Raw genomic sequence first — 229,369 nt, 5'->3', positions numbered from 1 at the left:
GTCCCGAGGCCGCCTTTGCCGGTAAAATGCGCCGGTATATCTGATTGCCGGTGAATCCATGCGTCGTCCCGTTTCCCTGTCCCTGACCCTGCTCGCCACCGCGGCGCTGGGCCTGTCCGCCTGCAAGCGCGTGGATGCGCCTGCTGCCGAAGCCGCCGCGCCGGAGGCCCCGGCGGCCGCTGCCGAGGCCGATGGCGCGCGTGATGCCACCGCCAACGACAACCTCAACGCCGTGCTGTGGATGCAGCGTGCGCAGGAGTACAGGGCGATCACCGAGCAGACCTACCGGGCCGCCGCCGATCGCCTGGATGCGGCGCTGAAGGAGGCCCACTGGGACGCACTGGTGCCGGAAGAACGCGGCAACGAGGCCAAGGGCCTGAAGCCGGCCGTGGTGCTGGACGTGGACGAGACCGTGCTGGACAACTCGCCCTACCAGGCGCGCCTGGTGCGCGACGGCAAGGAATACGACGAGCTGAGCTGGGACCAGTGGGTGGCCGAAAAGAAGGCCAAGGCGATTCCGGGCGTGGTTGATTTCGCCAAGGCCGCCAACGCCAAGGGCGTGACCCTGCTGTACATCTCCAACCGTGCCGTGCACCTGAAGGACGCGACCCTGGCCAACCTGCGCGAGCAGGGCCTGCCGGTGGCCGATGACAGCGTGTTCCTGGGCCTGGGCACCGTGGTCGAGGGCTGCGAGCAGGCCGGCAGCGAGAAGAACTGCCGCCGCCGCCTGGCCGGGCAGAAGTACCGCGTGCTGATGCAGTTCGGCGACCAGCTGGGTGACTTCGTGGAAGTGAGCACCAACACCAACGAAGGCCGTGACGCCCTGCTGCAGCAGTACCACGACTGGTTCGGCGAGCGCTGGTGGATGCTGCCGAACCCGACCTACGGTGGCTTCGAGCCGGCGCAGTTCAACAACGATTACAGCCAGTCGCGCCAGGCCCGCCACGACGCCAAGCGCGCCGCCCTGGACTACGCACCATGAGCCGCGCGCCACTGCCGCTGCGCGACGACGAGCGCCTGATCTTCGCGCTGGACGTGCCTGACCGCGCGCAGGCGCTGGCGTGGGTCGACCGCCTTGGCGACAGCGTGGCCTTCTACAAGATCGGCATGGAACTGCTCGCCTCCGGCGAGTACTTCCAGGTGCTCGATGAGCTGGCCCGCCGCGACAAGCGCGTGTTCGTCGACCTGAAGTTCTTCGACATTCCGGCCACCGCTGCGGCGGTGATCAAGCGCCTGTCGCAGTGGCCGGTCAGCTACGCCACCATCCATGGTTGGCACCCGGCCATGATGGAGGCGTGCGCGGCCGCCAACAGCGGCGACATGCGCCTGCTGGCAGTGACCGTGCTGACCTCGATGGGGCGCCCCGATCTCGCACAGATGGGCATCGACCGCGAACCGGTGGACGTGGTGGTCGAGCGCGCGCTGGCCGCCCAGGCCGCCGGCATCGATGGCGTGATCGCTTCGGGCCAGGAAGCCGGCCCGATCCGCGCAGCCACCGGCAGCGGATTCTCGATCGTCTGCCCTGGCATCCGCCCCGGTGGCCCGGTCGGCGATGACCAGAAGCGTACCGTTGGCGTAGCGCAGGCCTTTGCCGATGGCGCCGATGCCATCGTGGTCGGTCGCCCGATCCGCCTGGCCGCCGATCCGCAGGCCGCAGCGCGGGCGATCCAGCAGGAAATCGCGTCGGCTCTGGCTGCACGCTGAGCCCACCACCGACGCCGGTCACGCTGGCACCACGAACGCCATCCCGATCCATGCGGGATGGCGTTCGCATTTGTGGGGCTGCATCTGTCGCACGCAGCGCCAGCCACGAGAACTGTGCGCACGTTCGCGCTGCGGGCCTCTCCACTGCTCCCCAATCGATGCACCGGTACGGACCGCGGCCGCACCGGTTCCAACCATCGACAGAGGAGTACAGGGAAATGTATCGCAGCACCTCTTTGTTCATCGGCCTGCTGTTGGCCGCGTCTGCCGTACCCGCCATCGCTGCGCCGCAGCTGCGCGATGCGCCGCGCATCATCGGCGGCGAAGCGGCGCCGGCCGACGAGTACCCGTTCATGGTCAGCATCCAGGGCATCTTCGACGGCGATTCGGACCACGACCGCCACTTCTGCGGGGGCACCCTCATCTCGCCCTCGTGGGTGCTGACGGCCGCGCACTGCATGCAGGGCGAAGCGCCTGGTGGCATCGCCGTTGTCGGCAAGGTCACGACCCTGTCCACCGACGCCGCGCCACGACCGTCCAACGTCAAGGCGATCCACGTCCATCCGGCATTCAACAGCGGCAATTCGCTGGAGCACGACGTCGCCCTGATCCAGCTCAGCGCACCGCTGGACGGCGCACAGCCGGTGGCACTGCGGCTGCGGCCCGACGCCAGCTATCTCAAGCCGGGCCGTGAATTCACGGTGATCGGCTGGGGAGACACCGACATCGGCGATGGCCGGGTCTATCCGACTCAGCTGCAGACCGCGCAGGTGCCGTTCGTTTCCTTCACCGAATGCCAGCAGGCCTACGGCGGTGAACTGTCACGTGGAAAGGTCATCTGCGCCGGCCGCGAGGGCATCGACAGCTGCCAGGGGGATTCCGGAGGCCCCCTGCTGCTGCGCCTGCGTGAAGGCTGGACCCAGTTCGGTGTCGTCAGCTGGGGCGAGGGCTGTGCGCTGGCCGGCTATCCGGGGATTTATGCCCGAATCGCCGAAAAACACGCCGTAGATTTCATCGAAGCGGTTTGGCAACGCGATTGATACAATAAAATCAAATACATACATGGCACTACGTGAAGTGTTGCCTTAACTTGAACGGCAGCGTAGGATCGCCGCCATCCGGTCCTCGGGCCGGACATGTGCCACAACACTGTCCTCCGGCCCCGCGCCGGCTTGAAGAGCCTGTGATCCCCGTGATCCGGGCCCTTTTTTTATCCCGGTGGCGGCGCGATCCCTTCTGCCCGCAGCAGAGGAGATCTGCCCCCCTTGGCTGGAAACCGTGACGTCCCGGCTTGCCGCTGTCACGTCGCAGGCCGCAAGATGCGGGCCGGTCCGGGGAGTCCGAGTGCATGAGCGTGGCGGTGCGAGGAAAGTCTGCGCGTGGATGGGGGCTGGCGGCCATGCTGCTGCTGGCCGTGGCGGGGTGCCGCGAGTCTGCCAACGATCCGGCCAGGCCGGCGGCCGAGCCGGTGGCTGCAGTACAGGCGATGGCGTTGCGCCTGGCCGAAGATGATCTGGTCGGCTACGCAAAGCTGTCGGTGCCGCCGGGCCAGTACCAGCGCCTGCAGCAGGCGTGGGTGGAAGGCCACAGCCAGTGGCCGCTGACCGAGCTGCCACTGGGCGACCAGCTGCTGCCGATGCTGGCCGCACTGCGCAAGCCCGGTGCCAGCGCCGAACTGCAGCGCAGCTTCGATCGCCAGCTGGCTGGCCAGGCCGGCGCCGTGCGCCAGGCCGCACAGTCGATGGGCAACTTCGGCGTGCAGTACCTGCGCCACCAGAAGGGCTACACGCCCAGCCAGCAGGCCCACTACATCGCCCTGGTCGAGACCCTGGCGGGGTGGGCGCAGGCTGCCCCGATCAGCGACCGCGCACGTGCCCGCAGCACCATCGCCGCGCTGGTCGGCGCCGCCAGCAAGGTCGGCTTCGAGGATGAAGCCGGCCTGCAGGCGGCCGGCATGGAAGGCAGCCTGCAGCAGCTGGCGCCGTTCATCCACACCCTCAAGGCGGTGCTGGGCAGTTACGGACTCGGCGTGGACGACGCGCTGCGCAGCGTGCGCGGCGAACTGCTGTCGGTGGAAGGTGACAATGCGCTGGTGCGCCTGCACTACGACCTGGCCGGTCGCGAGATGACCCTGCAGCTGCCACTGAGCCGGCGCGAGGGCCACTGGTACCTGACCCGCACCCTGGCCGACACCGACGCGCTGCTGCGCAAGGCCGATGCGGCCCGGGCGGCTGCGTTGCCAGCACCGGCTGAAGCCTCCGCCGCGGGTGGGGAAGCGGCAACACCGCCGGCTAAGCCATAATGGCGCCGATGTCGAAACAGAACCCGCTGCCGTTCCCCGGCGAAGAATCCCAGTCGACGCCCGCCGATACGGTGCCGGCGTCCCCCTCGACCGGTACCGGCCCGAACCCGGTACCGCCGCCCGCGCACGCGCGTCCGCCCGGCCGCCGTCCACTGTGGGCCCGACTGCTCGGTCGCCTGGTCGAGCCGTGGCTGTCGCTGAAGATCGAACCGGAAGACCCGGGCCAGTACAACGATGGCCGCCCGGTCATGTACGTGCTGGAAGACTACGGCCTGTCCAACGCGCTGATCCTGGACAAGGCCTGCCGCCAGGCCGGCCTGCCGTCGCCGCTGGTGCCGCTGGCCGGTGATCCGACCGGCCGCAAGCGCGCCTATCTGGCGCTGTCGCGGCGCAGCTCCAGCAACTCGCTGATTCCCGAGCAGCGCGGCGCCAAGACCCACTCTGATTCGCTGGCCAAGGTCCTGCAGGCGCACCGCGTGCGCGATGACCTGGATGTGCACCTGGTGCCGGTGTCGATCTTCGTCGGCCGCGCGCCGGACAAGCAGAGCGGCTGGTTCGCGGTGCTGTTCTCGGAAAACTGGGCGCTGGTGGGCCGCTTCCGCCGCCTGCTGGGGTTGCTGCTGAACGGGCGCAATACCATCGTGCGCTTCGCCCCGCCGATCTCGCTGCGCAGCACCGTCGACGAAGGCCTGGAGCCGGAGCGCACGGTCCGCAAGCTGCAGCGCGTGCTGCGCACCCATTTCCGCCGCATCCGTGAATCGGTGATCGGCCCGGACCTGTCGACCCGGCGCCTGCTGGTGGACCAGGTGCTGGCCGCCGAGCCGGTCCGCGAAGCGATCGCCGCACAGGCCAAGCGCGACAACTCGAAGCCGGCCGATGCCTGGAAGAAGGCACACGCCTACGCCTGGGAAATCGCTGCGGACTATTCCAGCCCGGTGGTGCGCTCGGCCAGCTTCATGCTCAGCCACGTGTGGAACCGCATCTACGCGGGCGTGCTGGTGCACCACCTGGACAAGTTCAAGGCCGCCGCGCCGGGCCACGAAGTGGTCTACGTGCCCAGCCACCGCAGCCACATGGACTACCTGCTGCTGTCCTACCTGCTGTACGACCGTGGCATCGTGCCGCCGCACATCGTGGCCGGCATCAACCTGAACCTGCCGGTGGTCGGCACCCTGCTGCGCAAGGGCGGTGCGTTCTTCATCCGCCGTTCGATCCGTGGCAATGCGCTGTACTCTGCAGTGCTCAGTGAGTACGTCGCGCAGCTGGTGGCCGGTGGCTATTCGCTGGAGTACTTCGTCGAAGGCGGCCGCTCGCGTACCGGGCGCCTGCTGCAGCCCAAGGGCGGCATGATCTCGATGACGCTGCGTGCATTCCTGCGCCAGCCGCGCAAGCCGGTCCTGTTCCAGCCCATCTACATCGGCTACGAGAAGCTGATGGAGGGCGGCAGCTACCTGGACGAACTGTCCGGCCGGCCGAAGGAAAAGGAGTCGATCTGGTCGCTGCTGTGGGGCATCCCCAAGGTGCTCAAGCAGAACTACGGCCAGGTGGTGGTGAACTTCGGCGAGCCGATCGCGCTGAACGACGTGCTGGCCGAGAAGGCCCCGGAGTGGAAGGGCGAGGCGGTGTCCGAGGACGAGAAGCCAGCCTGGCTGTCGACCACGGTGGATACGCTGGCCGAACGCATCCAGGTGCGCATCAACGGCGCTGCCGACGTCAACCCCATCAATCTGCTGGCGCTGGCCCTGCTGTCCACGCCGAAGCACGCGATGGGCGAGGCCGACCTGATCGCGCAGATCGAGCTGTGCAAGACGCTGCTGGTCGAGATGCCATACTCGGACCGGGTGACGGTGACCCCGCACTCGCCGGAGCGGATCATCGCCCATGCCGAGGAAATCAACGTCCTCACCCGCATCAAGCACCCGCTCGGCGATGTGCTCAGCGTCAGCGGCGACACCGCGGTGCTGCTCAGCTACTTCCGCAACAACGTGGTGCACCTGTTCACCGCCTCGTCGTGGGTGGCCTGCTGCTTCCAGAACAACCGCCGCATGAGCCGTACCGGCCTGGTCCAGCTGGGCCGCACGGTGTACCCGTTCCTGCAGGCCGAGCTGTTCCTGCCGTGGAGCGAGGACGAGTTCGCGCAGCGCATTGACCGCACCATTGATGTGTTCGTGCGCGAAGGCCTGCTGCAGAACGTCAACGATGACGACGGCGGCATCCTGGCACGCAACACCGGGCAGACCGACGAGGTGTTCCGCCTGCGGGCGATCGGCCATTCGCTGCAGCAGGCGTTCGAGCGCTACTACATCGCCATCTCGGTGCTGGTGAAGAACGGCCCGGGCGTGCTCGGTGCGGCCGAGCTGGAAAGCCTGTGCCAGCAGGCCGCGCAGCGCCTGAGCCTGCTCTATGCGCCGGCCGCTCCCGAGTTCTTCGACAAGGCCCTGTTCCGCGGCTTCATCCAGAAGCTGCGCGAACTGCGCCTGGTGTGGCCGGACGAGAACAGCAAGCTGCTGTTCGATGAACGCCTGGATGCCTGGGCCAAGGACGCCAAGTTCATCCTGGGGCGCGAGCTGCGCCACACCATCGAGCGGGTCAGCCCGGAAGCAGCTCGCCCGGACGAGCCTGCGCCGCAGGATTGAAGGTCGCGCCGGACAAAGCGGTGGGTGTGGACCTTGGTCCACACCTTCCAGCAGTGCCAACCAAGGTTGGCATCCACCAGGACGGTCTTTAGGCCGGCTCGTCAGGAATCTGCAGGCTTTCCAGCCTGGCGATGCAGTCCTTCAACTGCAGCTTGCGCCGCTTCAGGCGCTTGGCTTCCAGTTCGTCCTCGCCGTTGGCCGCCATGCGGGTGATCTGTTCATCCAGCAGACGGTGCTCGGCGCGCAGGGCGGCGAGGTGCTCGACGATCTCGGCGGGGCTGTAGGTATCCACAGCCTCCGAGCATACACAGCGTTGATGACTGCCGGGAGAGGGGAAACCCGACCCCCGGCCGGGGCGGCTCCGAGCCGTTAGAATGGAACCCATGAGTGCCGTGATTTCCCTTCCCGATCCCCAGCCGCGCGCCGCCCGCGATCCACGCGTGGCCGAGCGCGAGCAGCACAAGCTGGCCAAGCGCCTGCGCCGCCAGGTCGGCGAGGCGATTGCCGACTTCGGCATGATCGAGGCCGGCGACAAGGTCATGGTCTGCCTGTCCGGCGGCAAGGACAGTTACACCCTGCTGGACGTGCTGCTGCAGCTGCAGAAGAAGGCGCCGGTGCCGTTCGAGCTGGTGGCGGTGAACCTGGACCAGAAGCAGCCGGGCTTCCCCGAGCACATCCTGCCGGAGTACCTGGCCGGGCTGGGCGTGCCGTACCACATCATCGAGCAGGACACCTATTCGGTGGTCAGCCGGGTCATCCCGGAGGGCAAGACGATGTGTTCGCTGTGCTCGCGCCTGCGTCGTGGCGCGCTGTACAACTACGCCGAGACCCACGGTTTCACCAAGATCGCGCTGGGCCACCACCGCGACGACATGGTGGCCACGTTCTTCATGAACCTGTTCCACCACGCCAAGCTGGCGGGCATGCCGCCGAAGCTGCGCAGCGACGACGGCAGGCACGTGGTGATCCGGCCGCTGGCCTACGTGCGCGAGCGCGACATCGTCGACTACGCGCAGGCACGCCAGTTCCCGATCATTCCCTGCAACCTGTGCGGCAGCCAGGAGAACCTGCAGCGCCGCCAGGTCGGCCTGATGCTCAAGCAGTGGGAAAAGGACCATCCGGGCCGCATCGAGCAGATCGCGCGCGCCATGGGTGAAGTCCGGCCCTCGCAGCTGGCCGACACCACCCTGTTCGACTTCATGGCGCTGGGCCGTCGCGACGACACGCCGCTGCCCGACGCCCATGCCTGGCTGGCCGGCTCCCCGGCCGACGCCGACGCAGATCCCGAGACGCCCACCGTTTAAGGTCGGTCGCCCTTCCTCTTCGCCATCCGGAATTCCATGTTCTTTCGCAACCTGACGTTCTTCCGTTTCCCGACCACCACCGATTTTTCCGAAGTCGATACCCTGCTGCCGCACGCCGTGCTCAAGCCTGTCGGCGCGCTGGAAATGAATTCTCGCGGCTTCATTTCGCCGTTCGGCCGCGAGGAGAAGGAACTGCTGTCCCACCGCATCGCCGAACACCTGTGGCTGACCGTGGGTGGCGAGGACAAGATCCTGCCGGCGGCGGTGGTCAACGACCTGCTCGAGCGCAAGCTGGAGGAGATCGAGGAGAAGGAAGGGCGGCGCCCGGGTGGCCGCGAGCGCAAGCGCATGAAGGACGACCTGCTGCATGAACTGCTGCCGCGCGCCTTCGTGAAGTCCTCGCGCAACGACGCCTTCATCGACCTGCAGCACGGCTACGTGGCGGTGGATACCTCCAGCCGCAAGACCGGCGAATACTTCATGTCCGACATCCGCGGGCTGCTCGGCAGCTTCCCGGCGATGCCGCTGAACGCCGAAGTCGCGCCGCGTTCGATCCTGACCGGCTGGATCGCCGGCGAGCCGCTGCCGACCGGACTGAGCCTGGGCGAAGAGTGTGAGATGAAGGATCCGGTCGAAGGCGGCGCGGTGGTCAAGTGCCAGCACCAGGAACTGCGCTGCGACGAGATCGACAAGCACCTGGACGCCGGCAAGCAGGTGACCAAGCTGGCGCTGATCTTCGAGGACAACCTGTCGTTCGTGATCGGCGACGACCTGATCGTGCGCAAGCTGAAGTTTCTCGACGGCGCCCTGGACCAGCTGGAGCATGCCGACGAAGACGGCCGCCGTGCCGAGTTCGATGCCCGCTTCGCCCTGCAGAGCGCCGAGATCCGCCGCCTGTTCCTGTTGCTGGAAGAAGCGTTCAAGCTCAGCAAGGCTGACTGAACAGGCAGCCCGACGGTCGCCGGTCATCCGGCGGCCCGAAGCAGCGCTATGCTGGGCGCATGAGCCGTCTGCTGCGCCGCCTGATCACTCCGACCCCGCCCGCCACCGTACAGCGCGACACCGTTCGCCTGCGCCTGGAGGATGCCGAGATCGAGGTGCTGCGCGTGCGCGATCCGCGCGCGCGCCGCATCAAGCTGAGCGTGGACGAGCGTGGCGCGCGGTTGACGTTACCCCCGCGCGCAAGCCTGGTAATGGGCGAGCGCTTCCTGGAACAGCACCGCGACTGGCTGGCGCTGCAGCTGCGCCAGTACCAGGGGCAGGGCCTGCCGGCACCGCTGCAGCCCGGCGAAGACGGCGTGCTGCCATTGCGCGGTGAGCTGTTGCCGCTGCGCTGGCAGGAAGGCCGCTACGCGCGGCTGGAGATCGACGCGCACGGTGCCTGCGTGCAGTGGCCGACCCGTGGTGGTGACGCCACGCTGCGCCGCCTGCTGCGCGAGTTCTATGAAGCGCAGACCCGCGCCGACGTCGGCCGCTGGCTGCCGAAGTACCTGCCCACCCTGCCGCGCGCCCCCAGCCGCCTGCGCCTGAAGGTGATGTCCTCGCAGTGGGGCTCGCTGGCCCCCGATGGCAGCATGGCCCTGGACCTGGCCCTGGTGCTCGGTCGTCCGGAAGCGTTCGAGTACGTGCTGGTGCACGAACTCTGCCACCTGATCCAGCCGAATCATTCGCCCGCGTTCTGGCATGAAGTCGAACAACGTTTCCCTGCCTGGCGCGAACAGCGCGACTACTTCCAGCTGGAAGGCCGGCGCCTGAAAGCCATGCTACGCCAGCTGCTGTAACTGTAGAGCCGAGCCCACGCTCGGCTGCCGTTGAATGCAGCCGAGCATGGGCTCGGCTCTACACAAGCGCGCGCAGCGCGCGACCCGCTCCTGCTCTTCTTTCTTTCTTCCGTGGTGGGCACACCGGAATCTGTCCGTGGCCGGGCGGGGTGGGTTGCGCAGGGGCGTGAGCCGCATGGATGCGGCGACCGAGCTTACAGGGACGTACTTGCAGCGACCCCTGCGCAATCCACCCCGCCTGGCCGAGCACGGCTTCTGGTTTGAACGACCGACCACGAGGGGTGCAGCCGTTGGCCGAAACCCTCACCCAGCCCGCAATGCCGCCGCGGCCGCCCAGCGTGCCGCCACCCTCGGCGCGGTGATGCACACCGCCTGGTCGGTCACCGTTGTCACCGCGCGCTCCAACAGCTGGATATCGGCCTCGTGCTGGCGTGCCACATGCGGGTCCTCGAAGAAGATCGCGCGCTGGCAGCGCCCCTCCAGCACACGGTCGGCAATCTGCGCATCGCCGCCCATCGGGCCGCTCTGGTAGCGCGTCACCCACGGCGTATCGCTGGGCCAGCCGCGGCTCCAGGCCAGTTCGTTCAAGCGCTGGCCGGTGGTGCCGGTCGCCACGCGCTCGCCGAACCGTGCCAGCACATCGAAGTGCTCGTCGGCGAAGGCCAGCATCGCCGGCTTCATGGCGTCGTGCGCGATCAGCGCCAGCGTCTGGTGCTGGAAGGCATGCAGATCGTCGGCACCGGCATCGGCAGCCAGCCCGGCGTGGATGCGTTCCACCTCGATCCAGTCACGCGCAGTGGCCACGGTTGAAATGAACGGCTTGCCGTGGATCACGCACTGCCGCTTGAGCGCGGTTGCCTCCGGAAACACCGAGGAAGGATCGACCGGGTCGATCAGGTAGATCGCACCGTCCAGGGTGCGCTCCGGCCCCATGCCAACCACTTCGGCCACCAGCTTCATCAGGCCACCCTCGCGGCCGTAGGGGTAGCGGTGCAGGCCGCCGTAGCCGGCCAGGAAGCCCTGCCGTTCGATCGCATCGTGGGTGCGCCCGACCGCGTGCAGCGATACCCCCAGTTCACGCAGCCCGGCCTCGCTGGCACGCAGCCAGCGGAACAGCGCGGCGCGCGCATCGTGGTGATGGAGACGGTTGGCGGCCAGGCCGATACGCATCGAGCGCTCCGTAGGGACGGGTAGAAGCGGCAGTGTATGTCGGCATTCGCCGATAGGGATGTTTTTCGAATTTTTCTCATTGTCGCGGAAGCGCGCCTCGCTAGCGTGGCTGGCAGCGGTACCGCTGCGCGGCCGTGGTTCCTGCCCGCGAAATGAGGATGTCTACCGTGAATGTCGCCGGCCGCCGCGCCGTCGCCGCTGTCATGGCATCGCTGTTGCTGCCCGGCATCGCTGCTGCGTCCGGCTGTGCGAGTCCACTGCAGGTGGCATGGCGTTCCGATCGGCCGCCGCTGTCGTACAGCGTGCAGGGCGACCTTGCGGGGTTGGCTGCAGATTACCTGCCGCTGCTGGGCCCGCAGGCAGTGCAGCATGCGCAGCCGTTGCCGGCAGCGGTGCTCACCGATGACCCGCTGCCGGCTGGCACCCAGGTGCTGCTGGGCTGGCCGCGCGCACAGCTGCCGACCGGCTGGGTGGCCAGCAGCCCCTACCTGGAAGTGCCACAGGTGATCGTGCGGCGCGAGGGTGCAGCGCCAGTGCTGGGGTTGGAGGGACTGCGTGGCCGCAGCGTGGCCAGCCCGGACCGGCTGCCGCTGGACGCATTGCTGGCCGAACAGGCCCCGGGTGCGCAGCTGCTGGCACCGGCGCCGCTGGACCACGCGCTGTCACTGCTGCGCGCCGGGCTGGTCGATGCCGTGGTGGCCAATCTCGCTGAAGTCGAAGCCGCGCTTCGCGCCGTGCCGGGTGACCCTCTGGTGATCGCAGCACCCGCGGGCTTCGGCGATGCACTGGTGCTGGCCGCCGTACCGGCCTGTGCCGCGGTGGTCGCTGCCTTCGACCGGGAGCTGCAGCGGGAGGGCGATGCGCGTCGGGCGTCGGTTCGCAGTGCCTGGCTGCCGGAACTGCCACGTGCGCGGCCCGCCGGTTCGGCACTGCGCTGGCTGGTGCCGGTGTCGCTGATCCTGCTCGCGCTCATACTGCTGCATGCCTTCGGCTACTGGCGCGTGCATCGCGAGAGCGTGCGTCGCCGGGTGCTGGAGCAGCGCTTGCATGAAGTCACCGCGAACCTGCCGGCGGTGGTCTACCAGGCGCGCCGTTCGGCAACCGGCCACTACAGCCTGGCGCAGATCGCCGGCGACGTGCAGGCGCTGTTCGGCGTAGCCGTGGAGACTGAGCAGATCGACCATCTGCAGCTGCTGGCGGCCGTGCATGCCGGTGACCGCAGCCGGGTGATGGCGAGCATCGAAGCGGCCGCGCTCGTGCGCGGTCCGATCGACGTTACCTTCCGCACCCGGTCGGCGCAGGGCTGGCGCTGGGTCCGATCACAGGGACGACCGTTGCCGTGCGATGACAGCAGCGTGGAGTGGAGCGGCTACTGGATGGACGTCAGCGAAGCCCAGGCGCGCGCAACGGCGTTGGCCGAGGCGCGCCGCGCGGCCGAGCAGGCGGCGCTGGCCAAGGGCCATTTCCTGGCGACCATGAGCCACGAGATCCGCACGCCGATGAGCACCCTCCTGGGCATGCTGGAGCGGCTGGCTGGCACGGACCTGGATGCGGGCCAGCGGCAGGTGCTGACCACCGTCGGTGACGCTGCGCAGATGCTGCGGCAGATCCTCGACGATGTGCTGCACAGCCAGCGCCTGCAGCCGGCGCCCCTGCAGCTGCGTCCGACCGATCTGGCGGCGCTGGTGCGCGCGGTGCAGCAGCTGTTGATGCCCGTCGCGGCCAGCCGCGGGCTGCACCTGTGCAGCGAGATCGACCCGACGTTGCAGCCCTGGTCGCTGGCTGACGGGCTGCGCCTGCGGCAGGTCCTGTTCAACCTGGCCGGCAATGCGCTCAAGTTCACCCTGCAGGGAAGCGTGGTGTTGCAGGTCCGCGTGCTTCAGCAGCGCGACGGCGGCCAGCGACTGCGCCTGCAGGTGACCGACACCGGCGTGGGCATCAGCGTGGAGCGGCAACAGGCGGTGTTTGCCGCCTACGAGCAGGCCGAGGCGTCGACCACGCGCCGTTTCGGCGGCAGTGGCCTGGGGCTGTCGATCTGCCGCGAGCTGGCGACGTCGATGGGCGGGCGTCTGCACCTGCGCAGCGTGCCCGGCAAGGGCACCACTGTGTGGCTGGAGCTGGACCTGGCGGCCTGTGCGGCCCCCGCTGCGGGACCGGCGACGGCACGGCCCGCGCAACGACCGTTGCCGCCGGCGCGGGTGCTGGTGGCCGAGGATCATCCGACCAACCTGCAGTTGCTGGCACAACGCCTGTGCGAGCTGGGACTGCAGGTGCACGCCTGTAGCGACGGCCTGCAGGCATGGGAGGCCTGGCAGGCGCAACCGTTCGACCTGGTCATCACCGACTGCCACATGCCGCACATGGATGGCTTCGCGCTGGCCCGGGCGATCCGGAGCGACGCCTGCGCCACCCGTGCGCGGGTCCCGATCATTGCGCTGACTGCCAGCGTGCTGGAGCGCACCCGTGAGGCCTGCCGTGATGCGGGCATCGACCATTTCCTGGCCAAGCCGCTGGAGGTGCACGAACTGCGCGCGCTGCTGGAAGTGCTGCTGCTGCCGGACTCAGTGCGCCAGTAGGCGGACGATGCTGGCAGCAGCGTCGCGGCCTTCGGCCACCGCGGTTACCACGAGATCGGCACCACGCACCGCGTCACCACCGGCGAACAGGCGTGGATGCGCGGTCTGGAACGGCAGGCGGTCCTTGCCACCGGCGAGGATGCGGCCATTGGGCTGGCCTTCCACCCCCAGTTCCGCCAGCCACGCCGGCACGCTCGGCGAGAAGCCGAAGGCGATGATCACCACGTCTGCCTCCAGCAGCGACTCACTGCCTTCGATCGGCACCGCGTTCTGGCGGCCATTGGCATCGGGCTCGCCCAGCCGGGTCTCGACCACGGTCACGCCGATCACCTCGTCGTCGGCGCCGGCTTCGATCGACAGCGGCTGCCGGTTGAACAGGAAGCGCACCCCTTCCTCGCGTGCATTGGCGACTTCGCGCGCGCTGCCGGGCATGTTGGCTTCGTCGCGGCGATAGGCGCAGGTGACCTTGGCCGCGCCCAGCCGCACCGCACTGCGCACGCAGTCCATGCCGGTATCGCCACCGCCCAGAACCACCACGCGCTTGCCGTTGAGGTCGGGCAGGGCGATGGTGTCTTCCCAGCCGGCGATCGGCCGGCCCTTCGGATCATCGCCGCCGACGATGCGGCTGTTCTGCACCAGGAACGGCAGCGCCGGCAGCACGCCCTTCAGGTCCTGGCCGACCAGGCCACCCTCGGTATAGCGGTAGGCGCCGGTGCCGATGAACACCGCATCGTGGCTGTCCAGCAACTGCTGCACGCTGACATCACGGCCGATCTCCACACCGAGGCGGAACTGCACGCCCATGCCTTCCAGTACTTCACGGCGGCGATGGATCACGTCCTTGTCCAGCTTGAAGCTGGGAATGCCGAACTGCAGCAGGCCACCGATCTGCTCGTAGCGGTCGTAGACCACGGCGGCAATGCCGGCGCGTGCCAGGCGGTCGGCACAGGCCAGCCCGGCCGGGCCGGCACCAATCACCGCCACACTGTGGCCGGTCGGCTGCACCGCGCCAAGGTCCGGGCGCCAGCCACTGGCCAGTGCGGTATCGACGATGTACTTCTCCACCGCGCCGATGGTGACCGCGCCGAATTCCTCCAGCGTGCAGCTGCCTTCGCACAGCCGATCCTGCGGGCAGACCCGGCCGCACACTTCCGGCAGCGGATTGGTGCTGTGGCACAGCGTGGCGGCCTCGTGGATGCGGTTTTCCTGCACCAGCTGCAGCCACTGCGGAATGGCGTTGTGCACCGGGCACTTCCAGCTGCAGTACGGGTTGCCGCAGTCCAGGCAGCGGCCCGCCTGGTACTGGGCGTCTTCCTTGCCGAACTTGCCGTACAGCTCGCCCCAGTCGCCGGACGTGCGCAGTTCCACCGGGATGCGCTGCGGCATGGTGCGGGGCAGGTCGAGGAACTGGAAGGCGTGCTTGCGGCTCATGGCGGACTCTGTGGTGTTTTACGGATGCCGGCCAGCGGCCGGCACTACGTGATCCTGGGTTGCCGGCCAGCGGCCGGCACTACCGTCAGGCGGCGCGTCGCAGGGTTTCGGTCAGCGACTCGATGCTGGCGGCCTTCGGTTTGACCAGCCAGAACTTGCCGATGTAATCGCGGAACTCGTCCAGGATCTGCTGTGCCCAGATGCTGCCGGTCAGCTCGCGGTGGCGGCCGATCAGGCGGTGCAGGTGCTGGCGGTAGTTCTCGAAGCCTTCGGCGGAGACGCGATGGATGTCGATCAGCTCGTGGTTGTAGCGGTCGACGAAATCGCGGTCCACGTCCAGCACGTAAGCCAGGCCACCGGTGAAGCCGGCGCCGAAGTTCAGCCCGACCTTGCCCAGCACCAGCACCACGCCGTCGGTCATGTACTCGCAGCAGTGGTCACCGGCACCTTCCACCACCGCCAGCGCGCCCGAATTGCGCACCGCGAAGCGTTCGCCGGCACGACCGGCGGCGAACAGCTCGCCACCGGTAGCGCCATACAGGCAGGTGTTGCCAATGATGGCGGTGCTGCGTGCCTCGAAGCGGGCGCCACGCGGCGGACGCACCACCAGCCGGCCGCCGGCCATGCCCTTGCCGACGTAGTCGTTGGCTTCGCCTTCCACTTCCAGGTGCAGGCCACCGACGTTGAAGGCACCGAAGCTCTGCCCGGCGCTGCCACGGAAGCGCAGTTCCAGCGGTGCCTCGGCCATGCCCTGGTTGCCGTGCGCGCGCGCAACCGCGCCGGCCAGGCGGGTGCCGATGCTGCGGTCGGTGTTGTGGATCAGGAAGCGGTGCTCGCCACCGCGCTTGTGCTCGATGGCCGGGGCCAGCAGCCCATCCATCTGCGTGGCCAGGCTGTCCGGCGATTCGTACAGGCGCTGGGCGGCGCAGTGGCTGCCTTCGTAGCGGGCATCGGCCAGCAGGCGCGACAGGTCCACGCGCACGCCCTCGCGCGGTGCCGCGTCGATCTGCCGCAGCAGGTCGGTGCGGCCGACGATCTCTTCCAGCGAACGCACGCCCAGGTACGACAGCCAGCCGCGCACTTCCTCGGCCAGCAGGCGGAAGAAGTTCTCCACGCGTTCGGGCTGGCCGGTGAAGTGGTTCTCGCGCAGGCGCTCGTCCTGGGTGGCGACGCCGGTGGCGCAGTTGTTGAGGTGGCAGATGCGCAGGTACTTGCAGCCCAGCACGATCATCGGCGCGGTGCCGAAGCCGAAGCTGTCCGCTCCCAGCAGCGCGGCCTTGACCACATCCAGGCCGGTCTTCAGGCCGCCATCGGTCTGCAGCAGGGTGCGCCCGCGCAGGTCGTTGGCCAGCAGCGCCTGGTGCGCTTCGGCCACGCCCAGTTCCCATGGCACGCCGGCATAGCGGATCGAGCTGACCGGCGACGCACCGGTGCCGCCGTCATGGCCGGAGATGGTGATCAGGTCCGCACCGGCCTTGACCACGCCTGCGGCAATCGTGCCGACGCCGGCATGGCTGACCAGCTTCACCGACACCAGCGCGGTCGGGTTGACCTGCTTGAGGTCGTAGATCAGCTGCGCCAGGTCTTCGATCGAATAGATGTCGTGGTGCGGTGGCGGCGAGATCAGGCCGATGCCCGGGCGCGCATAGCGCAGGCGTGCGATCAGTTCGTTGACCTTGTGCCCCGGCAGCTGGCCGCCCTCGCCGGGCTTGGCGCCCTGCGCGACCTTGATCTGCAGCACCTCGGCATTGACCAGGTATTCGGCGGTGACGCCGAAGCGGCCCGAGGCCACCTGCTTGATCTTGCTGCGCTTCGCGGTGCCATAGCGTGCGGGATCCTCGCCGCCTTCGCCGGAATTGCTGCGGCCGCCGAGGCGGTTCATGGCGATGGCCAGTGCCTCGTGCGCTTCCGGCGACAGGGCGCCGAGGCTGATCGCTGCAGTATCGAAGCGCGGGAACAGGGCGCTGGCCGGGGCGACCTCGTCCAGCGGCACCGGCATTGCGGCCGGCACCAGTTCCAGCAGGTCGCGCAGCGCCGATGGCGGGCGCGCGTGCACCGCATCGCAGTACTGCTGCCACGCACGCGGGTCACCGCTGCGCGCGGCGCGCTGCAGGGTGGTGACCACGTCGGGGTTGTACATGTGGTACTCGCCGCCGTGCACGTACTTCAGCAGGCCGCCCACGTCCACGCCCTGCTGCGCATCCCAGGCCTGCGCGCACAGCTCGCGCGCGTCGGCATCCAGGCGTGCGAAGCCGGCGCCGCCGATGCGCGAGGCGGTGTCCGAGAAGCACATGTCCACAACCTCGGGTTCCAGGCCGATGATCTCGAACAGCTGTGCGCCGCGATAGCTGGCCACCGTACAGATGCCCATCTTCGAGATGATCTTCGACAGGCCCTTGTAGATGCCCTTGCGGTAGCGGCGGCCGATCTGCGACTGCTCGCCGCCCTTGCTGAGCTTGAGGATGCCGCGTCGGCCCAGGTCGAACAGGGTCTGGTAGGCCAGGTACGGATACACCGCGGTGGCACCGAAGCCGAGCAGGCAGGCCATGTGGTGCGGGTCGCGCGCGGTGCCGGTTTCGACGATCAGATTGACGTCGCAGCGCAGCCCCAGCCGCGAGAGGTGGTGGTGGATGGCGCTGGTGGCCAGCAGCGCATGCACCATCGGCCGACCGGCCACCGGGTAGCGGTCGGACAGCAGCAGCATCACCATGCCCTCGCGCGCGGCCTGCTCGGCCTCGGCACAGATGCGCTCGATGCCGGCACGCAGGCCCTCGTCTTCGCTGTAGGACAGGTCGAGCAGGCGGTTGGCCTGCACGTACTGGTCCATCTTCAGCAGCTGGCGCAGCTTGCGCTGGCTCAGCACCGGCGAGTTGAGGATGACGTGGTTCACCGTCTCCGGGCCGGCATGGAAGATGTTGGTCTCCTTGCCGAGCTGGGTGGACAGGGACATCGCGCAGTCTTCGCGCAGCGGATCGATCGGCGGGTTGGTGACCTGCGCGAAGGCCTGGCGGAAATAGTCGTACAGCGGGCGGCTGCGCTGGCTCAGTACCGCCATCGGTGTGTCGTCGCCCATCGAGCCGGTGGCTTCCTGCTCGGTCTCGGCCAGCGGCCGCAGCACCTGTTCCACTTCCTCGCTGCTGAGCTGGTAGAGCTTGTGGTAGCTGCGCAGGGTGGCTTCGTCGAACGGCTCTTCCACCAGCGACGGGTCGATCAGTTCGGTCTGCAGGTAGGTCACGCCCTGCTGCAGCCACTGCTTGTACGGCGCGCGGCCGCGGTTGATGCGGTCCACCGCGTCCGAATCGAGCAGGTCGCCGCGCTTGAGGTCGATGGCCACCATTTCGCCGGGGCCGAGCTTGCCCTTGCGCACCACGCGCTCGGTCGGCACTTCCCACACGCCGGCTTCGGAGGCGACCAGGAAGTGGCGGTCGGCGGTGAGCATCCAGCGCGCCGGGCGCAGGCCGTTGCGGTCCAGCGTGCACACCGCGTAGCGGCTGTCGCAGGCGACGATGCCGGCCGGGCCGTCCCACGGCTCGCTGTTCAGGCCGTGGAACTCGTAGAACGCGGCCAGGTCGGGGTCCTTGAACTCCAGCGACTGGGTGGCCGGCGGCACCAGGATGCGCAGCGCCTGGATCAGTTCCATGCCACCGGCGACCATCAGCTCCAGCATGTTGTCCAGGCTCTGCGAGTCCGAACCGTGCATGGAGATCACCGGATCGAACTCGGCGATGTCGAAGCGCGGCGTCTTCCACACCTTGCTGCGCGCCTGCGCCCAGCGACGGTTGCCTTCGATGGTGTTGATCTCGCCGTTGTGGGCGAGCATCCGGAACGGGTGCGCCAGCGGCCAGCGCGGCAGCGTGTTGGTGGAGAAGCGCTGGTGGAACACGATCGCGCTGGAGGCCAGTTCGCGGCGCTGCAGGTCGGGGAAGAAGCGGCTGAGCTTGTCCGGCAGCACCATGCCCTTGTAGCTGATCGCATCCGGGGTGAGGGTGGTGACGTAGAAGTCGGCATGGTCGCGCAGCTGCTGTTCGCTGCGGCGACGGGCCAGGAACAGCGCCAGCGCGAAGCCGGCATCATCCTGGCCGACGCCGGCATCGACGAACACCTGCTCGATGCGTGGCAGGGTGTCGCGCGCCAGCTGGCCGCAGACGCTGTCGTCGGTGGGTACCTCGCGCCAGCCGGCGACCTTGCAGCCGACCGCTTCGAGCTGCGCCTGCAGCTGCGTGCGGCAGGCGTGTGCAGCCTCGGCATCGTGTGGCAGGAACACCAGGCCGGCAGCGAAGCGTGCGGCGACGGCGATGCCGGCTTCACTGGCCAGCAGTTTCAGGAACGCATCGGGGCGGCGCAGCAGCAGGCCGCAGCCATCGCCGGTCAGGCCATCGGCGGCGACGCCGCCGCGGTGGGTCATGCGCGAAAGCGCGGCGATGGCGGTATCAACCAACAGGCGCGAAGGTTGATCGTCGAGCTGGGCGACCATGCCAAATCCACAGGCATCGCGCTCGGAGCGCGGGTCGTAAAGCCCTTGGCGGTTGCGGGGGGCCATCTCTACCTCGATGCGTATAGGGTTGGCGGCGACACTCGTCCCCGCTCATTCCCTGGAGCGCATCGTGAGGCCACCGGATGCCTCGACTAGATCACAGGTTGCTGCAGCGCCGCAATACACGGTTGCAGGTGCAACAGAACGCGCCGGCAACCCCGTGCCGGCGCGCGGTCGAACTCAGCCGCAGCGCACGCCGCTGACCAGGCCCTTGTCGTCCACTTCGATGTTCAGGCGGTCGCCGAGGAACTCCATGGTGGCGACGTCATTGGGCTTCATGACGCGCAGCTGGTGGGCACCGGCATCTTCCTGCGCCTGCTTGCCCAGCGCGTCGGCGTAGGCCTGGCCGACCAGGCTCTGCACCTGGCTGGCATCGCAGGTGCCGACCGGCGGTGCCTCGGTGGCCTTGCCGGTTTCGTCGGCCGGCGCCTTGGCGGCTTCGGCCGCCTGCTGGGCATGGGCAGTGGCCGTATCCTGTTCATCCAGCGCCGGAGCCTGGCAGGCGGTCAGGGCCAGCACGGCAGGCAGCAGCAGGGCGGAGAGCGAACGGGCGCGAATCGGGAACGACATCATGACTCCGGAAGGGATTGTGAAAGCCCGAGCATAGCGGCGAACCGACCCTCACGTGTTTGTCTTCTGTTATCGACAGGTTCGCGGCATCGCGACGGCGACACTGCGGTCATGCCAACCTCCTCTACCCCCGAACGACAGGCCGCGCGCGCGGCCGGCCTGCGCTATGTCGATGACACCCAGCCAGGCATCAGCCGGCGCCGCGCCGGCAAGGGCTTCAGTTACCGCGATGCCGATGGCCACGCGGTTCGCGATGCCGCCACCCTGCAGCGCATCCGTGCGCTGGCGATTCCACCTGCGTATACCGCCGTGTGGATCTGCGCCCACGCCAATGGCCACCTGCAGGCCACCGGCCGCGATGCGCGTGGACGCAAGCAGTATCGCTACCATGCCGATTGGGCGAAGGAGCGCGATGCCGGCAAGTTCGACCGCATCATCGCCTTTGGCGAGGCGTTGCCCACGTTGCGGCGGCGGCTGTCGCGCGATCTGAAGCAGCCCGGCTTCCCGCGCGACAAGGTGCTTGCGGTGGTGGTGGCCCTGCTGGCCGACACCCTGGTGCGGGTGGGCAACGAAAGCTATGCACAGGAAAACAAATCCTACGGGCTGACAACGCTGCGCAACCGCCACCTGGACCTGCTGCGCGGTGGCCGCGTGCGCATGCGCTTCCGGGGCAAATCCGGGCAGTTGCACGAGGTGGTGGTGGGCGATCGGCGGCTGGGCACGCTGGTGCGCGGCATCCAGCAGCTGCCCGGACAGGCGCTGTTCCAGTACCGCGACGACGAAGGCGCGCTGCAGCCGGTGGATTCCGGCGCGGTGAACGACTACCTGCGCAAGGTGATGGGCGAAGACTTCACCGCCAAGGACTTCCGCACCTGGGGTGGCACGCTGGCGGCGGTACAGGCATTGGCCGCCACCGAACTGCCGGAATCGGCCAGCCAGCGCGCGCTGGCCAAGGCGCAGCGTGAAGTGGTCTGCCAAGTGGCGGCACGGCTGGGCAACACGCCGGCCGTGTGCCGCAAGGCCTACATCGACCCGTGCGTGTTTGCCGGCTGGGAGCGCGGTGAGCTGGCCTCGCTGGCCGGCCTGCGAGGCCCGCGGCAGTGGGAGCAGGCCACGCTGAAAGTGCTGCGCCGGGCGCGGCGGCTCAGTCGCAGTCGTCAGCCGCAGTAGATCGCAACGATGTTGTTGGTCCGGCCCTTCTCGATGGTCAGGCGGTCGCCGCCTTCGCTGGCCGGCGGCACCCGCGGACCGTCATGGCGCAGGACCCGTACGTGCAGGCTGTCGCTGTCCACGCGTGCGCGGGCCACGGTGGCGTCCGAGGCGGCCAGGCCCACCGCGCCGCGCACCCTGTCGCTGTGGCACTGGCCGGAAATCACGCCGTCGATCGGCTGCACCTGGGCCATCGGCGTGCTGCTGCAGGCGGCAAGGGCAAAGCAGGCGGCGGCGGTGGCGATGGCATGTTTCATGGAGGCACTCCTTGTTTGATTGCGTGCAGGGTGCGACGTCAGACGTGGTGGCGGAATGAATGCCGTGCACATCGTGGACACGGCGCGCTCACCGCCGCCAACAGCGTGGGTGGAGACACTGCAGGAGCGGCATGGGCCGCCCCCCGGTAGTGCCGGCCGCTGGCCGGCAGCCCCTTTCCCTCCCGAGGAGACCTGCATGGCCACCACCAGGAAGACCCCCGCCCGCCGTAAGGCATCGCCGAAAGTGCGTAAAGGCAGCACCTCGACCAAGGCGGTCGCCGACCCTGATCGCCCGCGCGTGGTGAAGACCGCAACCCGCAAGGCAGCCGCCAGTGATCCACGGGCGGCACGCGTCGCTGCACGGCAGCGGCGCCTGCAGGACCAGGAGAAGGCCAAGGACGCCCGCGCAGCCAAGAAGGCAACAAAGAAGACCGCGACCCAGGCCGGCGCACGCCGGCAGCCGGAGGCGATGCCGGCGCAGCAGCTGGCCAAGCCCGGGCACGAGCACGAACTGGAGCTGGCGCCCCGTTTCCTTGCGCCCGACTACGCGGGCAGCGGCAAGCTGCAGGGCATGCGTGCGATCGTCACCGGTGGCGACTCCGGCATTGGCCGTGCGGTGGCAGTGTTGTTCGCGCGCGAAGGTGCGGATGTGGCGGTACTGCACCTGGACGAGGCCGAGGACGCGGACATCACCCGCCAGCACGTGGAGCGCGAAGGCGGCCGCTGCGTGGTGATCGCCGGCGATGTGCGCGACCCGCGCTTCTGCAACAAGGCTGTCAAGCAGGTGGCCAAGGCGTTCGGCGGCATCGATATCCTGGTCAACAACGCCGCGTTCCAGCTGCACTGCGAGCGCCTGGAAGACCTGGAAGACGCGCACCTGCAGGAAACCCTGCAGACCAACATCGGCGGTTACATCCAGATGGCGCGTGCGGTACTGCCGCATCTGGGCGAAGGCGCCAGCATCATCAACACCGGCTCGGAAACGGGGATCTTCGGCAGCAAGGCGCTGATCGACTATTCCGCCACCAAGGGCGCGATCCATGCGTTCACCAAGGCGCTGGCCAGCCAGCTGCTGCCGCGCGGCATCCGCGTGAACTGCGTGGCGCCGGGGCCGGTATGGACGCCGCTGAACCCCGCCGACAAGCAGGCCGAAGACGTGGCGGAGTTTGGCAAGGACAGCGACATGGGCCGGCCTGCACAGCCTGAAGAGCTGTCACCGGCGTATGTGTTCCTGGCCTCTCCGGCCTGTGCCAGTTACATCAGTGGGGTGATCCTGCCGGTGATGGGCGGGCCACGGGGCTAGGGGGAACCCGTCCTCCGACATCCCACGATGGGATCGCCAGCCCAAGATTCTGACGTGGGCCTGGTCTCATTGCTCGCCCATCAACTGCATAACAGAAAACGGTGACCCGCTCTGCGTGTGGCCTTGGTCAATGACGCCTTGCATCTACCCACGGCAACATCCATTCGATTCGGCAGAGAGTTCTGATTCAGGCTCCTCTGGCTTGGTCCGGAGGCGGCTCGACGCTGGAGCGCTGCACGCCGACCATCGTCGTTGCGTCTATCGGGGAAGAAAGTGAGAACGGCGGTAAATGCAATCTTGTCAATGCAGAGCAACCATACGGATGGCGACGGACCTAGCATTGCATTTAGATCCAGACGGTTCTTGGTAGGTCAATGCGACTTCTGTTGAGCGCATACCGTGGAGCGAGCACTGAGGAAGTATGCAACTTTCCTCATAGACGTGAAATCCTCTTGGAGCGCATCGTGAATTGCCTTGTAGATACGGACTCTTGCACCGCCGCTGTGCTGGCTTTACTACTACAGAAGATGATCCCTTCTGTGTGTAACCACCCACATAATGAATCGGCACCAATGCTCGAGAAAGTGCTTCAGTTAGGATCAGTGAACTGGGAAGGACAGAGTTGTCTGAGAATTTCTTTCGCAAAGAAGTACTCGAGGCTAGGCGCAACGAGTCGATCGGCCGTATCTCAGTATCACAACCGCTTGGAATCACGGCACTTTCCTGGCTGACGATGTTCTTTGCAGCGACGATCATCTGCGTGCTTCTATTTGGAAGCTATTCGCGTCGTACCACCGTTGCCGGAAACCTAAGCCCTTCAAAGGGGCTCTCTGTCATCTTGGCACCCTCCACTGGCGTTCTTACAGAACTACTAGTTCAGGAAGGGGCGCAGGTCGCAGTAGGACAACGCATTGCGGTGGTCACCGTCCCCCGCGCCACTGGAGGTGATGGAGATACAGCAAAGGCTATTGACGACAGGCTCCGTGATCGGAGACTGAGTCTCGACTCCGAGTCGGCGGCGGAGATCCAGCAACTCCTGCGCAAGGAACGAGCTCTAGCTGCACAGGTCGCGGCTGCCGAATTGGAAACTAGAGTGCTGAATGATGAGATAGTCACTCGGCGCGAGCAAGCTGCAATTGTTGCCTCAATTGTTGACCGAATGCGGCCGCTTACCGCAGAGGGCTTCGTTAGCCAACTTCAAGTCGATGAACAGATCGCGCGCAAGCTCGACTTTGCCGCCCAGATGAGCTCACTGGAGCGTCAGCGCGCACAGAATGCACGCAACCTCAGTCAGCTTCGGCTTGGCATGGCAGATGTCGCCGAGCAGATGCTGGCTGCGAAGGCAGTCCATGCGCGACAGCTTGCCACGCTCGACCAAGAGCGCATCGAGAATGACGCTAGGGGCTCGCTTGAAATACTTGCTCCTATATCAGGAACTGTCTCCCTCCAGGGGGCAAAGCTGGGCCAGAGCATCCAGGCCGGTCAGCATTTGCTAAGCCTCATCCCGCAGGGCGACGTTCTTGAGGCAGAGTTTTATGTGCCAAGCCGAGCGATCGGATTCATATCAGAAGGCGACATCGTACACCTGCGTTACTTGGCGTTCCCTTATCAGAAGTTCGGGCATCAACTTGGTAGGGTGTCTCGGATCAGCGCCAGCGCTTCAACGCCTGACAATCGCCAGTCGATGATCAACGGGAACGACGCAGATGCAAAGTATCGCGTTGTTGTTGAGCCAAATTCACAAGTCGTGTCCGTGTATGGAAGGAACGAATCCCTTCGCGCGGGCATGCTGATCGAAGCAGACGTAATAGGTGAAAAAAGAACACTGGGTGAATGGCTTTTTGAGCCTCTCATTTCAGTCAAGGGGGCGCTTTCAGGCTCCTAGACAGATTCCAGAAGTATCTGGAACCCTGGTGCAAGGGAAATGCACCATCGCTAAGGAGAAGTGCCAATGTTGGAGATGAATTCGGAACAGGTCGAGCTGGTTGACGGCGGAGCAATGTCCACCGAGAGCAAAATCGTAATTGCAGCCGGATGGCTCGTGTCGCCGGTGCTTGGCTTCGGTATGACCGTCGGCTACTACGTAAACGCAAAGTAATATCAAATTAATTTAACTGGGTATGGAGAGATAGCATGAAGGAAATGACGAACGAAGACGTGGCAATGGTCGAAGGTGGCTTCGTGCAGTTCCTAGCCCCGGCCATGGGCGCATATTTCATGGCTGGATACAACATCGGTAAGGATCTCGCTGCGCGCGATAACGCGCGCTGACGTGGCCACTCGCTCTTTCAATCAATAGAGAACAGAAATGGCGAAGAATAGAGGGCTTTACTCGGTTTTCGGGATCCTCTTGGCAGTTTTGGCGGTAGCAAGCGTTGGCTACTCAATGGGCAAGAGTCTCGCCCTTGCCGACAACGGCGCACCCGCAGCAACTAGTCACATCTGAAGTTAATGGTTGAGGGTGGGGTACGCCCCACCCTCAATCAAGCGGGTCATGGATGAAAAAGAAAATAAAAGTTGTACTTCAATCCGAGGCGGCGGAATGCGGTATCGCATGCGTGGTTATGCTTGCATCATACTTTGGCCACGGGATCGGGCTCTCTGAGGCCAGGCGGCGATTTCGAGTATCCCTCAAGGGCGCCAAGCTGAGCCAACTAATTGCCATGGCGCAGAATCTCGGGATGTCTGCCAGACCCGTCAGACTTGAAATGGAACATGTTCCGGACCTTAAACTTCCCTGCATCATTCACTGGAGGCTTAATCACTTCGTCGTGCTTACGAGCGTATCCGGAAAAAACATGACGATCATTGATCCGGCGATTGGTGAAAGACGCGTTTCGATCAGTGAGTTTAGCGATAGCTTTACCGGCGTGGCTCTAGAGGCCACACCAGCGTTCGGCTTCAAGAAGAAGAAAAGGCCGCCTCCTGTCTCTCTATCTGAGCTTACCGGGCCAGTTCATGGCTTACGTACCTCACTCGCGCAGATTGCCTTCCTCTCAATTGGCCTACAGGTCTTTTTGGCCATTGCACCCTTCTATATGCAGTGGGTCGTGGATCATGCGCTTGTGTCAGCTGACACGAACCTCCTTGCCGTATTGGGATTGGCCTTCGGCGTAGCGCTACTACTGCAAGTGGTCATCGGATTCTTTAGGGGATGGGCGGTCATTCACCTATCTGCACTGTTGGGGGTACAGTGGCTCGCAAACGTCTTTGCGCACGCGATTCGTCTGCCGATGGACTTCTTTGAGAGGCGTCACCTGGGCGACATCACTTCGCGCCTATCTTCCCTGCAAGCAATTCAGAAAACGCTGACAACGAGCTTCGTGGAGGCGCTAATCGATGGCCTGATGACGGCGGTAGCGCTGATTCTTATGTTCGTTTACAGCTGGAAGCTCGCACTAATCAGCGTCGGTGCCATGGCAGCCTATCTGGCGACAAGGGCATGTTTGTTCCAGCACCTTAGAGATCGTACCGAGCAGCAACTAGTAGCCGCGGCCAATCAAGAGACGCATCTCTTGGAATCCATTCGGGGAATTCAAAGTATCAAGGTGTCGGGCAAAGAGATTGGCAGGGAGACGACATTCTTGAATTTGATCCATACAAGCATGGATAAGGAAGTGCGGCTATCGCGCATTTCTCTGAGCTTCTTTTCAATAAGTCAAATGATTTTTGGAATCGAGCGCGTCGCTGCGATCTGGATTGGTGCGTGGCTAACTATTCAGGGGATATTTTCGGTTGGAATGTTGATCGCATATCTGGCGTACAAGGATCAGTTTTCCACAAGGGTGGGGTCCTTGGTTGACAAGTGGATTGAACTCCGAATGCTCCGCCTTCATGGTGAGCGCCTAGGGGATATCGTCCTGGAGGATTCAGAGAACCAAGTGCCGACGCTTGCGACGCCCGACACCAAGTTCGGCGACATTGCCGTTGCTGGCGTTGGATTCAGGTACTCAGAGAGCGAGCCCTGGATCATCAGAGATTGCAGCTTCACGATCCAGCAAGGCGAGTCAGTCGCAATCGTCGGCGCGTCAGGCGGAGGAAAGACAACGATGTTGAAGTTAATCCTTGGGCTGCTGAATCCGTCAGAAGGCTCAGTTCAAATAGATGGTATTGACATCCGCACGATTGGCGCAGCGAGGGTAAGGAGTCGCATTGGGACCGTCATGCAGGACGACCAGCTGTTTGCCGGCAGCATCGCTGAGAACATTTCATTCTTTGATCCAGAGATGGATACTGATCGAGTGAGATGGGCGGCGACTCTTGCCTGCGTCCACGACGATATTGTCAGCATGGCCCTTGGATATGATGGCCTTATAGGCGACATGGGAAGTTCGCTTTCTGGCGGACAAAAGCAAAGAATTGTTCTCGCGCGCGCGCTTTACAGAAAGCCGGATATCCTTGTTCTGGACGAGGCCACGAGCCACCTGGACGTCATGCGAGAGCAAGCCGTTAGCATTGCGGTGAGAGAACTCAACCTCACCCGCATCATAGTCGCCCACCGGCCAGAGACAATCGCCTCTGCGGATCGCGTTCTGGTTCTCGAAGGAGGACGAGTCGTTCAGGAGTTTCCCAGCAGCGCCATGGGCTTGCCACGGAGCAATGGAGAGAACTCTGCTTCATGCTAACAAGTGTGAATTACAGCTCACACTGCTTCCAATATGGCGTCCTCATCCGCATCTACTTCGAAAGAACTGGGCGGGGCTCAGACCACGTCCGTAGGCTGGCATGAGGCCACCAGCCGTATTGCATTATGCACTGGATACTAGTAGCAAGTGCCACCAAGCGGTGCACATGGGTTGTCATGTCCGCAATCAACCACGAGCGGATTCTCGCCATCAGTGGCCCAAAATCTTTACGCAAATGCATAACCGCCTGCGCGGCCCTACCGTTCGTCGGCCCATGACTTCCGGGGGGTTGACTACAGCTGTCGTCAAGCTGACAGTGACGACACGTGTAGTCAAGGGAGTGGTGTCATGCGCGGCAAGACCATCGGGGACCAGGAACTGGCCCTGCTGCAGTACATCGATGAACATGCGCCGGCCAGTGTCGGTGAGGTCGCCAGTGGCTACGGCGAGGCCCGTGGGCTGGCTCGTTCCACTGTGCTGACGATGATGGAGCGCCTGCGGGCGAAGGGGTATCTTCAGCGTCGGCAGCAGGACGGCGTCTACCGCTACCAGGCCACCCGTGGCCCGCAGAGCGTGCTGCAGGGCGCGGTGGCGCAGTTCGTCGACAACACCCTGCAGGGCTCGGTGTCGCCGTTCGTGGCCTATCTGTCGCAGCGGCAGAAGGTCAGCGACAACGAGCTGGCCGAGCTGGAAGCGCTGGTCGCCCAACTCCAATCGCGTCGCCACGAGGGCTGAGCCATGGACACCACGATGCTGATCCCGATTCTGGAACGCCTGGGCTGGACCAGCCTGCAGACCGTGCTGCTGGTGGCGCTGGTGTACGGCCTGTGCCGCGCGCTGCCGTCGCTGTCGGCGGCGACCCGCTGCCGCCTGTGGTGGCTGGTCTCGCTGCAGGCCGTGCTCGGCCTGTTCTGGAGCCAGCCGTTGCAGTTGGCCTGGCTGCCTGCCCCGCAGGCGGTGGCGATGACCGCGACCGACGTGGCCGCTGACATCGTCTACCCGCTGGCCCCGGAGGCCTCGGCGCAGTTGCTGGCCGCGATGCCGATGCCTGCAGCGGACGCGCCGGCAGTGGCGTGGTGGGCCGTCGCGCTGGCCGCGCTGTGGGCATCCGGCGTGCTGCTGATGGCGCTGCGTACCTTCGGTGAGTGGCGTCGCTGCCGCGCGCTGCTGGCAGCGGCCTATCCCTGCGAGGACCAGGCGTTGGTGCAGGCCCTGCAGCTGGCTTCCGATGCACATGGCGTGCGGCCTGCGCCGCGGTTGTGGATGAGCACGCAGGTGGACGCACCGCAGCTGGTCGGCCCGTTCCGCCCGGTGCTGCTGTTGCCGGCTGGCGACAATGCCCTGCAGGGCGACGCGCTGGACCTGGCCCTGACCCACGAACTGCAGCACCTGCAGCGGCGGGACCTGCAGTGGGGCCTGCTGCCTGCGCTGGCCCAGCACCTGTTCTTCTTCCATCCGCTGCTGCGCCTGTCGGTGCGTGAATATGCACAAGCGCGCGAAGAAGCGGTGGACGCAGCGGTGGTGGGCCATCACGCTGCCAGCCGCCAGGCCTATGGCCGTCTGCTGCTGCAGCTGGGGGTGGCACCGCAGCCGCACCTGGGCGTGGCCAGTGCCGCACCGGATGCCACCAGCCTCAAGCGTCGCCTGCTCTCGCTGCAGCCGCGCCGGGCCTGCCCGCGCATCCTGGCGATGGCGCTGACTGCTGTGGTGGTGGTGGTGGGCGTGGCGCCGATGCGACTGGTCGCAGCGCCGGTGCCGCCGGCACCGCCCGCGCCACCGGCGGCACCCAAGGTCGTGGCGCCAGCACCGCCGAAGGCTCCCAAGGCTCCGGCCGCACCGCCATCCGCCGCGGGCGTGCCGGCGGCCCCGGCCGCGCCTGCAGCACCGGCCGCGCCGGCCGAACCCGCTGACGCGACCGGGCCCGACGATGCCGATGTGGCCGATGTCGACGATGCCACGGGCATGGCCGAAGACGATGAAGGCGCGACGTCGGCCGCCACCTCCGTCACCACCTACGGTCGCCTCGACCTGGGCAGGTCGCCCCGGGAGGCCTTCGTTCTGGTTGATGGTGATTCGACCTTCGCCAACGGCGGCATGGACGACGTGACGGTGGCCCGCAGGCAGCTCGGCAAGGGCCCGGCGTTGTGGTTCCGCCAGGGTGACAAGCGCTACGTGGTGCGTGACCCGATGCTGATCCAGACGCTGCAGCGTGCCTACAGCGGTGCCGTAGAGCTGGGCCGCCAGCAGAGCGAACTGGGCCGCCAGCAAAGCCTGTTGGGTCGCCGGCAGGGCGAACTCGGCAGGCAGATGGGTGAAATGGGCCGCCTGCAGGGCGAGGAATCGCGCCGCATCGCACTGATCGCCGCCGAGGCCGCGCGCAGTGCGATGGCCGCGCATGACATCAACCGCGAGGCGGCGGCGGAAGCGGCAAAGGCAGCGCGCGGTGCAACCAGCGACGTGGTCGTTGCGCGTGAGGCTGCACGCGAGGCCGCCGCCGAGGCACGCCGTGCGATGCAGGAAGCCCGCAGCGAGGCCGGGCAGTCCGGCCGCACTCGTGACATGCAGCGCCTGGCCAGCCAGCAGTCTGAACTGGCCAGCCGCCAGGCAGCGCTGGGCAGCCAGCAGGCCGCCTTGGGCGAGCGCCAGGCACGCGTGCATGCCCAAGCGTCGCAGCAGGCGCAGCAGGTGATCGCGCGCGCCTTGGCCAGCGGCAAGGCCGAGCGACTCTGATCGGTAGTGCCGGCCGCTGGCCGGCAATGTGGGGTGCCGGCCAGCGGCCGGCACTGCCCTGGGGCGATCAACCGCAGCTGGCGCGCTCGATCCGGTTCTGCGCATCCACCTGCACCGTCACGCGGTCCTGGCGGAAGTCCATGGTCACCGCCATGCCCGGCTTGACCACCCGTGCACCGCGCGCGCCGCTGGCGGCCACCAGCTTCTTGATGGTGGCTTCGTCAGCCGTCTTGCCGGTGAAGGCCTCGAGCGCCTCCGGCTTGCATTCGTGCGCGGCGTCGGCCACGGGTGCCGGCGTGGGATCGTGGGCGGTGCTGCCGCCGGCGTGACTGCAGGCGGCCAAGGGCAGGATGGCGAGCAGGACAAGGGGACTGGGACGCATCGTCGGGCTCCAGGCGTGGATGGTGGTGGCAGTGTCACCGCTGCCACCGTCAGGGCATGTCAACGCGGCCCCGTGTCATTACTGCCCGACCAGCGCCAGTGTCTCGCGCTCGCGCTGTTCCTCGCGCACCAGCCGCTGCAGCAGCAGGGCCAGGGTCACCACGTCCTGGTGATTGTGGTCGGCCACCCGGCGCAGGTTCACCGCGTCGCCGCCTCGCAGGAAGCGCAACCACGCACCGGGTGCCTCCGAGCCCGGCAGATCGTCCTCGCGCACCACGCGCAGCAGCTGGCGTTCGATGGTGGACAGCTTGCAGTTCTCCCACGTGCCGCGATAGCGGCGGCGGGTGGGGTAGAGCAGGTCGACATGGTCCAGCGCGCTGATCGGGTCGCGTCGCCGGGCAAGCCGGTAACGCGCTTTCAGCAGCGGTGCGTCATAGCTGCGGCCGTTGTAGCTGCAGAACACGGTGGACGGTTGCAGCCAGCCGGCGAAGGTGGCCAGCATCGCGTCCTCGGCGGCCATGGTGGCCATCAGCAGCTGGCGGATGCGCAGGCCTTCGCCACGCCGCGGGCACACATGCCAGTCCGCAGCGCCGATCATGAAGGCGCGGGTGCCGGTGCCGCCGGCCAGGCCGGTGGTTTCGGTATCGAAGAACAGCAGGTCACGCGCAGCCAGGTGCTCGCCGTCGCGACGGGCGAAATCAAGCGACAGCGGTTGTGCCGGGATCGCCTGCGGCTGCAGCGATTCGATCAGGAACAGGCCCGGTGCGATCTCCTCACCTGGCAACTGACGGTCCTGTGCGCTGGCGCGAGCAGGAGCGGCGCCGCCGCGCGTGCGCAGGCCGAGCAGGCGATGCATGCTGCCCACTTCGGGCCGACGCAGTGCGGGCGGCGCCGTGGCAGATGCCGCAGCGCCGGTCGGCTTGTGGCGGATCTCCTGCTCGACCCAGGCGAACACCGAACGCTCGGCCGGTGGTTGCCGCGCATCGTTGGCGGCCATGGGTGCCGGTGGCGCAGGGGGCACGTCCGGCACGGCCGGTGTGCTCGCCTTCGGGTCGCCGGCCTGCCTGCGCAGCAGGCGCAGCTTGTCCAGGCTCAGGCTCACGGTGCCAGCAGCTCCATCGGATCGCGCGTGGTTACCACCACGTCGGGTACGTGCCGGCAGGCCTCGGCGTCGAACAGGTCGAGCACGCGCAATGCCAGCGCACGTGGCGAGGTTTCATCCTCTTCCTGTGCAGCCAGCACCGGGCCGACGCAGGCCGGGCAGCCGGCCTTGCAGTCGCAGCGTTGCACCAGTTCGCGCGCGCGCTGCACCAGTTCGGCCTGGCGCTGCCACAGCGGTTCGCTGAGGCCGACGCCGCCGGGGAAGTTGTCGTACAGGTACACGGTGGGCACGAACTCCTGCAGCAGCTCCACCCCACCGGGATCGCCCTCGCTGCCGCGCAGCTGGCCGCGGCCGCTCTGGTCGGCGATCGCGAACCAGGAACCATCGCCGTTGCCCACCGACTTCTGCAGGTCGCGCGCATCGGCCATCACCGCCACGGTGGCGACGATGTGCAGTGCATACGCGGCGCCGAGAAAGCCATCCAGCGCATCCTGCCTGCTGGCGAACGCGCGCAGCAGCAGCGCCTGCGGCAGCTGCCACCACACCGCAGTGGTGTGCAGTTCCTGGTCGGGCAGGTTCACCGGCCCGTAGCCGATGTTCTCGTGGGTGTAATAGCGGATCTTCTTGTAGCCGGCCACGCGGCGCACCACGTGCACTTCGCCATGATGCGAATCGCCCCGGCCGGCCACGCCGCCATCGAAACGGTCCAGCACCTTGAGCTTGGTGAAGTCGATGCTGTCGGTGTAGTAGTCCACGTGGGTGCGGGTGACATAGGCCTTGCGGCCCTCCCAGTCGAGCGTCTCCACCTGGTAGGGCGTGGACTGCACCATGTGGATGGCGCCTTCATACAGCGTGAGCGCGGCGGCGGAGTAATCGACCTCGGCGATGATCTGCTGGCGGCCATCGCTGCGGTCGACCACCACGAAGTTGCCGTCGGCCACCGCACGCAGGCTGACCGCGTTGGCCGGATAGCTGTCGGCGATCCATTCCCAGCGCTCGCCTTCGCGGTGGATGACTTCGGTTTCGGCCAGCGCTTCCAGGAATACCTCCGGATCGATCGGGCCGAAGCCATCGCCGACCCGGAACGGCAGTTCAAAGGCCGCGCAGCGGATATGGTCGAACAGGATCAGCGGCTGGTCTGGCGCAATGCGCGCATGTTCGGGCGAGGCTTCGGCGAAGAAGTCCGGGTGCCGCACCACGTACTGGTCCAGCGGCTGCGAACTGGCCACCATCACGCCGAGTGCGGGTTGCTGGCGGCGACCGGCACGACCGAAACGCTGCCAGGTGGCGGCCACGCTGCCGGGGTAGCCATTGAGGATGACCACGTCCAGGCTGCCGATATCCACGCCCAGTTCCAGCGCCGAGGTGCTGACGATGCCGTCGATGTTGCCGGCACGCATCGCACGCTCGGTCTCGCGGCGTTCGGTGGGCAGATAACCGCCGCGGTAGGCGCGGATGCGGGGCGGCTTGCGCGGGTCGTGGTCGAAGATGTCCTTCAGGTACTTGGTCAGCACCTCGACCATCAACCGGGTCTGCGCGAACACCAGGGTCTTCAGCCCGGACTTGATCGCGATGCGCGCGATGCGGTTGCTCTGCGAGCGCGCCGAGGCACGCAGGCCCAGGTCGGGGTTGATCACCGGCGGGTTCCACAGCAGCACCTGCTTCGGCCCGGTGGGCGCGCCGGATTCGGTGACGGCGGTGACCGGTGCCTCGATCAACGCCTCGGCATGTGCCTGCGGGTTGCCGATGGTGGCCGAGCACAGGATGAACTGCGGTTGCACGCCATAGAACGCGCAGATGCGCTTGAGCCGGCGCAGCACGTTGGTGACGTGGCTGCCGAACACGCCGCGATAGGTGTGCACCTCGTCGATGACGATGTAGCGCAGGTTCTCGAAGAACTGTGCCCACTTGGTGTGATGCGGCAGGATGGCCTGGTGCAGCATGTCCGGGTTGGACACCACGATGTCGCCATGCAGGCGGATCGCCTGGCGCGCATCGCCGGGGGTGTCGCCGTCGAAGGTGAAGGCCTTGACGCCGAGATCGCCGGCACGATTGAGTTCCAGCAGCTCGGCCACCTGGTCCTGGGCCAGTGCTTTGGTCGGGAACAGGTACAGCGCCTTGGCCTTGTCCTGCATGGCCGCGCTGACCACCGGCAGGGTGTAGCACAGCGACTTGCCGCTGGCGGTGGGGGTGACGATGGCTACGTGCTCGCCGCGCTGGCTGGCCTCCCAGGCTTCGGCCTGGTGGCTGTAGAGCTGCTCGATGCCACGTGCCTTCAGTGCAGCGGCCAGCGCCGGTGGTACCGAGTCGGGAATGGGCGCGTAGCGGCCTTCACGGCCGGGAATGGCGAAGCTGCCGGTGATGCGGTCCTGGTAGCGGCGCTGCAGGCGCGCGCTGAGCAGAGCGCCGTCGCGGGCGGGCAGGCCATCGCGGGTGGCGAGCTTCTGCTCGGCATCGGCGGTGCGCTTGGCGAGTTCGTAGGCCATGGAAGAGGAAGCGGGGACGGATTGCGAGGGGTCACATGGCACCACATCCATGTCTCAGGATGTGAGACACCACACACGGAGACGTGAACCGTTCAGTGCTCGCGTCCCGTGGTGTGGCCGCATCTCCCTTGGCTGAACAGCGGCCAGTGCAGCAACGAAATCTGAAGCCGGCATCCGTATGCTTGGGCGCTGGACGCAACCAAAGGGTGGATGGCTGTGGCACGACGTGGAACGCAGGGAGCACTCCTGGCCGGCATGCTGCTGACCGGCATCGTACAGGCGCAACAGGCTGCGCCGGTGGCGGTGCCCGATCCTGCACCCGTTCCCCCTGAAGATGCGCCGCCTGCCCCCACCGCACCGATCTCCACCACCTTGCCGCAGGACAACGTCACCACCCTCGGCGAAGTGCGTGCGCTCAAGCCCGATGACGAGCCGCTGGACCTGTACCGCTTCAAGAACCCGGTGAAGTTCGGCGATAACCGCTTCAGCCGCGACTGGAGCGAACCGCCATCGCCGGAGCAGGTCAGCATGGGCGGTGGCTACATCATGATGGGCGTGGTCAAGGGTGTGCTGGCGGCAGCCAAAGGCATCAACAAACTCACCGGCGGTCCCGACCAGATCCAGGCGGCCGTGGCGCGGCCACCCCCAGAGCTCAGTGCCGAACAGCAGCAGCGCGCGCTGCGGTTCTCACAGGAGCAGGATGCCGGCGACACAGCGCCAGTGAAGTAGGCCGGTATATCCTGCGGGCTCCCCCACCAGTAATGCTGTCATGTCCCTGCGTTCATTCTGCCTGCTGGCCGCGTTGCTGCCGGCCTCCGCCTTCGCGTCCGGTATCGCCGATGGCGGCGCCTGCCGCAATGGCGCGTTCCCCTCCCAACAGAGCCGGTTCGCGCTGGCGCGGGTGGTTGATGCACCGCGCCTGTACCTGCTCGGCGACATGGAGGGCTGCCCCGCCAAGGGCGAACCGGCCTGCCGCCAGCGCAGCTATGTGGTCAACGGCGATACGGTGGTGACCGGTCGCGACCTGGGCCGTTACCGCTGCGCGTTCTTCCCCAACAAGGTGGGCGGCAGCGCCGGCTGGGTCGACCGCAGCAAGCTGCAGCCGTTGCCGGTGGCCGTGCCCACGCTGCAGGACTGGACGGGCCACTGGAAAGATGGCGACAACGGCCTGCGCATCACGGTGCAGGGTGGACAGCTGCATGTGGATGGCGACGCCTACTGGCCCTCCGCCAACCCCACGCCGGAACAGCGCCCGTATGGGCCGAACCTGGGCCAGGTGGAAGCGCGTGCCACACCGCAGGGTGCCGATGTCGAGTTCGCCGAGGATACGTGCCGGGTGCGTGTGCACTCGCTGGGTGAGGTGCTGATCGTGGCCGACAACAGCGAATGCGGTGGCATGAACGTGCGCTTCAATGGCGTGTACCGGCGCGCGGGAACGCGTTGACCCCGCCGAAAGACGCCAGCCAAGGTTGGCGTCCACCAGGGCAACCGGCCAGTAGATCCACGCCATGCGTGGATGCCGCCCGCGATCCCATCGTCGCGGTCAGCGCCGCCGCTCCAACCACCACAGCAGCGATGCGCACAGCACGAACGCCAGCCACCACGGCCAGCGCGATCCCGGCACGGGTTGCATCAGCGACGCGGTTGCCGGGGAGCTGCCCGCCAGCGCCTGCGTGGTTGCATCGATCATTGCCTGCTGATGCAGCGTGGGCGCGTCCTTCGGGTCGAACGCATAGCGCCAGAGGGTAGCGTCACCGTGCTGCAGGCGCTGCCAGCCCGCCTCGCGCGGCCACCAGCCCGCGCAACGCAGGTCTGACGTCGCGCCATCGACGATCAGCGGCGTGCCTTCGCCGCGTGCGTTGAAGGCTTGCAGCGGCGCCTGCACGCCGCACAGCGCCTGCCGTTCGCCCGCCCAGCTGATCGGCTGTGGCGACCACAGCGCCTCAGCGCTGCCCTGCGCCCGCGCCAGCGTGGCAACCACGCCGCTCCACAGTTCGCCGTGGCGGTCATCGCGGCCGGCCAGCACCCAGCGCCAACTGTCGGTGATGGGCAGCAGGCCGATGCGGCCTTTGCCGGTAGCGCGCCAGCCACCGACAGCCTTGCCGGTGCGATCGTGCAGCAGCGCGTTGCTGCCAGGTACCTGCAGCCCCAGTGCTTCCAGTGTGGGCAGCGCGGCGTCGTGCGAACTGCGGTCTGCCTCTGCGCCGTAGCCGGTCGGCAGCGTACCCGCGGCGAGCGGGCCACGTCGTGCGGCGAGGACCGCGCTCTCGCCGTCGCCGGGAAGTTCGAGGACCTGGCTGCTGCCATCACCCCGCAGCGGCAGGCCCAGATCGTGCAGGCGCTGGCGCGCGCTGGCCGAAGGCGCGCCCGCACTGCGTACCAGCACGCCCAGTCCTTCGCGCAGCGCCTGCCGCACAGCGGCCAGCTGGGCTGCATTCAATGCCGCCAGGCTGCGCTCGTCCAGCAGCAGCAGATCGCTGCGCGCCAGCGACGCCGCGTCCAGCGGCAAGGCGCCGTCGCCGACGCTCAGGCCGGCACCGGTATCGGCCTGCACCTGCACGCGGATGCCGGCATCGGCTGCCCAGCGGCGCAGGTACTTCAGTTCGGGGCCCGGCGCGCTGGCGCGTACCTGCAGGCGCAACGGCGCCGCCGGCAGGGTCTGCTGCGGCACCGGCACGTTGTCCACCACATGGCCGTCGGCATCGAGCAGGCGCAGCTGGAACACGCTGCGGCCTTCGGCGCGGGTGATGCCACTCAACTGAACGTGGCCATCGTCGGCAACATCCGCGCGATCGACCACGCTGCCGGCCGGGTCGAGCAGTTCCGCCTTTGCCCTGGCAACGCCACGCGCCTGTGCCTGTACCTCGAAGCGTGCGCCGGGCGCGGCGTCGGCCGGTGGCTGCAAGGCGACCCAGCCGCGCGGCGGTGCTGTCGGCTGCCAACGTACGTCGCGTGGCAGTACTGCGTCGCGGTCACGCGCGACCAGGCCGGCACCAACCAGCGTCAGCGTGGAGGCCGGATGCTGCCGCAGCGCGGTGGCCAGGTCGGGTACGCGCTTTGCGCCGGGCACATCGGCAGCTTCCGGCAACAGCCACAGCGGACCTTCGCTGGCCGGGAACGCGCCGGCCCTGCTGGCATCGATTCCGAGCACAACCAGCCCGCCTGCGGGTTGCTGGCGGGTGGGCGGCACCAGGCAGAAATACAGCAGCGTGGCGACGATGACCTGCAGTCCGATCACCCCCCAGCAGCGGCCACGGTGCGTGGTGTTGTTGCGCGACTGGCGAACGCTGGCGATCGCCACGATCACAGCGAGTGCCAGGACGATCCACAGGTTCAGGCCGGAGGGGTTCATGGCTGCGCCTCCAGCGCGTCCAGGTAGCGCTGGCCCATCGCATCGGCGGCACCGCGCCGCATCGCCTGCGGCAGTGGACGCTGCAGCGCCCGCCACAACTGAGCGCGCAGGCGCTGGCGGCAGTCGCGGCAACCGGGCTCGATGCGCAGCTGCTCGATGGCGGCAGCCAGATCCAGCGCATCGGGCAGGTAGGCGGCATTGCGCTGCTGCCAGGCAGCGAGTGCATCGAGGTCGGGCACGCTGGTGTCATCACCGAGGCGCTGCCAGGCTTCAACGATGGCCCGGTCGGGCGGGGTTCGTGCGGCCAACGGCAGTTCACGACTGGCCAGTCCGGCGCGATCACCGCCGAGGCGACGGCCTTCATCGATCGGTGGCAGCTCTGGCCCGACCCGGGCCAGATAGATGCGTTCGGCCTGCTGCACCTGCTTGATGAAACCCAGCGCCTTGTAGGCAAACGGCAACGCCTGCTCCGGACGGCCCTGGCGCAGCTCGCCTTCGGCCGACCACATCTGGTCCAGCGCGGCCTTCAGCGTGGCCCGGGTCTGCGGGTCGAGCAGGGTCGCGGCCTCGGCATGGTCATGGGTGTGGCCGTATTCGGAGAGCACATCGGTGGCGCTGCCGAACACCGGTGGCGAATCGGCATTGGACGCCTTGCCGCCGTGATCGTGGCCATGCTCATCGTGTGCCCCGGCCTCGGTGCCATGGTCGTGCTCGTGCTCGTCGTCGTGGCTGCCTGCAGCTGGCGCATCGCTGGTGGGCAGGTCGCTGGTCGGCGGCGGCTTCGGTGCGCCTTCGCTTTCCTCACCCAGGAACTGGCCGTAGCGCAGGCGCAGGATGCGCTGGTCGACACCGATCGCATCGCTGCGCTTCACGAAGTCCTCGGCGGCGAGGCTGTGTCTCTGCCGGATCAGCGCTTCGGCATCGATGATGATCTGCCGCTGGCTGCGGAAGTAGGCCGGCAGCGTCTTCTTGATGCGGCCTTCCAGTTCGGCACCGAGTGCAACCTCGGCGCTGGGCAGGCGCAGGATCACGCTGCTGCTGCGCCCGGCCTGCGGTGTTGGCGCGTGGTTGTCGCGTACTTCCAGCTGGGCGATGACATCGCTGCCGGGCTGCGCGCCCAGCGCAGCCAGGTCGAGGCTGTGCGCGAAACGCCGTGCAGTCGCTTCGCCGCTGCCGGTGAGGCCGACACTGCGGCGAACGAAGGTGATGTTCTCGCCGCTGCCCTGGGTAATGGTGATCGACAGCGTTGCCTGCGTGGCCACGGCGTAGTCATCGCTGGCTTCGAAGCGCAACGACCACTGGCGTTGCCCGGGCGTGCCCAGCACCAGGGTCGCGGCGGGCTCCAGCACGCGCACGCTGGGCGCACGATCAGCGACCACGTCCAGGCGATGCAGGCGGGTCTGGGCCAGTGCAGGTTCGCTCACCACGCGGTACAGCACAGGCACGCGCGCCACATCCTGCGCCAGCCACTGCCCATCCTGCTCGCTCAGCGGCAGCCGGCGGCCGTCGTGGAACTGCAGCCATGCCTTGTCCGGCGCGCGATCGAAGCGCAACGACCACGACAGCCGGCTGTCCGCGGCGACCTTGGCATCCAGCGCGTTCTGGGTGCGCGTGGCCTGGCCGGTATAGGCCGGTGCGTCGATCCGCAGGCGGGTGGACTGAAGGTGCAGCGGGCCGGCGGCAGCCGTGCTGACAGGCGCCGATGTGCGGGCCGGCGCGGAGTCGGGGCCGGAACGTGGCCAGCCGAATGCCAGCGCAGTGATCGCCAGGCCCGCGACCCAGCTCAGGGCCAACGCCCTGCGCGGCCAGCGCTGACGCAGGTCCGGTGTCGCGCGCTCCAGCGTGACCAGCACATGCGCGCGCTGGCGCTGCTGCAGCGGATTGAGCATGGCGGCATCGGCGAACAGCAGGTCGGCACTGTCCTCGCTGGCACCGCTGGCATCAAGCTGGCGCTGCACCCACTGTGGGTCCAGCTGGCGGGCATGTGCCGTGGCGAGCGCTGCGCAGGCGAGCGCGCTGACGGTGCCGACCACGCAGGCGATATCGAAGCCCGCCAGACGCAGCACCAGCGTCGTCGCGGCCAGCGCCCATGGCAGGCCCAGCAGCAGGGTAACGAGTGCACGTCGACGCCGTGCGCGTTGCCAGGCGTGCTGCAGGGTGTTCATGCGGCCACCCTGCGCCGGCGACTGCTGGCCATCCAGCGCTCCAGCGCGAACAGCAGCACGATGGCCAGCAGCAACCACGTGGTTGGCTCACGCGCTGGGGGCGCTATGGCGGGCAGTGCGGCCCGGCGTGGTGCCTGGTCCTGTGCATCGCCGAGGCGCGGTGACGCTGGCGGTTGCAGCGCCAGCAGCAGGGCACGCGGCAACCGCGGGTCGCGCAGCGCTGCGTTGCCTGAGGCATCCCAGTCGCCGGGCAGTGACAGCAGGACGCCGTGGCCGATGCGCTGTTGCCACAGCACTGGTGAGCCGTCGGCGTTGCGCAGCAGGATGCCGGCGTCGCCAGCAGGCTTGCCGGCGCTCACTGCACGACCGCCGTGGCGCAGCCATGCCTGCCAGCTCGCCGGCAGTGCATCGCTGCGGCTCCATACGCCGATCTCGCCGCGTTCGGGCAGGGCATCGGCCGACAGAGGAGCGAGCGGCGCCTGCATGCCCCACGCGCGCTGCAGTGCGTTCACCCAGTGCTGGGCGGCGGCCGGCGCATCGCTGTGCACGCGCAGACGCGGCAGCGTCGCGGCACTCGGTTGCGGAGTGGCCGGTACCGGTTGCGGCCGCCACTGCACTTCGCGCGACAGCTGCAGGCGGGTGCCGTCCAGACCGGGCAGGGGATCGGGAACGTGCACGGTCAACGCGGTGCCCGCGGGCAGCTGTGCGTCCAACTCGCGCAGCAGGCTGGGCAGCGATGCGCTGGATGCCGGCGGTGCCTGATCGATGGTGGGGAAGCCGGGTGCCAGCCAGTGCCAGTTGCCCTCTTCGGCGGTGCCGCGCAGTGCGGCGGCGTCCAATCCGGGAGCCACTACCGTCCACTCGGTGGGGACGGGCGCGGGGCCGGTCAATGCAGGGCGTGCCAGCAGCAAGGCCAATGCGGCCAGCAGCAACAGGCGCAGCAGCAGCAACGGCCAGTCATCGAAGCGGATGCGCTGGCGCGGGCGGATCTGCGCGCGCAGCCAGCGCAGCGCGGCGAAATCCAGCGGCGTGTACGGATGGCGCCGGGCCAGATGGATCAGCAGCGGTAGCAACCACGCAGCGAGCGCGGCCAGGCCCAACGGGAACAGCAGGGTCATGCACTGCCCCCACGGCCGAACAGCGCCTGCAGGGGTTGATCCAACGGCTGGTCGAGCCAGCCGGTGGCACTGGCAATGCCGCTGGCCTGCAGGCGCGACTGCAATGCGTTGCGTGCGTCAGCGAAGCGCTGCAGGTAGTCGGCGCGGATCGCCGCGCCATCGCCCAGCAGTTCCTCGCCGGTCTCCGGATCGCGGAAGCGATGGCCGGCGTCGAACGGGAAATCACGCTCGTCGGCGGTCAGGATCTGCAGCAGTGCCACTTCACGGCGTGCGCTGGCCAGTTGCTCCAGCAGCACGATGCAGGCCGCGTCGAAGCCATCACCCATCGCCAGCAGCAGGTCGCCCGGGCGCACGCGCTCCCACAGTGGCCGCAGGCGTTCGGCCGCGGGCCAGGTGCCGCGCGCCTGCAGGGCATGCAGTTGCAGATGCACGCGGTCACGCTGGCGTGCGCCGTTCGCCGCGGGCACCAGCTGCAGTCCATCGCCATTGATCGCCAGCAGGCCGAAACGGTCGCCCTGCTGCAGCGCCAGTTCTACCACGCAGGCGGCCACGCCGCGCATGTGATCCAGGCGCGTGCGCTGCGGTGCCGCGCGATCGGCCTGGCCGGCCGAGGCGGTGGCATCGAGCAACAGCCAGACCGTGATCGGGCTTTCGCGTTCGGATTCGCGCACGAAGAAGCGGTCCGAACGCGCGTACAGCTTCCAGTCGATCTGGCGCAGCTCGTCGCCCGGTTCGTAGGCCCGGTACTGGGCGAACTCGAGGCCGGCACCGCGGCTGCGGCTGGCGTGCTGGCCGATGCCACTGGCACCGCTGGCCAGGCGCGGCCGCAGCCGCAGCAGGCGCAGGCGCGCACGCAGTTCCGGTGGCAAGGTCAGCGGGGTACCGGCGTTCACGCGTGGATCAACCCGGGAATGGCACGGCCTGCAGCAGGGCGGCGACCACGTCGTCGGCACGCTTCTGCTCGGCCTCGGCGGCGAACGACAGCAGCAGGCGATGGCGCATCACCGGCGCGGCCAGCGCCTGCACGTCCTCGCGGGTGGCGGCGAAGCGGCCCTGCAGCAAGGCGCGCGCTTTTGCCGCGAGCACCAGCGACTGCCCGGCGCGCGGACCGGCGCCCCACTTCACCCATTGGTTGATCGCCGCCGGGGCGCCTTCGCCGGGCCGGCTGGCGCGCACCAGGCGGGTGATCCAGGCCAGCACGTCGGGGCTGACATGCACCTGCCGCACAGCCGCCTGCAGGGCGATCACCGCCTCGGCATCCATCACCTTCGGCACCGCGTCGGTGGCACCGCCGGTGGTCTGTTCCAGGATCCGCCGTTCCTCGTCTTCGCTGGGGTAATCCACCAGCACATGCAGCAGGAAGCGGTCCAGCTGCGCTTCGGGCAGCGGGTAGGTGCCGGCCTGCTCGATCGGGTTCTGCGTGGCCAGCACGAAGAACGGCGCGGGCAACGCGTAGGTGGTGCCGGCGTAGCTGACCGTGCGTTCCTGCATTGCCTCCAGCAGTGCGGCCTGGGTCTTGGGCGGGGTGCGGTTGAGTTCGTCGGCCAGCAGCAGGTGGGTGAAGATCGGGCCCTGCTGGAAGCGGAAATGGCGATGGCCGGTGCCATGGTCTTCCTCCAGCAGCTCGGTGCCGAGAATGTCGCTGGGCATCAGGTCGGGGGTGAACTGCACGCGCCGGAACTGCAGTTCCAATGCCTGGCCGAGTGAGCGCACCAGCAGGGTCTTGCCGAGCCCGGGCGCACCTTCCAGCAGGCAGTGGCCACCGGCCAGCAGGCCGATCAACAGCTGCTCGACCACCGTGTGCTGGCCCACCACCGCGCGTGCAAGCGCGGCGCGCAGTTCATCCAGGCGCGGCAGCAGGGAATCGAGGTCGGGGGAGTTCATGGGCGTGCAGGTCCTGTCAATTGTTCAACGCGTACATCACGATGTTGACGCCAAAGCGGGTGTTGTCTTCGGCCAGGAAGCGCTTGTTGCGCCAGTCGTAGTCCCACTCGCAGCCATAGTCCTTGTTGCTGTAGAGCAGGCCCAGCCGACCATCGACCTCGATGCCTTTCAGATAGTCGTGCACCAGGTCGTCGCCCCAGCCGTTGAGTTCGAAGCTGGTGGCGGGCGGACCGTCCGGGAAGCGGAAGAAACTGCGGTACAGCGCGTGGCTGTTGGGCAGTTTCTGCAATGCCTTCGGGCCGAACAGCCGGCCCATCTGTGCCTCGAACGAGGTGGCGAACAGGCCGTCGATGTCATGGTTGCAGTCGTCGACGAAGACGAAGCCGCCATTGCGCACGTAGCGCACGAAGTTCTGCCGTTCGGCGGCGTTGAACTCCACCAGCGTGTGCCCGGCCAGGTAGCAGAACGGCGCTTCCAGCATGCGCGGGTCGGCCAGGGCCACCACGTGTTCCTGCGGGTCCACGCGCAGCGAGGTGTAGTCGATCAGCGAGGTGATCAGGTTGGACGGCATGCGCGCGTCCACGTCCCAGTCACCGGAGTCGTACTGCAGGCGGGTGAACCAGAAGTCGTAGCGCGAACTGCGCGGGCCTGCCTGTGCCCAGGCTGGCAGCGCCGCCGCCGAAGCGGCAGCGGCCAACCAGCGCAGGCAGGCCCGGCGATCCATCAGACCGCGTCGGACAGCGAGGTGAAGGTGAAATCGCGCAGCTTCATCGGCGGGATCATCATCACGAAGCTGGACTCATCACCGGCCACACGCACCGGCTTGCCCAGCTCTTCGATGTTGTTGAGCATGATCACCGGCGACTCGTTGAAGCGGAAGTTCTTCACCGGGTACTTGATCTGGCCGTTCTCGATGTAGAAGGTGCCGTCGCGGGTCAGGCCGGTCAGCAGCACGGTCTGCGGGTCGACCATGCGGATGTACCAGGTGCGGGTGACCAGGATGCCCTTCTGGGTGCCGCGCACCAGCTCGGCGGTGCTCTTGTCGCCACCGCTCATCAGCAGGTTGCCAGGCGTAGCCTTGGCGGTCTTGCCCTGCTTCTGCGCCCAGAAGCGCGAGTAGTCCAGGTTGGCGATCCTGCCGTTCTCGATGATGGCCATGCGTTCGCGCGGCAGGCCTTCGTTGTCCCACGGCAGCACCGGCGCCTCCGGATGCCACGGGTCGGCGATCATGGTCACGCGCGGGTCGTAGACCTGCTCGCCCAGCTTGTTGCCGCCGCCCTTCTTCGACAGGAAGCTGCGGCCCTCATCGGCCGAGCGTGCACTGAAGAAGTTCATCATGAAGCTGATCAGGCCTGCAGCTGCGGCCGGCTCCAGGATGACCGTGTACTTGCCCGGTTCCAGTGCCTTGGCTTCGGCCGATTCGGTGGCCTTGCGCATGGCGATGCGGATGTCCTGGTCAGCCTTGAAGTCCGCCGCGTCCTTCAGGTTGCGGCCGACCCAGCCCGAACCGCGGCCATCTTCGGTGCGCACAGTGCAGGTGTAATCGAAGTTGGTGGTGCGCTGGTAAGCGAAGTTGCCGTTGCTGTTGGCGGTGGCCTGGAAGCCCTGCCCGTCCTCCAGGAAGCCGGCGGCGATCAGGCCGTGGCCGCGGCACGGGGCGATCGAATCGGCAGCGACCTTCGCACGGAAGGCCGGATCGATCGCGGCGGTGGATTCGCTGAAGGTCGGGCTGGCGCGGTAGCTCTGCTTGCCGATGGCCGGCATGAACTCCGGGTTCTCCGGGGCCAGGCGGGCCAGGTCTTCGGCACGGCGTACCACGCGTTCCAGCGCGGCGTCGTCGAACTCGTTGATCGAGGCAGTGCCGACGCGCTTGCCGAAGGCGACGGTGACCGCCAGTTCGGTGTTGTCGACGATGCCGCTGGTGGAGACATTGTTCAGCGCGAAACGGATGTTGCCGCTGATTGCACCGGCCAGCACGGCGGTGCACTCGTCGGCCTTGGACAGGGCGATGACCTTGTCGAGGATGGCCTTGGCCTGGGCTTCGGTGAAGATACTCATGTGTAAGGGCTCCTGACCGGTCAGCCGAGGCTGCGTGCGGTGTTGATGACGTTGATGCCGTTGAAGCGCGCGGTGGACGAGCCGTGCGAGACCGCCGAGACCTGTCCCGGCTGGCCCTTGCCGTCGAAGAACGAACCGCCCAGGCGGTAGTCGCGCTCGTCGGCCACGGCGGTACAGGCGTTCCAGAATTCCGGCGTGCGGATCTGGTAGGCCACGTCTTCCAGCATGCGGGTGATCTGGCCGTTCTTGATCTCGTAGAACAGCTGGCCGCCGAACTGCGCGTTGTAGCGCTGCTGGTCGATCGAGAACGAACCGTCACCGATGATGTAGATGCCGTTCTCCACGTCCTTGATCAGGTCCGGCACGCTCAGCGGCTTCTTGCCCGGTGCCATCGACACGTTGGCCATGCGCTGGAACTGCACGCTGGACCACGAGTCGGCATAGCAGCAGCCGTCGGACTCGGTCTTGCCGAGGATGTGCGCCTGGTCGCGGATGGTCTGGTAGTCCACCAGCTTGCCGTTGCTGATCAGGTCCCAGCGCTTGCACTTCACGCCTTCATCGTCGTATGCCACGGCGCCAAGGCTGCCCGGCTGGGTCTTGTCGGCGAAGATGTTGACCAGCTCGCTGCCGTACTGGAAACGCTGTTCGCGCTTGTCCAGGGTGGCGAAGCTGGTGCCGGCGTAGTTGGCTTCGTAGCCGAGCACGCGGTCCAGTTCCAGCGGGTGGCCGATCGACTCGTGGATGGTCAGCCAGGTGTGCGACGGATCGAGCACCAGGTCGTACTTGCCCGGCTTCACCGACGGTGCCTTCAGCTTTTCCTGCGCCTGCCGGGCGGCGGCGATGGCGTCTTCCTTCATGTCGTAGGAAGAACTGTAGTTGACCACGCCATTGGGGCTGACCACCTTGCCCGCGGCGGCGCCGTCCAGGTACTCGTAGCCCAGGCCCATCGGCGAGGACAGGCCCGAACGGGTGCGGAACTTGCCGCTGGCCTTGTCGATGGCGGTGACCGTCATCGGCGCCCAGATGCGATGCACGTCCTGGTCGATGTAGGAACCGTCGGTGGAGGCGAAGTACTTCTGCTCGTTGACCAGGAACAGCATCGAGTTGATGAAGCTGGCACCGGCGCCCATTGCGGCGGCGTTGACGTCCAGCAGCAGGCCGACCTTGTCCTTGATCGGCACCTCCATCGCATTCTTGCGGATCGGCGTGCGCCAGCTCACCTCACCCACGCCCGGCGCCTTGGCCAGCTGCACCGGCGCGGTCTGCACGCCGGCATTGGCCTTGGCGATCGCCGCCGCCTGCTGCGCGGCCTTGGCCACATCGGCCGTACCCAGCGCGTTGGTGGCGGCAAAGCCCCACGCACCATTGACGATCACGCGGATGCCCACGCCAGTGGACTCGGTGTTCACCACGTTCTGCACCTTGTCTTCGCGGGTGATCACGAACTGCCGCAGGTAGCGGCCGATGCGCACGTCGCAGTAGGTGGCACCGGCCTGGCGGGCGGCAGCCAGCGCCGCATCGGCCAGGCGCTTCTTCAGCCCCAGGTCCAGCGTGCTCTGCAGCTGCTCGGCGGCGATCACCTTGCCGAAGAAGGAGGGCACGATCAGCCCGCCCGCGGTAAGCCCGGTCAGGGCCAGGAAGTCACGTCTTTGCAAGGCTGCTCTCCATGTCGAAGGATGGGTGGCTCAAGCGCCGAGACTGCGCGCGGTGTTGATGATGTTGATGCCGTTGAAGCGGGTGGTGGATGAACCGTGCGAGACCGCCGACACCTGGCCCGGCTGGCCCTTGCCATCGAAGAACGAACCGCCCAGGCGGAAGTCGCGTTCATCGCAGATGGCGGTGCAGGCATTCCAGAATTCCGGGGTGCGGATCTGGTAGGCCGCATCCTCAACCATGCCGGCGATCTTTCCGTCCTTGATCTGGTAGTACAGCTGGCCGCCGAACTGCGCGTTGTAACGCTGCTGATCGATCGAATACGAACCGCGGCCGTGGATGTAGATGCCGTTCTCCACGTCCTTGATCATGTCCTCGACGCTGAGCGGTTGCTTGCCCGGCGCCAGCGAGACATTGGCCATGCGCTGGAACTGCACGCTGGACCAGGAATCGGCGTAGCTGCAGCCATGCGATGCATCGCGGCCGAGGATATGGGCTTCGTCACGGGTGGCCTGGTAATCGACCAGGATGCCGTCGCGCACCAGGTCCCAGCGCTGGGTCTTCACGCCCTCGTCGTCGTAGCCGACCGCGCCGAGGCTGCCGGGCTGGGTCTTGTCGGCGAAGAAGGTGACGATGTCGCTGCCCCAGCGGAAGCCGGCATCGCGCTTGTCCAGCGTGGCGAAGCTGGTGCCGGCGTAGTTGGCTTCGTAGCCGAGCACGCGGTCCAGCTCCAGCGGGTGGCCAACGTTCTCGTGGATGGTCAGGAACAGATTGGACGGGTCCAGCACCAGGTCGTACTTGCCGGGCTTCACCGACGGCGCCTTCAGTTTCTCGCGCGCGTGGCGGGCGGCCGCAATGGCGTCCTCGACCGGGTCGTAGGAATCGCGGTAGGCAGTGATGCCACCGGGCAGCTGCACCTTGCCGCGCGCATCGCCATCGAGGAACTCATAGCCCATGCCCATCGGCGAGGACAGGCCGGCGCGGGTGCGGAATCTGCCGCTGGCCTTGTCGATGGCGGTGGCGGTGAACGGCAACCAGATGCGGTGGATGTCCTGGTCGATGAACGAGCCGTCGCTGGAGGCGAAGTACTTCTGTTCGTTGACCAGGAACAGGGTGGAATTGATGTAGTCGGCGCCCGCATCCAGCGCAGCGGCATTGAGGGCCAGCAGCAGCTCGACCTTGTCCTGGATCGGCACCGCCATCGCGTTCCTGCGGATGGGCGTCTGCCAGCGCACTTCACCGACGGACGGCGTGGGTGCCAGCTGCACCGGGCGGGTCTGGATGCTGGCGTTGGCGCGGGCGATTGCTGCGGCCTGCTCGACCGCTGCGCGCACGGCGGCCTCGGTCTGCTGATGGGTGGCAGCAAAGCCCCAGGCGCCGTTGACGATCACTCGCACACCCACGCCGGACGATTCTCGGTTGGTCACATTGCCGACCTGGTGCTCGCGGGTGATCACCGACTGGTTGAGGTAGCGGCCGATGCGCACATCGCAGTAGCTGGCCTTGGCCGAGCGTGCGGTGGCCAGCGCGACCTCGGCCAAGCGCCGGCGCTGGGCGGTATCGACCGGCGCCAGCAGCTGCTCGGCGGCGATGGCACGGGAATGCGGCAGCAGCAGGCCGGCCAGGCCCAGGCCGGAAAAAGCCAGGAACTCACGTCGTTGCACAGCGTTTCTCTCTCTCGCTTGCGTGCGGTCGGCAACGCGCCGGACCGATCACGTCAACTCCTCGACTTTCGCCAGCGCGGCGCAACCGGGCAAGTGACTGCAGTCATGGTTGGGGAGGGTTTCGGCAGGGCTTGCAGCCCTGCACCTGCTCAATGCAACGGCAACGGCAACGGCCAAAGCCAAAGCCAGAGCGGCATTCCGTGGGTGGGCGGGGCGGTGTCGGATTGCGGGGACGCCGTGAATCCGTCCATGGAGGCTTGGCAGCCGCATCCATGCGGCTGACACCCCGCAATCCGACACCGCCCCACCTCTGACAGATTCCTGCGGCTGTTGGTAGGTGTCGACCTTGGTCGACACATCTGTCAGGTATCGAAATGAATCCGGGGTCAGATCCGTTTTCCTGTGGAAAACGGATCTGACCCCAAGAGCACTTCCGACAGATCGCGGAAATCTGTCGAAGGCGGGGTGGGTCCGGTTGCGGGGGCGTGAGCCGCATGGATGCGGCGACCGAGCCTACAGGGACGTATTTACGGCGCCCCCCGCAACCGGGCCCACCCCGCCAACCCACGGAATGCCAGCTTTTGACGTTGCTCTGGCTCTGGCTCCGGCTCCTGCGGGTGCAGGGCTGCAAGCCCTGCAGACACCCCCTCGTGCACAATGGGGCCGACCCCGCCTGGACACCGTCCTGATGTCGAGCAAGCCGTATTCAGAAGCCTGCGAGCGCAACCGCGAACCCATCGCCACCGCACTCGACCCGTGGATGGGCGACCGCCATCGGGTGCTGGAGATCGGCAGTGGTACCGGCCAGCACGCAGCCTTCTTCGCCGAGCGCTGGCCGTGGCTGCGCTGGCAGCCCAGCGACCATCCGGACCATCTGCCCGGCATCGAAGCCTGGCGTGCGGAGGCCGCGCTGCTGAACCTGCTGCCGCCGGTGGCGCTGCAGGTGGAGCTGCCACCGGCGACGGGCCTGGACCTTCCAGAAAGCAGCACGTTCGACGCCGCATTCAGCGCCAACACGCTGCACATCATGGGCTGGGAGTACGTGCAGGTGCTGTTCGGCGCGCTGCCGCCACTGTTGCGTCACGGTGCGCTGCTGGCGATCTACGGTCCGTTCAACTATGGCGGCCGCTATACCAGTGACAGCAATGCGCAGTTCGATGCCTGGCTGAAGGCGCGCGACCCGCGCAGCGGTATCCGCGACAGCGAAGCGGTGCAGGCGCTGGCGGCCGACAACGGGTTTACCCGGTTGGGTGACGTGGCGATGCCGGCCAATAACCGGTTGCTGCTGTGGCGGTTGGGGTGATCAGGCCTCCGGTGCCATGCTGGAAAGGCGTGCCGCAGCAGCACGCAGTCCCTGGAAAATAGGTCCGGACACGTTGGAAGGGAAATCATCCGGGAGCTGACGCGTGACCTGTGCGATGGCAGGTTCCACGGATTCCAGCAGTGTCTCGATCCATGGTTCTGCGCCATCGCTTACACCGCAGACGCGAGCTGTTTCGTTCCAATGCCGTCGTCGAATATCCAGCAGACTTCGGTGTCGATTCCGTCCGTTGATACTCATGGCGAGCTTCGCATCACGAGGCTCCAGCTGGCCGGGTCCGCGGCCGAGAATGGGGTAGACCGAAAGCACGTCATAGATGGGCGTTAATCTGAAGCGGCCGCCAGCTTCAATGTGAACGCTGAAGTTCTTGGCATGGCCATCGATTGCAGCCAACATCCAGAAAAGAATCTGCGTCTTGAAGAAGGTCGCGCGGTCCTCGGAATGCTCGGATTGTCGAAGCAGATCCATGATGGCCACGATGCCTGGGCCACCATCCGATTCATATTTCCTGGCGGCGGGCAGACCAAAGACCTGGCACATGTCTTCCTGTGGCAACCTCAGCCACCATCGGCGGTCCGCAGACAGACGGCGGTCGAATCGCTCAACAATGAGCGCGCGTTGGTCCTGGAAACGTCCCATTTGCGTCTCTGCAACGGGAATTCCGAAGGCGGAAAGCAGATGCATGCACAGCCACTCGTTCTCGACTGACTGGTGCATGTCTGCCCTCATGTTGCCGACCAGGCCTAGGGGCAACTTGAAGATATGAGTAGAAGGCGTGCTGCCGATGGGAATACACCACTGATCCTCGTGCAGAAGTAGCCCTGTCTTCTCCTGTGCACCGGCGATAGAGATTCGAAACTCGTCACTCGGATGGTGCCTTGATCCTGGCAGTGCGGGTGCAGTAACTCCTCGCAGGATGTCCGCAACTTCGCCCTCATTCAATGGCCGGAATTGGATGCTCTGCAGATCGTTGGGTGTGGCTGCAACGGGTAGCAGCTGCACAGCGCCAACGCAATCCCGACCGATGGCCTCGAGAAGGTCAAAGGTTCCCGCTGAGCGGGTTGAAAAGCGATCGCGTAGCCTGCTTCTGATCTCGCTGTTGTCAGGAAGAAGGTTGTCGAAGTAGTCGACAACCTTCTGTCCACGGTGACTTTCACCAAGTGGCAGCAATGGGAGTGAGAGGGAAATAGGGCGTGGCGAACCAGACTCAAGCCAGTTTTGGGTGTAGGTAAGGCGCGGAGAGCTGTTCGAGTTCTGCTGCCATTTCGCTACCTCTACACCGTTCATCCAGATCGCTAGCTCACTCATCGCTACCATTCCATATCTTGATTGCTTGAGCGCTCCGTGCCCTGCTGTAGAGTCACCTCGATTCCTAGTACCGCCCACACCTTCATCAGGCGCCCAAACGAAGCTGTTTCTGGTTCGTGCTCCAGAGCTGTCACCGCTTGGCGGCTGATACCCAGTTGTTTGCCAAGATCTGTCTGTGTCAGGCCCGCCTGCTTGCGAAACGCTTTCATGAGCGAGCCCAACTGTTGGGGAGTTCGGACAACAAACTTGACTGCCACAGAGCTTTCTCCTTCATCGGCGATGCGCTGGTCAGGCGAGCGCGGGTGGTAGGCGCCCCGATACAAGCCCTTCCGCTGCAAACGAGTCAGTACCCTGCGCTCGAGGATAGCAATCCATAGGTTGCTTCGTTGTAAGGCAACCTATAGCTTTCTTATTTGAAATGCAACCTATAGCTTTCTTATTTGGAATGCAACTTATAGCTTGCCCCGCTTCTTGCGTCCTTTCTCAAGCCACCTGCACGATATGCAGCGCCTTCCGGTTGCGCCACTGCGCCAGCAGGGCCGCTTCGCGCGCCTTGGCCTGCGCGAAGTGGGCTTCCTTGACATGGCCGAAGCCGCGGATGTGCTCGGGAATGCTGGCGATCTCCACCGCCAGCGACAGACGGTCGTCCTCCAGCCCGTCCAGCAGCACCTGCACCGTCGCCTCGTAATCAGCAATCAGCTTGCGCTCCATGCGGCGCTCCTCGGTGCGTCCGAACACATCGAAGCGGCCGCCACGCAGGAACTTCAGCTTCGCCAACAGACCGAAGGCCTTGAACATCCACGGGCCGTATTCCTTCTTCAGCAGCCGTCCCTGCTCGTCCTTCTTCGCGAACAGCGGCGGTGCCAGATGGAAGCGCAGCTGGTAGTCGCCCTCGAACTGCTGCTGCAGGCGGCGCTGGAAGTCGCCGCTGGTGTACAGGCGCGCCACTTCGTACTCGTCCTTGTAGGCCATCAGCTTGAACAGGTAGCGCGCCACGGTCTCGGTCAGCGCAGTGGAACCGCCGATGCGGTCGGCTTCGGTGGCGCGTACGCGCGCTACCAGGTCACGGTAGCGCCTGGCGTAGGCGGAATCCTGGTACTCGACCAGGAACGCGGCGCGGCGCTCGATCATTTCATCCAGCGAGCGCGACAGGCGGGCGTCGTCCAGCGGCAGGAACGCCACGTCGCCACCGTGCGAGGGCAGGCCACGCAGTTCGCGTTCGTCGCCGGTGTTGCGCGGTGCCGCAGTGGCACCCCATTCATTGCCCTCCCACTCGCCTGGCGGCAGCGGATGCAGCGGGCCCGGGGTGGATTCGGTATCGGTATGGCGGTTGCGCACCAGGCCGGCGGCCTGCTGCACCGCCTGCGGATCGACCACGGCCAGTCGGCCCCAGGCGAACGCCTGCTGGTTCATCGCCACGGCGGCGCCATTGAGCTCGATGGCGCGCATCAGTGACTCGAACGAGAGCGGCACCAGGCCCTGCTGCCAGGCGTAGCCGAGGATGAACAGGTTGGCGGCAATGGCATCGCCCAGCAGCGCGGTGGCCAGTTGGGTGGCATCGAGCAGCAACGGCTCCTGGCCGCCCAGTGCCACGCGCACGCCGGCGATGATGTCGGCGGCGGGGAACTGCATGTCCGGGCGGGTGGTGAAGGTGCCTGGCATCGCTTCGTAAGTGTTCAGCACCACCTGCGAACGGCCGGCACGGACCTTCGACAGCGCCCAGTAATCGTTGACCACCACCATGTCGCAGCCCAGCACCAGGTCGGCCTCGCCAGCGGCGATGCGCACGGCATGGATGTCTTCAGGGCGACGGGCAATGCGGATGTGCGTGGTCACCGCGCCGCCCTTCTGCGCCAGGCCGGTCTGATCGAGCACGGTTGCACCCTTGCCTTCCAGGTGGCCGGCCATGCCCAGCAGCGCACCGATGGTCACCACGCCGGTACCGCCGACGCCGGTGATCAGGATGTTCCAGGGCTGTTCCAGGCTGTCGCGGAGGGTCGGCGCCGGCAGGTTGTCCAGCAGCGTGGACGCATCGCGCTTGCTGCCCTTGCGCGGCTGGCCACCGTGCACGGTGACGAAGCTGGGGCAGAAGCCGTTCACGCAGGAATAGTCCTTGTTGCAGTTGGACTGGTCGATCTCGCGCTTGCGCCCGAACTCGGTTTCCTTCGGCAGCACCGACACGCAGAAGCTCTTCTTCCCGCAGTCACCGCAGCCTTCGCAGACCAGCGAGTTGATCATCACCCGCTTCTGCGGGTCTTCCAGCTTGCCTCGCTTGCGGCGGCGACGCTTCTCGGTGGCGCAGGTCTGTTCGTAGATCAGGATCGAAACACCCTTTACTTCGCGCAGGCGCTTCTGCACTTCGTCCAGTTCGCTGCGGTCATGGAACTCGACGTCGCTGGGGAAGTGCTCGCGCTGGCCGGTCCACTTGCCGATGTTGTCCGACAGCACCACGATGGTGTGGATGCCTTCGGCGCGCATCTGCTTTGCAATGTCCGGCACGCTCAGCGGACCGTCCACCGGCTGGCCGCCGGTCATCGCCACCGCATCGTTGTAGAGGATCTTGTAGGTGATGTTGACGCCAGCGGCGACCGCCTGGCGGATCGCCAGCGAGCCGCTGTGGAAGTAGGTGCCGTCGCCGAGGTTCTGGAACACGTGCGGGGTATCGGTGAACGGCGCCTGCCCGGCCCAGGTCACGCCTTCGCCGCCCATGTGGGTGAAGGTGTCGGTGCTGCGGTCCATCCAGGTCACCATGTAATGGCAACCAATGCCGGCCAGCGCACGCGAGCCTTCCGGCACGTTGGTGGAGGTGTTGTGCGGGCAGCCCGAGCAGTAATGCGGTACGCGCGGGAAGCTGGCGCGCGGCAACGCAAGCTCGGCTTCCTTCTCCTGCATCCACTGCAGCCGCTGCTCGATCGATGCGTTGTTGAAGAACTTCTGGATGCGGCGGCCGATCACGCCGGCGATGGTGGCCGGGGTCAGCTCGCCGGTGGACGGCAGGATCCATTCGCCAGTCTCGTCATACTTGCCGACGATGGACGGGCGCTGGCCCCAGCTGGCCGGCCAGTTGAAGAACTGTTCCTTCATCTGACGCTCGATGAAGGCACGCTTTTCCTCCACCACGATGATGTCTTCCAGGCCCTGCGCGAAGCGCGCGATGCCCTGCGGCTCCAGCGGCCAGGTCATGCCGACCTTGTACACGCGGATGCCGATGTCGGCGCAGGCGGCTTCGTCCAGGCCCAGGTATTCCAGCGCCTGCAGCACGTCCAGGTAGCTCTTGCCGGTGGTGACGATGCCCAGCCGCGCGCGCGGCGCGTCCATCACCACCTTGTCGATGCCGTTGGCGCGGGCGAACGCCTGTGCGGCCTTCACCGCATAGCGGTGCAGGCGCATTTCCTGGTCCAGCGGCGGGTCCGGCCAGCGGATGTTGAGACCGCCCGAAGGCATCTCGAAGTCTTCCGGCAGCACGATGCGGCGCGCCATCGGGTCGACCTCGACCGAGGCCGACGATTCGACTGTCTCGGCGATCGTCTTGAAGCCGACCCAGCGCCCGGTATAGCGGCTCATCGCCCACCCCAGCAGGCCCATGTCGAGGATGTCCTGCACACCGGCCGGATTCAGTACCGGCATCATCGCGCTGACGAACTCGTCCTCGCTGCCATGCGGCAGGGTTGAACTGCGGCAGGCATGGTCATCGGCGGCCAGTGCCAGCACCCCGCCGTAGCGCGAGGTGCCGGCGGCATTGGCGTGCTTGAACACGTCGCCGCAGCGGTCCACGCCCGGGCCCTTGCCGTACCACATGCCGAACACGCCCTGCACGTTGGCGCCGGGGAACAGGTTGGTCTGCTGGGTGCCCCACACCATGGTGGCGCCCAGGTCCTCGTTCAGGCCGGGGGTGAACTTCACCTTGGCCGCGTCGAGGTGTTTGCGTGCGCGCCACAGCTCCAGGTCGAAGCCGCCCAGCGGGCTGCCGCGGTAGCCGCTGACGAAGCCGGCGCTGTCGATGCCTTCGTGTGCGTCGCGCAGCCGCTGCATCAGCGGCAGCTTCACCAGCGCCTGCACGCCACTCAGGTAGATCCGCCCCTCGTCGCGGGTGTACTTGTGGTCGAGCGTGTAGTCACGGTCGATCAGGTCGGTGGAGGAGGGCGACGTGAGTTGCGCGGTACTGGTCATGGCTGGCCCGGTCAGGATCGGCTGGCACCGGCCGCGTGCAGGCACGCGGCGGGAAAGGCGCGAATTGTAGCAGCGAGGCCCGGCCGCCCCGGCACTCGCGCCGGCGGCCATGCTGGGGTTAGGATCGGGGAGAGAGAGAGGGGGCTGCGGTTGCGGCCTGGGGAGAAGGGATGTCAGTTGCAGGAAAGATCCTGGGCAGCATGTTGCTGGTCTCGGGAACGGCCCCGGTGTGGGCCGCGCCGGCGGTGCCGGCACCACAGGAGTTCTACTTCGACAGCGATGCGGCCGCCGTGCCCATGATCGTGGTCCAGTCCGACGGGGATGAGCTGGTGGCGCAGCTGCTCAAGCAGCGCGAGCGCGGCCGGCGGACCGTGGAGGCCACCGTGCAGCTGGCGTCGGTGGCCATTGCCCAGGGCCGTACCGAACTGGGTGAACAGCTGTATCGCGAAGCGCTGAAGGATGCGCCGGTGCAGGGCAGCCTGGGCCGTGGCGTGCGCTGGAACTACGGCTGGGACCTGCTGCGTCAGGGCCAGCCCGAAGCCGCCCTGGAGCAATGGCAGGCCGCTGCCGGTGGTTCGCTGAGCAAGCCGGGCTGGTTGCCACCGACCTATGCGCTGGCGCTGTGGCGGGCCGGGCGGAAGCAGGAGGCGGTGCAGTGGTATGCCGCCGCAGTGCGTACCGAGCCGACGCAATGGAGCGACAGCAGCCGCTATGCGCAGTTGTTGCCGTTGTGGCGAGACGACGAGCGTGCCTCGCTGGCGGAAGTGCAGCAGGCGTGGGCGGCCGCGCCGCCGGCCTGGCCCTGAGGGTAGGGGGCGGCCGGGTTGCACCCGGCACCCGCAGAAGCAACAGCCGAAGCAACAGCAACAGCGGGCAATCCGCGGGATGGCGGGGTGGTGTGGGTTGGCAGGACACGCCGTAAACCCCGCTCCGCGGCCCGGCCCAGCCGCTGGAGGCTGGGCGTTCGGGCGCTTGCGAAGCAGTGCTTCGCAAGCAAAGCGCCCTCACCCATGGGGGCTCGATGGCGCCTTGCTCGTGTGCGCAGTCCTGCGCACACGGCAAGACCGGGGTTGGGCGTCCTGACCAACCCGCCCGACGCATGCCTCGGGCCCATGGCGCCAACGGTCCTGCCAACCCACACCGCCCCACCTCTGACGGTTCGACGCTGCTGTTGGTAGGTGTCGACCTTGGGCGACACGGTAGATCCACGCCATGCGTGGATGAATCTGCATCGGAATCGAGTATCCGATATCTGATCGAAAGGCAGCGGAGCGTGGGGTCGGCTCGACAAAAAGGAGCCAGCCAAGCGCGGCTTTTGGTGTTCACAGCCAACCAGCCGCCACGAGGGGCTGCGCCGTTCGCGGGAACCTCAATCGTCCGCGGAAACCGTCCGCCCCGACGCCCATGCCCGCAGTGCCTCTACCTGCTCGGCCATCAGCACCGACAGCGGCCGCGTCGTGCGGATCTCATTCATCAGCAGCTCGGTGTCCAGCGGCCGGCCTTCGGCGTGCGCTGCGTACAGTCCGGCCACGATCGCCTGCTCGATCTCCGCGCCGGAGAAACCATTCGCCGCGGCCGCCAGCGCCGGCAGCGCGAAGTCGTCGCCATTGAGCTGGCGTCGCCCGAGGTGCAGCCGCAGCAGTTCCACGCGCACTTCGGGGGGGGGCAGGTCGACGAAGAAGATCTCGTCGAAACGGCCCTTGCGCAGCAGCTCGGCCGGCAGTTCGTGCACCTGGTTGGCGGTGGCGACGATGAAGACCGGCGCCTTGCGTTCGGCCATCCAGGTCAGCAGGTAGCCGAGCACGCGGCGCGATACGCCACCGTCCTCGCCACCACTGGCCAGGCCTTTCTCGATCTCATCCATCCACAACACGCAGGGCGCCAGCTGCTCGGCCGAGGCCAGCGCCTGGCGCAGGTTGGCCTCGGTCTCGCCGTGGTACTTGTTGTACAGCGCACCCACGTCCAGGCGCAGCAGCGGTACACCGAAGCCGGCGGCGGTGGCCTTGGCCAGCATCGATTTGCCGCAGCCCTGCACGCCCAGCAGCAGCATGCCGCGCGGCGGGTCCAGGCCGGCCGGTGCCGAGCCGGCGATGAAGGCCACCCGGCGCTGGCTGATCCAGCGCTTGAGCCGGTTGGCGCCGGCCACGTCGCCGAAGCGTGCGCTGTCGTGCTCGAAGAACAGGTGGCCGCTGCGGTTGAGCAGCTCGAACTTCAGCCGTGCCAGCTGCGGCAGGTCGTCGTCGCGCAGCGCGCCATCGGCGTAGATCAGCTGGCGGGCAATGCGGCGGGCATCGACCAGGCTCAGGCCCTGCAGGTTCTTCAGGATCTTCTTCACCGCCTCGCTGTCGACCTCGACACGGCGGCCGCCGTGCTCGCGTGCGTAGGCGTCGGCCTCCTCGCGCAGCATCTTCAGCAGGGCGTTGGCATCGGGCAGGCGCGGGTTGAAGCGCACCGCCAGTGCTTCCAGCTCGGCCGGCAGCTCGACCTTGGCGCCGATCAGCACCAGCACGTGCGGCTCGCTGTGGCGGCGCTGGATCAGGTCGCGCAGTGCGCGCTGGTGGCTGGCATAGCCCAGGTAGGGGTGGAAATCGAGCAGCAGGTAGACACCGCGCTGATCAGCCTGGCGGATCATCTGCAGCGCGGCGCTGGCATCGGGCGGGCCGACCGGCGGATCCTCGCGGTCCAGGTCGATGCGGCGCAGGCCCTCGGTGATGGACCAGCGGTGCAGGGCCCGCCACACGTGCATCAGCGTCTGCCGGAACAGTTCAACGATGCGCCCCTCGTCCTGGGTCTCGATGACGATCAGGGGGGTATTGGCGCGGATCAGTGCGCTCAGGTCCTGCAGTTCGCTCATGCCGGTTCGATCCTTCGGGGGCGCCACGATAGCAAAGGCGATGGCCACGGGTTCAGCACGGCGCTACCTCCCGTCACCACCGCCGGTGTACGCTCGGGGCACGTACCCGGAAGCGAGGCTGGCATGAAGACGATCCTGGTGGCCGGTTCCAAGGGCGGGGTGGGCAAGACCACCGTCGCCACCCACCTGGCCGCGTACGCGGCATTGCAGGGCAAGGCCACGGTGATCGCCGATGCCGACCCGCAGGGCTCCAGCACCCGCTGGGCACAACGGCGTGCCGGGCTGGAAAGCGCGGTGCTCCCCATCGATGTGTATCGGAAGAAGCAGTGGGCGCAGAAGCTGCCCGACGGTACCGATACCGTCATCATCGATGCACCCGCCGGCGCGCTGGCCGACGATATCCCCCATTTCCTGGACGCGGCCGACGCCGTGGTGGTGCCGGTGCTGCCCTCGGCGCTGGATATCGAAGCCATCGTCGGCTTCCTCAACAGCCTGGCCCAGAACCCGCGCGTGCACAGCCGCAAGCTGCCGGTAGGGCTGGTCCTCAACCGCACCAAACCCTGGACCCAGACCTCGCAGCAGGCATTGCAGATGCTGGCCGAATGGCCGTACCCGGTGGTCGCGCAGCTGCGTGACAGCCAGAGCTACGTGGTCATGACCGGCCTGGGCCGCAGCCTGTTCGACTATCGCTCCGCCCAGGTGCGCGAACACCAGGCCGACTGGGAGCCGCTGCTGTCCTGGCTCAAGCTTTGATGCCTGCCTCACTTCTCCTGCTGCATCCTCTTCTCCATGGAAACCCGCGATGCGTGAACTGATCCTGCTGCGCCATGCCCATGCCGAACCCGCCGTTTCCGGCCAGGCCGACCTCGACCGGCCGCTGTCGCCGGTAGGGCTGGCCGAAGCTGAAGCCGCCGGCAAGTGGTTGAAGGAAAACAAGCTGCTGCCGGACTGCGTGCTGTGCTCGCCGTCGCGACGTACCCGTGAGACCCTGGAAGCGGTGATGACGGCCATCGGCTATGTCGAGAAGCGCCTGGAAGACCGGATCTACGAAGCCACCCCGGGCACCCTGGCGGCGCTGGTGGACGAGCGTCGCGACCTGGACCGGGTGCTGATCGTGGGCCACAACCCGGGCCTGGAGCAGCTGGTGGCCCTGATGACCGACGGCACCAGCAGCGACTACCGCGGCATGCCGCCGGGCGGCGTGGCCGTCCTCGGCTTCCCGCGCGAGGTCTCGATCGAGCCGGGCGTGGCCAGCCTGAACGCGTTCTGGTGGCCGTGATCCGATGAGCCAGGCGCGGCGCAGCCGCTTCCTGCTGCCCGCGTTGCTGGCGCTTGGCCCGGCCTGGGCCGCCGTGCCCCCACCAACGCCGTTGCCGCCGGTGTCCGCCGAAGCACCGCGGGTAATGCGCCTGGATACCCAGCGCTCGCGGATCGGTTTCGAGGTGCGGACCCGTTTCGGCCAGCGCATCGAAGGCGTATTCCCGCACTTCGAGGGGCGCATCGAGATCCTGTCCGACGGGCGCCACCAGGTGCACCTGAAGATGTTCACCCGTTCGGTGGAGATCCCTGGCAAGGCGCGCTACACCGGCTGGATGCGCGGCGAAGAGTTCTTCGATGCAGGGCGCCATCCGGTGGTCGAGTTCGACTCGCTGCCATACTGGCCGGAGACGGTGGAACAGGGTGGCGACATCAACGGCCGGCTGACCCTGCGCGGCGTCAGCCATCCCGAGTCGCTGCGGGTCGAGAAGGCGGAGTGCGCCCGACCCGGCTATGATTGCGATGTCGTCAGCCGCGGTACCGTGCAGCGAGGCCGGTATGGAATGGACAGCTGGCAGCTAGCCCTGAGTGACCGAGTGACCTTCGTATTACGTGCGCGCCTGAGCGAGGCGCCGAAACCGTGAACCTCCTGCTGCGTATACTGGCGCTGGCAACGGTGTTGCTGGGCAGCGGTTGTGCATCGCTTTCGCATGCCGAGCGCGACCGTGCCGAAGCGATCGCCGTGCAGGCGCGCTCGACCGTGGTCGGCTGCCAGCGCGCCGACCGCTGCGCGCAGGACTCACCGCTGCGTGCGCTGGCCGGCCGGGCGTTCACCGAATCCACCCCCGAACAGCCGCGCCACTACGCCACCCTGCTCGACGAGGGCGAAGGTGCGCTGGTGGCGCGCCTGAACCTGCTGCGCAGCGCTACCCGCAGCATCGACCTGCAGACCTACATCTTCGACAAGGACGACAGCGCCCGGCTGGTCATCGACGAGCTGCTGGCTGCATCGCGGCGCGGGGTGAAGGTGCGCGTGCTGATCGACCAGCTCTCGGCGATCTCCGACCTGCAGATCCTCGGCGCGCTGTCCGGCGCGCACCAGAACTTCCAGCTGCGGGTCTACAACCCGACCTTCGGCAAGGCCCGGCTGAACTACTTCGACTATGCCGGCAGCGTGCTGTGCTGCTTCCGCCGCTTCAACCAGCGCATGCACAACAAGCTGCTGGTGATCGACGATGCGATCGGCGTGGTCGGTGGCCGCAACTACCAGGACGACTATTACGACTGGGACCGCGAGTACAACTTCCGCGACCGCGACGTGCTGATCGCCGGCCCGGAGGCGCGGGCGATGGCCGCCAACTTCGATGCCTTCTGGCATGCCAGGCGCAGCGTGCCGGCCGAGCGCCTGAACGATGTCGGCCGCACCCTGCTGCGCGAGGGCGTGCCGACCCTGCCGCCGGCCAGCTTCCGCCGCCCCGAGCGGGTGCAGCGGGTCAGTGCCGAAGCCAATGACATGGACTTCGTCAGCCGTTCCTTCGTCGATACCGCCTTGCCGGTGGCCTCGGTGCGCTATGTCGCCGACCTGCCACGCAAGCACCGGCGCGAGAAGGCCGATGCGCCACTGGCGGGCCAGCACGTGACCGAGCCGCAGCTGGATGCGCTGATCGCCGGCGCGCAGGAGGAAGTGATCCTGCAGACGCCATACCTGGTGTTGTCCAAGCCGGCGCAGAAGCTGTTCCGCGAGCTGCGCAAGCGCCCGCAGCCGCCGCGGGTGGTGGTGTCCAGCAACAGCCTGGCCGCCACCGACAACCCGATCGTGTATGCGCTGTCGTACAAGTACAAGCGGCGCAACATGCGCGAACTGGGCTTCAACATCTTCGAGTACAAGCCGTTCCCGCTGGATGCACCGGTCGACTACCGCAACCTGCTGCCTGATCCGATCGCCGCGCCCGGGGGTGACGACGACGGCGGGCGCAATCCGCTGATCGGCGGCAGCGCCGCGGGCAGCAATGCCGGCGACAGCCGCGATCGCGATGAGCATCCGGCACCCACCGGCAAGCAGCTGGCGGTGAACCCGCGCACCGGCAGTGCCTACCAGAACGCGCGCGAGCGCCGCCGCGCGGCCGGCAGCGAGGTCGAGACCCGCCTGCTGCGCACCGAGACCCGGCCCTCCTTCCTGGGCAGCAAGGCGGTCAACAAGCCGTTGCCGGTCACCCGCAAGGGCGCGCGCATGGGCCTGCATGCCAAGTCGCTGGTGGTCGACCGCCGCATCGGCGTGGTCGGCACCCACAACTTCGATCCGCGCAGCGAGAACTACAACACCGAAGGTGCGGTGATCATCGATGACCCGGCCTTCGCCGAGCAGCTGGCCGAGAGCATCCTGCGCGATATCCACCCGCAGAACTCGTGGACGGTGGCGCCGCGGGCCAAGCCGCCGGTGCTGTCCGGGCTCAACTACAGCGTCGGCAAGGCCTCCGAGGCACTGCCGATCCTCGACTTCTGGCCGTGGCGCTATGCCACCGGCTACGAGTTCAAGCCCGGCCCGGACTGTCCGCGGCCGCTGCCCCGGCAGGACCCGGACTTCCACCGCTGCTATGTCGCCGTGGGCGATTTCCCCGAGGTCAATGTCGGCCCGAAATGGCTGCTGGTCCGCATGCTCACTGCATTCGGCGCCGGCCTCGTTCCCATCCTCTGAAGGTGCCCGCATGACCCTGGTGTTCCGCGAAGCCGTTTCCCTCGAGCAGCTCAACACGCTCAGCCGCAACACCGCGATCGAGTCGCTGGGCATCGTCTTCAGCGCGGCCGGCGACGATTGGCTGCAGGCCACCATGCCGGTGGACGAGCGCACCCGCCAGCCCTACGGCATCCTGCATGGCGGCGCGTCGGTGGTGCTGGCCGAGACCCTGGGCAGCAGCGCCGGCAACCTGTGCGTGGATACGGCCAAACAGATCTGCGTGGGGCTGGAGATCAACGCCAACCATGTACGCGCCGTTCGCTCGGGCACCGTGACCGGCACCGCACGTGCACTGCACGTCGGCCGCAGCACCCAGCTGTGGGAGATCCGCATCGAGGACGAGCAGGGCCGCCTGGTGTGCATCTCGCGGCTGACCCTGGCGGTGGTGGCGGCCGGCCACGGCTGAGCCCCGGACGGCCGGTGACGGCAGCGGAACCCAGCGTTCCCCGCCGATTGCCCCGGTCGATGGGTGTTATGGCCTAAATCGGCTGGCAGCGATGACGGCCCTCCGGTATCGTGCGCGGATGACTTCCCCCACTCCGGCCCCCCGCGGCGGCGTGGCGCGTGTGTGCCGTTACCTGTACCGCGTACCGCTGCTGTTGGTCCACATCGTTGTGTTCCTGCCGCTCATCCTGATCGGCATGCTTCGGCCGTGGGGCGAACTGCGCGTGGGCGAGGCGACCCTGGGGGCCAAAGTGGTCAACTGGTGGCAGGGCGGGCTGATGTGGATCTTCGGCTTCCGCCTGGTGCAGATCGGTACGCCGTTGCCCGGCGCCGTGCTGTTCGTCGCCAACCACGTCAGCTGGGTCGACATCTGCATCCTGCACAGCCAGCGCATGATGGGCTTCGTCGCCAAGCGCGAGATCGCCAGCTGGCCGTTGGTCGGTTGGCTGGCCGCGCGTGGCCAGACCATCTTCCACCAGCGCGGCAACACCGAATCGCTCGGTGGCGTGATGCAGGTGATGGCCGATCGCCTGCGCGAAGGCAAGGCGGTGGGCGTGTTCCCGGAAGGGCGCACCCGCGGCGGCCACGAAGTAGGCCCGTTCCATGCCCGCATCTTCCAGGCCGCGGTTGAAACCGGCGTGCCGGTGCAGCCGGTGGCACTGGTGTACGGGCTCAAGGGCGATGCGCAGACCATTGTCGCGTTCGGCCCCGGCGAGAGTTTCTTCGCCAATTTCCTGCGCCTGCTCGGTGAGCCGGCGCGGCGTGCAGAAGTGCACTTCCTGGCACCGATCGGTGCGCAGGACCTGGAAGGCCGTCGGCGCATCGCGGAGACGTCGCGCGCGCGCATCGTGGCGGCCATGAGCTCCGAGTGAGGGTGCGGTGGCCCTGATCCCGCCACCCGTCCTGGACGCCGGCACGCCGACGCTGCACGCGGCTGACTACCAGCCGCCGCGCTGGCTGCGCAATCCGCATCTGCAGTCGATGCTCAGCTCCAGCCGCATGCGCCTGCAGCGCGGCCTGCTGCTGCTGGCCGCGACCGGTGCGATCAGCGAAGAACTGATCCTCGACGGCGGTGATGGCGTGCGCCTGCAAGGCTGGCACAGCCACATCGAAGGCCGCGAACCCAAAGGCATGGCCCTTCTGCTGCACGGCTGGGAAGGCAGCGCCGAATCCAGCTACATGCGCATGGCGGCCGCGCGCATGCTCGAACAGGGCTTCGACGTGGTGCGGCTGAATTTCCGCGACCACGGCAATACCCATCATCTCAACCCTGGCATCTTCCACTCCAACCTGATCGACGAAGTGGTGCATGCCGCGGGCGATATCGCCCAGCGCTGGCCGCAGTTGCCGCTGGTGGCCGCCGGTTACTCGCTGGGCGGCAACTTCGTGCTGCGCCTGGCCCTGCGCGCGCCAGCGGCCGGCGTGCCGCTGCTGCGCGTGGCCTCGGTATGCCCGGTGCTGGATCCGGCGCTGACCATGGAGAGCATCGAGAACGGCCCGGCGATGTACGACTGGTACTTCCGCCGCAAGTGGGCCGGTTCGCTGCGGCGCAAGCGCGACCTGTTCCCCGAACTGAGCGACTGCGACGACCGCGTACTGAAACTGGACATCCGCGCGCTGACTGCCTGGCTGGTCGAGCGCCACACCAGTTTCGGTTCGTTGCAGGCCTATTTCGATGGCTACTCGATTGCCGGCGATCGGCTGTCCACGTTGCAGGTGCCTGCCGACATCCTGATGGCGCAGGACGACCCGGTGATCCCCTACGCGACCTTCAGCGACTGGCAGCTGCCGCACCAGGCGCATCTGGAAACCGCCAGCTGGGGCGGACACTGTGGCTTCCTGGAAAACTGGCGCGGTGACGGCTTCTCCGAGCGCTGGGTGGCGCAGCGCCTGCAGCGCGTGCTGCAAGGCTGAACCGGCACGGGCGCGCAGGCCGCTACAATGCGGGTTTGCCCTTGAACCGGACCGCCATGCAAGACCAGATCATCCAAGCGTTGCGCCAGAACGAGGCCGACCAGGCCGTGCAGCTGGCCCAGGCGTGGACCCGTGATGAACCCGGCCAGGCCGAGGCCCACCGCTGGCTGGCGCTTGCGCTGCAGCAGCAGGGCAAGGCCGAGGACGCGATGGAAGCCCTGCAGCAGGCGCTGCAGCTGGCCCCGGACAACGCCCAGCTGCACCTGCAGCACGCCGGCCTGCTGCTGGCCCTGCGCCAGTTCGACGGCGCCGGCGAAGCACTGACGCGCACCACCGGGCTGGACCCGAACGCATTCGCCGCGTACCTGATGCAGGCCCACCTGGCGATCGGTCGCAACGATTTCGATGAAGCGCAGCGCCTGTCCACGCTGGCCTCGCGTGTCGAGCCGGACCACCCGGAGCTGCTGACCATCGATGGCATGATCGCGCTGCGCCGCGATGATGCCGATCGCGCGCTGACGCTGCTGTCGGCCGCCAACCAGGCCCTGCCCAACGACATCCGCGTGCTTTACGCACTGGGCTTCGCCTACCTGGGCAAGAACATGCTGGCCTTCGCCGAGCAGGCGTTCCGCCGCGTGCTGGAACTGAACCCGACCATCGCCTCGTTGCATGGCCTGGTGGTGCAGCTGGCCATGCGCCAGGGCAACCTGGAAGCTGCGGCAGAAGCGATGCAGATCGCGCTGCAGCAGGAAGGCCTGGATACGCCTTCGATGCGCCGCCTGGCTGGTGAACTGGCACTGCGCAGCGGCCAGCCGCTGCAGGCGCTGGAACACCTGCTGCCGTTGCTGGAATCGCTGCCTGATGACCGCGACGTGCTGCAGCTGCTGCTGATGTCCTGGCAGCGCCTGGGTCGCGAAGACGAGGCCCGCGCACGCCTGGATGCCGCCCTGGAGCAGCACCCGCAGCTGCACGACCTGTGGCTGGCACGCCTGGCGGTGGAGGAGGTCGGCAGTGCCACCGCCGCCGCCACGGTCGAGCGCTGGATGGACGCGATGCCGGGCCACCTGCCGGCGCTGGAAGCGCGCCTGCGGCTGCACGACATGGTGGGCGAACACGCGCAGGCCGAAGCGATCGCCGAGCGTATCGTCAGCCTCGAACCGGGCCGTGTCAGTGGCGAAACCCGCCTGGTCGAAGGCCTGCTCCAGCGCGATCCGGCCGCTGCCGTCGCCCGCGTGCAGGCGCTGATCGGCATGGCGCCGGAAGGCCACCGTGCCGACCTGCGCACCTGGCTGGGCGAGATCCAGGATCGCGCCGGGCAGCACGAAGACGCGCTGCAGACCTGGCTTGCCCTGCAGGCCGACCAGGCCCCGCAGCGCCTGCCGCTGCCGCCGCAGGCCAAGGCACCGCCGAGCTGGCCGGACAAGGGCGAGATCGACGGTGATGCCACTTCCGCACCGATCTTCCTGTGGGGTGCGCCGGGGTCGGGCGTGGAGCGCGTGGCGACCGGCCTGGCTGCGGCCAGCCCGGTACTGCGCAGCGACCGCTATACCTCCAACGCACCCGACGACGCGTTCCAGAACTACCACACGCTGCAGGACCTCGCTTCGGGCGTGCTGACGCCGGAGCGGCTGGTGCAGCGCTGGCGCGAACAGCTGCCGTCGCGCGGCGTGCAGGACGACGCGATCATCGACTGGCTGCTGTGGTGGGACAACGCGCTGCTGTGGGCGCTGCGCCCGCAGTTGCCGCAGGGCCGCCTGCTGGTGGTGCTGCGCGATCCGCGCGACATGCTGCTGGACTGGGTGGCCTACGGTGCGGCCGCGCCGCTGGCGATGACCTCGCTGGCCGAAGCCAGCGAATGGCTGGCGCGCGCGCTGGCCCAGGTCGCCGCCCTGCACGAGGACGATCTGTACCCGCAGGTGTTGCTGCGCATCGACCAGATCGGCAACGATCCGCAGGCGATGGCCGAACTGCTGGGCCGACTGTTCGAGCGGCCGATGCCGCCGGCCGCGCAGCTGGGCGCGCCGCGTTTCCCGCCGGGCCACTGGCGCAACTACCGCGACGTGATGAGCGCCGCCTTCGCCAAGCTCACCCCGATCGCGGTGCGCCTGGGTTACCCGGAAGAGTGAGGACACGCCGATGCAACTGAGCAGCCACAGCCTGACCAACGGTGCACCGATCGACCGCGAATTCGCCGCAGGCGATGCCGCGGGCTTCGCACCGGACCGCAATCCGCACCTGGCCTGGAGCGATGTGCCGGATGGCACCCGTTCGTTCCTGCTGGTATGCGTCGATCCGGACGTGCCGACCGTGCCGGAGACGGTCGGCCGCACCGACATGAGCGTGCCACGCGACCAGCCCCGCTGTGATTTCGTGCACTGGGTGATGGCCGATATTCCGGCTTCGGTGCGCGAGATTGCCGCAGGCAGCTGCAGCGACGGCTTCGTGGTGAAGGGCAAGACCACGCCGGCCGGGCCGGCCGGCAGCCGCCAGGGCCTGAACGACTTCACCGGCTGGTTCGCCGGCAACCCGGACATGGCCGGTGACTACCTGGGCTACGACGGCCCCTATCCGCCGTTCAACGACGAGCGCGTGCACCGCTACTTCTTCCGCGTGTTCGCGCTGGACGTGGCATCGCTGCAGCTGCCGGCACGCTTCACCGCCGCCGACGCGTACCGGGCCATGCACGGCCACGTGCTGGCCGAAGCGGCACTGCACGGCACCTACACGTTGAATCCGGCGCTGGGTTGAGGCGGCATAACGGGTCGTGCCGGCCGCTGGCCGGCAACGTCCGTGTGTTGCTGCATTCGCCCGTGGCAGCCGGCCAGCGGCCGGCTCTACCACTGACGAAGACGGGCGACCCTGCGGCCGCCCTTTTCATTCGTCCGTACCGGCTACCGGCGCGAACACCAGCACATCGCCATGCGCATTGCGCAGCAGCAGGCGGCCACGCTCATCCAGCGCAAGCGTCATCTCTGCGCGTGCATTCACCAGCGTGCCGGCGACACGTTCCTGTTCGGCCACCTCGGCCCGCATGCAAGCGGCTGTGGTGATGATGCCGCCCTCAAGAAGCAGCCGGTCACCTTGCAGGTGATAGGTGCTGCTTGACTGGTTGCACAGGTTCAACTCGCTCATGTAGCCGGGTTGGAAGCGCAGCGTGTAGGGCGGTCGACCGCGCACGAACAACGCATCAATGCGCCGGCCCTGCGCGTCGGTGGCGCGCGCGAGTTGCCACGGATGTGCCTCGAGCTGCCCGGTGGTGGGCGTGCTGGCAGCGGCCACATCCGTAGACATGGCCAGCAGCGCGGCAATGATGAGGGCGGGGACGTGCTTCATGCCGATCTCCCTGATGCATGCGGGTAGTGCCGGCCGTTGGCCGGCAACATCCGTGTGTTGGCGGTGCTCCGCAAGGCAGCCGGCCAGCGGCCGGCTCTACCCACCACGAAGAAGGGCGACCTCGCGTCCGCCCTTCAAGAGCCAGCCGACTAACAGTCGGCTCTACATCACTTCTCGATGGCCGACTCGACCACCATGTCCAGCACGTAGGCCTGCGACGGCGCATCGGCCGGTGGGTTCTTCACTTCGTAGCGCTTCACGCGCACTACGTTGCGCACGCCGTCTTCGTGGGTGTAGCCCTCGATGTTGCCGTAGAAGTTCTCGAACTTGCCCGGCTCACCCTGCTTCAGGCCCTTGTCGTCGAACTTCACTTCGCGCACCTGCAGGCACTGGTAGTCCGGAATCAGCGGGTGCGAGCACTTCTCGGTCTTCGCGGCCACTTCCAGGAACACGGTTTCGCCGGCGCCGCCGTAGCGGGTTTCAGCGGTCGGTTCCGGGTTGAACACCAGCACGTCGCCCTTGGCGTTGGTCAGGGTCAGCTTGCCATCGGCATCCTGCTCGGCCTTCAGTTCGCCCTGCAGGCGGCTCGACACGGCTTCGTCCAGCGCCATCAGCGCCTTGTCGGTGCAGGCCATCATGGTCGAGGCCATCGCACTGACCGTCAGCTTGCCGTCGGCCAGGGTGTAGCCGCCGCCCATGCGGTTGCAGGTGTTGCTGACCGACAGTCGGCTATCAGCGAAGTCCAGGGTGACCGGCTTGTCTTCGCGGGCGAACAGCGCGTCGATGCGCTTGCCGTCGGCGCCGGTGGCCTGCTGCAGCAGCCAGTGCTGGCTCTGCAGGCGCTGCGCATCCAGGTGCGCCAGCGTCTGCTGGTCCGCTGCCTTGGTCGCGGCCGGGGCCACGTCGTCGCCGCCATTGCCGGCCGGGGCCGGGGTCTGGCTGCAGGCGGCCATCAGGGCCAGCGGGAGGAGCAGGGTGAGCTTGCGGTTCATGGTGATTCTCCTTGGGGAACCGTGGGGGAAACGGGGTGGGGCCGGCCATGGGGTTACCGTGCCCCAGTGCTGTTCAGCTGCCGGAGGGCAACCACAGCAGCAGCGCCGCGCCCAGCGCGATGCGGTAGAGGGCGAAGGCGGTGAACCGGTGCGACTTGATGTAGCCCATCAGCCACTTCACTACGACGAAGCCGGTGATGGCCGCGGCAAGGAAGGCCACGCCCACCTCGGTCCAGTTCTCGCTGCCCAGCTGCCCGTCCCTGGCCAGTTCCAGGAAGGTGTAGGCGCTGGCGGCGAACATGGTGGGAATGCCGACCAGGAACACGAACTCGGCGGCAGCGGCGCGGCGGCTCAGGCCCAGCAGCATGGCCAGGAAGATCGCCGAGGCCGAGCGCGAGGTACCGGGGAACACGCCCGCCACCACCTGCGCCAGGCCGACGCCGATCGCCACGGTCCAGGTCACCTGGTCGCGGTCGGGCAGGCGCGCGGTGTAGGCCTCCACCAGCAGCATCCAGACGCCACCGACGATCAGTGCCCAGGCCACCGGGCTGACCGTCTCCGGCAGCGACCAGCCGGCCTTGCGCACCACTAGGCCGACCACGGCGGTGACCAGGAAGGCGGCGCCCAGCTTGAACACGTACTCACGGTTCTCGCGTTGGTTCAAGCCGGTGGCCAGCTGCAGCAGGCGCTGGCGAAACACCAGCACCACGGCCACGATCGCGCCGGCCTGGATGACGATGTTGAAGAAGTCCGAGCGGGCACCCAGCCAGTGCTGGGCGATGAGCAGGTGCCCGGTGCTGGAGATCGGCAGGAATTCGGTCAAGCCTTCGAGGATGCCCAGCAGCAGGGCGGAGAGCAGGTCGGACATGGACGGTGCGGGCACGGGCGGCGGAAGGAAGAAGGTCGAGAGGATAGACGATCCCTGCTGCACCAAACGGGTGCGTCTGATGGCGGGTGCACCGGTTTGGTGCGCACCGTTCTGCACCGGCGCGGGGCAGCCATATTGAAATCAACAACTTGCGGGTATCAAAAAGTTGGCACGGTCATTGCTGTACCTCAGCAGGCATTCATCCCCATCCGAGGTCGTACCGATGTCCGTGGAAAACGTTGAGAAGCTGATCAAGGACAACCAGATCGAGTTCGTCGATCTGCGTTTCGTGGACATGCGTGGCGTCGAGCAGCACGTCACCTTCCCGGTCAGCATCGTCGAACCGTCGCTGTTCGAAGAAGGCAAGATGTTCGACGGCAGCTCGATCGCCGGCTGGAAGGGCATCAACGAATCGGACATGGTGCTGCTGCCGGACCCGTCCAGCGCCTACGTCGATCCGTTCTACGCCGATCCGACCCTGGTGATCAGCTGTGACATCCTCGATCCGGCCACCATGCAGGCCTATGGCCGCTGCCCGCGCGGCATCGCCAAGCGTGCCGAGGCCTACCTGAAGTCCTCCGGCATCGCCGAAACCGCGTTTTTCGGCCCGGAGCCGGAGTTCTTCATCTTCGACTCGGTCCGTTTCGCCAACGAAATGGGCAACACCTTCTTCAAGGTCGACTCGGAAGAAGCGGCGTGGAACAGCGGCGCCAAGTATGACGGCGCCAACAGCGGCTACCGTCCGGGCGTGAAGGGCGGCTACTTCCCCGTCCCGCCGACCGACACCCTGCACGACCTGCGCGCGGAAATGTGCAAGACCCTGGAACAGGTCGGCATCGAAGTGGAAGTGCAGCACCACGAAGTGGCCACCGCCGGCCAGTGCGAGATCGGCACCAAGTTCAGCACCCTGGTGCAGAAGGCCGACGAGCTGCTGCGCATGAAGTACGTCATCAAGAACGTCGCGCACCGCAACGGCAAGACCGTTACCTTCATGCCCAAGCCGATCGTCGGCGACAACGGCAGCGGCATGCATGTGCACCAGTCGCTGTCCAAGGGCGGCACCAACCTGTTCTCCGGTGACGGCTACGGTGGCCTGAGCCAGCTGGCGCTGTGGTACATCGGCGGCATCTTCAAGCACGCCAAGGCCATCAATGCCTTCGCCAACTCGGGCACCAACAGCTACAAGCGCCTGGTGCCGGGCTTCGAGGCGCCGGTGATGCTGGCCTATTCGGCCCGCAACCGTTCGGCCTCGTGCCGCATTCCGTGGGTGTCCAACCCGAAGGCGCGCCGCATCGAAATGCGCTTCCCGGATCCGATCCAGTCCGGTTACCTGACCTTCACCGCGCTGATGATGGCCGGCCTGGACGGCATCAAGAACCAGATCGACCCGGGTGCACCGAGCGACAAGGACCTGTACGACCTGCCGCCGGAGGAAGAGAAGCTGATCCCGCAGGTCTGCTCCTCGCTGGACCAGGCGCTGGAAGCGCTGGACAAGGACCGCGAGTTCCTCAAGGCCGGTGGCGTGATGAGCGATGACTTCATCGACGGCTACATCGCGCTGAAGATGCAGGAAGTGACCAAGTTCCGCGCGGCCACCCACCCGCTGGAATACCAGCTGTACTACGCCAGCTGACCGGGCGCGATGGCGGTGGGTCCCCCCTCCCACCCGCCGCCATCGCTTCCGTTCTCGCGGCTGGGGAGCCGCAAGGCGGGCGCAGGCCCGCCGTTGTAGAGCGGGTCGCTGGCCCGCTGCAGTACAGCGGACTGCCGGTCCGCTGAAACAGGGGCAAGAGAGACCGGATACGCGACCAGGGCCGCCCTCCCTCCCGCGTCGGTCGTGCAAGGAGAGAGGCACGGCCGTCCCGGCCCTGTACGTGTCCGGTGCAACAGCCACGGTCATCACCCTGATGACCTGTGGTTGCCTGATGCCAACGCGCGCTGGCGCGCTGGCCCCATCCACCATCGGGACATGCGCATGAAACTGATCTCCGCCATCATCCGACCGTTCAAGCTCGACGAGGTCCGCGAGGCCCTGTCCGATGCAGGCGTGTCGGGCATCACCGTGACCGAAGTGAAAGGTTTCGGTCGCCAGAAGGGCCACACCGAGCTGTATCGCGGCGCCGAGTACGTCGTCGATTTCCTGCCCAAGATCAAGATCGAAACGGTGGTCACCGACGAGCGTTCCGACGCGGTGATCGAAGCGATCCAGTCGTCGGCAGGCACCGGCAAGATCGGTGACGGCAAGATCTTCGTCACCGCCGTTGAACAGGTCATCCGCATCCGCACCGGCGAAATCGGTGCCGACGCGCTGTAACCCCCTTCCGGAGATTCCCCCCATGAAGATGCGCCTTCTCACCGGGTGGCAAGCCCGGTTCCACCTGGTGTGCCTGCTGATGCTGCTCAGCGCGCTGGCCGCCGGTGCCTGGCCGGGCAGCGCCCACGCCCAGGCCCAGGTCTCGCCGTTGCCGAGCGAAAGCGTGGCGGTCGAGCCGTTGCACGATCCGGCCGCCAGCGCCGCTGCGCCGGCCGTGGCCGAAGCGGCCGCCGCGTATGATCGTGGCGACGTCGCCTGGATGCTTACCTCCACGTTGCTGGTGCTGCTGATGGTGGTGCCGGGCCTGGCCCTGTTCTACGGCGGGCTGGTGCGTTCGAAGAATGTGCTGTCGGTGCTCAGCCAGATCCTGGTGGTGTTCTCGCTGGTGCTGCTGCTGTGGGTGGCCTATGGCTACAGCGCGGTGTTCAGCGCCGGCAATCCATTCTTCGGTTCGTTCACCGAGTTCGCCTTCCTCAAGGGCTTCACCCCGGAGTCGGTGGGCAACACGCCGATCAAGGGCCTGCCGGATTACCTGTTCGTCGCCTTCCAGTCGACCTTCGCCGGCATCACCACCGCGCTGATCGTCGGTGCCTTCGCCGAGCGCATCAAGTTCCGTGCGGTACTGCTGTTCTCGGCACTGTGGTTCACCCTCAGCTACATCCCAATGGCACACATCGTCTGGGGCGGCGGCTACCTGGGTGAACTGGGCGCGATCGACTTCGCCGGTGGCACCGTGGTGCACATCAATGCGGGCGTGGCCGGCCTGGTCGGCGCGTGGTTCGTCGGCAAGCGCCTGGGCTACGGCCAGACCGCGCTGAAGCCGCACAACGTGCCGTTTACCTACATCGGCGCGATGCTGCTGTGGGTGGGCTGGTTCGGCTTCAATGCTGGTTCCGCCGCCGCCGCCGATACGGTGGCCTCGCTGGCTTTCCTCAACACCGTGCTGGCCACCGCTGCTGCCGTGCTTGGCTGGACCCTGATGGAGGCGATCGGCAAGGGCAAGCCGTCGGCGCTGGGCGCGGCCTCGGGTGCGGTGGCCGGGCTGGTCGGCATCACACCGGCCTGCGGCACGGTTGGCCCGCTCGGTGCGATCGTGATCGGCTTCGTCGCCGGCATGGTCTGCGTGTGGGGCGTGACCGGCCTCAAGCGCCTGCTCAAAGTGGACGACACGGCCGACGTGTTCGGTGTGCATGGTGTCGGCGGCATCGTCGGCGCGATCCTCACCGGCGTGTTCAGTGCACAGTCGCTGGGCGGCACCAAGGCCGATCTGGATATCGCCCACCAGGTGTGGGTGCAGGTGGTCGGCGTCGGCTTGACCGTACTGTGGTCGGCGGTGGTGACCGCAGTCATCCTGCTGGTGGTCAAGCTCGTGGTCGGCCTGCGCGTGACCGAGGAAGCAGAGCGCACCGGCCTGGATGTGACTTCGCACGGCGAATCGGCGTACGAGGCCTGACCGGCTTCACGGTTTCGCGGACGCCTCGTTACTGCCGTCGCACAGGCAGTAGCGGGCGTCCGCCCTCGGCGGCCCTAGGGCCGCCGATGTCTATCCACCGGCTGGCAGCGTCGGAGCAGATTCCGATGGCCGCCGGCTGCCAGAAGCCGCCTCGTCGGACATCACACTTTGCTGGGCAAGGCTTTGGCCCGCATAGCTTGCCGGCTCTGTCGCCTTCCATGCGATTCCCCTAAAGTGCGGCCTCTTCCAGCCGAATACTCGTCGGACTGGCAGTTATCCGCAGGGAAAGAGCATCGTGAAACAGGGACGTAAGGTACGCAGCCGCGCGTTGCGGTGGCGGTTGTCCGTGGGCGTGGGATTGGCCATCGCCGGCCTCCAGGCGCCGGCATGGGCGCAGACGGTGTCGCCGGAGCAGGAACTGCTCCGGCAGCAGGAGCGCGAGCGCCTCCTGCGTGAACAGCAGGAGTCCACGCCGGACGTCCGCCTGCAGCCGGCTACCGAAGACCTCGGCCACCTGCCGGTGGAGGAGTCACCGTGCTTCACCATCAACGCCATCGCGCTGCAGGGGGATCTTGCGGACCGCTTCCGCTGGGCGCTGGCGGCAGCTGATCCCCGCAGCGATCCCGCCACCGGGCGCTGCTTGGGTACGGGCGGCGTGGACGTCGTAATGAAGCGCGTTCAGAACGCGATCATCGAGCGTGGCTACGTCACCACCCGCATCCTGGCCGCACCGCAGGACCTGAAGGCCGGCATCCTGACGCTCACGGTCGTGCCAGGGCGCGTCAACGCCATCCGCTTCGCCGATGGAAAAGGCCGCACCCCCGCCCTCTGGAACGCGATGCCGGTGACGCGCGGCGAGGTGCTGAACCTGCGTGACATCGAGCAGGCGCTGGAGAACCTGCAACGCGTGCCGACCGCCTCGGTGGACATACAGATCGCGCCACCAGCCGACGGCGCGGCCGCCAAACCCGGCGAAAGCGACCTGGTGATCAGCTGGAAGCAGGCGCGCCTGGTACGGGTCAATCTGACCCTGGACGATGCCGGCAGCCAGAGCACGGGCAAGATGCAGGCCGGTGCCACGGTGTCGGTGGACAATCCTGCGGGCCTGAGCGATCTGTTCTACATCAACGTGGGCAGATCGGTGTTCAATGGCAGCGAACGTGGCACCGACAGCTGGGCAGCGCACTACAGCCTGCCGCTGGGCGGTTGGTTGCTGGGCGCCAATGCCAGCAAGTACGACTATGAGCAGACCGTTGCCGGTGCGTTCGAGAACTACGTCTACAGCGGCTCCAGCCGCAATGCGGAACTGCGTTTGACCCGCATGCTGTTCCGCAATGCGCACGCCAAGACCAGCATGTACGCGCGTGGCTGGTATCGCGAATCGGACAACTTCATCAACGACACCGAGATCGAAGTGCAGCGCCGCCGCATGGCCGGCTGGGAGCTGGGCCTGGGCCACCGTCACTTCATCGGCAAGGCGACGCTGGATGTGAACCTGGCGTACCGCAAGGGTACCGGTGCCTTCAACGCGTTGCGTGCACCGGAAGAGGCCTTTGGCGAAGGCACGGCGCATGGCCGCATCTATACCGCGGACGCGCAGCTGGTCCTGCCCCTTCAGTGGGGCAAGCAGAGCCTGCGCTACATCGGCAGCTGGCGCGCGCAGTGGAACCGCTCGCCATTGGTGCCGCAGGACCGGTTCTCCATTGGTGGCCGCTACACCGTGCGTGGCTTTGATGGCGAAATGTCGCTGACCGGTGAGCGTGGCTGGTTGCTGCGCAATGAAGTGGGCGTGCCCCTGGGCGGCGGCGTGGAGGCCTACGTTGCCGTTGATCACGGGCGTGTTGCCGGCCCGTCCACGGCGCGATTGCTGGGCAACCGGCTCACCGGTACCGCGCTCGGACTTCGCGGTGGCACCCGCCACATCAACTGGGATGCGTTCGTCGGCAGCCCGCTGTCCAAGCCACGTGGTTTCCAGACCGCCTACACCACGTTCGGAATGAACGTGGGCGTCTCGTTCTGACACCTGCACATGACCGGCCTGCGCAGTCCGCTGCGCGGCCAACACGATGCGGTACCGCGCAGCCTGCTACGCATACAACCCAACAGCACCGAAAGGAATCAGCGCCGTGAACAAAGTCTACCGTCTGGTCTTCAACCGTACGCTCGGGGTCATGCAGGTGGCGTCCGAGCTGGTCAACGCCGCGCACGGCGGTGCCGACAACCGGGAAGGCCGTACGGTTGGCACGCTGCGTCCGATCAGTTTCGCGCTGTGGCTGATGCTGGGGTGGGTGGGTCTGGTGCAGCCGTTGTCCGCGCAGCAGGCGCCGGCCGACCCGGGCCGAATTGCCGCAGACCCCGGCGCGCCGGCGAACCAGCGCCCGACGGTGATCACCTCGGCCAACGGCACGCCCCAGGTCAACATCACCACGCCCAGCGCTGGCGGCGTGTCGCGCAATACCTACCAGCAGTTCGACGTCGGCCAGCAGGGCGTCATCCTCAACAACTCGCGCGGTGAGGTGCAGACCCAGCTGGGCGGCTGGGTGCAGGGCAATCCGTGGCTGGCCACCGGTAGCGCGCGCGTCATCCTCAACGAGATCAACAGCAGCAATCCGAGCCACCTCAATGGCTACGTGGAAGTGGCGGGTGCGCGGGCGCAGGTGGTCATCGCCAACCCGGCCGGCATCCAGGTCAATGGCGCGGGCTTCCTCAATGCCAGCCGGGTGACCCTCACCACCGGTACGCCGATCGTCACCCAGGGCGTACTGGACGGGTACCGCGTGGAAGGTGGCAGCATCGGTATCGGTGGCGCAGGCCTGGATACCAGTCGCGCCGACTACACCGACATCATCACCCGTTCGCTGCAGGTCAACGCCGGCATCTGGGCCAACCAGCTGCAGGCCAGCCTGGGCAGCAACGTGGTCAGCGCTGACCACAGCAGCGTGCAGCTGCAGAGTCCTGCATCCGCGGCGCCCACCTTCGCGCTGGATGTGGGCGCGCTGGGCGGCATGTACGCCAATCGCATCTGGCTGGTCGGCAACGAACACGGCGTGGGCGTGAGCAACGCCGGCAAGATCGGCGCGCAGGCAGGCGAGCTGGTCGTCACTGCCGACGGCCGGCTGCAGAACACCGGCGCGATGCATGCGCAACAGGACCTGCGCATCGATGCCAGCGCGGGCATCGCCAATGCCGGCACGCTCAGTGCCGAGCGCGAGCTGCGCCTGCAGACCCCTGCAGATGTCGACAACAGCGGCGGCACCCTCAACGCGCGGCGCATCGAAGTAAATGCCGATGCGCTGCGCAATCGTGGCGGCAGCATCGAACAGCTTGGCGCGCAGGTGCTGCAGCTGCAGGCGGCCGACGTCAGCAATCTGCAGGGCCGTATCGGCAACGTGGCCAGTGCGTCGTCGGGTACCAGCACCGGTACCCCGCCTGGCACGGGTACACCGGCAACCGGGACACCGGGTACGGGCAACCCCGGTACCGGCACGCCAGGCACGGGTACTCCGGGCACCGGCTCTCTTGGCACCGGCACCCCGCCGGTCGCGTCGCTCCCGCCTCTGGCAACCGGCCTGCTCAACATCGCCGGAACCCTGAGCAACGATGGCGGCCGCATTGAAGCCAGTGGCGACCTGCAGCTCAGCGCCCGCAACAGCCTGGACAACAGCGACGGCACCCTTGGCGCAAGCACCCTGCAGGTGCAGGGACAGGCGCTGCGCAACATGCGTGGCACCCTGCAGGTCCAGGGCGCGGCCAGCGCGCAGGTGCAACAGCTGGACAACAGCGGCGGCCGCATGACCTTCGCCCGTGGCTTCGAGTTGAAGGCGATGTCGGCGATCAATCGCGGCGGCAGCCTTGCCCACGGTGGCAGCGCCGAGACGACCTGGACGATTGGCCAGCTCGACAACAGCGAGGGCAGCATCTCCAGCAATGCCACGCGCCTGGGTCTGGACATCGGCACCCTGGTCAACACGCGAGGTGGGATCAGCCACGCTGGCAGTGAAGGGCTGTTGCTGCGTGCGGGGGTCCTGGACGGTGTGCAGGGCAGCATCGCCACCGCAGGCGCGGCAGACCTGCTGCTGGGCCGTGCCGACCATCGCGGTGCGCGGCTGGTCGCCCGCGAGCTCGAGCTGACCGCACAGGACTTCGACAACCGTGGCGGCCGCGTGCTGTCCACCGGGCTGCAGGCCAGTACGCTCAACGTCCGCAATCACCTGGACAACAGCGACGGTGGCCTGCTGGCCAGCAACGCCGACCTGCAGATCGACGCGGCGTCCTTCGGCAATGCTGCCGGCACCGTGCAGCAGGCGGGCGCCGGCAACCTGCGCATTGCCACCGCCAACCTGCAGGGCCAGGGCGGCACTGTTCTCAGCAACGGCACCCTGCAGCTGCACGGCAATACCCTGAACCTGCGCAACGGCACCACCGCCGCGCAGCGCATCGATGTACGTGCCGGCGACCTGACCACCGCCGGTGGCACGCTGACCTCGACGGGCGGCGACGCGCTGCAGCTGCAGGTATCGCGCACCCTGGACAACAGCGGCGGCACCGTCGGCGCCAATGGTGCGCTGGACATCAACAGTGGCATCCTCATCAACGATGGCGGCAAACTGATCGCCGCAGGCACTGGCACCAGCCGCATCCATGCTAGCCAGCGGTTGCAGAACCAGCGCGGCCTGCTGTCCGGCAATGGCGATCTGGACATCAAGGCCGATGGGCTGCTGAACGAGGGCGGCAGCATCGACCATGCCGGCACCGGCACGCTGCAGATCGAGGCGATCACCGTGCAGGGGGCTGGCGGCAGCATCGCCAGCAACGGCCAGCTGCAGTTGAGCGGGCAGCAGCTGGACCTGCAGAAGGGCAACACCCGCGCCCGTGACGTGAAGATCACGGCCACGGGCCTGGACACCAGCGGCGGCACCCTGTTGTCCCTGGGCAACAACGCGATGCAGTTGCAGGTGCAGGGCCTGCTGCGCAACGACGGCGGCAGCATCAGCGCCAATGGCGCGCAACAGATCCAGGCGGGCGCGCTGTCCAACCGCGGCGGTGCGCTCAATTCGGCGGGTACTGCAGCGTCGCAGATCCGGGTCGACGGCACGCTCGATAACAGTGGCGGCAGCATCGCCAGCAACGCGGCCAATCTGCAGCTGAAGAGCGGCGCGCTGGTCAATGCCGGCGGTACCCTCAGCCACGCGGGCAGCGCCGGCCTGGTCATCGATACCGGGCGCCTGGACGGGGCGAAGGGACAGATTGCCACTGCTGGCGCCCTGCAGCTCACTGCGGCCGAGGTCGACCACCAGGACGCATCGCTGGCTGCCGCACAGCTGGATATCACGGCGACCGGGTTGGACAATCGCGGTGGGCGCATCATCGCCACCGGCACCGGCGGCAACACGCTGCGCGTGCAGGGCACGCTGGACAACGGTAATGGCGGCACGCTCGCCAGCAACGGCAACCTGGACATCCACGCGCGCACCTTCGGCAACGCCGGAGGGACTGTGCAGCAGGCCGGTTCCGGCAGCCTGGTCATCACCACGCAGGACCTGACCGGCGCCGGTGGCACCCTGCTCAGCAACGGTTCGTTGGACCTGCAGGGCGACACTCTCGATCTGCGCGATGGCACCACGACGGCGCAACGCATCAGCATCGCCGGTGACAGCGTGATCACCGCGGGCGGCAATCTGAGCGCGCTCGGCAGCCAGGTGCTCCAGTTGCAGGCCCGCAGCCTGCTCGACAATACCGGCGGAACGCTGGGCAGCAATGGCGCCGTCGACGTGCACGCAGGCCGCTTCGTCAACGACCACGGCAAGTTGATCGCCGCCGGTGATGCTGCATCCGCAATCCGTGCCGCGCAGCTGGAGAACCGCAGCGGTTCGCTCTCCGCCAACGGCGACCTGCGCATCGACGCGCAGATGCTGTCGGGCCAGGGCGGCAGCATTGGTGCTGCCCGCGCGCTGTCTCTGCAGGGCGGTTCATTGGATCTCCGCGGCGGCAGCGCGGCGGCCGAGCAGCTCGATATCGTGGCCGACAGCCTGGACAACAGTGCAGGCGCGCTGCGTGCAACCGGCAGCGGAACGCTGGCATTGCAAGTAAGCGGCCGGCTGGCCAACGACGCGGGCACCATCGCCAGCAACGGTGCGCAGCACATTGAAGCCGGTGAGCTCTCCAACCGTGGCGGCACGCTCAGTTCGGCCGGCAGCGCGTCCACTGAGCTGCGCGTCAATGGCCTGTTCGACAACAGCAACGGCACGCTGGCCAGCAATGGTGCGGCGCTGAAGATCGACGCCGGCAGCATGGCCAACGTCAAGGGCACGCTCAGCCATGCCGGCACGCAGGGCCTGCTGCTGCGTACCGGGCAACTGGATGGCCAGGGCGGCACCATTGCCAGCGCAGGGGGCATCACCCTGCAGGCGGGCAGCGTGGACCATCGCGGCGCCACCCTACAGGCCGAGCGCATCGCGCTGGACGCACAGTCGTTCGACAACCGGGCCGGCAAGGTCATCGCAACCGGTGCCGAGGGCAGCCGGATCGAGGTGGCCGGCACGCTGGACAACGGCGAGGGTGGCCTGCTGGCCAGCAATGGCGACCTGGGCATCCAGGCGGCGGTGTTCGGCAATGCCGGCGGTGGCGTGCAGCACGCCGGCGAAGGCGTGCTGTCGATCAGTGCCGGAGCGCTCAACGGTACGGGCGGCACGCTGGTCAGCAATGGCAGCCTGCTGCTCAAGGGCACCACCACCGACCTGCGGGCGGGTGTCACCTCCGCCAAGCGGATCGAGGTGGACACCGGCACCCTGGTCACCGCCGGCGGCACGCTGACCGCGACCGGCAGTGACATGCTGCGGCTGAGCGCACGCGAACGCATCGACAACAGCGGCGGTACGGTGTCCAGCAACGGCGGCCTGGATCTGCGCAGCGCCGTGCTGGTCAACGCCGGCGGTACGCTGCAGTCCGCGGGTACAGCGGCCAGCCAGCTGAGCATCGGCCAGGACCTCAACAACCGCGGTGGCCGCATCCTGGCCAACGGTGGGCTCGGCATCGCTTCCGGCAGCATCGACAATCAGGGCGGTGCGCTGCACAGCGCTGAACGGCTGGTGGTCAAGGCCGATGGCCTGCTCGACAACAGCAACAAGGGCGTGATTGCCAGTGGCGCGGGCATGCAGGTGGCGGCGGCTTCGCTGGACAACCGCAGCGGCAGCATCGAGCAGGCGGGTGACGGCCTGCTGCAGATCGATGCCACTACGCTGCAGGGCCACGCCGGCCATATCGTGAGCAACGGCGAGCTGCAGCTGAAGGGCGAGACCGTCGATCTGAGTGTGGGCACCACGGCCGCGCAGCAGGTCAGCATCGAGGTCGGCCAGCTCGACAACACGGGCGGTACGCTGAACGCCACCGGCAACCAGGCGATGTCGCTGCAGGTGCGCGGCGCGCTGGGCAATGACGGCGGCACCATTGCCGCCAACGGCGCACAGCAGATCAGCGCCGGTTCGCTGTCGAATGCGGGCGGCACGTTGAGCTCGGCAGGTACGTCCGACAGCCGGGTCACCGTCACCGGCCGATTCAACAACGGCGGCGGCACCCTCGCCAGCAATGCCGGCAACCTGCGTATCGATGCCGGGCAGCTGGTGAACGCCGCGGGCAGCATCGTCCATGCAGGCAAGGGCGTGTTGTCCGTGCAGGCCAACCAGCTGGATGGAGCTGCCGGAAGCATCGCCACGGCAGGCGCATTGCAGCTGGATGCGATGACTGTGGACCATCGCGGCGCCACGCTCAGTGCCGATCACTTCAACATCAATGCCGACCGCTTCGACAACCAGAACGGCAAGCTGCTGGCGACGGGCACGCAGGCCAGCAGCGTGCAGGCCACCACCTCACTGGACAATGGCGGCAACGGTCTGATCGCCAGCAATGGCGACTTGGCCCTGACCAGCGCAGTGTTCGGCAATGCTGGCGGCACCGTGCAGCAGGCCGGCACCGGCACGCTGACCATCAACGCGCACACCTTGAATGGCCAGGGCGGCAAGCTGCTCAGCAATGGCGCCCTGCAGTTGACCGGCGAGACCACCGACCTGAGTGACGGCACGCTGTCGGCTGCCCGCATCGCCGTGGATACCGGCACGCTGCTCAACGCGGGCGGTTCGATCATCGCCTCCGGTCGCGATGCCTTGAAGGTGTCCGCGCGCGAAAGGCTGGACAACACCGGTGGCACGCTTGCCGGCAATGGCACGCTGGATCTGCGCAGCGCGCAGCTGCTCAACAACCGGGGCACGATCCAGGCTGCCGGCGGCGGTGGCAGCACCCTGGCGATCACCCGTGCGCTGGAGAATCGCGGCGGCCGCATCGTGACCACAGGAGACGCCACCCTCACAGCAGGTGCGTTCGACAATCGCGGCGGCACCGTGCACGGCGATGGCACCAGCGCGTTGACCGTGCGCGTCGACGGCCTGCTCGAGAACAGCGACAAGGGCACCCTGTCCGCCGGAGGCACGCTGCTGGCCGAGGCACAGTCCATCAACAACGACGGTGGCACCGTGGCGGCTGGTCAGGACATGCAGCTGACCAGCGGTGAAGTGCTGCGCAACCAGGCTGGCCTGGTCCAGGCCGGCAAGCGCCTGCAGGTCTCGGCCAGCGGCGTGAACAACACCAGTGGCCGGATCATCGCCAACGACCTACAGCTGGATACCCGCGGCCAGGCGCTGGACAACCGCAGCGGCATCATTGCCAGCCTTTCCGGAAATGCGGAGCTGCGCAGTGGTGCGCTGGACAATACCGGCGGGTTGTTGCAATCGGCGGCGGCGTTCAGCATCAACACCGCGGGACAGCGCCTGACCAATGCCGGTTCCAACGGCAACGGCATCGTCAGCAGCGGCACGCTGCAGATCCGCAGCGGCGATCTCGACAATCGTGGCGGCGCCGTGTTCGCCAAGTCCGGCGCCGACGTGCAGGCCATCAACATCGACAACAGTGGCGGTGGCTCGCTGGTGAGTGCGGCCGACCTGCTGCTGCGCGCGCAGCAGCTGGCCAACAGTGGTGGTAGCGTGACCGCCGGTGGCAACGCCGATATCGGCTTGCAGGGCGCGCTGCTCAACAGTGGCGGCCTGGTGGCCGCAACCGGCCGCCTCGACCTGCAGGCCAGCCACGTCGACAACCGCAATACGCTCAGCCCGGGCAATGGTCCTGCACTGGGGCTGCAGGGCAAGACCCTGCAGGTAACCACCAGCAACCTGGACAACCAGAACGGCCAGGTGATTGCGGACAACCTCGTGCTGCAGGTGAACCAGCGCCTGGACAACAGCGGTGGCCTGGTGTCGGCGGCCCTGGGCTCCGATGTCCGCGCCGATACCCTGGTCAACAGCGGCGGCACCCTGGTGGCCGGCAGGCAGCAGACCCTCCGCACCCGCGAGATCATCGGTGACGGCCGGCTGATGTCGCAGGGTGACATGACCCTGGAGCTGGGACAGAGCCACACCAACCGTGGCGAGATGGTGGCCAACGGCACGCTGAGCCTGTCCATCCAGGGCAACCTGGACAACACCGGCAAGCTGGCCGGCGCCAACGTCAACATCAGTGCGGGCAACATCACCAATGCGTCCACCGGCGAGATCAGCAGCATCGGCCTGACCCGCCTTGCAGCGGGCGGCGCACTGGTCAACTACGGCCTGCTGGACGGCAACGTCACCCATATCACCGCCGCGACCGTCGACAACATCGGCAGCGGCCGCATCTACGGTGACCGCGTCGCCATCCAGGCGGGCTCGCTCAACAACGTGGCGGCCAACATCGGTGGCGTGGACCGTGCAGGCACCATCGCCGCGCGCCAGCGCCTGGACCTCGGCGTCGGCACGCTGACCAACAGCGGCAAGAGCCTGATCTTCAGCGATGGCGACGCCGCCATCGGCGGCGCCCTGAACGGCCTGGCGGCAGTAGGCAGCGCGCAGCGGGTGGACAACATCGGCTCCACCATCGAGGTCAGCGGCAACCTGGATCTGTCCGCGCTGGCAGTGAACAACATCCGCGAGAACGTAGTCGTGGAGAAGGTCACCACCGTGCACACGCCGGTCCGGCTGGAGCAGCCCGGCTGGTTCAAGAACGCCAACAACAACAACCGCGATTTCAGGGCAACCTCGAATTACCAGCCGTACGAGATCTACTACCTTGATCCGTCGGACATCCTGGAAGACACCCCCTACGTCACTCCGGATGGCCAGCAGATCCGCAAGGCGGTCATCCGGCTGACCAGCAACACCAGCGCCTATGCCTTTGCCCGCGGCGGCGCGTATGGTGCGCGCGCTTCACGCGAACGTCTCAACGTGCAGGACGGCACCGTCACGATCTATTACGTCGGCCGTGCCGACAACCGCAACAATCCCGACCAGCTCGGCGCGGGCGCGGAAGATCCCTTCCGCGACCTGTCCGTCCGCGGGGCCGGTTCGCCGCCGATCGAGTACGTGACCGATACCCTCCGGTACAACAACGCCTACGGCACCTGCACCACCACTTGCGTGCAGCTCATCACCTATCCGGACTATGACAATCCGGACGCGACGCTGATCAACATGCAGCGCCACCCGCAGGAGACCAGCGGCAACGAGAAGACCCGTATTGCCACCCGCACCACCGTGGAAGACGTGGTGGTCTCGGCAGGCAACAACGCCGTGATCAATGCGGGCGGCAACATGCGGATCAGCACCGATCGGCTGGAGAACCGTTTCGCCAACATCGCTGCGGGTCGCGACCTGGCCATCGTCGGCCTGAATCGCGATCAATCCGAGGTGATCAATGCGGCCGAGCAGCTGACCCGCACCAGCACCTTCGACAACGTGTCCATCACCTACGGTGGCTCCTCCAGCCGCTGGAAGGCAGCACCGATCACCGAGAAGACCGGCGCGCTGGGTTCGTCGATCACCGCCGGTGGCAAGCTCACCATCGATGTCGGCAACCTGCGCAACGACAACACCGGGGGCAGCAACCCCAACGCCGGTGGTGGCAAGGGCACCGCGCAGGTGGATACCAACGGCCGCGGTGCAGGTGCGGTCGGTCCCGGCGCGGGCAGCGTGCAGGGGCCCGGCCAGAGCACGGGGCAGGGTGCGGGCAGCGTGGACGCGCAGGGGCCGGGCACCGCTGGCGCGGCGCAGGGGGCCAACGGCGGCCATCAGCAGGCGGTAACACAGGTCGACGGCGTGCGGGCAGGCGCGGCGGGTGCCCAGGGCCCCGGCCAGGCCGGCAATGCCGGGGCGGGCGCTGGCACGGCCCAGGACATCAGTGCCACCCAGGCCGGGCAGGCCAATGCCAACGGCCCGGCGGCGGTGCGCGCTGGAGAGCATGCCGGCAGTGGTGGCAATGCCGCGGTGGATGGCAAGCAGGCCACAACGGCAACCGGTGCTGATCCGCGCGTGGTGGTCACCACCAACCCGAATGCCAGTGCGCCCACCGCCAGCCTGTTCAATGTGGACGCCAACCGTGGCAACCACATCGTGGAAACCGACCCGCGCTTTACCAGCTATCGTGATTGGCTCAGCTCGGACTACCTTCTGCAGCGCGCAGGCTTCGACCCCGCGCAGACGCAGAAACGTCTGGGTGATGGCTTCTACGAGCAGAAGCTGGTGCGCGAGCAGATCGGAGAGCTCACCGGCCGCCGCTTCCTTAGCGGCCACGCCAGCGACGAGGAGCAGTACCGTGCGCTGCTGGAGGCCGGTGCCACGGTGGCGAGCGAATGGGGCCTGCGCCCCGGCGTAGCGCTCACCGCCGAGCAGATGGCACGCCTGACCAGCGACATCGTCTGGCTGGTGGAAAGGGACGTCACCCTGGCCGATGGCTCGGTGGTTCGCGCGTTGGTCCCGCAGGTCTACCTGCGGGTGCTGCCGGGCGACCTTGGCAACGATGGCGCATTGCTGGCCGGCGCGGAGGTGGACGTCAAGCTGCGCGGTGACCTGGTCAACAGCGGTACGATTGCCGGCCGGCAGCTGGTCAGCATCGATGCCGGCAACATCCGCAACCTGTCCGGCGGCCAGATCAGCGGTGCTCAGGTGGGCCTGTCGGCGCGGCAGGACATCGACATCATCGGTAGTACCGTCAAGGCTACAGATGCGCTGGCGTTGAAGGCCGGTGGCAACATCACCGTGGCCTCGACTACCACGGGATGGAAGGACCAGGGCGATCGCCTGTCGCAGCAGAAGACCACGCTGGATCGCGTGGCTGGCCTGTATGTCACCAATCCCAGCGGCGACGGCGTGCTGTCGGTGGTGGCCGGCGGTGACATCGGCCTCAAGGCGGCGGAGATCCGCAATGCCGGGAAGGATGGCATCACCCAGCTGGTTGCTGGCGGGACCCTGGACCTGGGTGCGCAGACGCTGGGCCAGAGCAGCGCGCTGAACCACGACGACCGCAACCACACCAGCAACAGCCAGACCACGCATGCGGTGTCTTCGATTGAAGGCGCTGGCGATGTGGTGCTGGCAGCGGGCAAGGACATCAACCTGGCTGCAATCCGCATCAAGGCCGATGGCGGCATGGCCCTGCAGGCCGGTGGGGACATCAACAGCCAGGTGCTGGTGGACAGCCGCAGCAGTGACTTCAATGCAGGTGGCAAGCGCAGCTCGCTGCAGATCAGCCAGAGTGATGAGACCGTGCGCGGCAGCCAGCTTTCGGCCGACGACAACATACTGCTCAAGGCCAGCCGCGATATCAATCTGACCGCCACCCAGGTTGCCAGCTCGGATGGCACGCTGAGCGTGGTGGCCGGACGCGACGTCAATCTGCTCTCAGCCAGCGAGACCCATGACTTCAGCCTGGACAGCTACGACAAGAAAAAGAAGACCCTGTCGAGCACCACCACGACCCGCCATGCCGAGAGCAGCGACAGCTATGCCATCGGCACCGCGCTGCAGGGCAAGGCGGTCAACGTCAACGCGGGCCATGATCTGACAGCGGTCGGTGCGGTCATCGATGCCACCGGCAATGTGACCCTGGCTGCCGGCAACAATGTGCTGATCGCTTCCACAGAGGATCAGCACAGTAGCGAGTCCAGCCAGAGCAGGAAGAAGTCCGGCTTCACTGGCGGATTCTCCAATGGCACCGCGTCCATTGGCTACGGCAGTTCGAAAAACAGCAGCAGTTCTGCCGAGCAGTCGATCACCCAGGTTGGCTCTGCGATCGCTTCGCGCCAAGGCAACGTGCTGATCAACGCCGGCAACCAGCTGACGATCGCGGCGTCCGACGTGGCCGCAGGCCAGGATCTGACCCTGGTTGGCAAGGACATCAACCTGATTGCCCGCCAGGACACGGTGGACACCCAGGCCAGCCAGTCGAGCAAGTCCAGCGGGTTCTCGGTGGGCGTCACCTACGACCCAGCCAAGGCGTATCGCACCGCACGCGACAACGCCACCGAAGGCATGGCTGACAGTGGCACGATGATGGGCCGGATCACGCGTACTGCCGAAGGCGTGGCCGCCGGCGTAGCGGCGGCAGTGCTGCCGGCAGTCACTGCCGGCAGCCAGCGCTCGAACAGCAACCAGACCCACTCCACCAGTGAGGCCCGGGTCAGCAACCTCAATGCGGGAGGCAATCTCACGTTGATCGCCAATGGCGGCTCGATCACCAGCCAAGGTGCGCAGATGTCGGCCGAGGGTGACGCCGCGCTGTTGGCGACCAAGGACATCGTGTTCGAGGTGGCGCACAACACCGAGCGCAGCGGCAGCGACAGTCGTGGCAAGGGCTGGGGTATCGCCACCAACTCGGCCGGGTTGCCGTTTGGCACCAACAACTCACGCAGCGATGGCGCCGGACAGAGCGACACCATTACCGGTACCCAGCTGTCGGTCGGTGGCGGCGTGCGCATGGCCACCACGGAAGGCAATATCAGCCTGACCGCCGCCAACATCGCGGCCGAGAAGGACGTCACCATCCGTGCGGCAGGCGACCTGACGATCCGCAGTGGCCAGGACACGGTCAGCAATGCCAACCGTTCTGATAGCAAGGCCATCGGTACCGTGCAGATCTCCGATACCGAGAAATTCTCCGGTTGGCATCGCGAGCAGCACCGTGACGACAGCGCGCAGGTCTCGCAGGTGGCCAGTACCGTTGGCAGCCTGGGAGGCAGCGTCAACCTCACCGCGGGTGGAAAGTACACGCAGACTGCCAGCAACGTGATCGCGGCCAAGGATGTGAACATCACTGCCGCCGAGATCGAACTGCTGACCGCCGACGAGAGTGGTCACTACTCGCAGAGCGACAAGGACCTGAAGATCGGTGCCTTCGCACGGGTCAAATCGCCGTTGATCGATCTGCTCAACAACGTCGACGCCGCGCGCAAGTCCGACGGTCGCCTGCAGCAGATGCAGGGCCTGGCCGCTGGTGCCAATGCCTACCAGTCGGCCAGTGCGATCGCAGGCATGGCCAAGGGCGCTGGTGGTGGCATGCTGCTCAGTGCGGAAGCGGGAGTGGGCTTCAAGACTTCCAGCAGCAGTGCCGACGGCAGCAGCCAGGTCTCGCGCGGCTCCACCATCCAGGGCGGCGGCAACGTCAACCTGACCAGCACCCAGGGCGGCATCCACGTAGTGCAGGGCAATCTGAGCGCGGGCAACACGCTCAGTCTGGATTCGGCCGGTGACATCCTGCTGGAAGCGGGCAAGGCGCATGTGGCCGACCGCAGCAAGAGCAGCAATGCTGGCGCCGAAGTCGGCGTGGGCGTTGCGGTGGGCGCGCAGACCGGTGTGTATGTGTACGCCGAAGCCAGCGTCGGCAGCAGCAAGTCCAATGCCGAGAGCAGCACCTGGCAGAACACCACCCTGACCGGCAAGAACATCTCGATGAACGCCGAAGGCGATACCACCCTGCGTGGCGCCACGGCGACCGCCGACCGCATTGACGTCAAGACCGGCGGCACGCTGAGCATCGAGTCGCTGCAGGACGTCGCCGAGAGCATGTCGAAGAACAGCCAGGTGGGCGGCCGCGTGCAGGTGTCGTTCGGTACTGCGTGGAATGCCGACGGCAGCGTCAGTTCCGGCAAGGCCAGCGGCAGCTATCAGGGCGTCGGCCAGCAGAGCGGCCTATTTGCCGGTGACGGCGGTTACCACGTCGATGCCGGCCACGTGAACCTGGTGGGTGGCGCGATCACCAGCACCAGCGCGGCCAACAGTCAGTTGACCGCACAGACCCTGACCTTCGCCGATTTGAAGAACGAAATGGACTACAAGGCCAGTTCGGGAAGCATCAGTGGCGGTGCTGGCGGGGCGGTCAACAACTGGACCCCGATACCGGGTACCACGACACCGCACGGCTCACCGGGCGTACCGATGAGCGAAAAGGGAAGTGACAGCAGCACAACCCATGCCACCTTGACCGAGGGCAACATCACCATCGGCGGTTCCCGGACCACTGCAGCGGAGCTGGGTATCAGCATCGACGCCAGTGCGGCGCACCGCGCGCTGGATGCGCTTCCTGACACCAACAAGCTGCTGGCGGACCAGCAGGCGATGGCATCTGCGATGGGGACGGTGGCAAGTGTGGGTCAGCAAATTCGCGCCGACCTCAACCGATCGATCGACGAAGCGAAATCCCGCAAGGAGACCGCGAAAGCTATTCTTTCCGACCCCGTCCGCAGTTCGGCACTCAGTGCGGGTGAAAAGACGGCGCTGGTGGCAATGGCACTTGAGTCGGACAAAGATATCGAACGCCTGCAGAAGGCAGGAATCCTGGTTTCCTCGATCGCCGGCGGCCTGGTTGCATCGACGGGAGGTACCGGGGAAATTCTGGGGGCCACGTTGGCGCCAGCGATCTCATACCAGATTGGCCAGTATTTCAAGGAGAATCCGGCCAGGAACACGGTGGATGCGGGTGGTCGAGGCGAAGAAGGCAGCGCTGCCCACATTCTTGCGCACGCCCTCCTTGGTGCCGCAATTGCGTCCAGTAGTGGTAGCAATGCCCTCGTAGGAGCAATCGCCGCGGGAGGTGCAGAGGCCGCAGCGCCGGCTGTCGCCCGGCTTCTTTATGGCAAGGATAGTAAGGATCTGAGCGCAAGTGAGCGGGAAGCCGTCAGTGCGGTTGTAGGCGCTGGCGGATCAATCATCGGGTCGTTCAAGGGTGGATTGATTGGTGCCGCTGCCGGAAGCAGTGCAGCGAAGAATGCCGTGGACAACAACTGGGGTGAGGTCGGACACTACTCCACCATGGCCACGATTCTCTATCTGGCCAACTTCAACGAGGACGATGCCAAGGCTTTGGCTTTGGCAGCGTGGTCGCCGGATACCGACAAGCGCAATGCAATCACAAAGGACAATGTCCAGGCCGGAAACGATCCTTCCGGCTATCAGCAGAGTCATCATCTGCTGGATGGTGAGACTGATCCTGTAAAGGTCCTGGCCAAGCAGAAGGAACTGGGTGAGAAGGTCAGGGGCATACTGGTCGATCTCAAGTACTACCATGACAATCCAACAGCGAAAGCCAACATTCTTTCTGATCCGGAGAATCAGCGTATCCTGCATGCGTTCGGCGACTCTTTCGCGCACGTGAAACCAGACGGAACGCATTACACGGGTGTGGACGGCCATGTCTGGGACGGAACCAAGCCTGACGAACCAAACAATCATCCCAAGGCGTACGCTGCGTTTGTTTCCAGTCTCTTTGAAATAGCATCATCGGTGAGTGGTTCGGGCGTTGGTGACAAGACGCTCAATGATCTGACCTCCTCTGTTATTGCTGGAACATCCGAAAGCGCGCAGAAGAAGGCTCTTGCGGCGGCTGCCAACACGAAGGGAAGCAGTGACGCTGGCCTGGTGAATTCGCCCATTGCGGGGTGCGAGTTTTGGAATCGATGTGGAGGAAATACGGCTAATTCCGAGATTGATCGCATATACAAGGTCACCCGCCCGGGGCCCCCTGTCATTGATTGGTCAAGGCTGAATTTCCCCGCTGGGTGGAGGTGAGTTCGGATGCTGGCTCAAGTGCGTTTCGAGGTGTTCACATGTTGAAGAACGTGTATCTATCCATATGGTCGCTATGCTTGGTCGCATGGGCGCTTGTACTTCTGAATTTCACATTCAGCATCACCTTCACCGGCTGCGGCCAGATGCTGGGGGTGGCGCTCTATGCATGTGATCTGCTGCAGAGCTCGATTCGCTACATCCTCATGTTTGGACTGGCCAGCCTGCCGGTCCTCACTCTCGTGGCGATTCTGCGTTTCATGCTGTACCGCGTTTGCGGGCGCCTTGAACTTTGTCTGATGGTTTCTTCATTGATTCTTTTTGGGCTTTCGGCGAGGCACTTCACTTCCTACTGAGCATACGTTTTCCGGGAAGTGGTCACCCTCGGCGGCCGCAGGGGCCATTTGCACCCGTCATTGATTGGAACAGATTCAATCAGCTCGGCAGGTAATGAACATGAGCGGCGCAATCAAGGTGACGAAGTGGTGGGTCAAGCTTATGTCGAGCCTCAGTGCACCCATGTTGACCGTGGTGATGTTCATCCGGATGGCGTTGCGGCACCGCTCCGCGTTCTTCGAGCTCCCGCTCACGATCGTGGTGCGGGGCCTGTTCCTGTACAACCTGTCGTTCTTCCGGGGTTGAGTGGCAGGCCGGCTGGCCGAGCGCCGAATTCAGTGAAGGCGCTCGGCAGCCGAAATGCCCGGCTTGGGACGTCTGATTCAAATTTCAGGAGGATTGGAGGGTGGGTTTTGAATGAGTCTCCCTGGCTGGTTCGTGGCAAGACGATCACGGGTCTTATTGAGGAGCTTTTGACCTTCGAGGACCAGGACATGCATGTAGAGATTTCAGTTGATGGTGGTGATACCGTTCGGCCAATAAGCTTGGTTGGAAAGGATGATGGAAAGTGTGTGCTGTTCTATTTCGGCGATGACGTTTGATGTTGTGTTCTCCTTCGATGCGTTTGTTGTGAGCTGCTTCTTGAGATTCATGTTCTCTGACTGATCTATCGCCTCGTTGTTTCAGAAAAATTCTGTTGATCTGTGCTTCCGCCATGCGTCGGTGCGTCGGGCCACCTGTGACGTCGTTCTGCACGCGGCATCGAACGGTGGCCTCAGTCCATGGTTACAATCCGCCCATGATCAGCCCCCGCCTCCTGGCTCCCACACTGCTGGCCCTGGCCCTTTCGGCCTGCACCGCCACCGCGCCCGTGCAGCACAACCCGCTCGCCACCTGGGTGCCGTCACCCAACCAGAACGCGCGCACGCCGGTCATCATCGTCATCCACCACACCGAGCAGAAGTCGGTGCAGCAGAGCCTGCATACGTTGCGCACCGCCAACAGCGGTGGACCGGTCAGTGCGCACTACCTGATCGGCGCCGATGGCCATCGTTACCAGCTGGTCGCCGATGAGCGCCGTGCCTGGCACGCCGGGGCCGGGCGCTGGGGCACCATCACCGATCTCAATTCGGCCTCGATCGGCATCGAACTCGACAACGATGGCCGCAGCCCGTTCAGTGCGGCACAGATCGAATCGCTGATCGTGCTGCTGCGCGACCTCACCACGCGCCTGAACATCCCGCCGCGCCAGGTGATCGGCCATGCCGACCTGGCGCCGACGCGCAAGCAGGATCCGAGCCGCTTCTTCCCATGGCAGCAGCTGGCCGAGGCCGGGTTCGGCGTGTGGCCGCGCGCGGCCGACGGCGCGGCACCGGAAGGCTTCGATGGGTGGAATGCGCTGGCCCGCTTCGGCTATCCGCTCGACAACCGCGACGCCACCGTCGCCGCCTTCCACCGCCGCTTCCGTGGCCGCGACGACCTGCCGAAGACGCTGGATGCCGAGGACGCCCGCATCCTGCATTCGTTGCTGCTGCAGATGCCGTGACACCGCGCATGAACGCTTGACCCCGCGCTGGGTTGCCGCACAGCGGCCGGCACTCCACCATGGCGGCATGATCGATTCCGCTACCTTCTTCAAGCGCAAGCACTGGACCCTGTTGGCAGCGGCGGTGCTCGCCGGTTGCGCCACCACCGCTCCCCGCACGGGCTCCGAAGCGCCCACGCCGACCCCGCCGCCGGCGGCCACCTACGCCAAGGTCGACTGGAAAGCCCTGCCCGCAGTCTCCGACGCTGATCTGCAGGCGGGCTTCGTGGCTTGGCGCAGCAGCTGCGCCCGCCTGAAAAACGACGCGGTCTGGGCCAAACCCTGCGCCACCGCCGCAGCGGTGTCAGACAAGGACCCGGCCGCGATCCGCCAGTTCCTGCAGCGCGACCTCGATGCCTACGCGCTGCGTGCCGGTGGCCATCAGGCCGACGGGTTGATCACCGGCTACTACGAGCCGATCTACCCCGGCAGCCTCACCCGCACCGACAAGGCGACGGTACCGGTCTACGGCACGCCCGATGATCTGGTGGTGGTGCAGCTGGACAGCCTCTACCCGGAACTGAAGGGCAAGCGCCTGCGCGGTCGCGTCGAAGGCAAGGTGCTCAAGCCCTATGACGACGCCGGCACCATCGCGGCCAAGGGCGCCAAGGCCCCGGTGCTGGCGTGGCTGACCGACCCGATGGACCTGCAGCTGCTGCAGATCCAAGGGTCCGGCCGCGTGCGCCTGGCCGATGGCAAGCAGGTGCGGCTGGCCTACGCGGAACAGAACGGCCATCCCTACCGCGCCATAGGTCGCTGGCTGGTGGACCAGGGCCAGCTGAAGAAGGAAGACGTCACCATGGACGCGATCCGCGCCTGGGCACGGGCCAACCCCGCGCGCGTGCCGGAACTGCTGCGCAGCAACCCCAGCTACGTGTTCTTCGTGCGCAACCCGGACAGCCCGGAGGGCCCGCGGGGTTCACTGAACGTGCCGCTCACCGCCGGCTACAGCGTGGCAGTGGATCGCACCGTGGTGCCACTGGGCAGCCTGCTGTGGCTGTCCACCACGCGCCCTGACGGCACCCCGGTGGTGCGCCCGGTGGCTGCGCATGACACCGGCGGCGCCATCGCCGGCGAAGTGCGCGCCGACCTGTACTGGGGCAGCGGCGATGCCGCCGGCAAGCTGGCTGGCGACATGAAGCAGAAGGGCAACATCTGGATGCTGTGGCCGAAGGGCGTGCCCCTGCCGAACTGAACCGGCAAGGGTCGGATCCCTTCCAAAGGAAAGGGCTCTGACCCCGGATGCCTGATAATGGCGCCATTCCGTACTTTCCGGCCGCGCCTGCGGCCAGGGCTCCTGCAATGACCTACGCAAAGCACAACGCAAAATCCGGCGCGAAATCGGCCGCAAAGAAGTACTACAAGCACTGGGCCGAATCGGGCCTGGGCAAGGGCAACGTGCTGATGGAAGCGCGTGGCGAGAAGATCGTGCGGCAGGTGGAAATCTACGGGACCAAGATGGTCTGGGCCGACGAGCATGCCCACAGCGACGACCGCTTCCTGCTGGCCGACCAGCCGGTGTCGTTCCTGGATTTCGACGAGGACGACGAAATCTCCGCGCGTGAATTCGAAGCCGCCTGGAAGAAGGCACGGGAAGCCACCGGCTACCCGGTGTAATCCCCCTCGCCACCCGTCTTTGTAGAGTCGAGCCACGCTCGACTGCCGTTTGCCAGGAGCAGTCGAGAGTGGCTCGACTCTACAACGGCTACATGTGAAATGTTATATAATTACATTTTATCGCAGCCGCCTCTTCCCATGAAGACTCCCACCCTGGTGGCCGCCCTCGCGGCCGCACCGTTTGCTCCTGAAGCCTTCGCACAATCGGCCGACGCCGCGCTCACTCTCGGCAAGGTGCAGGTGCACCAGCACGGCGAAGGCCAGCTCAGTGCGCATCAGGTACTGACCTCGGTGGACGTCCTGGGTGCAGACCAGATCGAAAACCGCAACGTCTCGCACAGCTGGGAACTGCTCGGGCAGATGCCCGGCATCCAGCTCACCGAAACCCGGCAGGGCGCCGAATCGGGCAAGGTCAGCTTCCGCGCCTTCAACGGTGAGGGCTACCTCAATGCCATCAAGACGCTGATCGATGGCATCCCCAGCAACGTCAACAGCGGCAACCAGCGCTTCATCGACATGCTGTTCCCGCTGGACATCAGCTACATCGAAGTAGTGCGCGGGACCAACGACCCGCGCTATGGCCTGCACAACATCGGCGGCAACGTGAACTTCGGTACGCGCCAGGGTGGCAGCTACACCGATGCGCGCCTGGCCTACGGCAGCTACAACACTCGTGATGCGCAGCTGGCAGTTGGCCGTGAAGCCAATGGCTTCGCGCAGAACTATTTCGTTGGCACCCAGGCCAGCGACGGCTACCGCGACCACGACACCTCGAAGAAATATTCGCTGGGCGGCAAGTGGTTCTACGGCTCGCTGGACGACGGCCTGCGCGTGGGTCTGACCGCCCGTGCGTACCACCACGAAGCCGACGAACCCGGCTTCATGACCGCCGACGAGCTGCGCACGCACCGCCGTGGCAGCGAGCTGCGCAACGGCAACGATGGCGATGACCGCGACATGCGCCAGCTTGCTGCGCACCTGGACATGAAACTGTCCGACGCAATCACCTTCGGCACCCGGCTGTACTACAACCGCTACGAAGACGACCGCCGCGTGACCTTCAGCGACCTGCCCACCGGCAACCTGCCGCGCCAGCGCCGCATATGGGACGAGCGGCAGCATGGCCTGCTCAGCACGCTCACCTGGCAGGCCAGCCCCACGCTCACCGTCGAAGGTGGCCTGAACTACGAGCAGCAGGACAACGGCTACCTCCGGGAGCGCTACGCCTACGCCGAACCCACTGATTTCAGCCAGCCCCCAGCGCGGGTGCAGAACAATGATCGCCACAGCTTCGACAACTGGGGCGCCTACGTGCAGGCCGTCTACCAGCCCGTCGAGGCCTGGAAGATCGTGCCGGCCTATCGTATCGATCGCTTCAGTGGCAGCACGCACCTGATGAACGGCGTCTACGGCCGCCTGCAGGACTACAGCAGCATCGGCCAGCCCAAGCTGAGCGTCATCCACAGCCTGGGCCAGACCACCCATGTCTACGCAAACTGGGGCCGCACCTTCCAGGTACTGACCGGCTCCACCGCACCGGCCTACCTCACCCCAGGGCAGGCACCGATGCAGCCGTCCACCAACACCGGCATGGAGCTGGGCCTGAAATTCCAGCCGTTTGCCGGCAGCCAGGCACGCCTGGCGGTGTGGCAGCAGGACGCGGAAAACGAGGTGTCCAACATGCCGGCCACCGGCACCACGGTCACCCTGGGCAAGACCCGCCGGCGCGGCGTGGATGCGCAGTTGAGCCTGCAGCTGGGCGACGACTGGACGGTATGGGCGTCGCACGCCTACCAGGAAGCGAAGATCACCCGCGACGACCGCGATGCCAGCATTTCCCTGCAGGGCCGGGAAGTGGCCGCCACCCCGCGCCACATCAGCAACCTGGGCGTGGACTACCGCGCCACGGATGCGCTGCGGCTGGGCCTGCAGGCGCGTGCACAGGGCGATTACTACCTGGAAGAGCGCAACGTGGCCGGCAAGTTCGGAGGCTTCGCCGTGCTCGACCTCAGCGCGGCCTACCAGCTCACCCCGCGTTTCAGCGTGGACCTGCAGCTGAAGAACGTTACCGGCCGCGAGTACGCCTACGCCTGGTACGACAGCTTCTTCTGGGACAGCGCCCGCCCGATGTTCTCGCCGGCCCCGGGTCGCAGCGTGTTCGTCGGCCTCAACATGAAGCTGTAACCGGCCACGCATCTGGTAGTGGTCGAGCTTGCTCGACCTGCAGCAGGGGGTCAGAGCCCTTTCCAGGCGGAAAGGGATCCGACCCCGAACCCCGCGTTTTGCACTACATTGGTGCAATGTCCGACCCCGCACCGCCGCCGACCCTCGATGCCCTGGGCACGCCGCTGGCCTGGGCCGGGGCCGATGGCTGCATTGCCGGCTGCAATCCGGCCTTCGCCCGCTGGCTGGGCGTCAGCGTCCGGCGCCTGCTGGGTCGGCCATTGGCCGCCTTGGAAGTGCAGGGCGAGGCGTTGGCCCATTTCCTGGCCCGCGACGAGCGCGACAGCCTGCGCCTGAACCGGCTGGCGCTGGCGGTGCCCGGCGAGGCGCCGCGCTTCGCCGAGGGTTGGATGAGCCGCCGCGACGATGGCGGCTGGTTGCTGGAGGCGCATCCGGTCGACGAATTCCCCGGGCTGGACCCGACCCAGGCCCTGCCCAGCGCGCTCAGCGCGGCGCTGAAGGGCTTGGCCCACGAGCTGCGCAACCCGCTGGCCGGGTTGAAGGGTGCGGCCCAGCTGCTGGCCCGCCGCGCGGCCCAGCGCGAGGCCAGCGAACGTGAGCTGATCGAACTGATCGGCTCGGAGATCGAGCGCCTCAACGGCCTGCTCGACCAGCTGCTGTCGCCGGCCCCGGCCGCGCCGCATGCCGAACTGAACATCCATGCCGCGCTGGAACGCGTGCTGCGCCTGGCCGAGAGCGAAGCCGGCTGGGCGGTGCGCCTGCAGCGTGACTACGACCCCAGCATCCCCGAATTCCATGGTGACGCCGACCGCCTCACCCAGGCGGTCTGGAACCTGGTGCGCAACGCGATCCAGGCCGGCGCCGGCAACATCACCCTGCGTACCCGCGTGGAGCATGGCGTGCGCATTGCCGAGCAGCTGCACACGCTGGCGTTGCGCCTGGAAATCGCCGACGACGGCCGTGGCGTTCCCGAGGAACTGGCTGAACACCTGTTCCTGCCCTTGGTCAGTGGCCGCGCCGAAGGCACTGGCCTGGGCCTGGCGCTGGCCCAGCAGGTGGCGCGCGAGCATCGCGGCACGCTGACCTACCGCTCGCGCCCGGGCCATACCGTGTTCACCCTGCTGTTGCCGATCGGCAACGGCGCCGCCCCGGCCGAGGAGGCCCCGCGCGATGTCTGAGTCTTCTTCGTCCCCGCAGCGCATCTGGGTGGTCGATGACGATCGGGCCGTGCGCTTCGTGCTGTGCACCGCGCTACGCGAGGCGGGCTACCAGGTCCTCGATTTCGACAGCGCCGCACCCGCCCTGCAGGCGTTGAGCGAAGGCCCGCCACCGGCGCTGCTGTTCACCGATGTGCGCATGCCCGGCGACGATGGCCTTGTGCTGCTGGACAAGCTCAAGGCCGCGCTGCCGCAGCTGCCGGTGGTGGTGATGTCGGCCTATACCGATGTAGCCAGCACGGCCGGCGCGTTCCGCGGTGGTGCGCATGAATTCCTGTCCAAGCCGTTCGATCTGGACGATGCGGTGGCACTGGCGCAACGGGTGCTGCCGGCCGTCGCACCGGCATTGGCGGCGGCCACACCTGCGGCCGAAGCGCATAGCGACCAACCGCCGCAACTGGTGGGCGATACCCCGCCGATGCGCGCGCTGTTCCGCGCCATTGGTCGCCTGGCGCAGGCACCGCTGGCGGTGCTGATCACCGGCGAGACCGGCACCGGCAAGGAGCTGGTGGCCAATGCGCTGCATCGCGAATCACCGCGCGCGCAGGGGCCCTTCGTCGCGCTCAATACCGCTGCAATCCCGTCCGAGCTGCTGGAAAGCGAGTTGTTCGGCCACGAGGCCGGCGCCTTCACCGGCGCGCAGCGCCGCCATATCGGCCGCTTCGAGCAGGCCGATGGCGGCATACTGTTCCTGGATGAGATCGGCGACATGCCGCTGCCGTTGCAGACCCGGTTGCTGCGCGTGCTGGCGCAGGGCGAGTTCTTCCGCGTCGGTGGCCGCGAACTGATCCGCGTCGACGTGCGCGTGGTCGCCGCCACCCACCAGGACCTGGAAGGGCTGGTTGCACAAGGAAAGTTCCGCGCCGACCTGCTGCACCGCCTGGACGTGGTGCGCCTGCAGCTGCCGCCACTGCGCGAGCGCCGCGAGGACATCGCGCAATTGGCCAGCACCTTCCTGGCTGCCGCCGCACGCAAGCTGGATACGCCGCCGAAGCGCCTGACCGCCGCGGCCCTGCAGGCGCTGCGCGAGCACGACTGGCCGGGCAATGTGCGCGAGCTGGAGAACGTGTGCTGGCGGATGGCCGCGCTGGCCGCCGCCGACACCATCGGCGTGGCCGATGTCGATACCGCGCTGAACCGCGCGCGCGGGCGCCGCAGCAGTACCAGCGCAGCCGATCCGGGGCAGTGGGAAGCGCTGCTGGCCGAATGGGCACGCCGTCAGCTGGCCGAAGGCGTGGAAGGGCTGCACGCGCAGGTGCGCGAGCGGGTCGACCATGCCCTGCTGGAGGCCGCGCTGCAGATCACCCACGGCCGCCGTGCCGAAGCCGCGGCCCGCCTGGGCCTTGGCCGCAATACCCTTACCCGCAAGCTGGGCGCCGGACGCCGCCGCGGGGGCCATTGAACGGCCCATGCACGCGATCCTCGCGCCCGCTTGCCGAACCGTTGATCGTTCATGGACGATGCAACGCTTAGTGTCATCTGCAAGGAGTCTTTGATGCGTCTGTCCTTTGCCATCCTGCCGTTGTCCGCCGCCGTGCTGCTGTCTGCCTGCGGCAGCGCGCCGAAAAAGACCGAACCTACTCCGCCGCCGCCGACCGTGGTCAGCGCAGCGAAGCAGGGCGAGGCCAATCTTGCACCGGCCTCGGCCAGCATCGTCAGTGGCCGCATCGCGCTGATGGTGGAGCCCGGTGGCATCCACATCACCGGCCTGGTCGGTGGCCTGCAGCCGATGCAGCAGGCCGGCTTCCACATCCATGAGCGCGGCGACTGCAGTGCGGTGGATGCCAGCAGTGCCGGCAATCACTTCAATCCCGGTGGTGCTGCGCATGGCCGCGCCGGCACCGGCAAGCACCACCTGGGCGACATGGACAATCTGCGTGCCGATGCCCAGGGCCGCGCCAACGTCGATATCCACCTCAAGGGGGTTACCCTTGGCGGAGGCGCCGCCACCGATATCGCCGGACGCGCACTGGTCGTGCATGCCAACGCCGACGACTATCGCAGCCAGCCCGCCGGCAATGCCGGCGTCCGCATCGCCTGTGGCGTGATCCGGGTCGTCCGCTGATCACTGCAGGCATCATCGAGGGAGAGATTCCAATGCGTCTGATCCACACTTCGCTGTTTGCGGCCATCGCCGCGCTGGGCCTGGCGGCCTGCAACCAGCAGCCCGCCGCGCCGCAGACTGAAACCCCGCCGGCCGCGCCGGCTGACGGCGCCACCACCGAGCCGGCTGCAGCCCCGGCACCGGCGGCGGCACCGACGGGCGATGCTTCGGCAACGGCCGAACTGGCACCGACCCAGGGCAACGAGACCAAGGGCAGCGTCACCTTCAAGGTGGTTGATGGCAAGGTCCACGTGACCGGCCAGATCACCGGCCTGAAGCCGGGCAGCGAACATGGCTTCCACATCCACGAGAAGGGCGACTGCAGCGCGCCGGACGGCATGAGCGCCGGCGGCCACTTCAACCCGGGCAAGCAGGATCACGGCAACGTCGCCACCGATCCGCACCACGGCGGCGACATGCCCAACATCAAGGCCGACGACAAGGGCGTGGCCACCATCGACGGCCCGGTGTCGAGCAACGTCAACATCGGCAAGGGTGATGACTTCGACATCATCGGCCGCGGCCTGATCGTCCACGCCGACGCGGACGACTACAAGACCCAGCCGACCGGCAACGCCGGCGCGCGCCTGGCCTGTGCGGTGATCCAGAAGGCCCCGTAAGAAACAAAGAACGCCGGCACAAGCCGGCGTTTTTCCTGATGGGTAGTGCCGGCCGCTGGCCGGCAATCACAGATCCGGAGGGTGCCGGCCAGCGGCCGGCACTACCCACATATCACCCGGATCAGCGCGCCAGCAGTTCGCGCGCGTCCTGCCCGGCCTCGCAGTGCACGAACAGTACCGGCACGCCATGTGCTTCCAGCACCGCGGCCATCTGTCGCTGGCGCATCAGGAACTGCTCGTAGATGCCCTTCAGGCGATCGCAGTCGTTCTTGCTGTGGCTGTAGTGCGCGCACCAACCGGCCGGGTCGAACAGCGCCATGCGTGCTTCGCCATGCGTATAGCGCAGCAGCGGCTCGGGCGCGGCATTGAGCCACTCGTCCTCGCCCGGCGCCATGATCGCGGTCTCGATCAGCGGCCACAGTGCGGCCAGGCCCTGGTTGTCGTACTGCATCGACATCATCGCGGCCAGGTCGTTCACGGTGAAATAGCGCGCGTGCTCGATGCGGGCACCGAAGGTGTTCTGCGCCATCAGCGCGGTGTCGGCGTGCGCCATGCCGTTGGCCAGCAAGGTTTCTTCCAGCGCATCGGCGACCGCGCTGGTGGTGGCCACGTCGCTGCCGGTCAGCAGGAACGGCACCACGCGCAGGCCACCGCCCACCAGCGTGGCATCGGCCTGGAACGGCAGTGGCACGTCACCCTCGGCATCGGTACCGAAGGCCAGCAGGCGCGGGCCCTGGTTGCGGCCCGGGGCACGCATCTGCAGTTCTTCCAGGCGGCGATGGATCGGCCAGCCCGGGCGCAGCACTTCAGCCGGGTCGAAATGCGCGGCGGCGAACACCAGGTCCAGCTCGGCGACCTGCGGCACCAGCTTGGCCAGGTCGCGGCCGACGCGTTCGGCCAGTTCACCGGCCTGTTCAGCGCTGAGCACCGCCTGGCGGGGGATTTCGCCGCCGGCCAGTTCCAGGGCCAGCACGCCAAGGGCATTCATCGCGGGGTCGGGTTTGCTCATGGTTCCACGGTTGGCCCATCACAGGGCGGCAGCTACACTTGGCTCCATTATGCCTGCTCCGTCGTGCAGGCCATGTTGCAGACACCCTCATCCATGCCAGGTATCTCCATGCCCAACGCTCGTCCCGTCGCCATCCTCGGTGGCGTCCGCATTCCGTTCTGCCGCCAGAACACCGCGTACTCGGATGTCGGCAACCTCGGCATGTCGGTCCGTACGCTGGGCGCGCTGGTCGAACGGTTCGGCCTGCATGGCCAGCAGCTGGGTGAAGTGGCGATGGGCGCGGTGATCAAGCATTCCAGCGACTGGAACCTGGGCCGCGAAGCGACGCTGTCCTCCGGCCTGTCGCCGCTGACCCCGGGCATCACCCTGCAGCGCGCCTGCGGTACCTCGCTGGACAGTATCATCACCGTGGCCAACAAGATCGCGCTGGGACAGATCGAATCGGGCATCGGCGGTGGTTCGGACACCACCTCCGACGTGCCGATCGTTTACGGCAAGAAGCTGCGTGCACGCCTGCTGGCGGCCAACCGCGCCAAGAGCACCGGCGAGAAGATCCGTGCGCTCACCGCCGGCTTCAAGTTCTCCGAGCTCAAGCCCGAGTTCCCGGGCGTGGCCGAGCCGCGCACCGGCAAGAGCATGGGCGACCACTGCGAGGACATGGCGAAGGAGTGGAACATCTCGCGCGACTCGCAGGATGAGTGGGCGGTGTCGTCGCACAAGAAGCTGGCTGCCGCCTACGAGCGTGGCTTCTTCAACGACCTGATCGCACCGTTCCGTGGCGTCGAGCGCGACAACATCCTGCGCCCGGATACCTCGCTGGAAAAGCTGGCGACGCTGAAGCCGGCGTTCGACAAGGTTTCCGGGCGTGGCACGCTCACCGCCGCCAATTCCACCCCGCTGACCGACGGTGCCGCTGCGGTACTGCTGGCCAGCGAAGAGTGGGCGCGCGCGCATGGCCATGAGCCGCAGGCCTACCTGCGTGACGCACACGTGGCGGCAGTGGACTTCGTGCATGGCGAAGGCCTGCTGATGGCACCGACCATCGCGGTGCCGGAGATGCTCAAGCGCAACGGCCTGACCCTGCAGGACTTCGACATCTACGAGATCCACGAAGCCTTTGCCGCGCAGGTGTTGTGCACCCTGCGTGCGTGGGAGAGCGAGGACTACTGCCGCAACCGCCTGGGCCTGGACGCGCCGCTGGGCCGCATCGACCCGGACAAGATCAACCTGCTGGGCTCGTCGCTGGCCACCGGCCACCCGTTCGCCGCTACCGGCGCACGCGTGATCGCCACGGCAGCCAAGCAGCTGGCCGAACGCGGCGGTGGCCGCGCACTGGTGTCGATCTGCACCGCTGGCGGCATGGGCGTGGTGGCGATCGTCGAACGCTGATCGCATCCATCGGTGGGTGCCGACCGTTGGTCGGCACGATCCGGCCGGCACTCCTGGAACTGAAAACGCCGCCCATCGGGCGGCGTTTTTTTTTGTTCGGATTGTTGCTCTGGTGGGTGCCAAATTCACCGGTGGATGCCGGCCAGCGGCCGGCACTACCCATCAGGGCAACCGCGGGTTGCCGAATTCGTCGCGCTCTTCGTTGGCGTCATACACCGGCGGCTGTGCAACGATGGGCTGCTCCTCCACCGTGGCGCGCAGCGGCGTCTCGGTGCCACGCACCAGTTCCACGCTGTCCTCGCCGCGCTGCAGGCGCAGCGCATTGGCCAGGCACTGCGCGGCCAGCGCGTGTTCGCCACGCTGGGCGAACACTTCACCCAGCGCTTCCCACGCCGGTGCACCGGCGCCCGCGGCGATGGCCTCGTGCAGGAACGCATCGGCGGCATCCCATTGCTGCTGGCCCAGGGCCACGCGGCCCTGCGCCAGGCGCAGCGCGGCCGAGCCGTCATGCACGTTGCGCCAGCGCGCCAGATTGGCCTGGCGGGTGGCCAGGCGCTCGGCGGGCAGGCGGCCATACAGCGCCACCAGATCGTCATTCCAACGCTGGTCCAGTGCCTGTTCCAGCGCCAGCAGCGCCGGCTCATCCCAGTCCAGCGCCACCGCACGGCTGGCATAGGCGCCCACCACGTCCGGGGTGGGGCGCAGCGCCTTCGGGGTGGCCTCCCACTGTGCGGCCAGCGCGTTGACGTCGGCCGCTTCCAGTAGCGCCTGTGCGGCCAGGCGTGCCTCCAGTTCGCTGTTCGCGTCGGCCGGCAGCACCTTGCTCTGGCGCAGCGCACCCAGCTGGCCATACGCTTCGTGCGCGCGGCCGGCCTGTGCCAGCGCTTCGGTACGCAGCCACAGGCCGCGCGGCGGCAGCGGCTGGATCGCCGCTACGTCCAGCGCATTGATCGCATCGACCGGCAGATCGCGCGCCAGCAGCTGTTCGGCGCGCAGCAGCGCCTGCAGGGTGGCGTCGCTTTCACCCAGGCGCTGCAGCAGCGCCTCTCCGGCGGGGCCGTCGGCCCGTGCCTGCGCGCTGCGCACGGCGGTGGCCAGTGCCACCGCGCTCACTTCCGGGTCCTTGGCGGCGCCGTCCAGCAGCTTCTCCGCACGCTGCCACTGGCCATGCTCGTAGGCCTGCAGGCCGTCGATCAGGCGCACCCGGCCCTGCTTGCGGCGGTAGCGGCCCCAGGCACGGAACGGTGCAGCGATCAGGCTCCACAGCAGCCACAGCACCAGCACCGTGATCACCGCCAGCAGCGCTACCTTCGGCAGGTTGCTGTGATAGTCGTAGCCGCCGTAGCGCAGGGTCACTTCGCCGAAGCGGTTCAGGTCATCGGCGCCGAGCCATTGCGCGGCGACCACGCCGATGGCCACGGCCAGCAACAGCACGACCAGGGATTGCAGGGGTTTCATGCGGGCTTACCTCCGGTCGGTCTGGGTGCGCAGTTGTTGCAGGGTGCTGCCAAGGACAGCGTCGTTGGCCTGCAGCGGCAGTTCGCGCAAGGCCTTCAGTTCAGCACGTTGCGCGCGCAGGGCCGGTGAATCCGGCCAGCGCCGCTGTGCCCACTGCTCCACGCGGTCCAGAGCGGTGTTGCGGCCCGCGCGGTCGCCGCGCTCGATCGCGGCGCGCGCCAACGTCAATTCCAGCTGCAGTGCATCGTCGGCGTTGCGCTTTTCGGCGGCCGTCAGCGGGCCGTTCTGGCGGCTCGGGGTGATGTCCACGAACGGTGCCAGCGTGGCCTGCCACCAGGGCTTGGCGGTGCTGCTGCCGGTCGTGCCGGTGATCTGCGAGGGCAGGCCCTGCAGCGCCCGGGCCACAGCATCCAGGCGCTGCAGCGACTGCACGCGCGGGCCGCTGCCCAGCGCATCCAGTGCCTCGCGCTCCTGCACCAGCGCCTGGCGCAGGTTCAGGCCGTCGGCGTCGGGCAGATCGGCCAGCGCGATGGCGGCCTGTGCATACAGGCGGCGTGCGCCGTCCACGTCGTCGGCGTAGTTCAGGCGCTGCGCAGCCTGGGTCAGCAGCAGCTCGGCCTCATCGCGCTGCACCGCCTGGCGGCCCTGGTTGGCACTGTCGGCCAGCTTGGCCACGTTCTCTTCCAGCAGCGCGCTGCGCTGTGAGAGTCCCAGCATCTCGTCGCGCAGCACGCGGTTGGTGGTCGCCGCATCCTGCAGGCGCTGGCTGGTCGCGCGCTGGTCACGGCGCAGCGCATCCAGCGTGGCCTCCAGGCCCTTCAGCTGTACGGCCTTGGCCTGTGCCTGCGCTTCCTGTTCGCGCTGTTGCTGCTGCCAGACGTACCAGCTGGCATAACCGCCCGCGCCGAGCACGACCACGGCGGCCAGCGGCAGCAGCCAGCGCACGGGTCGATGGGGTGGGGGTGCGGGCGGAGTATCGTTCATCAGGCTTCCTTGTCGGCAACGTCGCCGGTCGGGGTGCCGGCAGGCTGCGTTGTGCACAGCATCACCGTTGCCGACGGCAGCGGCAAGCGTGATCCACGTCCCTGTTCAGGTCGCTGCCGGGACGGTGAGCGTGGCGTGTGCAGCGGCCACCAGCTGCGCAGCGGTGGGGCCGGCGCTGCGTGTGATGCGCTGCAGGCCGAGCGCCTGCGCCTGTTCGCCGAGGCGGTCACTGGCAACCACCACGCGGGCAGACGCCCGCAGGCGCTGCTGCCCGGCCGGCGGAAGCTGTTGCCAGAAATGCTGCAACGCTTCGCCACTGCTCACGGCCAGTACCCACGGCTGTGCTGAATGCGCCAACCGCGCCAGCGTTCGCGGGGGCAGTCGCAGCAGGCGACGCTTGTAGACGTCGGCACGTTCGATCGTGGCGCCCGCCGCCTGCAGCTGCGCGGCAATCAGGCCACGCCCGCCGGGCGCGGTCACCAGTCCGACGCGCAGGCCCTGTACGTCGGCCAGCACCGGCAGCGCCAGCAGGCCTTCACTGTCCATCCGCTGCGGCGCGTGCACCTCGGTGATGCCATGTGCCTGCAATGCGCGCGCAGTGCCTTCGCCCACGGTCAGCCACGGGCTGCGCTGCACGCCGGCCAGCGGCAGCAGGGACGCGGCTGCGGCAACGGCGGCCGGGCTGGTGAACACCACCCGGTCGCAGTTCAGCGCGCGTTGCAGCTGGCGCACCACAGCCGTGCCATGCAGGCGCTGCAGGCGCCAGGGCGCCAGGGCCAGGACATTCCCGCCCAGCCCGGCAACGGCGCGGCGCAGCGCCACGTTCTGGCCCCGCGGGCGCAGCGAGATCAGGGTCCAGCGTGGGCCGGAACGGCTGGCGCCAGTGGGTATCGTATGGTCGACCATTGCCTGCATTATGCGGGCCCTTCGTTGTCGTGGTCGCTGCTCCGATGTCCGTTGATGCCCTGACTTCCTCGTTGGCCGCCCTGCAGGACGTGCTGGACTGCATGCCGGCGGTGCGCGCCATGCAGATCCAGCTCGACGGCTATGCCGATGGCGTGCTGCGCATCACCGCGCCGCTGGCGGCCAACGTCAATGACAAGGGCAACGCCTTCGGCGGCAGCCTGGCCTCGGTGCTGACCCTGTCCGGCTGGGCGCTGGTCAGCCTGCGCCTGCGCCTGGCCGGCCACGATGCCGAGGTCTATGTGGCCGACAGCAACCTGCGCTATCTGGCGCCGGTCTATGAGGACCTGCACGCCCACGCCGAAGCGGCCGAAGCCACCGGCTGGGACGCCTTCCTGAATACCTTCCGGCAGCGCCGCAAGGCCCGCATCAGCATCATCGCCACCCAGCCCGGTGCCGATGGCAAGCCCGCCGCCGAATTCAGCGGTCGCTTTGTTGCCTTCGCCAAAGGGTAGGATGGCAGGCTGACGTTCTGGGGAAACCACCGATGCGCCGCCTCATCCAGTTCCTGATGTATTCCCTGCTGCTGGCCAGTGCCGTGGCCTCGGCCGACGACCTCAGCCGCAAGCAGCGCAAGCTGCTGGAAGAGACCCAGATCGCCTACGGGGCGACCATCCGCTGGGGCAGCATGGACGATGCCATCGGCTACCTCGACCCCAAGCTGCGCAAGGAAAAGCCGCCGACCGAGTTCGAGCTCAACCGTTACGCGCAGCTGCGCGTGTCGTCCTATCGCGAGCGCAGCAGCGCCTCGCTGGACGGTGGCCTGGTCGAGCGCCGGGTCGAAATCGGGGTGATCAACCAGAACACCCAGGCCGAGCGCACCGTGGTCGTGGTCGAGCGCTGGCGCTGGGACCCGGAGGCCAAGCGCTGGTGGCAGACCGCCGGCCTGCCGGACCTGTGGAAGGGGCAGTGACGGGCCGCGTCCGGCTTGTGCGACAATCGGCGCCCGCTTAATCGACCCGTGACCTGAGTGAATTACGAAGAGTTGCTGGCCTTTGCAGGCCGAAACCCGATGCTGTCCGCGGCCCTGGTCGGCCTGACCGTGGCCATCATCGTCACCGAGATCCGCCGCCTGTTCCGGGGCTTCAAGGGCATCAAGCCCGCCGAACTGACCCAGCTGATCAACGCGGGCGGCACGGTGGTGGTCGACCTGTCGGCCAGCGGTGACTTCGAGAAGGGCCACATTGCCGGCAGCCGCAACGCCCAGGCCAGTGCCTTCGGCCCGGAAAACAAGCTGGTGGCCAACGCCAAGCAGTCGCCGGTGGTGCTGGTGTGCCGCAGCGGCAACGCTTCGGAAACCGCCGCCAAGGCGCTGAAGAAGGCCGGTTTCGAGAAGGTCTACGTGCTCGACGGCGGCATTCCCGCCTGGCAGCAGGCCGAACTGCCGCTGGTCAAGGGCCGCAACTGATTGTCGCAGGTGGCGGATCCGGCCTTGTCTGGGCCGGGTCCCGCCCCCATCGCAGTAGTTAGACCATCGTTTTCATTGCATTCACCTGGAGTTACTGGAAATGTCCGAAGAGATCACCAACGGCGCCGCTGCGCCGGTCGATGCCGCTACCGGCCCCGCTTTCACCGTCGAGAAGATCTACGTCAAGGACGTCTCCTTCGAGTCGCCGAACGCGCCGACCATCTTCAATGACCAGGTGCAGCCGGAGCTGCAGCTGAATCTGAACCAGCAGGTGCAGCGCCTGGGTGAGAACGCCTTCGAAGTCGTGCTGGCCGTGACCCTGACCTGCCAGGCCGGTGAGCGCACCGCCTACGTGGCCGAAGTGAAGCAGGCCGGCGTGTTCGGCCTGGTCGGCCTGGACCCGCAGTCGATCGACGTGCTGCTCGGCACCCAGTGCCCGAACATCCTGTTCCCGTACGTGCGCCAGCTGATCAGCGACCTGATCCAGGCCGGCGGCTTCCCGCCGTTCTTCCTGCAGCCGATCAACTTCGAAGGCCTGTACGCAGAAACCCTGCGCCAGCGCCAGGAGCAGGGCGACGCACCGTCGCTGGCTGACTCCGAGCCGGCCGGCAACGCCTGATTCCTGCCGCGACGTCACGGATGAGCACTCCCGCTGACAAGATCGCCGTGCTCGGCGCCGGTTCCTGGGGAACCGCCCTGGCCAGCCTGCTCGCACGGCACGGTCACCCGACCGTGCTGTGGGGGCGCGACGCGGCCGTGGTCGACGCCATCGACCAGCGCCACGAGAACCCGCGCTACCTGCCGGGCATCCCGCTGCCGGACAGCCTGCGTGCCACCACCGATCTGGCGTCGGCGGTGCAGGGCGCGGCCTGGATCCTGGTGGTGACGCCGTCGCACGCGTTCGGCGAGACCGTGCGTGCGCTGGCGCCGCTGCGACCGGCCGGTGCCGGCGTGGCCTGGGCCACCAAGGGCTTCGAACCCGGTTCGGGCCGTTTCCTGCATGAAGTGGCGCGCGAAGTGCTGGGTGAGGATGTGCCGCTGGCCGTCGTCACCGGGCCGTCGTTCGCCAAGGAAGTCACCCAGGGCTTGCCGACCGCGATCACCGTGCACGGCGACGTGCCCGAGTTCGCGCAGACGGTGGCCGAGGCGATGCATGGCCCGGCGTTCCGCGCCTACACCGGCGACGACATGGTCGGTGCCGAGCTGGGCGGCGCGATGAAGAACGTGCTGGCCGTGGCCACCGGCGTGGCCGATGGCATGCAGCTGGGCCTCAACGCCCGTGCCGGCCTGATCACCCGTGGTCTGAACGAGATGCTGCGCCTGGCCGCTGCGATCGGCGCCAAGCCGGAAACGCTGATGGGCCTGGCCGGCCTGGGCGATCTGGTGCTGACCTGCACCGGCGACCTGTCGCGCAACCGCCGCCTGGGCCTGGCCCTGGGCCGCGGCCAGACGCTGCAGGATGCAGTGCGCGAGATCGGCCAGGTGGTCGAGTCGGTGCAGACCGCTGACGAAGTGATGCGACAGGCGCGCCGTCATGGCATCGACCTGCCGATCTCCGACGGTGTGCGTGCCGTGCTGCATGGCGAGCAGACCCCGGAAGAAGGCCTGCGCGCACTGCTGGCGCGGGAACAGAAACCGGAGTATCCGGACACGCTGTTCAAGTGAATCGAAAAACCCCGGCCACGCGCCGGGGTTTTTTTATGTGCGTGCCCTATCCACGCATGGCGTGGATCTACTGCCGAACCCGCTTCTGGTAGCTGCCAACCTTGGTTGGCGCCCGGCGGCAGCAATCACCGCGCCCGCGGCGGCGCGCTGGTGTTGTCCATGTCCGAAAAGATCAACCACGGCCCATCGTCCACGCGCTTCAACGTGAGCGTGAACTTGCCGGTATCGCCCACGTTGTTGCCGTAGCTGTACGCACCGACGATGTAGCCCGTGTTGCCCTCCATCGAATACGCCAGCGCACGCAGCCGCAACGGGCTGCCGCCCTGGCCGGCATACGCGGCCTCGATCGCACTGCGGCCGCGCACCGGCGGCTGGTTGCTCTGCAGCACAAAGCCATCCTCGGCGAACAGCGCAGCCAGTGCCTTGGCATCACCCGTGCGTCACGCCTGCTCGTAGTCGCGCAGTACACGGTCCAGCGGTGCGGGCAGCGCGATATCGGGAAGCGGCTGTGCGGGCTCCGCGCCTTCTGCATCGTGGGCATTTGCCGGCGATGCCATCAGCAGGGCACTGCAGAAGATCATGGCGAGTGGTGTACGGCGCATGCGTCCGGCTCCAGGCGATGACGGGAAGCTGCGAACGCATCCTGGCGCGGTGCTGGTTAGAATCACGCGGCCGCCGATTTGGCGGACGCAGCGCAGATCAGACAAGGACACGGAATGAAGATGCGAATCACAGGGATGGCGATGATGGCCGCGCTGCTGGCAGCCTGCGGACAGGCACCGGAGAAGACTGGCGGGACTGCACCTGCTGCGGCGCCAGCGCCGACCACCGAAGCACCGGCCGCCGCGGCGACGGTGGTCGAGGAGGAACCGTCCGCCGAAGACGGCGTGGCCCCCTCGGTGTGGGACAACGAAGGCGAACCGGAAGACCCGGGCGCCGGCGGCGAACTGACCTGCGCGGACAACCCGCTGGCGACCCACTTCTTCACCCTGGTGGGCGGCAACACCGTGGACGACTGTGGCCGCAAGGATCCGAAGGTGCTGGCCGCGTTCAACGCCCTGATGAAGAACACGGCCGCAGCCGAATCCGCCGACAAGGAGATTCCATCGCTGCGCGAACGCCTGTTGAGCGGGCCCAGCGGTCCTGGCGAACTGGTAGTGCTGCAGGGCGAGCCGTGGTGGTTCTACACCGCCTGCCAGGCCCACGACTGCCCCGGCACCGCGTTGGCGATGCTGTACTCACCCACGCAGGCGAAGATGGTCGGCCGTCTTACTGCGCGCTGCCGTGTGTGGTGGCTGGGCGAGCCGACGGCGGAACAGCGTGTGCAGATCGAACAGCGCCAGCCACTGCAGGATGCCGCGCTGAAGGAAGACAGCGCGCTTTGCGGGTGATGTGGCGCGCGCCGCAGCGCAGGGCCGTGCCCGGCGTTGCAGTGAGCGTTGTTCCCCGTGTCACCCTTCCGGGCGCATGCGTGCGCTGACCTGTGCGGTCAGCGACAGACTGGCCATCATCAGGCCCTCCATCACGCGGTCGCCCACGTACTCTTCGTCGGGACCGTTCTGGCGCACGCGCTCGGCAGCCAGCAGCATTTCCAGCGCCACGCGCAGGCCGGTCAATGCGCAATCCGCGTCGGCCAGCGCCATGCGGCGGCCGGGCATCTGATGACGTTCGGGCCAGGGTTGGCCGTCGGCGGCGGCGCCCTTGCCGATGCGGTCGAGGGTGGCGATGAAACCGAGAGGATCCTGCTGGTGCGGTGCTTCCGAAGGCGCGTCCGCGTTGGCGGGCACGTATTGCGTGCGTAGTCGGGAGGATTCGGGTGTGCTCATGGCAATGCTCCGTGCAGGACAGACGGCAGCCGCCACACAAAGGTGGCGGGCGGAGACGTGGCTCGAAAACCGGGCGCTTGTTGAAACCGGCAGGCACAGGGCCTCCACGCTCCGCCCGCCATAGCCGGCAGACGGATTGCCCGCCGGCGCCACGAGGGGTGACGCCGGCGGGCAAGCGTTGTTAAACAAGCGCACGGGTTTTCGAAGCCCGGCCATCCTTTTTCGATGGCACGTCATCTGTACGCGTGCTGCTGCGGTGCCAATCAGAACAGTTGCATTCAACGCTTGATCAAAGACGCTTTCGGCATTTTTGCACGCTGTTAAGCTGTCGCAGACGCAGGCGCCGCAACGGCCGTAGCGGCATGGGGAATATGCGACATGGGTCGAAGTTGATGACGTGGCGTACGGGCACCCCACCAAGTCGATGACGACAGTGCGGGGCGAAGAACGCAATTCGACTCCCACACACTTTGATCTGTCAGTGCTCTTCGCATCTCTCGTACCAGGCTTGTGTACGGTTCACGATCCGCACCACGGACAGCATGACCGGTACCTCGATCAGCACACCCACCACGGTGGCCAGCGCCGCTCCCGAGTGCACGCCGAACAGTCCCACCGCTGTGGCCACAGCCAGTTCGAAGAAGTTGCTCGCACCAATCAGCGCTGACGGGCCGGCCACGCAATGCGCCACGCCCAGACGGCGGTTCAGAAGGTAGGCCAGGCCCGAAGTGAAATAGACCTGGATCAGGATCGGCACCGCAATCAGCGCGATCACCAGCGGTTGCTTCACGATCTGCTGGCCCTGGAACCCGAACAGCAGCACCAGCGTCAGCAGCAGCGCGGACAGGGACAGCGGGCCCAGCCGTCGAAGCGCGCGCTGCAGGCCCGCCTCGCCGCTGCGCGAAAGCATCCAGCGCCGAAGCAACGCGGCCACCAGCACGGGCACCACGATGTAGAGGCCAACCGACAACAGCAGCGTGTCCCAGGGCACAGTGATCGCCGACAGGCCCAGCAGCAGCGCAACCACCGGCGCGTAGGCAACCACCATGATCGCGTCGTTCAACGCCACCTGGCTCAGGGTGAAGTTGGCATCACCGCGGCACAGGTTGCTCCACACGAACACCATGGCGGTGCAGGGCGCGGCCGCCAGCAGGATCAAACCGGCGATGTAGCTGTCGATCTGTGCTGCGGGCAGCCAGTCCGCGAAGGCATGGCGCAGGAACAGCCAGCCCAGCAGCGCCATCGAGAACGGCTTCACGGCCCAGTTGATGAACAGTGTCACGCCGATGCCCTTCCAGTGCTGCTGCAACTGGCGCATCGCAGTGAAGTCGACCTTCAGCAGCATCGGGATGATCATCAGCCAGATCAGCACCGCAACCGGCAGGTTGACTTTGGCCACTTCGGCGGAGGCCAGCACCGCGAAGGCATCGGGCAGGACGTGGCCCAGCAGCGTGCCCATCGCAATGCACAGCACAACCCACAGCGTCAGGTGTCGCTCGAACAGGCTCATGGCAGTGGCACCGTCATTGTGCGCCGTCGGTCGGCAGCAGCTGGCCGATCCGGTCCAGCGCGTGCTGCAGCGCTTCGCGTTCGGACCACACCGATTCGGGCAGTGCGAGCAGCGCACGCAGGCGCGTTTTCACGATGGCATGGGCCAGTGCGAAGGCTGCGGCCTTGTCGGCATCGCTGCCTGCCACGGCGGCCGGATCAGGCAGGCCCCAGTGGCTGCGGATGAAGTCACCGAACACCACAGGGCAGGCTTCGGCAGCGGCCGCGTCACACACGGTGATCACCAGATCCATCGGGGCTGCATCCACGAACTCATCCCACGACTTGCTGCGCAGCCCTTCAACGGGCATTCCTTCGGCCTGCAGCTGGGCGAGCGCGAAGGGATTGATCTGGCCAGTGGGCTGGCTGCCCGCACTGAAAGCCCTGAAGCGATCGCCGCCCCATGCGCGCAGGGTGGCTTCAGCCAGCACGCTGCGCGCGCTGTTGCCGGTGCAGAGGAACAAGACATTGCGGGTCATGTGGCTTCCGTGGTCAGTGAGTGGCTTGGACATGCACAGCGCGCTGGCCGGGCAGAGACGAGTGAACTCGGCAGAGCTGCGGATCGCCTCCGCTATCTGCGCGCGATCGCATCCGGCATAGCCGTGCCGCGCGAACCACGGGCCTGCCGACGTTGTCAGCAGCACCAGTTCCCTGACCTGCATGCGGCGGGCCATGTCCTCGGCCGCTGACAGCAACGCGCGCCCAAGGCCGGTACTGCGTCGGTCGTCGGACACCACCAGGGAGCGAAGCAGGGCCGACGCGCCGAAGATCTGCAATCCAACGGCACCCACGGGAACACCTTCGAGGTCTGCGACGAGAAACGCCACCTCGCTGCTTTCCAGATCGGCCACGGGCAACTGCGCCTGCCGCAGAAGGTCGCGGATGGAGCACAGGTCGTCGCGCGTGCCTGCACGAATCACCGGATCGGGTTTCATCTCAGCACCTGCATGCCGGTTCGGTGACCGCGCACCGCTCATCCGGGGAGCCCGCGCAGCAGTTGTGCGTCAGGTACTGGATCAAGCCGTTCATCGCATCGAAGTTGGCGCGGTAGCAGACGTGGCGGCCTTGGCTTTCGCTCTCCACCAGCCCGGCCTGCACCAGCTCCTTCAGGTGGAAGCTGAGCGTGGCTGGGGGTACCTGCAGGGCCGTGGCGATGTCGCCCGCCATGCGCCCTGCCGGGCCCGCCTCCACCAGCAGTCGGAAGGCAGCCAGGCGGGTGGCATGGCCGAGGGCGGTCAGGGCGGTGATTGCATTCGATGTTTCCATATTTCTAGAATAGTCGAATGAATGAGCCAATCACAAGCCTGGACCTGCCCAACCTGGCGGAATCGTCATTGCCCCAGCCCAATCATCACCAGCTCGCCGCGGCAGATCTGGGGCCGCCACGCATTCTCCTGCTCTACGGCTCGCTGCGGCCCCAGTCGTTCAGCCGCAAGCTTGCGCTGGAAGCCGAGCGGCTGCTGCGCCACCTGGGGTGCGAAACCCGGGTGTTCGATCCGCATGCGCTGCCGATGCTGGACAGCGTGGACAGGAATCACCCCGAAGTGCAGCGACTGCGCGAATGGTCACAGTGGTCGGAAGGGCAGGTCTGGGTCAGCCCCGAGCGGCATGGCACGGTCACCGGCGTGTTCAAGAACCAGATCGACTGGTTGCCGCTGGAAGATGGCAGCGTGCGGCCCACGCAGGGCAGGACGCTGGCGGTGATGCAGGTGAGCGGCGGCTCGCAGTCGTTCAATACCGTCAACACGTTGCGCGTGCTCGGCCGCTGGATGCGCATGCTGACCATCCCCAACCAGTCGTCGGTGGCCAAGGCCTGGCAGGAATTCGATGACGACGGCCGGATGAAACCCTCGCCGTACTACGATCGGGTGGTGGACGTGATGGAGGAACTGGTGAAGTTCACGCTGCTGACGCGGGGCCGGTCGGACTACCTGGTGGACCGCTACAGCGAGCGGAAGGGCGACGCGCACGCCGCGGCATTGGCGCGGGCTGCAGGGGCTACGGCTTCCTGAGTTCCAGCACGCGCGCTACCTGCTCGCGCGCTGCGCGCCCTTGCTGTTCTCGTCCTTTGCATCGCCACGGCTCTGCGCGAACGCCGGGAAGGTCTTCGCGATCGAATCCTTGTCCGGCAGGATGTAGAACACGCCGCCCTTCTCGAACGTGGAGTGCACGATCTGCTCGTAGAACGCCGGCGAGACGTTGATGCACCCGTGGGTGACGCGGTTGTCGTCCGGCGTCGGCGTCGCCAGTCGTTCGGCGCGCTTTTCCTTCGGGGTGCCCGGCGGCAGCGGATGCATCGACACGGCGGAATCATAGTCCACCCACAGCACGCGCCCGGCATCGTCGGAGGGGCCATAGGCGCCGATGAAGCGGCCCGCAGGCGTGGTGCGGTCGTGGCCGGGAATCGCGCTCAGGGCAAGCTTGGCGACGCCGGGTGCGGAATGATCGCCGATGGCCGAACCGAACAGCGCCGGCGCGGCGCCGCGCAGCTTGCCGTCGCCGCCGAAGACCAGGACCTGCGCGGCGGCCTTGTCCATGATCGCGAACGGATAACCCTGATTGTCCTTGCTGGCGACCACCCAGCCGGCCAGCTCGATCACTGTTTCGGAGACGCTCTGGTCGGGCGGAAGTTCATCAACGGCGGCCGCCGGTGCTGCGGGTGCGTCCTTGTCCCTGGCGTTGGCTGCGCCGCTGCATGCAACGGCCAGTGCCATGGCCAGAGCGGCATGGAAGGCGCGGCGTGCAGGGGAGGAGGAGGTACGAATGGGAAGGCTCCTGGCAATGCAATCCTGGTGGAAGGAGGCCAGTGGCCGGCGAGGGCCACTGGTTCCCGATACAGAGGTGGATCAATTCAAACGGTGAGGGAGCGATCAGCCGCGCGGCTTGCGTCCGACGGGTGCCCTTTCAAGCTGCTGCACGCGGCCTTCGATCTGGTCCAGGCGCTGGTTGGCCTGCTGTGCCGACTGGTTGGCGGACTCGGCACTCTGTGCAGCGCCCTGCACCTTTACATCGAGCTGATCGAGGCGCGAGTTGATGGTTGCGAACTCGTCCTTGTAGGTGGCACAAGCGCCAAGGCTCACGGTGGCGATGAGCGCTACAGCAAGTGCGCGGGCCGTCTTCATGTGTTGCGGGTTCAGGTTCATTGCACTCCCTCCTTCGTCTGGGGAAGCTGGAATATAGCGGCGTTTGTTCCCCACGCTGACAAGCGCTTTCAGCTGAAGTTGGAAGACGTGGAAGGGTTGTGAAATATGTTCATCAGCAAAGCTTAACGAGTGAGATCAGGCGAGCTGATGTGCACAGAGGCGATGGCCTTGCGGTTGCTCGAATCGCCCAATTCATCAGCCTGAAGACGGCTTCATTCCTACCCGTTTTCCACTGGCCCACACGCCGGGCGCCATTCACTTGCGGCGAACAACGCCGGCGCACTTTCCGGACGCACCGTCAGCAGCGTGGCGACGGCACCAGCTTTGTCATCGGCGCGGGCAACGTAGTCAGCGGCAATGCGGTAGCCGATCCAGTAGCCAAGATCGCCGCGGCGCGTTTCGTCGCCCGCTCCGTTGTAGAGCCATTGCGACAGATCAGTACCAGCGCTGTCCCGGGCGAACTGGCGTTCCAGGGCGCATTCGCGGCCCTGCGTCCAACGACGCAGATGCGCGTTGGCCGGTTGCCCCGAGATCAGTTCGCCCACGTACTCGGCGCCGCCTTCAAGCAACGTCTGATAGAGCAGGGTGGGCTGCGCGACATCGACGCTCGCACCGGGCTGCTGCACGTGCACGTACTCATGGGCGATCAGGTGCACGAATCGATCGCCGATGTCGGGCTGCATCCAGTCGGCGTGGCACAGTGCCTCCAGTCCGATCACCACGCCGTCGGGCGTGGTGACACCGCCGCTGTTTCCCCGACCCACCAGCACGGTGACCGGCGGAAAACGTGCGGAGGGAAACAGCGTGCCCAACCGATCGAGTGCCTTGGCAACCCGCTCGCGGATCTCCGGCAGTGCCGTCGCACAGGTACGGGCTTTGGCAAACAGCGCAGGTCTGCGCTGGATCGCATCTGCAAGACGATCCATCGAGCCGATACGGCTGTCAGTGAAGCTGCGTAGTGCATCCGTACCCGCATGCAGATAGCCGCGCTGCAGATCGTCGGCATTCGGCTTCCCTCCGCTTGCATCCAGCACGCTGAAGAAGCGCGTGACATCGTCGGTCTGAATCACGATGCGCCCGGAAGGGCGGGTACGCTCGGCTGCGTTGGCTACCTGCAGCATCATCGGCAGGGCGAAGAGCAGCAAAGCCCGCACTGTGCGCCGGGCATGAAGCGGAAACAGCAGTGACGCGACTGATGCGTGCGGCATGAGGAGTTCCCTGAACGCCAGCCTTATTTATACACCAGTCAGTTCAATATTCAGGGTCGATTAGACCCCCTAACGGATAATTCACACCTGTCGACCGCCTCCTCTCTCTCCCCCTCCCGGGAGACGGCCGACGAAACCAAAATAATTAAAGGTGTGTCCCGATGAACAAGAATTCGCTGCTCGCCCTGGGCCTTCTGGCTGCCCTGCCGTTCGCTGCATCGGCAACCGATGGCCTGTCGTACAACTACGTTGAAGGCGGCTACGTGAACACCGATGCCAAGGGCGGCGACGCCGATGGCTGGAAGGTGAAGGGTTCCGTGGCGGTGCACCCGAACTTCCACATCTTCGGCGACTACAGCGCCCAGGAGACCGACACGTTCAAGAATGACGTCGACCAGTGGCGCATCGGTGCCGGCTACAACTACGGCATCGCACCGAACACCGACCTGGTCGCCCGTGTCGCGTACCAGAAGTTCGACATGAAGCACGGCCTGGACTTCAACGGCTACTCCACCGAAGTCGGCGTGCGCACCGCGTTCAACCCGTACGTGGAAGGCTACGTGATGGCCGGCTACGAGGACTACACCAAGAAGCACGGCATCAACCCGGACGGCGAGTTCTACGGCCGCGTCGGCGCCACCGCCAAGTTCAACCAGAACTGGGGCCTGAGTGGCGAAGTGAAGCTGGCCAAGGCCGGCGACCGCGAGTGGTTCGTGGGCCCGCGCTTCACCTGGTAACAAACGCCCGTCGTTAGAGCGTGTTGTGCTGGCGTGTGACTCTCTCTCTCTCCCACACGCCAACCGAAGCCCGGCCTCGCGCCGGGCTTCTTCTTTTGTGTGCGTCCGGAGAGTGCAGGGCCGCAGCAGTTCCATGTAGCGCGGGAATGCACGGTGCTGCTCGCAGGACGGAACGAGAAACGCTCCGTCGCCGGTCAGGCGGTTCCGCTATGATCCCGGCACGTCGCCATTGACGATGCACCCGCCTCAAGCCAGCAGGAACTGCCGTGAATTCCCAGCCCGCACCGATCACCGCCCTCAACCACACGCTCGACAACGAGCCGCAGCAGATCACCGCACCGCTTACCCATTCGGCGGCGTTTCTGGTGCTGAAGGTGAAGGATGACGAGGCGTCGATCGCCAAGGCACGCGAGGTGCTGGCCAGCACCGATGACCTGATCAAGAACACCGCCATCCGCGAGATCGAGCGCACCTTCACCTGCAACGTGGCCATCGGCCATCGCGTGTGGCAGCCGCTGTTGGGCTCCACGCCGCCACGCGAGCTGAAGCCGTTCCGCGAGATCAAGGGCGCGACCCACACCGCTGTGGCCACGCCCGGTGACCTGCTGTACCACATCCGCGCACGTACCATGGACCTGATCGTGGCGTTCGAGCGCAACCTGCTGATGGCCTTCGGTGATGCGGTGGAAGCGGTCGATGACGTGGCCGGCTTCCGCTACTTCGATGGCCGCGATCTGCTGGACTTCGTCGACGGCACCGCCAACCCGGAAGGACTGTCGCTGCCGGAAGCCACCATTGTTGGCGATGAAGACCCGGAGCATGCCGGCGGCAGCTACGTGGTGGTGCAGAAGTACCTGCACAACCTCGATGCCTGGCGCGCGCAGAAGACCGAGGCGCAGGAGGCGATCATCGGCCGCACCAAGCACGACAACATCGAGCTGGATGATGCGCCGGCCGATGCGCAGAAATCGCACAAGACGCTGTGCACCATCGAAGACGCCGACGGCGAGCACGAAATCCTGCGCGACAACATGCCGTTCGCCAACCCGGGGCGCGGCGAGTACGGCACCTACTTCATCGGCTACACGCGCCGCCTGTGGGTGATCGAGAAGATGCTCGAGCGCATGTTCATCGGCAATCCTGCGCCGCTGCACGACCGCATCCTCGACTTCTCCACCGCCACCACCGGCGTGACCTTCTTCGCGCCCTCGCGCAAGGTGCTGGCCGACCTGGGCGAGTGATCGCGCCGGGCCATCACGGCCCGCCATCTGCCTGTCATCTATGGCGCCGACCATGGCGCGCTGGATGGGAGCGCAGGAGGCAGGCGATGGCCATGGCAGGGAACAGGACCGGCATCCGCCGCTGGTGGCGGCGTCTGGCTGCGGTGTTCGGCACACTGGCACTGGGGAGTGCCGCGGCGTCCGCACACGAAGCCCCTGCGCACTGGATGGCCTACGCCGCCGCCGTGGGTGGCCAGCTGCAGCAGCGCCTGCAGCAGGAACAGGACCCGCAGGCGCAGCGCGTGGTGGAGTGGCTGCGTGCACACCCGGATACACCCACGCCGCTGCCGGTGAGCCTGTGGATTGCGGCGGACGGCCGCATCTCGAAGCTGGAGTTCGACAGCCTGGGTGACCGCGAGGTGGATGCGGACCTGCGCGTGACGTTGCAGGCCGCGCCGTTGCAGGCGGCTCCGCCGGCCGACATGCGCCAACCGCTGCGATTGGGTCTGGTGCTTGACCGGTAGATCCACGCCATGCGTGGATGGGCCTACCGGTGACCCTTCAGCCACGCATGGCGTGGCTCTACTGTGGATGGCCAGCGCACAGCCCGGCCATCCGCATCAACGAACCGGCGCCACCTGCGGTTCGCGCGCGGCCGCGCTCCATGCGCGCAGGCCGAACACGGCCAGGCCGAGGAAGAACACGTACAGCGCGGCAGTCACATGCAGCGACTTGAACAGGTACGCACCCACATAGACCACGTCCACCGCGATCCACACCCACCAGCAGGCCACATGGCGGCGTGCCTGCCACCACTGGCCGACCAGGCTCAGTGCGGTCAGCATCGCGTCCAGCCACGGCAGCGCGGCATCGGTGAAGGTGTGCATGGCCGCACCCAGCGCCACGCCACCGCACAGGCCGAAGGCCAGGTCGCGCAGCAGCTTGCCTCGCGCCAGTGGCACGATGCGGATGCTGCCCTCATCGGCGGCGTGCTGGCGCCAGTTGAGCCAGCCGTAGACCAGGAAGCCACCGAAGGCGACCTGCAGCAGCGTGTCCGAGTACAGCTTGGCCTCGGCGAACACCAGGCCATAAAGCGTGACCGACAGCAGGCCCACCGGCCATGCAGACAACCGGCGCCGTGCCATCAGCCAGACGCCGAGCACGCTGCACAGCGCGGCGGTCCACTCGAGCACGACGCCGTTCACAGCGCGAACGTCACCGACAGGCGCGCCTGTCGCGGTGCGCCGGGGAACAGGTAGTAGTCACCGCCGCTGCTGCCGGTGTCACGCCAGTAGAAGCGGTTGAACACGTTGTCCACCGACAGGTTCCAGGTCACCGCACGCTCGTGCAGCCGGTGCTGGAAACGCAGGCCGGCATCGAACACCGAGTAGTCCGGCGCGCGCACGGCGCCGTCGGCGCGCGCCACGTTGGCACCCGCATAGCGCCAGCCGCCAGTGACATCCAGGCCCTGCACGAACGGCAGTGCATAGGCCACGTGCACGCTGGCACGCACCTTCGGCACGTTCACCAGCTGATGGCCTTCATAGGTGGGCGTGCCGGTATCGCGCGCGCGCGCCTGCAGCACGCTGGCGCTGGCCACGATCTGCAGTGCATCGGTCAGCTGGCCGTTGGCGGTCAGCTCCAGGCCGGTGTGGGTCTGCGTGCCTTCCTCGACGAAGGTGTAACCCACATCGCTGTTGTCGGGCTTGGCGTACTGGTACGGCTGCGAAATGCGGAACACCGCCGCACCCAGGGTCAGCGCTTCGACCGGCACGTACTTCACGCCCACTTCCAGCTGGCGCGACTGTACCGACGGCAGGAAGGTGTCGGCGTTGCTGGTCCAGAACGGCGCTTCCTGGCCCAGCGAAATGCCGCGCACGTAACTGGCGTAGGCGTTGAGCTGGTCGGTGGCTTTCCACACCACCGCAGTCTGTGGCAGGAAGCGCGACAGGCGGCTGTGCCGCTGCGGGATGCCGCGCTTGTCGTAGGCGCGCTCGTCCAGGCGGACGAAGCGGCCACCGGCCAGCCACTGCCAGTCGTCACCGAAGCTGATCCGGTCCAGCGCGAAGAACGCGGTCTGGCGACTGTCCAGGCGCCGTGCGGAGGGGCCCGGCATCTTCGGCGACGGCGCGAACACCGGCACCGGTGCCTCGTGGATGTTGCTGGTGCCGACGTACTCGTTGACGCTCGGGCGCCTGTCCACGGTGCGGCGGAAGTAGTCGGCACCGACGGTCAGCTGGTGGCCGATGCTGCCGGTCTCGAAGCGGCCACGCAGTTCGGCACGGGCCTGCTGGTTCTGGCGGGTGTCGTCCGGGCTGCGGTAGTCGTAGATGTCATAGTCGCCGTTGGGCGCGAAGTAGTTGCCCGGCACGCTGCCATCGGCACATTGCGCGGCGTAGTAGCAGCCGTAGGCGAAGGCGACGTTGTCGTCGATCACCGAGCGGCTGTGGCCGACCGAGACGCGCGACTGCCAGGCCTCATTGAAGTCGTAGGTGTGCAGCGCGGTGATGTTGGTGCTGGCGATATCCACCGGGCGCTGCCACGGCTGGTAGCCGAGCAGATGCTCGCGGTCGACACCGCGCGGCAGGTCACGCGCGCCCAGCAGCTGGTAGCCGGACACCGAGCGCTGCGCGCTGGTCTGGTAGTTGGCATCCACTTCCAGCTTGCCGCGCTCGCCGATCAGCCAGTCGGCGGCCAGCGAGTAGAAGTTGCGGCGGCCATCGGCATGCTCGACGTAGGAATTGCTGGAATCCCATGCGGCATTCAGGCGCAGGCCGAAGCGCGGGGTGATCCAGTGGCCGACATCGATGGCGACGTAGCGCGAGCCTTCCGAATCGGTGCCGAGCGTGGCGGTGCGCACTTCGGCCGGGCGCTTGCCGATGTAGTTGATGATGCCGCCCGGCGCCATCACCCCTGCCGCCAGGCCGGCTTCACCCTTGAGGATCTCCACCGACTGCACGTTCTCCAGCGCCAGGCGCTGTTCGCCGGCGATGGACAGGCCGTTGAAGCGGTAGCCGGTGGCGGCGTCCAGGGCGAAGCCGCGGATGGCGATGTTCTGGTAGTAGCCCACCGGCGCGTAGGCATCACCCAGCGAGGCATCATTGCTGGCCAGCTCGGACAGCGAACGTAGCTGGCGGCGGTCGAGATAGTCGCGCTCGAGCACGTTCACCGAAGCCGGCGTGTCCTTCCAAGAACCGCCACCGAAGGCGTTCACGCGCGAGGTATCGGCCTTCGGCTTGCCGGCCTGCACGCGCACCGCCGCCAGTTCGGTCGGCGAGCGCTCGGCGCCGGTGGCAGCCGCATCAGGGGATGCCTCGGCCTCGCTGGCGTGCAGTGGCAGCGCAGCGCAGAGGGCGAGGGAGAGCAGGGTGGGGCGCAGGCAGCGGTTCATTCGGTTCGTCTTCGGACAACAAGGGAGACGAAGCGACGGCGCGCAGGTGCACTGACCCATGACGGGGGTGTGGCTGCGGCTCAAAGCTCCCTACGCCGGTGCAAACCGGATCAGGTTCCAAGGGACTCTCTCAGCCTGGCAGATCCAGGCACCCCCGCTTCAGGTGACCATTTCACTACAAATGGTACGGATTTGCGAGCGCCACCCAGGGTCAGATCCCTTTCCTGCGGAAAGGGATCTGACTCCAACGCTGCGTCAACCGGATCACGCGGCGGCGTGCAGGGCCTGCAGCAGTGCCTGCCCCGGGGCGGCATGGAACCACGCCGGATGGCCAAGCATGAAGGGCTGCCACGCCACGTCGGCATTGGCGGTCGAGCCGGTGACGCCCTCGAAATACTCCACTTCGGACAGTGCGAAGTCGAAATGCACCATCGGCAGCAGGTCGGCCAGCAGGTGCACGCGTGCCGCCGACAACGGCAGCACCTCGCGGTAGCCATCGAGCAACGCCAGCGCGATATCGACGCGCACGGCCTCCATGCCGCGCGCCAGCTCCAGCCATGCCACGGCGTTGCGCTCGATGGCGGTGGCCAGGTCGAACAGTGCGCTGGTGGGCGAGGCCAGGCCGAAATCCAGCACGGTGCTGACCTGCCCGTCGCGCCACAGCAGGTTGGAGACATGCCAGTCGTTGTGCGCCCACAGCCGTGGTTCGTCGCGCAGGCGCTCGGCCAGGCCCGTGTGCCACGGCAGCACGTCGTGCTGCAGCTGCGCTTCCCACGGAATGCGCTCGAGATAGCGGGCCAGGCCGGGGCGCTCGTGCAGCCCTGCCTTGATTGCCGCCACCGGATCGTCGGCGCGGATCAGATCATCGCGCGCGACCAGCAGATGGGTGCTGCGCTGGGGCGCGCGGTAGCCGTCGGCAGCACGGTGCAGCTGGGCCAGCATGCGTCCGGCTTCACGGGCCTGCGCGACGTCGGTCAGCAGCGACCACGACACCGCGTCGCGGTACAGGTCGTCGCCTACGCCGACGTCGTGCAGTTCAAACGTCCATTCGCCGTGTTCGACCGCGGTGTGACCATCGGTCGCTGCCAGCACCTGTGCCACCGGCACGCCAGCAGCGTCGAGATGGGCGATGAAGCGGTGTTCTTCTTCCAGGCAGGCCGCGTTGCGCACGCTGTGGTGATGGCGCTTGATGAACACCGCGCCGCGCGTGCCATCGACGATGGCGGCAGCCGACAACGGCCGCGGGCTGTGCCAGCGCGGTTGGCTGCCGCTGTGCAGCTGCGGATAGCACTGCCGCAACCACGCGATGTCCGCCGCGCTGATCGGTGGCCAGTCGGCAGCGACCTCGTCGTTGTTGAGGCCCTGCACGCGGTGGGAGGAAGACGTCATGCCGCAGCCCGAGAGGGGAAAGTCACATCCAAGGCTGCGCATTCAACGCCATGCGCGCGGCCAACGCAAACGGGCGGGTCATCGACCCGCCCGTCCCTGCCATCGGCAGGGTAACGCCACCGTGCCGCTTACCAGCCGCGATGGCGACCGCGGTCGTGGTAGTAGCGGTTGTCGTAGTAACGCTCGCGCTGCCAGCGGCGGTCGTCGCCACGGTTGTAGTAGCCGCTGCGGTAGTAGCCACGATCGTAGCGGCGGTCGTAGCGGTTGTCGTAGTAGCGATTGTCGTAATAGCGACGGTCGCGGCGGTCGGAGGTGGTCAGATTGCCGATTGCGCCACCGGCCACGGCACCGCCGACGGTGGCCGCAGGGTCGCCGTTGGAGAGCAGGTTGCCGGCCACGCCACCGACCACGGCGCCGACCAGGGTGCGCTTGTCCTTCCTCGACATCGCGCTGGCATCGCTGGCCACGGCGACACCGGCAACCAGTGCCAGGGCCATCGCCAGACCACGGAAGCTGAGTGTGGAAGTACTGAGCATGTTCGTTCTCCTGTGAGGTGCATGCCACGCTGGGCAGGGAGGGCGCGGGGCGCCCCGGCTGCCGTGATGTCCACGCTGGCGTTCCAACATTGCCGGAACATTGCCTGGTGCACCGAGCGGCTTGCGCATTCATCTAGCGGCAGGCGGCATGAAGCAAGGCTGAAAGCGGCTGCGGCCGCTCAGCTGGCGGAAAGGAAAAGGGCCGCGGAGGTGGCCCCTCCCTTCTCTGCCAAGGCGTTGGCATGTCCGACGCCCATCGCTTTCTGGGCCTGCCGCGCCTGCTCCTGCGGGGTCTCCTGCTGCGGCCGCAGCACGTCAGGCGCGCTCTGGCACCGCACCGCGGCGAAGCGCCAGGCTCTGCCCGCTGGCGGCCCGCGTCTCCACGGTGACGCGGCTGGCGGCCGGACATGCGCCGGTCGATTCCTTCGACCTCGCATTGTTGCCGGTGCGATTATGTGAATCGCGTCTCAAATTTTCCCGTCACGCAGATAGTCGAACAATTCGGCATCGCCCTTCAGCCCCAGCTTGAGCATCGCATCGCCCTTCTGCCGGCTGATGGTGCTGACGCTCTTGTGCAGCAGCAGCGAAATCTCCTTGACCGTCATGCCGGTGCCGAGCAAGCGCAGCACCTCCACCTCGCGCGGGGACAGCGGCTTGCCGTCGCCCTCGCGCATGCGCCAGCTGCCGGCCGCCTCCACCCGTTCGCGCAGGCTGCGGCTGATGTAGGGCTGGCCGCGGTAGACCGACTGGATGGCCTGTGGCAGTTCGTCCATCGACGAACTCTTGTCGACCAGGCCGAGCACGCCGCTGTCGAGCACCATGCGCAGGATCGCCAGGTTGCTGGAGACGCTGAGCATCAGCACGGGCAGGTCGGGATGGCGGCGGCGGATCATGCCGATCATGGCGAAGCCGTCGGCCTGCGGGCTGCCCGGCATGGAGTAGTCGGTGACCAGCAGGTCACAGGGCTGGCTGGCGAGCAGGGTCATCAGCGCCTGCGCGCTGTCGGCCTCGCCGACCACGCGGCCGACGCCGCTCGACTCGATGACGGCGCGGGTACCGATACGGACCACGGGGTGATCGTCTGCGATGATGATGCGCAAGCTCATGCTCTAGTATGGCCATCGGGCACGCCGGACCGCGACCATCGCGGTCCCTGGCAGGATTCTAGGAGATCGACGCAGATGCGTAGGTGGGCTGTTCGCGGGCTGCTCCTGCTGCTGGCGGTGCTGGCGCTGCCCGTGGCCCAGGCACAGCCGGCCCCTGGCCTGCTGCCGCTCAGCCCGTTGCAGCGCGAATACCTGGTGGCGCATCCGACCATCGTTGTCGGGCAGTATGACAGCGGCTGGCCGCCCTTCGAGTCCCTCCGTGATGGCGAGCAGGTCGGGCTGGGACCGGACTACCTGTCGCATCTTGCTCGCCAGCTCGGTGTGAAGGTCGAGGCGCGCCGCTATCCGGACTGGACATCCGTGCTGGATGCGGCATGTCGTGGCGAGATCGACGTGGTGATGAATGTCGGCCTCAGTGCTGACCGCACCCGCTGCATGGTCTATACCGCCGCCTACAGTGAGGCGCCGCTCGCACTGGTGGGCCGGCCCGATGACCTGCGTGCCTCCGACATGCCGGATCTGGATGGGCTGAGGGTGGTGATCGAACAGGACTTCCTGACCGGTCCGCAGGTGCGCGCCCGATTCCCGCGTGCCCGCCAGCTTGTCGCAAACGACACGTTGAGCGCATTGCAGATGGTCAGAGACGACAAAGCGGACGTCTACATCGGCAATGCCTTCGTCGCCACCGAGCTGATTGCCAGCCGGCGCCTGCAGGGCGTGGCGCTGTTGCGGCCAAGCGACCTGCCCCCTGAACGGTTGCACTTCGGCATTCCCAACAGCAAGCAACCCCTGGCCGAAGCCCTGGACCTGGCGCTGGCCGCGACCAGCCAGGCCCAGCGCGATGCCCTCGCACAACGCTGGTTGTCACCGCCGCACTGGTCGGCATCGGCGCAGCTGGCGCTGAGCCAGGCCGAGAAGCGTGTGCTGGAGCAGCCGCTGATGATCGGTTTCGCGCCGAATGCCGCGCCCCTGTCGTTCACCGGCGAGGATGGCCGGCCCAGTGGCTTGGCCAGCGAGTACCTGCAGCGCCTGATGCAGGCCGGCGCCAACCTGAAGGTCGAGAACAGCCACGACTGGTACGAGGTGCGTGAGAAGGCCCGCCGCGGTGAACTGCAGGCGGTGATGGGCATACCCGTTGATTCGCGCTACCTGGGCCCGGACTGGGTGTTCAGCCAGCCCTTCATCAGCGTGCCGAACGTGATTGTGGTCAGGAGCGATGGCGAGTCGCTGCTGGGCCTGGCCGACCTGCAGGGCAAGCGCGTGCTGCTGTCCGACCCGGAGCGCGTGCGTGGCTATGTGCAGCAACAGGCGCCGCAGGCCCGGATCATTGCTGCGCGGAGTGCCGAGCAGGCGCTGCAGCGCCTGCTTGAGGGTGAAGCCGATGCCTATGTCGGCAACCTTGCCGTGGTCGATCACCTGCTGCGCAGCCGTTTCCCGGGGCGGATGCAGGTCGCGGCTCCGGCCGGTTTCAACGACCAGCTGGCGCTGGCAGTGGATCGCCGCCATGCGGCCCTGGCCACGACCTTCGATCGCCTGCTGCTGCAGATGACCCCACGCAAGCGCGAGGCGCTGCGCAGCGCCTGGCTGGCGGTGGAGTACCGCAATGGGGTCGACTGGAGCAATCTGCTGCGGTGGGGCGTGCCCGTGCTGATGGTGCTGCTGACCGCACTGCTGGTGCATGGCGTGGGCCATTGGCGGCTGCGCCGTGAGGTGGCAGGACGCCGCCAGCTGGAGCAGCGCCTGGCCGAGGTGACCGACAACCTGCCGGCGGTGGTCTACCAGGCCCGCCGCGATGCCGATGGCACGCTGAGCTTCCCGTTCATCGCCGGCGACCTGCCTGCGTTGTTCGGCATCACCCGGCAGCAGGCCGAACAGGATGCGAGGGTGTTGCTGGAACGCGTCGAGCAGGAGGACCGCGCGCGCATTCTGCATTCCATCGAGCAGGCCGCGCACCAGTTCGCGCCGTTGATCCTGGAGTTCCGCCTGCGCAGCGGCGGGGAAGGCGTGCGCTGGGTGCGCAGCCAGGCCCATCCCTACGCCGCCGAAGAAGGCGCGGTGATCTGGAGCGGGTACTGGGTGGATGTAAGCGAAGCCCGGATGCAGGCCGATGCACTGGCGGCGGCGAAGGCGGACGCCGAGCAGGCCGCTGAGGCCAAATCGCGTTTCCTGGCCACGATGAGCCACGAGATCCGTACGCCGATGAGCGGCGTGCTGGGCATGCTGGAGGTGCTGGCGCACTCACCGCTGGACAGCGAGCAGCAGCGCATCCTCGGCGTGATCGAGGATTCGGCGCAGATGCTGCGGCAGATCCTCGACGACATCCTCGATTACTCGCGGCTGGAAGCGGGTGCACTGCGCCTGGAGCCGGTGCCGCAACCGCTGCGGCCCCTGCTGGAAAGCGTGTGCCGGTTGATGTCGGCGCAGGCCAGTGCACGCGGGCTGGAGCTGCACGTGCAGATCGACCCTCAGCTGGCGGCAGCGCACGAAGTGGATGGCGTGCGCCTGCGCCAGATCGTGTTCAACCTGCTCAGCAATGCCATCAAGTTCACTGCACGCGGCGAAGTGCGGCTGCAGCTGGAGGTACTGGGCCCGACCGCCGAAGACGGCAGCCAGCCGCTGTGCCTGAGCGTCACCGACACCGGCACCGGGATCGCACCGGAACAGCTGCGGCACCTGTTTGCGCCGTTCACCCAGGCCGGTGCCTACATCCAGCGCGACCATGGTGGTACCGGCCTCGGCCTGAGCATCTGCCAGCGCCTGGTGCAGATGATGGGCGGCGAGCTGGAGTTGCACAGCACGCTGGGCGAGGGCACCCGCGCCGAGGTGCGGCTGGCGCTGGTGGAGGCAGGCAGGGGTGACGTTGAAGCGCTGGTTGCGGAGCAGGAGCAGGCGGCGCTGCTGCCGCCGGCGCTGCGCGAGGCACGCGTGCTGGTGATCGAGGATCACCCGACCAACCAGGCGATGATGGCGTGGCGGCTGCAGCAGCTGGGCGTACCCCATGTGCTGCTGGGCGATGGCCAGCAGGCACTGGACCGCTTGTCATCGGAGGCCTTCGATCTGGTCATTACCGACTGCCGCATGCCGGTACTCGACGGCTTCGGTTTCACCCGCCTGCTGCGCGAGCGCGAGGGCCGTACCGGCCAGCCGCGGCTGACGGTGCTGGCGCTGACCGCCAGCGTGCTGGACGACGATGCGCGCCGCTGCCGCGAGGCCGGCATGGACGAGGTGCTGGCCAAGCCGCTGTCGCTGGCCACGCTGCGCACCGCGCTGCTGCGCTGGCTGCCGCAGGCACAGGGCCAGTCATTCGATGCGCCGGTGCAGGAGACTGTCGCCGACGACGCTGAAGTGCTGCCTGATCTGGCCACCCTGCAGCAGCGCTATGGCTCGCGCGCCGTGGCTGAGCAGCTGCGCGACAGCCTGTTGCAGGCCAGTGAAAGTGATCTGGCGGCGGTGCAGCGCGCCGTGCGGGCCGGTGACCGCGCGACTGCGGCGCTCCACCTGCATCGCCAGGCGGGCGGTCTGGGGGCGATCGGGGCAAGCGCACTGGCCGGGCAGGCCAACGCGCTGGTCGAGCGCCTGCAGGATGCGACCGAGGCCGATCCGGCACCGGTATTCGCCGCTGTAACGGCGTTCGTGGCAAGGCTGCAGCATCAGCTGCAGCGACTGGCTCACTGAGCCGACTGCTGTTGCAGGTAGGCGATCACCAGCGCGCGGCGTTCGGCGCTGGGAAAGGCGTTGTACATGCGCGTGCCGGGCACCACGTGGGTGGGCGACTGCAGGAACGCGTCCAGGGTCTGCGCGCTCCAGGTGATGTCGGCGCGGCGCATGCCGTCGGAATAGCCGTAATCGGGCAGGCTGCCGGCGCGACGGCCGATCACGCCGTGCAGGTTGGGGCCGAAGCGGTGGATGCCGCCAGGCTGCACGGTGTGGCAGCCTGCGCACAGTTCGAACGCGCGCTGCATGGCCTGCTGCCGGGCCTGTTCAGGCGTGGCCGGCGCCGCAGGCGGGCGCTGGCAGGCCGTGGCAAGCAGGGCCACGGCAACGGTGGTGAGCAGGCGGGAGGCACGCATGGGCGGGCAGGATAGCGGTGCGGTGGAGCGGCCGGGCTGCGACACGTGGTCGCAGCCCGGGGCGATCACATGCCCGAGTAGTTCGGGCCGCCGCCGCCCTGCGGGGTCACCCAGACGATGTTCTGGGTCGGGTCCTTGATGTCGCAGGTCTTGCAGTGCACGCAGTTCTGCGCGTTGATCTGCAGGCGCGCGTTGTCGGCGTCGCCGACGAACTCGTACACGCCGGCCGGGCAGTAACGGGCTTCGGGACCGGCGTACTCGGCCAGATTCACCCTCACCGGAATGCTCGGATCCTTCAGCGTCAGGTGGCTGGGCTGGTTCTCGTCGTGGTTGGTGCTGCTCAGGAACACCGAGCTGAGACGATCGAAGGTCAGCACGCCATCGGGCTTGGGGTAGGCGATGCGGGTGTGCTGCGACGCCGGCTCCAGGCAGGCGTGGTCCGGCTGGGTGCGGTGCAGGGTCCACGGCGGGTTGCGCACGCCCAGCTTCGGCAGCAGCCACTGCTCCACGCCGGTCATCAGCGTGGCAACGGTCTGGCCCTTCTTGAACCACTGCTTGAAGTTCTTGGCCTGCTGCAGTTCGGTGAACAGCCAGCTGGCTTCGAACGCCTTCGGGTAGGCGCTCAGTTCATCGTGCTGGCGATCGGCGGCCAGCGCGTCGAACGCGGCGTCGGCGCACAGCATGCCGGTCTTGATCGCGGCATGGCTGCCCTTGATGCGGCTGGCGTTGAGGTAGCCGGCCTCGCAGCCGACCAGCGCGCCCCCGGGGAACACCGTCTTCGGAAGCGACAGCAGGCCGCCGGCGGTGATCGCACGGGCGCCGTAACCGATGCGGGTGCCGCCCTCCAGGTGCTTGCGGATGGAGGGATGGGTCTTGAAACGCTGGAACTCCTCGAACGGGCTCAGCCACGGGTTCTTGTAGTCCAGGCCGACCACGTAACCAATGGCGACCTTGCCGCCGTCGGCGTGGTACAGGAACGCGCCGCCGTAGGTGTCGCTGTCCAGCGGCCAGCCAGCCGCATGCACCACCAGGCCCGGCTCATGCCTGGCCGGGTCGATCTGCCACAGCTCCTTGATGCCGATGCCGTAGGCCTGCGGGTCCTTGCCTTCGTCCAGTTTGTAGCGGGCGATCAGCTGGCGGCCGAGGTGGCCGCGCGCACCTTCGGCGAAGATCGTGTACTTGGCGTGCAGCGCCATCCCACGCTCGAAGGCCGGACCGATGCTGCCGTCCTTCTCGATGCCCATGTCGCCGGTGGCCACGCCGATCACCTCGCCGTTGTCGCCGTACAGCACTTCTGCAGCGGCGAAGCCCGGGAAGATCGCAACCTCCAGCGCCTCGGCCTGCTGCGCCAGCCAGCGGGTCACTTCGCCCAGGCTGATGATGTAGTTGCCTTCGTTGTGGAAGCACTCCGGCAGCAGCGCGTTGGGGGTGCTGCGCGCGCCGGTCTCGCTGAGGAACAGGAATTCGTCGCGGGTGACCTTCTGCTTCAGCGGAGCGCCGCGCTCGGCCCAGTCCGGGAACAGCTCGGTCAGCGCGCGCGGATCCATCACCGCGCCGGACAGCACGTGCGCGCCCGGCTCGGAACCCTTCTCCAGCACGCACACCGACAGCTCGCGGCCGGCTTCGATCGCGCGCTGGCGCAGCCGGATCGCGGTGGCCAGGCCGGCGGGGCCGGCACCGACGATCACCACGTCGAATTCCATTACTTCACGCGGGGGCAGGGCGTTGGCTTCAGCGCTCATCGATTGCATGACTCGTGGGTAGGGCCGGCATCGGGGCCACCGGCGGTGCCTGGGAATCGCGCGTGCGGCCACGGGCGAAACGGTTGTTTGAATGTGTCAGGGTACCGGTACGCGCGTGATCGAGCTAGATCAGCGATGTTCACACCACGATTGCTGCATTGCAGCGTAGTGCTGCAGCTCTGGTGGGTGCCGACCTTGGTCGGCACGCTCTGCCCGGATGACCGACAATGGCCGGGTCCTGACTGCGCGTGAGTGCCATGGCTTTGCATCCGTACGATCTGTTCGATGTCCGTTCCCTGCTCAACGAGGAAGAGCGCGCAGTGCAGGAGAGCGTCGCCCGCTTCACCAACGAGCGCGTGCTGCCGATCATCGGCGATGCTTTCGACCAGGCCCGCTTCCCCGACGAACTGGTGCCGGAGATCGCCTCGTTGGGCCTGCTGGGCGCGACCCTGCCGACCGAGTACGGCGGCGGTGGTCTCGGCGCGGTCAGCTATGGCCTGATCTGCCAGGAGCTGGAGCGCGGCGATTCGGGCCTGCGCAGCTTCGTTTCGGTGCAGAGCTCGCTGTGCATGTATCCCATCTACGCGTACGGCAGCGAGGAACAGCGCCAGCAGTGGCTGCCGGCGATGGCACGCGGCGAACTGATCGGCTGCTTCGGCCTGACCGAGGCGCACGGTGGGTCCGACCCGGCCAGCATGAAGACCCGCGCGGTGCGCGACGGCAGCGACTGGCGCATCAGCGGCAGCAAGATGTGGATCACCAGCGGCCCGGTGGCCGACCTGGCCATCGTCTGGGCACAGACCGAGGACGGCATCCAGGGCTTCGTGCTGGAAAAGGGCATGGCCGGCTTCACGACGCAGGAGATCAAGCACAAGATGAGCCTGCGCGCGTCGCTGACCGGCGCGCTGTTCTTCGATGACGTGCGCGTGCCCGACAGCCATCGCCTGCCGAACGTGAAGGGCCTGAAGGGGCCGCTGGGCTGCCTGACCCAGGCCCGTTACGGCATCAGCTGGGGGCCGATCGGTGCGGCGATTGCCTGCCTGGATGAAGCGCTGGGCTATGCCAAGGAGCGCGTGCTGTTCGGTCGCCCGCTGGCCGCCACGCAGAGCGCGCAGATCAAGCTGGCCGAGATGGCCCGCCGGATCACCACCGCGCAGTTGCTGGCGCTGCAGCTGGGCCGGCTGAAGGAAGCCGGCCAGCTGCAACCGCAGCAGGTCAGCCTGGCCAAATGGAACAACTGCCGCATGGCGATCGACATCGCCCGCGAGTGTCGCGATCTGCTGGGTGGGGCTGGGATCACCACCGAGCACGTGGCGATCCGACACGCGCTGAACCTGGAATCGGTGATCACCTACGAGGGCACCGAGACCGTGCACCAGCTGGTGATCGGCCGCGAACTGACCGGCATCAACGCGTTCTGAGTGCACCGGTAGTGCCGGCCGCTGGCCGGCATTGCGGGTAGGGTGGGCGGCAAGGGACGCCTATCCGGAGATGCAAGCTGAATGAAGAACAATTCCGCTGTGAGGCAGCTGTTGTGCCTCCCGCTGCTCTTCCAAGCCTCCGTGCTGCAGATGGCATGGGCAGGCAACAGGGATGGGGCATGGGCAGGCAGTTATTCGCAGGCGAGCGATCTGTGTACCGAACCGGGCAGCGGACGTAGTTGCCGCGATGGGTTCAGGGACAGCCTGTCGATTGTCGAAGAATCACTGGGCTATACGGTTGAGCTGCACAGTACCCAGGCGATGCAGCACGTCTGCTCCTTCGTGCTGCATATGAAGCCAGAAGGCGGAAAACTGATTCATCAGTCCGAACCAGGCACAGTGGCTATCGAGAAACATGCAGGTGTACTGAGAGTCTCATCCGGCGGGATCGACCCGACGGCAACGGGCTTGGGCATGTGCGGTGCGCATGCCGATATTGATGGCCTGGAGTTTTCTTCTGTGGGCAATCGCACGCGTTCCGGACAACGCGATGGCGCGCGCCCCTGATTGATCCAGGCGGAACGCATCCACGCATGGCATGGATCTACTGCGCGGCTGTCGGGTCCGCCTTGAAGCGAGCCGAGCACCGCAGGTCCGGCGGGGGCGAAGAGGCGCGGGTGTCTGAGCGCAGCGAGTTCCGCGCCGTCCCCCGGCGGGCCGAGGAGCGCAGGGTACCGGTGCGCAGCACCAGCTCGCAGACGGCGGCGCGTTTCTTTTGGTTACTTTTCTTTCCGCGCGGAAAGAAAAGTAACGCCCATGAACGCATGCGCCCGCCACAGCAACAATCAGGCAGAAGAGAGACGCGTGGCGCTACGCGCCACCGGCAAACCCATGCTGCCGCCACGCCTCGTACATCACCACCGCAACGGTGTTGGAAAGATTGAGGCTGCGGTTGTCCGGCCGCATCGGCAGGCGCAGGCGGCGGCCATCCGGCAGTGCATCGAGCACGTCCTGCGGCAGGCCACGGCTTTCCGGGCCGAACAGAAACGCATCGCCCTCTTCAAAGGCCACGCTGTCGTAGCGCACGCTGGCGCGGGTACTGAGTGCGAACAACCGATTCGGTGCGATCCGCGCCAGCGCGGTGTCCAGGTCGGGGTGCACCTGCAGGCGCGAGTACTCGTGGTAGTCCAGCCCGGCGCGCTTGAGCTGCTTGTCTTCCAGTGCGAAGCCAAGCGGCTCGACCAGGTGCAGCTGCGCGCCGGTGTTGGCACAGAGCCGGATCACATTGCCCGTGTTGGGCGGGATTTCCGGTTGGAACAGGATCACGTGGAACTGGGGCGCGGCATTCATCGGCGCAGTGTACCTGCGACGACCGCCGCCTTTACGGCGCACGCCCTGCGCGGGGCAGGGCGGCACCGGTTACGGGCGCAGCAGGACCTGGGCGGTTTCGGTGGCCAGGGCCTGCAGGTCGGCGGCGCTCGGACGCACCTGCAGGGCCGGCAGGTTGACGATGACCGAGTTGGCGACGTTGGTGGCGGCGGCAGCCAGGGTCGCGGCGTAGCGCTGGGCTTCCAGTTCGGCGGCCAGGGCGACGCGCTGTTCCAGGCTCGGGCGCACTTCCACCGAGGCCAGCGTGGTGATCGGCATCGCGGCGGCGACCGGGGCGGCGACGTAGCCGTTGCGCTCGGCCAGCTGGTCGGCGCTCGGGCGCACTTCCACGGTGGCCAGGGTCGGGATGCCGCTGGCCTGTTCCCAGGCCTGCTGGGCCAGCTGGTCGGCGGCCGGGCGAACCTGCACGGTGGACAGGGTCTTGATGGATTCGGAGGCCTGCACCGACGAAACAACCGCGGTGCCGGCGATCAGGGCGATGGCGATGGCAATGGTCTTGGCGTTCATGACGGGGCCTGTTTAGTGTTGGTGAGCAGTGGTGTGGTAGTAAGGTAGTACACCAATTCTGGGCATGCAAGAGAAATTTTCTATATCCTGCATTTGTTCAGTATTCAGTCAGCTTTTGTCTGAAGCCCTTCCTGGCGCAGGAAGTACCAAGCAATCCGCGTGCCAACTTTTAGTTGTTGATTTGCAAGGCTTTTATGTGGTCCCGAAAGTGTCCGGTGGGCGGACACCTGTCCATTCGATAAGCCGCGGACACTGTCCGGACGCCTCCAGCCGGCGTCTGTGACGTTTCAAGAGCGCCCGTGGGCGTCGGGCTGGATGGTCATCTGGGCAAACACCCCCAGTGACTGGCGACCGATTCCGGCCGCCGCGCGCGCAGGCTAGGATCGGGGTTCACCTTCGTGACCAAGGATCCGGATATGTCTCTCGCCCTTCGCCCGCGCGCTGCACTGCTGGCTGTCGCCCTCAGCACCGCCCTGGGCACGCTTGTGCCTTCCCATGCGCTGGCGGCCAAGCCGGCCGCACCGGCCAAGGTCGATATCCCGTACGAGCAGTTCACCCTGCCCAACGGCCTGCGCGTGATCGTGCATACCGATCGCAAGGCGCCGATCGTTGCGGTCAACGTCTGGTACCACGTGGGCAGCAAGGACGAGCCGGCTGGCCGTACCGGCTTCGCGCACCTGTTCGAACACCTGATGTTCCAGGGCAGCGAAAACCACGACGGCGAATTCTTCGAACCGTTCAAGCAGGTGGGTGCCACCAACCAGAACGGCACCACCAACACCGATCGCACCAACTATTTCGAAAACGTGCCGACCACCGCGCTGGACATGGCGCTGTGGATGGAATCGGACCGCATGGGCCATCTGGTCGGTGCGATCGACCAGGCCGCGCTGGACGAGCAGCGTGGCGTGGTGCAGAACGAGAAGCGCCAGGGCGAGAACCAGCCCTACGGCCAGGCCTGGGACCAGCTCAACAAGGCGCTGTACCCGGTGGGCCACCCGTACCACCACGGCGTGATCGGGTCGATGAACGATCTGAACGCGGCGTCGCTGGATGACGTGAAGACCTGGTTCCGTACCTGGTACGGCCCGAACAACGCGGTGCTGGTGCTGGCCGGCGACATCGACCTGGCCACCGCCAAGGAAAAGGTCGCCAGGTACTTCGGCAGCATCCCGGCCGGCCCGACCATGGCGCAGCCGGCGGTGAACGTGGCCAAGCGTAGTGCCGACACGCGCGAGACGATGACCGACAAGGTGCCGCAGGCGCGCATCTACCGCGCCTGGAACGTGCCGCAGGTCGGCACCATCGAGGTCGATCAGCTGCAGTTGTTCGCGCAGGTGCTGGGCGGTGCGAAGTCTTCGCGCCTGAGCCAGCGCCTGCAGCACCAGGACAAGCTGGTGGACAGCATCGCGTCGGGCCTGTCGACCTCGCAGTTGGGCTCGAACTTCGTGATCATGGCGACGGTCAAGCAGGGCCAGGACCCGGCCAAGGTCGAGAAGATCATCGACGAGGAACTGGACCGGCTGATCAAGCAGGGCCCGACCGCGGCCGAACTGGAGCGTGCCAAGACCGGTGCCCGCGCCGGCTTCATCCGCGGCATCGAGCGCATCGGTGGCTTCGGCGGCAAGGCCGACGCCCTTGCAGAATGTGCGGTGTTCACCGGCGACCCGGGCTGCTTCCGTACCTCGCTGGCCAACATCGAGAAGGCCAGTGCTGCTGATCTGAGCCGGCTCGGCGCGCAGTGGCTGGACAAGGGCAGCCACACCCTGGTGATCGCACCGGGTGAGCGCGTGGCGCTGAAGGAAGACCCGAGCCAGGCGCCGAAGCCGTTCACCGTGCCGGCGGTGGACCCGAAGTACAGCACCCTGCCCGAGCAGGTCGACCGCAAGGCCGGCGTGCCGCAGACCCGCGAGTTCCCGCAGCTGAAGTTCCCGGCGCTGCAGCGCGCGACGCTGAAGAACGGTACCCAGGTGATCCTGGCCGAGCGCCACGAGATTCCGGTGGTGCAGTTCAGCTACCAGTTCCCGGGCGGCTTCAGTGCCGACCAGGGCCGCAAGCCGGGCACCGCCAACTTCACCATGAGCCTGATGACCGAAGGCGCCGGCAAGCTGGGCTCGCTGGCCTTCGCCGACGCCGCGGATGCGCTGGGCGCCAGCCTGGATGCCTCGGCCGGCCTGGACTCGATGAGCGTGGACCTGTCGGCGCTGAAGGAAAACCTGGTGCCGTCGCTGGCGCTGTACCGCGACCTGCTGCGCGAGCCGCGCTTCGAGCAGGGCGAGATCGACCGGGTCAAGGCGAGCTGGATCGCGGGCATCCAGCAGGAGAAGGTCAACCCGGGTGCGGTGGCGATGCGCGTGCTGCCCCCGCTGCTGTACGGCAAGGGCCACCCGTATGCCATTCCGTTCACCGGTAGCGGTGACGAGGCGGCGATCAACGGCCTGACCCGCGAGGACCTGGTCGACTTCCACCACGACTGGCTGCGCCCGCAGAACGGCACCCTGATCGTGGTCGGCGACACCACCCTGGCCGAGATCGTGCCGCTGCTGGACAAGCAGCTGGGCGACTGGAAGGCCAGTGGCGAGGCCCCGCAGGTGAAGGCGGCCACCGACGTTGCGCTGCCGAAGGGCCCGCGCGTGTTCCTGATCGACCAGCCGGGCGCGGTACAGGCCAACCTGTTTGCCGGCCAGGTGGTGGCACCTTCCAGCGCCACCAGCTCGACCCGCTTCGACATCGCCAACGGCGTGATCGGCGGCGACTTCACCTCGCGCCTGAACATGAACCTGCGCGAGGACAAGCACTGGTCGTACGGTGCGCGCAGCAGCGCGGTCAATTCGGTGGGCCAGCGCCCGTGGATGGCCAGCGCGCCGGTGCAGATCGACAAGACCGGCCCGGCACTGGCGGAAATGCGCAAGGAAATCGCCGCGTTCGCCGATGGCAGCAAGCCGGCCACCGCTGCCGAGGTCAACCGCATCCGCAACATCCAGACCCTGAGCCTGCCCGGTGCCTACGAGACCGCCAGTGCGGTGGCGTCGACCATCGGTTCGATCGTGCAGTTCAAGCGCCCGGACGACTATGTGCTGCGGCGCAAGGCCGAGATCGAGGCGATGACCCCGGCGCAGGTGCAGCAGGCCGCCGCCGAGATCAAGCCGCAGGCCCTGACCTGGGTGGTGGTGGGTGACCTCAAGCAGACCGAAGCGGCCGTGCGCGCGCTGAACCTGGGCGAGGTGACGGTGATCGACGCCGAAGGCAACCCGGTCAAGAAATAAGGGATGTGCCTGCCCGCCCTGGCGGGCAGGCCTCCCCAGGTAGTGCCGGCCGCTGGCCGGCAACCCCGTCATGCATCCGGGGTCAGAGCCCCGGCTACCCCCGATTCAGGCTGTTCAGGCAGAATCCCCCCATACCCTTCCAGGATCTGCCCATGCGCGTTCTGCTGCTTTCCTCCCTGCTGCTCACCGTCACCGCCTGTACCTGGGTGCCGATCGAACCGGCCGGCAAGGCAACCCGCGTGCTGCCGGCAGGGCCGGTTCCGGCCGGCTGCATCGCCAAGGGCGAGGTGGTGGTCACCGTGAAGAGCAAGGTCGGCTTCTACAACCGCAACCCGCTGCGGGTGCAGGAAGAGCTGGAAACCCTGGCCCGCAACGAGGCCCCGAGCGCCGGTGCCAATGCCGTCCAGGCCGCTGCGGCCCCCGCCGATGGCAGCCAGCGCTTCGCCGCGTTCCAGTGCCCGCCGCGCTGAACGCTTCACCATACGGCCGAGGCTGAATTCGTAAAGATGCGGTGAAAGCCCGGGGGTTATAGAATAGCGCCCCCTTTTGCCTGAGCCTTGGCGCTAACCTCGATGCTCTTCAAGAATGTCTCGATCGCCGGCCTGGCACACGTCGACGCACCGCATACGCTGACGACCAAGGAAATCAACGAACGCCTGCAGCCGACGTTGGATCGCCTGGGTATCCGCACCGATGTGCTCGGCGACATCGCCGGCATCCACGCCCGCCGCCTGTGGGACAACGGCGTGCTGGCGTCGGACGCCGCCACCATGGCCGGCCGCAAGGCACTGGAAGACGCGGGCATCACCGCGACCCAGGTCGGCCTGCTGGTCAACACCTCGGTCAGCCGCGACTACCTGGAGCCGTCCACGGCCTCGATCGTGTCGGGCAACCTCGGTGTCAGCGACGAATGCATGACCTTCGACGTCGCCAATGCCTGCCTGGCCTTCATCAACGGTATGGACATCGCGGCGCGCATGATCGAGCGCGGTGATATCGACTACGCGCTGGTGGTGGACGGCGAGACCGCCAACCTGGTGTACGAGAAGACCCTGGAGCGCATGACCGCCCCGGACGTCACCGCCGACGACTTCCGCAACGAGCTGGCCGCGCTGACCACCGGGTCGGGCGCCGCCGCGATGGTGATGGCGCGCGCGGAGCTGGTGCCGGACGCGCCGCGCTACAAGGGCGGCGTGACCCGCTCGGCCACCGAGTGGAACCAGCTGTGCCTGGGCAACCTGGACCGCATGGTCACCGACACCCGCCTGTTGCTGATCGAAGGCATCAAGCTGGCGCAGAAGACCTTCAGCGCCGCCAAGATCGCACTCGGCTGGGCCGTGGAGGAGCTGGACCAGTTCGTGATCCACCAGGTCAGCCAGCCGCACACCGCCGCGTTCATCAAGAACTTCGGCATCGACCCGAAGAAGGTCATGACCATCTTCGGCGAGCACGGCAACATCGGCCCGGCCTCGGTGCCGATCGTGCTGAGCAAGCTCAAGCAGCTGGGCAAGCTGAAGAAGGGCGATCGCATCGCGCTTCTGGGTATTGGCTCGGGCCTGAACTGCTCGATGGCTGAAGTGGTCTGGTAAGCAGCCCGTTGCCCGACCTCCTGTAGAGCCGAGCCATGCTCGGCTCACGCGCGCAGCGCGGCTCTTCCGCAGCGGACCGGAGAGCAGCCGAGCAACGGCTCGGCTCTACATTGCGCCGCGACTCTCCTTAGGTGCTCCGCATGCGCGATCTTCCCGGTTACCCCGCCCACCCGCAGCGCTTCGAGGTCCGCCCCGGCCTGTCGATGAACTATCTCGACGAGGGCCCGCGCGATGGCGAGGTGGTGGTGATGGTGCACGGCAACCCGTCGTGGAGCTATTACTGGCGCACGCTGGTGGCCGGCCTGTCGGACACCTACCGCTGCATCGTGCCGGACCACATCGGCATGGGCCTGTCGGACAAGCCGGACGACAGCCGCTATGAGTACACGCTGCAGTCGCGCGTGGACGATCTTGATGCGCTGCTGAAGCACCTGGGCATCACCGGCCCGGTGACCCTGGCCGTGCACGACTGGGGCGGCATGATCGGGTTCGGCTGGTCGCTGTCGCACCACGAGCAGGTGAAGCGCCTGGTGGTGCTCAACACCGCCGCGTTCCCGATGCCGGCGGCGAAGAAGATGCCGTGGCAGATCGCGCTGGGTCGCCACTGGAAGATCGGCGAGTGGATCATCCGCAGCTTCAACGCGTTCTCGTCCGGTGCCTCGTGGCTTGGCGTGGAGCGCAGGATGCCGGCCGATGTGCGCCGCGCCTACGTGTCGCCGTATAACAGCTGGGCCAACCGCATCAGCACCATCCGCTTCATGCAGGACATCCCGCTGTCGCCGGCCGACAAGGCCTGGTCGCTGCTGGAGCGTGCCGGCAAGGCACTGCCCTCGTTCGCCGACCGCCCGGCCTTCCTCGGCTGGGGCCTGCGTGACTTCGTGTTCGACCATCATTTCCTGAAGGGTTTCCAGGCCGCACTGCCGCAGGCCCAGGTGCATGCCTTCGAGGACGCCGGCCACTATGTGCTGGAAGACAAGCACGAAGTGCTGGTACCGGAGATCCGCGCGTTCCTGGACGCCAACCCGATCTGATCGGTTCCCGGGGCGGATTCCGGTAGTGCCGGCCGCTGGCCGGCAACCTCATGAACTCGGCGCGCATAGCGCGCTTGCCGGCCAGCGGCCGGCACTACCACTACGCGGCGACCGGTGCCTGCGGCGGCGAGGACGGGCTGTTGCCGTTGTCGTCCGGGTGATCGTCGTCATTGTCGGCGTCATCGCGCCAGCGCCAGTCGGCCGGCGTCAGCGGATCCAGGCCATAGGCAATGCGCGCCTTGTCGCACTGCGGGCTGGCCTTGCCGTATTCCCACGATGCATCCACCTCACGGCACACGCTGGGCCGGTTGGGGTGGATGGTGCAGCGTGAATACACGCCGATCTGCGCATCCAGCGCGACGCAGCGCACCGGCTTGGAATGGGTGCCGCGCATGCACAGGCGGTGCGGATCCAGCACCTCGGTGAGCTGATGCGGCACGCCGCCGGGGGTGACCTCGTCCGATTCCATCCAGTGGAAGGCCACGCGGTACTGGGTGCAGCAGGCGCCGCAGGTCATGCAGGGATGTTGCATGGGCAAGCCGCCTCGGGCGGCAGTCGGAATCAGGAACGAGGGAGCGGATTTTCCACGAAGTGGGCCGCCGCGCAAGAAATTCCGTAAGCGGCGACAATGAACGGATGAACCGACCCTGCAATATCGCCGCACGGCTGCCTGAACTGGCGCGTGAACGCCCCGACCAGATCGCCATCCGCTGCCCCGGCCGCCGCGGCGCCGGCAACGGCATGGCCGCCTACGATGTCACCCTCGATTACCGTCAGCTGGACGCCCGCAGTGATGCCATGGCCGCCGGCCTGGCCGGCTACGGGATCGGCCGTGGCGTGCGCACGGTGGTGATGGTGCGGCCTTCTCCGGAGTTCTTCCTGCTGATGTTCGCGCTGTTCAAGCTGGGCGCAGTGCCGGTGCTGGTCGATCCGGGCATCGACCGGCGCGCGCTGAAGCAGTGCCTGGACGAGGCGCAGCCGCAGGCCTTCATCGGCATTCCGCTGGCGCATGTGGCGCGGCTGGTGCTGCGCTGGGCGCCGTCGGCCACCCGGCTGGTGACGGTCGGCCGCCGCCTCGGCTGGGGCGGCACCACGCTGGCCGCGCTGGAGCGCGCTGGCGCCAGCGCTGGGCCGATGCTGGCCGACACCGATGGCGAGGACATGGCGGCGATCCTGTTCACCAGCGGCTCCACCGGCGTGCCCAAGGGCGTCGTCTACCGCCACCGCCACTTCGTCGGCCAGATCCAGTTGCTGGGCAGTGCCTTCGGCATGGAAGCGGGTGGGGTGGACCTGCCGACATTCCCACCGTTCGCGCTGTTCGACCCGGCGCTGGGGCTGACCTCGGTGATCCCGGACATGGACCCGACGCGGCCGGCGCAGGCCGACCCGGGACGCCTGCACGATGCCATCCAGCGCTTCGGCGTGACCCAGCTGTTCGGCTCGCCAGCGCTGATGCGGGTGCTGGCCCGGCACGGGCGGCCACTGCCGACGGTGACCCGGGTGACCTCGGCCGGGGCACCGGTGCCGCCGGACGTGGTCGCCACCATCCGCAGCCTGCTGCCGGCCGATGCGCAGTTCTGGACTCCCTATGGCGCCACCGAGTGCCTGCCGGTGGCGGTGGTCGAAGGCCGCGAACTGGAGCGCACCCGCGCGGCGACCGAGGCCGGTGCCGGCACCTGCGTGGGCAACGTGGTGGCCCCCAACGAGGTGCGCATCATCGCCATCGACGACGCACCGCTGCCGGACTGGTCGCAGGCGCGCGTGCTGGCGGTGGGGGAAGTGGGGGAAATCACCGTGGCCGGGCCGACCGCCACCGACAGCTACTTCAACCGCCCGCAGGCCACCGCGGCGGCGAAGATCCGCGAGACGCTGGTCGATGGCAGCACCCGCGTGGTGCATCGCATGGGCGACGTCGGTTATTTCGATGTGCAGGGCCGCCTGTGGTTCTGCGGGCGCAAGACCCAGCGCGTGGAAACCGCGCGCGGGCCGCTGTACACCGAGCAGGTCGAGCCGGTGTTCAACACCGTGGCCGGCGTGGCGCGCACGGCACTGGTCGGCGTCGGCGCCGCCGGCGCGCAGGTGCCGGTGCTGTGCGTGGAACTGCAGCGCGGCCGGTCCGACAGCCCGGCGCTGCAGGAAGCGCTGCGTGCGCACGCGGCCGCCCGCCTGCCAGAGGCCGGCCTGCAGCACTTCCTGGTGCATCCGGCGTTCCCCGTCGATATCCGTCACAACGCCAAGATCGGCCGCGAAAAGCTCGCCGTCTGGGCCAGCGCCGAACTGGAGAAGCGCGCATGAAGATCCTGGTCACCGGTGGCGGTGGTTTCCTTGGGCGGGCGCTGTGCCGCGGGCTGGTCGAGCGTGGCCACCAGGTGCTGGCGTTCAACCGCAGTCATTACACGGAACTGCAGGCGATGGGCGTGGGCCAGATCCGCGGTGATCTGGCCGATGCGCAGGCGGTGCTGCATGCGGTGGCCGGCGTCGATGCGGTGTTCCACAACGGCGCCAAGGCCGGCGCATGGGGCAGCTATGACAGCTACCACCAGGCCAACGTGGTCGGCACCGACAACGTCCTCGCGGCCTGCCGCGTGCATGGCATCAACCGGCTGGTCTACACCTCCACGCCCAGCGTGACCCATCGTGCCACGCACCCGGTGGAAGGCCTCGGGGCTGACGAGGTGCCGTACGGTGAAGATTTCCAGGCGCCGTATGCGGCCACCAAGGCAATCGCCGAACAGCGCGTGCTGGCCGCCAACGATGCGTCGCTGGCGACGGTGGCACTGCGCCCGCGGCTGATCTGGGGCCCCGGTGACCAGCAGCTGGTGCCCAGGCTCGCCGAGCGTGCGCGGCAGGGACGCCTGCGCCTGGTCGGCGATGGCAACAACAAGGTCGATACCACCTACATCGACAACGCCGCGCTGGCGCACTTCCTCGCCTTTGACGCCCTGGCACCGGGCGCTGCGTGTGCGGGCAAGGCCTACTTCATCTCCAACGGCGAGCCGTTGCCGATGCGCGAGCTGGTGAACAAGCTGTTGGCTGCGGTGGGTGCGCCATCCGTGGACAAGGCGATCAGCTTCAAGACCGCCTACCGCATCGGCGCCGTCTGCGAGCGGCTGTGGCCGCTGCTGCGCCTGCGCGGCGAGCCGCCGCTGACCCGCTTCCTGGCCGAGCAGCTGTGCACGCCGCACTGGTACAGCATGGAACCGGCGCGCCGTGACTTCGGCTACGTGCCGCAGGTCAGCATCGAAGAAGGGCTGCGCAGGCTGAAGGCTTCATCTGCTGCATAGATCGCCATCACTGGTTGCACACCGCAGGATCGGGAGGATGGACCCACGCCATCCAAGGCTCGACCACCCGCGAGGAGCGCCATGCTGCACTACGCCATCATCTTCTTTGTCATCGCCATCATCGCCGCCGTTCTGGGTTTCTCCGGAATTGCCGGCGCCGCAACGAACATCGCCTGGATCCTGTTCGTGGTGTTCCTGATCCTTGCGGTGATCTCGATGTTCCGCAAGCGAGGCTAGCTGGTAGTGCCGGCCGCTGGCAGGTATCGCTTTCCGCAGAGTCGAGCCATGCTCGACTCTGCGGGCGATAACAACGCTATACAGCGCTCTGCAGTTCGCGATCGGCTTCATGGCGCTCCAGCGCCAGCTCGATCAGGCGGGTGATCAGCGTGGTGTAGTCCACGCCGCTGGCACCCCACAGCTTCGGGTACATGCTGATGCGGGTGAAGCCCGGCAGCGTGTTGACCTCGTTGATGGTGATGTCGCCGCCCGCGGTGAGGAACACATCCACGCGCGCCATGCCGGCACACTCCAGCGCCTGGTAGGCCCGCAGCGCGATCTGCTGGATCCGCGCCTGGGTTGCAGCATCGATATCAGCGGGTACCACCACTTCGGCACCATCGGCGTTGATGTACTTGGTGTCGTAGGCGTAGAACTCGTCGTGCACCACCACTTCACCGCACAGGCTGGCCTGCGGATGTTCGTTGCCCAGCACCGCGCACTCGATCTCGCGGCCGATCACCGCCGATTCCACCAGCACTTTGTGGTCGTAGCGCAGTGCCAATGCCAGCGCTCCGGCAAAGCCCGCCGCATCCTTGACCTTGCTCACGCCTACCGATGAGCCTTGGTTGGCCGGCTTCACGAACAGCGGCAGGCCAAGCCGGGCGATCACCGCATCGACATCCACTTCCGCCACCTGGTGGCGGCGGATGCACAGCCACGGCGCCACCTGCAGCCCGGCGTCGCGCAGCAGGCGCTTGGTCACGTCCTTGTCCATCGCCGCTGCCGAGCCCAGTACCGGCGAACCGACGAAGGGCAGGTTGGCCATGCGCAGCAGGCCCTGCAGCGCGCCGTCCTCGCCCAGCGGCCCGTGCACGATCGGCAGCACCACATCGACCTGGCCGAGCGCGTAGGCCGCATCGCACGGCTGCAGCTGCCCCTGCTCGGCGCCCGGGCGCACCACCAGCGACGTGCCGGAGCGATGCAGCGCGATGCGCGAGGGATCTTCGGCATTGATCAGGAACGTCTCCGGCTGGCTCAGGTGCCACTGCCCCTGCTTGTCGATGCCGACCAGCACCGGCTCGAAGCGCTCGCGATCGAGCGCATCGAGGATGTTCTTCGCCGACTGCAGTGAAACTTCGTGCTCGGAAGACTTGCCCCCGAAGATGATGCCGACCCGGGTCCGTGCCATGGGGAATGCGATGTCCTGTGCGTTGCGTGGCCTCATAGCATGAACCTTCATCAGCCCTCCGCGTGAGGCACAGATGAACCGGATATCCATCCACGCATGGCGTGGATCTGCCGTGTCGACCAAGGTCGACACCCACCAACAGCAACACAGAACGCCGTCCCGACAGATCGCAGCAAGCTGTCGAAGGCGGGGTGGGTCCGGTTGCGGGGGCGTGAGCGCCATGGATGGCGCGACCGAGCTTACATGGACGTACTTGCAGCGTCCCCCGCAACCGGACCCACCCCGCCATCCCACGGATAGCCAGCTTTGATGTTGCCCTGGCTGTTGCATCTGCGGGTGCCGGGCGGCAGCCCGGCCCAAGCCCCCCACCCACGCAGGTAGAATGCGCCCATGGCTCTTTCCCTGCTCAAGTCCCTCAAGCCGGTCGCTGGCCGCGCCCTGCAGATCGCCCTGAACCGCGCGCTGGCGCTGGATCCGGATACCCGCCATGCCCTGGCCAGCCTCGATGGCCGGCACATCGACCTGACCCTGGAAGCGCCGTCGCTGGCGATGCGCATCAGCGTCGACGGCGACCAGCTGCGGGTCGGCCCGGTGGATGCGCAGGAAGCCGACCTGGCCGTGCGCAGCAGCCTGGCCGGCGTGCTGGCGCAGCTGCCGCTGCTGGCCAACGCACGGCGCGGCGAGTCCAACAACAAGGGCCGTGTACGCGTGGCCGGTGACGCCGAACTGGCGCGGCGCCTGCAGCAGCTGGCCAAGGGCTTCGACCCGGACTGGCAGCAGCCGTTCGTCAGCGTGTTTGGCGAGGTACTGGGCGTGCAGGTCGCCAACACCCTGCGCAGCGCCCTGCAGCACGCGCGCCAGGGTGCGATCGACCTGGCCCACAGCGCCGCCGAATTCATCACCGAGGAATCGCGCGACGTGGTGCCGCGCGCCGAACTGGATGCCTTCCACGATGATGTGGACGTGCTGCGCGATGACGTCGAGCGTCTTGGCGCGCGGGTGCAGCGCCTGCGGGGTGCCGCATGAAGGCCGTGCTGCGGGCGAGCCGCATCGGCCGGGTGATCCTGCGTTACCGCCTTGACGACCTGCTGCAGGGCACGCCGGCCGAGCGTTGGCTGCGCCTGGCCAAGCCGTTCGTGCCGCGTGCCTCGGCCGACATCGCCGCACAGTCGCGCGGTGCGCGCCTGCGCCTGGCGCTGCAGGACCTCGGCCCGATCTTCGTCAAGTTCGGCCAGATCCTGTCCACCCGCCGCGACCTGGTGCCGCCGGACGTGGCCAACGAACTGACCCTGCTGCAGGACCGGGTCAAGCCGTTCGACGGTGACACCGCGCGTCGCATTGTCGAGGAAGCGCTTGGCTTGCCGGTCAGCGAGGCGTTCGCCAGCTTCGATACCGAACCACTGGCCTCGGCTTCGATCGCGCAGGTGCATGCGGCTACGCTGGCCGATGGCCGCCAGGTGGTGGTCAAGGTGCTGCGCCCGGGCATCGAGAAGCAGATCGATGCCGACATCGCCCTGCTCAACTCGCTGGCCGCGCTGGTCGAGCGTACCCATCCGCGTGCCGACAAGATCCGACCGCGCGAAGTGGTGGCCGAAGTCGAGAACACCCTGGCCGCCGAGCTGGACCTGCAGCGCGAAGGCGCCAATGCCAGCGTGCTGCGCCGCTTCTGGGAGAACAGCGACGACCTGTACGTGCCGGAAGTGATCTGGAGCCATACCGCCGAGCGCGCGCTGACCCTGGAGCGCGTGTGGGGCATCCCGTCCGACGACATCGCTGCGCTCGACAAGGCGGGCATCGACCGCAAGGCACTGGCCGCCAAGGGCGTGCGGGTCTTCTACACCCAGGTGTTCCGCGACAACTTCTTCCATGCCGATGCGCACGCCGGCAACATCTGGGTCGACACCGATCCGGCCCGCCGCGCCAACCCGCGATTCATCGCTCTGGACTTCGGCATCATGGGCCAGCTGTCGCAGGAGGATCAGTACTACCTGGCCGAGAACTTCATGGCCATCTTCAACCGCGACTACCGCCGCATCGCCGAACTGCATGTGCAGGCGCGCTGGATGCCGGACAACGTGCGCATCGATGATCTGGAAGCGGCCGTGCGTTCGGTGTGCGAGCCGTACTTCACCCGTCCGCTGTCGCAGATCTCGCTGGCCGAAGTGCTGATGAAGCTGTTCCGCGTGGCGCAGCGCTACCAGCTGACCCTGCAGCCGCAGCTGATCCTGCTGCAGAAGACCCTGCTGAACATCGAAGGTGTCGGCCGCCAGCTGGATCCGCAGATCGATATCTGGGCGGTGGCCAAGCCGGTGCTGGCGAAGATCCTGCGCGAGCGCTACAGCCCACGCCGGGTCGTGCGCGAGATCGGCAAGCGGTTGCCGGAAATCATGACCCACGCACCGGACATGCCGCGCCTCGTACACGCCTGGCTGACCCAGCAGGTGGAGGGGCGCCACGAGCTGGCGATGCGCTCGCGCGATCTGGTTGCGCTGGATGCCAGCGTGCAGCGCCTGCAGAAGCGCGCGGTCGGCGCGATCACCGGCGTCGGCCTGCTGGCCATTGCCGCGCTGATGTACGTGCTGCAGCCGCCGGGCTGGTACTGGGGCGACCTGCCGATGTGGAGCTGGGTGTCCGGTGCCGTCGGCGCGCTGGCGCTGGCGCGCGCGTGGTGGAGATAGACCCGGTGCTGCAGACGCTGAAGAACGAACTGATGCACTTCGGTGCTGAAAACGACGCGCATGAAACCGAGCGCGCTCGGCGCATGCTCAACATCACGCCGGATACCGGTGAATTCCTGTCGGTGCTGGTGCGTTTCGGCACCGCACGCCGTGTACTGGAAATCGGCACCTCCAATGGCTACTCCACGCTGTGGCTGGCCGAAGCCGCCGCCGCCATCGACGGCCACGTGACCACGCTGGAAGTCGCCGAGGACAAGGTGGCGATGGCGCGATCCACGTTCGCGCGCAGCGGCTTGGCCGCGCACATCACGCTGGTGCATGGCGATGCCGGGCAGTGGTTGGCAGAGGCCGGCGAAGGCTGCATCGACCTGCTGTTCCTCGATTCGGACCGCGGGCAGTACGCCGGCTGGTGGCCGCAGGTGCGCCGCGTGCTGCGGCCAGGGGGCCTGCTGGTGGTGGACAACGCCACGTCGCACGCGGAAGAGATGGAACCCTTGTGCCTGCTGCTGGATGCCGATCCGGACTTCAGCACCAGCGTGGTGCCGGTGGGCAACGGCGAACTGCTGGCCGTGCGCAACGCCTGATTGCCACGCTGCCCGCGCGTGATCCGGTAGTGCCGGCTGCTGGCCGGCAGCCGCCGCAATCCAACTGCCCGGAGGCAGCCGGCCAGCGGCCGGCTCTACCCCATTCAGTGCCCAGCCACGATAATCCCGCGGTGAGTACCGAACCTGACACCCTCGCCGCGGTCGAGACTGAAACCGCGCCCCTGCAGCTGCTGCACCTGGATGAGCGCCTGGCCGTGGTCAACAAGCCTGCCGGGCTGATGGTCCACGACAGCAAGCTGGCCCGTGGCGAAGATGATTTCCTGGCCGACCGCCTGCGTGAGCAGCTGGGGCGGCCGATCTTCCTCGTGCACCGCCTGGACCGGGCCACCAGTGGCTGCCTGCTGCTGGCCTTCGACCGCGAAACCGCCAGTTCGCTGGGCAAGGCACTGATGGGTGGCGAAGTGGCCAAGGACTACCTGACAGTCTGCCGAGGCTGGCCGGCCGAGCTGTCCTGGCGGGTGGACCATGATTTGGATGGCGGGCCGGGCAAGCCGGTGAAGAAGCCGGCGATCACCGATTTCCAGCGCCTGGCCACTGGCGAGCTGTCGGTGCCGGTGGGCGAATTCAGCAGCTCGCGCTACGCGCTGCTGCGCTGCCAGCCGCAGACCGGGCGCTTCCGGCAGATCCGCCGTCACCTCAAGCACCTCTCGCATCACATGATCGGCGATACCAGCCACGGCGATGGGCGCCATAACCGCATCTTCCGCATGCAGGGCGTGCACCGCATGCTGCTGCACGCCGAGCGCCTGCGTTTTCCGCATCCGGAGGGCGGCAACGTGGATGTCAGTGCGCCGCTGGACCGCCAGTTCCAGAAGGCACTGGACCTGTTCGGCTGGCAGGTGGACGCAGTTTGACGGTAGTGCCGGCCGCTGGCCGGCAGCTGCGTGATTCCAGGTGTACTGGGGAGCCGGCCAGCGGCCGGCACTACCTCATTCTCGTTTCTTTTCCGGCTCGTTGACGATCGCTTCCAGGTCTTTCTGCAGGTCCGCAAACAGCGGCTGCATGCGCGCCTGGATGGCCACCATCACGTTCTGCATCAGTGCCGGGGTCTTGTCCAGCAGGCTCTGGCCTGCCGCGCTCTCGTAGAACTCGGCCATCGCCAGCACGTCTTCCTTGCTGAACGTCTTCTTGTACAGGTCCACGTACATCGGCCGCAGCTGCTGCCACGACATGGCCTGGCGCAGGGTCTGGCTGGTCCGCGCCTGGATCCGCTTCAGCTGTTCCTGCTGCTGGGCGGTGAGCTGGCGCTGCGCGGCCACCTGCTGGAACTGCTGCTGCTGCATGGCTTCGATCTGCGGCACCATGGTGTCGATCATGCTCTGCGCGCGCGAGGCCGACAGCAGGCGGTTGATGTCGCCGTCGGTCGGCGGGGCGGCCAGTGCCGGGACGCTGGCCGTGGCCAGTGCCAGCAGCAGGGCGGCGCGGCGCAGCAGGGACGGCAGGGCGGGTGCGAAGCGGGTCATGCGGGCTTCCTGCGGTACATGGGACCGCCAGCATACCTGCAGCCCAGGCGAAGGCGGCGTGTTCGGCGCCTGATCGGCGGCATACGGGGCGCGATGGCGCACTCCACCACGTGGCTGCCGCTACAATGCGCGGATGGGCAGTGGACCGGTCACCATCAGCGCGCAGCTTGAAATCCCCGACGGCGAGATCGTCGAGCGGTTCGTGCGCGCCAGTGGCGCCGGCGGCCAGAACGTCAACAAGGTGTCCACTGCGGTGGAACTGCGTTTCGACGTGGCCAACTCGCCCTCGTTGCCCGAACTGTTGCGCGCGCGGCTGTTGGCGCGGCGTGACCGGCGCATGACCGGCGAAGGCGTGCTGGTCATCGACGCGCAACGTTTCCGCACCCAGGATCGCAATCGCGAGGATGCGCGCGAGCGGCTGGCGGCCTTCATCCAGGCCGGGCTGAGCGTGCCCAAACCGCGCAAGGCCACCAAGCCGACCCTCGGGTCGAAACTGCGTCGTCTGGACGCCAAACGCGGGCGCGCGCAGATCAAGCGCGGGCGCTCATCACGTGACTGGGAGTGATTGCTTGAACAACCCGACTTCGTTGCTGCCGGCCGTCCCGCCGCAGATGCCGCAGGTCAAACCCAACGCCTTCCTGCGCTGGCTGGCGCGCTGCACCCTGCGCATGGGGGGCTGGAAGGTGACCGGCACCCTGCCTGACATCCCCAGGCTGGTCTTCATCATCGCCCCGCATTCGTCCAACTGGGACGGGCTGTGGGGCATGGCGGCGAAGATCGCGCTCGGCATGAAGGTGAAGGTGCTGGGCAAGGCGTCGCTGTTCTGGTGGCCGCTGGGCCCGTTGCTGCACCGGCTGGGCGTGATTCCGCTCGATCGCAGCTCGCCACAGGGCACGGTGGGCCAGGCGGTGGACCTGCTGCGCAACAACGAGAAGATGTGGTTCGCCATCACCCCCGAGGGCACCCGCAAGGCGGTGAAGGACTGGAAGGCCGGCTTCCTGAAGATCGCCCGGATGGCCGACGTGCCGATCCTGACTGCGTATTTCCACTATCCGGAAAAGACCATCGGCATCGGTCCGTTGTTCACCCCGAGCGGCGACGATGTGGCCGACATGGCTGCCATCCGCGAGTTCTACCGGCCCTGGATCGGCAAGACCCGCGGCACGGTCTGAGCCGGCCGCAGGGCGCCGCATAGACGCCACGTCCGGCACATGCCGGGCGAGCGCGACAGGAGTAGGGTGGAGGACTGGTATCCATACCGTCTGCCCAAGGAGCGTTTTTACATGTCGCGTACCGTAGTCCTGGCCGCCGCCATCAGCCTGGCGCTGGCGGCCTGTTCCGGCAAGGAGTCCACCCCCGTGTCCGATGCCCAGAAGACCCCGGCCCAGCAGCCGGCCGAAGCCTCCACCAATCCGCTGCTGAGTGCCAGCACGCTGCCGTTCCAGGCCCCGCCGTTCGACAAGATCAAGGACAGCGACTACCTGCCGGCGTTCGAAGAAGGCATGCGCCAGCACCTGGCCGACGTGCGCAAGATCGCCGACAGCAGCGAGCCGGCCACCTTCGACAACACCATCGTGGCGATGGAGCGCAGCGGCGAGACCCTGACCCGCGTGTCGCGCATCTTCTTCGGCCTGGTCCAGGCCGACACCAACGATGCGCGCCAGAAGATCCAGGAAGAAGTGGCGCCGAAGCTGGCCGCGCACCAGGATGAGATCAACCTCGATCCGAAGCTGTTCGCGCGCGTGAAGTCGCTGTACGACCAGCGTGACACGCTGGAGCTGGATCCGGTGCAGAAGCGCCTGGTCGAACACTATTACGATGGCCTGGTGCGCGCCGGTGCGCAGCTGTCCGACGCTGACAAGGCGACCCTGCGCAAGCTCAACGTGGAAGAGACCACGCTCTCCACCCAGTTCCACACCCGCCTGGTGGCCGCGACCGCCGCTGCGGCTGTTGTCGTTGACGACAAGGCCAAGCTGGCCGGCCTGGACGAGGGCGCGATCAACAACGCTGCGGCCGCCGCCAAGGACCGCAAGCTGGATGGCAAATTCCTGCTGCCGCTGCAGAACACCACCCAGCAGCCGGTGCTCGGCTCGCTGAGCGATCGCGACCAGCGTGCCGCCGTGCTGAAGGCCTCTGAAACCCGCGCCGAGCGCGGTGATGCCAACGACACCCGGCAGACCGTGCAGCGCCTGGCCCAGCTGCGTGCGCAGAAGGCCAAGCTGCTCGGCTTTGACACCTTCGCCGACTACCAGCTGGGCGACCAGATGGCCAAGACTCCGGCGGCCGCGCTCAAGCTGCTGACCGACACCGTGCCGGCCGCCACCGCCAAGGCGCGCGCCGAGGCTGGTGAGATCCAGAAGGTCATCGACGCGCAGAAGGGCGGATTCCAGGTCGCCGCTTCGGACTGGGACTTCTACGCCGAGCAGGTGCGCAAGGCCAAGTACGATCTGGACGAGTCGCAGATCAAGCCGTACTTCGAACTGGACAACGTGCTGCAGAACGGCGTCTTCTACGCCGCCACCCAGCTGTACGGCATCACCTTCAAGCCGCGCACCGACATTCCGACCTACAACCCGGACATGAAGGTGTACGAAGTGTTCGACAAGGACGGCACCTCGCTGGCGCTGTTCTACACCGACTACTTCAAGCGTGACAGCAAGTCCGGTGGCGCCTGGATGGACGTGTTCGTCGAACAGGACGGTCTGACCGGTGCCAAGCCGGTGGTCTACAACGTCTGCAACTTCACCAAGCCGGCTGCCGGCCAGCCGGCGCTGATCAGCTTCGACGACGTCACCACGATGTTCCATGAGTTCGGCCATGCGCTGCACGGCATGTTCTCGAACGTGAAGTACCCGTCGATCGCCGGCACCGCCACCTCGCGTGACTTCGTCGAGTTCCCGTCGCAGTTCAACGAGCACTGGGCGCTGGACCCGAAGGTGTTCGCCAACTACGCCAAGCACTACAAGACCGGCGAGGCGATGCCGCAGGAACTGGTCGACAAGATTCTCAAGGCGCGCAGCTTCAACCAGGGCTATGCGACCACCGAATACCTGTCGGCCGCGCTGCTCGACCTGGCTTGGCACACGCAGAAGGCCGATGCGCCGCTGCAGGATGTCGGTGCCTTTGAAGCCAGCGCGCTGAAGAAGTTCAAGGTCGACCTGCCGCAGGTGCCGCCGCGTTACCGCACCACCTACTTCGACCACATCTGGGGTGGTGGTTACTCGGCCGGTTACTACGCCTACTTCTGGGCCGAAGTGCTGGACCATGACGCCTACCAGTGGTTCACCGAACACGGTGGCCTGACTGCGGCCAACGGCCAGGAGTTCCGCGACAAGATCCTCTCGCGCGGCAACAGCGTGGAGTTGTCGACCCTGTACCGCGATTTCCGCGGCAAGGACCCGTCGGTGGAACCGCTGCTGAAGTTCCGCGGGCTGAAATAAGAAAGCGAAAACGGCGGGGGCAACCCCGCCGTTTTTCTTTGTGTAGAGCCGAGCCCATGCTCGGCTCTACACAAGCGGATCACGTCCCCACGTGCACCCGGTTGGCCTGCTCGGCCAGGCCCAGGTGGTCGAGCGCGATATCCAGCGCCAGCACATAACTCTGCGCGCCATACCCAGCAGCAATGCCCAGGCGCTGGCCGACACCGGCCGGCAGGCACGGTTCGGCCACTGCGCCGTCGTCATGCACCTCTACGTACGCGTTGTGCAGATAGGGCAGCAGCCGCTGCAGGCGCAGACTGTTGGCACACGCACCCGGATCGAGCAGCGTCACCTCGCCACGGCTGTGGTCGGCCACGCGCAGCGCATCGAGTAGTTCCTGTTCCGAACCGCAGGCGCGGATCGCCACGCTGGTGCCGGCGTCGATCGCGCGATGCACCAGCGACTTCAGGACCGGTGCCGGCAGCGGCATCGCGGTGCGGATCAGGGCGCCGGCCGCTTCCGGGCCGCGGATGATGAAGATCGACATGACTCAGCTCTCCTGCGCCAGGCGGCGGCCGACAATGGCCAGCGACAACGGGTAACCGGCCTGCTGGCTGCGCTGGTCGACCACCACGGCGGCGGGGCCGTGGTGCAGGCGCAGGCGTGCATCCAGACCAGGTTCGCTGGGCGCCTGCAACTCGATGTACTGCGCCGGCAGCCGTTCCAGCGCCGCCTGCAGCGCGCCACCTTCGGCCTGCCATTGCGCCTCGTCGGCGGCACCGACATCCAGCAGTACCCAGTCGGCCGAGCGCGCCTGCGGCTGGCACAGGCATTGGCGTACCTCGGACAGGCTGGCGCAATCACTGCACAGCACGCGATGGCCGGCCAGCTGTGCCGGCAGTTGGGGACGCGGTGCCGACGAAGAGGCGTGGCGGATCACCAGGAGGGTCATACAACACCTTGCGGAATGCGCCGTGTGGCGCGGTGGGCACACGATGCGCGTGCTGCCCGTAAAGGTGCGATGCCCGCGGCCGGACCGGGGCGTAAAACCTGCGTAACCCTTCATGTAGAGCCGAGCCTACGCTCGGCTGCCGTTCCGTAGAGTCGAGCTTGCTCGACTGCTCTGCGCCTCAGCCGAGCAAGCTCGACGCTACAAGAACAAGCCGAGCATGGGCTCGGCTCTACAGGAGCGCGGCGCGGGAACCTCTTGCGCCCGGATGTGGTCTGATGCAGCCACCACCCAACCGGAGCCTGTCATGGATGCTGTTGCCCGTCCCCCCTTTTCCCAACGCGCCGTGGCCTGGCTGAAGAAGGAGGCATTGCCGCTGCTGGTGATGCTCGGCCTGCTCGCCGCCGCCCGCGATACCCTGGCCAACCATTACGTGGTGCCGAGTGGTTCGATGCAGCCGACCCTGCAGCCCGGCGACCGGGTGGTGGTGGACATGCGCGCCTACGGTCTGCGTCTGCCGTTCACCAACACGGAACTGATGGCGACCGGCACCCCGCAGCGTGGCGAGGTGGCGGTCTTCGACTCACCGGCCGACGGCACCCGCCTGATCAAGCGCGTGGCGGCGGTGGCCGGTGACCATGTGCAGATGCGCGAGGGCCATCTGAGCATCAACGGGCAGCCGCTGCAGATGGCCGACCTGCAGGACGTGGAAGCCTTCGGCGAGCGACGCGCCCGCCTTGATCTGGACATGGGCGGCGGTCCGGACATCGCCGACCTGGTGGTGCCGGCCGGCAAGGTGCTGGTGCTGGGTGACCACCGCGGCAACAGCTTCGATGGCCGCTTCTTCGGCTTCGTCGACGCCGACAAGCTCTACGGCCGCGCGGTGGCGGTGTACTACCGCCGGGGCGACGGCTTCGAGTGGCAGCGCCTGTAAGCTGAATTGATACTTCTCGTATATCAATCATGACCTATCAGGTTATGGATCGACTGGATAGACGGGCCTAGTCTGAGGCCCGTTCCCTCCCACGCTTGGCCGCCCCCACCGGCCCATCGATCCCATGACTGGCGAAACCGCGGCGGCCGTCGAACGCCGCCCCCCCACTGTCGACTCCAGCGCCGAGACCCGCATCCAGCAGGGCACACCGGCCTTCCGCCGCACCGCGCTGGCGTTGTTCCTGGCCGGCTTTTCCACCTTCGGCCTGCTGTACACGGTGCAGCCGCTGCTGCCCGAGTTCAGCCGCCATTTCGGCGTGTCCGCCGCCGGCAGCGCCATGTCGTTGTCGCTGACCACCGGCACCTTGGCCGTGGCGATGCTGCTGGCTGGTCTGCTGTCCGATGCGGTCGGCCGCCGCCCGTTGATGATCGTCGCGTTGCTGGCCTCGGCCATGCTGTCGCTGAGCTCGGCGCTGGTGGATGACTGGACCACGCTGCTGGTATTGCGCACGCTGCTCGGCCTGGCGCTGAGCGGCGTGCCGGCGGTGGCGATGACCTACCTGGTCGAGGAAATGGACAGCCGCGCGCTGGGCCTGGCGATGGGCCTGTACATCGGCGGCAATGCCATCGGTGGCATGAGCGGACGCCTGCTGGCCGGCATCATCGCCGACCACTGGGGCTGGCGCTGGGGTATCGGCGTGGTCTCGATCATCGCCATCGCCAGTACCGTGCTGTTGTGGCTGCAGCTGCCGCCGTCGCGCCACTTCCATCCCCGTCGTGACGGCCTGCGCCGGTTGCCGTCGCGCTGGCGCCTGCTGTTCGCCGACCCAGGCCTGCCGTGGCTGTTCGCCACCTCGTTCGTGCTGATGGGCGTGTTCGTCACCCTCTACAACTACCTGGGCTACCACCTGCTGGCGCCACCGTACCACCTCAGCCAGACCGTGGTCGGCCTGATCTTCAGCGTCTATCTGGTGGGCACCTTCAGTTCGGCGTGGATGGGCCAGCAGGCAACGCGCTACGGGCGCGGCCGCATCCTGTCGATCTCGTTCGCGTTGATCGGCGCCGGCATCGCACTGCTGGCAATGCCGTGGCTGAGTGCGATGGCACTGGGTATCGCGCTGGTCACGTTCGGCTTCTTCGGCGGCCACTCGGTGGCCAGCAGCTGGGTTGGCAGCCGCGCCGGTACGATGCGCGCCGAAGCCTCGGCGATGTACCTGTTCGCCTACTACCTGGGATCCAGCGTGCTGGGCGGGGTCGGTGGCCTGGCCTATGCGGCTTGGGACTGGCGGGGGGTATGCGTGTTCGCTGCGGTGCTGACCCTGATCGGTGGTGGCATCGTCTGGGCACTGCAGCAGCGCGCGCCGCAGCCGGTGACGGCGTGAACCAAACTGTACAGTAGTGCCGGCCGCTGGCCGGCATGCCGGCCCCTGTGGGGTTGCCGGCCAGCGGCCGGCACTACCCGGGTGGAGTGCACGCCTACCCCTCGGCGAACGCTCCGCGCAGCAGCGTGGCGAAATTGCGGATCAGCGGCGTTACCCGTTCGCGGTGCCAGGCCAGCTGCACTTCCGAATGCGCGCCAGCATCGGCCAGTGCCACGAAGCGCGATCCTTCCACGCGTATGTGATCGCATGACGACGGCAGGATCGCCGCACCCAGGCCCGCAGCGGCCAGGCTGATCAAGGTCGATGCTTCACCGGCTTCCTGCACGATGCGCGGCGTGAAGCCCGCCGCTGCGCACAACGCGATCATGTGGTCGTGGATGCCCGCGCCGGCGCTGCGGCGGAACGCTACGAACGGCTCCTGCGCGAAGTCGCGCAGCGACAGCGCGCCCTGCTTCGACAGCCTGCGCAGGGCAGGGTGGTCGGCGTGCACGATCAGCGCCAGCGGGTCGACGAACAGGCTGCGCGCCACCAGTTCCGGCGGCAGCGCGCGCTTGCGGATGATGCCCACGTCCAGTGAACCGTCGAGCAGCGCATCGATCTGCTGCAGCGTGTTCATCTCGCTCAGCTGCAGCCGCACCTGCGGATACTGCTGACGGTAGCGCAGGATCGAACGCGGAATCTGCGGTGACAGTGGCGTGGCACGAGTCAGACCGATATGCAGTTCACCCTGCTCACCACGCTGTGCACGCTGTACCTCGTCCACGGCCGTTTCCACCTGCTGCACGATGGCGCGTGCACGTTCCTGCAGCAGTTCGCCCGCAGGCGTCAGCTGCACGCGGCGATGGCTGCGCACGAACAGGCGCGCGCCAGTCAGTTCTTCCAGCTGGCGGATCTGCTGGCTGAGCGGCGGCTGTGACATGCCCAGCCGCTCCGCCGCCTGGCCGAAGTGCAGCGTATCGGCGACAGCGAGGAAGTAGCGCAGGTGACGGAGTTCGATGGACATACGTCCAGTTTATTCATCGTCAGCCGGAAATGGATCAGAGGCGGGGTCAGTGCCCGTTGCGCAGCAACGGGATCCGACCCCGTGCCGACCAACGGTCGGCACCCACCATGGGGAGCATTTCCCACAGTTCGCAGAAAACGGTCGAAGGCGGGGTGGGTCCGGTTGCGGGGGCGTGAGCGCCATGGATGGCGCGACCGAGCCTCCATGGACGGATTTACGGCGTTCCCCGTAACCGGACCCACCCCGCCATCCCACGGAAAGCCCGCTGTCGCCGTTGCTGTTGCTTCGGCCTCTGCAGGTGCAGGGCGCAGCCCTGCCGAACACCCCTCACCGCTCCGAATGCCCGCTCTGGTCGTAATCGCGCGGACTGAACAACTCCGGCTGGATCAGCTCGATGAACGCCCGCGCCTGCGCCGACAACGCCTTGCCCCGGCGCACGATCACCCCGTAGCTGCGCTCGGGGAACCAGCGCTTCATCGATCGCGCCGCCAGCCGCTCGTGGTCGGCCTCGTTCAGGCACAGCGCCGGCACGATGGAAATGCCCATGCCCATCGCCACGTACTGCTTGATTACTTCCCAGCCCCCCACCTCAAGCGCCACGGTGTAGGCGATGCGGTGGCGCTGGAACACCTGGTCCACCAGGCGGTAGGTGATCTGCCGCTTCGGCGGCAGCACCAGCGGATAGCGCGCGATGTCGGCCAGCTCCAGCTCGCCGCCCTTGGCCAGCGGATGATCGTGTGGTGCGATCAGCACCTGCTCGAAGCGGTAGGCCGGGGCGTAGGTCAGGTCGGCCGGCACATCGGTCATCGAACCTATCGCCAGGTCGGCGGCATCCTCGCGCAGCAGGTCGGTGCCGTCGGCGCTGATCGCGTTGTGCAGGGTCAGGCGCACGTCCGGGTGGTGCAGGCGAAAGCGTTCGACGATCTTCGGCAGCAGGTACAGGATGGTCGAGCTGTTGGCGGCAATGTTCAGCTCGCCCGCGTCCAGGCCGCGCACCTTGTCGCGGAAGCGCGCCTCCAGCCCGTCCAGGTTCTCCACCAGCGGCTGTGCCATCTCGTACAGCAGCTGGCCCTCGCGGCTGGGCACCAGGCGCCTCCCGCTGCGCTCGAACAATGGCACCCCCAGCTCCCGTTCCAACGCCTGCAACTGCAGGCTGATGGCCGGCTGGCTGACGAAAAGTGCCTCAGCCGCCCGTGAGACGGAGCCGAGGCGCACGGTCTGGCAGAACGCGCGCAGCGGCTTGAGCCGGTCGGATTTGTAGGAAAAACGAGGACTTGGCGGGGTGCGTGTGCTCATCGTGTAACGAGTATTAGCACAACTTATGTAAAACATTGCAAAAACTGTTTTGCCAAATACTGAGGCCGGGCGGCACCGTGGAGACGTTCCCCCACCGCTGGAGTCGCCCCATGTCCGCCGTCGCTTCCGCCGTTCCCACCCCCGCCACCAAGGCCACCCCCGGCATCGCCCTGGCGACCCGCGTGGCCGGCCAGGACACCGTGCTGCCGGCGCCGCTGCTGGCCCTGCTGGTGTCGCTGCACCGCGCGGTGGAACCGGGCCGGCAGGCGAGGCTGCAGGCCCGCCGTGAACGCCAGGCGTTCTTCGACCAGGGCGGCCTGCCGGACTTCCGTGAAGACACCACTGCGATCCGCAGCGGCGACTGGCGCGTTGCGCCGCTGCCGGCCGCGCTGCAGGACCGCCGCGTCGAGATCACCGGCCCGACCGACCCGAAGATGGTCATCAACGCGCTGAACTCCGGCGCCAAGGTGTTCATGGCCGACTTCGAGGATTCGACCTCGCCGACCTGGCGCAATCTGCTGGCCGGGCAGCAGTCGCTGGCTGCGGCGGTGCGCGGCGATCTGGAATACACCGCCGCCAATGGCAAGCACTACACGCTGCGCCCGTACGACGAACAGGCGGTGCTGATCGTTCGCCCGCGTGGCTGGCACCTGGACGAGAAGCACGTGCGCATCGACGGCCAGTTCCTCGCCGGTGGCCTGTTCGACGCAGCGGTGTTCGCCTTCCACAACGCCCGCACCCTGCAGGCGAAGGATCGTGGCCCGTACTTCTACCTGCCCAAGCTGCAGAGCATGGAAGAGGCGGCGCTGTGGGAGACCGCGCTCTCCCATATCGAGGGCATGCTCGGCCTGCCGCACGGCCAGATCAAGGTGACCGTGCTGATCGAAACGCTGCCGGCGGTGTTCGAGATGGACGAGATCCTGCACGCGCTGCGTGATCGCATCGTCGGCCTGAACTGCGGGCGCTGGGACTACATCTTCTCGTACCTGAAGACCTTCCGCCGCCACGCCGACCGCGTGCTGCCCGAACGTGGCCAGGTGACCATGACCCAGCCGTTCCTGAAGGCCTATTCGGAACTGCTGATCCAGACCTGCCACCGCCGCGGTGCGCATGCGATGGGCGGCATGGCCGCGCAGATTCCGATCAACAACGATGCCGCCGCCAACGAACAGGCCATGGCCCGCGTGCGCGCCGACAAGCTGCGTGAAGTCAGCGCCGGCCACGACGGCACCTGGGTCGCGCATCCGGCGCTGATTCCGGTGGCGATGGCGATCTTCGACGAACACATGCCCGGTGCGAACCAGCACAGCGTGCTGCGCCAGGACGTGCGCGTCGGCCGCGATGAACTGATCGCGCGGCCGCCGGGCACCATCACCCGTGCCGGCTTCGAAGGCAACGTGGAAGTCTGCGTGCGTTACCTGGCGGCGTGGCTGGATGGCAACGGCTGTGTGCCGATCCATCACCTGATGGAGGACGCGGCCACCGCCGAGATCAGCCGCAGCCAGTTGTGGCAGTGGCTGCATACGCCCGGCCAGCAGCTGGACGATGGCACCGCGATCGACCAGGCCCTGCTGGATTCCACCTTGGCGCAGCTGCCGGCACGGCTGGGCGATACCGCCGCGCTGCCTGGTGGCGCACGCATCAGCGAGGCCATCGCCCTGCTCGGCGAATTGAGCCGCAGCGACGAACTGACCGATTTCCTGACCCTGCCGGCCTACGCGCGCATCGACTGACTGCCGCCCGCGTCTGCCGCCGTTTCCCTCCCCGCCGCACGCACGAACCGAACTGGAGAAAGACATGAGCAAGCTGCCCACTGCCGAACAGATCCAGCACGACTGGGATACCCACCCGCGTTGGGAAGGCATCCAGCGCAACTACAGCGCTGCCGACGTGGTGCGCCTGCGCGGCACCGTCCACATCGAGCATTCGCTGGCCCGCCTGGGCGCCGAGAAGCTGTGGGCGTCACTGCACGAGCGCGAGTTCGTCAACGCGCTGGGTGCACTGACCGGCAATCAGGCCATGCAGCAGGTCAAGGCCGGCCTGAAGGCGATCTACCTGTCCGGTTGGCAGGTGGCGGCCGACGCCAACCTGGCCGGGCAGATGTATCCGGACCAGTCGCTGTACCCGGCTGATTCGGTGCCGGCGGTGGTCAAGCGCATCAACAACACGCTGCTGCGCGCCGACCAGCTGCATCACGCCGAAGGCAAGGATGACATCGACTTCCTGCAGCCGATCGTGGCCGATGCCGAGGCCGGCTTCGGCGGCGTGCTCAACGCCTTTGAACTGATGAAGGCGATGATCGAGGCCGGCGCCGCCGGCGTGCACTTCGAGGACCAGCTGGCCTCGGTGAAGAAGTGCGGGCACATGGGCGGCAAGGTGCTGGTGCCGACCCGCGAGGCGATCGAGAAGCTCAACGCCGCACGCCTGGCCGCCGACGTGATGGGCGTGCCGACCCTGCTGGTCGCGCGCACCGATGCCGAAGCTGCGGATCTGCTGACCAGTGACATCGACGGCAACGACAAGCCGTTCACCACCGGTGAGCGTACCGTCGAAGGCTTCTACAAGACCCGCAACGGCCTGGACCAGGCGATCAGCCGCGGCCTGGCCTATGCGCCCTACGCCGACCTGGTGTGGTGCGAGACCGGCAAGCCGGACCTGGAATTTGCACGGAAATTCGCCGAGGCGATCCATGCGAAGTTCCCCGGCAAGCTGCTGGCCTACAACTGCTCGCCCAGCTTCAACTGGAAGAAGAACCTGGACGACGCCACCATTGCCAAGTTCCAGCGCGAACTGGGCAGCTACGGCTACAAGTTCCAGTTCATCACCCTGGCAGGGTTCCATGCGTTGAACTACGGCATGTTCAATCTGGCCCACGGCTACGCACGCCGCCAGATGAGTGCGTTCGTGGAACTGCAGGAAGCCGAGTTCGAAGCGGCCGAGCGCGGTTTCACTGCGGTCAAGCACCAGCGTGAGGTCGGTACCGGCTATTTCGATGCGGTGACCCAGGCGATCCAGCAGGGCCAGTCGTCGACCACCGCGCTGACCGGCTCGACCGAGGAAGAGCAGTTCCACGGCGGGCGCAGCGAACGCGCGGCGTGATCCGGTGCGCGGCGTGATCCGGTAGTGCCGGCCGCTGGCCGGCAATCACGGGATGCTCCGGGCGCTGCGTGGCAGCCGGCCAGCGGCCGGCTCTACCGGGCCCTGGAAATCCGATCAGGGTGGCCAGGGAAGGGCCAGGCAACGCCGGCCGGTCGGGGGACCTGCCGGCGTTGTTGTATCGATGCAAGGGGCAGCCAGCGGGCAGCGTCAATCAGGCGCACCCCGGGTTCCGGCAACTTGGCCGAAACCCTGTGAAACCCGGCATCGAATTGATCCAGCAGGGGTTTTGCCCGGGCGCCCGTGACCAGAACGGGCCACCACCGATCTTCACATCAATCAAGATCGGCAGAGCGGTCAAAATGAGATAGGGCGCACACTTTAAAGCGGTGCTATGCTCCGCGGCTCACCAGGGGACGCTGGCGGCGGGTGCAGGGAATGACCGGCAGGGGTGCGGCCGAGAACAGTGATGTGACGACAGGTATCGCCCGGGTGGCGATGGCCGAGATCGTGCACGCGCTGTTGTCAGATGCCGAGGTGGCATTGTTTGCCAGATTCGCCCGCGCATGCAAGCTCCGTGCCGGACAGTGGCTGTTCCAGCGTGGTCACCGCGGCGAGCGCATGTATGTGATCCTCGAAGGCCAGATCGAACTGGACTTCGGCGAGGACCTGGTGATCAAGACACTCGGGCAGCATGAGTTCTTCGGAGAACTGGGCCTGCTGGTCGGCGACCACCTGCGCAGCGCGAGCGCGCGCGCGCTGGTCGACTGCGATGTGCTGGAACTGGGGCCGGCTGATTTCCACCGGCTGGTCGAATCCAATCCGGGCCTGGTGGCCTATTTCCTGCGCCGCACGATCATGCGCGTGCTGGCCAACGAACAGGCCTTGATCAGCCAGCTGCGCCGGCGCAACCACGATCTGGAAACCGCGCTGGACAACCTCTACATCACTACCCACCAGCTGACCCACACCCGCGAGCTGGTGCGTACCGATGAACTGACCGGCCTGCACAACCGCCGTGGCCTCACCCTGTACCTGCAGGAGTGCCGCGAGCGTGCCGAGGGGCCGCCACAGGCGCTGCTGCTGATCGACTGCGACCGCTTCAAGCAGATCAACGACCGCCACGGCCACCAGGCCGGCGACCGCGTGCTGCAGAGCATGGGCAACATCCTGCGCTCGATGGCTGGCGAGCAGGATCTGGCCTGCCGGCTTGGCGGCGATGAGTTCTGCCTGATGCTGCGCCGTGGCAACCGCGAGATCGTGCAGCACGCTGCCGAGTTCATCCTCAGCGCGGTGCACGGCCTGCTCGAGCGCAGTCACGGCACGCCGCATGTAAGCCTGGTCAGCATCGGAGCCAGCCTGCTGGATGCCGACGCGGGCTGGAGTGAGTGGTATGCCAGCGCCGATCGGGCGCTGTACCGGGCCAAGCGTGATGGCGGCAACTGCCTGCGCTGGGTGGATGATCCGGACGGCCAATAGGGAGATGCAGGCGATGAATGGCGACAACGGAACGTCAGCCCCGCATAGCCCACAGCTACGCGCCCTGCTGTTCACTGATCTGTGTGATTCGCTGCAGCTGGTCGAGCGGATCGGCGACGTGGCGGCGGCGAGCCTGTTCCAGGAACACGACCGCCTGGTGCTGGTGCTGCAGCACCGCTGGAATGGCCAGCTGATCGATCGTTCGGACGGCCTGTTCATGCTGTTCGAGCGCGCCATCGATGCCCTGGGCTTCGCCCTGGACTACCAGCGTGAACTGCATGCGCTGGGCCAGCAGCGTGCGATTGAACTGCGCGCGCGTGCTGGCCTGCATGTGGGCGACGTGCTGACCTGGGAAAACAGTGCCGAGGCAGTCCGCGCCGGCGCCAAGTCGATGGAAGTGGAAGGCCTGGCCAAGCCGATGGCGGCGCGCCTGATGATGCTGGCCCGGCCCGGCCAGATCCTGTTGTCGGCGGTAGCCGAATCGCTGACCCGCCGTGCCACCGATGCGTTGGGCGAGCGCGGCACGCGCCTGTTGTGGAAGTCGCACGGGCGCTGGCGCTTCAAGGGCGTGCCGGTGGTACAGGAAGTGATCGAAGTGGGCGAGATCGGCTCCGCACCGCTGCGCATGCCGCGTGCCAATGCCAAGGCCCGCCGCGACCTGCCGTTGTGGCGGCAGCCGCTGGTGCTGGCCGCCGAAGGCCTGGTGCTGGCGGTGGCGGTGCTGGGCGGCTGGCTGCTGCTGCGGCCGGAACCGGCGATCGCGTTCGCCGAGCGCGACTGGGTGGTGCTCGGTGATGTCGACAACCTCACCGGCGACCCGATCTTCGACGACTCGATGCGGCACGCGATCCGGATCGCGCTGGAGCAATCGCGCTACGTGAACGTGCTGTCGGAGGGCAAGATCCGCGAAAGCCTGGAAATGGCGCGGCTCTCGGGCGATACCCGGCTCAGCCGCGATACCGCGGCCAACGTGGCGGTGCGGGAAGGCGCGCGCGCCGTGCTGCTGCCGACGGTGCGGCAGAAGATCGGTGGCTACGAGCTGGCCATCGATGTCGCCGCACCCGGCAGCGGCCAGGTGATCCAGACGTTCACCGCCACCGTGGATCGATCCGACCAGATGGTGTTCGCGGTGGACGACGTGGTCGGGCGCCTGCGTCGCGGACTGGGCGAATCGGTGGCGAGCCTGGAACAGTCGTTGCCGCTGCCGCGGGCATCGACCCAGGATCTGCGCGCACTGCGTGCATTCGCACTGGCGGAAAGTGCACTGGGCCAGCGGCGCTTCGAGGAGGCGCGCAACCTGTACCAGGCGGCGATCGATATCGATCCCGGTTTCGCCCTGGCCTACATGGGCGTGGCCAAACTGCATGCGCGCGTCGAAGAAGGGCGGCGTGCACGCGAAGCCATGCAGCATGCGCTGGACCTGCAGGATCGGCTGCCGCCACGCGAGCGGCTGTATCTGAAGGCCTGGATGGCCGAGCTGGAGCCGGGTGGCTGGGCGCTGGAGCAATGGCGCACGCTGGCCAAGGTCTATCCGGATTCGTTCGCGGGGCTGTCCAACACCTCCTGGTACCTGCTGCAGGCCAACCAGTTCAGCGAGGCCGAACCCTATGCGCGTGCGGCCGCAGTACCGCAGGATCCGCTGCGGCTGTATCCGCTGGTCCATCTGGTGCGGATACAGATCGCTGCCAACCAACCGCAGCTCGCTGCCGAAACACTGGCCCAGGCGCAGGTCCTGCGCGGCCGTGATGACGCCGATGAGACCGGTGTGGATGTGCTGGTGGCCCAGGGGCAGTACGCCAAGGCAGCGAAGCTGTTACCGCAGATCCATGCCAGCGATGCCCTGCAGCAGCGGATGAAGCTGCGTGCGCAGTTGTTGCTGGCTGCTGCGCAGCGCGATTGCGCGGCCATGCAGCAGGCGATACGCGAAGATGCAGCGGCGCCGACGCTGATCGACCTGCAGGTGCAGCAGCGCCTGCAGCACGCCAGCGTGGCGGCGCTGTGCCCGAGCGCTGACCGTGCCGGGCTGCAGGCCATTGCGGCGCTGCTGCAGCCGATGCTGCAGGAGCGTGATGATCCCATGCTGCATGCCCGTGGCCTGCAATGGCTGGCACTGGTCCACCTGGCGCAGCGGCAGGGCCAGTTCGAACTGGCCAGGCGCTGGCTGGACGAGCAGCGGCCCCTGCTGCGCAGCCTGCGCAGTCCGGTCGCGGACCGCTGGCTGCGCATCGTCAGCGCCATGGACGAACTGCAGATGCAGCGGCCCGATGCAGCCCGCGCGCTGATCGAGCCGATGCTCGATGGCAGCGAGCCGGTGCAGGCACACGTCGTGCTGCTGCTCGCGCTGCGCGCACAGGGCAATGAAGCCGCGGTACGCCGCGAGCAGGCCTGGCTGTCCCAGCATCGCGGCCAGGCCATTGCCGAGGTCACCGCCATGCAGGTCTGGCAACCACTGAACGTGCATGACGTGTCCATGTGGGCATCGCCGGCCACGGCCGGCGCGCCCTGATGGCGGGTCAACCGTCGATGCGCTCGCCGACCTTGCCGGCTTCGAAGCAGAACACCACGGTCATGGCCGCCACCGACCCGGACAGGTGGGCCTGCAGCCCGTCACGCACCTGGCTCAGCTCTTCGACCGAGGCCAGGGTGCCGATCTTCATGCAGTCGTTCTCGCCAACGGCACCGTCCAGCCCGATCGAGGCCAGGGCCTTGGCCGGCGACGCGGTGAAGTGGCTGCGGAAGTCGTCGCTGCCGATCAGGTGGTCCAGCAGGAGGCTGGCGTCTGCGGCGGAAAGGCGGGGATGGGTGCTCATGGGGATCGTCCGTAAGTGGAGTTTCTCGTATCGGCCGCGACAGCCTGCCATTGAGGGCCGCGCTGTGCACATCGCTAAAGTTGGCCGCGCCGCGGTCGTTGCTGCTATGCCGGTTGTGCGGCAGAAGGAAGGAAACCGATGCGCCTGCGCCGCTGCGCCAGCCTGATGTTCGAGCCCCGCGAGGCGGTCACCCTGGACCTGCGCGCGATGCTGGCCGGCCACGCCGAGATGGACAGCCAGATCAGCTGGGTGGCGCTGGCCGCGCATCTGGACCAGCCGCTGCCGGTGGACGCCGAGGAGCGCCAGCTGCTGGGCGAGCTCAGCGCGCACCGCTGGAGCGAACCGCCCGCCGATGCCTCCCCGGCGATGCTGGCCCGCCTGGTCGAGCAGGGCCTGCTGCTGACCGACCCGCCGAGCGAGGTGGGGCACCAGCTGCGCGACGAGGCGCTGCGGCGCAGCCAGTGGTGGCCGCTGGCTGCACTGGCCCATCGCCATGCACGCTGGCAGGCCGTGGACAGCGTGGAGGACATGCGCCGGCAGGGGTTGGACACCGCTGCCGGCCTGCGCCAGCGCCTCGGGCCGCCACCGCCGGTGGTGCAGCCCATGCAGGGCGACTACCAGCCGCTGCCGCGCAGCGAAGAGGCCGCGTTCGACGCACTGCTGGCGCGCCGCACCACCTGCCGCAATTTCGACCCGCAGCGCGCGTTGCCGCTGCCGTTGCTGGCCCAGGTGCTGCAGCGCACGCTGATGGCGCACGCGGTGCAGAAGGTCGAGCGCGATACCGAGTTCCTGAAGAAGAACGTGCCTTCCGGTGGCGGCCTGCATCCCACCGAAGGCTTCCTGCTGGTGCAGAACGTGGAAGGACTGGCACCGGGCCTGTATCACTACCACCCGGTGCAGCACGCCGTGCTGCCGCTGCCCTCGCCACCGTCGCAGGCACTGCCGGCGCTGGCGCGGCGGATGCTGTCCGGACAGGCGTGGTTCGCCGATGCGCCGGCGCTGCTGGTGCTGGCGCCGCGCTATGACCGCTGCTTCTGGAAGTACCGCAACCACGCCAAGGCGCACCGTGCGGTGACGCTGGATGTCGGTCACATCTCGCAGCTGCTGTACCTGTGCGCGACCGAGCGCGGCCTGGCCGCCTTCGTCACCGCAGCCATCAACGATGCCGATGTCGATCGTGCCTTCGGCTTCGATGGCATCGGCCAGAGCGCGATGGCCATCTGCGGCCTGGGCTGGCGCAGTGCCACACTGGACACGGCCGAATTCGATCCCGCTGGTCGGGTGACGGCGGGCGACGACCGCTGAGCGACCGTCGCCCCGGCGTTCACGCCGCTTCGAAGTCCACCAGCACCGCGCCGTCGTTGACCTGGTCACCGGCCTTGGCGCGGTAGCCCTTCACCGTGCCGTCGGCCGGCGCCTGCAGGGTGTGCTCCATCTTCATCGCTTCCAACACCACCAGCGGCGTGCCGCGCTTGACCTCGGTACCGGCGGCGACCAGCGTGGCCACGATCTTCCCGGGCATCGGTGCCAGCAGGCTGCCGGCATCGGCCACGGCGTGGTCCGATTCGCTCACCGGATCATGCAGGGTGAAACGGTGCTGGCCGTCGGTGCCGAACAGGTACAGCTGGTCACCGTCGCGCAGCAGCTGCAGTGTCCAGCGGCGCCCGCCCAGCTGCACCGCCAGCCCCCGCACATCGGCGGTGCCGATCACCTGCACGGGTGCTGCGTCATCGCACTGCACGCGCCAGCCATCGGCCTGCGCCCACACCTTCAGCGTGTGCCGGCATTCGCCCTGCTGCAGCGGCAGCACGCGCGGCGCGGGCGCGCCAAGGCGCCAGCCGTCCTGCGCCTGCCACGGCGAATGCGGGTCGCGCGCGTCGCTGGCTGCACCTGCAGTAGTGGCCACGGCGGCCACCGCCGCCAGCAGCCACAGCGCATCATCGCTGTCACCCACCTGGCCCAATGCGGCCTGCTCGCGCTCGATCAGCGCGGTATCCAGCTTGGCGTGGGTAAACGAATCGGTGTTCACCAGGCGGCGCAGGAAACCGGCATTGGTGGTCACGCCCACCACCTGGCAGTCGGCCAGGGCCTGGCTCATGCGGCGCAGTGCGGCGTCGCGGCCCACGTCCCAGACGATCAGCTTGGCAATCATGGGATCGTAGTACGGCGTGATGCTGTCGCCTTCCTCGACACCGGTATCCACGCGCACATGAGTCGACGGCGCCGGCAGGCGCAGGCGGCGCAGGAGGCCGGTGGACGGCAGGAAACCACGGTCGGCGTCTTCGGCATACAGCCGCGCCTCGATGGCGTGGCCGTGGATCGCCAGCTGCTCCTGGCGCAGCGGCAGTGGCTGGCCCGAGGCTACGCGCAGCTGCCACTCCACCAGGTCGGTGCCGGTGATGTACTCGGTCACCGGGTGCTCGACCTGCAGGCGGGTGTTCATCTCCATGAAGTAGAAATCGCCGTCCGGGCCGGCGATGAACTCCACCGTTCCGGCGCCGACGTAGCCCACCGCGCGCGCGGCATCGACCGCGGCCTTGCCCATCGCCGCACGACGTTCGGGGCTCATGCCCGGGGCGGGCGCTTCTTCCAGCACCTTCTGGTGGCGGCGCTGCACCGAGCAATCGCGCTCGAACAGGTAGACCGCATCACCGTGGCTGTCGCCGAACACCTGGATCTCGATATGGCGCGGGCGCTCGACGTACTTCTCGACCAGCACATGGTCGTTGCCGAATGCCGAGGCGGCCTCGCGCTGGCAGCTGGCCAGTGCATCGACGAAGTCCTCGCTGCGTTCGACCTTGCGCATGCCCTTGCCACCGCCACCGGCGCTGGCCTTGATCAGTACCGGGTAGCCGATGGCATCGGCCTGCGCGCGCAGGAACGTCGGCTCCTGCTGGTCGCCGTGGTAGCCCGGCGTCAGTGGCACACCGGCCTTGGCCATCAACGCCTTGGCCGCGCTCTTGTCACCCATCGCGCGGATCGCGCTGGCCGGCGGCCCGATGAAGGTGACGCCGGCGGCGGCGCAGGCATCGGCGAAGTCGGCATTCTCGGACAGGAAGCCGTAACCGGGGTGGATCGCCTGCGCGCCGGTCAGGCGTGCGGCGTCGAGCAGGGCGTCGCCGCGCAGGTAGCTCTCACGCGCGGCGGCCGGGCCGATGTGGATGGCCTCGTCGGCCAGGCGTACGTGGCGTGCGTTGCGGTCGGCATCGGAATACACCGCCACGGTGGCGATGCCGAGGCGGCGGCAGGTGGCGATGACGCGGCAGGCGATTTCGCCGCGGTTGGCGATCAGGACTTTGGTGAACATGGCAACAGGCTCGGTCATGGCACGGGTTACATGCGGAACACGCCGAAGCGCGTCTGCTGCGGGGCGGCGTTGAGGCTGGCCGACAGCGCCAGCGCCAGCACCCGGCGGGTGTCGGCCGGATCGATCACGCCGTCGTCCCACAGGCGTGCGCTGGCGTAGTACGGGTGGCCCTGCTGCTCGAACTGATCGCGGATCGGTGCCTTGAACGCGTCTTCCTCCGCTGCCGGCCACTGGCCGCCCTTGGCCTCGATGCCATCGCGCTTGACCGTGGCCAGCACGCTGGCGGCCTGTTCGCCACCCATCACGCCGATGCGCGCGTTCGGCCACATCCACAGGAAGTTCGGCGAGTATGCACGGCCGCACATGCCGTAGTTGCCGGCACCGAACGAGCCACCGATCACCACGGTGAACTTGGGTACCCTGGCGCAGGCCACCGCCATCACCAGCTTGGCCCCGTCCTTGGCGATACCACCCTGTTCGTACTTTCGACCGACCATGAAGCCGGTGATGTTCTGCAGGAACACCAGCGGGATGTTGCGCTGGGTGCACAGCTCGATGAAGTGCGCGCCCTTCAGTGCCGACTCGGAGAACAGGATGCCGTTGTTGGCGATGATGCCGATCGGGTAGCCGTTCAGATGGGCGAAGCCGGTGACCAGCGTTGCGCCGTAGCGCGGCTTGAATTCGTCGAAGCGTGAGCCATCGACCAGCCGCGCGATCACTTCGCGTACGTCGTAGGGCTTGCGCGTATCGGCCGGGATCACCCCGTACAGTTCGTGTGCCGGCAGCAGCGGTTCCTCGGGCGCCTGCACCGCCATGGCCGGTTCCGGCTTGCGCCAGTTGAGCTGGGCGATGATCGCGCGCACCCGTGCCAGTGCCTGCAGGTCGTTGTCGGCCATGTGGTCAGCCACGCCGGAGATGCGCGTGTGCACATCGGCACCACCCAGTTCCTCGGCCGTCACCACTTCGCCGGTGGCCGCCTTCACCAGCGGCGGGCCGCCGAGGAAGATCGTGCCCTGCTCGCGCACGATCACCGTCTCGTCGCTCATCGCTGGCACATAGGCACCACCAGCGGTGCAGCTGCCCATCACGCAGGCGATCTGCGGAATGCCCTGTGCCGACAGGTTGGCCTGGTTGTAGAAGATGCGGCCGAAATGGTCGCGGTCGGGAAAGACTTCGTCCTGCAGCGGCAGGAACGCGCCACCGGAATCGACCAGGTAGATGCACGGCAGGTGGTTCTGCTCGGCGATCTCCTGCGCGCGCAGGTGCTTCTTCACCGTCATCGGGTAGTAGGTGCCGCCCTTGACCGTGGCATCGTTGGCCACGATCACGCATTCCACGCCACTGACGCGGCCGATGCCGGCCACTACGCCAGCGGCCGGCACGGTGTCTTCGTACATGCCGTGCGCGGCCAGCGGCGCGATTTCCAGGAACGCGCTGCCCGGGTCGAGCAGGGCGTCGATGCGGTCGCGCACCAGCAGCTTGCCGCGCGCGGTGTGCTTGGCGCGTGCGGCTTCGCTGCCACCCAGCGCGGTGCGGGCGAGGGTGGCATGCAGGTCGTCGACCACGGCCTGCATGGCCGCGCGGTTGCTTTCAAACGTTTCGCTGCCCGGTTGCAGCTGGGTGCTCAATACGGTCATCGCAGTGGCCTTACAGGGTGCGCTGGAACAGTTCGCGGCCGATCAGCATGCGGCGGATCTCGGACGTGCCGGCGCCGATCTCATACAGCTTGGCATCGCGCCACAAGCGGCCGGTCGGGTATTCGTTGATGTAGCCGTTGCCGCCCAGGATCTGGATCGCCTGGCCAGTCAGCCAGGTGGCCTTCTCGGCGGCGTACAGGATGGCACCGGCGGCGTCCTGGCGGGTGGTGCGGCCCTGGTCGCAGGCGCGTGCCACGGCATAGACATACGCGCGGCAGGCACCCAGGCCCACGTACATGTCGGCGATCTTGGCCTGGATCAGCTGGAAGCTGCCGATCGGCTCGCCGAACTGGTGGCGCTCGTGCACATACGGCATCACCACGTCCATGGCCGCGGCCATCAGGCCCAGCGGGCCACCGGACAGCACCACGCGCTCGTAGTCCAGGCCGGACATCAGCACGCGCACGCCACCGCCAACCTGGCCCAGCACGTTCTCTTCAGGAATCTCGCAATCCTGGAACACCAGCTCGCAGGTGGGCGAAGAACGCATGCCCAGCTTGTCCAGCTTCTGCGCGGTGGAAAAGCCCTTCATGCCCTTCTCGACCAGGAACGCGGTGATGCCCTTGGCGCCGGCCTCCATGTCGGTCTTGGCGTAGACCACCAGCACGTCGGCATCCGGGCCGTTGGTGATCCACATCTTGTTGCCGTTGAGCACGTAGCGGTCGCCGCGCTTGTCCGCGCGCAGCTTCATCGACACCACGTCCGAACCGGCGCCCGGTTCGCTCATCGCCAGCGCGCCCACCCTGGCGCCGCTGCACAGGTCGGGCAGGAAGCGCTGCTTCTGTTCCTCGTTGCCGTTCTTGCGCAGCTGGTTCACGCACAGGTTGGAGTGCGCGCCATAGGACAGGCCGATGCCGCCGGAAGCGCGCGAGATCTCTTCCATCGCCACCACATGGGCCAGGTAGCCCATGCCGGTGCCACCGTATGCTTCTTCCACGGTGAGGCCCAGCAGCCCCTGTTCGCCCAGCTTCGGCCACAGGGCCAGCGGGAACTGGTTGCTGGCATCGGCCTCGGCGGCCAGCGGCGCGACCTCGGCGGCGGCAAAATGGGCCACGCTCTGGCGCAGCAGGTCGATGTCTTCGCCAAGATCGAAGTTCAGGGATGGCACGTGCATTGTGGTGGCTCCACGGCGGGATGGCAGGAATGGACGCACCCGGCGGGGGAGTGGGCGGCGGTCTGCAGGACCGTCACCTACACGGGCGATGGCCCCAGCGTAGCGGGGTTCGGGTAAGAAGTGAATACGAATTCAAAAATTGAAACTAGAATCAGAACATGGCCTATAAACGCTCTGCATTGATGGAAGAACGCCTGGCGGGCGCCCGAGAACGGATCCTGCTGGCCACCCGCGAGCTGGTCGCCACTGGCGGCTGGCGCAATGCCCCGGTGACGGCCGTGGCAACCCAGGCGGGGGTGTCCACCGGCCTGATCTACCGGCATTTCCCATCCAAGGCGGAGCTGTTCGTGGAAGTCCTCAATGCCGCCGTGGCCCACGAGGTCGCGATCATGGAGCGGATCGCCAGTGGCCCGGAGGCGGCCAGCGAGCGGCTGCGGCTGGCGATCACCGCCTTCGTCCGCCGTGCCCTGGCCGGGCCGGGGCTCGCGCACGCCTTCATCGTCGAACCGGTCGACCCGGATGTGGAAGCCGAGCGCATGCGCGGTCGTCGCGCATTCGGCGACGTGTTCCTGCGGCTGGTGGAGGAGGGCGTGTCGGCCGGTGAGCTGCCTGCGCAGGACGCGCATGTGGCCGCCGCCTGCCTGGTGGGTGCCTTCACCGAAGCGATGGTCGGCCCGACCGCACCCAGCCGCGAAGCGCACCGCGACGAAGACGCGCTGGTGGATGCGATCTGCAGCTTCTGCCTGCGCGCGATCGGCGCCCCGGCAATCCGGTAGCGCCGGCCGCTGGCCGGCTTCTGCACGATCCATCTGGCAGGAGGGTGATGCCGGCCAGCGGCCGGCACTACCGGGTGGGCATGCTGCGCCGCATCAGCAGTGACGCCTGTTGTCGCACGCAAAGTGCGTTCTATACTCGGCCCATCACGCAGTCGCTCAGCCGTGGTCCAACGACTATCAGCCAGGGGTAACGAAGAGTGCGGAATTACGATCTGGAGTTCCTGAAACGCTTCTCCATGGTGATCGCGCTGCTGGCGACCATCACCCTCGGCCTCATTCTCCTTGCCGCCTACATCCACACCCGGATTCCGCCCGAGGTGTCGCCGACCGCGGCCAAACGCACCGAACAGCGCATCTCGCCCACCGGTGCAGTCTATGCCGGCAGCACCGGCGCCGCCGCGCAGGCTGCCGCCAAGGCCGCCGCGCTGGCCAAGGCCGCGTCGCAGGTGGCCTACGGCGGCACCAAGGATGGCAAGGTGATCTTCGACAACCTGTGCACCGCCTGCCACACCACCGGCGTGGGCATGGCACCGACGCTGGACCATTCGCACTGGGACAAGCGCATCGCGCAGGGCAAGGACACGCTCTACAAGCATGCCATCGAGGGTTATACCGGCCCCGACGGCGGCATCATGCCGCCCAAGGGCGGCAACCCGGCCCTGACCGAGGAGCAGATCCACGCCACCGTGGACTGGATGCTGGGCAACCTGAAATAGCCGCCGCAACGCGCCGCTTCCTGTAGAGCCGAGCCCGCGCTCGGCTGCTCTGCGCGCGGTGTGGCCAGGTGCAGCCGAGCATGGGCTCGGCTCTACGATCCCCCGGCTTTGCCCACCGAGGCCTGATCGCTCATATGCCCCCGCTGCGCAGGCGGCGTTTCGCATTTCAGGGGTAGTCTGTGCGCCTCTTCCATGGAGTCGCCCGTTGATGCGCCGCCGTTCCCTCGCCCTTGCCCTGTCCCTGCTGCTGCCGGCCGGCGCCTTTGCCCAGGCCCAGCCGCAGGCCGCACCGGTCGCGCCACCCTCCGCCGCGCGCAGCAGCGCCACCGTGGTGCTGACCGCCGCGCCGGCCGACTGGCGCGCGCTGGATGGCCAGCGGGTGCGCATTGCCGCACCGCTGACCCTGGCCGGTACCGACGGCCTGGAGCGCTTCGGCCAGCTCACCGTAGCCTTCGATGGTCGCCTCTGGCAGCCGACCGAAGTGGCCGCGCCGGGTACTGCCGGCTATGAGCAGGTGATGGCCGACAACCAGCGCCGCCGCCTGGTGCTGGAAGATGGCCGTGATGCCCGAGACCCCGCCAGCGTGGCGTACCTGCCGGGCAGCCCGGTGCTGCGCACCGGCATGCAGCTGCGTGACGTGCAGGGCATCGTGCGCATGGACGCGCAGGGCCATCCGCGCCTGCAGGTCGAAGGTGTGCTGAAACTGCCGGAACTCAAGCGCCCGGCAGTGCCGACGGTGCCGGGCAGCCTGCACGTGGCGGCCTTCAACCTGGAGAACTTCTTCAACGGTGACGGCCAGGGCGGCGGCTTCCCGACCCTGCGCGGCGCCCGCACGCTGGACGAGCACAAGGCGCAGGTGGCCAAGCTGGTCGCCACGGTCAACGCGCTGGGCGCCGACGTCGCCGCGCTGATGGAGCTGGAGAACGACGGCTACGGCCCGCAGTCGGCCATCGCCGAACTGGTCGATGCGCTCAACCGTGACCGCGGTGCGCAGGGCGACTGGCGCTTCGTCGATGCCGGCAACGGCCCCGGCGACAACCCGATCCGGGTCGGCATCATCTACCGCAGCTCACGCCTGCAGCCGGTCGGCACGCCGGCCACGTTGACCGGCGGCCCGTTCGTCGAGCACAGCCGCGTGCCGCTGGCGCAGGCCTTCCAGGGCAAGCAGGGCGCGCCGTTCGTTGTGGTGGCCAATCACTTCAAGTCGAAGGGCTGCCGCGACGCAAGCGGCGCCGACGCCGATCGCAACGACAACCAGGGCTGCTGGAACGCCACCCGCGTGGCCTCGGCGCAGCAGCTGCATGCCTGGCTGCAGACGGATCCGACCGGTACCGGTACAAAGGACGCGGTACTGCTCGGCGATTTCAATGCCTACGCGATGGAAGATCCGATCCGCACCCTGCACGACCTGGGCTGGCAGGACGCGTTCAAGGTCGCCAAGGCCGAGCATCCCTACAGCTACGTCTACAACGGCTACACCGGCCGCCTCGACCACGCGCTGCTGAGCCCGGGCATGGCCAGGCGCCTGCGCGGCGCCGCCGAATGGCACAGCAACGCCGATGAGCAGGACGCCAGCGGTTACCAGGGCCGCAACGTGCAGGGCCCTTGGCGCAGCTCCGACCACGACCCGCTGCTGCTGGGCTTCGACAGATAGGGTTCGCCGGGGATCTGCTCTGGGAGCGACCTTGATCGGCACGGATCCTGCTGTTGCTTTTTATCTTCCATTCCGCCTTCAAGCGAGCCGAGCATTGCAGGGTACCGGTGCACAGCACCGGCTCGCGGCTGGCGGCGCGTTTCTTTTGGTCACTTTTCTTTTCGCGCGAAAAGAAAAGTGACATCCCTCCGCGGGCGCGGAAATGGCACGCCGCGACCAATGCTCACCCCCAGGCGATCAAGCCGATCGCCAGTACCGCCAGCGCCAAACCGGCACGGTTCCACTTCGTGGTGGTTTCGCCGAAGGCAAACACGCCCACCAGTGCACCCATCACCACCACGCCGATGTTCATGCCTGCGAACACGGTGGCCGGGTTGTCCGGCATCGACTGGTGCGCATGCACATAGAACAGGATGTTGCCGCCATTGAGCAGGCCCAGCAGCGCACCCGCGCCCAGGTTGTGCCAGGCCAGCCGGCTGCGGCCACTGACATGCCGCCACAGCTGCAGGGCCAGCATCAGCACGAAGGCTACGCTGAAGCTGGCCAGCACCGCCGCCATCGACGGCGTGCCCGACAGCGCCACCTGCTTGAGCAGCACGTCCACCACCGCAAACCCGGCCCATACCCCCAGCAGCCAGCCCCAGCCGCCGGGCGAGGACGCCACCGCCGGGCCGCGCGGGCGCAGGCTGATCGCCACCATCGCCAGCAGGCCCAGGCCGAGCCCGGCAAGTTTCCACGGCGTGGCGGTCTGGCCGAAGAACAGGAAGGCGGCAGCCAGTGACAGCAGCAGCGACAGGCGCTGTGCCACATCGCTGCGCACGATGCCGGCCACCGCCACCGCGCGGCCCAGCACCAGGAAGATCGAGGGCAGCACCACCGCCAGCGCCAGCAAGGACAGCCACGGGGCATGTGGCGCGCGCAGCGCATCCAGCGGCGGCTGCAGCACCGCGGCGGTGAGCGTTGCCGCCACCAGATAGTTCCAGGTGACCATCTGCGCGACATCCAGCTGGCGGCGTCCAGCCACCTTCAACACCCCCGAAACCAGCACGCTGCAGATCACGGCCAAAGACAGGTAGAGCATGGGGCGGGCACAGGGCAGGGGCGGGGGACGGTATCATGGTGCCATGCACAAGCCCCCGTTCCCCGTCGCCCCCGGCGAAACCGCCTGTCTCCAACTGGATGGCCCGGCCGGCCCGCTGGAAGTGGTCGTCGACCTGCCCAAGGCCGATGTGCCGGTGCAGCCGATCGTGGCCATCGTCTGCCATCCGCTGTCCACCGAAGGCGGTACCCTGCACAACAAGGTGGTCACCATGACCGCCACCACCCTGCGCGAGCTGGGCATCGCCACGGTGCGCTTCAACTTCCGCAGCGTCGGCGCTTCGGCCGGTACCTTCGATGGCGGCGTGGGCGAGCAGGAGGACCTGAAGGCGGTCGCCGCCTGGGTGCGCAGCCAGCGCCCGCACGACCGGCTGTGGCTGGCCGGTTTCAGCTTCGGTTCGTTCGTTTCGCTGAAGGCCGCTGCCGCGCTGCAGCCGGAGGCGCTGATCTCGATCGCGCCACCGGCCGGCCGCTGGGACTTCGATGGCATCGTACCGCCGGCGCGCTGGCTGGTGATCCAGGGCGAGCAGGACGAGATCGTCGACCCGCAGGCTGTCTACCAGTGGCTGGACACGCTGGAGTTCCCGCATGAGCTGGTGCGCATGCCCGAGACCAGCCACTTCTTCCACCGCAAGCTGATCGACCTGCGTGGCGCGCTGACCCACGGCGTGAAGCACTGGCTGGGCGCGGCGGCATGAGTGCAACCGAGCTGACCCCGTCGCAGCGGTACGCGGAAGGGGTCGCCCGTGGTGACTGGCAGGACGACCCGGCCCAGCATGCAGCGCTGGCCGAGCTGGACCGCATCCACCTGGGCCTGCTGGACAGTGCCGAGGACGGTTGGCTGGACCGCCTGTCCGCGTTCTGGAAGAAGCCCGAGCCGGTGAAGGGCCTGTACTTCTGGGGCGGCGTCGGCCGCGGCAAGACCTTCCTGGTCGACCTGTTCTACGACGGGCTGCCGATCAAGCAGAAGTACCGCACGCATTTCCACCGCTTCATGCGCAGCGTCCATGAGCGCCTGCGCGAGCACCAGGGCCAGAGCGACCCGCTGGCGAAGATCGCCCAGGAATGGCGCAGCAACCTGCGCGTGCTGGTGCTGGACGAGTTCTTCGTCACCGACATCGGCGATGCGATGCTGCTGGCGCGGCTGCTGGAGCGCCTGTTCGCCGAGGGCGTGACCCTGGTCACCACCTCCAACACCGCAGTGGAGAACCTGTACCTCAACGGCCTGCAGCGTGAGAGCTTCCTGCCGGCCATCGGCCTGCTGCAGCGCTTCTGCGTGGAGCTGTACGCAGAAGGCACCGAGGACTACCGGATGCGCGCGCTGACCCGCTCGCCGGTGTACCGCGCACCGTTGGCCGCCGACAGCGACGACTGGCTGGCCACGCGCTGGAGCGAACTGAGCGGCGGCCAACCGGCCAAGCCCGGCAACATCGAGATCGAGGGCCGCAAGATTCCGGTCCGCGGCCGCGGCAAGAGCATCGCCTGGTTCGATTTCGCCGCGCTGTGCGAGGGCCCGCGCGGGCCCTCGGACTACATCGAGATCGCGCACGAGTTCAACACGGTGCTGCTGGGCGGCATTCCCGCCTTCGATCGCCTGAACGAGGATGCCGCGCGCCGCTTCGTCAACCTGATCGACGAGTTGTACGACCGCCACGTCAACCTGGTCTGCACCGCCAGCACCTCGCCGGTCGAGCTGTACACCGGCCAGCGCCTGCAGGGCGCGTTCGAGCGCACCGCCTCGCGCCTGATCGAGATGCAGAGCGCCGAGTACCTGGGCACCCCGCACCGGGCGTGAGGGGGCCTGAGGGCGTGCGTTGCCGGCCAATGGCCGGCACGACCACCCCGGAATTCCGGTAGTGCCGGCCGCTGGCCGGCAATGATCGGGGGGGAGGGCGCAACGGCGTTTCCCTGCGGCCACTCCTCCGGCCCGGCCGACACATGCGGCCTCGCGTCGCTGCCTGGCGGGTGATCCCGACGTCCACCGGATGCCCACCACCTATCCACAGGGTTGTCCCTAGCCAGTTTCATCACTGTCATGTGAAGCTGTCATTGTTCCGTTTCCGCGGTGCGTTGTGCCACCGCAGTGACGCCTTTCGGGCTTGACTGCGCAGCCCGTTCCGGCAGGTCTGAAGCGTCTGATCAGGGCGCCGATGGCACGATCCTTGCGGCGCAAGGGATTGCCGAATTTCACTACATTTGGCGTTGACGGACCCCATTACCCCCACTATCTTGTGGCCGTCGGTCGCCGCAACCCCACGGCTGGGGGTTGGCCGCAGTCTCCATTGGCGATCGTCAACGGCAGTGGCAGGCGCAGGGTCTCATCCCCTGCGACGCCGTCCTGCCATCCTGGGCCGTCATGTCCCGGGCTGCGTCACCCCGATGCATCGAGCACCCCCAATCACGCCAAGAGGACATACGCCGTGAGCACCGAATCCAGCGCCACCATCGAGAAGGAAAGCGAATTCCTGTTGACGTCGCCGCCGACGGCCAACGCGATGAGTGTGACCAAGCGCAACGGGACCACCGAGCTGGTGGACCTGAACAAGATCGTGCGCGCGGTGCAGCGTTCCTCCGAAGGCCTGCACGCCGTTGACCCGATGCGCGTGGCCACCCGCACCATTTCCGGCCTGTACAACGGCGCCACCACCCGCGAGCTGGACGAACTGTCCATCCGCACCGCCGCCCTGCTGATCGGTGAAGAGCCCGAATACGGCCGCCTGGCTGCGCGCCTGCTGGCCAACTACATCGCCAAGGAAGTCTCGGGCCAGGAAATCTACGCCTTCTCGCAGTCGGTCAGCCGTGGCCATGAAGTCGGCCTGATCAACGACCGCCTGCTGAACTTCGTGCAGACCAATGCACGCAAGCTCAACGACGCCATCGACATCTCGCTGGATCTGAACTTCGATTACTTCGGCCTGCGTACCCTGTACGACCGTTACCTGCTGCGCCATCCGCACACCCGCAAGGTAATCGAGACCCCGCAGCAGTTCTTCCTGCGCATCGCCAGCGCGCTGAGCGAGGACGTGTCCGAGACCCTGGCGCTGTACAAGCGCATGGGCAACCTGGACTACCTGCCGTCCAGCCCGACCCTGTTCAACTCCGGCACCACCCACGAGCAGCTGTCCTCGTGCTTCCTGCTGGACTCGCCGCAGGACTCGCTGGAGTCGATCTATGCCAAGTACGGCGACATCGCCCAGCTGTCGAAGTTCTCCGGCGGCATCGGCGTCAGCTACACCCGCGTGCGTTCGCGTGGCTCGCTGATCAAGTCGACCAACGGCCACTCCAACGGCATCGTGCCGTGGCTGAAGACCATGGATTCGTCCGTGGCCGCGGTGAACCAGGGCGGCAAGCGCAAGGGCGCAGCCTGCGTGTACCTGGAAACCTGGCACGCCGACATCGAGGACTTCCTCGAACTGCGTGACAACACCGGTGACGAAGCCCGCCGTGCGCACAACCTGAACCTGGCCAACTGGGTGCCGGACCTGTTCATGAAGCGCGTCGAGGCCGACCAGGAATGGTCGCTGTTCGATCCACGCGTCGTGCCGGAGTTCACCGACCTGTTTGGCGAAGCCTTCGAGGCTGCCTACCTGCAGGCCGAAGCCCAGGGCAAGGCCAGCCGCACCATCCCCGCGCGCAAGCTGTACGCCCGCATGATGCGTACGCTGGCCGAGACCGGCAACGGCTGGATGACCTTCAAGGACAAGTGCAACCGCGCCAGCAACCAGACCCTGCGTCCAGGCAACGTGATCCACCTGTCCAACCTGTGCACGGAGATCCTGGAAGTCACTTCCAACGATGAAACCGCAGTGTGCAACCTGGGTTCGATCAACTTGGGCAACCACTTCGACGAGCACAACGAGTTCGACTTCGAGAAGCTGGCCGAGACCGTGCGCCTGGCCGTGCGCCAGCTCGACCGCGTCATCGACCTGAACTTCTACCCGATCGAAACCGCCCGCCGCGCCAACCTGCGCTGGCGTCCGGTCGGCCTGGGCTGCATGGGCCTGCAGGATGTGTTCTTCCGCAAGCGCCTGCCGTTCGACAGCGCCGAAGCCCGCGCGCTGTCGAAGAAGATCGCCGAAGCGATCTACTTCCACGCGCTGGAAACCTCCTGCGAGCTGGCCCAGGAACGCGGCAAGCACCCGTCGTTCAACGACACCCGTGCCGCCAGTGGCGAACTGCAGTTCGACGCCTGGAACGTGGTGCCGGAAGACACTGCGCGCTGGGATGCCCTGCGTGAGCGCATCAAGGAACACGGCCTGCGCAACTCGCTGATGATCGCGATCGCGCCGACCGCGACCATCGCCTCGATCGCCGGTTGCTACGAGTGCGTCGAGCCGCAGGTGTCCAACCTGTTCAAGCGCGAGACCCTGTCCGGTGACTTCCTGCAGGTCAACCGTTACCTGGTCAACGAGCTGAAGAAGCTGGGCCTGTGGACGCCGGAAATGCGCGATGCCATCAAGCTGGCCGAAGGCTCGATCGCCGGCGTGGCGCAGATCCCGGAAACGCTGCGCGAGGTCTACCGCACCGCGTGGGAACTGCCGATGCGTTCGCTGATCGACATGGCCGCCGAGCGTGGCGCCTTCATCGACCAGTCGGCCTCGCTCAACCTGTTCATGGAAAGCCCGAACATCGGCGCGATGTCCTCCATGTACATGTACGCCTGGAAGCAGGGCATCAAGACCACCTACTACCTGCGTTCGCGCCCGGCCACCAAGATCGCCAAGACGACGGTGAGTGCCGCCGCACCGGCCAAGGTGTTCAGCCCGGACGAAGCCATCGCCTGCTCGCTGGAAAACCCGGAAGCCTGCGAGGCCTGCCAGTAACACGCCGCGCGGTGGGTGCCGACCGTTGGTCGGCACTCGAACACCTCGCACCTGTAGAGCCGAGCCATGCTCGGCTGCAGCACGGAAACACCAAGGTAGCGCCGGGCCATGCCCGGCGTTTTGACCCGAGAATTCAAGGAAACACCCATGGCCGACAAGCCCAAGCAGATGCTGCTCGATCCCGGTTTTGAACTGACCCTGCGCCCGATGCGCTACCCGCAGTTCTATGACATGTACCGGAATGCGATCAAGAACACCTGGACGGTGGAAGAGATCAATTTCCAGATCGACATCACCGACCTGCACAGCAAGATGTCGCCGGGTGAGCGCCACCTGATCCACCGCCTGGTCGCGTTCTTCGCCACCGGCGATTCGATCGTGTCCAACAACCTGGTGCTGAACCTGTACCAGCACTTGAATGCGCCGGAAGCGCGCATGTACCTGTCGCGCCAGCTGTATGAAGAAGCACTGCACGTGCAGTTCTACCTGACCCTGCTCGACAACTACCTGCCGGATCCGGAAGAGCGCGCCAAGGCGTTCTCGGCGGTGGAGAACATCGACTCGATCAAGAAGAAGGCCGATTTCTGCTTCAAGTGGATCGACTCGATCCAGGACCTGACCCGCATCGAGACCCGCGAACAGCGTCGCCAGTTCCTGCTCAACCAGATCTGCTTCGCCGCCTGCATCGAAGGCCTGTTCTTCTTCGCTGCGTTCGCCTACGTGTACTACTTCCGTTCGCGCGGCCTGCTGCCGGGCCTGGCTTCGGGCACCAACTGGGTGTTCCGCGACGAAAGCGCGCACATGGAGTTCGCCTTCGAGTCGGTGCGCGTGGTGCGTGAGGAAGAGCCGGACCTGTTCGACGACGAGATGAAGCAGCAGGTCTACGACATGTTGGCCGAAGCCATCGAATGCGAAGTGCAGTTCGCCGAGGACGTGCTGTCCGGCGGCGTGGCCGGCATCTCGACCCGTGACATGCGCCAGTACCTGCAGCATTGTGCCGATCAGCACTTCGCCAAACTGGGCATGGAAAAGAAGTACAACGTGCGCAACCCGCTGCCGTTCATGGAACTGCAGGACGTGCAGGAACTGACCAACTTCTTCGAACGCCGCGTCTCGGCCTACCAGGTCGGCGTGCAGGGCGAAGTCGCCTTCGACATGAACTTCTGATCGAACCGGTCAGGCCTTTCGCAACGAAAAACCCCGGCCAATGCCGGGGTTTTTTGTTGCGCGCCTGGCTTTTGTAGAGTCGAGCCGTGCTCGACTGCTGTTCGCAAGAAAGTCGAGCATGGCTCGACTCTACAAAGCGCTAGCGCCGTCCTTCCACCGCCATGCGCACCGCCAGCCCGGCCAGCACCGTACCCATCAGCCAGCGCTGCACCCTCTGCCAGGTGGGGCGCGCGGCCAGGAAGCCGGCGATGCTGCCGGCGGCCAGCGCGATCAGGCCGTTCACGCTGACGCTGACCAGGATCTGGGTGCAGCCCAGCACGATCGACTGCATCAGCACACTGCCTTCGCTGTCCGGATGCAGGAACTGCGGCAGCAGCGACAGGTACATCACCGCCACTTTCGGGTTCAGCAGATTGGTCAGCAAGCCCATCGTGAACAGTCTGCGCGGGCTGTCCTGCGGCAGCTCGCGCACCGCGAACGGCGAACGGCCGCCGGGCTTCAGCGCCTGCCACGCCAGGTACAGCAGGTAAAGCGCGCCACCGATGCGCAGCGCCTCATAGGCGAACGGCACGGTCATCAGCAGGGCGGTGATGCCCAGTGCCGCGCACAGCATGTAGAACACGAAGCCCAGCGCCACCCCGCCCAGCGAGATCAGCCCGGCGAGCGGCCCTTGGCAGATCGAGCGCGAGATGACGTAGATCATGTTCGGCCCGGGCGTGAGCACCATGGCCAGCGAAACCAGCGCAAAGGCCAGCAGGTCGGAAAGTGCGGGCATGGGCGGTCCTGGCAGTGGGCGTGGCGCAGTGTAGCGTCGCCTGCACGGGGCCTGGCTTAAAATTGACGGACCCCACACCGAAGCCCCCCCATGACCCCGATCCCCGAGACCGTGCCGCCCACCGAAGTGCGCATGGCCGAAATCGTCTTCCCCAACCACACCAACCACCTCGGCACCCTGTTCGGTGGCCAGGCATTGGCGTGGATGGACAAGGCCGCCTTCCTGGCCGCCGCCCGCTATTCGCGCCGCACCGTGGTGACCGCGCGCAGCGACCAGGTCGACTTCAAGCTGCCGATCCGCATCGGCCAGATGGTGGAAACCATCGGCCGCATCGTCGAAGTCGGGCGCAGCTCGATGAAGGTCGAGGTGGAACTGGTCGCCGAGGACCTGCACAGCGGCGAGCGCAAGCTGTGTACCCGCGGCCACTTCGTGATGATCGCGCTGGACGAGGACGGCCACCCGATCGCGGTGCCGCCGCTGCCGGCCGCCTGAGCCGGCGCTTGCACGGGCGCTGCGGCGCCCCCATCTGGCAGCCATGACCTCGCCGCTGACCGACTTCATCGACCGCGCCCAGCGCCTGTTCGTGCTGACCGGCGCCGGTTGCAGCACCGCCTCGGGCATTCCCGACTATCGCGATACCGACGGCCAGTGGAAACGCACGCCGCCGGTGACCTACCAGGCGTTCATGGGCGAAGCGGGTACCCGCCAGCGCTACTGGGCGCGCAGCCTGCTGGGCTGGCCGCGCTTCGGCCTGGCCCGGCCCAACGGTACCCACCAGGCCCTGGCCGCACTGGAAAACAGCGGCAAGCTGCAGCTGCTGCTGACCCAGAACGTGGACGGCCTGCACCAGCGCGCCGGCAGCCACAAGGTGATCGACCTGCATGGCCGCCTGGACCGGGTGCGCTGCATGGGCTGTGAGCGCCGCAGTGGCCGCGAGGATTTCCAGCAGCGGCTGCTGGACGCCAATCCGGGCTGGGATGCGCTGGAGGCCGGTATCGCGCCCGATGGCGATGCCGATCTGGAGACCGATTTCTCCACGTTCGTGGTGCCCGATTGTCCGTACTGCGGCGGCCTGCTGAAGCCGGATGTGGTGTTCTTCGGCGAGAACGTGCCGCGTGAACGGGTGGCGGCGGTGCACGATCACCTGCAGCAGGCCGACGCCGTGCTGGTGGTGGGCTCGTCACTGATGGTCTATTCCGGCTTCCGCTTCGTGCAGGCGGCCGCGAAGGCAGGGTTGCCGGTAGCGGCGCTGAACCGAGGCCGCACCCGAGCCGACGACCTGCTGTTGTTCAAGGATGAGCGGGACTGCGCTGAAGCGCTGGCCACGTGGGCTGCGCGCTGAGCCGAGCACGGGCTCGGCTCTACAAGGGGCGAGGGCTTCTGTAGAGCCGGGCGCACGCTCGGCTGCTGCAGGTCACGCGAAACAGCGATCCATCCAGATGGTTGATCCGCGAGCCGCGCAGCGGTGCAATACGCACCCCCTACGTCGTTCATCACCGTCTTGAGCCAGCTGTTCTCGCCGATTTCGTTCGGCCCCCTGACCCTGTCCAACCGCATCGTCATCGCGCCGATGTGCCAGTACTCCGCCGAGGACGGCCGCGCCAGCGACTGGCACGCCATGCACCTGGGCAACCTGGCGCAGTCCGGTGCCGGCCTGCTGATCCTGGAAGCCACCGCCGTCGAACCGCGCGGCCGCATCAGCTGGGCCGACCTGGGCCTGTGGGACGATGGCACCGAGGCCGCGCTGGCACAGGTGCTGGCCAGCGTCCGCCGCTGGTCGCCGATGCCATTGGGCATCCAGCTCGGCCACGCCGGTCGCAAGGCCTCGGTGAAGCGCCCGTGGGACGGCGGCGGCCAGCTGCCGGCCGATGATGCGCGTGGCTGGGCCACGGTGGCGCCGTCGCCGCTGCCGTTCCATGCCGCCGATCCGGCACCGCAGGAACTGGACGAGGCCGGCATCGCCGAGGTGATCGCCGCCTTCGCCGCCAGTGCGGTGCGCGCCGAGCGCCTGGGCTTCGAGCTGATCGAGCTGCATGCCGCGCACGGCTACCTGCTGCACCAGTTCCTGTCGCCGCTGAGCAACCGCCGCACCGATGGCTATGGCGGCTCGCTGCCGAACCGCCTGCGCCTGCTCGTGGAAGTGTTCGACGCGGTGCGTGCGGCGGTATCGGACAGGATCGCCGTGGGCGTGCGCATTTCCGCCAGCGACTGGGTCGAGGGTGGCTGGGATCTGGTGCAGAGCGAAGCGCTGGCCCAGGTGCTGGATGCGCGCGGCTGCAACTTCCTGCACGTTTCCAGCGGTGGCCTGGACGAGCGCCAGAAGATCACCGTCGGTCCCGGCTACCAGGTGCCGTTCGCCGCGGCGATCAAGGCCAAGGTACGCATGCCGGTGATCGCGGTGGGCATGATCACCGAACCGGAGCAGGCCGAATCGATCCTGCGCCATCGCCACGCCGATGCGGTAGCGCTGGCACGCGGCATCCTCTACGACCCGCGCTGGCCGTGGCACGCTGCTGCCGCATTGCGCGACAGCGTGGAACCGGCGCCGCAGTACCTGCGCTGCGAGCCGCGCGAGGCGCGTGGCGTGTTCAAGGCGCGCTGAGGTTCACACCCGCCAGGCCGGCGCCATGCCGGCCTGCAGGTGCTCGAACAGCGCGCGGATCTTGGCGGTGAAATCGCGGCGGTCGCTGACGCAGAAGTAGACCTCCATCGGTTCCGGGCGCCACGCGGTGTCGGCGCCGAACACCGCCTGCAGGCGGCCATCGCGCAGGTACGGCTCGGCCACGAATGCGGCGAGCCGGGTGATGCCGGCACCGGTCGCCGCCAGCGTCGCCAGCGCATCGATGTCATCGCAGACCATGCTCGGTGGCAGCGCGGCGTCCACGCGCTGGCCGTCCTTCAGCAGACCCCAGCGCAGCGGTCGGCCATCGGTGGGGAAGCGGTGCAGCAGCCCGCGATGGCGACCCAGTTCGGCGGGTTCCTGCGGCGTGCCATGGGCCTGCAGGTAGGCTGGCGCGGCACAGAACACGAACGGCACGCGCGCCAGCTGCCGTGCGACGACGCCGTCTTCCAGCTGCGCGCCGATGCGGATGCTGGCATCCACCGCCTCTGGACCATGCTGCACGGCGCGGTCGGTCAGGCGCAGCTCCAGCTGCAGTTGCGGGTAGCGCTGCTGCAGTGACGGCAGCAGCGGTGCCAGCACGTGGCGGCCGAAGGCGCTGCTGCTGGCGATGCGCAGGGGCCCGGCCGGTTCGATATCACCGGCAGTGACCCTCGCCTGCGCGCGCGCCAGGTCGCCCTCGATATGGCGCACCTGCGCCAGGTACAGCGCGCCGGCCTCGCTGAGGGCGAGTTGGCGCGTACTCCGGTTCAGCAGCCTTACGCCCAGATGCGCCTCCAGCCGGTGGATGTTCTGGCCGACTGCGGTGGCGCTGATGCCAAGGATGCGGGCCGCAGCGGCAATGCTGCCGGTCTCTGCGGTGCGGGTGAAGCTGCGGATCAATTGCAACAGGTTCATGACCGGCCAGCTTGCCACGGGATCGGCCAAGTATCGCTTGGGACAGAACCAAGCCCTTCGCTTGCATCGGTGACCATCGCTCCGATCGACACCCTGCTGCCCTACACTGTGGCGATGCGCCCCGACTCCATCCTCACCCTGTCCTGCCCCGACCGTACCGGCATCGTCTACCGAGTGTCCGGCCTGCTGTTCGACCACGGCTGCAACATCCTCGACGCCCAGCAGTTCGGCGACGAGGAAAGTGGCCGCTTCTTCCTGCGCGTGCATTTCGACCGCGATGCCAGCCTGCTGCTGGAGACCGTGCATGCCGCGATGGCCAAACTTGCCGAAGGCTTCGGCATGGACTGGCAGCTGCATGATGGGCGCCGCCGGGCACGCCTGCTGGTGCTGGTCAGCAAGCAGGGGCACTGCCTCAACGACCTGCTGTTCCGTGCCCACAGCGGCCAGCTGAAGGTCGATATCGCGGCAGTGGCGTCCAACCACGCCGACTTTGCGCCATTGGCCGCGTCTTACCAGGTACCGTTCCACCACCTGCCGGTGACCGCCGATACGCGTGCGGTGCAGGAGCAGCAGATCATCGACCTGGTCGAGCGTGAGCGCATCGACCTGGTGGTGCTGGCGCGCTACATGCAGATCCTGTCACCCACGCTGTGCCGCGCGCTGGCCGGCCGTGCGATCAACATCCATCACAGCTTCCTGCCCAGCTTCAAGGGCGCTCAGCCGTATCATCAGGCGCACGCGCGCGGGGTCAAGATCATCGGCGCCACCGCGCACTATGTCACCGAGGATCTGGACGAAGGCCCGATCATCGAACAGGACGTGGCCCGCGTGGACCATGCGATGGCACCGCGCGAACTGGTGCGGCTGGGCAGCGATACCGAATCGCTGGTGCTGGCACGCGCGGTCCGCCGCCATGTGGAGCACCGCATCCTGCTCAATGGGCATCGCACGGTGGTGTTCCGGTAATCGCCCATCCCGCGTCCGCCGGGCATGGCCCGGCGCTACCACGGGTGCTATCCGGTAGTGCCGGCCGCTGGCCGGCAACTGCAGAGATCCCGAGGTTGCCGGCCAGCGGCCGGCACTACCGAATCCTGATTTCATCCAATGAAAAGCCCCCGGTTCGGCCGTCCCGCGATCTGTAGGGGGGCGTAGTTAGGGGGCTGGATGAATCGATTGTGTTGTTGTGGGCAGGAGCGCGCAAGCGGCATAAGCGACGTGCGCGGTAGCGCCGGGCCATGCCCGGCGGTCACGCCTCAGACGATCGCGATCCCCGCCTTGCCCAGCGCTTCGCGCACCATCGCGTCGTTGGCTTCGGTCACCGGCCGGGTCAGGTCCCACAGGAACTTCACCCGGAAGCCGGATTTCACCGCGTCCTGCGCGCTCCACAGCACGCAGTAGTCGCGTGCCAGGCCGCACACGTGCACCTCGCGGATGCGGCGCTCATGCAGCCAGCCGGCCAGGCCGGTGGCCGGGCGCTCGCCATCGGGGCCGTGGTTCTCGCGGAAGGCGCTGTACGAATCCACCTGTGGGCGGGTGCCCTTGCGCAGGATCAGGTCGGCCACGGTCCAGTCCACGCCCGGGTGCAGCGCGGCGCCATTGCTGCCCTGCACGCAATGGTCGGGCCACAGGGTCTGTGGCTGCGCGTGCAGCAGGATGGTCTCGAACGGTCGCTTGCCGAGGTGCTGGCTGGCGAACGAGGCGTGATCGGCCGGGTGCCAGTCCTGGGTCACCACCACGGTGCGGTAGCGGCGCTGCGCCAACAGATCGCCAATCGGTGCCACCAGCGCATCGCCCTGGTCGCAGGCCAGCGCACCGCCCGGCATGAAGTCCGGCTGCAGGTCGATCACCAGCAGGGCGACATCGGCGGGCAGGGCGGTCATGGCAGTTCCGGTACAACAGAAGGGGCGACCAGCGTGGCCGCCCCATGCCTGCACGTCAATCGCTCTGCGGCGTCTCAGCGTCCTGCCCGTAGTACAGCAGGCCGATCTTGATCCGTTCGCGCCCGTTCTCGCGGCGGTGGCGGTTGGCATCGCGCAGCGAGTACACGCAGCCGCAGTACTCCTGCTGGTAGAACTGCTCGCGCTTGCTGATCTCGATCATGCGGCTGGCACCGCCGCCCTTGCGCCAGTTGTAGTCCCAGTACTGCAGGCCTTCATAGCGCGACGCCGCGCGGATGCCGCAGTCGTTGATCTGCGCCATGTTCTTCCAGCGCGAAATGCCCAGCGACGAACTGATGGTGTCGTAGCCGTGCTCGTGCGCGTACAGCGCGGTGCGTTCGAAACGCATGTCGAAGCACATCGTGCAGCGGATGCCGCGCTCGGGCTCGTTCTCCATGCCACGCGCACGGCTGAACCAGTTGTCGGTGTCGTAGTCGCAGTCGATGAACGGAATGCCGTGCTGCTCGGCGAAGCGGATGTTCTCCTGCTTGCGCAGCTCGTACTCCTTCACCGGGTGGATGTTGGGGTTGTAGAAGAAGATCGCGTAGTCGATCCCGGAAGCGGTGATCGCCTCCATCACTTCGCCCGAGCACGGCGCGCAGCACGAATGCAGCAGCAGGCGTTTGCCATCGGCGGGCAGGGTCAGGGTGGGGCGTTGGAACTCGGTCATCGTGGCGTGCGTCAGGGCGTGGGAGCGGTCTGGCCGGTTACCGTGAACAGGACGCGCGCGGCCACGCCGCCTGCACATGCAGGCTGGTGATGGCCCCGGCACCCTCCCCGCGGAGAGTCCAGGTCGAATCAGGGGACGGTCGTGTCCCCCGGCCGTGGCCGGTATTCGGGCTGATGGACACGGGCCGCAGCCCACCTACTCCCTGCCGCTTCCCAGGCGCGAGCCCAGTGCTGTTGGCAGGATTCGTTTCCATTCACCGCTGCGGGGCAGCTCCGGAATGGGCGCACGAAGCGCCTTCACCGGATTCCCGTTTAACTCCCTGCCGCCATCCAGCCACGGCAGGGATACCTTCGGCGTGTGCAAGGTGGACCTGTTGGCTGCAGGGGTCAAGGCCCGGGGTCGGATCCCCGTTGCCCCGCAACGGGCCCTGCCCCCCGCAAATGCCTTCAGCGCCCCGCTGCGGCCCGGGCCCGGATGTCGTCCAGCCGCTGGTCGTGCAGCAGGCGCCCGTTCTCCCACACGGTCACCATTGCATCCTCGAAGCCGGTCGGCAGCGCCTCGTCACCGCTGGGAGGCAACGCCACCGTGTGCAGGCTGCCGTCATCCAGGCGCCGCAGCAGGCGCATGCGGCCACGCTTGCTGGTCTTGCCGGCATCGGTGACCGGATCCTTGTAGACGTCGATCCACGCACCCTCGACCCGTGCTGCCGAGCACTTCAGCGCGAACTTCTGGGTGTCGCGGTCCAGCCGCTGCAACAGCGCGCCGCCCATGCCGAAGGCCACGTTGTCGGCCGAATAGCCGTCGCCGGTGATGCGCTGCAGGATGGCGCGGATCGTATCCGGGTTGATGCCATCGCCCTGGATCACCCGCACGTGGTTGAGTACGCGGTAGCCCTTGCCGTTGAGGGTGTGGCCGAACGCTTCATCCAGCCGGCGCAGGCTTTCGGCCACCACGTCCACCGGGTCACCCGAGTCGGGGCGGATGACCAGGGTGGCGCCCGAAGCGATCACTTCATCACGCAGCGTCGTGCCCCAGTGCTCACTGATCGCGCGGTAGATGTCATAGCTGTCCGACACCACTGCCACGATCGCGCCCGGCTTGCCGAACTGGCGCAGCATGTTGCGGTAGGCGTCCACTTCGCGCTCGCGGCCCCAGCTGGTGATGGTGCTGTGCTCGGCGGCAGGAATCGAATAACCGGCCATTGGCGCGTGATAGTGCGCGCGGGCCAGGCACAGGGCCGATACAGTGTCGGTGCCGAGGAAGTTGACCAGGTGTGCGGCACCGCCCAGCGCGGCCGATTCCAGGCTCGATACACCGCGGGCGCCGAAGTCGTGCAGCTTGAACGGCAGCTGCCCCTGCGGATCGTCGCTGGTCTGCTGCAGGAACGCAGCAATGGTCTGCCGTGCATGCCAGCTGATGGTGGCCACGGTGACCGGGTACCACACGCGCAGCAGCAGCGTTTCCAGGTACGACGGCACCCAGAATGCAGCCGGGTCGGTCGACTCGACGGTCATCAGTGCCTGGTGGGTGGGTACCACGCTGCCCTCGGGCACGGCACGGATGCGCACCGGCAGGTGGCCGCCGAGCCGATCGACGATATCGCGCCAGCCGGCTTCGTTGAACGGCTCGCCATGGGCGGCGAATACCGCAGCAGCGTCGTCGATGTCAGCGTGGGTGACCGGTCGTGCCAGGGCGTCCTTGAGGATCGCCTGCAGGCCGAAGAACACCGTGCGATCGTGCAGGCCGCCACGTGATTCCACGTAGAAGAACGTGGCATCGGTACCCGGCGGGTACTGCAGCCAATGGCTGGCCTTGTAGCTGTCGGTGTTGAGGAGAAGGTTATCGAGGTAGTGCATGACGGAAGCTCCTTCGCGTCGAGTGACACCAGCGGTCTATCCGCCGGTGGGGAGAGCCGGGCAGGTCAGCCGCGGCCGAGGAAATACTCCAGGATGTGCAGGTGGTCTTCGAACAATTGCGGGCCCATGTCCAACGCCTCACTCACCGGTATCCAGCGCGCCTTGTCGGCGTCGTCGCCACCGCGCACCGGCGGCAGGTCACCGGCCGGGAATTCGAAGTGGAAACCGTGGGTGATGGTGCGGCCGCGCTGGCTGCGGTCGGGGTGGTCGAATACCTGCTGGCCCTTCAGCGAACCCTTCAGCACCGGCAGCGGAATCTTAAGGCGGGTTTCCTCGCGCAGTTCGCGCAGGCAACTGTCCAGCAGGCTCTGCTCCTGGCCAACGAAACCGCCGGGCAGCGCCCACAGGCCCTTGCCGGGCTCCGAACGGCGCCGTACCAGCAGCACGTGGCCCGAATGCACCACCACCGCATCGGTGGTGACGAAGGTGGGCGCGTAGGGCGCATCCTTCCAGGCGGCCTTGTACTGTTCGATGAAGCGGTACTCGGCCACCAGCTGGGCATACGCAGGCGCGCTTTTGCGGAACGCTTCGAGCATGTCGTACACCGGCGCCGGCACATTGCCACGCAGCATCAGCAGCGCGCCGTGGAAGTCGACGTCGCCGGCTTCGAACAGGTAGCGCCGCAGCTCGGTGGCCGACAGGGTGGCGGTGTGCTGCACGTCCACCAGCGGCCATTGCGGGAACTCCCGCAGGTAGTAGCTGGAGGCATCCTTGTCCATGCCGATCAGGCCCACCTTTGCATCGGCGGCGGCACCGTCGTTGCGCAGGGCGTCGGCCACCTGGCGCTGCACATTGGCGATCCACTGTGCTTCGTTGTACAGGTGGTCACGCAGCGGGCGGATCAGCAGGCGGTCGGTGTGGCCATCGAGGGCGGCCTGGATCATCACGGCGCGTTCGGCCACGGTCCAGGGATTGCGGAGGCTGCGGGGGGTATCGGCAGAGCCGACCAGGAAGATCAGCTTGCGGGCCCGGCTCAGGGCCAGGCGGGCAACGGCGGCGTGGCCGTTGTGGAAGGGCTCGAATCGCCCGATGAAGACGAGATAGTCGAATTCCATGAGAATCCCTCATGTCGTTGTGGCAGCCGCGGGTCTGTCCCTTGGCTTGCTGCAGATGCTACGCCGATGGTGGAGCCGGTCAAGCCTGCAGGCCTGCCATCTGCTGAACGCCGCAGATTCCTGCCCGGACTGCGGTGGTGTTCTCAGGCCCTGAGAAGCCGCTGCGCCATACTGGCATCCACGCGGCGGACGGTAGGCTCGGGGGCAAGACGGTGGCGGACAAGTACTGCGATCTGGTCATGAAAGGCGGCATCACCAGCGGCATCGTGTACCCCAACGCGGTACTGGCGCTGGCACGCGAGTATCGGTTCAAGAGCATCGGCGGCACCTCTGCCGGCGCCATCGCTGCGGCGGTGGCGGCTGCGGCGGCATACGGTGATCGGCGCCAGCAGGCCGGCGAGCACCTGCCCGGTGATGCCGGTTATGGCGGGCTGTCGGCGGTGTCGGCGCAGTTGTCGCGGCGGGGGTTCATCTACAGCCTGTTCCAACCGGCGCGGGGCGCGCGTGCGGCCTATCGGCTGCTGGTGGTGCTGACCGGCAATGCCAGCTTGCCGCACAAACTGCTGTGCCTGGCGGTGGCGGTATTCGAGATCGCGCCGCTGGAAGTGCTGGTGTCGCTGGCGCTGCTGCTCGGTCTGGGCGGGTGGGGCGGTGGTTGGAGCGGCGTGGCCGCGACGCTGCTGCCGTCGCTGCTGTGCGCCTACGGTGCAGGCGTGGCCGGAGCCGCGCTGCGCGTGGCGCGCGTGGCCCGGCGCAACCTGCTGGGCCTGTGCAGTGGCCTCGGTCGCGATGCACGTAAACCGGCATTGACCGAGTGGCTGCATGAATGCCTGCAGCAGTTGTCCGGCAAGCCGCTGGATGCACCGCTGACCTTTGCCGACCTGCATGACGCGCCGCGCTATGCCGGCGAGCCGGACAGCCCGCATGCGATCAGCCTGCAGATGATCACCACCTGCGTATCGCACAACGAACCACGCACACTGCCGCTGGGCGGCGCGCAGTTCTGGTTCCTGCGCGAGGAGTTCGAGCAGTTGTTCCCCGCCAGCGTGGTGCAGTGGCTGGTGACGCAGGCCGGCCCGCCGCTGGAGGTGGAAGGGCGCCGGTACTACCACCTGCCGCAGGGTCCGAAGCTGCCGGTGCTGGTGGCCACGCGCATGAGCCTGAGCTTCCCGTTGCTGATCAGCGCGGTGCCGCTGCATGAGCCCTCGCGCCGCGAACGCCGCTGCGAACCCACTGCACCTGCCGCCGATCAGGAGCACAACGTGGCCGACAGCATGGAAGGGCTGACCAGCGCCGGGCAGACCTGCGGCCCGGTGATTACCGCGTTCCGCATCTGCTGGTTCTCCGATGGTGGCATCAGCAGCAACTTCCCGATCCATCTGTTTGATGCCGCGCTACCGCGCTGGCCGACCTTCGCCATCAACCTGGTCTACCCGCAGCATGCCGAGGACGTGGGCCGTGGCAGTGATGGCCGACAGGCGCTGGAACGTGCCGTGTTCCTGCCCACCGAAAACCGCCACGGTTGGCAACGGCATTACCAGTCCATTGCCACGCCGCTCGCCGCAGCCGAGCTGGGGCGCTTCCTGTTCGCAGTCGTGGCGACCATGCAGAACTGGCGTGACCTGCTGCAGGCACGCGCGCCGGGTTACCGCGACCGTATCGTGCACGTCAGCCTGCAGGGCGACGAAGGCGGCATGAACCTGGACATGCCGCAGGAGGTGCTGACCCGCATCGCCGACAAGGGCAGCCTGGCGGGCGCGCGCTTCTGTTCGTTCTCGTTCGGGAACCACTACTGGATCCGCTGGCGCAACCTGGCCTCGGCCTATCAGCGCTACACGCTGGAAGTGGCGCGTACCGACGACCCGGCGCAGCAGGTGCTGGCCTATCGCGCGGCGTACTCGATGGTTGCCCGTGGCGAGCCGGCACCGCCGTCGTACAAGCTCGGCTCGGAAGACAAACGTCGCGGCTCGCAGCAGCTGTGGGCGCAGATGGTCGAGCAGGGCCGCACCTGGGAAGACCTTGGCCCGGACCTGACCGATGGCGCACCGCGCCCGCTGCCGCAGATGAAGGTCACGCCGATCTACTGACCCGGTAGTAGATCCACGCCATGCGTGGATGAACGTCCATCGAAATCGAATATTTCGAACATTCATCGAAGAGCATCCACGCATGGCGTGGATCTACCGCGTCGACCAAGGTCGACACCTACCAGAGCAATACGTCGTTCCGACAGATGGAAGGAAACTGTCGAAGGCGGGGTGGTGTCGGATTGCGGGGTGTCCGCGGCATGGATGCCGCGGCCAAGCCCCCAGGGACGGGTTCACGGCGTCCCCGCAATCCGACACCGCCCCGCAATCCCACGGAATGCCAGCTTTTGCTGTTGCTTCGGCTTCGGCTTCGGCTTCGGCAGGTGCAGGGCGCAGCCCTGCCGAACCAACCCTACCTGCCCGGCAACTGCGCGAACGCGCGCTGCATGCAGTCCTCGCGCGGGCACACCCGGCAACCCGGCCCGATCGATACCGAATTGCCCGGGCTCTGCACATCCAGCCCCAGTGAATACACCAGCCGCTCGGCATGCTGCAGATCGCAGCCCAGCGCCACCGCGAAGGTCTTGCGCGGCTGGCCATGGCCCACCGGGCCACTGCTGACCTGCCGCGCCAGCCAGAAATGACGGCGGCCATCGGGCATGCGCGCGGTCTGGGTAAGGATGCGCCCGGGCTGGTTGAACGCCTCGTAGACGATCCACAGCGGGCACGAGCCGCCCACCTGCGAGAAATGGAAGTCGGTGGCCGAATGGCGCTTGGACACATTGCCGGCACGGTCTACGCGGATGAAGAAGAACGGCAGGCCGGGCGCACTGCGCCGCGCCAGCGTGCTCAGCCGGTGGCAGACCGCCTCGAAGCCGACGCCGAACTGGTGCGCCAGCAGTTCGATGTCGTAGCTGCTGGCCTCGGCCGCACGCAGGAAGCGCATGTAGGGCATGACCAGCGCGCCGGCGAAGTAGTTCGAAAGACCCACCCGCGCCTGCGCGATGCGCGCGTCATCGGTGAAGCCCGCACGCGCCACCACCGCGTCGATCTGCGGCAGGTAGCCGTGCAGGGCCAGTTCGGCGGCCATCTGGAACGCCTGCTGGCCTGGCTCCAGGTAGTCCGGCAGCCACAACCGGCGCGTGCCGGCATCGTAATGGCGCTTCTCGCGCCCGGCCTGCAGTGCGGCCACTTCCACCAGCACGCCGTGGCGGTCGGCCAGCAGCTGGCGCAAGCGCGGCGCCACATGCCCAGGCGATAGCCCCCACTCGGCGAACAGGCGCTCGGCCAGTTCGTCCAGCTCGGGAATATGGTTGTGCATGCGGTTGAAGAACTCGCGCACCTGGTCGCCGGCCGGCAGGGTGCTGCCGGCGCCGGGCTCGCCCAGCTGGAACTCCAGCGCGGCGGCATGCTCGCGCAGTGCCAGGTGGCGGCGGTGCAGGTCCAGCAGCGCACGGCTGACCTGCGGCAGGTTGCCCGCCAGGGCGCGCAGTTCGGTGGCACTGACTTCGGCCAGGCCCAGGTCGCGCAGGGTCTCGCCCAGCGCTTCCTGCAGCGCGGCGGGCTCATCTTCGTCGAACAGCGCCGAAACATCCCCGAGTACCTGGCCCAGCTTCTTCTGCACGGCCGGGGTCAGTGGACGCTTGTTGCGCTCAATCTGGTTCAGGTAGCTGGCCGACAACCCCAGTGCCCGCGCCAGGTCAACCTGGCTGTAGCCGCGCTGTTCGCGCAGCCGCAGCAGGCGCAGGCCGAGTTGCCGCTGGGGAGCTGAGGGATTCACAGAATTAACAGGAATCGTGGGGCGTGTTGGCCAGATTAAGCGGATTCAGCCCGGAAATCGAGGTGGATGCTGTGAATAATGCCAAGCATCTTTCGCACCCTGTGGGATTGTCGTCATGACTGTTGCAGCGCCCCGTATCCGCATGCTGATCGATGGCCAGTTCGTTGAATCGGCCACCTCCCACTGGCAGGACGTGATCAATCCGGCCACCCAGGACGTGCTGGCCAAGGTGCCCTTCGCCACCACCGGCGAAGTGGACGCCGCCGTCGCCGCCGCCAAGGAAGCTTTCAAGACCTGGCGCAAGACCCCGATCGGCACCCGCGCGCGCATCTTCCTGAAGTACCAGCAGCTGATCCGCGAGAACATGAGCGAGCTGGCCCACATCCTCACCGCCGAACAGGGCAAGACTCTGCCCGACGCCGAAGGCGATGTGTTCCGCGGCCTGGAAGTGGTCGAGCACGCCGCCGCCATCGGCAACCTGCAGCTGGGCGAGCTGGCCAACAACGTGGCCAATGGCGTGGACACCTACACGATCATGCAGCCGCTGGGCGTGTGCGCTGGCATCACCCCGTTCAACTTCCCGGCGATGATCCCGCTGTGGATGTTCCCGATGGCGATTGCGACGGGCAACACCTTCATCCTCAAGCCGTCCGAGCAGGACCCGATGGTCACCATGCGCCTGGTCGAGCTTGCCCTGGAAGCCGGCATTCCGAAGGGCGTGCTGAACGTCGTCCACGGCGGCGAGGAAGTGGTCAACGCGATCTGCGACCACCCGGACATCAAGGCCGTGTCGTTCGTCGGTTCTACCCGCGTCGGCACCCACGTCTACAACCGCGCCTCGCTGGCCGGCAAGCGCGTGCAGTGCATGATGGGTGCCAAGAACCACGCCGTGGTGCTGCCGGACGCCAACAAGGAACAGACCCTCAACGCGATGGTCGGTGCCGCCTTTGGTGCCGCGGGCCAGCGCTGCATGGCCGCCTCCACCCTGGTGCTCGTCGGTGAGGCGCGCAACTGGGTGCAGGACCTGGTCGAAAAGGCCAAGACGTTGAAGGTCAGCGCCGGCACCGTGTCCGGCACCGACGTCGGCCCGGTCATTTCCTGCAGCGCCCGCGAGCGCGTGGAAGGCCTGATCGCCTCGGGCGTGGAGCAGGGCGCCAAGCTGGTACTCGACGGCCGCAACCCGCAGGTCGATGGCTTCGAGAAGGGCAACTTCGTCGGCCCGACCATCTTTGCCGGTGTCACCACCGACATGCGCATCTACCAGGAAGAAATCTTCGGGCCGGTGCTGGTCATCCTCGAAGCAGAAACGCTGGAAGACGCCATCGCGATGGTCAACAGCAACCCGAACGGCAACGGCACCGCACTGTTCACCCAGTCCGGCGCGGCCGCGCGCAAGTTCCAGGAAGACATCGACGTCGGCCAGGTCGGCATCAACGTGCCGATCCCGGTGCCGGTGCCGCTGTTCTCGTTCACCGGTTCGCGCGCCTCCAAGCTGGGTGACCTGGGCCCGTATGGCAAGCAGGTGGTGCTGTTCTACACCCAGACCAAGACGGTCACCGCGCGCTGGTTCGATGACGAGACGCTGAGCCACGGCGTCAACACCACGATCAGCCTGAAGTAACGGCAGGAGCAGCCATGAGCCACTCGATGACGACGGAACTGGAAGAAGCGCAGCAGGCGTACCGCGAGGCGGCGCGCGACTTCGCACAGGCCGAACTGGCGCCGCACGCCGCGCGATGGGATGCGGAGGGCATCTTTCCGCGCGAGGCGATCGCCAAGGCCGGTGAACTGGGCTTCTGCGGTCTGTACATGGACCCGGACGTGGGCGGCAGCGGCCTGAGCCGGCTGGACGCCGCCGTCGTCATCGAGGAGCTCGCCAACATCGATCCGTCGACTGCGGCCTACATCAGCATCCACAACATGGCCTCGTGGATGGTGTCCACGTGGGGCCAGCCAGCACTGCGCGATGCGTGGGGCACTGACCTGTCCTCGGGCAACAGGCTGGCCTCGTACTGCCTGACCGAACCGGGTGCCGGTTCCGATGCGGCCTCGCTGAAAACCACCGCCGTGCGCGACGGCGATCATTACGTGCTGAACGGCTCGAAGGCCTTCATCTCCGGCGCCGGTGCCACCGAACTGCTGGTGGTGATGGCACGTACCGGCGGTGCCGGTGCCGGCGGCGTCAGCGCCATTGCAGTGCCGTCGGACCTGCCGGGCATCAGCTTCGGCCGCAAGGAAGAGAAGATGGGCTGGAACAGCCAGCCCACCCGTGGCATCACCTTCGAAAACGTCCGCGTGCCGGTCAGCCACCTTCTGGGAGAGGAAGGCGGCGGCTTCAAGTTGGCGATGAAGGGGCTCGACGGTGGTCGCATCAACATTGCTGCCTGCTCGCTGGGTGCCGCGCAGGGCGCGCTGGATGCCGCGCGCCGCTACATGGGCGAGCGCCGCCAGTTCGGCAAGGCGCTGGCCGAGTTCCAGGCGCTGCAGTTCAAGCTGGCCGACATGGTCACCCAGCTGGTGGCCGCGCGGCAGATGGTGCACACCGCCGCACGCAAGCTCGATGCCGGTGCCAGCGATGCCAATGTGTGGTGCGCGATGGCAAAGCGTTTCGCCACCGATGCCGGTTTCAGCGTCTGCAACGAGGCGCTGCAGATCCACGGTGGCTACGGCTACATCCGCGAGTACCCGATCGAGCGCCTGCTGCGTGACTGCCGCGTGCACCAGATCCTGGAAGGCACCAACGAGATCATGCGGGTGATCGTTGCCCGTCACCTGCTCAACACCGAAGAGGAACTGCGATGAAGGATTGGCGTACCCAGGAGCACGTGGGCCTGAAGGTCGAGGCCGACGGCCATACCGCCGTGGTCACCCTGAACAACCCGCCGGCGCACACCTGGACCGTGCACAGCCTGTCGGCGCTGCGCGACCTGGTCGGCGCGCTCAACGCAGACCGTGACGTCTACGCACTGGTGATCACCGGTGACGGCGAGAAGTTCTTCTCCGCCGGTGCCGACCTCAACCAGTTCGCTTCCGGCGACAAGGCCGCAGCGCGCGAAGCCGCGCGCCGTTTCGGCGAAGCGTTCGAGGCGCTGTCCGGTTTCCGTGGCGTGTCGATCGCCGCGATCAACGGCTACGCGATGGGCGGAGGCCTGGAATGCGCGCTGGCCTGCGACCTGCGCATCATCGAAGACCACGCCCAGGTGGCGCTGCCAGAGGCCACCGTCGGCCTGCTGCCGTGCGCCGGTGGCACCCAGAACCTGCCGCGCCTGGTCGGCGAGGGCTGGGCCAAGCGCATGATCCTGCTGGGTGAGCGCATCAACGCCGAGACCGCGCTGCGCATCGGCCTGGCCGAAGAAAAGGTCGGCAAGGGCGAAGCCAAGGCACTGGCGCTGGAATGGGCGAAAAAGGCCGGCAAGCAGAGCCCGACCAGCATCGCCGCCTGCAAGACGCTGGTACAGGCCACCCGCACCGGCACCCACGCCTCGGCGCTGGTGGCCGAGCGCGAAGCCTTCGTCGACCTGTTCGACACCGCCGACCAGGTCGAGGGCGTGACTGCCTTCCTGGAAAAGCGCGCCGCGCAGTGGAAGAACGCATGAGCACCGACACCGCTGCCGACGACGCACCGGTGCTGTTCGAAGAGCGCGTGGCCGGTAACGGCATGCGCATCGGCATCGCCACGCTCAACGCGCCGCGCACGCTCAATGGCTTCTCGCTGCCGATGGCACACCTGCTGCTGGAGCAGTTGAACGCCTGGGCCGACGACGACGGCATCGCCATGGTGGTGCTGCAGGGTGCTGGCGAAAAGGCATTCTGCGCTGGCGGCGACCTGCACAGCCTGTACAAGGCCATGGTCGCCTTCCGTGAGGCCGGCCGCAGCGACATCCGCGAGAACGACTACGCCGCCGAGTTCTTCGACGTCGAGTACCGCGTCGATTACCTCATCCACACCTATACCAAGCCGATCCTGTGCTGGGGCCACGGCATCGTGATGGGCGGCGGTATCGGCCTGATGTCCGGCGCCAGCCACCGCGTGGTCAGCGAGCGCTCCAAGCTGGCCTTCCCGGAAATCACCGTTGGCCTGTTCCCGGATGTCGGTGGCAGCTGGCTGCTGCCGCGCGTGCCGGGCAAGGGCGGCCTGTTCCTGGCCCTGACCGGCGCGTTGCTCAATCCGGGCGATGCCATCTATGCCGGCCTGGCCGATGTGCACGTGGCTGAAGAACGCCGCAGCGCGGTGTTCGATGCGCTGCTGCAGGTGGCCTGGTCCAGTGATTCCGCACACAACCACGAACGCCTGACCCATCTGCTGCAGTCGCATGCCAGTGATGCTGCGACCGGTCCGCTGCTGGCCAACGCGGCGCAGGTCGATGCGTTGTGCGAAGGCGATGACCTGCCCGCGATCATCAAACGCATCAGCGCGCTGCAGACCGACGATGCCTGGCTGCAGGCGGCACAGAAGACGCTTGCCGCCGGCGCGCCCGGCTCGGCACGTCTGGCGTTCGAGCTGCAGCGCCGCAGCGCCGGCCAGGACCTGGCCAGCGTCTACCGGCTGGAGTACATCACCGCGCTGCACTGCGCCGCCCACGGCGATTTCGCCGAAGGCATCCGCGCACTGCTGATCGACAAGGACCGCAATCCGCAGTGGAACCCGGCCACCCTGGCCGAGGCCACCGGCGCGTGGGCCGACACCTTCTTTGCTTCCCCCTGGGCCGCTGCCGCGCATCCGCTGGCCGACCTGGGCACTCCCCTTGTTGAAAGGAGCCTTGCATGAGCCGCATTGCATTCATCGGGTTGGGCAACATGGGTGGCCCGATGGCCGCCAATCTGGTCAAGAACGGCCACACCGTGCGCGTGTTCGATCTGGTCCCGGCTGCGGTGCAGGCCGCCGTCGATGCCGGTGCCAGCGCGGCGTCGTCGGCACGCGACACCCTGGCCGATGCGGAAGTCGTGATCTCGATGCTGCCGGCCAGCCGCCACGTCGAAGGCGTGTACCTGGGCGATGACGGCATCCTCGCCGCCATCCCAGCGGGTGCACTGGTCATCGACTGCAGCACGATCGCACCGGCCAGTGCCCGCAAGGTTTCCGAAGCGGCCGCCGCGCGTGGCCTGCAGATGATCGACGCGCCGGTCTCCGGCGGTACCGCGGGCGCCCAGGCCGGTACCCTGACCTTCATCGTCGGTGGCGAAGAGGACGCGCTGGAACGCGCTCGCCCGGTGCTGCAGGCGATGGGCAAGAACATCTTCCATGTCGGCGCCAGCGGTGCCGGCCAGGTCGCCAAGCTGTGCAACAACATGGCGCTGGGCGTGATCATGGCGGTGACCGGTGAAGCCATCGCGCTGGGTGTTGCGCACGGGCTGGACCCGAAGGTGCTGTCGCAGATGATGGCGGTCAGCACCGGCCGCAGCTGGGCCACCGAAGTGTGCAACCCGTGGCCGGGCGTGCTGGAAAATGCGCCGGCCTCGCGCGGCTACAGCGGCGGTTTCGGCAGCGATCTGATGCTGAAGGACATGGGCCTGGCGGTGGAAGCGGCGATGAGTGTCGGCGCCTCGATCCCGCTGGGCGAAGTGGCCCGCAACCTGTACTCGATGAACCACCAGGCCGGCCGCGGCAAGCTGGATTTCTCCAGCGTCGTGCAGCTCATCACCAGCGACCGGTAACCGGTCGCTGGTCCGCGCATTCCACCTTATCCCCGCGCCGTTGGCGCACCCCCTTGAACAACAAGGGGGCTCTCCTCCAGAAGGATGGATGCGCGCCGTAGCGAATGCGTCCCCGGCCACGTGCCGGGGCCCACCCGAGGTGGGATGGGCGGATGCTCGGTTTCGACCGGCATCCGCCCATTTTTTTTCACCGCGCGCGGGTAGTGCCGGCCGTTGGCCGGCAGCACCGCATCAGGCAACGATCAGCGTCACGTCGATGTTGCCGCGGGTGGCATTCGAGTACGGGCACACGATGTGCGCCTTCTGCACAAGCTCTTCGACCTGCTCGCGCGGCACGCCCGGCACGTTGATGGTCAGCTCGGCCTCGATGCCGAAACCGGTCGGGATCTGACCGATGCCGACCTTGCCGGTGACGGTGGTGTCGGCCGGCAACGCGACCTTGGCCTGGCCGGCCACGAACTTCAACGCGCCCAGGAAGCAGGCCGAGTAGCCGGCGGCGAACAGTTGTTCCGGGTTGGTGCCCGGGCCGCCGGCGCCGCCCAGCTCGCGCGGGGTCGACAGCTGGATGTCCAGCACGTTGTCGGAGGAGACGGAACGGCCTTCGCGGCCGCCGGTAGAGGTGGCCTGGGCGGTGTACAGAACCTTTTCGATGGACATCGGGATGCTCCTGGTCAGTGGGTGGGTGTTGCGTTGGAGCCTACTTTGCCCGCTTTCCGCGTACGTTGGGTTGCAACGCGTACGAAAAACTTGATCGATCGTCCTGCCGGCCTAGATCGTCCACTCGCGGTCGGTGGTGAACATGATGGTCAGCCAGCGGTCCGGCGAGGCCTCGCCCAGCGCTTCGCCGATCTCGTCGCGCAGCCGGTCCCATTCGACCAGGGGCCGCGGCGGGTCGTCTTCCGGCACCACAAAGAACAGCTCGATCTGCTCGCCACGCCCCACCTGCGCGACGTAGCTGCGGTGCTCGACGAAGCCGTGCCTGGCCACGATCGCGCGTGCCACCGCATCCACATGCGCCTGCAGTTCCGGCGGGGTGACCAGCAGGATGCCGGCCAGCGCCCGGCGCACGGTGCCGAGCGGGGCGATCATCACCAGCACGCAGACGAAGGCGAGGATGGCCGGGTCGATGTACGGCCCGACCCACGCCAGCGAGGTGCCCTGCACCAGCACGCCGCCAAGGAAGGCCAGCAGATAGCAGGCCGACATGCTGGCGGCGATCACCCAGTTCTTCGCGTCCAGTGCGATGAACTCCGAACCGATGCGGCGGTTGGCGCGCAGCACGAACCAGGCCAGCGCACCTTCGCCGACGATCGACAACCCGGCGAAGGCGATGGCCGGACCGAGCGCGATGTGGCGACCGCCGGACATCAGCGCGTCGACCGCATTGACCAGCGCATACAGCGCCGCGCCGATCATCAGCGTGCCGCTCACCCCCAGCACGATCGGCTCCAGGTGCCAGAAACCCATGGTGAAGCGCTGGTTGAGCCGCGACTGCAGCGCGTCGGTGCTGGTGGACAGTGCGATCAGCCGCGCGACCAGCAGTGACAGCCAGGTCATCACCACATCGATCAGGCCGTAGATGCCGTCGAAGATGATCAGCGAGGAATTGGCCAGCAGGCCGAACACCACCGCTGCCGCGGCCAGCAGCAGTGAGGCGGCGATGGACAGGCGCAGCACGCCTTGTTCGGTGGCGGGATCGAAGAACTGTGCGTGGTCGGTGGCCATGGCGCGATTGTAGAGCGGAGCCATGCTCCGCTGCCGTTGCGGGCTGTCGACGCTGTCCCTTGGCAGCCCTGTGCCGTAGACTGCGTCCCCCCCACGTACCGATTCCCGCCTGCAGTGATCACGCCACCCTGACCCTTGCCGCACCTCGGCAGCCGGCCCGCCCGGCTCAGGAACCCGCGTCTTTCCACTGCAGCGCCATGCGGCCACGCCCGCGTGCGCGCGGAGTTTTTCCATGCAAACGTCCTACCCCCTGCGCCAGCAATGGCTCGGCAACATCCGTGGTGATCTGCTGTCCGGCATGGTCGTCGCCCTGGCCCTGATTCCCGAGGCCATCGCCTTCTCGCTCATCGCCGGCGTCGACCCCAAGGTCGGCCTGTACGCCGCGTTTTCCATCGCGGTGGTCACCGCCATCGCTGGCGGCCGCCCCGGCATGATCTCTGCCGCCACCGGCGCGATGGCCCTGGTGATGGTCGACCTGGTCAAGGACCACGGCCTGCAGTACCTGTTTGCCGCCAGCATCCTGGCCGGCCTGCTGCAGGTGCTGGCCGGCGTGTTCAAGCTGGGCTCGCTGATGCGCTTCGTCTCGCGCTCGGTCATCACCGGCTTCGTCAACGCGTTGGCCATCCTGATCTTCCTGGCCCAGATGCCCGAGCTGATCGGCCGCGGCCCCACCGTGTATGTGCTGTGCGCCACCGCTTTGGCGATCATCTACCTGCTGCCGCGCCTCACCCGCTCTGTGCCTTCGCCGCTGGTGGCGATCATCGTGCTCACCGCCGTGGTCATCGGCTTCGGCGTCGATGCACGCAGCGTGGGCGACATGGGCCAGCTGCCCGACAGCCTGCCGTACTTCCTCATCCCCGATGTGCCCTTCACCTGGGAAACGCTGCGCATCCTGCTGCCGGTGTCAGCCACGCTGGCGGTGGTCGGCCTGCTCGAATCGATGATGACCCTGCAGATTGTCGAGGACATCACCGAGACGCCCAGTGAGCGCAACCGCGAGTGCGTCGGCCAGGGCCTGGCCAACACGGTCACCGGTTTCCTCGGTGGCATGGCCGGCTGCGCGATGATCGGTCAGTCGGTGATCAACGTGACCTCCGGCGGTCGAGGCCGCCTGTCCTGCCTGGTGGCCGGCGTGCTGCTGCTGGTGCTGGTGGTATACGGCAGCGACCTAGTGCGGCAGATCCCGATGGCCGCACTGGTGGCGGTGATGATCATGGTCAGCATCGGCACCTTCAGCTGGCGCTCGCTGCGCGACCTGCGCACGCATCCGCGCAGCTCGTCGGCAGTGATGCTGCTGACCGTGGTGGTCACCGTGGCCACCCACGACCTGGCCAAGGGTGTGCTCAGCGGCGTGCTGTTGTCTGCCCTGTTCTTCGCCCGCAAGGTGGGCCGCATGCTGGAGGTGCAGCGCGAGGATGCCGGAGACACGCAGGTCTACCGCGTACGCGGGCAGGTGTTCTTTGCGTCCGCCGGCCAGCTGGGCGCGGCGTTTGACTACCAGCACGTCGCGCCGAAGGTGCAGATCGACCTGCGTGACGCCCACCTGTGGGACCTGACCGCAGTGGCCGCGCTGGAACGTGCGCAGGAAAAGCTGGCCGCACATGGGGCGGAGGTGGTGGTGGTGGGCCTCAATGTGGCTAGCCAGACGCTGATCGAACAGGTGGGCGGGCGCGCGGGCGGGCATTGAGGCTTACGCTTCCTGCTTCTGCGACGAGGTGCACGCATTCTGAATCCGGTCAGGCACCTGAAACCGGCGCTGTCGTAGCATTGCCCGCGTGATGGGGGTCGATGGACGGCCCCTCCCTGCCGGCACCCGCTGGCGACACGCAAGGGAGAAACAGGCAATGCAGGCAATGGACGCGCTTGGGCGCAACGAACGGGTCGGCGTCGGCCGTGGGTGTTGGAAGGTGTTGGCCCTGTGCCTGGCGCTCACCGCATGCCAGGCGCCTTCTTCCCAGGCATCGACCGAAACGGCGGCCCCCGCGTCGATTGCTGCGGCATCGCCGACAGCCCCTTCCGGCCCGGCATCGGCAGAATCCCCCCACTACCCGGATGCGTCCTATACCGAGGGTCGCCTGCGCCCAGCCTATGGCTGGTGTGTGGATGGGGTGGAAGATGCAGGCAAGCTCCAGGCCTGCGGCAAGGACGAACTTGCCTACCAGGAAGCGCGTCTCGAAGCGGCGGCCAGCAAGGCGCTGGCCGGGCTCGACGCTGCTGCCCAGATGGCGTTCCAGGCCAGCCAGGCGAGCTGGCGCAGCGATACAGACCGTTATTGCCGCGATGTTCCCAACGGCAGCGTGCAGCAGCTGCAGGGCGCGCAGGAATGCCGCCTGTACCGTGTTGCCAACCGTGCCGACCAGTTGCTGGCGCAGAGCGCGCCGCCGGATACCTCGTTTACCCAGGCAACGCTGCGTCCGGAATACACCCGTTGCGTGCAGGACGCCCGCGGCATGGACGACCAGCTGGAAGCCTGCGATACGGCCGAGCTCGCCCACCACAAGGCGCTGCTGGAAGCACAGGTCGCGCGACTGATGGACGGCCCCGACGGCCCGGCCAAGGACCGCTGGATGGACGAGCAGGCCAACTGGGCTGCAGATACCGAAAAGCGCTGTGCACCTTCCAGCGACCATGTGGGGCCGATGCTGGATGCTCAGTCGTGCCGCATCAACCGGTATGCCAACCGCGCTGTCGAGCTGCACACGCGGGTGCTGACGCCCTGATCCACGGTCGCCAGCAGGCAACTGCAACCGGTCAATCCTCCACGGACAAGGAAGTAAGACATGCCAAACAATATTGACACCCGCAACCTGGACGCCACTGCCGGCGCGGTGTTCTTTGCTGTCGGACGCGGCACCGAAGGTGGTGGATCGTCGTACCACCTCAGCATTGCTGGCATCACCAAGCACCTGAACGAGCCGCAATGGGGCACGGTCAGTGCGGTAAGGGACAACAGCGGCTATTCACTGGGCACCATTCAGGTGGATTTCGGCCAACGTGGCGAGTGGCCGCTGGGCGCGACGCAGGCGCGCAAACTGAAGCCGGGCGAGACAACGTATGTCGATGGGGTCATTGACCAGGCCAGCGCCTACGCCAAGGCACACAACCTGCCCTTCACGCATGATCGCACTGACCTGCGTGCGGATCTGCTCAGCCACGGCAATGGCGAGGGAAAGCGCTCATCCATCCGCTTCATCGATGCACCAACGCGTGACAGCATCAATGCTTGGGCCGGCTCGGCGGAAGGCAAGCAGTGGATTCACACCCACATCGATTACCCGCAGGTGCGCAATGCCACGAATATCGCCATGACCATGCTGGACAAGCATGGCAGCGGCATTGCCGAAGACAAGCGCTTCGAGGCCATCGCATTGATTGCCAAGACCGCCAACCAGCTGCCGGGTCGGCTGGATGACCTGGAAGCGGTGCTTAAGCGCGGTGGTGACTACCAGGAACTGCGCGACCAGGCCGCTGCCATCCGCCAGCGCACCCCTTCCTATGCCGGGTTGGCTGCTGCCGATGTCGCTGCCAGGTATGAAGATGCCTATGCGCAGCATTCCGCCGAAATGGATCGCGCGCACCTGAAGGTGGGGCGCCGGGATTTCGCGCCCGCCACCGAAGGCAGCGACCCGGATATCCAGGTGGCGCTGCAACAGGCGCGAGCGCACGGGCACGGTGGCGGTGGTCCGCAGGTATTGAAGGAGGGCTCAAGCGGCCGCGCGGTGGAAAAGCTGGAACACAACCTGCACACACTGGGCTATGGCGGCGCAGGCGCGCAGGCCATCCATCCCGACCGACAGTTCGATGCCACTACCCGGAAGGCCGTCGAAGCGTTCCAGCGCGATCATGGCCTGACCCCGGTGGATGGCAAGGCCGGTCCGGCAACGCTGGGTGCGATCGATCGCGAGGCACGCGCGCTGCAGGCTGACATGGTGGCGTTGGGGCTGACCGATGCACAGGGCAAAGCAATTACCGCCGATGGTTACCTGGGGACAGGGAGCCAGCACGCCATCAACACGTTCCAGCAACAGCACCATCTGCCGGTCACTGGCATGGCCGACGCAGGCACACGCAGTGCGATCCAGGCCGAAGCGGCACAGCACCGCCCTGCAACGCCGACACCGTCCGCACCCGCTGCGCCTGCTGCACCGGCCGCGGCACCTGCACCCGGCGGCGAGCGCATCTCGGTGGTAGAGCCGTTCGGCAATGGCGGCAGTAACCGCATCCTGCGCCACGGCATCAGTGGCGAAGAAGCGTTCCGCGAACTGAAGATCCACCACCCAAACACCAACGCGGCTGCCGTTCGCGCGGGCGATGCCAGCCGGGTCGACCGTAGCGCGGAGATGGTCGAGGGCGAGCTGGAGGCCGTGCGCCGGCGTGGTGACGTCAACAACATTCCGCTGGTGCAGAAGGACCTGATCCTGACCGACCGGTCAGGCGGGCGCAATCTGATGGTTCCCAGTCCGGTCGCCGGCTACGTCCAGCTCAACAACGACGGTACCAACTCCATCAGCATCTACAGCCATCCGGTCGGCGACGCGCGCCGCGAACTGGTGGGCCAGGTGCTGCACGGCGCGCGCGGGTCCATTCCATACAAGACCGGGGATTTCGTCGAATACGGTGCGCCGCTGGTGCGGCAGTCGGACGTGGGCTCGCCGGGTGCAGTGCACGCGCACATCGAAGTCGAGCCGGACCAGTACCGTCGCTATCTGGGCGACATCCTCAACGACCGCATCACCCTGGGCGGCAAGGTCCACGCGCAGGGCCCCGAGGCCGCGCAGGCGGCACGCAGTGCACAGCAGGCGCCGATGGCCGATGGCGTGCTGAAGCAGGGCGAGCGCGGCGATGAGGTCAAGGCCTTGCAGAGCAAGCTGGCGGCGCTGGGCTATGCCGGGGCCGATGGCAAGCCGCTGCACGCCGATGGTGTGTATGGCAAGGACACCTTTGCGGCGGTCAAGCAGTTCCAGGCCAACAACGGCCTGGACGACGATGGCAAGGCAGGCCGCAAGACCCTGGCGCAGGTCGATGCCCCCAACGCGGTCAAGGCCGGTACCGCGCCGGCGGCACCGGCCCGGGCCGAGCCCGCAGAGCCGGCCAGCATGCGCGACGCCGGGCACGCCGACAACGCGCGCTTCGGCCAGGCGCTGGGCAAGCTGCAGGCGCTGGAGCAGCAGCGTGCCCAGGCCGGCCTGAAGCCACTGTTCGCCAACCCGCAGGAGGTTGAGCGGGCGGCCGGCCAGCTGGCGTACGAAAGCAAGGTGTCCGGGATGCGCCAGATCGACCATGTCGTGGCCCGCCCCGACGGCACCGGTCTGTTTGCGGTGCAGGGCGAGCTGGGCGACCCGGCGGCGCAGCGGACCTTCGTCGACCGCCAGCAGGCGGTATCGCACTCGGTCGAGGCCAGCAGCCGGCAAAGCGAAGCGCTGGACAGCCAGTTCAACCAGCGTGCGCAGGAGCAGCAGCAGGAACAGGTGCGCAACCGCGGGTTGTAGGCCACGCGGCGACCCCGGGGCCGGTCGAGCGGCCAGTCCCGGCGCCACCCGCCGCCGTTCAGCCGTCCGGTGTAAACTATTGATCTCACTGGCAATGCCGGTCTCCCCGATCAACACCCCGATGACGTCCGCCACCGCCCGTTACGCTGATTCCCTGCGCCTGTCCGTCGCGCCCATGATGGACTGGACCGACCGCCATTGCCGGGTGTTCCACCGCCTGCTGGCGCCGGGTGCGCGGCTGTACACCGAAATGGTGCACGCCAATGCGGTCATCCATGGCGATCGCCAGCGCCTGCTCGGTTTCGATGTCAGCGAACAGCCGCTGGCGCTGCAGCTGGGCGGCAGCGATCCGGCCCTGCTGGCGCAGGCTGCGCGCATTGCCGCCGAGTGGGGCTACGACGAGGTCAACCTCAACTGCGGTTGCCCGTCCGACCGCGTGCAGGCCGGGCGTTTTGGCGCTTGCCTGATGCGCGAGCCGGCGCTGGTGGCCGACTGCGTGGCGGCGATGGTCGACGCGGTTGATATCCCGGTGACGGTGAAGTGCCGCCTGGGCGTGGACGAGGACAACGACTACGACGTGTTCGCCGCCTTCGTCGACCGCCAGGTCGCCGCCGGTGCCGCAATGGTGGTTGTGCATGCGCGCAACGCGTGGCTGAAGGGCCTGTCGCCGAAGGAGAACCGCGAGGTTCCGCCGCTGAAGTACGATTGGGCCTACCGCCTGAAGCAGGAGCGCCCGGGGCTGCCGGTGGTGCTCAATGGCGGCCTGGCCACCATCGAGGCGGTGCAGGCGCAGGCCGCGCACGTCGATGGCGTGATGCTGGGCCGCGCGGCCTACCACGACCCCTACCTGCTGCATCAGCTGGAGGCGCTGCAGACCGGCGCCCCGCTTCAGGCCCGTGGCGACCTGCTGCGCACGCTGCGTCCCTACGTGGAAGCGCGCCTGGGCGAAGGCCTGGCGCTGAAGCACATCACCCGCCACCTGCTCGGCCTGTTCCACGGCCAGCCCGGTGGCCGCGCGTTCCGCCAGGTGCTGAGCGAGGGCGCACACCGCCCGGGCGCCGACTGGAGCCTGGTCGAGCAGGCGCTGTTGGTCACCGAGCGCGAAGCTGATCGCGCCGCAGCGTGACCGCAGTCACGTTCCTGACTTGACAAGGGACGGCGATTCGTCCCGAATGTTCACCTAGCTGAACATCGCGGGGCTGCGACCGGAAAAGTTCAGACCGGATTCACTGCCCCAAACCAAGAATTTGCAAAGGATTTGTAAAGCGCCGTGTCCCGAACCCGGCATCCGGATTTACGACTTTTGAACGAATCGCCGTGCTCGGCTAGGATCGCATCGATGTCTTCCGCTCCCTTCCATTGCCGCATTGCCCTGGCCACCTGCGTGGTGCTGTCGGCTGCGCCGCTGTCTTCGGCGCTGGCGCAACAGCCGCCGCGCGGCGAGCAGGCGCGGGCGGAAATGATGGATCGGGGAGAGCGTGGCAACCGTGGCGACGAACGTTCGCTGTCCGATGCCGTGCGCCGCGTGCAGCGCAGCACCGGCGGCCACATCCTCGGCGCCGAGCGCGTGCCGTTCGATGGTCGTGATATCAACCGGGTGAAGTACATGGACGACCGGGGCCGGGTCCGCTACATGGACGACCCCGCCCCGTCGCGTTCACAGCCGCGCACGCCGCGGTCGGATATGTCATCACTACGCGGCGATAACCCCTGAACAGGGATAGTCGTCGCTATCAACCCGTACCCCACAGGCCTCCGGGCCACACCCAGGACACTAGGGAGAGTTCATGCGTATCCTTCTGGTCGAAGACGAAGCCCCGCTGCGTGAGACCCTGGCAGCCCGGCTCAAGCGCGAAGGCTTTGCCGTCGATGCTGCGCAGGACGGCGAGGAAGGCCTCTACATGGGGCGCGAAGTTCCGTTCGATGTCGGCATCATCGACCTCGGCCTGCCCAAGATGTCGGGCATGGAGCTGATCAAGGCCCTGCGTGACGAAGGCAAGAAGTTCCCGGTGCTGATCCTGACCGCGCGTTCGAGCTGGCAGGACAAGGTCGAGGGCCTGAAGCAGGGCGCCGACGATTACCTGGTCAAGCCGTTCCACGTCGAAGAGTTGCTGGCCCGCGTCAACGCGCTGCTGCGCCGCGCCGCCGGCTGGAGCAAGCCGACCCTGGAATGCGGCCCGGTCGCCCTGGACCTTGCTGCCCAGACGGTCAGCGTGGCCGGCAGCAATGTCGACCTGACCAGCTACGAGTACAAGGTGCTGGAGTACCTGATGATGCATGCCGGTGAACTGGTCTCCAAGGCCGACCTCACCGAACACATCTACCAGCAGGACTTCGACCGCGACTCCAACGTGCTGGAGGTCTTCATCGGCCGCCTGCGCAAGAAGCTGGACCCGGATGGAGAACTGAAGCCGATCGAGACCGTGCGCGGTCGCGGCTACCGTTTCGCGATCCCGCGCAACGAGGGCTGAGCCGGCTCACCCTGGCGATAACACGATGTCCGGCCGTCTGTGGTTCTTCCGACGCTGGCGGCCGCGCTCACTGCAGGCGCGCCAGATGCTCGCCGCGTCCGTGGGCCTGGTCGCGTTCCTGGCGCTGGCCGGTTACGCGCTCGACGCCGCCTTCGCCGATACGGCGAAGGCGAACCTGCGTGAGCGCCTGAAGAACTACGCCACCTCCTACGCGGCCGGCATCGACTTCACCCGCGACCGCTCGCTGTACATCCGCGAGCAGCCGCCGGATTCGCGCTTCGACGTACCGGGCAGTGGCCTGTACCTGCAGGTGGTGATGCCGCACGGCAAGGGCAATTCGATGTCCGCCGAAGGCCCGATGCTGCCCACCGTCGGTGGCGGCCTGCTGGCGCCGCGCCAGGAAGTGTTCGAAGGTCCGCTGCCGATGATCCAGATCGATGGCAGCCAGGGCTCGGTGTACCGCTATGGCCTGGGCCTGGTGTGGGGCGCCGACGCCGACCCCGCCACCGAATTCCCGTACACCATCTACGTGATGGAAGACTCGCGCGCGCTGGGTGCGCAGCTGCGCGTGTTCCGTGGCCGCGTCTGGTTCTACCTGGGCGGCATCGGCCTGATCCTGCTGCTGCTGCAGACCGTCATCCTGCAGTGGAGCCTGCGCCCGTTGCGCCGGGTGATCACCGAGCTGACCAAGGTGCAGCGCGGCGAGACCGAGCGCATGAGCGAGCGCCACCCGCGCGAGCTGGAACCGCTGACCGACAGCATCAACGCCTTCATCGAAAGCGAGCGCGAGAACCTCGAGCGCCAGCGCAACACCCTGGCCGATCTGGCGCACAGCCTGAAAACGCCAATCGCGGTACTGCGCACGCAGATGGACAGCGGCGCCGGCGACGGTGCGCTGCGCGAAGAACTGGACGTGCAGCTGCAGCGCATGAACAACCTGGTTTCGTACCAGCTGGCACGCGCGGCCTCGTCGGGCCACAAGCTGTTCTCCGCGCCGCTGCCGATCGAGTCCAACGCCGAGGAAATCGTGCGTGGCCTGGAAAAGGTCTACGCCGCCAAGGGCGTGCTGTGCGAATTCGATATCGACCCGGCCGCGCGCTTCCACGGCGAGCCGGGTGACCTGCAGGAACTGCTCGGCAACCTGCTGGAGAACGCCTTCAAGTGGGCCAACCGCCGCGTGCTGCTGACCGCGCAGCCGCTGCCGGCGCCGAACGCGCGCCGTGCCGGCCTGCTGCTGGCGGTGGACGACGATGGCCCGGGCATCGCCCCGGATGACATCGGCAAGGTGCTGCAGCGTGGCGTGCGTGGCGACGAGCGCGTGCAGGGCCACGGCATCGGCCTGTCGATCGTGCAGGACCTGATCAAGGACTACCGCGGCGAACTGAGCGTGGGCCGTTCGGCCGAACTGGGTGGCGCCCGCTTCGAAGTGCGCTTGCCGCCGGGGCCGTAAACCTCGTTGATCGGTAGTGCCGGCCGCTGGCCGGCAACCAAGCAATGCCATCGAAGATCATGAGGTTGCCGGCCAGCGGCCGGCACTACGGCATTTCGATCTTCGGCGGCTCGCCGTAGAACCGCCGCAGCTGCGCGGCGACCTCCGGCAACGCCTGCTGCAGCAGATCCGGTGCCGAGAAGTGGTACTCGCTGCTCACCGCGAAGAACTCCTCCGGCGCCTCGGCCGCATACGGATCGATCAGGGTCTCTTCGCCGGCGTCCACCTGCGCGCAGAAGGCGTCGTAGGCGCGCTGGAACGTGGCCGCCCACTCGCGCTGCCATTGCCGCGGCAGCGGCGGTGTGCCGTCCATCGCACCATCCAGCGCATCGAGCTTGTGCACCATCTCATGCACCGCCACGCAGTAGCCGTCGTGCGGCGCGGCCAGGTCGGCCTGCACGTCGGCCCAGGACAGGATCAACGGACCACTGTCCCACGACTCGCCGATCAGCTCGTCATCCCACTCGTGCAACACGCCGGCCGCATCCATGTGGCTGCGGTGCACGCGGAACGCATCCGGGTAGACGATCAGCTGCGACCAGCCTTCCAGCCCCACTTCGCCGAATTCCAGCAGCGGCAGGCAGCACAGTGCGGCCAGCAGCACGCCATCGCCAGCCTGCAGTTGCAGTTCACCGACAGGGGTAATGGTCTTCTCATGCAGGAAGCGCGTGGCCAGCACGCGCAGTCGCGCGCGGCGTTCATCGTGCAGGCCGCGCAGCCAGGCCGCACGGCGGCAGGCGTCTTCCCAAAGCGCATCGTCGATCGGCCGCGGCGAGGGCCGCAGCCACTGCAGCAACGACTTGATCAGCGGAACATTCCCGGCAGGTAGCTGTGCCACTTCGGCGCACGGATGCGCTGCAGCACGTCGTCGTCGCTGCCGCCGCCCCCGGTGCTGGTGGCACTGCTGGCCGCAGGGCGTACCGGTGCCGGCTTGGTGGTCGCAGCCGAGGCGGTCGCGGTCGGCGCGCGCTGCGAGGCGGCATCACCGTTGGAGGACACGCAGGCGCCCCGGCTGTCGTCCAGCGCTGCCGTTGCAGACGCCGCGAAGGGCATCATCAGCAGGATCAGGCAATGGGCATAACGGCGCATTGACGACATCCACGTTAAGGGAGGGTGAGTTCCCGATTCTAGCCCGAACCCGGCGCCTCGTTGGAAGCCCCTGCGGAACCCAGCGTGGCAGGCGTCGCTGGCGGCTTTCCCGCATAATTCCTGCCTGACTTCGTGGAAGCTGCCGTGGACGATCGCCAATTGCTGGCCAAACTCGCTGCCGGTCGCCTGTCCGGCGACGCCCTGGCCCGAGAGCTGGGCCAGACCCGGGCGGCTATTTGGAAGCGTATTCAAGGGCTTAGGGCCGCAGGTGTGGACATCGAGGGCCGTGCTGGCGAGGGCTATGGCCTGACCCGCCCGGTTGACCTGCTGGACCCGGCGGCGATCCGCGCCGGCCTGCCCGCCGATGCCCAGGCCCTGCTGCACGACCTGCAGGTGGCCTGGACGGTGGACTCCACCAACGCTGAATTGCTGCGGTGCAGCGCGCCCCAGCGCGGGGTCAGCGTGCTGCTGGCCGAACGCCAGACCGGTGGCCGCGGCCGTCGTGGCCGCACCTGGGCCTCGCCGTTGGCCGCGCATATCTACCTGTCGGTGATGCGCCTGTACTCCGGCGGCCTCGGCCGCCTGGCCGGGTTGAGCCTGGTGGCCGGCATTGCCGTGGCCGAAGCGCTGCACGACCTGGGCTACACCCAAGCGCAGTTGAAGTGGCCGAACGACCTGATCGTCGATGGCAAGCGCAAGCTGGTCGGCCTGCTTGCCGAGGGCGGTGGCGAATACGCCGGCCCGGCGCGCGCGGTGATCGGCATCGGCATCAACACCCACATGCCGCCGTCGTTCGGCGAGCAGATCACCCAGCCGTGGGTGGACCTGGACACGTTGGCCGGCAAGCCGGTGGACCGCAATGGGGTGGTTGCTGCCGTGCTGGCGCGCCTGCTGCCGGCGCTGGAAGAATTCGATCGCGAAGGCCTCGCTCCGTTCCTGCCGCGCTACGCTGCCTTCGACATGCTGGCCGGCCGCGAAGTGCGCGTGGAACTGGATGGGCAGTGGCAGCACGGTACTGCGCTTGGCCTGGCCGATGACGGCGCATTGCGCGTGCGCATCGATGGCCAGGAACGCCTGCTGCACGCCGGCGAAGTCAGCGTGAGGGCGGCATGAGCGATTGGTTGTTCGACCTCGGCAACTCGCGCTTCAAGTTCGCGCCGTTGCAGGGTGACCGTGCCGGTGACGTACAGGCCTGGGCGCATGGCGCCGAAGGCATGGCCGGGCAGCCGCCGCACAGCCTGCCCAGCGGCCGCACCGCGTTCGTGGCCAGCGTGGCCGCACCATCGCTGACCAGCGCCATGCTGGACCAGCTGCAGCGTCGCTTCGAGCATGTGCATGTAGTGCGCACCAGCGCCGAATGCGCCGGCGTGCGCATTGCCTATGCCAGGCCGGAAAAGTTCGGCGTCGACCGCTTCCTCGCCCTGCTGGCTGCGGCCAAGGCGCAGCGCCCGGTGCTGGTGGTCGGCGTGGGCACCGCACTGACGATTGATCTGCTCGACGCCGACGGCCAGCACCACGGTGGCCGCATCTCCGCATCGCCCACCACCATGCGCGAAGCACTGCATGCCCGTGCCGTGCAGCTGCCCGCGACCGGTGGCGGCTACAGTGAGTTCGCCAACGACACCGCCGACGCGCTGGCCTCCGGCTGCGATGGCGCTGCGGTGGCGCTGATTGAACGCAGCGCACAGCACGCGCACACGCTGCTGGGCGTGGCACCGTCGCTGCTCGTGCACGGTGGCGGCGCACCGGCGCTGATGCCGTTGCTGCCCGCTGCCGATTACCACCCCTCGCTGGTGCTGGATGGCCTCGCCCGCTGGGCGGTGCACCAGCCCGCGCGCTAGTATCCGCGCATGCTGACCCGTGCCCTGATCGTCGTACTGGCCATTCTCAATCTCGGCGTCGCCTGCTGGTGGCTGCTGCGCGATGCGCCGCAGAAGCCTGCGCCTGCGCCGCAACCGGCTGGCGTCGCCGAGCTGCGGTGGGTGCCGGGTGGCGCGGATGCCAATGCCGCAGCCGAGGCCACTGCGGCCGCCCCGACCGCACCGCTGATGGAGCGCGAACCGGCGGCGAAGACCGCGGTGGCTGCGACGCCCGCGCCCGTTGCGCCGGCAAAGCCGGAGATCGCCAGGCCGCAGGTGGCTGACGCTACGCCGGTTGCTGACGCTGCCAAGCCGGGAACACCGCCTGCACCCGTTCCGGCAGCGGAAAAGCCCGTAACCCCGCCCGCGGCCGCCGAGCCGCCGCGCTGCGTCGCGCTGGGCCCGTTCGCCGACCGCGCCGCTGCGAGCAGTGCGCAAGGCAAGGCCGGCACGCTGCTCAGCCAAGCGCGCCTGCGCGAACAGCCCGCTGCCAGCGGCAGTGCCCGCTACCGGGTGATGCTGCCGGCCGCCGCCAACCGTGACGAAGCCCAGGCCACCGTGAAGCGCATCGTCGCCGCCGGCCTGAGCGACTACTACATCATCAGCCAGGGCGAGGAGGCCAACGCCGTGGCGCTGGGCCAGTACCGCAACCGCGAAGGCGCCGAACGGCGCATGGCGGCGGTGCAGGCCGCCGGCTTCCAGCCGCGCCTGGTCGCCAGCGGCGACGCCGGCCAATGGTGGCTGGAAGGGCAGCTGGCGGCGGGCACGCAGCCGGCCCAGGCCCAGCAGCGCAGCGGCGCGGCGCAGAGCCGGTCGCTGGAATGCACGCGGTTGCGCTAGAATCCCCTGACCGCGGCGCTGCCGCCGGTGCACCACCCATGCCGCTTTAGCTCAGTTGGTAGAGCAACTGTCTTGTAAACAGTAGGTCATCCGTTCGATTCGGATAAGCGGCACCATCTTCGATCCCTTGGCATCCGCACATGTCCACGGAGAACAATCAACCTGCTGCAATGGCGGGTTTTTTTGTGCGTTGCCGTTCTGGGGAAGAATGGGGGCCTGCAGACAAGCTCACCGTGGCACCGCAATGCCCCTTTTGAGTTGACTGCAACGTTGGAGCATACGTTCGCCGGATTGCTCCTTGAGTTGAATGCCGCCATTAGCGAGAAGGGGATAGGTCTCGAGACGGACGCGATAGGCCGCTTGCGAAGACAGCTGCACTGCATCGTCGTCCGTGCCGATGGCGGCTCCAGGCAGCGAATCTTCTCGAACAACGCCGTTCACCTGAAGCTGTGCGCAGATGCCGGCGTAGTAGGCGATGCGTTCATCAAGCGCCTGAGGGTGTCTTGTGGCATGACCTAGCGCATGGAATGTCTCGTGTGCGACCAGATCGACAAGGTTCGCAACAGTCCGTTCGCGGTCGTCATGTATCGAAGCCGCAAGTGCCAACGTCTTCCCACCCGAGAACGATCCAAAAGTACGCGACTGTATAGTCGCGGCGGTATCCGTTGGCGCGAGAAGGATCCTGTATCTGTTCGCCTTTGCTTCTATCCATGATTCGGAGAACCTTGCTGCTGCATCAATGCGCTTGCAGATATCTGCAGCATCAACCTGTGATCCTGCAGCCATCATGAGCACGATTTCGTGCTGGGTATGCGTGCACTGAAACGATTCCAGAGGCGGCAAGCTTCTGTGCCCCGGAACAATGGACAGGGACCGGAAGTAGCGGAATGGCCCGAGAGGCGTGGACACCAGCTCGGTGTAGCCATCCGGCGGGATGCCTTGTGGCAATCCGATCGGTGTGGCACAGCCTGCCAGGAGGGAGGTTGCGAATGCGGCGAGTACGACTCCTTTCATCCTTTCTCCCAAAGGCGCGGGCGCTTAAGGCGCACCCGCATCTTCTGTTGTTTACTACATCTCCATGCACAAGTGCGGCGACGGGTGGTTGACGCAATCCCGTCCTTCGAACTCCAGGTAGTAGCTCGCCTTGATAATGCCCTCCTGTTTGGCCTGCCCAGCGATAACCTGCGGGCCACTACCGTATGCCGAATGGAAGGGGAGCAGGTCGTAGCTCAAGGCATCACCATTACCCACATTGGCGTAAATCCAAGCATTCACGGCGTTTGGGTCTGCAACTCGGATCACTGTGCCTGTCCTGACCCATGAAAACGTCTGGGACGCGCTGATTGCGCCCGTAGCGACGTTCTTTACCCGAAGTACCGCATTGCCCGTGGCAGGATACGGTATGGTTGATCCGGATGTATCCAGCTCAAACATCGCGGCATCTGGAAGCACGCTAAGAGACGACAGCAGGGAGTTGTAAATGCTCTTCTTCCCACCACCGTCCCCTTCCCAGATAACTTCCATACCCGCCTTGCATTCCCCTCCACCTGTTTGTTTTCCGCTGCACTCGCCATAAGCTCGAACACTCTTCAGATTGCAACCTGTGAACAGGAGTGCGCTTCCCAATGCGATAGTGGAGGCGGCCAATATGCTCTTGGAATTCATTCTCATGCTAGATCTCTCCTTGGTCTAGAAGGATGCGTGGTGCACCGTGGTTTCGAAACCACGCGGAGCAGTTGACATGAGATCGACAGGGGTGGATGTGACTTCGGTCTTGGTATTGAGTATCTGTCGGTGTCGTCGAGTATCACCCTCGGTAACGAGTCGCGCGTGTGCGAGTGCAAGGAAACATTCCACAACGAAGTAGAATCCAAGTGGTTGTGCAGATGCTCTCGCCAGCTACCTCCCACCCACCTGCAACGCCACATACTCCGCCAGCCCCCGGCAGGCCAGCATCAGCCCTTCGCGGGTGCCGTCGCCGATGTCGTCCTTCTCTTCCCCGTCCACGCGCACGCGCTCGGTGGCGTGATACAGCTCCAACAACGACACCAGGCCAACCGCGGCGCGATCCCGGCGCGCGGCGGCCACCGCTTGGCCGGGTGTGCTGGCGGGCCCCGTCCACGGCTGTCCATCGGCGGCATCACCGGCGCGGATGCGCTGCAGGCAGCTGGGCAGATTGATGGACGCAGGCGCTTCGTTCGCAGCGGCGAAAGCGGCTTCCAATGGCTGCGCCAGTTCAGGTGGCAGGCGCAGAGCCGCCTCGCCGAGGGTGGCGGTCAGGTACGGGTGAGGGGTTCTGGACATGCGGGCATCCTCGTCAGGAACAGAGGTGCCGCCACGGTAGGGTGGCGGGCGATGCGTGGCTTCCAAGACCGGGAATCGATGAGCCGGCGGGCACGGGGCCCCCACGCACCGCCCGCCGTCGATCGGCGAACGGATTGCCAGCCGGCGCCGCTTGGGAAGACGGCGCCGGCTGGCAAGCGTATACAGCATCGATTACGCGGGCTTGGAAGACCCGGCCACCTTTGCAGGTGGCGATTCATCATGCGCACGTGAAATCACCGCCTGCCAGTCGTTTGTTTCGATGGCATCGGGAGATCTGAAAGGAAAAATGAATTATCGCGTTTGGCCCGTTTTGGGCATCGCAATGCCAGAAGCGACAGATTGCGCAGTGGCGCCATCAGCGAGAAATCTGCCCGAACCATCGCTGCCGTATGCCCTGAGCTGGCCCACGAAGTAAAGGTGACTTAACAGCCCGGGCAAGGCTCCACAGCTACCATAGCAAACACAAACGCCCGAATGCGCTGCCGGCTTTTTTGATTCTCCTCACAGACCATTTGCAGACCCCCGACACATACTGGGGATACATGCCCTTCGGAAGCCGCACATGCGTCGCCATGCCCTGTCGCTCACCTCCGCATTGTTGTCCGCCGCTTTCGTGGCCCCGGCCATGGCCGCCGTGCCGTTCTTCAACGCCAGCTGCCCGGGCGACATCGATGTTCACGCAGACGATGGCGGGTCGGTCTATGTGCAGGGCCGCGAGGCCACGCTGAAACGTTTCAACGACCGCTATTTCGAAGCCCGCGACGCCAACAGCGGCATCACCCTGTCGATCAGCCGCAGCGATGACGGTACGCCGCAGATCAGCTATACCGGCCGTGGCGGCGCCAACGGCATCTGCCAGGTCAGCGCCAGTGGAACATCTGCGCCCGCCGCAAATGGCGCACACCCGCGCGAGGTTGCTACCGGCGACGCCGCGCTACCGCGCGAAGTCACCTGCGAATCCACTGACGAGCAGCAGGTGTCGTGCGATCTGAATACCCGCGGCAATGTGGAAATCGTGCGCCAGCTCAGCCGCACCCGATGCGAGGAAGGTAAGAACTGGGGCCTGTCGCGGCACTCGGTGTGGGTCAATGGCGGCTGCCGCGCGGTGTTCCGCAATGTGTCTTCGGTGACCACCCCGGCGCCGGCAGGCGATACCGCGTTGGGCGCCTGCAACATGCGCAAGGGCGCTCAGGGCGCGCTGGTCACCCAGATGCCGGTGGGCAGCGACTACCAGGAACTCATCATCGATTATCCGGATGGCCGCTTCCTGTGCATGATGCGCAACAGCGGCCAGGTGCAGAGCCTGACGCCGGTTCGCCGCCGCGGCGGTTGAGGCGCGGCGGCGGCGTGTCTAAGGGGGCAGCGCGGTGCGCGTTGCCCCCCGTCCCGCTACTGCTGGTTCACCGGGTCGTTTCCCTTCTTGTAGGTGTAGCCGGTTACGTCCCAGCCGCCGCCATGGCCGGATGAGGGTTCCACCCAGGTGAATTCCCACGTCTGGATGGAGCCGTCGGGAAGCAGGTTTTCCACCCGGTAGATCTCACCGGGAATGCCCTGGTCCGGCAGCTTGCCGGGAATCGATTCGTCCGAGCGTGCAGACGCACGGCCTACGGAGACTGCCTGTCGTTCCACCTGTACGTTGCCGTAGCCCTGGGGGGCGAACGACGGCTTCACCCGCTGCGCCACCCAGTCGAGTACCTGGCGTGCGCCTGCCGTCTGCATGGGATACGCATCGGAGGTCACCGTATGCGTGATGCGTTGCGAGGGTGCACTGGCAGCGGCGGGAAACAGTCCGCCCAGGGCAATTGCCAGTACCGCAAGTCCATTGAGTGCATGTTTCATGCGCGTGGTGCTCCATGATTGAGGAAGTGAGGCGGCACCTTCAGGGTGCCTGCGCAGCGTGGACACAACAACAGCCTTGCGTAAGAGGCGAAACCGACCGGGATGTGAGGTGGATCGCGGAAGGTCCAATTCCTGACGACCCAGCGCTGGAATGCCTGACCGGATACGGCTGGCAGGCCGCGGCGATCTGACCCATGCCCTGCTGCACCGCCGCGAGTGGTGTCACACAGCTCTGGCTAGACTGTGCTTCTTTTTCCGCACCGCAGGAGGCACCCATGGCCCATCCCGTTTCCGTATCCCTGATCGGCGTTCCCACCGATGTCGGTGCGGGCCATCGCGGTGCACGGCTGGGGCCGGAGGCGCTGCGCGTGGCGGGCCTGCCGGAGGCGCTGGAAGCGCGCGGCGTGGACGTGCGCGACGTGGGCAACCTGGATGGCCCGCGCAACCCGTGGACCGCGCCGGTGGAGGGCTACCGCCACCTGGATGAGGTGGTGGCCTGGAACCGCGCACTGATGGAAGCCAGCTACGCCGAGCTGCAGGCCGGGCGCATGCCGATCATGCTCGGTGGCGACCATTGCCTGGGCATCGGTTCGATCACCGCCGTTGCGCGCTGGTGCCGCGAGCAGGGGAAGAATCTGCGCGTGCTGTGGCTGGATGCGCATTCGGACTTCAACACCAGCGATGTCACGCCGTCGGGCAACATCCACGGCATGCCGGTGGCCTGCCTGTGCGGCCTCGGCCCGGACGCGCTGACCCGTCTGGGCGGCAGCGCACCGGCGATCACCCCGGCGCAGATGCACCAGATCGGCATCCGCTCGGTGGACCCGGAAGAGAAGCGCCTGATCAAGACCCACAAGGTGGATGTCTATGACATGCGCTACATCGACGAGAACGGCATGAAGCGTGCCGTGGAAGCGGCGCTGGCCGGCATCGATGAGAACACCCACCTGCATGTCAGCTTCGATGTGGATTTCCTCGACCCCAGCATCGCGCCGGGCGTGGGCACCACGGTGCCGGGCGGGGTGAACTACCGCGAGGCGCAGCTGGTGATGGAAATGATCGCCGACACCGGGCGCATGGGTTCGCTGGACATCGTCGAGCTCAACCCCTTGCTGGACAAGCAGAATGCCACCGCCGAACTGGCCGTGGACCTGGTGGAAAGCCTGTTCGGCAAGTCCACCCTGATGCGCGACTGACCGCCCCCGCTGAACGGATCGCCGAACCGTTCACGCCCGCTCCACGCCCCTGCCGCCAGATTGCACTTCACGCGGCGGCAGTGGGCATTGGTGCCCTCCCACCGAGCGAAAGAATCCCATCCGCGAATGAAGCGGTATAGCGGCGAACCCAAGGAGAAGCCCATGAAGCGCGTAGTTGCCCTGATGCTGTTGTCGATGTTCTCGGTGGCCCTGCTGGCCGGTTGCAACACCGTGGCCGGTGCCGGCAAGGACGTGCAGAAGGCCGGTGAAAAGGTTGAGGATGCCGCCAAGGGCCGTTGAGCCTGAAGTGGAACGGAAAGCAAAAAGGCCGGGGGATCTCCCCGGCCTTTTTGCTTGCGCGTTTCTCTGCAGCGTACGTGTCGAAGCGTAGTGAACCATTCAAGCAGGTGAGCGTGTATTTCATTGGCGGTTGACCGGCATTCAACAGCGGCTGCGCGAAGCTGGAGCCACGGTAAGAACGCCGTTGCAATCAAGGACTCCCAGCAATGAACAAAGACATCATTTCCGGCAAGTGGTCGCAGCTGAAGGGCAAGGCGCAGGCCAAGTGGGGCGATCTGACCAACGACGATTTCGATGTGGCCGAAGGCAACGCCGAGTATCTGGCCGGCCGCCTGCAGGAACGTTATGGCTGGGCCAAGGATCGCGCGGAGAAGGAAGTGCGTGAGTTCCAGGACGCCGTGAGCAAGGACTACCCGGACTACAAGTAAGCGCTTCGGTTTCCCCCACAACACGACGCCCGCACCGTGAGGTAGCGGGCGTCGTGTTGTTTGCGCGGGACGATCAGCGGGCCGGCGGGTCCGGCACGTAGCGGTTGGGGAACGCCTGCGGTTCGCGCGGCAGGCGCGAGGGCGCATCGACCAGGATGCCGCGCGCACGCAGGTTGCGGGCGCTGTCGTAGCGCAGCTGCAGAACCTGCGCCGGGCTGCGGCTGGCCCGTTCGAAGTCGGTATCGCGCACCGAAGAGTGTTCACGTGCGCCGTGGCCGGTGCCCAGCGCTGGCGCCTGTGACTTGCTGGCATAGCCCTCGATGCGGCTGGCACTGGCGTCGGCGGCAGCCTCGGCTTGCGCGGTCGGTGCCGGCAGCGGCACGCCACGTCGCAGGATCGGCTGCGGGTACAAGCGACGCGCCTCCTCGAACACCGCCACCCCGACCACGCCGATGTTGTCCGGGCGGCCGGTGCGACTGGCATAGCTGCCGCTGGGGCTGCTGAACACGAACTGCGCCACTTCGTCCTGGCTCTTGCGCCAGCCGGTGATGTCGGCGCGCTGGCCGGGATTGAGCACGTAGCCGGTCTGCGAGGGATCGGCATCCTCGCCGGAGATGGCGTTGACGCCGTCCACCGACAGCACTACCAGCACCCGGCGCGGGCTGTCGTTGTACAGGCGCACGGCGTAGCGGTGGCCGCGCTCGCCGGCCACCCAGCGCTGGCCCTCGGCGGAGTAGCTGCGCAGTTCGGTACCGCGGTCGCGGTCGACCAGGGCCATGCGTACGGGGCCGCCGTCGTACACCGGTGGCGGCATGGGCGCCGGGCGGAAGCCGGCCAGGGGCAGGATCAGCAGCAGGGGCAGCAGGCGTTTCATCGGGCGTCTCCAGCGGGGTTGGGTGAATGAACGCGCCGCGGGCCCTGACGGGGTTGGTGGCGTGCAAGGTAAACTGGCCCCGTTCATCGAAGGTTACCCCACGCAGTCATGACGACCCGAGTCCTTACCGGCATCACCCCCTCCGGCACGCCCCACCTGGGCAACTACGTTGGCGCCATCCGTCCGGCCATCGCGGCCAGCCGCGCGCCGGGGATCGAGAGCTTCTTCTTCCTGGCCGACCTGCACAGCCTGATCAAGTCGCAGGACCCGCAGCGCACCCAGCGCGCGACCCTGGAGATCGCGGCCAGCTGGCTGGCCTGTGGCCTGGACCCGGAACACGTGTGGTTCTACCGCCAGAGCGACATCCGCGAGACCACCGAGCTGATGTGGTTCCTGACCGCCATCGCCAGCAAGGGCATCCTCAACCGCGCGCACGCCTACAAGGCGGCGGTGGACAAGAACCGCGAGGAAGGCGTGGACGAGGACGCAGGCGTCAGCGCCGGCCTGTTCATGTACCCGGTGCTGATGGCGGCCGACATCCTGATCTTCAAGGCCAACCAGGTACCGGTGGGCCGTGACCAGATCCAGCACATCGAGATGGCGCGCGATTTCGCCCAGCGCTTCAACCACGTGTACGGCAAGGAGTATTTCCCGCTGCCGGACGTGGTGATCGACGAGCAGGTGGCGACGCTGGCGGGCCTGGATGGCCGCAAGATGAGCAAGAGCTACCACAACACCATTCCGCTGTTCGTGCCGCGCGAGGAGCTGAAGAAGCTGGTGTTCTCGATCCTGACCGACTCGCGCGCACCGGGCGAGCCGAAGGACACCGAGGGCTCGGCGCTGTTCCAGATGTACCAGGCGTTCGCCACGCCGGAACAGACCGCGGAATTCGCCAGGGCCTTCGCCGCCGGCATCAGTTGGGGCGACGCCAAGCAGCAGCTGTTCGAGCGTATCGACAGCGAGCTGTCGCCGCTGCGCGAGCGCTACAACGCGCTGATGGCCGAGCCGGAGAAGATCGAAGCGTTGCTCAAGCGCCGTGGCCAGCAGCTGCGCGAGCAGTTGGCGGCACCGCTGCTGGAAGAACTGCGCCACGCCGTGGGCCTGCGCGACCTGTCCACGGCGGGCGACATCGCCAGCGAAGATGCCGGCGTGGCCCGCGTGGCGCCGCCGCAGTTCAAGCAGTACCGCGAAAAGGATGGCCGGTTCTACTTCAAGCTGACCGCTGGTGACGGCACGCTGCTGATCCAGAGCGAAGGCTTCGATTCGCCACGTGATGCGGGCCAGCTGATCGCGGTGATCAAGCAGGCAGAGCAGGGCGACCAGCTGCAGAGCGAGCTGTTCAAGCTGGGCGCCGAGGTGGACGCGGTACTGGCCGCCCTGGCCGCGCTGCGCGAAGCGGCCTGATCGCCGGGCGTAGAGTCGAGCCATGCTCGACTCGGCTCCGCCTCTGTAGAGCCGAGCCCATGCTCGGCTGGGTAGCAAAGCAGCCGAGCATAGGCTCGGCTTTACAGGGAAGCCCCCCGCCGGCACGACCGTGGCACAGCACCCATGGCATGATGTCCGCGCGCCTCTGGCGCGATGACATGGAGTCTGCGATGGCCTGGTTGTCGCTGCTGCTGTTCCTGCCCTGGTTCCTGCTGCTGGGCAGCCTGTACTGGCTGTTTCCGCGCCAGCCGCGCAGCGCGCGGCGGCGCCTGTTCGATGGCACCACCCTGGTCGTGGCGTTCGCGCTGAGCATCGTGTCGATGCTGTGGGGCTACCGCATTGGCGTGGTGCAGCCCGGCGCCGGCCCGATCTGGCCGCAGGTGCTGGCGGTGCTGTACGCCTACGGCGCGTTCCTGGCGGTGCTGGTGCTGGCGTTGCTGCTGCGGCCGCGGTTCGGATTGCGCTCTGGCTGATCGGTAGTGCCGGCCGCTGGCCGGCACATGCATTCTCCCGGCCATCCCGAGGTTGCCGACCAGCGGCCGGCACTACCCGACCAAAGCCGCATCGAACCCGGGCCGCCTGCGCGCCTACCATGGGCGTCTGTTCACGAGACTGCCAGGTGCGTGCCGATGACCGCCGACCCCAGCATCCACACGATCGATACGGGCTTCCAGCGCCCGGACTTCGACGCGGCCTACCTGATCGTTGAAAACGGCCGCGCGGCCTTCGTCGACTGCGGCACCGGCCTGTCTGTGCCGGCGATGCTGCAGGCGCTGGCGGATGCCGACCTGGGTGTGGAAGCGGTGGATTGGTTGCTGCTCACGCACGTGCACCTGGACCACGCCGGTGGTGCAGGCCTGCTGATGCAGCAGTTGCCGAATGCGAAGGCGGTGCTGCATCCGCGCGGTGCGCCGCACATGATCGACCCGACCCGGCTGATTGCGGGTGCGACGGCGGTGTACGGCGCCGAAGAGATCGCGCGCAGCTACGGCCGCATCGAGCCGATTCCCGAACACCGCGTGGTGGTGGCCGAAGACGGCCACCGCATCGATCTCGCTGGCCGCGAGCTGGTGCTGTTGCACACGCCGGGCCACGCACTGCACCATTATTGCGTGTGGGATGCTCGCAGCCGCAGCTGGTTCACTGGCGATACGTTCGGCATCTCCTACCGCGAGCTGGACAGCGCGCAGGGCGCTTTCATCTTCCCGACTTCCTCGCCGGTGCAGTTCGACCCGGAGGCGATGAAGGCCTCGATCCGACGCATGCTGGGCTACGGCCCGCAGGCGATGTACCTGACCCACTATGGGCGCGTGGAGCAGGTGCAGAAACTGGCCAACGACCTGTTCGAACAGATCGATGCGATGGCCGCGATCGGCCGCCAGTGCGATGGCCGGCCGGACCGCCACCGCTGCCTGCTGGCCGCACTGCAGGCGCTGTACCTGGAACGCGCACAGCTGCATGGCTGTGCGCTGGACGATGCGGCGGTGATCACTGTTCTGGCGATGGACATCGAACTCAACGCGCAGGGCCTGGCCTGCTGGCTGGACCGCATCAGCAGGTAGAGTCACGCCCTGCGTGGATGACGTGGGCCCAGGCTGCGCCGTGATGTCACGACCACGTTACACTCTGGTGACTTCCAAGCTAGCCGTGGTACTGCCGTGAATCCGATGCGCGTGTTGCTGCTGTCGTCCTGCCTGTTCGTCGGGGGCCTGGCCCATGCGGCCAACGACCTGCCGGGTGGCGGCATCGATCCGCAGGCACTGTCGCGGCATGTGCGCGTGCTGGCGTCGGATGAGTTCGAGGGCCGCGCACCGGCCACCGAAGGCGAAGAGCGCACGGTGCAGTACCTGATCGAGCAGTTCCGCAGCTACGGCCTGCAGCCGGGGGGCGTGGACGGCAGCTGGGTGCAGCCGGTGCCGCTGGTGCGCGCGCAGCTGGAGGGTGCGGCCAAGGCCAGCCTGTCGCTGAAGCAGGGCAAGCGTGCGCTGGCCAATGGCGTGGATGTGACCCTGCAGAGCCTGCAGCCGCGCAAGCGCGTGCAGATCAAGGATGCACCGTTGGTGTTCGTCGGCTACGGCATCGACGCACCGGAACGCCACTGGAACGACTACAAGGACGTGGACCTGCACGGCAAGATCGCCGTGGTGCTGATCAACGACGCCGACTTCGAGGCCGATGCGCCGGGCGCGTTCGATGGAAAGGCGGTGACCTACTACGGCCGCTGGACGTACAAGTTCGAGGAAGCCGCACGCCGGGGTGCCGAAGGCGTGCTGATCGTGCACGAGACCGCGCCGGCCGCGTATGGCTGGGCCACGGTGAAGAGCTCGGGCACTTCGCCGCTGTTCGACATCGAGCGCGGCCAGGCCGAAGCGATGGCGCAGCACACGCCGCTGCGTGGCTGGATGCAGCGCGAGCTGGCCGAAGCGATCTTCGCCGACGCCGGCCTCGACTTCGATGCGGAGAAGCGCAAGGCGATGCGTGCCGACTTCCGCCCGGTTGCACTGGACAACGCCAAGCTGAGCGTGGATTTCGCGCTGAAGCGCGAGCAGGTGGTGACCCGCAACGTGGTCGCCAAGCTGCCCGGTGGTGAACATGCTGACGAGGCCGTGATCTTCTCCGCGCACTGGGATGCGTTCGGTATCGGCCAGCCCGACGCCAAGGGCGACCGCATCCGCCGTGGTGCGATCGACAACGCCACCGGCGTGGCCACGGTGCTGGAACTGGGCCGTGTGTTCGCCGCTGGCCCGCAGCCACAGCGCACGCTGTACTTCGTGGCACTGACCGCCGAAGAGAAAGGGTTGCTGGGCGCCAGCTACTACGCCGCCCATCCGCTGGCGCCGCTGGACAAGACCGCTGCGGTGCTGAACATCGAGATGTTCAGCCCGGATGGCCCGACCCGCGACATTGCCTCGTGGGGCAAGGGCCGGGTGTCGCTGGAAGGCGATCTGGAGCGCGTGGCCAAGGCCCGTGGCCGCAGCTACAGCCCGGACCCGAACCTGGAAGCCGGCTTCTTCTACCGCGCCGACCACTTCGCCTTTGCCCGCCTGGGCGTGCCGGCGATCACCATCGGCCCGGGCCTGGACAAGCTGGACGGTGGCGTTGAAGCCGGCCGCGCGCTGCGCGAAAAGTACTTCGCCGACTGCTATCACCAGACCTGCGATGCCTGGACGCCGAGCTGGGACCCGAGCGGCCACGCTGCCGACACCCTGCTGGTCTACGACCTGGGCGCCGAGCTGGCCAACAGCCGCCGCTGGCCGACGTGGGAAAAGGAATCGGAGTTCCGCGGCGCGCGCGACAAGAGCGAAGCGGCCCGCCGTTGAGTAATGCCGGCCGCTGGCCGGCAACTCCCTGCTCTTTCCGGAGGTTCATGAGGTTGCCGGCCAGCGGCCGGCACTACCGAAAGACGGCGGCTTTGCCGGCCAGCGGCCGGCACTACCCGCGCCGTCGCAGCAGCTTCCACGCGCCCCAGCCGCCGGCGGCGAGCGCGGCCAGATAGCACGCCGCCATCGTGCGCAGGCCGACCAGCGGCCCCGCGTTGACGCCGCGATGCAGCCGCAGGTGCAGCGAGCTGTGGCCGCTGCCCAGGTCCATCGCCAGCTGCAGCGCCAGCGCGGCGCAGAACACCAGCAGGGCGACCCCGAACCCCGTGCGCGGCCACGTGGCCTGCGCGTTGGGGCGGCGCAGCACCCAGGCCAATGCCGTGGCTGCGGCCAGCGTCACCGCGATCCACATCAGCGCGGTGGCGGGAGACGTAGCGGCCACCGGCATTGCACCAGTGGCCGCGATCAGGGCAACGCGCTTACTTGCGGGTGCCGTCGAGCCAGTTCGGGCCCTTGTTGGTAAGGAAGAACACATAGACCACCAACGATACCGCGATCGTGGCGGTCACGTAGATGGCGAACCAATCGACGTGGCCGGTCTTCAGCGCGCCCTGGTACAGCAGCGGGGCGGTGCCGCCGAACAGCGAGTTGGCCAGCGCATAGCCCAGGCCCACGCCCAGTGCACGCACGTGGGTGGGGAACAGCTCGGCCTTCACCACCGCGTTGATCGAGGTGTAGCCGGTGAGGATGACGAATGCCAGCGCCAGGGTCAGGAAGGCCAGGGTGGCGTCATGCTGGTGCGGCAGCTGGGTGATCAGGTACCAGCTGTACAGCACGCCGCCGACGCCGAAGAACACCAGCAGGGTCTTGCGGCCGATGATGTCCGACAGCCAGCCGCCGACCGGTTGCAGCACCATCAGGAAGGCCAGCACGCCCAGGTTGATCAGGGTGCCGGTCATCGGGTCGTTGCCGGCGAAGGCGCTCTGGATCATCTTCGGGCCGTTCACCGAGTAGGTGTAGAAGGCCACGGTGCCGCCAGCGGTGATCAGGAAGCACAGCAGCAGCGGCCGCCACTGGTGCACGAACAACTCGTACATCGAACCGGACTTCTTTGCCTTGCCCTCGCGCGCGGCCTCGATCGACGACTCCGACAGCGACTCGTCCATGCCCCGGCGCAGCCAGAACACCACCACCGCGGCGATGCCACCGATGCCGAAGGCGATGCGCCAGCCCCACTCGGAGATCTCCGGCTTGCCCCAGAAGGTCAGCATCAGCAGCAGGGTCAGCTGGGCCAGCACGTGGCCGCCGACCAGGGTGACGTAGTGGAACGAGGACAGGAAGCCGCGACGGCCCGGAATGGCGGCCTCGGACATGTAAGTGGCGCTGGCACCATACTCGCCGCCAGTGGCGAAGCCCTGCAGCAGGCGCGCGAACAACAGGATCACGGCGGCCCAGATGCCGATGCTGGCGGCGGTGGGGGTGATGGCGATGAGGAACGAGCACAGCGCCATCAACGTGACCGAGACGGTCAGCGCCAGGCGGCGGCCGTGGCGGTCGGCGAAGCGGCCGAAGAACCAGGCGCCGATCGGGCGCATCAGGAAGGTCGCCGCGAAGATCGCCCACACGTACAGGGTGGAGTTCTTGTCGTCCGGCGAGAAGAACTGCGATTCGAAGTACACGGCG

At 67.2% G+C, this 229,369-nt stretch carries 191 protein-coding genes, 1 tRNA gene, 2 pseudogenes and 2 riboswitches (1 of these 196 running past the window's edge); of the genes and pseudogenes, 116 read left to right on the top strand and 78 right to left on the bottom strand.

Annotated features, from left to right (window positions below):
* The first annotated feature begins 58 nt into the window (after window positions 1–58).
* The 5 genes from AC5P8U_RS13095 (at window position 59) to plsB (ending at window position 6,642) form a co-directional block, all read left to right on the top strand.
* Window positions 59–982: a 5'-nucleotidase, lipoprotein e(P4) family gene (locus AC5P8U_RS13095; protein ID WP_088496792.1), complete on the top strand. Its 924-nt coding sequence runs from the start codon at window positions 59–61 to the stop codon at window positions 980–982.
* Window positions 979–1,704, top strand: coding sequence for an orotidine-5'-phosphate decarboxylase (gene pyrF, locus AC5P8U_RS13090; protein WP_005421084.1), 726 nt, complete (start codon window positions 979–981; stop codon window positions 1,702–1,704). The genes AC5P8U_RS13095 and pyrF overlap by 4 nt, the downstream gene beginning before the upstream one ends.
* Before the next feature lie 218 nt (window positions 1,705–1,922).
* On the top strand, window positions 1,923–2,744 hold the full coding sequence (locus AC5P8U_RS13085) for a S1 family peptidase (protein WP_072167412.1): 822 nt from the start codon (window positions 1,923–1,925) through the stop codon (window positions 2,742–2,744).
* Window positions 2,745–3,052: 308 nt separating this feature from the next.
* On the top strand, window positions 3,053–4,006 hold the full coding sequence (locus tag AC5P8U_RS13080; protein WP_353080548.1) for a hypothetical protein: 954 nt from the start codon (window positions 3,053–3,055) through the stop codon (window positions 4,004–4,006).
* A complete protein-coding gene (plsB, locus tag AC5P8U_RS13075) occupies window positions 4,006–6,642 on the top strand; it encodes a glycerol-3-phosphate 1-O-acyltransferase PlsB (protein WP_088496788.1) in 2,637 nt (878 codons plus the stop codon). Before AC5P8U_RS13080 ends, plsB begins: the two co-directional genes overlap by 1 nt.
* Window positions 6,643–6,730: 88 nt before the next feature.
* On the opposite strand, the gene AC5P8U_RS13070 is transcribed toward plsB, so the two are convergent.
* Window positions 6,731–6,934 carry a YdcH family protein gene (locus tag AC5P8U_RS13070; protein ID WP_005421068.1) on the bottom strand — a complete coding sequence of 68 codons (204 nt, stop codon included), beginning with the start codon at window positions 6,932–6,934 and terminating at the stop codon, window positions 6,731–6,733.
* Window positions 6,935–7,025: 91 nt separating this feature from the next.
* Between AC5P8U_RS13070 and ttcA the strand changes: the two genes are divergently transcribed.
* Genes ttcA through AC5P8U_RS13055 form a run of 3 tightly spaced genes read left to right on the top strand, consistent with a single transcriptional unit; the run spans window position 7,026 to window position 9,727 of the window.
* Window positions 7,026–7,946: a tRNA 2-thiocytidine(32) synthetase TtcA gene (ttcA, locus tag AC5P8U_RS13065; RefSeq protein WP_172412120.1), complete on the top strand. Its 921-nt coding sequence runs from the start codon at window positions 7,026–7,028 to the stop codon at window positions 7,944–7,946.
* A gap of 36 nt (window positions 7,947–7,982) precedes the next feature.
* Window positions 7,983–8,888: a recombination-associated protein RdgC gene (locus AC5P8U_RS13060; protein WP_005421064.1), complete on the top strand. Its 906-nt coding sequence runs from the start codon at window positions 7,983–7,985 to the stop codon at window positions 8,886–8,888.
* 59 nt (window positions 8,889–8,947) lie between these two features.
* Window positions 8,948–9,727 (top strand): M48 family metallopeptidase, encoded by a 780-nt coding sequence (locus AC5P8U_RS13055; protein WP_061479922.1) that lies wholly within the window; start codon window positions 8,948–8,950, stop codon window positions 9,725–9,727.
* A gap of 303 nt (window positions 9,728–10,030) precedes the next feature.
* Here the strand turns inward: AC5P8U_RS13055 and AC5P8U_RS13050 are convergent, their stop codons facing one another.
* The gene (locus AC5P8U_RS13050) at window positions 10,031–10,897 is read right to left on the bottom strand and encodes a methylglyoxal synthase (protein ID WP_088496785.1); all 867 of its coding nucleotides are present in this window, start codon (window positions 10,895–10,897) and stop codon (window positions 10,031–10,033) included.
* 167 nt (window positions 10,898–11,064) lie between these two features.
* Here AC5P8U_RS13050 and AC5P8U_RS13045 point away from each other — a divergent pair, with 167 nt between their 5' ends.
* The gene (locus AC5P8U_RS13045; RefSeq protein ID WP_088496796.1) at window positions 11,065–13,473 is read left to right on the top strand and encodes an ATP-binding protein; all 2,409 of its coding nucleotides are present in this window, start codon (window positions 11,065–11,067) and stop codon (window positions 13,471–13,473) included.
* Here the strand turns inward: AC5P8U_RS13045 and AC5P8U_RS13040 are convergent.
* The 3 genes from AC5P8U_RS13040 to AC5P8U_RS13030 form a co-directional block, all read right to left on the bottom strand.
* Window positions 13,459–14,904: an FAD-dependent oxidoreductase gene (locus tag AC5P8U_RS13040; protein ID WP_072167408.1), complete on the bottom strand. Its 1,446-nt coding sequence runs from the start codon at window positions 14,902–14,904 to the stop codon at window positions 13,459–13,461. The genes AC5P8U_RS13045 and AC5P8U_RS13040 overlap by 15 nt on opposite strands.
* Before the next feature lie 85 nt (window positions 14,905–14,989).
* On the bottom strand, window positions 14,990–19,444 hold the full coding sequence (gltB, locus tag AC5P8U_RS13035; protein WP_188241399.1) for a glutamate synthase large subunit: 4,455 nt from the start codon (window positions 19,442–19,444) through the stop codon (window positions 14,990–14,992).
* Window positions 19,445–19,618: 174 nt separating this feature from the next.
* Window positions 19,619–20,008, bottom strand: coding sequence for an I78 family peptidase inhibitor (locus tag AC5P8U_RS13030; protein WP_439426504.1), 390 nt, complete (start codon window positions 20,006–20,008; stop codon window positions 19,619–19,621).
* Window positions 20,009–20,119: 111 nt separating this feature from the next.
* Here AC5P8U_RS13030 and AC5P8U_RS13025 point away from each other — a divergent pair, with 111 nt between their 5' ends.
* Window positions 20,120–21,178, top strand: a complete 1,059-nt coding sequence (locus AC5P8U_RS13025) for a DNA topoisomerase IB (RefSeq protein WP_439426505.1) — start codon at window positions 20,120–20,122, stop codon at window positions 21,176–21,178.
* On the opposite strand, the gene AC5P8U_RS13020 is transcribed toward AC5P8U_RS13025, so the two are convergent.
* Window positions 21,166–21,474, bottom strand: coding sequence for a hypothetical protein (locus AC5P8U_RS13020; RefSeq protein WP_005421049.1), 309 nt, complete (start codon window positions 21,472–21,474; stop codon window positions 21,166–21,168). The two genes, AC5P8U_RS13025 and AC5P8U_RS13020, sit on opposite strands and share 13 nt — an antisense overlap.
* 196 nt (window positions 21,475–21,670) lie before the next feature.
* Here AC5P8U_RS13020 and AC5P8U_RS13015 point away from each other — a divergent pair, with 196 nt between their 5' ends.
* From AC5P8U_RS13015 to AC5P8U_RS12985, 7 genes are all read left to right on the top strand, one after another.
* Window positions 21,671–22,777 (top strand): SDR family oxidoreductase, encoded by a 1,107-nt coding sequence (locus tag AC5P8U_RS13015; RefSeq protein ID WP_088496783.1) that lies wholly within the window; start codon window positions 21,671–21,673, stop codon window positions 22,775–22,777.
* Window positions 22,778–23,399: 622 nt separating this feature from the next.
* On the top strand, window positions 23,400–24,662 hold the full coding sequence (locus tag AC5P8U_RS13010) for an HlyD family secretion protein (RefSeq protein ID WP_439426506.1): 1,263 nt from the start codon (window positions 23,400–23,402) through the stop codon (window positions 24,660–24,662).
* A gap of 66 nt (window positions 24,663–24,728) precedes the next feature.
* A complete protein-coding gene (locus AC5P8U_RS13005; protein ID WP_164090260.1) occupies window positions 24,729–24,875 on the top strand; it encodes a hypothetical protein in 147 nt (48 codons plus the stop codon).
* A 35-nt stretch (window positions 24,876–24,910) separates the two neighbouring features.
* A complete protein-coding gene (locus AC5P8U_RS13000) occupies window positions 24,911–25,048 on the top strand; it encodes a class IIb bacteriocin, lactobin A/cerein 7B family (RefSeq protein WP_164090259.1) in 138 nt (45 codons plus the stop codon).
* Window positions 25,049–25,287: 239 nt separating this feature from the next.
* Window positions 25,288–27,402: a peptidase domain-containing ABC transporter gene (locus AC5P8U_RS12995; protein ID WP_495214197.1), complete on the top strand. Its 2,115-nt coding sequence runs from the start codon at window positions 25,288–25,290 to the stop codon at window positions 27,400–27,402.
* A gap of 348 nt (window positions 27,403–27,750) precedes the next feature.
* Window positions 27,751–28,137, top strand: coding sequence for a BlaI/MecI/CopY family transcriptional regulator (locus tag AC5P8U_RS12990; RefSeq protein WP_072167402.1), 387 nt, complete (start codon window positions 27,751–27,753; stop codon window positions 28,135–28,137).
* A 3-nt stretch (window positions 28,138–28,140) separates the two neighbouring features.
* On the top strand, window positions 28,141–30,132 hold the full coding sequence (locus tag AC5P8U_RS12985) for a M56 family metallopeptidase (RefSeq protein ID WP_495214180.1): 1,992 nt from the start codon (window positions 28,141–28,143) through the stop codon (window positions 30,130–30,132).
* A gap of 67 nt (window positions 30,133–30,199) precedes the next feature.
* Here the strand turns inward: AC5P8U_RS12985 and AC5P8U_RS12980 are convergent, their stop codons facing one another.
* The 3 genes from AC5P8U_RS12980 to AC5P8U_RS12970 all read right to left on the bottom strand — a co-directional run bounded on the left by AC5P8U_RS12980 (window position 30,200) and on the right by AC5P8U_RS12970 (window position 34,101).
* Complete coding sequence (locus AC5P8U_RS12980; protein ID WP_072167401.1) at window positions 30,200–30,514, bottom strand: I78 family peptidase inhibitor; 315 nt, start codon at window positions 30,512–30,514, stop codon at window positions 30,200–30,202.
* 78 nt (window positions 30,515–30,592) lie between these two features.
* Window positions 30,593–31,615, bottom strand: a complete 1,023-nt coding sequence (locus AC5P8U_RS12975; protein WP_111007876.1) for a ribonuclease H-like domain-containing protein — start codon at window positions 31,613–31,615, stop codon at window positions 30,593–30,595.
* Window positions 31,612–34,101 (bottom strand): DEAD/DEAH box helicase, encoded by a 2,490-nt coding sequence (locus AC5P8U_RS12970; RefSeq protein ID WP_262220136.1) that lies wholly within the window; start codon window positions 34,099–34,101, stop codon window positions 31,612–31,614. The genes AC5P8U_RS12975 and AC5P8U_RS12970 overlap by 4 nt, the downstream gene beginning before the upstream one ends.
* A 210-nt stretch (window positions 34,102–34,311) precedes the next feature.
* Between AC5P8U_RS12970 and AC5P8U_RS12965 the strand changes: the two genes are divergently transcribed.
* Together AC5P8U_RS12965 and AC5P8U_RS12960 are read left to right on the top strand one after the other, a co-directional pair.
* Window positions 34,312–34,830: a hypothetical protein gene (locus AC5P8U_RS12965; RefSeq protein WP_061479909.1), complete on the top strand. Its 519-nt coding sequence runs from the start codon at window positions 34,312–34,314 to the stop codon at window positions 34,828–34,830.
* Window positions 34,831–34,870: 40 nt separating this feature from the next.
* Window positions 34,871–35,545, top strand: a complete 675-nt coding sequence (locus tag AC5P8U_RS12960; protein ID WP_072167397.1) for a hypothetical protein — start codon at window positions 34,871–34,873, stop codon at window positions 35,543–35,545.
* Between the two features lie 99 nt (window positions 35,546–35,644).
* On the opposite strand, the gene AC5P8U_RS12955 is transcribed toward AC5P8U_RS12960, so the two are convergent.
* The 9 genes from AC5P8U_RS12955 to AC5P8U_RS12915 are packed head-to-tail and all read right to left on the bottom strand — an operon-like array spanning window position 35,645 to window position 47,995.
* The gene (locus tag AC5P8U_RS12955) at window positions 35,645–37,453 is read right to left on the bottom strand and encodes a hypothetical protein (RefSeq protein WP_495214178.1); all 1,809 of its coding nucleotides are present in this window, start codon (window positions 37,451–37,453) and stop codon (window positions 35,645–35,647) included.
* Complete coding sequence (locus tag AC5P8U_RS12950) at window positions 37,450–39,618, bottom strand: hypothetical protein (RefSeq protein ID WP_495214177.1); 2,169 nt, start codon at window positions 39,616–39,618, stop codon at window positions 37,450–37,452. The genes AC5P8U_RS12955 and AC5P8U_RS12950 overlap by 4 nt, the downstream gene beginning before the upstream one ends.
* Window positions 39,615–40,736, bottom strand: coding sequence for a BatA domain-containing protein (locus tag AC5P8U_RS12945; protein ID WP_353762446.1), 1,122 nt, complete (start codon window positions 40,734–40,736; stop codon window positions 39,615–39,617). The genes AC5P8U_RS12950 and AC5P8U_RS12945 overlap by 4 nt, the downstream gene beginning before the upstream one ends.
* Entirely contained in the window at window positions 40,733–41,629 is an 897-nt protein-coding gene (locus AC5P8U_RS12940; RefSeq protein WP_072167393.1) for a DUF58 domain-containing protein, read from the bottom strand. The genes AC5P8U_RS12945 and AC5P8U_RS12940 overlap by 4 nt, the downstream gene beginning before the upstream one ends.
* Window positions 41,630–41,636: 7 nt before the next feature.
* Complete coding sequence (locus AC5P8U_RS12935; protein ID WP_061479903.1) at window positions 41,637–42,620, bottom strand: AAA family ATPase; 984 nt, start codon at window positions 42,618–42,620, stop codon at window positions 41,637–41,639.
* Between the two features lie 16 nt (window positions 42,621–42,636).
* Window positions 42,637–43,344, bottom strand: a complete 708-nt coding sequence (locus AC5P8U_RS12930; protein WP_005421001.1) for a DUF4159 domain-containing protein — start codon at window positions 43,342–43,344, stop codon at window positions 42,637–42,639.
* Window positions 43,344–44,678 carry a TldD/PmbA family protein gene (locus tag AC5P8U_RS12925; protein WP_188241392.1) on the bottom strand — a complete coding sequence of 445 codons (1,335 nt, stop codon included), beginning with the start codon at window positions 44,676–44,678 and terminating at the stop codon, window positions 43,344–43,346. Before AC5P8U_RS12925 ends, AC5P8U_RS12930 begins: the two co-directional genes overlap by 1 nt.
* Window positions 44,679–44,698: 20 nt before the next feature.
* Entirely contained in the window at window positions 44,699–46,333 is a 1,635-nt protein-coding gene (locus AC5P8U_RS12920; protein ID WP_072167391.1) for a TldD/PmbA family protein, read from the bottom strand.
* A gap of 30 nt (window positions 46,334–46,363) precedes the next feature.
* Window positions 46,364–47,995, bottom strand: coding sequence for a TldD/PmbA family protein (locus AC5P8U_RS12915; protein ID WP_072167390.1), 1,632 nt, complete (start codon window positions 47,993–47,995; stop codon window positions 46,364–46,366).
* A gap of 688 nt (window positions 47,996–48,683) precedes the next feature.
* On the opposite strand from AC5P8U_RS12915, the gene AC5P8U_RS12910 reads away from it, so the two are divergent.
* Complete coding sequence (locus AC5P8U_RS12910) at window positions 48,684–49,298, top strand: DUF938 domain-containing protein (RefSeq protein ID WP_005420993.1); 615 nt, start codon at window positions 48,684–48,686, stop codon at window positions 49,296–49,298.
* Here the strand turns inward: AC5P8U_RS12910 and AC5P8U_RS12905 are convergent, their stop codons facing one another.
* The 3 genes from AC5P8U_RS12905 to AC5P8U_RS12895 all read right to left on the bottom strand — a co-directional run bounded on the left by AC5P8U_RS12905 (window position 49,299) and on the right by AC5P8U_RS12895 (window position 54,794).
* Window positions 49,299–50,624 (bottom strand): type II toxin-antitoxin system HipA family toxin, encoded by a 1,326-nt coding sequence (locus AC5P8U_RS12905; RefSeq protein WP_072167388.1) that lies wholly within the window; start codon window positions 50,622–50,624, stop codon window positions 49,299–49,301.
* A 2-nt stretch (window positions 50,625–50,626) separates the two neighbouring features.
* Window positions 50,627–50,881, bottom strand: coding sequence for a helix-turn-helix domain-containing protein (locus tag AC5P8U_RS12900; protein WP_227836869.1), 255 nt, complete (start codon window positions 50,879–50,881; stop codon window positions 50,627–50,629).
* A 226-nt stretch (window positions 50,882–51,107) separates the two neighbouring features.
* Window positions 51,108–54,794 (bottom strand): indolepyruvate ferredoxin oxidoreductase family protein, encoded by a 3,687-nt coding sequence (locus AC5P8U_RS12895; protein ID WP_495214176.1) that lies wholly within the window; start codon window positions 54,792–54,794, stop codon window positions 51,108–51,110.
* A gap of 170 nt (window positions 54,795–54,964) precedes the next feature.
* Here AC5P8U_RS12895 and AC5P8U_RS12890 point away from each other — a divergent pair, with 170 nt between their 5' ends.
* Window positions 54,965–55,600: a tetratricopeptide repeat protein gene (locus tag AC5P8U_RS12890; RefSeq protein ID WP_061479389.1), complete on the top strand. Its 636-nt coding sequence runs from the start codon at window positions 54,965–54,967 to the stop codon at window positions 55,598–55,600.
* A 563-nt stretch (window positions 55,601–56,163) separates the two neighbouring features.
* On the opposite strand, the gene AC5P8U_RS12885 is transcribed toward AC5P8U_RS12890, so the two are convergent.
* The gene (locus AC5P8U_RS12885; protein ID WP_088496481.1) at window positions 56,164–57,648 is read right to left on the bottom strand and encodes an AAA family ATPase; all 1,485 of its coding nucleotides are present in this window, start codon (window positions 57,646–57,648) and stop codon (window positions 56,164–56,166) included.
* Between the two features lie 123 nt (window positions 57,649–57,771).
* Here AC5P8U_RS12885 and AC5P8U_RS12880 point away from each other — a divergent pair, with 123 nt between their 5' ends.
* The 9 genes from AC5P8U_RS12880 (at window position 57,772) to AC5P8U_RS12840 (ending at window position 66,745) form a co-directional block, all read left to right on the top strand.
* The gene (locus tag AC5P8U_RS12880; RefSeq protein WP_005420986.1) at window positions 57,772–58,401 is read left to right on the top strand and encodes a nucleotide-binding protein; all 630 of its coding nucleotides are present in this window, start codon (window positions 57,772–57,774) and stop codon (window positions 58,399–58,401) included.
* Between the two features lie 49 nt (window positions 58,402–58,450).
* On the top strand, window positions 58,451–58,927 hold the full coding sequence (locus tag AC5P8U_RS12875; RefSeq protein ID WP_061479387.1) for a SixA phosphatase family protein: 477 nt from the start codon (window positions 58,451–58,453) through the stop codon (window positions 58,925–58,927).
* 4 nt (window positions 58,928–58,931) lie between these two features.
* The gene (locus tag AC5P8U_RS12870) at window positions 58,932–59,549 is read left to right on the top strand and encodes a YceI family protein (protein WP_065178694.1); all 618 of its coding nucleotides are present in this window, start codon (window positions 58,932–58,934) and stop codon (window positions 59,547–59,549) included.
* Window positions 59,546–61,600, top strand: a complete 2,055-nt coding sequence (locus AC5P8U_RS12865) for a phospholipase D family protein (protein WP_447896887.1) — start codon at window positions 59,546–59,548, stop codon at window positions 61,598–61,600. Before AC5P8U_RS12870 ends, AC5P8U_RS12865 begins: the two co-directional genes overlap by 4 nt.
* 10 nt (window positions 61,601–61,610) lie before the next feature.
* Window positions 61,611–62,045, top strand: coding sequence for a hotdog fold thioesterase (locus AC5P8U_RS12860; protein WP_049414459.1), 435 nt, complete (start codon window positions 61,611–61,613; stop codon window positions 62,043–62,045).
* 118 nt (window positions 62,046–62,163) lie between these two features.
* Window positions 62,164–62,955, top strand: coding sequence for a lysophospholipid acyltransferase family protein (locus AC5P8U_RS12855; RefSeq protein ID WP_061479384.1), 792 nt, complete (start codon window positions 62,164–62,166; stop codon window positions 62,953–62,955).
* Window positions 62,956–63,007: 52 nt separating this feature from the next.
* Window positions 63,008–63,997: a YheT family hydrolase gene (locus AC5P8U_RS12850; RefSeq protein ID WP_050562730.1), complete on the top strand. Its 990-nt coding sequence runs from the start codon at window positions 63,008–63,010 to the stop codon at window positions 63,995–63,997.
* Between the two features lie 56 nt (window positions 63,998–64,053).
* A complete protein-coding gene (locus tag AC5P8U_RS12845) occupies window positions 64,054–66,123 on the top strand; it encodes a tetratricopeptide repeat protein (protein ID WP_072167383.1) in 2,070 nt (689 codons plus the stop codon).
* 10 nt (window positions 66,124–66,133) lie between these two features.
* Window positions 66,134–66,745, top strand: a complete 612-nt coding sequence (locus tag AC5P8U_RS12840) for a YbhB/YbcL family Raf kinase inhibitor-like protein (protein ID WP_088496479.1) — start codon at window positions 66,134–66,136, stop codon at window positions 66,743–66,745.
* 126 nt (window positions 66,746–66,871) lie between these two features.
* Here AC5P8U_RS12840 and AC5P8U_RS12835 read toward each other — a convergent pair whose 3' ends face one another.
* The 3 genes from AC5P8U_RS12835 to AC5P8U_RS12825 form a co-directional block, all read right to left on the bottom strand.
* The gene (locus AC5P8U_RS12835) at window positions 66,872–67,330 is read right to left on the bottom strand and encodes an META domain-containing protein (protein WP_072167381.1); all 459 of its coding nucleotides are present in this window, start codon (window positions 67,328–67,330) and stop codon (window positions 66,872–66,874) included.
* Between the two features lie 167 nt (window positions 67,331–67,497).
* Complete coding sequence (locus AC5P8U_RS12830) at window positions 67,498–68,322, bottom strand: META domain-containing protein (protein ID WP_495214174.1); 825 nt, start codon at window positions 68,320–68,322, stop codon at window positions 67,498–67,500.
* A 73-nt stretch (window positions 68,323–68,395) separates the two neighbouring features.
* Window positions 68,396–69,190, bottom strand: coding sequence for an undecaprenyl-diphosphate phosphatase (locus tag AC5P8U_RS12825; RefSeq protein ID WP_495214173.1), 795 nt, complete (start codon window positions 69,188–69,190; stop codon window positions 68,396–68,398).
* Between the two features lie 223 nt (window positions 69,191–69,413).
* Between AC5P8U_RS12825 and glnA the strand changes: the two genes are divergently transcribed.
* The 7 genes from glnA to AC5P8U_RS12790 all read left to right on the top strand — a co-directional run bounded on the left by glnA (window position 69,414) and on the right by AC5P8U_RS12790 (window position 90,512).
* The gene (glnA, locus tag AC5P8U_RS12820) at window positions 69,414–70,823 is read left to right on the top strand and encodes a type I glutamate--ammonia ligase (RefSeq protein WP_019661939.1); all 1,410 of its coding nucleotides are present in this window, start codon (window positions 69,414–69,416) and stop codon (window positions 70,821–70,823) included.
* Window positions 70,824–71,165: 342 nt separating this feature from the next.
* Window positions 71,166–71,504 (top strand): P-II family nitrogen regulator, encoded by a 339-nt coding sequence (locus AC5P8U_RS12815; RefSeq protein WP_447896888.1) that lies wholly within the window; start codon window positions 71,166–71,168, stop codon window positions 71,502–71,504.
* 22 nt (window positions 71,505–71,526) lie between these two features.
* Window positions 71,527–72,957, top strand: coding sequence for an ammonium transporter (gene amt / locus AC5P8U_RS12810; protein WP_447896889.1), 1,431 nt, complete (start codon window positions 71,527–71,529; stop codon window positions 72,955–72,957).
* Window positions 72,958–73,252: 295 nt separating this feature from the next.
* Window positions 73,253–74,977, top strand: coding sequence for a ShlB/FhaC/HecB family hemolysin secretion/activation protein (locus tag AC5P8U_RS12805; protein WP_171956321.1), 1,725 nt, complete (start codon window positions 73,253–73,255; stop codon window positions 74,975–74,977).
* Window positions 74,978–75,083: 106 nt separating this feature from the next.
* Window positions 75,084–89,873: a hemagglutinin repeat-containing protein gene (locus AC5P8U_RS12800; protein ID WP_447896890.1), complete on the top strand. Its 14,790-nt coding sequence runs from the start codon at window positions 75,084–75,086 to the stop codon at window positions 89,871–89,873.
* A gap of 38 nt (window positions 89,874–89,911) precedes the next feature.
* Complete coding sequence (locus tag AC5P8U_RS12795) at window positions 89,912–90,226, top strand: hypothetical protein (RefSeq protein WP_171956319.1); 315 nt, start codon at window positions 89,912–89,914, stop codon at window positions 90,224–90,226.
* Window positions 90,227–90,326: 100 nt separating this feature from the next.
* Window positions 90,327–90,512, top strand: a complete 186-nt coding sequence (locus AC5P8U_RS12790) for a hypothetical protein (RefSeq protein WP_447896891.1) — start codon at window positions 90,327–90,329, stop codon at window positions 90,510–90,512.
* A gap of 203 nt (window positions 90,513–90,715) precedes the next feature.
* On the opposite strand, the gene AC5P8U_RS12785 is transcribed toward AC5P8U_RS12790, so the two are convergent.
* Window positions 90,716–90,859 carry a hypothetical protein gene (locus AC5P8U_RS12785; protein WP_171956318.1) on the bottom strand — a complete coding sequence of 48 codons (144 nt, stop codon included), beginning with the start codon at window positions 90,857–90,859 and terminating at the stop codon, window positions 90,716–90,718.
* Window positions 90,860–91,005: 146 nt separating this feature from the next.
* On the opposite strand from AC5P8U_RS12785, the gene AC5P8U_RS12780 reads away from it, so the two are divergent.
* The 8 genes from AC5P8U_RS12780 (at window position 91,006) to AC5P8U_RS12745 (ending at window position 99,533) form a co-directional block, all read left to right on the top strand.
* On the top strand, window positions 91,006–91,752 hold the full coding sequence (locus AC5P8U_RS12780) for an N-acetylmuramoyl-L-alanine amidase (protein ID WP_171956317.1): 747 nt from the start codon (window positions 91,006–91,008) through the stop codon (window positions 91,750–91,752).
* 67 nt (window positions 91,753–91,819) lie between these two features.
* Window positions 91,820–92,986 (top strand): murein transglycosylase A, encoded by a 1,167-nt coding sequence (gene mltA / locus AC5P8U_RS12775; protein ID WP_088496499.1) that lies wholly within the window; start codon window positions 91,820–91,822, stop codon window positions 92,984–92,986.
* Between the two features lie 107 nt (window positions 92,987–93,093).
* Window positions 93,094–93,408 carry a hypothetical protein gene (locus tag AC5P8U_RS12770; protein WP_053461818.1) on the top strand — a complete coding sequence of 105 codons (315 nt, stop codon included), beginning with the start codon at window positions 93,094–93,096 and terminating at the stop codon, window positions 93,406–93,408.
* A gap of 138 nt (window positions 93,409–93,546) precedes the next feature.
* Window positions 93,547–95,592 (top strand): TonB-dependent receptor, encoded by a 2,046-nt coding sequence (locus AC5P8U_RS12765; protein ID WP_188241383.1) that lies wholly within the window; start codon window positions 93,547–93,549, stop codon window positions 95,590–95,592.
* A gap of 116 nt (window positions 95,593–95,708) precedes the next feature.
* Window positions 95,709–96,770: a two-component system sensor histidine kinase NtrB gene (locus AC5P8U_RS12760; protein WP_072167356.1), complete on the top strand. Its 1,062-nt coding sequence runs from the start codon at window positions 95,709–95,711 to the stop codon at window positions 96,768–96,770.
* Window positions 96,763–98,211 (top strand): nitrogen regulation protein NR(I), encoded by a 1,449-nt coding sequence (gene ntrC, locus AC5P8U_RS12755; RefSeq protein WP_252744277.1) that lies wholly within the window; start codon window positions 96,763–96,765, stop codon window positions 98,209–98,211. The genes AC5P8U_RS12760 and ntrC overlap by 8 nt, the downstream gene beginning before the upstream one ends.
* A gap of 93 nt (window positions 98,212–98,304) precedes the next feature.
* Window positions 98,305–98,874: a superoxide dismutase family protein gene (locus AC5P8U_RS12750; RefSeq protein ID WP_072167354.1), complete on the top strand. Its 570-nt coding sequence runs from the start codon at window positions 98,305–98,307 to the stop codon at window positions 98,872–98,874.
* 32 nt (window positions 98,875–98,906) lie between these two features.
* Entirely contained in the window at window positions 98,907–99,533 is a 627-nt protein-coding gene (locus tag AC5P8U_RS12745; RefSeq protein ID WP_053497798.1) for a superoxide dismutase family protein, read from the top strand.
* Between the two features lie 121 nt (window positions 99,534–99,654).
* On the opposite strand, the gene AC5P8U_RS12740 is transcribed toward AC5P8U_RS12745, so the two are convergent.
* The gene (locus AC5P8U_RS12740; protein ID WP_065178704.1) at window positions 99,655–100,542 is read right to left on the bottom strand and encodes a hypothetical protein; all 888 of its coding nucleotides are present in this window, start codon (window positions 100,540–100,542) and stop codon (window positions 99,655–99,657) included.
* A gap of 93 nt (window positions 100,543–100,635) precedes the next feature.
* On the opposite strand from AC5P8U_RS12740, the gene AC5P8U_RS12735 reads away from it, so the two are divergent.
* A complete protein-coding gene (locus AC5P8U_RS12735; protein ID WP_088496689.1) occupies window positions 100,636–101,931 on the top strand; it encodes an acetyl-CoA C-acetyltransferase in 1,296 nt (431 codons plus the stop codon).
* 162 nt (window positions 101,932–102,093) lie between these two features.
* On the opposite strand, the gene AC5P8U_RS12730 is transcribed toward AC5P8U_RS12735, so the two are convergent.
* From AC5P8U_RS12730 to AC5P8U_RS12720, 3 genes are all read right to left on the bottom strand, one after another.
* The gene (locus AC5P8U_RS12730) at window positions 102,094–103,389 is read right to left on the bottom strand and encodes a heme biosynthesis HemY N-terminal domain-containing protein (protein WP_188241380.1); all 1,296 of its coding nucleotides are present in this window, start codon (window positions 103,387–103,389) and stop codon (window positions 102,094–102,096) included.
* A gap of 6 nt (window positions 103,390–103,395) precedes the next feature.
* Window positions 103,396–104,373 (bottom strand): uroporphyrinogen-III C-methyltransferase, encoded by a 978-nt coding sequence (locus AC5P8U_RS12725; protein ID WP_447897369.1) that lies wholly within the window; start codon window positions 104,371–104,373, stop codon window positions 103,396–103,398.
* A gap of 105 nt (window positions 104,374–104,478) precedes the next feature.
* A complete protein-coding gene (locus AC5P8U_RS12720; protein WP_088496691.1) occupies window positions 104,479–105,288 on the bottom strand; it encodes a uroporphyrinogen-III synthase in 810 nt (269 codons plus the stop codon).
* 35 nt (window positions 105,289–105,323) lie between these two features.
* Between AC5P8U_RS12720 and AC5P8U_RS12715 the strand changes: the two genes are divergently transcribed.
* The 5 genes from AC5P8U_RS12715 (at window position 105,324) to AC5P8U_RS12695 (ending at window position 108,409) form a co-directional block, all read left to right on the top strand.
* Window positions 105,324–105,791 carry a YiiD C-terminal domain-containing protein gene (locus tag AC5P8U_RS12715; protein ID WP_005407593.1) on the top strand — a complete coding sequence of 156 codons (468 nt, stop codon included), beginning with the start codon at window positions 105,324–105,326 and terminating at the stop codon, window positions 105,789–105,791.
* Window positions 105,792–105,823: 32 nt separating this feature from the next.
* Complete coding sequence (locus AC5P8U_RS12710) at window positions 105,824–106,249, top strand: hypothetical protein (protein WP_061479368.1); 426 nt, start codon at window positions 105,824–105,826, stop codon at window positions 106,247–106,249.
* A gap of 57 nt (window positions 106,250–106,306) precedes the next feature.
* A complete protein-coding gene (locus tag AC5P8U_RS12705; protein WP_049416566.1) occupies window positions 106,307–106,744 on the top strand; it encodes a rhodanese-like domain-containing protein in 438 nt (145 codons plus the stop codon).
* 100 nt (window positions 106,745–106,844) lie between these two features.
* Window positions 106,845–107,363, top strand: coding sequence for a protein-export chaperone SecB (secB, locus tag AC5P8U_RS12700; RefSeq protein WP_005407596.1), 519 nt, complete (start codon window positions 106,845–106,847; stop codon window positions 107,361–107,363).
* A 20-nt stretch (window positions 107,364–107,383) separates the two neighbouring features.
* The gene (locus AC5P8U_RS12695) at window positions 107,384–108,409 is read left to right on the top strand and encodes an NAD(P)H-dependent glycerol-3-phosphate dehydrogenase (protein WP_049416568.1); all 1,026 of its coding nucleotides are present in this window, start codon (window positions 107,384–107,386) and stop codon (window positions 108,407–108,409) included.
* Window positions 108,410–108,534: 125 nt separating this feature from the next.
* On the opposite strand, the pseudogene AC5P8U_RS12690 reads toward AC5P8U_RS12695, so the two are convergent.
* Window positions 108,535–108,990 (bottom strand): annotated as a pseudogene (locus tag AC5P8U_RS12690) (YybH family protein).
* Window positions 108,991–109,125: 135 nt separating this feature from the next.
* On the opposite strand from AC5P8U_RS12690, the gene AC5P8U_RS12685 reads away from it, so the two are divergent.
* Window positions 109,126–109,800, top strand: a complete 675-nt coding sequence (locus AC5P8U_RS12685; protein WP_088496692.1) for an Ivy family c-type lysozyme inhibitor — start codon at window positions 109,126–109,128, stop codon at window positions 109,798–109,800.
* Window positions 109,801–109,860: 60 nt separating this feature from the next.
* Here the strand turns inward: AC5P8U_RS12685 and AC5P8U_RS12680 are convergent, their stop codons facing one another.
* The 5 genes and pseudogenes from AC5P8U_RS12680 to AC5P8U_RS12660 all read right to left on the bottom strand — a co-directional run bounded on the left by AC5P8U_RS12680 (window position 109,861) and on the right by AC5P8U_RS12660 (window position 113,049).
* Entirely contained in the window at window positions 109,861–110,235 is a 375-nt protein-coding gene (locus tag AC5P8U_RS12680) for a hypothetical protein (protein ID WP_053497779.1), read from the bottom strand.
* Window positions 110,236–110,713: 478 nt separating this feature from the next.
* Window positions 110,714–111,745, bottom strand: a complete 1,032-nt coding sequence (gene arsB / locus AC5P8U_RS12675; RefSeq protein WP_151354692.1) for an ACR3 family arsenite efflux transporter — start codon at window positions 111,743–111,745, stop codon at window positions 110,714–110,716.
* 13 nt (window positions 111,746–111,758) lie between these two features.
* The gene (locus tag AC5P8U_RS12670; RefSeq protein WP_439426989.1) at window positions 111,759–112,262 is read right to left on the bottom strand and encodes an arsenate reductase ArsC; all 504 of its coding nucleotides are present in this window, start codon (window positions 112,260–112,262) and stop codon (window positions 111,759–111,761) included.
* A 36-nt stretch (window positions 112,263–112,298) separates the two neighbouring features.
* A pseudogene (gene arsN2 / locus AC5P8U_RS12665) lies at window positions 112,299–112,718 on the bottom strand (arsenic resistance N-acetyltransferase ArsN2); the annotation flags it as partial.
* Between the two features lies 1 nt (window position 112,719).
* The gene (locus tag AC5P8U_RS12660) at window positions 112,720–113,049 is read right to left on the bottom strand and encodes an ArsR/SmtB family transcription factor (protein ID WP_111201237.1); all 330 of its coding nucleotides are present in this window, start codon (window positions 113,047–113,049) and stop codon (window positions 112,720–112,722) included.
* A gap of 17 nt (window positions 113,050–113,066) precedes the next feature.
* Here AC5P8U_RS12660 and arsH point away from each other — a divergent pair, with 17 nt between their 5' ends.
* The gene (gene arsH / locus AC5P8U_RS12655) at window positions 113,067–113,795 is read left to right on the top strand and encodes an arsenical resistance protein ArsH (protein ID WP_151354694.1); all 729 of its coding nucleotides are present in this window, start codon (window positions 113,067–113,069) and stop codon (window positions 113,793–113,795) included.
* A gap of 15 nt (window positions 113,796–113,810) precedes the next feature.
* On the opposite strand, the gene AC5P8U_RS12650 is transcribed toward arsH, so the two are convergent.
* The 3 genes from AC5P8U_RS12650 to AC5P8U_RS12640 form a co-directional block, all read right to left on the bottom strand.
* Window positions 113,811–114,497, bottom strand: a complete 687-nt coding sequence (locus AC5P8U_RS12650; RefSeq protein WP_088496695.1) for a L,D-transpeptidase family protein — start codon at window positions 114,495–114,497, stop codon at window positions 113,811–113,813.
* 156 nt (window positions 114,498–114,653) lie between these two features.
* Entirely contained in the window at window positions 114,654–114,926 is a 273-nt protein-coding gene (locus tag AC5P8U_RS12645; RefSeq protein WP_005420910.1) for a hypothetical protein, read from the bottom strand.
* A 218-nt stretch (window positions 114,927–115,144) separates the two neighbouring features.
* Window positions 115,145–116,134, bottom strand: coding sequence for a DUF2268 domain-containing putative Zn-dependent protease (locus AC5P8U_RS12640; protein ID WP_194434023.1), 990 nt, complete (start codon window positions 116,132–116,134; stop codon window positions 115,145–115,147).
* Between the two features lie 161 nt (window positions 116,135–116,295).
* Here AC5P8U_RS12640 and AC5P8U_RS12635 point away from each other — a divergent pair, with 161 nt between their 5' ends.
* The 3 genes from AC5P8U_RS12635 to AC5P8U_RS12625 all read left to right on the top strand — a co-directional run bounded on the left by AC5P8U_RS12635 (window position 116,296) and on the right by AC5P8U_RS12625 (window position 118,615).
* Window positions 116,296–116,871, top strand: a complete 576-nt coding sequence (locus AC5P8U_RS12635; protein WP_049465985.1) for an OmpO family porin — start codon at window positions 116,296–116,298, stop codon at window positions 116,869–116,871.
* A 266-nt stretch (window positions 116,872–117,137) separates the two neighbouring features.
* Window positions 117,138–118,112: a Dyp-type peroxidase gene (locus tag AC5P8U_RS12630; protein WP_072167332.1), complete on the top strand. Its 975-nt coding sequence runs from the start codon at window positions 117,138–117,140 to the stop codon at window positions 118,110–118,112.
* A gap of 86 nt (window positions 118,113–118,198) precedes the next feature.
* Window positions 118,199–118,615: a hypothetical protein gene (locus AC5P8U_RS12625; RefSeq protein ID WP_072167331.1), complete on the top strand. Its 417-nt coding sequence runs from the start codon at window positions 118,199–118,201 to the stop codon at window positions 118,613–118,615.
* Window positions 118,616–118,711: 96 nt separating this feature from the next.
* Here AC5P8U_RS12625 and pnuC read toward each other — a convergent pair whose 3' ends face one another.
* The 5 genes from pnuC to AC5P8U_RS12600 all read right to left on the bottom strand — a co-directional run bounded on the left by pnuC (window position 118,712) and on the right by AC5P8U_RS12600 (window position 124,513).
* Window positions 118,712–119,284: a nicotinamide riboside transporter PnuC gene (gene pnuC / locus AC5P8U_RS12620; protein WP_072167431.1), complete on the bottom strand. Its 573-nt coding sequence runs from the start codon at window positions 119,282–119,284 to the stop codon at window positions 118,712–118,714.
* 8 nt (window positions 119,285–119,292) lie between these two features.
* Complete coding sequence (locus AC5P8U_RS12615; RefSeq protein WP_072167330.1) at window positions 119,293–121,482, bottom strand: TonB-dependent receptor; 2,190 nt, start codon at window positions 121,480–121,482, stop codon at window positions 119,293–119,295.
* A 70-nt stretch (window positions 121,483–121,552) separates the two neighbouring features.
* Window positions 121,553–121,648, bottom strand: a riboswitch (TPP riboswitch).
* Window positions 121,649–121,746: 98 nt separating this feature from the next.
* Window positions 121,747–122,871 carry a phosphotransferase enzyme family protein gene (locus AC5P8U_RS12610; protein ID WP_072167329.1) on the bottom strand — a complete coding sequence of 375 codons (1,125 nt, stop codon included), beginning with the start codon at window positions 122,869–122,871 and terminating at the stop codon, window positions 121,747–121,749.
* 128 nt (window positions 122,872–122,999) lie between these two features.
* A complete protein-coding gene (locus tag AC5P8U_RS12605; RefSeq protein WP_088496698.1) occupies window positions 123,000–123,407 on the bottom strand; it encodes a glycine zipper 2TM domain-containing protein in 408 nt (135 codons plus the stop codon).
* A 467-nt stretch (window positions 123,408–123,874) separates the two neighbouring features.
* Window positions 123,875–124,513, bottom strand: coding sequence for a response regulator (locus tag AC5P8U_RS12600; RefSeq protein ID WP_005420808.1), 639 nt, complete (start codon window positions 124,511–124,513; stop codon window positions 123,875–123,877).
* Between the two features lie 75 nt (window positions 124,514–124,588).
* On the opposite strand from AC5P8U_RS12600, the gene AC5P8U_RS12595 reads away from it, so the two are divergent.
* The gene (locus tag AC5P8U_RS12595; RefSeq protein ID WP_495214172.1) at window positions 124,589–128,188 is read left to right on the top strand and encodes an ATP-binding protein; all 3,600 of its coding nucleotides are present in this window, start codon (window positions 124,589–124,591) and stop codon (window positions 128,186–128,188) included.
* Here the strand turns inward: AC5P8U_RS12595 and AC5P8U_RS12590 are convergent.
* Together AC5P8U_RS12590 and AC5P8U_RS12585 are read right to left on the bottom strand one after the other, a co-directional pair.
* Window positions 128,182–128,583: a c-type cytochrome gene (locus AC5P8U_RS12590; RefSeq protein ID WP_053497753.1), complete on the bottom strand. Its 402-nt coding sequence runs from the start codon at window positions 128,581–128,583 to the stop codon at window positions 128,182–128,184. The two genes, AC5P8U_RS12595 and AC5P8U_RS12590, sit on opposite strands and share 7 nt — an antisense overlap.
* A 65-nt stretch (window positions 128,584–128,648) precedes the next feature.
* Entirely contained in the window at window positions 128,649–130,325 is a 1,677-nt protein-coding gene (locus AC5P8U_RS12585) for an electron transfer flavoprotein-ubiquinone oxidoreductase (protein ID WP_447897371.1), read from the bottom strand.
* Between the two features lie 257 nt (window positions 130,326–130,582).
* Here AC5P8U_RS12585 and AC5P8U_RS12580 point away from each other — a divergent pair, with 257 nt between their 5' ends.
* Complete coding sequence (locus AC5P8U_RS12580; RefSeq protein ID WP_024956299.1) at window positions 130,583–131,746, top strand: acyl-CoA dehydrogenase family protein; 1,164 nt, start codon at window positions 130,583–130,585, stop codon at window positions 131,744–131,746.
* Between the two features lie 81 nt (window positions 131,747–131,827).
* Window positions 131,828–132,313 carry a hypothetical protein gene (locus tag AC5P8U_RS12575; RefSeq protein ID WP_143592516.1) on the top strand — a complete coding sequence of 162 codons (486 nt, stop codon included), beginning with the start codon at window positions 131,828–131,830 and terminating at the stop codon, window positions 132,311–132,313.
* Between the two features lie 303 nt (window positions 132,314–132,616).
* Here AC5P8U_RS12575 and AC5P8U_RS12570 read toward each other — a convergent pair whose 3' ends face one another.
* Together AC5P8U_RS12570 and AC5P8U_RS12565 are read right to left on the bottom strand one after the other, a co-directional pair.
* On the bottom strand, window positions 132,617–133,096 hold the full coding sequence (locus tag AC5P8U_RS12570; protein WP_061479351.1) for a tRNA (cytidine(34)-2'-O)-methyltransferase: 480 nt from the start codon (window positions 133,094–133,096) through the stop codon (window positions 132,617–132,619).
* A gap of 69 nt (window positions 133,097–133,165) precedes the next feature.
* Window positions 133,166–133,642, bottom strand: a complete 477-nt coding sequence (locus AC5P8U_RS12565) for an XAC0231 family protein (protein ID WP_014035556.1) — start codon at window positions 133,640–133,642, stop codon at window positions 133,166–133,168.
* 416 nt (window positions 133,643–134,058) lie between these two features.
* Between AC5P8U_RS12565 and AC5P8U_RS12560 the strand changes: the two genes are divergently transcribed.
* The 4 genes from AC5P8U_RS12560 to AC5P8U_RS12545 all read left to right on the top strand — a co-directional run bounded on the left by AC5P8U_RS12560 (window position 134,059) and on the right by AC5P8U_RS12545 (window position 139,528).
* Window positions 134,059–136,908: a M16 family metallopeptidase gene (locus AC5P8U_RS12560; protein WP_227836884.1), complete on the top strand. Its 2,850-nt coding sequence runs from the start codon at window positions 134,059–134,061 to the stop codon at window positions 136,906–136,908.
* A 152-nt stretch (window positions 136,909–137,060) separates the two neighbouring features.
* On the top strand, window positions 137,061–137,378 hold the full coding sequence (locus tag AC5P8U_RS12555; protein WP_005407628.1) for a DUF4156 domain-containing protein: 318 nt from the start codon (window positions 137,061–137,063) through the stop codon (window positions 137,376–137,378).
* A 102-nt stretch (window positions 137,379–137,480) separates the two neighbouring features.
* Window positions 137,481–138,497, top strand: a complete 1,017-nt coding sequence (locus tag AC5P8U_RS12550) for a 3-oxoacyl-ACP synthase III (protein WP_005420782.1) — start codon at window positions 137,481–137,483, stop codon at window positions 138,495–138,497.
* A gap of 140 nt (window positions 138,498–138,637) precedes the next feature.
* Window positions 138,638–139,528: an alpha/beta fold hydrolase gene (locus AC5P8U_RS12545; RefSeq protein ID WP_495214170.1), complete on the top strand. Its 891-nt coding sequence runs from the start codon at window positions 138,638–138,640 to the stop codon at window positions 139,526–139,528.
* Between the two features lie 100 nt (window positions 139,529–139,628).
* Here the strand turns inward: AC5P8U_RS12545 and AC5P8U_RS12540 are convergent, their stop codons facing one another.
* Complete coding sequence (locus AC5P8U_RS12540; protein ID WP_005407630.1) at window positions 139,629–140,060, bottom strand: YkgJ family cysteine cluster protein; 432 nt, start codon at window positions 140,058–140,060, stop codon at window positions 139,629–139,631.
* Between the two features lie 104 nt (window positions 140,061–140,164).
* Between AC5P8U_RS12540 and oleC the strand changes: the two genes are divergently transcribed.
* From oleC to AC5P8U_RS12525, 3 genes are all read left to right on the top strand, one after another.
* Complete coding sequence (oleC, locus tag AC5P8U_RS12535; RefSeq protein ID WP_227836885.1) at window positions 140,165–141,823, top strand: olefin beta-lactone synthetase; 1,659 nt, start codon at window positions 140,165–140,167, stop codon at window positions 141,821–141,823.
* Window positions 141,820–142,812, top strand: coding sequence for a 2-alkyl-3-oxoalkanoate reductase (gene oleD, locus AC5P8U_RS12530; protein ID WP_088496704.1), 993 nt, complete (start codon window positions 141,820–141,822; stop codon window positions 142,810–142,812). Before oleC ends, oleD begins: the two co-directional genes overlap by 4 nt.
* 81 nt (window positions 142,813–142,893) lie before the next feature.
* Window positions 142,894–143,049, top strand: coding sequence for a DUF1328 domain-containing protein (locus tag AC5P8U_RS12525; RefSeq protein WP_005407633.1), 156 nt, complete (start codon window positions 142,894–142,896; stop codon window positions 143,047–143,049).
* Window positions 143,050–143,125: 76 nt separating this feature from the next.
* On the opposite strand, the gene ddlA is transcribed toward AC5P8U_RS12525, so the two are convergent.
* Window positions 143,126–144,220: a D-alanine--D-alanine ligase gene (gene ddlA / locus AC5P8U_RS12520; RefSeq protein WP_252744265.1), complete on the bottom strand. Its 1,095-nt coding sequence runs from the start codon at window positions 144,218–144,220 to the stop codon at window positions 143,126–143,128.
* Window positions 144,221–144,610: 390 nt separating this feature from the next.
* On the opposite strand from ddlA, the gene AC5P8U_RS12515 reads away from it, so the two are divergent.
* From AC5P8U_RS12515 to AC5P8U_RS12500, 4 genes are all read left to right on the top strand, one after another.
* Complete coding sequence (locus AC5P8U_RS12515; RefSeq protein ID WP_005420772.1) at window positions 144,611–145,246, top strand: ubiquinone biosynthesis accessory factor UbiJ; 636 nt, start codon at window positions 144,611–144,613, stop codon at window positions 145,244–145,246.
* Complete coding sequence (gene ubiB / locus AC5P8U_RS12510; RefSeq protein ID WP_061479344.1) at window positions 145,243–146,898, top strand: ubiquinone biosynthesis regulatory protein kinase UbiB; 1,656 nt, start codon at window positions 145,243–145,245, stop codon at window positions 146,896–146,898. The genes AC5P8U_RS12515 and ubiB overlap by 4 nt, the downstream gene beginning before the upstream one ends.
* A 32-nt stretch (window positions 146,899–146,930) precedes the next feature.
* Entirely contained in the window at window positions 146,931–147,482 is a 552-nt protein-coding gene (locus tag AC5P8U_RS12505; protein ID WP_252744282.1) for an O-methyltransferase, read from the top strand.
* A gap of 107 nt (window positions 147,483–147,589) precedes the next feature.
* Window positions 147,590–148,357 (top strand): pseudouridine synthase, encoded by a 768-nt coding sequence (locus tag AC5P8U_RS12500; RefSeq protein WP_425520606.1) that lies wholly within the window; start codon window positions 147,590–147,592, stop codon window positions 148,355–148,357.
* Window positions 148,358–148,432: 75 nt separating this feature from the next.
* Here AC5P8U_RS12500 and AC5P8U_RS12495 read toward each other — a convergent pair whose 3' ends face one another.
* Complete coding sequence (locus tag AC5P8U_RS12495; protein WP_005420757.1) at window positions 148,433–148,966, bottom strand: DUF2059 domain-containing protein; 534 nt, start codon at window positions 148,964–148,966, stop codon at window positions 148,433–148,435.
* Between the two features lie 133 nt (window positions 148,967–149,099).
* Here AC5P8U_RS12495 and arfB point away from each other — a divergent pair, with 133 nt between their 5' ends.
* From arfB to dcp, 3 genes are all read left to right on the top strand, one after another.
* Window positions 149,100–149,531: an alternative ribosome rescue aminoacyl-tRNA hydrolase ArfB gene (arfB, locus tag AC5P8U_RS12490; protein ID WP_334272006.1), complete on the top strand. Its 432-nt coding sequence runs from the start codon at window positions 149,100–149,102 to the stop codon at window positions 149,529–149,531.
* A gap of 4 nt (window positions 149,532–149,535) precedes the next feature.
* Window positions 149,536–150,138 (top strand): lysophospholipid acyltransferase family protein, encoded by a 603-nt coding sequence (locus AC5P8U_RS12485; RefSeq protein ID WP_049413619.1) that lies wholly within the window; start codon window positions 149,536–149,538, stop codon window positions 150,136–150,138.
* Between the two features lie 111 nt (window positions 150,139–150,249).
* Window positions 150,250–152,406, top strand: coding sequence for a peptidyl-dipeptidase Dcp (dcp, locus tag AC5P8U_RS12480; protein WP_061480256.1), 2,157 nt, complete (start codon window positions 150,250–150,252; stop codon window positions 152,404–152,406).
* Between the two features lie 79 nt (window positions 152,407–152,485).
* On the opposite strand, the gene AC5P8U_RS12475 is transcribed toward dcp, so the two are convergent.
* Window positions 152,486–152,932, bottom strand: a complete 447-nt coding sequence (locus tag AC5P8U_RS12475) for a 3-dehydroquinate dehydratase (RefSeq protein ID WP_004153636.1) — start codon at window positions 152,930–152,932, stop codon at window positions 152,486–152,488.
* Between the two features lie 3 nt (window positions 152,933–152,935).
* Window positions 152,936–153,337, bottom strand: coding sequence for a hypothetical protein (locus AC5P8U_RS12470; protein ID WP_495214169.1), 402 nt, complete (start codon window positions 153,335–153,337; stop codon window positions 152,936–152,938).
* Window positions 153,338–153,641: 304 nt separating this feature from the next.
* On the opposite strand from AC5P8U_RS12470, the gene lepB reads away from it, so the two are divergent.
* Entirely contained in the window at window positions 153,642–154,268 is a 627-nt protein-coding gene (gene lepB / locus AC5P8U_RS12465) for a signal peptidase I (protein ID WP_005420745.1), read from the top strand.
* 124 nt (window positions 154,269–154,392) lie between these two features.
* Window positions 154,393–155,649 (top strand): MFS transporter, encoded by a 1,257-nt coding sequence (locus tag AC5P8U_RS12460; protein ID WP_495214168.1) that lies wholly within the window; start codon window positions 154,393–154,395, stop codon window positions 155,647–155,649.
* 94 nt (window positions 155,650–155,743) lie between these two features.
* Here AC5P8U_RS12460 and AC5P8U_RS12455 read toward each other — a convergent pair whose 3' ends face one another.
* Window positions 155,744–156,652 (bottom strand): LysR family transcriptional regulator, encoded by a 909-nt coding sequence (locus AC5P8U_RS12455; RefSeq protein WP_151354945.1) that lies wholly within the window; start codon window positions 156,650–156,652, stop codon window positions 155,744–155,746.
* Window positions 156,653–156,979: 327 nt separating this feature from the next.
* The gene (locus tag AC5P8U_RS12450) at window positions 156,980–157,948 is read right to left on the bottom strand and encodes a LysR family transcriptional regulator (RefSeq protein ID WP_032954693.1); all 969 of its coding nucleotides are present in this window, start codon (window positions 157,946–157,948) and stop codon (window positions 156,980–156,982) included.
* Window positions 157,949–158,058: 110 nt separating this feature from the next.
* Here AC5P8U_RS12450 and aceB point away from each other — a divergent pair, with 110 nt between their 5' ends.
* The 4 genes from aceB (at window position 158,059) to AC5P8U_RS12430 (ending at window position 165,029) form a co-directional block, all read left to right on the top strand.
* On the top strand, window positions 158,059–159,681 hold the full coding sequence (gene aceB / locus AC5P8U_RS12445; protein ID WP_072167320.1) for a malate synthase A: 1,623 nt from the start codon (window positions 158,059–158,061) through the stop codon (window positions 159,679–159,681).
* Window positions 159,682–159,745: 64 nt separating this feature from the next.
* Complete coding sequence (aceA, locus tag AC5P8U_RS12440; RefSeq protein ID WP_111201766.1) at window positions 159,746–161,047, top strand: isocitrate lyase; 1,302 nt, start codon at window positions 159,746–159,748, stop codon at window positions 161,045–161,047.
* A 435-nt stretch (window positions 161,048–161,482) separates the two neighbouring features.
* The gene (locus AC5P8U_RS12435; protein ID WP_061480263.1) at window positions 161,483–162,523 is read left to right on the top strand and encodes a GGDEF domain-containing protein; all 1,041 of its coding nucleotides are present in this window, start codon (window positions 161,483–161,485) and stop codon (window positions 162,521–162,523) included.
* Between the two features lie 13 nt (window positions 162,524–162,536).
* Window positions 162,537–165,029, top strand: a complete 2,493-nt coding sequence (locus tag AC5P8U_RS12430; protein WP_242015892.1) for a putative peptide modification system cyclase — start codon at window positions 162,537–162,539, stop codon at window positions 165,027–165,029.
* A 7-nt stretch (window positions 165,030–165,036) separates the two neighbouring features.
* Here AC5P8U_RS12430 and AC5P8U_RS12425 read toward each other — a convergent pair whose 3' ends face one another.
* The gene (locus AC5P8U_RS12425; protein WP_072167317.1) at window positions 165,037–165,333 is read right to left on the bottom strand and encodes an NHLP-related RiPP peptide; all 297 of its coding nucleotides are present in this window, start codon (window positions 165,331–165,333) and stop codon (window positions 165,037–165,039) included.
* Window positions 165,334–165,471: 138 nt separating this feature from the next.
* Between AC5P8U_RS12425 and AC5P8U_RS12420 the strand changes: the two genes are divergently transcribed.
* Complete coding sequence (locus tag AC5P8U_RS12420) at window positions 165,472–166,638, top strand: putative peptide maturation dehydrogenase (protein WP_065178401.1); 1,167 nt, start codon at window positions 165,472–165,474, stop codon at window positions 166,636–166,638.
* Between the two features lie 19 nt (window positions 166,639–166,657).
* Here the strand turns inward: AC5P8U_RS12420 and AC5P8U_RS12415 are convergent, their stop codons facing one another.
* The 3 genes from AC5P8U_RS12415 to AC5P8U_RS12405 are packed head-to-tail and all read right to left on the bottom strand — an operon-like array spanning window position 166,658 to window position 171,451.
* Entirely contained in the window at window positions 166,658–168,640 is a 1,983-nt protein-coding gene (locus AC5P8U_RS12415; protein WP_088496133.1) for an acetyl-CoA carboxylase biotin carboxylase subunit, read from the bottom strand.
* A 26-nt stretch (window positions 168,641–168,666) separates the two neighbouring features.
* Window positions 168,667–170,277 (bottom strand): carboxyl transferase domain-containing protein, encoded by a 1,611-nt coding sequence (locus AC5P8U_RS12410; protein WP_065196009.1) that lies wholly within the window; start codon window positions 170,275–170,277, stop codon window positions 168,667–168,669.
* Window positions 170,278–170,287: 10 nt separating this feature from the next.
* Window positions 170,288–171,451 (bottom strand): isovaleryl-CoA dehydrogenase, encoded by a 1,164-nt coding sequence (locus AC5P8U_RS12405; protein ID WP_072167315.1) that lies wholly within the window; start codon window positions 171,449–171,451, stop codon window positions 170,288–170,290.
* A 158-nt stretch (window positions 171,452–171,609) separates the two neighbouring features.
* On the opposite strand from AC5P8U_RS12405, the gene AC5P8U_RS12400 reads away from it, so the two are divergent.
* The 3 genes from AC5P8U_RS12400 to AC5P8U_RS12390 all read left to right on the top strand — a co-directional run bounded on the left by AC5P8U_RS12400 (window position 171,610) and on the right by AC5P8U_RS12390 (window position 174,597).
* Entirely contained in the window at window positions 171,610–172,227 is a 618-nt protein-coding gene (locus tag AC5P8U_RS12400) for a TetR/AcrR family transcriptional regulator (RefSeq protein ID WP_312002661.1), read from the top strand.
* Window positions 172,228–172,424: 197 nt separating this feature from the next.
* Complete coding sequence (locus tag AC5P8U_RS12395; RefSeq protein WP_005407662.1) at window positions 172,425–172,943, top strand: c-type cytochrome; 519 nt, start codon at window positions 172,425–172,427, stop codon at window positions 172,941–172,943.
* Window positions 172,944–173,151: 208 nt separating this feature from the next.
* Window positions 173,152–174,597 (top strand): ExeM/NucH family extracellular endonuclease, encoded by a 1,446-nt coding sequence (locus AC5P8U_RS12390; RefSeq protein WP_088496131.1) that lies wholly within the window; start codon window positions 173,152–173,154, stop codon window positions 174,595–174,597.
* A 223-nt stretch (window positions 174,598–174,820) separates the two neighbouring features.
* Here the strand turns inward: AC5P8U_RS12390 and AC5P8U_RS12385 are convergent, their stop codons facing one another.
* On the bottom strand, window positions 174,821–175,678 hold the full coding sequence (locus AC5P8U_RS12385; RefSeq protein ID WP_495214167.1) for an EamA/RhaT family transporter: 858 nt from the start codon (window positions 175,676–175,678) through the stop codon (window positions 174,821–174,823).
* A 43-nt stretch (window positions 175,679–175,721) separates the two neighbouring features.
* Between AC5P8U_RS12385 and AC5P8U_RS12380 the strand changes: the two genes are divergently transcribed.
* From AC5P8U_RS12380 to AC5P8U_RS12365, 4 genes are all read left to right on the top strand, one after another.
* Entirely contained in the window at window positions 175,722–176,393 is a 672-nt protein-coding gene (locus AC5P8U_RS12380; RefSeq protein ID WP_111201772.1) for an alpha/beta hydrolase, read from the top strand.
* The gene (gene zapE, locus AC5P8U_RS12375) at window positions 176,390–177,490 is read left to right on the top strand and encodes a cell division protein ZapE (RefSeq protein ID WP_061480271.1); all 1,101 of its coding nucleotides are present in this window, start codon (window positions 176,390–176,392) and stop codon (window positions 177,488–177,490) included. The genes AC5P8U_RS12380 and zapE overlap by 4 nt, the downstream gene beginning before the upstream one ends.
* Window positions 177,491–178,115: 625 nt before the next feature.
* Window positions 178,116–180,518, top strand: coding sequence for a ribonucleoside-diphosphate reductase subunit alpha (locus AC5P8U_RS12370; protein WP_088496978.1), 2,403 nt, complete (start codon window positions 178,116–178,118; stop codon window positions 180,516–180,518).
* A gap of 147 nt (window positions 180,519–180,665) precedes the next feature.
* Entirely contained in the window at window positions 180,666–181,685 is a 1,020-nt protein-coding gene (locus AC5P8U_RS12365; protein ID WP_005420683.1) for a ribonucleotide-diphosphate reductase subunit beta, read from the top strand.
* Window positions 181,686–181,824: 139 nt separating this feature from the next.
* Here the strand turns inward: AC5P8U_RS12365 and AC5P8U_RS12360 are convergent, their stop codons facing one another.
* Entirely contained in the window at window positions 181,825–182,460 is a 636-nt protein-coding gene (locus AC5P8U_RS12360; RefSeq protein WP_072167309.1) for a LysE family translocator, read from the bottom strand.
* A gap of 90 nt (window positions 182,461–182,550) precedes the next feature.
* Here AC5P8U_RS12360 and AC5P8U_RS12355 point away from each other — a divergent pair, with 90 nt between their 5' ends.
* From AC5P8U_RS12355 to AC5P8U_RS12345, 3 genes are all read left to right on the top strand, one after another.
* Window positions 182,551–182,952 carry an acyl-CoA thioesterase gene (locus AC5P8U_RS12355; protein WP_021203756.1) on the top strand — a complete coding sequence of 134 codons (402 nt, stop codon included), beginning with the start codon at window positions 182,551–182,553 and terminating at the stop codon, window positions 182,950–182,952.
* Window positions 182,953–182,995: 43 nt separating this feature from the next.
* On the top strand, window positions 182,996–183,802 hold the full coding sequence (locus AC5P8U_RS12350) for an NAD-dependent protein deacetylase (protein ID WP_072167308.1): 807 nt from the start codon (window positions 182,996–182,998) through the stop codon (window positions 183,800–183,802).
* Between the two features lie 159 nt (window positions 183,803–183,961).
* Entirely contained in the window at window positions 183,962–185,062 is a 1,101-nt protein-coding gene (locus tag AC5P8U_RS12345; RefSeq protein WP_072167307.1) for an NADH:flavin oxidoreductase/NADH oxidase, read from the top strand.
* 3 nt (window positions 185,063–185,065) lie between these two features.
* Here AC5P8U_RS12345 and AC5P8U_RS12340 read toward each other — a convergent pair whose 3' ends face one another.
* A complete protein-coding gene (locus tag AC5P8U_RS12340) occupies window positions 185,066–185,977 on the bottom strand; it encodes a LysR family transcriptional regulator (protein WP_072167428.1) in 912 nt (303 codons plus the stop codon).
* 114 nt (window positions 185,978–186,091) lie between these two features.
* On the opposite strand from AC5P8U_RS12340, the gene purU reads away from it, so the two are divergent.
* A complete protein-coding gene (gene purU, locus AC5P8U_RS12335; protein WP_005420671.1) occupies window positions 186,092–186,943 on the top strand; it encodes a formyltetrahydrofolate deformylase in 852 nt (283 codons plus the stop codon).
* A gap of 287 nt (window positions 186,944–187,230) precedes the next feature.
* Here the strand turns inward: purU and pncA are convergent, their stop codons facing one another.
* The 4 genes from pncA to AC5P8U_RS12315 all read right to left on the bottom strand — a co-directional run bounded on the left by pncA (window position 187,231) and on the right by AC5P8U_RS12315 (window position 191,555).
* Window positions 187,231–187,857, bottom strand: coding sequence for a bifunctional nicotinamidase/pyrazinamidase (gene pncA, locus AC5P8U_RS12330; protein WP_188241365.1), 627 nt, complete (start codon window positions 187,855–187,857; stop codon window positions 187,231–187,233).
* Window positions 187,858–187,912: 55 nt separating this feature from the next.
* Window positions 187,913–188,584: an epoxyqueuosine reductase QueH gene (locus AC5P8U_RS12325; RefSeq protein WP_088496980.1), complete on the bottom strand. Its 672-nt coding sequence runs from the start codon at window positions 188,582–188,584 to the stop codon at window positions 187,913–187,915.
* Window positions 188,585–188,723: 139 nt separating this feature from the next.
* Window positions 188,724–188,937: riboswitch (cobalamin riboswitch) on the bottom strand.
* 93 nt (window positions 188,938–189,030) lie between these two features.
* Window positions 189,031–190,440, bottom strand: coding sequence for a nicotinate phosphoribosyltransferase (locus tag AC5P8U_RS12320; RefSeq protein WP_072167305.1), 1,410 nt, complete (start codon window positions 190,438–190,440; stop codon window positions 189,031–189,033).
* A gap of 65 nt (window positions 190,441–190,505) precedes the next feature.
* Complete coding sequence (locus tag AC5P8U_RS12315; RefSeq protein WP_065178416.1) at window positions 190,506–191,555, bottom strand: bifunctional nicotinamide-nucleotide adenylyltransferase/Nudix hydroxylase; 1,050 nt, start codon at window positions 191,553–191,555, stop codon at window positions 190,506–190,508.
* A 239-nt stretch (window positions 191,556–191,794) separates the two neighbouring features.
* Between AC5P8U_RS12315 and AC5P8U_RS12310 the strand changes: the two genes are divergently transcribed.
* Complete coding sequence (locus AC5P8U_RS12310) at window positions 191,795–193,642, top strand: patatin-like phospholipase family protein (RefSeq protein ID WP_065178417.1); 1,848 nt, start codon at window positions 191,795–191,797, stop codon at window positions 193,640–193,642.
* Window positions 193,643–193,994: 352 nt separating this feature from the next.
* Here the strand turns inward: AC5P8U_RS12310 and AC5P8U_RS12305 are convergent, their stop codons facing one another.
* The gene (locus tag AC5P8U_RS12305; protein WP_072168740.1) at window positions 193,995–195,362 is read right to left on the bottom strand and encodes a helix-turn-helix domain-containing protein; all 1,368 of its coding nucleotides are present in this window, start codon (window positions 195,360–195,362) and stop codon (window positions 193,995–193,997) included.
* Window positions 195,363–195,477: 115 nt separating this feature from the next.
* Here AC5P8U_RS12305 and AC5P8U_RS12300 point away from each other — a divergent pair, with 115 nt between their 5' ends.
* From AC5P8U_RS12300 to mmsB, 5 genes are read left to right on the top strand one after another with little or no spacing between them, the layout of a single operon-like run.
* Window positions 195,478–196,983, top strand: a complete 1,506-nt coding sequence (locus tag AC5P8U_RS12300; protein WP_005420657.1) for a CoA-acylating methylmalonate-semialdehyde dehydrogenase — start codon at window positions 195,478–195,480, stop codon at window positions 196,981–196,983.
* 14 nt (window positions 196,984–196,997) lie between these two features.
* Window positions 196,998–198,164: an acyl-CoA dehydrogenase family protein gene (locus AC5P8U_RS12295; RefSeq protein WP_072168739.1), complete on the top strand. Its 1,167-nt coding sequence runs from the start codon at window positions 196,998–197,000 to the stop codon at window positions 198,162–198,164.
* Window positions 198,161–198,958, top strand: a complete 798-nt coding sequence (locus AC5P8U_RS12290; RefSeq protein ID WP_227836896.1) for an enoyl-CoA hydratase — start codon at window positions 198,161–198,163, stop codon at window positions 198,956–198,958. Before AC5P8U_RS12295 ends, AC5P8U_RS12290 begins: the two co-directional genes overlap by 4 nt.
* Complete coding sequence (locus AC5P8U_RS12285; protein WP_072168737.1) at window positions 198,955–200,130, top strand: enoyl-CoA hydratase/isomerase family protein; 1,176 nt, start codon at window positions 198,955–198,957, stop codon at window positions 200,128–200,130. Before AC5P8U_RS12290 ends, AC5P8U_RS12285 begins: the two co-directional genes overlap by 4 nt.
* Window positions 200,127–201,017 (top strand): 3-hydroxyisobutyrate dehydrogenase, encoded by an 891-nt coding sequence (mmsB, locus tag AC5P8U_RS12280; protein ID WP_005420650.1) that lies wholly within the window; start codon window positions 200,127–200,129, stop codon window positions 201,015–201,017. The genes AC5P8U_RS12285 and mmsB overlap by 4 nt, the downstream gene beginning before the upstream one ends.
* 231 nt (window positions 201,018–201,248) lie before the next feature.
* Here mmsB and AC5P8U_RS12275 read toward each other — a convergent pair whose 3' ends face one another.
* The gene (locus AC5P8U_RS12275) at window positions 201,249–201,674 is read right to left on the bottom strand and encodes an organic hydroperoxide resistance protein (RefSeq protein WP_004153735.1); all 426 of its coding nucleotides are present in this window, start codon (window positions 201,672–201,674) and stop codon (window positions 201,249–201,251) included.
* Window positions 201,675–201,785: 111 nt separating this feature from the next.
* The gene (locus AC5P8U_RS12270) at window positions 201,786–202,766 is read right to left on the bottom strand and encodes a cation diffusion facilitator family transporter (protein WP_072168736.1); all 981 of its coding nucleotides are present in this window, start codon (window positions 202,764–202,766) and stop codon (window positions 201,786–201,788) included.
* A 208-nt stretch (window positions 202,767–202,974) separates the two neighbouring features.
* On the opposite strand from AC5P8U_RS12270, the gene AC5P8U_RS12265 reads away from it, so the two are divergent.
* From AC5P8U_RS12265 to AC5P8U_RS12235, 7 genes are all read left to right on the top strand, one after another.
* Entirely contained in the window at window positions 202,975–204,429 is a 1,455-nt protein-coding gene (locus AC5P8U_RS12265) for a SulP family inorganic anion transporter (RefSeq protein ID WP_301655252.1), read from the top strand.
* A 421-nt stretch (window positions 204,430–204,850) separates the two neighbouring features.
* Window positions 204,851–205,462 (top strand): lysozyme inhibitor LprI family protein, encoded by a 612-nt coding sequence (locus AC5P8U_RS12260; RefSeq protein ID WP_088497261.1) that lies wholly within the window; start codon window positions 204,851–204,853, stop codon window positions 205,460–205,462.
* Window positions 205,463–205,522: 60 nt separating this feature from the next.
* Window positions 205,523–208,231, top strand: a complete 2,709-nt coding sequence (locus tag AC5P8U_RS12255) for a peptidoglycan-binding domain-containing protein (RefSeq protein ID WP_227836897.1) — start codon at window positions 205,523–205,525, stop codon at window positions 208,229–208,231.
* A 94-nt stretch (window positions 208,232–208,325) separates the two neighbouring features.
* Complete coding sequence (gene dusA, locus AC5P8U_RS12250; protein WP_088497259.1) at window positions 208,326–209,357, top strand: tRNA dihydrouridine(20/20a) synthase DusA; 1,032 nt, start codon at window positions 208,326–208,328, stop codon at window positions 209,355–209,357.
* A 213-nt stretch (window positions 209,358–209,570) separates the two neighbouring features.
* A complete protein-coding gene (locus AC5P8U_RS12245) occupies window positions 209,571–209,945 on the top strand; it encodes a hypothetical protein (protein WP_005420623.1) in 375 nt (124 codons plus the stop codon).
* Between the two features lie 73 nt (window positions 209,946–210,018).
* Window positions 210,019–210,702: a response regulator transcription factor gene (locus AC5P8U_RS12240; RefSeq protein ID WP_004136763.1), complete on the top strand. Its 684-nt coding sequence runs from the start codon at window positions 210,019–210,021 to the stop codon at window positions 210,700–210,702.
* A gap of 25 nt (window positions 210,703–210,727) precedes the next feature.
* Window positions 210,728–212,152 carry an ATP-binding protein gene (locus AC5P8U_RS12235; protein WP_065185596.1) on the top strand — a complete coding sequence of 475 codons (1,425 nt, stop codon included), beginning with the start codon at window positions 210,728–210,730 and terminating at the stop codon, window positions 212,150–212,152.
* An 85-nt stretch (window positions 212,153–212,237) separates the two neighbouring features.
* On the opposite strand, the gene AC5P8U_RS12230 is transcribed toward AC5P8U_RS12235, so the two are convergent.
* Together AC5P8U_RS12230 and AC5P8U_RS12225 are read right to left on the bottom strand one after the other, a co-directional pair.
* Window positions 212,238–213,029 (bottom strand): M90 family metallopeptidase, encoded by a 792-nt coding sequence (locus AC5P8U_RS12230; RefSeq protein ID WP_227836898.1) that lies wholly within the window; start codon window positions 213,027–213,029, stop codon window positions 212,238–212,240.
* Window positions 212,996–213,280, bottom strand: coding sequence for a hypothetical protein (locus tag AC5P8U_RS12225; protein ID WP_014645622.1), 285 nt, complete (start codon window positions 213,278–213,280; stop codon window positions 212,996–212,998). The genes AC5P8U_RS12230 and AC5P8U_RS12225 overlap by 34 nt, the downstream gene beginning before the upstream one ends.
* Window positions 213,281–213,424: 144 nt before the next feature.
* Between AC5P8U_RS12225 and birA the strand changes: the two genes are divergently transcribed.
* The 4 genes from birA to AC5P8U_RS12205 all read left to right on the top strand — a co-directional run bounded on the left by birA (window position 213,425) and on the right by AC5P8U_RS12205 (window position 216,095).
* Entirely contained in the window at window positions 213,425–214,393 is a 969-nt protein-coding gene (gene birA, locus AC5P8U_RS12220) for a bifunctional biotin--[acetyl-CoA-carboxylase] ligase/biotin operon repressor BirA (RefSeq protein WP_053498755.1), read from the top strand.
* Window positions 214,390–215,121 carry a type III pantothenate kinase gene (locus tag AC5P8U_RS12215; protein ID WP_053498757.1) on the top strand — a complete coding sequence of 244 codons (732 nt, stop codon included), beginning with the start codon at window positions 214,390–214,392 and terminating at the stop codon, window positions 215,119–215,121. Before birA ends, AC5P8U_RS12215 begins: the two co-directional genes overlap by 4 nt.
* 9 nt (window positions 215,122–215,130) lie before the next feature.
* Window positions 215,131–215,979 (top strand): SPOR domain-containing protein, encoded by an 849-nt coding sequence (locus AC5P8U_RS12210; protein ID WP_495214166.1) that lies wholly within the window; start codon window positions 215,131–215,133, stop codon window positions 215,977–215,979.
* Window positions 215,980–216,019: 40 nt separating this feature from the next.
* Window positions 216,020–216,095 (top strand) — tRNA-Thr (locus AC5P8U_RS12205).
* A 112-nt stretch (window positions 216,096–216,207) separates the two neighbouring features.
* On the opposite strand, the gene AC5P8U_RS12200 is transcribed toward AC5P8U_RS12205, so the two are convergent.
* The 3 genes from AC5P8U_RS12200 to AC5P8U_RS12190 all read right to left on the bottom strand — a co-directional run bounded on the left by AC5P8U_RS12200 (window position 216,208) and on the right by AC5P8U_RS12190 (window position 218,283).
* On the bottom strand, window positions 216,208–216,993 hold the full coding sequence (locus AC5P8U_RS12200) for a hypothetical protein (protein WP_495214165.1): 786 nt from the start codon (window positions 216,991–216,993) through the stop codon (window positions 216,208–216,210).
* Between the two features lie 54 nt (window positions 216,994–217,047).
* Window positions 217,048–217,650, bottom strand: a complete 603-nt coding sequence (locus tag AC5P8U_RS12195) for a hypothetical protein (protein ID WP_143592544.1) — start codon at window positions 217,648–217,650, stop codon at window positions 217,048–217,050.
* A 228-nt stretch (window positions 217,651–217,878) separates the two neighbouring features.
* Window positions 217,879–218,283, bottom strand: coding sequence for a hypothetical protein (locus AC5P8U_RS12190; protein WP_188241604.1), 405 nt, complete (start codon window positions 218,281–218,283; stop codon window positions 217,879–217,881).
* A 583-nt stretch (window positions 218,284–218,866) separates the two neighbouring features.
* On the opposite strand from AC5P8U_RS12190, the gene AC5P8U_RS12185 reads away from it, so the two are divergent.
* A complete protein-coding gene (locus tag AC5P8U_RS12185) occupies window positions 218,867–219,637 on the top strand; it encodes a DUF3011 domain-containing protein (protein ID WP_495214164.1) in 771 nt (256 codons plus the stop codon).
* Between the two features lie 56 nt (window positions 219,638–219,693).
* Here AC5P8U_RS12185 and AC5P8U_RS12180 read toward each other — a convergent pair whose 3' ends face one another.
* The gene (locus tag AC5P8U_RS12180; protein ID WP_053498765.1) at window positions 219,694–220,143 is read right to left on the bottom strand and encodes a hypothetical protein; all 450 of its coding nucleotides are present in this window, start codon (window positions 220,141–220,143) and stop codon (window positions 219,694–219,696) included.
* Window positions 220,144–220,418: 275 nt separating this feature from the next.
* On the opposite strand from AC5P8U_RS12180, the gene rocF reads away from it, so the two are divergent.
* The 3 genes from rocF to AC5P8U_RS12165 all read left to right on the top strand — a co-directional run bounded on the left by rocF (window position 220,419) and on the right by AC5P8U_RS12165 (window position 222,067).
* Window positions 220,419–221,339 carry an arginase gene (rocF, locus tag AC5P8U_RS12175; protein ID WP_495214163.1) on the top strand — a complete coding sequence of 307 codons (921 nt, stop codon included), beginning with the start codon at window positions 220,419–220,421 and terminating at the stop codon, window positions 221,337–221,339.
* Window positions 221,340–221,501: 162 nt separating this feature from the next.
* On the top strand, window positions 221,502–221,639 hold the full coding sequence (locus AC5P8U_RS12170; protein WP_005407710.1) for an entericidin A/B family lipoprotein: 138 nt from the start codon (window positions 221,502–221,504) through the stop codon (window positions 221,637–221,639).
* A 206-nt stretch (window positions 221,640–221,845) separates the two neighbouring features.
* On the top strand, window positions 221,846–222,067 hold the full coding sequence (locus AC5P8U_RS12165; protein WP_004153772.1) for a CsbD family protein: 222 nt from the start codon (window positions 221,846–221,848) through the stop codon (window positions 222,065–222,067).
* A 73-nt stretch (window positions 222,068–222,140) separates the two neighbouring features.
* Here the strand turns inward: AC5P8U_RS12165 and AC5P8U_RS12160 are convergent, their stop codons facing one another.
* Complete coding sequence (locus tag AC5P8U_RS12160) at window positions 222,141–222,941, bottom strand: hypothetical protein (protein WP_252745530.1); 801 nt, start codon at window positions 222,939–222,941, stop codon at window positions 222,141–222,143.
* Window positions 222,942–223,049: 108 nt separating this feature from the next.
* Between AC5P8U_RS12160 and AC5P8U_RS12155 the strand changes: the two genes are divergently transcribed.
* The 4 genes from AC5P8U_RS12155 (at window position 223,050) to AC5P8U_RS12140 (ending at window position 227,686) form a co-directional block, all read left to right on the top strand.
* Window positions 223,050–224,345: a tryptophan--tRNA ligase gene (locus AC5P8U_RS12155; RefSeq protein ID WP_088497253.1), complete on the top strand. Its 1,296-nt coding sequence runs from the start codon at window positions 223,050–223,052 to the stop codon at window positions 224,343–224,345.
* A gap of 191 nt (window positions 224,346–224,536) precedes the next feature.
* On the top strand, window positions 224,537–224,839 hold the full coding sequence (locus AC5P8U_RS12150) for a hypothetical protein (protein ID WP_032954673.1): 303 nt from the start codon (window positions 224,537–224,539) through the stop codon (window positions 224,837–224,839).
* A gap of 156 nt (window positions 224,840–224,995) precedes the next feature.
* Window positions 224,996–225,928 carry an MBL fold metallo-hydrolase gene (locus AC5P8U_RS12145; RefSeq protein WP_069138047.1) on the top strand — a complete coding sequence of 311 codons (933 nt, stop codon included), beginning with the start codon at window positions 224,996–224,998 and terminating at the stop codon, window positions 225,926–225,928.
* Between the two features lie 105 nt (window positions 225,929–226,033).
* Window positions 226,034–227,686, top strand: coding sequence for a M28 family metallopeptidase (locus tag AC5P8U_RS12140; RefSeq protein WP_151355163.1), 1,653 nt, complete (start codon window positions 226,034–226,036; stop codon window positions 227,684–227,686).
* A gap of 112 nt (window positions 227,687–227,798) precedes the next feature.
* Here AC5P8U_RS12140 and AC5P8U_RS12135 read toward each other — a convergent pair whose 3' ends face one another.
* Both AC5P8U_RS12135 and AC5P8U_RS12130 read right to left on the bottom strand, forming a co-directional pair.
* Complete coding sequence (locus AC5P8U_RS12135) at window positions 227,799–228,134, bottom strand: hypothetical protein (RefSeq protein WP_227836902.1); 336 nt, start codon at window positions 228,132–228,134, stop codon at window positions 227,799–227,801.
* 31 nt (window positions 228,135–228,165) lie between these two features.
* Window positions 228,166–229,369, bottom strand: the 3' portion of a protein-coding gene (locus AC5P8U_RS12130) for an MFS transporter (RefSeq protein WP_005420583.1). The gene runs 131 nt beyond the window's last position; only the last 1,204 of its 1,335 coding nucleotides appear in the window; its start codon lies off the right edge, out of view; it ends in the stop codon at window positions 228,166–228,168.

The sequence above is a fragment of the Stenotrophomonas sp. YJH_SMC_81 genome, from assembly GCF_059370875.1.
The sequence above is the reverse complement of the archived record's forward strand: the minus strand, read 5'-3'. Positions and strand labels throughout refer to the sequence as shown.

Bases quoted from the DNA above. Each gene is read 5' to 3' on its own strand.
- AC5P8U_RS13095 (WP_088496792.1), top strand. From the start codon at position 59: ATGCGTCGTCCCGTTTCCCTGTCCCTGACCCTGCTCGCCACCGCGGCG.
- pyrF (WP_005421084.1), top strand. From the start codon at position 979: ATGAGCCGCGCGCCACTGCCGCTGCGCGACGACGAGCGCCTGATCTTC.
- AC5P8U_RS13085 (WP_072167412.1), top strand. From the start codon at position 1,923: ATGTATCGCAGCACCTCTTTGTTCATCGGCCTGCTGTTGGCCGCGTCT.
- AC5P8U_RS13080 (WP_353080548.1), top strand. From the start codon at position 3,053: ATGAGCGTGGCGGTGCGAGGAAAGTCTGCGCGTGGATGGGGGCTGGCG.
- plsB (WP_088496788.1), top strand. From the start codon at position 4,006: ATGGCGCCGATGTCGAAACAGAACCCGCTGCCGTTCCCCGGCGAAGAA.
- ttcA (WP_172412120.1), top strand. From the start codon at position 7,026: ATGAGTGCCGTGATTTCCCTTCCCGATCCCCAGCCGCGCGCCGCCCGC.
- AC5P8U_RS13060 (WP_005421064.1), top strand. From the start codon at position 7,983: ATGTTCTTTCGCAACCTGACGTTCTTCCGTTTCCCGACCACCACCGAT.
- AC5P8U_RS13055 (WP_061479922.1), top strand. From the start codon at position 8,948: ATGAGCCGTCTGCTGCGCCGCCTGATCACTCCGACCCCGCCCGCCACC.
- AC5P8U_RS13050 (WP_088496785.1), bottom strand. From the start codon at position 10,897: ATGCGTATCGGCCTGGCCGCCAACCGTCTCCATCACCACGATGCGCGC.
- AC5P8U_RS13040 (WP_072167408.1), bottom strand. From the start codon at position 14,904: ATGAGCCGCAAGCACGCCTTCCAGTTCCTCGACCTGCCCCGCACCATG.
- gltB (WP_188241399.1), bottom strand. From the start codon at position 19,444: ATGGCCCCCCGCAACCGCCAAGGGCTTTACGACCCGCGCTCCGAGCGC.
- AC5P8U_RS13030 (WP_439426504.1), bottom strand. From the start codon at position 20,008: ATGTCGTTCCCGATTCGCGCCCGTTCGCTCTCCGCCCTGCTGCTGCCT.
- AC5P8U_RS13025 (WP_439426505.1), top strand. From the start codon at position 20,120: ATGCCAACCTCCTCTACCCCCGAACGACAGGCCGCGCGCGCGGCCGGC.
- AC5P8U_RS13020 (WP_005421049.1), bottom strand. From the start codon at position 21,474: ATGAAACATGCCATCGCCACCGCCGCCGCCTGCTTTGCCCTTGCCGCC.
- AC5P8U_RS13015 (WP_088496783.1), top strand. From the start codon at position 21,671: ATGGCCACCACCAGGAAGACCCCCGCCCGCCGTAAGGCATCGCCGAAA.
- AC5P8U_RS13005 (WP_164090260.1), top strand. From the start codon at position 24,729: ATGTTGGAGATGAATTCGGAACAGGTCGAGCTGGTTGACGGCGGAGCA.
- AC5P8U_RS13000 (WP_164090259.1), top strand. From the start codon at position 24,911: ATGAAGGAAATGACGAACGAAGACGTGGCAATGGTCGAAGGTGGCTTC.
- AC5P8U_RS12990 (WP_072167402.1), top strand. From the start codon at position 27,751: ATGCGCGGCAAGACCATCGGGGACCAGGAACTGGCCCTGCTGCAGTAC.
- AC5P8U_RS12985 (WP_495214180.1), top strand. From the start codon at position 28,141: ATGGACACCACGATGCTGATCCCGATTCTGGAACGCCTGGGCTGGACC.
- AC5P8U_RS12980 (WP_072167401.1), bottom strand. From the start codon at position 30,514: ATGCGTCCCAGTCCCCTTGTCCTGCTCGCCATCCTGCCCTTGGCCGCC.
- AC5P8U_RS12970 (WP_262220136.1), bottom strand. From the start codon at position 34,101: ATGGCCTACGAACTCGCCAAGCGCACCGCCGATGCCGAGCAGAAGCTC.
- AC5P8U_RS12965 (WP_061479909.1), top strand. From the start codon at position 34,312: ATGGCTGTGGCACGACGTGGAACGCAGGGAGCACTCCTGGCCGGCATG.
- AC5P8U_RS12960 (WP_072167397.1), top strand. From the start codon at position 34,871: ATGTCCCTGCGTTCATTCTGCCTGCTGGCCGCGTTGCTGCCGGCCTCC.
- AC5P8U_RS12955 (WP_495214178.1), bottom strand. From the start codon at position 37,453: ATGAACCCCTCCGGCCTGAACCTGTGGATCGTCCTGGCACTCGCTGTG.
- AC5P8U_RS12950 (WP_495214177.1), bottom strand. From the start codon at position 39,618: ATGAACACCCTGCAGCACGCCTGGCAACGCGCACGGCGTCGACGTGCA.
- AC5P8U_RS12945 (WP_353762446.1), bottom strand. From the start codon at position 40,736: ATGACCCTGCTGTTCCCGTTGGGCCTGGCCGCGCTCGCTGCGTGGTTG.
- AC5P8U_RS12935 (WP_061479903.1), bottom strand. From the start codon at position 42,620: ATGAACTCCCCCGACCTCGATTCCCTGCTGCCGCGCCTGGATGAACTG.
- AC5P8U_RS12930 (WP_005421001.1), bottom strand. From the start codon at position 43,344: ATGGATCGCCGGGCCTGCCTGCGCTGGTTGGCCGCTGCCGCTTCGGCG.
- AC5P8U_RS12925 (WP_188241392.1), bottom strand. From the start codon at position 44,678: ATGAGTATCTTCACCGAAGCCCAGGCCAAGGCCATCCTCGACAAGGTC.
- AC5P8U_RS12910 (WP_005420993.1), top strand. From the start codon at position 48,684: ATGTCGAGCAAGCCGTATTCAGAAGCCTGCGAGCGCAACCGCGAACCC.
- AC5P8U_RS12905 (WP_072167388.1), bottom strand. From the start codon at position 50,624: ATGAGTGAGCTAGCGATCTGGATGAACGGTGTAGAGGTAGCGAAATGG.
- AC5P8U_RS12895 (WP_495214176.1), bottom strand. From the start codon at position 54,794: ATGACCAGTACCGCGCAACTCACGTCGCCCTCCTCCACCGACCTGATC.
- AC5P8U_RS12890 (WP_061479389.1), top strand. From the start codon at position 54,965: ATGTCAGTTGCAGGAAAGATCCTGGGCAGCATGTTGCTGGTCTCGGGA.
- AC5P8U_RS12885 (WP_088496481.1), bottom strand. From the start codon at position 57,648: ATGAGCGAACTGCAGGACCTGAGCGCACTGATCCGCGCCAATACCCCC.
- AC5P8U_RS12880 (WP_005420986.1), top strand. From the start codon at position 57,772: ATGAAGACGATCCTGGTGGCCGGTTCCAAGGGCGGGGTGGGCAAGACC.
- AC5P8U_RS12875 (WP_061479387.1), top strand. From the start codon at position 58,451: ATGCGTGAACTGATCCTGCTGCGCCATGCCCATGCCGAACCCGCCGTT.
- AC5P8U_RS12870 (WP_065178694.1), top strand. From the start codon at position 58,932: ATGAGCCAGGCGCGGCGCAGCCGCTTCCTGCTGCCCGCGTTGCTGGCG.
- AC5P8U_RS12860 (WP_049414459.1), top strand. From the start codon at position 61,611: ATGACCCTGGTGTTCCGCGAAGCCGTTTCCCTCGAGCAGCTCAACACG.
- AC5P8U_RS12855 (WP_061479384.1), top strand. From the start codon at position 62,164: ATGACTTCCCCCACTCCGGCCCCCCGCGGCGGCGTGGCGCGTGTGTGC.
- AC5P8U_RS12845 (WP_072167383.1), top strand. From the start codon at position 64,054: ATGCAAGACCAGATCATCCAAGCGTTGCGCCAGAACGAGGCCGACCAG.
- AC5P8U_RS12840 (WP_088496479.1), top strand. From the start codon at position 66,134: ATGCAACTGAGCAGCCACAGCCTGACCAACGGTGCACCGATCGACCGC.
- AC5P8U_RS12835 (WP_072167381.1), bottom strand. From the start codon at position 67,330: ATGAAGCACGTCCCCGCCCTCATCATTGCCGCGCTGCTGGCCATGTCT.
- AC5P8U_RS12830 (WP_495214174.1), bottom strand. From the start codon at position 68,322: ATGAACCGCAAGCTCACCCTGCTCCTCCCGCTGGCCCTGATGGCCGCC.
- AC5P8U_RS12825 (WP_495214173.1), bottom strand. From the start codon at position 69,190: ATGTCCGACCTGCTCTCCGCCCTGCTGCTGGGCATCCTCGAAGGCTTG.
- glnA (WP_019661939.1), top strand. From the start codon at position 69,414: ATGTCCGTGGAAAACGTTGAGAAGCTGATCAAGGACAACCAGATCGAG.
- AC5P8U_RS12815 (WP_447896888.1), top strand. From the start codon at position 71,166: ATGAAACTGATCTCCGCCATCATCCGACCGTTCAAGCTCGACGAGGTC.
- amt (WP_447896889.1), top strand. From the start codon at position 71,527: ATGAAGATGCGCCTTCTCACCGGGTGGCAAGCCCGGTTCCACCTGGTG.
- AC5P8U_RS12795 (WP_171956319.1), top strand. From the start codon at position 89,912: ATGTTGAAGAACGTGTATCTATCCATATGGTCGCTATGCTTGGTCGCA.
- AC5P8U_RS12790 (WP_447896891.1), top strand. From the start codon at position 90,327: ATGAGCGGCGCAATCAAGGTGACGAAGTGGTGGGTCAAGCTTATGTCG.
- AC5P8U_RS12785 (WP_171956318.1), bottom strand. From the start codon at position 90,859: ATGAATCTCAAGAAGCAGCTCACAACAAACGCATCGAAGGAGAACACA.
- AC5P8U_RS12780 (WP_171956317.1), top strand. From the start codon at position 91,006: ATGATCAGCCCCCGCCTCCTGGCTCCCACACTGCTGGCCCTGGCCCTT.
- mltA (WP_088496499.1), top strand. From the start codon at position 91,820: ATGATCGATTCCGCTACCTTCTTCAAGCGCAAGCACTGGACCCTGTTG.
- AC5P8U_RS12770 (WP_053461818.1), top strand. From the start codon at position 93,094: ATGACCTACGCAAAGCACAACGCAAAATCCGGCGCGAAATCGGCCGCA.
- AC5P8U_RS12765 (WP_188241383.1), top strand. From the start codon at position 93,547: ATGAAGACTCCCACCCTGGTGGCCGCCCTCGCGGCCGCACCGTTTGCT.
- AC5P8U_RS12760 (WP_072167356.1), top strand. From the start codon at position 95,709: ATGTCCGACCCCGCACCGCCGCCGACCCTCGATGCCCTGGGCACGCCG.
- ntrC (WP_252744277.1), top strand. From the start codon at position 96,763: ATGTCTGAGTCTTCTTCGTCCCCGCAGCGCATCTGGGTGGTCGATGAC.
- AC5P8U_RS12750 (WP_072167354.1), top strand. From the start codon at position 98,305: ATGCGTCTGTCCTTTGCCATCCTGCCGTTGTCCGCCGCCGTGCTGCTG.
- AC5P8U_RS12745 (WP_053497798.1), top strand. From the start codon at position 98,907: ATGCGTCTGATCCACACTTCGCTGTTTGCGGCCATCGCCGCGCTGGGC.
- AC5P8U_RS12740 (WP_065178704.1), bottom strand. From the start codon at position 100,542: ATGAGCAAACCCGACCCCGCGATGAATGCCCTTGGCGTGCTGGCCCTG.
- AC5P8U_RS12735 (WP_088496689.1), top strand. From the start codon at position 100,636: ATGCCAGGTATCTCCATGCCCAACGCTCGTCCCGTCGCCATCCTCGGT.
- AC5P8U_RS12730 (WP_188241380.1), bottom strand. From the start codon at position 103,389: ATGAAACCCCTGCAATCCCTGGTCGTGCTGTTGCTGGCCGTGGCCATC.
- AC5P8U_RS12725 (WP_447897369.1), bottom strand. From the start codon at position 104,373: ATGAACGATACTCCGCCCGCACCCCCACCCCATCGACCCGTGCGCTGG.
- AC5P8U_RS12720 (WP_088496691.1), bottom strand. From the start codon at position 105,288: ATGCAGGCAATGGTCGACCATACGATACCCACTGGCGCCAGCCGTTCC.
- AC5P8U_RS12715 (WP_005407593.1), top strand. From the start codon at position 105,324: ATGTCCGTTGATGCCCTGACTTCCTCGTTGGCCGCCCTGCAGGACGTG.
- AC5P8U_RS12710 (WP_061479368.1), top strand. From the start codon at position 105,824: ATGCGCCGCCTCATCCAGTTCCTGATGTATTCCCTGCTGCTGGCCAGT.
- secB (WP_005407596.1), top strand. From the start codon at position 106,845: ATGTCCGAAGAGATCACCAACGGCGCCGCTGCGCCGGTCGATGCCGCT.
- AC5P8U_RS12695 (WP_049416568.1), top strand. From the start codon at position 107,384: ATGAGCACTCCCGCTGACAAGATCGCCGTGCTCGGCGCCGGTTCCTGG.
- AC5P8U_RS12685 (WP_088496692.1), top strand. From the start codon at position 109,126: ATGAAGATGCGAATCACAGGGATGGCGATGATGGCCGCGCTGCTGGCA.
- AC5P8U_RS12680 (WP_053497779.1), bottom strand. From the start codon at position 110,235: ATGAGCACACCCGAATCCTCCCGACTACGCACGCAATACGTGCCCGCC.
- arsB (WP_151354692.1), bottom strand. From the start codon at position 111,745: ATGAGCCTGTTCGAGCGACACCTGACGCTGTGGGTTGTGCTGTGCATT.
- AC5P8U_RS12670 (WP_439426989.1), bottom strand. From the start codon at position 112,262: ATGACCCGCAATGTCTTGTTCCTCTGCACCGGCAACAGCGCGCGCAGC.
- AC5P8U_RS12660 (WP_111201237.1), bottom strand. From the start codon at position 113,049: ATGGAAACATCGAATGCAATCACCGCCCTGACCGCCCTCGGCCATGCC.
- arsH (WP_151354694.1), top strand. From the start codon at position 113,067: ATGAATGAGCCAATCACAAGCCTGGACCTGCCCAACCTGGCGGAATCG.
- AC5P8U_RS12650 (WP_088496695.1), bottom strand. From the start codon at position 114,497: ATGGCACTGGCCGTTGCATGCAGCGGCGCAGCCAACGCCAGGGACAAG.
- AC5P8U_RS12645 (WP_005420910.1), bottom strand. From the start codon at position 114,926: ATGAACCTGAACCCGCAACACATGAAGACGGCCCGCGCACTTGCTGTA.
- AC5P8U_RS12640 (WP_194434023.1), bottom strand. From the start codon at position 116,134: ATGCCGCACGCATCAGTCGCGTCACTGCTGTTTCCGCTTCATGCCCGG.
- AC5P8U_RS12635 (WP_049465985.1), top strand. From the start codon at position 116,296: ATGAACAAGAATTCGCTGCTCGCCCTGGGCCTTCTGGCTGCCCTGCCG.
- AC5P8U_RS12625 (WP_072167331.1), top strand. From the start codon at position 118,199: ATGGCCATGGCAGGGAACAGGACCGGCATCCGCCGCTGGTGGCGGCGT.
- AC5P8U_RS12615 (WP_072167330.1), bottom strand. From the start codon at position 121,482: ATGAACCGCTGCCTGCGCCCCACCCTGCTCTCCCTCGCCCTCTGCGCT.
- AC5P8U_RS12610 (WP_072167329.1), bottom strand. From the start codon at position 122,871: ATGACGTCTTCCTCCCACCGCGTGCAGGGCCTCAACAACGACGAGGTC.
- AC5P8U_RS12605 (WP_088496698.1), bottom strand. From the start codon at position 123,407: ATGCTCAGTACTTCCACACTCAGCTTCCGTGGTCTGGCGATGGCCCTG.
- AC5P8U_RS12600 (WP_005420808.1), bottom strand. From the start codon at position 124,513: ATGAGCTTGCGCATCATCATCGCAGACGATCACCCCGTGGTCCGTATC.
- AC5P8U_RS12595 (WP_495214172.1), top strand. From the start codon at position 124,589: ATGCGTAGGTGGGCTGTTCGCGGGCTGCTCCTGCTGCTGGCGGTGCTG.
- AC5P8U_RS12590 (WP_053497753.1), bottom strand. From the start codon at position 128,583: ATGCGTGCCTCCCGCCTGCTCACCACCGTTGCCGTGGCCCTGCTTGCC.
- AC5P8U_RS12585 (WP_447897371.1), bottom strand. From the start codon at position 130,325: ATGAGCGCTGAAGCCAACGCCCTGCCCCCGCGTGAAGTAATGGAATTC.
- AC5P8U_RS12580 (WP_024956299.1), top strand. From the start codon at position 130,583: ATGGCTTTGCATCCGTACGATCTGTTCGATGTCCGTTCCCTGCTCAAC.
- AC5P8U_RS12575 (WP_143592516.1), top strand. From the start codon at position 131,828: ATGAAGAACAATTCCGCTGTGAGGCAGCTGTTGTGCCTCCCGCTGCTC.
- AC5P8U_RS12570 (WP_061479351.1), bottom strand. From the start codon at position 133,096: ATGAATGCCGCGCCCCAGTTCCACGTGATCCTGTTCCAACCGGAAATC.
- AC5P8U_RS12565 (WP_014035556.1), bottom strand. From the start codon at position 133,642: ATGAACGCCAAGACCATTGCCATCGCCATCGCCCTGATCGCCGGCACC.
- AC5P8U_RS12560 (WP_227836884.1), top strand. From the start codon at position 134,059: ATGTCTCTCGCCCTTCGCCCGCGCGCTGCACTGCTGGCTGTCGCCCTC.
- AC5P8U_RS12555 (WP_005407628.1), top strand. From the start codon at position 137,061: ATGCGCGTTCTGCTGCTTTCCTCCCTGCTGCTCACCGTCACCGCCTGT.
- AC5P8U_RS12550 (WP_005420782.1), top strand. From the start codon at position 137,481: ATGCTCTTCAAGAATGTCTCGATCGCCGGCCTGGCACACGTCGACGCA.
- AC5P8U_RS12545 (WP_495214170.1), top strand. From the start codon at position 138,638: ATGCGCGATCTTCCCGGTTACCCCGCCCACCCGCAGCGCTTCGAGGTC.
- AC5P8U_RS12540 (WP_005407630.1), bottom strand. From the start codon at position 140,060: ATGCAACATCCCTGCATGACCTGCGGCGCCTGCTGCACCCAGTACCGC.
- oleC (WP_227836885.1), top strand. From the start codon at position 140,165: ATGAACCGACCCTGCAATATCGCCGCACGGCTGCCTGAACTGGCGCGT.
- oleD (WP_088496704.1), top strand. From the start codon at position 141,820: ATGAAGATCCTGGTCACCGGTGGCGGTGGTTTCCTTGGGCGGGCGCTG.
- AC5P8U_RS12525 (WP_005407633.1), top strand. From the start codon at position 142,894: ATGCTGCACTACGCCATCATCTTCTTTGTCATCGCCATCATCGCCGCC.
- ddlA (WP_252744265.1), bottom strand. From the start codon at position 144,220: ATGGCACGGACCCGGGTCGGCATCATCTTCGGGGGCAAGTCTTCCGAG.
- AC5P8U_RS12515 (WP_005420772.1), top strand. From the start codon at position 144,611: ATGGCTCTTTCCCTGCTCAAGTCCCTCAAGCCGGTCGCTGGCCGCGCC.
- ubiB (WP_061479344.1), top strand. From the start codon at position 145,243: ATGAAGGCCGTGCTGCGGGCGAGCCGCATCGGCCGGGTGATCCTGCGT.
- AC5P8U_RS12505 (WP_252744282.1), top strand. From the start codon at position 146,931: ATGCACTTCGGTGCTGAAAACGACGCGCATGAAACCGAGCGCGCTCGG.
- AC5P8U_RS12495 (WP_005420757.1), bottom strand. From the start codon at position 148,966: ATGACCCGCTTCGCACCCGCCCTGCCGTCCCTGCTGCGCCGCGCCGCC.
- arfB (WP_334272006.1), top strand. From the start codon at position 149,100: ATGGGCAGTGGACCGGTCACCATCAGCGCGCAGCTTGAAATCCCCGAC.
- dcp (WP_061480256.1), top strand. From the start codon at position 150,250: ATGTCGCGTACCGTAGTCCTGGCCGCCGCCATCAGCCTGGCGCTGGCG.
- AC5P8U_RS12475 (WP_004153636.1), bottom strand. From the start codon at position 152,932: ATGTCGATCTTCATCATCCGCGGCCCGGAAGCGGCCGGCGCCCTGATC.
- AC5P8U_RS12470 (WP_495214169.1), bottom strand. From the start codon at position 153,337: ATGACCCTCCTGGTGATCCGCCACGCCTCTTCGTCGGCACCGCGTCCC.
- lepB (WP_005420745.1), top strand. From the start codon at position 153,642: ATGGATGCTGTTGCCCGTCCCCCCTTTTCCCAACGCGCCGTGGCCTGG.
- AC5P8U_RS12460 (WP_495214168.1), top strand. From the start codon at position 154,393: ATGACTGGCGAAACCGCGGCGGCCGTCGAACGCCGCCCCCCCACTGTC.
- AC5P8U_RS12455 (WP_151354945.1), bottom strand. From the start codon at position 156,652: ATGTCCATCGAACTCCGTCACCTGCGCTACTTCCTCGCTGTCGCCGAT.
- AC5P8U_RS12450 (WP_032954693.1), bottom strand. From the start codon at position 157,948: ATGAGCACACGCACCCCGCCAAGTCCTCGTTTTTCCTACAAATCCGAC.
- aceB (WP_072167320.1), top strand. From the start codon at position 158,059: ATGTCCGCCGTCGCTTCCGCCGTTCCCACCCCCGCCACCAAGGCCACC.
- aceA (WP_111201766.1), top strand. From the start codon at position 159,746: ATGAGCAAGCTGCCCACTGCCGAACAGATCCAGCACGACTGGGATACC.
- AC5P8U_RS12435 (WP_061480263.1), top strand. From the start codon at position 161,483: ATGACCGGCAGGGGTGCGGCCGAGAACAGTGATGTGACGACAGGTATC.
- AC5P8U_RS12430 (WP_242015892.1), top strand. From the start codon at position 162,537: ATGAATGGCGACAACGGAACGTCAGCCCCGCATAGCCCACAGCTACGC.
- AC5P8U_RS12425 (WP_072167317.1), bottom strand. From the start codon at position 165,333: ATGAGCACCCATCCCCGCCTTTCCGCCGCAGACGCCAGCCTCCTGCTG.
- AC5P8U_RS12420 (WP_065178401.1), top strand. From the start codon at position 165,472: ATGCGCCTGCGCCGCTGCGCCAGCCTGATGTTCGAGCCCCGCGAGGCG.
- AC5P8U_RS12415 (WP_088496133.1), bottom strand. From the start codon at position 168,640: ATGTTCACCAAAGTCCTGATCGCCAACCGCGGCGAAATCGCCTGCCGC.
- AC5P8U_RS12410 (WP_065196009.1), bottom strand. From the start codon at position 170,277: ATGACCGTATTGAGCACCCAGCTGCAACCGGGCAGCGAAACGTTTGAA.
- AC5P8U_RS12405 (WP_072167315.1), bottom strand. From the start codon at position 171,451: ATGCACGTGCCATCCCTGAACTTCGATCTTGGCGAAGACATCGACCTG.
- AC5P8U_RS12400 (WP_312002661.1), top strand. From the start codon at position 171,610: ATGGCCTATAAACGCTCTGCATTGATGGAAGAACGCCTGGCGGGCGCC.
- AC5P8U_RS12390 (WP_088496131.1), top strand. From the start codon at position 173,152: ATGCGCCGCCGTTCCCTCGCCCTTGCCCTGTCCCTGCTGCTGCCGGCC.
- AC5P8U_RS12385 (WP_495214167.1), bottom strand. From the start codon at position 175,678: ATGCTCTACCTGTCTTTGGCCGTGATCTGCAGCGTGCTGGTTTCGGGG.
- AC5P8U_RS12380 (WP_111201772.1), top strand. From the start codon at position 175,722: ATGCACAAGCCCCCGTTCCCCGTCGCCCCCGGCGAAACCGCCTGTCTC.
- zapE (WP_061480271.1), top strand. From the start codon at position 176,390: ATGAGTGCAACCGAGCTGACCCCGTCGCAGCGGTACGCGGAAGGGGTC.
- AC5P8U_RS12365 (WP_005420683.1), top strand. From the start codon at position 180,666: ATGGCCGACAAGCCCAAGCAGATGCTGCTCGATCCCGGTTTTGAACTG.
- AC5P8U_RS12360 (WP_072167309.1), bottom strand. From the start codon at position 182,460: ATGCCCGCACTTTCCGACCTGCTGGCCTTTGCGCTGGTTTCGCTGGCC.
- AC5P8U_RS12355 (WP_021203756.1), top strand. From the start codon at position 182,551: ATGACCCCGATCCCCGAGACCGTGCCGCCCACCGAAGTGCGCATGGCC.
- AC5P8U_RS12350 (WP_072167308.1), top strand. From the start codon at position 182,996: ATGACCTCGCCGCTGACCGACTTCATCGACCGCGCCCAGCGCCTGTTC.
- AC5P8U_RS12340 (WP_072167428.1), bottom strand. From the start codon at position 185,977: ATGAACCTGTTGCAATTGATCCGCAGCTTCACCCGCACCGCAGAGACC.
- purU (WP_005420671.1), top strand. From the start codon at position 186,092: ATGCGCCCCGACTCCATCCTCACCCTGTCCTGCCCCGACCGTACCGGC.
- pncA (WP_188241365.1), bottom strand. From the start codon at position 187,857: ATGACCGCCCTGCCCGCCGATGTCGCCCTGCTGGTGATCGACCTGCAG.
- AC5P8U_RS12325 (WP_088496980.1), bottom strand. From the start codon at position 188,584: ATGACCGAGTTCCAACGCCCCACCCTGACCCTGCCCGCCGATGGCAAA.
- AC5P8U_RS12320 (WP_072167305.1), bottom strand. From the start codon at position 190,440: ATGCACTACCTCGATAACCTTCTCCTCAACACCGACAGCTACAAGGCC.
- AC5P8U_RS12315 (WP_065178416.1), bottom strand. From the start codon at position 191,555: ATGGAATTCGACTATCTCGTCTTCATCGGGCGATTCGAGCCCTTCCAC.
- AC5P8U_RS12310 (WP_065178417.1), top strand. From the start codon at position 191,795: ATGAAAGGCGGCATCACCAGCGGCATCGTGTACCCCAACGCGGTACTG.
- AC5P8U_RS12300 (WP_005420657.1), top strand. From the start codon at position 195,478: ATGACTGTTGCAGCGCCCCGTATCCGCATGCTGATCGATGGCCAGTTC.
- AC5P8U_RS12295 (WP_072168739.1), top strand. From the start codon at position 196,998: ATGAGCCACTCGATGACGACGGAACTGGAAGAAGCGCAGCAGGCGTAC.
- AC5P8U_RS12290 (WP_227836896.1), top strand. From the start codon at position 198,161: ATGAAGGATTGGCGTACCCAGGAGCACGTGGGCCTGAAGGTCGAGGCC.
- AC5P8U_RS12285 (WP_072168737.1), top strand. From the start codon at position 198,955: ATGAGCACCGACACCGCTGCCGACGACGCACCGGTGCTGTTCGAAGAG.
- mmsB (WP_005420650.1), top strand. From the start codon at position 200,127: ATGAGCCGCATTGCATTCATCGGGTTGGGCAACATGGGTGGCCCGATG.
- AC5P8U_RS12275 (WP_004153735.1), bottom strand. From the start codon at position 201,674: ATGTCCATCGAAAAGGTTCTGTACACCGCCCAGGCCACCTCTACCGGC.
- AC5P8U_RS12270 (WP_072168736.1), bottom strand. From the start codon at position 202,766: ATGGCTCCGCTCTACAATCGCGCCATGGCCACCGACCACGCACAGTTC.
- AC5P8U_RS12265 (WP_301655252.1), top strand. From the start codon at position 202,975: ATGCAAACGTCCTACCCCCTGCGCCAGCAATGGCTCGGCAACATCCGT.
- AC5P8U_RS12255 (WP_227836897.1), top strand. From the start codon at position 205,523: ATGCCAAACAATATTGACACCCGCAACCTGGACGCCACTGCCGGCGCG.
- dusA (WP_088497259.1), top strand. From the start codon at position 208,326: ATGCCGGTCTCCCCGATCAACACCCCGATGACGTCCGCCACCGCCCGT.
- AC5P8U_RS12245 (WP_005420623.1), top strand. From the start codon at position 209,571: ATGTCTTCCGCTCCCTTCCATTGCCGCATTGCCCTGGCCACCTGCGTG.
- AC5P8U_RS12240 (WP_004136763.1), top strand. From the start codon at position 210,019: ATGCGTATCCTTCTGGTCGAAGACGAAGCCCCGCTGCGTGAGACCCTG.
- AC5P8U_RS12235 (WP_065185596.1), top strand. From the start codon at position 210,728: ATGTCCGGCCGTCTGTGGTTCTTCCGACGCTGGCGGCCGCGCTCACTG.
- AC5P8U_RS12225 (WP_014645622.1), bottom strand. From the start codon at position 213,280: ATGCGCCGTTATGCCCATTGCCTGATCCTGCTGATGATGCCCTTCGCG.
- AC5P8U_RS12215 (WP_053498757.1), top strand. From the start codon at position 214,390: ATGAGCGATTGGTTGTTCGACCTCGGCAACTCGCGCTTCAAGTTCGCG.
- AC5P8U_RS12210 (WP_495214166.1), top strand. From the start codon at position 215,131: ATGCTGACCCGTGCCCTGATCGTCGTACTGGCCATTCTCAATCTCGGC.
- AC5P8U_RS12200 (WP_495214165.1), bottom strand. From the start codon at position 216,993: ATGAAAGGAGTCGTACTCGCCGCATTCGCAACCTCCCTCCTGGCAGGC.
- AC5P8U_RS12195 (WP_143592544.1), bottom strand. From the start codon at position 217,650: ATGAGAATGAATTCCAAGAGCATATTGGCCGCCTCCACTATCGCATTG.
- AC5P8U_RS12190 (WP_188241604.1), bottom strand. From the start codon at position 218,283: ATGTCCAGAACCCCTCACCCGTACCTGACCGCCACCCTCGGCGAGGCG.
- AC5P8U_RS12185 (WP_495214164.1), top strand. From the start codon at position 218,867: ATGCGTCGCCATGCCCTGTCGCTCACCTCCGCATTGTTGTCCGCCGCT.
- AC5P8U_RS12180 (WP_053498765.1), bottom strand. From the start codon at position 220,143: ATGAAACATGCACTCAATGGACTTGCGGTACTGGCAATTGCCCTGGGC.
- rocF (WP_495214163.1), top strand. From the start codon at position 220,419: ATGGCCCATCCCGTTTCCGTATCCCTGATCGGCGTTCCCACCGATGTC.
- AC5P8U_RS12170 (WP_005407710.1), top strand. From the start codon at position 221,502: ATGAAGCGCGTAGTTGCCCTGATGCTGTTGTCGATGTTCTCGGTGGCC.
- AC5P8U_RS12165 (WP_004153772.1), top strand. From the start codon at position 221,846: ATGAACAAAGACATCATTTCCGGCAAGTGGTCGCAGCTGAAGGGCAAG.
- AC5P8U_RS12160 (WP_252745530.1), bottom strand. From the start codon at position 222,941: ATGAAACGCCTGCTGCCCCTGCTGCTGATCCTGCCCCTGGCCGGCTTC.
- AC5P8U_RS12155 (WP_088497253.1), top strand. From the start codon at position 223,050: ATGACGACCCGAGTCCTTACCGGCATCACCCCCTCCGGCACGCCCCAC.
- AC5P8U_RS12150 (WP_032954673.1), top strand. From the start codon at position 224,537: ATGGCCTGGTTGTCGCTGCTGCTGTTCCTGCCCTGGTTCCTGCTGCTG.
- AC5P8U_RS12145 (WP_069138047.1), top strand. From the start codon at position 224,996: ATGACCGCCGACCCCAGCATCCACACGATCGATACGGGCTTCCAGCGC.
- AC5P8U_RS12140 (WP_151355163.1), top strand. From the start codon at position 226,034: ATGCGCGTGTTGCTGCTGTCGTCCTGCCTGTTCGTCGGGGGCCTGGCC.
- AC5P8U_RS12135 (WP_227836902.1), bottom strand. From the start codon at position 228,134: ATGCCGGTGGCCGCTACGTCTCCCGCCACCGCGCTGATGTGGATCGCG.